The organism is Gluconobacter potus, assembly GCF_015244705.1.
GTDB lineage: Bacteria > Pseudomonadota > Alphaproteobacteria > Acetobacterales > Acetobacteraceae > Gluconobacter > Gluconobacter potus.
In genome coordinates, this window is the sequence record NZ_JABCQF010000004.1 from 56,952 (window position 1) to 287,637 (window position 230,686).

Annotated in this window: 203 protein-coding genes, 10 tRNA genes, 1 other RNA gene and 3 pseudogenes (2 of these 217 only partly in view); 92 read left to right on the forward strand and 125 right to left on the reverse strand. The window is 61.2% G+C overall.

Going from position 1 to position 230,686, the window contains the following annotated elements:
- The 5 genes from HKD31_RS08085 to HKD31_RS08105 form a co-directional block, all read right to left on the reverse strand.
- A protein-coding gene (locus HKD31_RS08085) for an ABC transporter ATP-binding protein (protein ID WP_194264633.1) crosses the window boundary here: on the reverse strand, positions 1-1,058 show its 5' portion. It extends 256 nt beyond the left edge of the window; only the first 1,058 of its 1,314 coding nucleotides appear in the window; it begins with the start codon at positions 1,056-1,058; the stop codon falls past the left edge of the window.
- Positions 1,059-1,097: 39 nt separating this feature from the next.
- A complete protein-coding gene (locus tag HKD31_RS08090) occupies positions 1,098-2,741 on the reverse strand; it encodes an ABC transporter permease subunit (protein WP_194264632.1) in 1,644 nt (547 codons plus the stop codon).
- Between the two features lie 90 nt (positions 2,742-2,831).
- The gene (gene dut / locus HKD31_RS08095) at positions 2,832-3,287 is read right to left on the reverse strand and encodes a dUTP diphosphatase (RefSeq protein ID WP_011253994.1); all 456 of its coding nucleotides are present in this window, start codon (positions 3,285-3,287) and stop codon (positions 2,832-2,834) included.
- Positions 3,288-3,316: 29 nt separating this feature from the next.
- Positions 3,317-4,507: a bifunctional phosphopantothenoylcysteine decarboxylase/phosphopantothenate--cysteine ligase CoaBC gene (gene coaBC / locus HKD31_RS08100; protein WP_194264631.1), complete on the reverse strand. Its 1,191-nt coding sequence runs from the start codon at positions 4,505-4,507 to the stop codon at positions 3,317-3,319.
- Between the two features lie 4 nt (positions 4,508-4,511).
- Positions 4,512-5,300, reverse strand: coding sequence for a class I SAM-dependent methyltransferase (locus tag HKD31_RS08105; protein WP_011253996.1), 789 nt, complete (start codon positions 5,298-5,300; stop codon positions 4,512-4,514).
- Between the two features lie 30 nt (positions 5,301-5,330).
- On the opposite strand from HKD31_RS08105, the gene mutM reads away from it, so the two are divergent.
- From mutM to HKD31_RS08165, 12 genes are all read left to right on the forward strand, one after another.
- Positions 5,331-6,164 (forward strand): bifunctional DNA-formamidopyrimidine glycosylase/DNA-(apurinic or apyrimidinic site) lyase, encoded by an 834-nt coding sequence (gene mutM / locus HKD31_RS08110; RefSeq protein ID WP_194264630.1) that lies wholly within the window; start codon positions 5,331-5,333, stop codon positions 6,162-6,164.
- A gap of 126 nt (positions 6,165-6,290) precedes the next feature.
- Complete coding sequence (rpsT, locus tag HKD31_RS08115) at positions 6,291-6,560, forward strand: 30S ribosomal protein S20 (protein ID WP_011253998.1); 270 nt, start codon at positions 6,291-6,293, stop codon at positions 6,558-6,560.
- A 342-nt stretch (positions 6,561-6,902) separates the two neighbouring features.
- Positions 6,903-8,324: a chromosomal replication initiator protein DnaA gene (gene dnaA / locus HKD31_RS08120; protein WP_194264685.1), complete on the forward strand. Its 1,422-nt coding sequence runs from the start codon at positions 6,903-6,905 to the stop codon at positions 8,322-8,324.
- 89 nt (positions 8,325-8,413) lie between these two features.
- A complete protein-coding gene (dnaN, locus tag HKD31_RS08125; RefSeq protein WP_194264629.1) occupies positions 8,414-9,538 on the forward strand; it encodes a DNA polymerase III subunit beta in 1,125 nt (374 codons plus the stop codon).
- A 13-nt stretch (positions 9,539-9,551) separates the two neighbouring features.
- Positions 9,552-10,655 carry a DNA replication/repair protein RecF gene (gene recF, locus HKD31_RS08130; RefSeq protein ID WP_194264628.1) on the forward strand — a complete coding sequence of 368 codons (1,104 nt, stop codon included), beginning with the start codon at positions 9,552-9,554 and terminating at the stop codon, positions 10,653-10,655.
- 85 nt (positions 10,656-10,740) lie between these two features.
- Positions 10,741-13,185 (forward strand): DNA topoisomerase (ATP-hydrolyzing) subunit B, encoded by a 2,445-nt coding sequence (gene gyrB / locus HKD31_RS08135; protein ID WP_194264627.1) that lies wholly within the window; start codon positions 10,741-10,743, stop codon positions 13,183-13,185.
- Complete coding sequence (locus HKD31_RS08140; protein WP_194264626.1) at positions 13,175-13,966, forward strand: DUF3108 domain-containing protein; 792 nt, start codon at positions 13,175-13,177, stop codon at positions 13,964-13,966. The genes gyrB and HKD31_RS08140 overlap by 11 nt, the downstream gene beginning before the upstream one ends.
- Before the next feature lie 104 nt (positions 13,967-14,070).
- On the forward strand, positions 14,071-15,405 hold the full coding sequence (glmU, locus tag HKD31_RS08145; protein WP_194264625.1) for a bifunctional UDP-N-acetylglucosamine diphosphorylase/glucosamine-1-phosphate N-acetyltransferase GlmU: 1,335 nt from the start codon (positions 14,071-14,073) through the stop codon (positions 15,403-15,405).
- Entirely contained in the window at positions 15,405-17,231 is a 1,827-nt protein-coding gene (glmS, locus tag HKD31_RS08150; protein WP_194264624.1) for a glutamine--fructose-6-phosphate transaminase (isomerizing), read from the forward strand. Before glmU ends, glmS begins: the two co-directional genes overlap by 1 nt.
- 101 nt (positions 17,232-17,332) lie before the next feature.
- The gene (locus HKD31_RS08155; RefSeq protein ID WP_228120375.1) at positions 17,333-20,275 is read left to right on the forward strand and encodes an FAD-binding and (Fe-S)-binding domain-containing protein; all 2,943 of its coding nucleotides are present in this window, start codon (positions 17,333-17,335) and stop codon (positions 20,273-20,275) included.
- Between the two features lie 116 nt (positions 20,276-20,391).
- A complete protein-coding gene (locus tag HKD31_RS08160; RefSeq protein ID WP_194264684.1) occupies positions 20,392-21,012 on the forward strand; it encodes a thiamine phosphate synthase in 621 nt (206 codons plus the stop codon).
- 49 nt (positions 21,013-21,061) lie between these two features.
- On the forward strand, positions 21,062-23,638 hold the full coding sequence (locus tag HKD31_RS08165) for a cation:proton antiporter (protein WP_194264622.1): 2,577 nt from the start codon (positions 21,062-21,064) through the stop codon (positions 23,636-23,638).
- On the opposite strand, the gene HKD31_RS08170 is transcribed toward HKD31_RS08165, so the two are convergent.
- Positions 23,635-25,062: a peptide MFS transporter gene (locus tag HKD31_RS08170; protein ID WP_194264621.1), complete on the reverse strand. Its 1,428-nt coding sequence runs from the start codon at positions 25,060-25,062 to the stop codon at positions 23,635-23,637. The two genes, HKD31_RS08165 and HKD31_RS08170, sit on opposite strands and share 4 nt — an antisense overlap.
- A 586-nt stretch (positions 25,063-25,648) precedes the next feature.
- Between HKD31_RS08170 and HKD31_RS08175 the strand changes: the two genes are divergently transcribed.
- Positions 25,649-27,274, forward strand: a complete 1,626-nt coding sequence (locus HKD31_RS08175) for a porin (RefSeq protein ID WP_370543910.1) — start codon at positions 25,649-25,651, stop codon at positions 27,272-27,274.
- Positions 27,275-27,382: 108 nt separating this feature from the next.
- On the opposite strand, the gene HKD31_RS08180 is transcribed toward HKD31_RS08175, so the two are convergent.
- Genes HKD31_RS08180 through HKD31_RS08215 form a run of 8 tightly spaced genes read right to left on the reverse strand, consistent with a single transcriptional unit; the run spans position 27,383 to position 35,195 of the window.
- A complete protein-coding gene (locus tag HKD31_RS08180) occupies positions 27,383-28,180 on the reverse strand; it encodes an MBL fold metallo-hydrolase (protein WP_194264619.1) in 798 nt (265 codons plus the stop codon).
- Positions 28,177-28,962 (reverse strand): TatD family hydrolase, encoded by a 786-nt coding sequence (locus HKD31_RS08185; RefSeq protein WP_194264618.1) that lies wholly within the window; start codon positions 28,960-28,962, stop codon positions 28,177-28,179. The genes HKD31_RS08180 and HKD31_RS08185 overlap by 4 nt, the downstream gene beginning before the upstream one ends.
- On the reverse strand, positions 28,959-30,494 hold the full coding sequence (gene metG / locus HKD31_RS08190) for a methionine--tRNA ligase (RefSeq protein WP_194264617.1): 1,536 nt from the start codon (positions 30,492-30,494) through the stop codon (positions 28,959-28,961). The genes HKD31_RS08185 and metG overlap by 4 nt, the downstream gene beginning before the upstream one ends.
- A gap of 30 nt (positions 30,495-30,524) precedes the next feature.
- Entirely contained in the window at positions 30,525-31,448 is a 924-nt protein-coding gene (locus HKD31_RS08195; RefSeq protein WP_194264616.1) for a DNA polymerase III subunit delta', read from the reverse strand.
- Positions 31,445-32,089, reverse strand: a complete 645-nt coding sequence (gene tmk, locus HKD31_RS08200; protein ID WP_194264683.1) for a dTMP kinase — start codon at positions 32,087-32,089, stop codon at positions 31,445-31,447. The genes HKD31_RS08195 and tmk overlap by 4 nt, the downstream gene beginning before the upstream one ends.
- A gap of 4 nt (positions 32,090-32,093) precedes the next feature.
- On the reverse strand, positions 32,094-33,368 hold the full coding sequence (locus tag HKD31_RS08205) for a D-alanyl-D-alanine carboxypeptidase family protein (RefSeq protein WP_194264615.1): 1,275 nt from the start codon (positions 33,366-33,368) through the stop codon (positions 32,094-32,096).
- Entirely contained in the window at positions 33,365-34,213 is an 849-nt protein-coding gene (locus tag HKD31_RS08210; protein WP_228120377.1) for a septal ring lytic transglycosylase RlpA family protein, read from the reverse strand. The genes HKD31_RS08205 and HKD31_RS08210 overlap by 4 nt, the downstream gene beginning before the upstream one ends.
- Positions 34,200-35,195 (reverse strand): lytic murein transglycosylase, encoded by a 996-nt coding sequence (locus HKD31_RS08215; RefSeq protein WP_194264613.1) that lies wholly within the window; start codon positions 35,193-35,195, stop codon positions 34,200-34,202. The genes HKD31_RS08210 and HKD31_RS08215 overlap by 14 nt, the downstream gene beginning before the upstream one ends.
- Before the next feature lie 182 nt (positions 35,196-35,377).
- Between HKD31_RS08215 and HKD31_RS08220 the strand changes: the two genes are divergently transcribed.
- A complete protein-coding gene (locus HKD31_RS08220; protein WP_194264682.1) occupies positions 35,378-35,944 on the forward strand; it encodes a VTT domain-containing protein in 567 nt (188 codons plus the stop codon).
- Between the two features lie 5 nt (positions 35,945-35,949).
- A complete protein-coding gene (locus HKD31_RS08225; protein WP_194264612.1) occupies positions 35,950-37,014 on the forward strand; it encodes an ATP-grasp domain-containing protein in 1,065 nt (354 codons plus the stop codon).
- Positions 37,015-37,035: 21 nt separating this feature from the next.
- Here HKD31_RS08225 and HKD31_RS08230 read toward each other — a convergent pair whose 3' ends face one another.
- Positions 37,036-37,500 (reverse strand): MlaD family protein, encoded by a 465-nt coding sequence (locus HKD31_RS08230; RefSeq protein WP_194264611.1) that lies wholly within the window; start codon positions 37,498-37,500, stop codon positions 37,036-37,038.
- Between the two features lie 159 nt (positions 37,501-37,659).
- Here HKD31_RS08230 and HKD31_RS08235 point away from each other — a divergent pair, with 159 nt between their 5' ends.
- Positions 37,660-38,502, forward strand: coding sequence for an undecaprenyl-diphosphate phosphatase (locus HKD31_RS08235; RefSeq protein ID WP_194264610.1), 843 nt, complete (start codon positions 37,660-37,662; stop codon positions 38,500-38,502).
- A gap of 38 nt (positions 38,503-38,540) precedes the next feature.
- Positions 38,541-40,082 carry an amino acid permease gene (locus HKD31_RS08240; RefSeq protein ID WP_194264609.1) on the forward strand — a complete coding sequence of 514 codons (1,542 nt, stop codon included), beginning with the start codon at positions 38,541-38,543 and terminating at the stop codon, positions 40,080-40,082.
- Here the strand turns inward: HKD31_RS08240 and HKD31_RS08245 are convergent.
- Complete coding sequence (locus HKD31_RS08245) at positions 40,074-41,279, reverse strand: mechanosensitive ion channel family protein (RefSeq protein WP_011251629.1); 1,206 nt, start codon at positions 41,277-41,279, stop codon at positions 40,074-40,076. The genes HKD31_RS08240 and HKD31_RS08245 overlap by 9 nt on opposite strands.
- A gap of 203 nt (positions 41,280-41,482) precedes the next feature.
- On the opposite strand from HKD31_RS08245, the gene HKD31_RS08250 reads away from it, so the two are divergent.
- Positions 41,483-41,557 (forward strand) — tRNA-Met (locus HKD31_RS08250).
- A gap of 76 nt (positions 41,558-41,633) precedes the next feature.
- Positions 41,634-42,503 carry a glycosyltransferase family 2 protein gene (locus HKD31_RS08255; RefSeq protein ID WP_194264608.1) on the forward strand — a complete coding sequence of 290 codons (870 nt, stop codon included), beginning with the start codon at positions 41,634-41,636 and terminating at the stop codon, positions 42,501-42,503.
- Positions 42,504-42,562: 59 nt separating this feature from the next.
- On the opposite strand, the gene HKD31_RS08260 is transcribed toward HKD31_RS08255, so the two are convergent.
- On the reverse strand, positions 42,563-43,021 hold the full coding sequence (locus HKD31_RS08260; protein ID WP_228120416.1) for a DUF4167 domain-containing protein: 459 nt from the start codon (positions 43,019-43,021) through the stop codon (positions 42,563-42,565).
- Between the two features lie 263 nt (positions 43,022-43,284).
- Positions 43,285-44,130, reverse strand: coding sequence for a peptide chain release factor N(5)-glutamine methyltransferase (gene prmC, locus HKD31_RS08265; protein WP_194264681.1), 846 nt, complete (start codon positions 44,128-44,130; stop codon positions 43,285-43,287).
- Between the two features lie 30 nt (positions 44,131-44,160).
- Here prmC and HKD31_RS08270 point away from each other — a divergent pair, with 30 nt between their 5' ends.
- The gene (locus HKD31_RS08270; protein ID WP_194264606.1) at positions 44,161-44,631 is read left to right on the forward strand and encodes a hypothetical protein; all 471 of its coding nucleotides are present in this window, start codon (positions 44,161-44,163) and stop codon (positions 44,629-44,631) included.
- A gap of 3 nt (positions 44,632-44,634) precedes the next feature.
- Here the strand turns inward: HKD31_RS08270 and prfA are convergent, their stop codons facing one another.
- The 6 genes from prfA to HKD31_RS08300 form a co-directional block, all read right to left on the reverse strand.
- A complete protein-coding gene (gene prfA / locus HKD31_RS08275; RefSeq protein ID WP_194264605.1) occupies positions 44,635-45,696 on the reverse strand; it encodes a peptide chain release factor 1 in 1,062 nt (353 codons plus the stop codon).
- A 4-nt stretch (positions 45,697-45,700) separates the two neighbouring features.
- Positions 45,701-46,948 (reverse strand): histidine--tRNA ligase, encoded by a 1,248-nt coding sequence (hisS, locus tag HKD31_RS08280; protein ID WP_194264604.1) that lies wholly within the window; start codon positions 46,946-46,948, stop codon positions 45,701-45,703.
- Positions 46,948-48,093, reverse strand: coding sequence for a flavodoxin-dependent (E)-4-hydroxy-3-methylbut-2-enyl-diphosphate synthase (gene ispG / locus HKD31_RS08285; RefSeq protein ID WP_194264603.1), 1,146 nt, complete (start codon positions 48,091-48,093; stop codon positions 46,948-46,950). Before ispG ends, hisS begins: the two co-directional genes overlap by 1 nt.
- Positions 48,094-48,184: 91 nt before the next feature.
- Positions 48,185-49,456 (reverse strand): helix-turn-helix domain-containing protein, encoded by a 1,272-nt coding sequence (locus tag HKD31_RS08290; protein WP_194264602.1) that lies wholly within the window; start codon positions 49,454-49,456, stop codon positions 48,185-48,187.
- Between the two features lie 14 nt (positions 49,457-49,470).
- Complete coding sequence (locus tag HKD31_RS08295) at positions 49,471-50,514, reverse strand: nitronate monooxygenase (protein WP_194264601.1); 1,044 nt, start codon at positions 50,512-50,514, stop codon at positions 49,471-49,473.
- Positions 50,511-51,836: an aspartate kinase gene (locus HKD31_RS08300; RefSeq protein WP_062498063.1), complete on the reverse strand. Its 1,326-nt coding sequence runs from the start codon at positions 51,834-51,836 to the stop codon at positions 50,511-50,513. The genes HKD31_RS08295 and HKD31_RS08300 overlap by 4 nt, the downstream gene beginning before the upstream one ends.
- A gap of 174 nt (positions 51,837-52,010) precedes the next feature.
- Here HKD31_RS08300 and ubiG point away from each other — a divergent pair, with 174 nt between their 5' ends.
- Positions 52,011-52,766, forward strand: a complete 756-nt coding sequence (ubiG, locus tag HKD31_RS08305) for a bifunctional 2-polyprenyl-6-hydroxyphenol methylase/3-demethylubiquinol 3-O-methyltransferase UbiG (RefSeq protein WP_062457085.1) — start codon at positions 52,011-52,013, stop codon at positions 52,764-52,766.
- Between the two features lie 63 nt (positions 52,767-52,829).
- On the opposite strand, the gene HKD31_RS08310 is transcribed toward ubiG, so the two are convergent.
- The 8 genes from HKD31_RS08310 to HKD31_RS08345 all read right to left on the reverse strand — a co-directional run bounded on the left by HKD31_RS08310 (position 52,830) and on the right by HKD31_RS08345 (position 58,530).
- Entirely contained in the window at positions 52,830-54,101 is a 1,272-nt protein-coding gene (locus HKD31_RS08310) for a lactonase family protein (protein ID WP_194264600.1), read from the reverse strand.
- Between the two features lie 95 nt (positions 54,102-54,196).
- A complete protein-coding gene (locus HKD31_RS08315; RefSeq protein WP_062498069.1) occupies positions 54,197-54,685 on the reverse strand; it encodes a DUF2147 domain-containing protein in 489 nt (162 codons plus the stop codon).
- Positions 54,686-54,943, reverse strand: a complete 258-nt coding sequence (gene grxC, locus HKD31_RS08320) for a glutaredoxin 3 (RefSeq protein ID WP_011251643.1) — start codon at positions 54,941-54,943, stop codon at positions 54,686-54,688. It abuts the gene before it with no gap.
- 7 nt (positions 54,944-54,950) lie between these two features.
- Positions 54,951-55,721, reverse strand: coding sequence for a ComF family protein (locus HKD31_RS08325; protein WP_338085557.1), 771 nt, complete (start codon positions 55,719-55,721; stop codon positions 54,951-54,953).
- Entirely contained in the window at positions 55,718-55,912 is a 195-nt protein-coding gene (locus tag HKD31_RS08330) for a DUF3553 domain-containing protein (protein WP_062457079.1), read from the reverse strand. The genes HKD31_RS08325 and HKD31_RS08330 overlap by 4 nt, the downstream gene beginning before the upstream one ends.
- A 30-nt stretch (positions 55,913-55,942) precedes the next feature.
- Positions 55,943-57,349 (reverse strand): phosphoglucomutase/phosphomannomutase PgmG, encoded by a 1,407-nt coding sequence (gene pgmG, locus HKD31_RS08335; RefSeq protein ID WP_194264599.1) that lies wholly within the window; start codon positions 57,347-57,349, stop codon positions 55,943-55,945.
- Positions 57,349-58,233, reverse strand: coding sequence for a UTP--glucose-1-phosphate uridylyltransferase GalU (gene galU / locus HKD31_RS08340; protein WP_194264598.1), 885 nt, complete (start codon positions 58,231-58,233; stop codon positions 57,349-57,351). Before galU ends, pgmG begins: the two co-directional genes overlap by 1 nt.
- A gap of 211 nt (positions 58,234-58,444) precedes the next feature.
- Positions 58,445-58,530 (reverse strand) — tRNA-Leu (locus HKD31_RS08345).
- Between the two features lie 59 nt (positions 58,531-58,589).
- On the opposite strand from HKD31_RS08345, the gene lipB reads away from it, so the two are divergent.
- Complete coding sequence (gene lipB, locus HKD31_RS08350) at positions 58,590-59,291, forward strand: lipoyl(octanoyl) transferase LipB (RefSeq protein ID WP_370543907.1); 702 nt, start codon at positions 58,590-58,592, stop codon at positions 59,289-59,291.
- Here lipB and HKD31_RS08355 read toward each other — a convergent pair.
- Both HKD31_RS08355 and HKD31_RS08360 read right to left on the reverse strand, forming a co-directional pair.
- Entirely contained in the window at positions 59,272-59,865 is a 594-nt protein-coding gene (locus HKD31_RS08355; RefSeq protein ID WP_194264596.1) for a LolA family protein, read from the reverse strand. The two genes, lipB and HKD31_RS08355, sit on opposite strands and share 20 nt — an antisense overlap.
- Complete coding sequence (locus HKD31_RS08360; protein ID WP_062498078.1) at positions 59,862-60,176, reverse strand: BolA family protein; 315 nt, start codon at positions 60,174-60,176, stop codon at positions 59,862-59,864. The genes HKD31_RS08355 and HKD31_RS08360 overlap by 4 nt, the downstream gene beginning before the upstream one ends.
- Before the next feature lie 69 nt (positions 60,177-60,245).
- On the opposite strand from HKD31_RS08360, the gene HKD31_RS08365 reads away from it, so the two are divergent.
- From HKD31_RS08365 to HKD31_RS08375, 3 genes are all read left to right on the forward strand, one after another.
- Entirely contained in the window at positions 60,246-60,866 is a 621-nt protein-coding gene (locus tag HKD31_RS08365) for a DnaJ domain-containing protein (protein WP_194264595.1), read from the forward strand.
- Between the two features lie 85 nt (positions 60,867-60,951).
- Positions 60,952-61,968: a cobaltochelatase subunit CobS gene (cobS, locus tag HKD31_RS08370; RefSeq protein WP_011251651.1), complete on the forward strand. Its 1,017-nt coding sequence runs from the start codon at positions 60,952-60,954 to the stop codon at positions 61,966-61,968.
- A gap of 4 nt (positions 61,969-61,972) precedes the next feature.
- On the forward strand, positions 61,973-63,847 hold the full coding sequence (locus HKD31_RS08375) for a cobaltochelatase CobT-related protein (protein ID WP_194264593.1): 1,875 nt from the start codon (positions 61,973-61,975) through the stop codon (positions 63,845-63,847).
- Here the strand turns inward: HKD31_RS08375 and HKD31_RS08380 are convergent.
- Both HKD31_RS08380 and HKD31_RS08385 read right to left on the reverse strand, forming a co-directional pair.
- On the reverse strand, positions 63,801-65,228 hold the full coding sequence (locus HKD31_RS08380) for a pyridoxal phosphate-dependent decarboxylase family protein (RefSeq protein WP_194264592.1): 1,428 nt from the start codon (positions 65,226-65,228) through the stop codon (positions 63,801-63,803). The genes HKD31_RS08375 and HKD31_RS08380 overlap by 47 nt on opposite strands.
- 77 nt (positions 65,229-65,305) lie before the next feature.
- The gene (locus HKD31_RS08385) at positions 65,306-66,127 is read right to left on the reverse strand and encodes a DUF1217 domain-containing protein (RefSeq protein ID WP_194264591.1); all 822 of its coding nucleotides are present in this window, start codon (positions 66,125-66,127) and stop codon (positions 65,306-65,308) included.
- A 101-nt stretch (positions 66,128-66,228) separates the two neighbouring features.
- Here HKD31_RS08385 and HKD31_RS08390 point away from each other — a divergent pair, with 101 nt between their 5' ends.
- A complete protein-coding gene (locus HKD31_RS08390) occupies positions 66,229-67,092 on the forward strand; it encodes a DUF2125 domain-containing protein (protein ID WP_194264590.1) in 864 nt (287 codons plus the stop codon).
- On the opposite strand, the gene mfd is transcribed toward HKD31_RS08390, so the two are convergent.
- A complete protein-coding gene (gene mfd / locus HKD31_RS08395; protein WP_194264589.1) occupies positions 67,081-70,602 on the reverse strand; it encodes a transcription-repair coupling factor in 3,522 nt (1,173 codons plus the stop codon). The two genes, HKD31_RS08390 and mfd, sit on opposite strands and share 12 nt — an antisense overlap.
- Before the next feature lie 72 nt (positions 70,603-70,674).
- Between mfd and recG the strand changes: the two genes are divergently transcribed.
- Together recG and HKD31_RS08405 are read left to right on the forward strand one after the other, a co-directional pair.
- Positions 70,675-72,825 (forward strand): ATP-dependent DNA helicase RecG, encoded by a 2,151-nt coding sequence (gene recG, locus HKD31_RS08400; protein ID WP_194264588.1) that lies wholly within the window; start codon positions 70,675-70,677, stop codon positions 72,823-72,825.
- Between the two features lie 456 nt (positions 72,826-73,281).
- Entirely contained in the window at positions 73,282-74,604 is a 1,323-nt protein-coding gene (locus HKD31_RS08405) for a putative bifunctional diguanylate cyclase/phosphodiesterase (RefSeq protein ID WP_228120379.1), read from the forward strand.
- Positions 74,605-74,659: 55 nt separating this feature from the next.
- Here HKD31_RS08405 and HKD31_RS08410 read toward each other — a convergent pair whose 3' ends face one another.
- Positions 74,660-75,661 carry a lipid A deacylase LpxR family protein gene (locus HKD31_RS08410; RefSeq protein WP_062498096.1) on the reverse strand — a complete coding sequence of 334 codons (1,002 nt, stop codon included), beginning with the start codon at positions 75,659-75,661 and terminating at the stop codon, positions 74,660-74,662.
- Positions 75,662-75,938: 277 nt separating this feature from the next.
- Here HKD31_RS08410 and HKD31_RS16295 point away from each other — a divergent pair, with 277 nt between their 5' ends.
- Positions 75,939-76,628 carry a cold-shock protein gene (locus HKD31_RS16295; RefSeq protein WP_062498098.1) on the forward strand — a complete coding sequence of 230 codons (690 nt, stop codon included), beginning with the start codon at positions 75,939-75,941 and terminating at the stop codon, positions 76,626-76,628.
- A gap of 146 nt (positions 76,629-76,774) precedes the next feature.
- On the opposite strand, the gene smpB is transcribed toward HKD31_RS16295, so the two are convergent.
- From smpB to HKD31_RS08435, 4 genes are read right to left on the reverse strand one after another with little or no spacing between them, the layout of a single operon-like run.
- A complete protein-coding gene (gene smpB / locus HKD31_RS08420) occupies positions 76,775-77,269 on the reverse strand; it encodes an SsrA-binding protein SmpB (RefSeq protein ID WP_011251661.1) in 495 nt (164 codons plus the stop codon).
- Between the two features lie 8 nt (positions 77,270-77,277).
- Positions 77,278-78,171 carry a 4-hydroxy-tetrahydrodipicolinate synthase gene (gene dapA / locus HKD31_RS08425; RefSeq protein WP_062498230.1) on the reverse strand — a complete coding sequence of 298 codons (894 nt, stop codon included), beginning with the start codon at positions 78,169-78,171 and terminating at the stop codon, positions 77,278-77,280.
- Positions 78,172-78,209: 38 nt separating this feature from the next.
- Positions 78,210-79,043, reverse strand: a complete 834-nt coding sequence (locus HKD31_RS08430) for a prephenate dehydratase (protein WP_062498100.1) — start codon at positions 79,041-79,043, stop codon at positions 78,210-78,212.
- Complete coding sequence (locus tag HKD31_RS08435) at positions 79,043-79,768, reverse strand: 3-deoxy-manno-octulosonate cytidylyltransferase (RefSeq protein WP_194264679.1); 726 nt, start codon at positions 79,766-79,768, stop codon at positions 79,043-79,045. The genes HKD31_RS08430 and HKD31_RS08435 overlap by 1 nt, the downstream gene beginning before the upstream one ends.
- A gap of 75 nt (positions 79,769-79,843) precedes the next feature.
- Here HKD31_RS08435 and HKD31_RS08440 point away from each other — a divergent pair, with 75 nt between their 5' ends.
- The 3 genes from HKD31_RS08440 (at position 79,844) to HKD31_RS08450 (ending at position 83,576) form a co-directional block, all read left to right on the forward strand.
- On the forward strand, positions 79,844-80,632 hold the full coding sequence (locus HKD31_RS08440; protein ID WP_194264586.1) for an inositol monophosphatase family protein: 789 nt from the start codon (positions 79,844-79,846) through the stop codon (positions 80,630-80,632).
- Between the two features lie 140 nt (positions 80,633-80,772).
- Complete coding sequence (serA, locus tag HKD31_RS08445) at positions 80,773-82,023, forward strand: phosphoglycerate dehydrogenase (RefSeq protein ID WP_194264585.1); 1,251 nt, start codon at positions 80,773-80,775, stop codon at positions 82,021-82,023.
- A 50-nt stretch (positions 82,024-82,073) separates the two neighbouring features.
- Positions 82,074-83,576 carry a YifB family Mg chelatase-like AAA ATPase gene (locus HKD31_RS08450; protein ID WP_194264584.1) on the forward strand — a complete coding sequence of 501 codons (1,503 nt, stop codon included), beginning with the start codon at positions 82,074-82,076 and terminating at the stop codon, positions 83,574-83,576.
- A gap of 3 nt (positions 83,577-83,579) precedes the next feature.
- On the opposite strand, the gene metC is transcribed toward HKD31_RS08450, so the two are convergent.
- Entirely contained in the window at positions 83,580-84,791 is a 1,212-nt protein-coding gene (gene metC, locus HKD31_RS08455; protein ID WP_194264583.1) for a cystathionine beta-lyase, read from the reverse strand.
- Between the two features lie 2 nt (positions 84,792-84,793).
- The gene (locus HKD31_RS08460; protein ID WP_194264582.1) at positions 84,794-85,630 is read right to left on the reverse strand and encodes a sulfurtransferase; all 837 of its coding nucleotides are present in this window, start codon (positions 85,628-85,630) and stop codon (positions 84,794-84,796) included.
- Positions 85,631-85,759: 129 nt separating this feature from the next.
- Here HKD31_RS08460 and HKD31_RS08465 point away from each other — a divergent pair, with 129 nt between their 5' ends.
- A complete protein-coding gene (locus HKD31_RS08465) occupies positions 85,760-86,839 on the forward strand; it encodes an AI-2E family transporter (protein ID WP_194264581.1) in 1,080 nt (359 codons plus the stop codon).
- A complete protein-coding gene (locus tag HKD31_RS08470) occupies positions 86,836-87,462 on the forward strand; it encodes an endonuclease/exonuclease/phosphatase family protein (protein WP_011251671.1) in 627 nt (208 codons plus the stop codon). The genes HKD31_RS08465 and HKD31_RS08470 overlap by 4 nt, the downstream gene beginning before the upstream one ends.
- A 5-nt stretch (positions 87,463-87,467) precedes the next feature.
- Here the strand turns inward: HKD31_RS08470 and cls are convergent, their stop codons facing one another.
- Positions 87,468-88,880 carry a cardiolipin synthase gene (cls, locus tag HKD31_RS08475; RefSeq protein WP_194264580.1) on the reverse strand — a complete coding sequence of 471 codons (1,413 nt, stop codon included), beginning with the start codon at positions 88,878-88,880 and terminating at the stop codon, positions 87,468-87,470.
- Between the two features lie 152 nt (positions 88,881-89,032).
- Between cls and HKD31_RS08480 the strand changes: the two genes are divergently transcribed.
- Positions 89,033-89,755, forward strand: coding sequence for an arginyltransferase (locus HKD31_RS08480; RefSeq protein WP_194264579.1), 723 nt, complete (start codon positions 89,033-89,035; stop codon positions 89,753-89,755).
- Positions 89,756-89,773: 18 nt separating this feature from the next.
- Here the strand turns inward: HKD31_RS08480 and parC are convergent, their stop codons facing one another.
- On the reverse strand, positions 89,774-91,981 hold the full coding sequence (gene parC, locus HKD31_RS08485) for a DNA topoisomerase IV subunit A (RefSeq protein ID WP_194264578.1): 2,208 nt from the start codon (positions 91,979-91,981) through the stop codon (positions 89,774-89,776).
- Here parC and HKD31_RS08490 point away from each other — a divergent pair.
- Positions 91,958-92,434 (forward strand): hypothetical protein, encoded by a 477-nt coding sequence (locus HKD31_RS08490; protein WP_194264577.1) that lies wholly within the window; start codon positions 91,958-91,960, stop codon positions 92,432-92,434. The two genes, parC and HKD31_RS08490, sit on opposite strands and share 24 nt — an antisense overlap.
- Here the strand turns inward: HKD31_RS08490 and recO are convergent.
- From recO to HKD31_RS08580, 18 genes are all read right to left on the reverse strand, one after another.
- On the reverse strand, positions 92,428-93,192 hold the full coding sequence (recO, locus tag HKD31_RS08495; protein ID WP_194264576.1) for a DNA repair protein RecO: 765 nt from the start codon (positions 93,190-93,192) through the stop codon (positions 92,428-92,430). The genes HKD31_RS08490 and recO overlap by 7 nt on opposite strands.
- A gap of 132 nt (positions 93,193-93,324) precedes the next feature.
- Positions 93,325-94,233, reverse strand: coding sequence for a translation elongation factor Ts (gene tsf, locus HKD31_RS08500; RefSeq protein ID WP_194264575.1), 909 nt, complete (start codon positions 94,231-94,233; stop codon positions 93,325-93,327).
- A gap of 101 nt (positions 94,234-94,334) precedes the next feature.
- Positions 94,335-95,132 carry a 30S ribosomal protein S2 gene (gene rpsB, locus HKD31_RS08505; protein WP_011251676.1) on the reverse strand — a complete coding sequence of 266 codons (798 nt, stop codon included), beginning with the start codon at positions 95,130-95,132 and terminating at the stop codon, positions 94,335-94,337.
- A 195-nt stretch (positions 95,133-95,327) separates the two neighbouring features.
- Positions 95,328-98,750, reverse strand: a complete 3,423-nt coding sequence (dnaE, locus tag HKD31_RS08510; protein ID WP_194264574.1) for a DNA polymerase III subunit alpha — start codon at positions 98,748-98,750, stop codon at positions 95,328-95,330.
- Between the two features lie 68 nt (positions 98,751-98,818).
- Positions 98,819-99,514: an ABC transporter ATP-binding protein gene (locus HKD31_RS08515; protein ID WP_194264573.1), complete on the reverse strand. Its 696-nt coding sequence runs from the start codon at positions 99,512-99,514 to the stop codon at positions 98,819-98,821.
- The gene (locus HKD31_RS08520; RefSeq protein WP_194264572.1) at positions 99,507-100,757 is read right to left on the reverse strand and encodes a lipoprotein-releasing ABC transporter permease subunit; all 1,251 of its coding nucleotides are present in this window, start codon (positions 100,755-100,757) and stop codon (positions 99,507-99,509) included. Before HKD31_RS08520 ends, HKD31_RS08515 begins: the two co-directional genes overlap by 8 nt.
- Positions 100,757-102,073, reverse strand: coding sequence for a proline--tRNA ligase (proS, locus tag HKD31_RS08525; protein WP_194264571.1), 1,317 nt, complete (start codon positions 102,071-102,073; stop codon positions 100,757-100,759). Before proS ends, HKD31_RS08520 begins: the two co-directional genes overlap by 1 nt.
- Positions 102,074-102,084: 11 nt before the next feature.
- Positions 102,085-103,743, reverse strand: a complete 1,659-nt coding sequence (locus HKD31_RS08530; RefSeq protein WP_194264570.1) for a ribonuclease J — start codon at positions 103,741-103,743, stop codon at positions 102,085-102,087.
- A 40-nt stretch (positions 103,744-103,783) separates the two neighbouring features.
- Entirely contained in the window at positions 103,784-104,596 is an 813-nt protein-coding gene (locus HKD31_RS08535) for a type III pantothenate kinase (protein WP_011251682.1), read from the reverse strand.
- Between the two features lie 16 nt (positions 104,597-104,612).
- Positions 104,613-105,344: a biotin--[acetyl-CoA-carboxylase] ligase gene (locus HKD31_RS08540; protein ID WP_194264569.1), complete on the reverse strand. Its 732-nt coding sequence runs from the start codon at positions 105,342-105,344 to the stop codon at positions 104,613-104,615.
- 19 nt (positions 105,345-105,363) lie between these two features.
- Positions 105,364-105,438 (reverse strand) — tRNA-Val (locus tag HKD31_RS08545).
- A 75-nt stretch (positions 105,439-105,513) separates the two neighbouring features.
- Positions 105,514-105,798, reverse strand: a complete 285-nt coding sequence (locus HKD31_RS08550) for an HU family DNA-binding protein (protein WP_011251684.1) — start codon at positions 105,796-105,798, stop codon at positions 105,514-105,516.
- A gap of 141 nt (positions 105,799-105,939) precedes the next feature.
- Positions 105,940-108,504, reverse strand: coding sequence for an endopeptidase La (lon, locus tag HKD31_RS08555; RefSeq protein ID WP_194264568.1), 2,565 nt, complete (start codon positions 108,502-108,504; stop codon positions 105,940-105,942).
- A gap of 152 nt (positions 108,505-108,656) precedes the next feature.
- Positions 108,657-109,922 carry an ATP-dependent Clp protease ATP-binding subunit ClpX gene (clpX, locus tag HKD31_RS08560; RefSeq protein ID WP_041110494.1) on the reverse strand — a complete coding sequence of 422 codons (1,266 nt, stop codon included), beginning with the start codon at positions 109,920-109,922 and terminating at the stop codon, positions 108,657-108,659.
- 195 nt (positions 109,923-110,117) lie between these two features.
- Positions 110,118-110,765 carry an ATP-dependent Clp protease proteolytic subunit gene (locus tag HKD31_RS08565; RefSeq protein WP_011251687.1) on the reverse strand — a complete coding sequence of 216 codons (648 nt, stop codon included), beginning with the start codon at positions 110,763-110,765 and terminating at the stop codon, positions 110,118-110,120.
- Positions 110,766-110,899: 134 nt separating this feature from the next.
- Positions 110,900-112,231: a trigger factor gene (gene tig, locus HKD31_RS08570; protein WP_194264567.1), complete on the reverse strand. Its 1,332-nt coding sequence runs from the start codon at positions 112,229-112,231 to the stop codon at positions 110,900-110,902.
- 60 nt (positions 112,232-112,291) lie between these two features.
- Positions 112,292-112,376, reverse strand: a tRNA-Leu gene (locus tag HKD31_RS08575).
- 68 nt (positions 112,377-112,444) lie between these two features.
- Entirely contained in the window at positions 112,445-113,941 is a 1,497-nt protein-coding gene (locus HKD31_RS08580; protein WP_194264566.1) for an NAD(P)H-hydrate dehydratase, read from the reverse strand.
- Positions 113,942-114,121: 180 nt separating this feature from the next.
- Between HKD31_RS08580 and HKD31_RS08585 the strand changes: the two genes are divergently transcribed.
- The 3 genes from HKD31_RS08585 (at position 114,122) to HKD31_RS08595 (ending at position 118,397) form a co-directional block, all read left to right on the forward strand.
- Positions 114,122-114,574 (forward strand): hypothetical protein, encoded by a 453-nt coding sequence (locus HKD31_RS08585; protein ID WP_011251690.1) that lies wholly within the window; start codon positions 114,122-114,124, stop codon positions 114,572-114,574.
- Between the two features lie 372 nt (positions 114,575-114,946).
- Positions 114,947-117,079, forward strand: coding sequence for a DEAD/DEAH box helicase (locus tag HKD31_RS08590; protein ID WP_370543911.1), 2,133 nt, complete (start codon positions 114,947-114,949; stop codon positions 117,077-117,079).
- On the forward strand, positions 117,072-118,397 hold the full coding sequence (locus HKD31_RS08595) for a class I SAM-dependent RNA methyltransferase (RefSeq protein WP_194264564.1): 1,326 nt from the start codon (positions 117,072-117,074) through the stop codon (positions 118,395-118,397). The genes HKD31_RS08590 and HKD31_RS08595 overlap by 8 nt, the downstream gene beginning before the upstream one ends.
- On the opposite strand, the gene HKD31_RS08600 is transcribed toward HKD31_RS08595, so the two are convergent.
- The 8 genes from HKD31_RS08600 to HKD31_RS08635 form a co-directional block, all read right to left on the reverse strand.
- Positions 118,342-118,698 carry a HesB/IscA family protein gene (locus HKD31_RS08600; protein WP_194264563.1) on the reverse strand — a complete coding sequence of 119 codons (357 nt, stop codon included), beginning with the start codon at positions 118,696-118,698 and terminating at the stop codon, positions 118,342-118,344. The genes HKD31_RS08595 and HKD31_RS08600 overlap by 56 nt on opposite strands.
- A gap of 16 nt (positions 118,699-118,714) precedes the next feature.
- Positions 118,715-119,083 carry an SUF system Fe-S cluster assembly protein gene (locus HKD31_RS08605; protein ID WP_041110500.1) on the reverse strand — a complete coding sequence of 123 codons (369 nt, stop codon included), beginning with the start codon at positions 119,081-119,083 and terminating at the stop codon, positions 118,715-118,717.
- Positions 119,080-120,321 (reverse strand): cysteine desulfurase, encoded by a 1,242-nt coding sequence (locus HKD31_RS08610; protein ID WP_276529679.1) that lies wholly within the window; start codon positions 120,319-120,321, stop codon positions 119,080-119,082. Before HKD31_RS08610 ends, HKD31_RS08605 begins: the two co-directional genes overlap by 4 nt.
- On the reverse strand, positions 120,318-121,496 hold the full coding sequence (gene sufD, locus HKD31_RS08615; RefSeq protein WP_194264562.1) for a Fe-S cluster assembly protein SufD: 1,179 nt from the start codon (positions 121,494-121,496) through the stop codon (positions 120,318-120,320). Before sufD ends, HKD31_RS08610 begins: the two co-directional genes overlap by 4 nt.
- Positions 121,497-121,510: 14 nt before the next feature.
- Positions 121,511-122,281: a Fe-S cluster assembly ATPase SufC gene (gene sufC / locus HKD31_RS08620; RefSeq protein WP_011251696.1), complete on the reverse strand. Its 771-nt coding sequence runs from the start codon at positions 122,279-122,281 to the stop codon at positions 121,511-121,513.
- 1 nt (position 122,282) lies between these two features.
- Complete coding sequence (gene sufB / locus HKD31_RS08625) at positions 122,283-123,764, reverse strand: Fe-S cluster assembly protein SufB (protein ID WP_011251697.1); 1,482 nt, start codon at positions 123,762-123,764, stop codon at positions 122,283-122,285.
- A gap of 12 nt (positions 123,765-123,776) precedes the next feature.
- On the reverse strand, positions 123,777-124,259 hold the full coding sequence (locus tag HKD31_RS08630; RefSeq protein WP_011251698.1) for an SUF system Fe-S cluster assembly regulator: 483 nt from the start codon (positions 124,257-124,259) through the stop codon (positions 123,777-123,779).
- Positions 124,260-124,379: 120 nt separating this feature from the next.
- Entirely contained in the window at positions 124,380-125,603 is a 1,224-nt protein-coding gene (locus HKD31_RS08635; protein ID WP_228120382.1) for a DUF445 domain-containing protein, read from the reverse strand.
- 195 nt (positions 125,604-125,798) lie between these two features.
- Here HKD31_RS08635 and HKD31_RS08640 point away from each other — a divergent pair, with 195 nt between their 5' ends.
- Positions 125,799-128,576 carry a phosphoenolpyruvate carboxylase gene (locus tag HKD31_RS08640; protein ID WP_194264561.1) on the forward strand — a complete coding sequence of 926 codons (2,778 nt, stop codon included), beginning with the start codon at positions 125,799-125,801 and terminating at the stop codon, positions 128,574-128,576.
- An 89-nt stretch (positions 128,577-128,665) separates the two neighbouring features.
- Positions 128,666-130,249: a S10 family peptidase gene (locus tag HKD31_RS08645; RefSeq protein WP_194264560.1), complete on the forward strand. Its 1,584-nt coding sequence runs from the start codon at positions 128,666-128,668 to the stop codon at positions 130,247-130,249.
- Between the two features lie 58 nt (positions 130,250-130,307).
- Here the strand turns inward: HKD31_RS08645 and HKD31_RS08650 are convergent, their stop codons facing one another.
- The 4 genes from HKD31_RS08650 to HKD31_RS08665 all read right to left on the reverse strand — a co-directional run bounded on the left by HKD31_RS08650 (position 130,308) and on the right by HKD31_RS08665 (position 135,192).
- Positions 130,308-130,682 carry a VOC family protein gene (locus HKD31_RS08650; protein WP_194264559.1) on the reverse strand — a complete coding sequence of 125 codons (375 nt, stop codon included), beginning with the start codon at positions 130,680-130,682 and terminating at the stop codon, positions 130,308-130,310.
- Between the two features lie 82 nt (positions 130,683-130,764).
- A complete protein-coding gene (fusA, locus tag HKD31_RS08655; RefSeq protein WP_194264558.1) occupies positions 130,765-132,867 on the reverse strand; it encodes an elongation factor G in 2,103 nt (700 codons plus the stop codon).
- Between the two features lie 169 nt (positions 132,868-133,036).
- Positions 133,037-133,339: a 50S ribosomal protein L28 gene (gene rpmB, locus HKD31_RS08660; protein ID WP_041110511.1), complete on the reverse strand. Its 303-nt coding sequence runs from the start codon at positions 133,337-133,339 to the stop codon at positions 133,037-133,039.
- A gap of 71 nt (positions 133,340-133,410) precedes the next feature.
- Positions 133,411-135,192, reverse strand: a complete 1,782-nt coding sequence (locus tag HKD31_RS08665; protein ID WP_228120383.1) for an ABCB family ABC transporter ATP-binding protein/permease — start codon at positions 135,190-135,192, stop codon at positions 133,411-133,413.
- 122 nt (positions 135,193-135,314) lie between these two features.
- Here HKD31_RS08665 and HKD31_RS08670 point away from each other — a divergent pair, with 122 nt between their 5' ends.
- The 3 genes from HKD31_RS08670 (at position 135,315) to HKD31_RS08680 (ending at position 137,847) form a co-directional block, all read left to right on the forward strand.
- The gene (locus tag HKD31_RS08670) at positions 135,315-136,157 is read left to right on the forward strand and encodes an NUDIX hydrolase (RefSeq protein WP_338085558.1); all 843 of its coding nucleotides are present in this window, start codon (positions 135,315-135,317) and stop codon (positions 136,155-136,157) included.
- Complete coding sequence (locus HKD31_RS08675; RefSeq protein ID WP_194264557.1) at positions 136,154-136,600, forward strand: DUF3574 domain-containing protein; 447 nt, start codon at positions 136,154-136,156, stop codon at positions 136,598-136,600. The genes HKD31_RS08670 and HKD31_RS08675 overlap by 4 nt, the downstream gene beginning before the upstream one ends.
- 122 nt (positions 136,601-136,722) lie before the next feature.
- The gene (locus HKD31_RS08680) at positions 136,723-137,847 is read left to right on the forward strand and encodes an AI-2E family transporter (protein ID WP_062498166.1); all 1,125 of its coding nucleotides are present in this window, start codon (positions 136,723-136,725) and stop codon (positions 137,845-137,847) included.
- A 22-nt stretch (positions 137,848-137,869) separates the two neighbouring features.
- Here HKD31_RS08680 and HKD31_RS08685 read toward each other — a convergent pair.
- The 7 genes from HKD31_RS08685 to HKD31_RS08715 all read right to left on the reverse strand — a co-directional run bounded on the left by HKD31_RS08685 (position 137,870) and on the right by HKD31_RS08715 (position 142,391).
- A tRNA-Pro gene (locus HKD31_RS08685) sits at positions 137,870-137,946 on the reverse strand.
- A 60-nt stretch (positions 137,947-138,006) separates the two neighbouring features.
- On the reverse strand, positions 138,007-138,891 hold the full coding sequence (locus HKD31_RS08690; RefSeq protein ID WP_228120384.1) for a MerR family transcriptional regulator: 885 nt from the start codon (positions 138,889-138,891) through the stop codon (positions 138,007-138,009).
- Positions 138,881-139,207, reverse strand: coding sequence for an integration host factor subunit alpha (locus tag HKD31_RS08695; RefSeq protein WP_062494694.1), 327 nt, complete (start codon positions 139,205-139,207; stop codon positions 138,881-138,883). Before HKD31_RS08695 ends, HKD31_RS08690 begins: the two co-directional genes overlap by 11 nt.
- Positions 139,208-139,281: 74 nt before the next feature.
- Entirely contained in the window at positions 139,282-140,256 is a 975-nt protein-coding gene (locus tag HKD31_RS08700; RefSeq protein ID WP_194264555.1) for a beta-ketoacyl-ACP synthase III, read from the reverse strand.
- Positions 140,257-140,261: 5 nt separating this feature from the next.
- Entirely contained in the window at positions 140,262-141,371 is a 1,110-nt protein-coding gene (plsX, locus tag HKD31_RS08705) for a phosphate acyltransferase PlsX (RefSeq protein WP_062494700.1), read from the reverse strand.
- 72 nt (positions 141,372-141,443) lie between these two features.
- Complete coding sequence (gene rpmF / locus HKD31_RS08710) at positions 141,444-141,656, reverse strand: 50S ribosomal protein L32 (protein ID WP_011251715.1); 213 nt, start codon at positions 141,654-141,656, stop codon at positions 141,444-141,446.
- Between the two features lie 153 nt (positions 141,657-141,809).
- Positions 141,810-142,391 (reverse strand): DUF177 domain-containing protein, encoded by a 582-nt coding sequence (locus HKD31_RS08715; RefSeq protein WP_041110520.1) that lies wholly within the window; start codon positions 142,389-142,391, stop codon positions 141,810-141,812.
- A 107-nt stretch (positions 142,392-142,498) separates the two neighbouring features.
- Between HKD31_RS08715 and HKD31_RS08720 the strand changes: the two genes are divergently transcribed.
- The gene (locus HKD31_RS08720; RefSeq protein ID WP_041110521.1) at positions 142,499-143,071 is read left to right on the forward strand and encodes an outer membrane protein assembly factor BamE; all 573 of its coding nucleotides are present in this window, start codon (positions 142,499-142,501) and stop codon (positions 143,069-143,071) included.
- A gap of 6 nt (positions 143,072-143,077) precedes the next feature.
- Here the strand turns inward: HKD31_RS08720 and HKD31_RS08725 are convergent, their stop codons facing one another.
- The 4 genes from HKD31_RS08725 to def are packed head-to-tail and all read right to left on the reverse strand — an operon-like array spanning position 143,078 to position 146,139.
- Positions 143,078-144,469: an ATP-binding protein gene (locus tag HKD31_RS08725; protein ID WP_011251718.1), complete on the reverse strand. Its 1,392-nt coding sequence runs from the start codon at positions 144,467-144,469 to the stop codon at positions 143,078-143,080.
- The gene (locus HKD31_RS08730) at positions 144,447-145,145 is read right to left on the reverse strand and encodes a response regulator (RefSeq protein ID WP_011251719.1); all 699 of its coding nucleotides are present in this window, start codon (positions 145,143-145,145) and stop codon (positions 144,447-144,449) included. The genes HKD31_RS08725 and HKD31_RS08730 overlap by 23 nt, the downstream gene beginning before the upstream one ends.
- Positions 145,142-145,615: a MarR family winged helix-turn-helix transcriptional regulator gene (locus HKD31_RS08735; protein ID WP_228120428.1), complete on the reverse strand. Its 474-nt coding sequence runs from the start codon at positions 145,613-145,615 to the stop codon at positions 145,142-145,144. Before HKD31_RS08735 ends, HKD31_RS08730 begins: the two co-directional genes overlap by 4 nt.
- An 11-nt stretch (positions 145,616-145,626) precedes the next feature.
- Positions 145,627-146,139: a peptide deformylase gene (gene def, locus HKD31_RS08740; protein WP_194264553.1), complete on the reverse strand. Its 513-nt coding sequence runs from the start codon at positions 146,137-146,139 to the stop codon at positions 145,627-145,629.
- A gap of 188 nt (positions 146,140-146,327) precedes the next feature.
- Between def and rpsU the strand changes: the two genes are divergently transcribed.
- Positions 146,328-146,531: a 30S ribosomal protein S21 gene (rpsU, locus tag HKD31_RS08745; RefSeq protein ID WP_011251722.1), complete on the forward strand. Its 204-nt coding sequence runs from the start codon at positions 146,328-146,330 to the stop codon at positions 146,529-146,531.
- A gap of 120 nt (positions 146,532-146,651) precedes the next feature.
- Here the strand turns inward: rpsU and HKD31_RS08750 are convergent, their stop codons facing one another.
- The 6 genes from HKD31_RS08750 to HKD31_RS08775 are packed head-to-tail and all read right to left on the reverse strand — an operon-like array spanning position 146,652 to position 153,706.
- Positions 146,652-148,769 carry a prolyl oligopeptidase family serine peptidase gene (locus HKD31_RS08750; RefSeq protein ID WP_194264552.1) on the reverse strand — a complete coding sequence of 706 codons (2,118 nt, stop codon included), beginning with the start codon at positions 148,767-148,769 and terminating at the stop codon, positions 146,652-146,654.
- A gap of 52 nt (positions 148,770-148,821) precedes the next feature.
- Positions 148,822-149,688 (reverse strand): flagellar motor stator protein MotA, encoded by an 867-nt coding sequence (gene motA, locus HKD31_RS08755; RefSeq protein WP_011251724.1) that lies wholly within the window; start codon positions 149,686-149,688, stop codon positions 148,822-148,824.
- 26 nt (positions 149,689-149,714) lie between these two features.
- Positions 149,715-150,650, reverse strand: a complete 936-nt coding sequence (locus HKD31_RS08760; protein ID WP_194264551.1) for a flagellar motor protein MotB — start codon at positions 150,648-150,650, stop codon at positions 149,715-149,717.
- A gap of 50 nt (positions 150,651-150,700) precedes the next feature.
- Complete coding sequence (locus HKD31_RS08765; RefSeq protein WP_228120386.1) at positions 150,701-152,101, reverse strand: ArnT family glycosyltransferase; 1,401 nt, start codon at positions 152,099-152,101, stop codon at positions 150,701-150,703.
- 4 nt (positions 152,102-152,105) lie between these two features.
- On the reverse strand, positions 152,106-153,212 hold the full coding sequence (locus HKD31_RS08770; RefSeq protein ID WP_194264550.1) for a glycosyltransferase: 1,107 nt from the start codon (positions 153,210-153,212) through the stop codon (positions 152,106-152,108).
- A gap of 11 nt (positions 153,213-153,223) precedes the next feature.
- The gene (locus tag HKD31_RS08775; RefSeq protein WP_194264549.1) at positions 153,224-153,706 is read right to left on the reverse strand and encodes an Lrp/AsnC family transcriptional regulator; all 483 of its coding nucleotides are present in this window, start codon (positions 153,704-153,706) and stop codon (positions 153,224-153,226) included.
- Between the two features lie 98 nt (positions 153,707-153,804).
- Here HKD31_RS08775 and trxB point away from each other — a divergent pair, with 98 nt between their 5' ends.
- Entirely contained in the window at positions 153,805-154,779 is a 975-nt protein-coding gene (trxB, locus tag HKD31_RS08780; RefSeq protein ID WP_194264548.1) for a thioredoxin-disulfide reductase, read from the forward strand.
- A gap of 118 nt (positions 154,780-154,897) precedes the next feature.
- A complete protein-coding gene (locus HKD31_RS08785; RefSeq protein WP_194264673.1) occupies positions 154,898-155,797 on the forward strand; it encodes a LysR family transcriptional regulator in 900 nt (299 codons plus the stop codon).
- 452 nt (positions 155,798-156,249) lie between these two features.
- Here HKD31_RS08785 and HKD31_RS08790 read toward each other — a convergent pair whose 3' ends face one another.
- From HKD31_RS08790 to HKD31_RS08800, 3 genes are all read right to left on the reverse strand, one after another.
- The gene (locus tag HKD31_RS08790) at positions 156,250-156,555 is read right to left on the reverse strand and encodes an integration host factor subunit beta (protein WP_194264547.1); all 306 of its coding nucleotides are present in this window, start codon (positions 156,553-156,555) and stop codon (positions 156,250-156,252) included.
- A 40-nt stretch (positions 156,556-156,595) separates the two neighbouring features.
- Positions 156,596-157,432 (reverse strand): signal peptide peptidase SppA, encoded by an 837-nt coding sequence (sppA, locus tag HKD31_RS08795; RefSeq protein WP_228120389.1) that lies wholly within the window; start codon positions 157,430-157,432, stop codon positions 156,596-156,598.
- Positions 157,433-157,631: 199 nt separating this feature from the next.
- Complete coding sequence (locus tag HKD31_RS08800) at positions 157,632-158,099, reverse strand: Ros/MucR family transcriptional regulator (protein ID WP_194264546.1); 468 nt, start codon at positions 158,097-158,099, stop codon at positions 157,632-157,634.
- A 195-nt stretch (positions 158,100-158,294) separates the two neighbouring features.
- Here HKD31_RS08800 and HKD31_RS08805 point away from each other — a divergent pair, with 195 nt between their 5' ends.
- Positions 158,295-159,560, forward strand: coding sequence for a UdgX family uracil-DNA binding protein (locus HKD31_RS08805; RefSeq protein WP_194264545.1), 1,266 nt, complete (start codon positions 158,295-158,297; stop codon positions 159,558-159,560).
- A 27-nt stretch (positions 159,561-159,587) separates the two neighbouring features.
- The gene (locus HKD31_RS08810) at positions 159,588-161,831 is read left to right on the forward strand and encodes an FUSC family protein (protein ID WP_194264544.1); all 2,244 of its coding nucleotides are present in this window, start codon (positions 159,588-159,590) and stop codon (positions 161,829-161,831) included.
- A gap of 26 nt (positions 161,832-161,857) precedes the next feature.
- Here HKD31_RS08810 and HKD31_RS08815 read toward each other — a convergent pair.
- Positions 161,858-161,947: transfer RNA gene (locus HKD31_RS08815), tRNA-Ser, on the reverse strand.
- 290 nt (positions 161,948-162,237) lie between these two features.
- Here HKD31_RS08815 and rplU point away from each other — a divergent pair.
- The 4 genes from rplU to proB all read left to right on the forward strand — a co-directional run bounded on the left by rplU (position 162,238) and on the right by proB (position 165,096).
- Entirely contained in the window at positions 162,238-162,552 is a 315-nt protein-coding gene (rplU, locus tag HKD31_RS08820) for a 50S ribosomal protein L21 (protein WP_194264543.1), read from the forward strand.
- A 33-nt stretch (positions 162,553-162,585) separates the two neighbouring features.
- The gene (gene rpmA, locus HKD31_RS08825) at positions 162,586-162,852 is read left to right on the forward strand and encodes a 50S ribosomal protein L27 (RefSeq protein WP_194264542.1); all 267 of its coding nucleotides are present in this window, start codon (positions 162,586-162,588) and stop codon (positions 162,850-162,852) included.
- Positions 162,853-162,952: 100 nt separating this feature from the next.
- A complete protein-coding gene (gene obgE, locus HKD31_RS08830) occupies positions 162,953-163,963 on the forward strand; it encodes a GTPase ObgE (protein WP_194264541.1) in 1,011 nt (336 codons plus the stop codon).
- Positions 163,960-165,096: a glutamate 5-kinase gene (gene proB, locus HKD31_RS08835; protein WP_194264540.1), complete on the forward strand. Its 1,137-nt coding sequence runs from the start codon at positions 163,960-163,962 to the stop codon at positions 165,094-165,096. Before obgE ends, proB begins: the two co-directional genes overlap by 4 nt.
- Positions 165,097-165,120: 24 nt before the next feature.
- Here the strand turns inward: proB and HKD31_RS08840 are convergent, their stop codons facing one another.
- Positions 165,121-165,717 (reverse strand): hypothetical protein, encoded by a 597-nt coding sequence (locus tag HKD31_RS08840; protein WP_228120391.1) that lies wholly within the window; start codon positions 165,715-165,717, stop codon positions 165,121-165,123.
- 54 nt (positions 165,718-165,771) lie between these two features.
- A complete protein-coding gene (locus tag HKD31_RS08845; RefSeq protein WP_011251740.1) occupies positions 165,772-166,038 on the reverse strand; it encodes a DUF2312 domain-containing protein in 267 nt (88 codons plus the stop codon).
- 282 nt (positions 166,039-166,320) lie between these two features.
- Here HKD31_RS08845 and zwf point away from each other — a divergent pair, with 282 nt between their 5' ends.
- Together zwf and HKD31_RS08855 are read left to right on the forward strand one after the other, a co-directional pair.
- Positions 166,321-167,790 carry a glucose-6-phosphate dehydrogenase gene (gene zwf / locus HKD31_RS08850; protein WP_194264539.1) on the forward strand — a complete coding sequence of 490 codons (1,470 nt, stop codon included), beginning with the start codon at positions 166,321-166,323 and terminating at the stop codon, positions 167,788-167,790.
- 6 nt (positions 167,791-167,796) lie between these two features.
- Complete coding sequence (locus HKD31_RS08855) at positions 167,797-168,267, forward strand: hypothetical protein (protein WP_194264538.1); 471 nt, start codon at positions 167,797-167,799, stop codon at positions 168,265-168,267.
- Between the two features lie 24 nt (positions 168,268-168,291).
- On the opposite strand, the gene HKD31_RS08860 is transcribed toward HKD31_RS08855, so the two are convergent.
- On the reverse strand, positions 168,292-169,287 hold the full coding sequence (locus HKD31_RS08860; RefSeq protein ID WP_194264537.1) for an alpha/beta hydrolase: 996 nt from the start codon (positions 169,285-169,287) through the stop codon (positions 168,292-168,294).
- Positions 169,288-169,362: 75 nt separating this feature from the next.
- Between HKD31_RS08860 and rnpB the strand changes: the two genes are divergently transcribed.
- The 24 genes from rnpB (at position 169,363) to HKD31_RS08980 (ending at position 197,551) form a co-directional block, all read left to right on the forward strand.
- Positions 169,363-169,781: RNase P RNA component class A (rnpB, locus tag HKD31_RS08865), an RNA gene on the forward strand.
- 288 nt (positions 169,782-170,069) lie between these two features.
- Complete coding sequence (mraZ, locus tag HKD31_RS08870) at positions 170,070-170,564, forward strand: division/cell wall cluster transcriptional repressor MraZ (RefSeq protein WP_011251745.1); 495 nt, start codon at positions 170,070-170,072, stop codon at positions 170,562-170,564.
- Positions 170,561-171,532: a 16S rRNA (cytosine(1402)-N(4))-methyltransferase RsmH gene (rsmH, locus tag HKD31_RS08875; protein ID WP_194264536.1), complete on the forward strand. Its 972-nt coding sequence runs from the start codon at positions 170,561-170,563 to the stop codon at positions 171,530-171,532. The genes mraZ and rsmH overlap by 4 nt, the downstream gene beginning before the upstream one ends.
- Positions 171,529-172,320 carry a cell division protein FtsL gene (ftsL, locus tag HKD31_RS08880; RefSeq protein WP_194264535.1) on the forward strand — a complete coding sequence of 264 codons (792 nt, stop codon included), beginning with the start codon at positions 171,529-171,531 and terminating at the stop codon, positions 172,318-172,320. Before rsmH ends, ftsL begins: the two co-directional genes overlap by 4 nt.
- 81 nt (positions 172,321-172,401) lie before the next feature.
- Positions 172,402-174,387 (forward strand): peptidoglycan D,D-transpeptidase FtsI family protein, encoded by a 1,986-nt coding sequence (locus HKD31_RS08885; RefSeq protein ID WP_194264534.1) that lies wholly within the window; start codon positions 172,402-172,404, stop codon positions 174,385-174,387.
- 8 nt (positions 174,388-174,395) lie between these two features.
- Positions 174,396-175,856: a UDP-N-acetylmuramoyl-L-alanyl-D-glutamate--2,6-diaminopimelate ligase gene (locus tag HKD31_RS08890; RefSeq protein WP_194264533.1), complete on the forward strand. Its 1,461-nt coding sequence runs from the start codon at positions 174,396-174,398 to the stop codon at positions 175,854-175,856.
- Positions 175,853-177,226, forward strand: coding sequence for a UDP-N-acetylmuramoyl-tripeptide--D-alanyl-D-alanine ligase (locus HKD31_RS08895; protein WP_194264532.1), 1,374 nt, complete (start codon positions 175,853-175,855; stop codon positions 177,224-177,226). The genes HKD31_RS08890 and HKD31_RS08895 overlap by 4 nt, the downstream gene beginning before the upstream one ends.
- Positions 177,226-178,317 (forward strand): phospho-N-acetylmuramoyl-pentapeptide-transferase, encoded by a 1,092-nt coding sequence (mraY, locus tag HKD31_RS08900; protein ID WP_011251751.1) that lies wholly within the window; start codon positions 177,226-177,228, stop codon positions 178,315-178,317. Before HKD31_RS08895 ends, mraY begins: the two co-directional genes overlap by 1 nt.
- Complete coding sequence (gene murD / locus HKD31_RS08905) at positions 178,314-179,660, forward strand: UDP-N-acetylmuramoyl-L-alanine--D-glutamate ligase (protein WP_194264531.1); 1,347 nt, start codon at positions 178,314-178,316, stop codon at positions 179,658-179,660. Before mraY ends, murD begins: the two co-directional genes overlap by 4 nt.
- Before the next feature lie 4 nt (positions 179,661-179,664).
- Positions 179,665-180,858 carry an FtsW/RodA/SpoVE family cell cycle protein gene (locus HKD31_RS08910; RefSeq protein ID WP_194264530.1) on the forward strand — a complete coding sequence of 398 codons (1,194 nt, stop codon included), beginning with the start codon at positions 179,665-179,667 and terminating at the stop codon, positions 180,856-180,858.
- Positions 180,855-181,952, forward strand: coding sequence for an undecaprenyldiphospho-muramoylpentapeptide beta-N-acetylglucosaminyltransferase (gene murG, locus HKD31_RS08915; RefSeq protein WP_194264529.1), 1,098 nt, complete (start codon positions 180,855-180,857; stop codon positions 181,950-181,952). Before HKD31_RS08910 ends, murG begins: the two co-directional genes overlap by 4 nt.
- Positions 181,953-181,991: 39 nt before the next feature.
- Positions 181,992-183,425: a UDP-N-acetylmuramate--L-alanine ligase gene (murC, locus tag HKD31_RS08920; protein ID WP_041110611.1), complete on the forward strand. Its 1,434-nt coding sequence runs from the start codon at positions 181,992-181,994 to the stop codon at positions 183,423-183,425.
- Complete coding sequence (gene murB, locus HKD31_RS08925; protein WP_194264528.1) at positions 183,422-184,342, forward strand: UDP-N-acetylmuramate dehydrogenase; 921 nt, start codon at positions 183,422-183,424, stop codon at positions 184,340-184,342. Before murC ends, murB begins: the two co-directional genes overlap by 4 nt.
- Positions 184,339-185,250, forward strand: coding sequence for a D-alanine--D-alanine ligase (locus tag HKD31_RS08930; RefSeq protein WP_194264527.1), 912 nt, complete (start codon positions 184,339-184,341; stop codon positions 185,248-185,250). The genes murB and HKD31_RS08930 overlap by 4 nt, the downstream gene beginning before the upstream one ends.
- Positions 185,250-186,185, forward strand: a complete 936-nt coding sequence (locus tag HKD31_RS08935; protein ID WP_194264526.1) for a cell division protein FtsQ/DivIB — start codon at positions 185,250-185,252, stop codon at positions 186,183-186,185. The genes HKD31_RS08930 and HKD31_RS08935 overlap by 1 nt, the downstream gene beginning before the upstream one ends.
- Positions 186,182-187,579, forward strand: coding sequence for a cell division protein FtsA (gene ftsA / locus HKD31_RS08940; RefSeq protein ID WP_011251759.1), 1,398 nt, complete (start codon positions 186,182-186,184; stop codon positions 187,577-187,579). Before HKD31_RS08935 ends, ftsA begins: the two co-directional genes overlap by 4 nt.
- Before the next feature lie 57 nt (positions 187,580-187,636).
- Positions 187,637-189,169: a cell division protein FtsZ gene (gene ftsZ, locus HKD31_RS08945; protein ID WP_194264525.1), complete on the forward strand. Its 1,533-nt coding sequence runs from the start codon at positions 187,637-187,639 to the stop codon at positions 189,167-189,169.
- 116 nt (positions 189,170-189,285) lie between these two features.
- Positions 189,286-190,317, forward strand: a complete 1,032-nt coding sequence (lpxC, locus tag HKD31_RS08950) for a UDP-3-O-acyl-N-acetylglucosamine deacetylase (RefSeq protein ID WP_194264524.1) — start codon at positions 189,286-189,288, stop codon at positions 190,315-190,317.
- Positions 190,318-190,424: 107 nt separating this feature from the next.
- Complete coding sequence (locus tag HKD31_RS08955) at positions 190,425-191,285, forward strand: outer membrane protein assembly factor BamD (RefSeq protein ID WP_226986660.1); 861 nt, start codon at positions 190,425-190,427, stop codon at positions 191,283-191,285.
- A gap of 45 nt (positions 191,286-191,330) precedes the next feature.
- A complete protein-coding gene (recN, locus tag HKD31_RS08960) occupies positions 191,331-193,052 on the forward strand; it encodes a DNA repair protein RecN (RefSeq protein ID WP_194264523.1) in 1,722 nt (573 codons plus the stop codon).
- Positions 193,049-195,100 carry an NAD-dependent DNA ligase LigA gene (gene ligA / locus HKD31_RS08965; RefSeq protein ID WP_194264522.1) on the forward strand — a complete coding sequence of 684 codons (2,052 nt, stop codon included), beginning with the start codon at positions 193,049-193,051 and terminating at the stop codon, positions 195,098-195,100. Before recN ends, ligA begins: the two co-directional genes overlap by 4 nt.
- A 70-nt stretch (positions 195,101-195,170) precedes the next feature.
- Complete coding sequence (locus HKD31_RS08970) at positions 195,171-196,520, forward strand: hemolysin family protein (protein ID WP_194264521.1); 1,350 nt, start codon at positions 195,171-195,173, stop codon at positions 196,518-196,520.
- A 36-nt stretch (positions 196,521-196,556) separates the two neighbouring features.
- A complete protein-coding gene (locus HKD31_RS08975; RefSeq protein WP_194264520.1) occupies positions 196,557-197,129 on the forward strand; it encodes a nicotinamidase in 573 nt (190 codons plus the stop codon).
- An 11-nt stretch (positions 197,130-197,140) separates the two neighbouring features.
- Positions 197,141-197,551, forward strand: a complete 411-nt coding sequence (locus HKD31_RS08980) for an Ivy family c-type lysozyme inhibitor (protein ID WP_194264519.1) — start codon at positions 197,141-197,143, stop codon at positions 197,549-197,551.
- A 41-nt stretch (positions 197,552-197,592) separates the two neighbouring features.
- Here the strand turns inward: HKD31_RS08980 and HKD31_RS08985 are convergent.
- From HKD31_RS08985 to gpt, 3 genes are all read right to left on the reverse strand, one after another.
- Positions 197,593-197,669, reverse strand: a tRNA-Arg gene (locus HKD31_RS08985).
- Between the two features lie 18 nt (positions 197,670-197,687).
- A tRNA-Pro gene (locus HKD31_RS08990) sits at positions 197,688-197,764 on the reverse strand.
- Between the two features lie 49 nt (positions 197,765-197,813).
- Entirely contained in the window at positions 197,814-198,320 is a 507-nt protein-coding gene (gene gpt, locus HKD31_RS08995) for a xanthine phosphoribosyltransferase (RefSeq protein ID WP_011251768.1), read from the reverse strand.
- 70 nt (positions 198,321-198,390) lie between these two features.
- Here gpt and HKD31_RS09000 point away from each other — a divergent pair, with 70 nt between their 5' ends.
- The gene (locus tag HKD31_RS09000) at positions 198,391-199,614 is read left to right on the forward strand and encodes an MFS transporter (protein WP_194264518.1); all 1,224 of its coding nucleotides are present in this window, start codon (positions 198,391-198,393) and stop codon (positions 199,612-199,614) included.
- Between the two features lie 73 nt (positions 199,615-199,687).
- On the opposite strand, the gene HKD31_RS09005 is transcribed toward HKD31_RS09000, so the two are convergent.
- The 4 genes from HKD31_RS09005 to ispH all read right to left on the reverse strand — a co-directional run bounded on the left by HKD31_RS09005 (position 199,688) and on the right by ispH (position 202,286).
- Positions 199,688-199,763, reverse strand: a tRNA-Asn gene (locus tag HKD31_RS09005).
- A 110-nt stretch (positions 199,764-199,873) separates the two neighbouring features.
- Positions 199,874-200,326, reverse strand: a complete 453-nt coding sequence (gene rnhA / locus HKD31_RS09010; protein WP_041110635.1) for a ribonuclease HI — start codon at positions 200,324-200,326, stop codon at positions 199,874-199,876.
- Positions 200,319-201,269, reverse strand: a complete 951-nt coding sequence (locus HKD31_RS09015) for a homoserine kinase (protein WP_194264517.1) — start codon at positions 201,267-201,269, stop codon at positions 200,319-200,321. Before HKD31_RS09015 ends, rnhA begins: the two co-directional genes overlap by 8 nt.
- A 6-nt stretch (positions 201,270-201,275) precedes the next feature.
- On the reverse strand, positions 201,276-202,286 hold the full coding sequence (ispH, locus tag HKD31_RS09020) for a 4-hydroxy-3-methylbut-2-enyl diphosphate reductase (protein WP_062494789.1): 1,011 nt from the start codon (positions 202,284-202,286) through the stop codon (positions 201,276-201,278).
- 102 nt (positions 202,287-202,388) lie between these two features.
- Here ispH and HKD31_RS09025 point away from each other — a divergent pair, with 102 nt between their 5' ends.
- Entirely contained in the window at positions 202,389-202,982 is a 594-nt protein-coding gene (locus HKD31_RS09025; RefSeq protein WP_194264516.1) for a hypothetical protein, read from the forward strand.
- 132 nt (positions 202,983-203,114) lie between these two features.
- Positions 203,115-204,998: an OPT family oligopeptide transporter gene (locus tag HKD31_RS09030; protein WP_228120393.1), complete on the forward strand. Its 1,884-nt coding sequence runs from the start codon at positions 203,115-203,117 to the stop codon at positions 204,996-204,998.
- Between the two features lie 23 nt (positions 204,999-205,021).
- Here the strand turns inward: HKD31_RS09030 and HKD31_RS09035 are convergent, their stop codons facing one another.
- From HKD31_RS09035 to HKD31_RS09045, 3 genes are all read right to left on the reverse strand, one after another.
- Positions 205,022-205,579: a hypothetical protein gene (locus HKD31_RS09035; RefSeq protein WP_194264514.1), complete on the reverse strand. Its 558-nt coding sequence runs from the start codon at positions 205,577-205,579 to the stop codon at positions 205,022-205,024.
- Positions 205,580-205,794: 215 nt separating this feature from the next.
- Positions 205,795-206,367, reverse strand: a complete 573-nt coding sequence (locus HKD31_RS09040; RefSeq protein WP_062493898.1) for a cob(I)yrinic acid a,c-diamide adenosyltransferase — start codon at positions 206,365-206,367, stop codon at positions 205,795-205,797.
- Positions 206,368-206,383: 16 nt separating this feature from the next.
- Positions 206,384-206,974 (reverse strand): DUF4142 domain-containing protein, encoded by a 591-nt coding sequence (locus tag HKD31_RS09045; RefSeq protein ID WP_062493901.1) that lies wholly within the window; start codon positions 206,972-206,974, stop codon positions 206,384-206,386.
- A gap of 116 nt (positions 206,975-207,090) precedes the next feature.
- Between HKD31_RS09045 and HKD31_RS09050 the strand changes: the two genes are divergently transcribed.
- Entirely contained in the window at positions 207,091-207,522 is a 432-nt protein-coding gene (locus HKD31_RS09050; RefSeq protein WP_194264513.1) for a DUF423 domain-containing protein, read from the forward strand.
- A gap of 6 nt (positions 207,523-207,528) precedes the next feature.
- Here the strand turns inward: HKD31_RS09050 and HKD31_RS09055 are convergent, their stop codons facing one another.
- The gene (locus tag HKD31_RS09055; protein ID WP_062493906.1) at positions 207,529-207,861 is read right to left on the reverse strand and encodes a hypothetical protein; all 333 of its coding nucleotides are present in this window, start codon (positions 207,859-207,861) and stop codon (positions 207,529-207,531) included.
- Between the two features lie 89 nt (positions 207,862-207,950).
- Here HKD31_RS09055 and HKD31_RS09060 point away from each other — a divergent pair, with 89 nt between their 5' ends.
- Entirely contained in the window at positions 207,951-208,475 is a 525-nt protein-coding gene (locus HKD31_RS09060) for a TlpA family protein disulfide reductase (RefSeq protein WP_228120395.1), read from the forward strand.
- A gap of 41 nt (positions 208,476-208,516) precedes the next feature.
- On the opposite strand, the gene HKD31_RS09065 is transcribed toward HKD31_RS09060, so the two are convergent.
- From HKD31_RS09065 to HKD31_RS09120, 12 genes are all read right to left on the reverse strand, one after another.
- Positions 208,517-210,205: a M3 family oligoendopeptidase gene (locus HKD31_RS09065; RefSeq protein ID WP_194264511.1), complete on the reverse strand. Its 1,689-nt coding sequence runs from the start codon at positions 210,203-210,205 to the stop codon at positions 208,517-208,519.
- Positions 210,206-210,246: 41 nt separating this feature from the next.
- Positions 210,247-211,458 (reverse strand): pyridoxal phosphate-dependent aminotransferase, encoded by a 1,212-nt coding sequence (locus HKD31_RS09070; protein ID WP_194264510.1) that lies wholly within the window; start codon positions 211,456-211,458, stop codon positions 210,247-210,249.
- Positions 211,455-212,657, reverse strand: a complete 1,203-nt coding sequence (locus tag HKD31_RS09075; RefSeq protein ID WP_194266172.1) for a pyridoxal phosphate-dependent aminotransferase — start codon at positions 212,655-212,657, stop codon at positions 211,455-211,457. Before HKD31_RS09075 ends, HKD31_RS09070 begins: the two co-directional genes overlap by 4 nt.
- Positions 212,658-212,808: 151 nt before the next feature.
- Entirely contained in the window at positions 212,809-213,918 is a 1,110-nt protein-coding gene (gene leuB, locus HKD31_RS09080; protein ID WP_194264508.1) for a 3-isopropylmalate dehydrogenase, read from the reverse strand.
- Complete coding sequence (gene leuD / locus HKD31_RS09085) at positions 213,915-214,541, reverse strand: 3-isopropylmalate dehydratase small subunit (protein WP_041110654.1); 627 nt, start codon at positions 214,539-214,541, stop codon at positions 213,915-213,917. Before leuD ends, leuB begins: the two co-directional genes overlap by 4 nt.
- On the reverse strand, positions 214,541-215,968 hold the full coding sequence (gene leuC / locus HKD31_RS09090) for a 3-isopropylmalate dehydratase large subunit (RefSeq protein WP_194264507.1): 1,428 nt from the start codon (positions 215,966-215,968) through the stop codon (positions 214,541-214,543). The genes leuD and leuC overlap by 1 nt, the downstream gene beginning before the upstream one ends.
- A gap of 21 nt (positions 215,969-215,989) precedes the next feature.
- Positions 215,990-216,382 (reverse strand): 50S ribosomal protein L19, encoded by a 393-nt coding sequence (gene rplS / locus HKD31_RS09095; RefSeq protein WP_041110658.1) that lies wholly within the window; start codon positions 216,380-216,382, stop codon positions 215,990-215,992.
- A gap of 24 nt (positions 216,383-216,406) precedes the next feature.
- Complete coding sequence (gene trmD / locus HKD31_RS09100) at positions 216,407-217,111, reverse strand: tRNA (guanosine(37)-N1)-methyltransferase TrmD (protein WP_041110660.1); 705 nt, start codon at positions 217,109-217,111, stop codon at positions 216,407-216,409.
- Entirely contained in the window at positions 217,108-217,650 is a 543-nt protein-coding gene (rimM, locus tag HKD31_RS09105) for a ribosome maturation factor RimM (protein ID WP_194264506.1), read from the reverse strand. The genes trmD and rimM overlap by 4 nt, the downstream gene beginning before the upstream one ends.
- Before the next feature lie 28 nt (positions 217,651-217,678).
- Positions 217,679-218,026 (reverse strand): 30S ribosomal protein S16, encoded by a 348-nt coding sequence (gene rpsP, locus HKD31_RS09110; RefSeq protein WP_153429026.1) that lies wholly within the window; start codon positions 218,024-218,026, stop codon positions 217,679-217,681.
- A gap of 40 nt (positions 218,027-218,066) precedes the next feature.
- The gene (gene ffh / locus HKD31_RS09115) at positions 218,067-219,494 is read right to left on the reverse strand and encodes a signal recognition particle protein (protein ID WP_194264505.1); all 1,428 of its coding nucleotides are present in this window, start codon (positions 219,492-219,494) and stop codon (positions 218,067-218,069) included.
- Positions 219,495-219,622: 128 nt separating this feature from the next.
- Positions 219,623-220,153 carry a Spy/CpxP family protein refolding chaperone gene (locus HKD31_RS09120; RefSeq protein WP_228120397.1) on the reverse strand — a complete coding sequence of 177 codons (531 nt, stop codon included), beginning with the start codon at positions 220,151-220,153 and terminating at the stop codon, positions 219,623-219,625.
- A 217-nt stretch (positions 220,154-220,370) separates the two neighbouring features.
- On the opposite strand from HKD31_RS09120, the gene HKD31_RS09125 reads away from it, so the two are divergent.
- Together HKD31_RS09125 and HKD31_RS09130 are read left to right on the forward strand one after the other, a co-directional pair.
- Positions 220,371-220,460, forward strand: a tRNA-Ser gene (locus HKD31_RS09125).
- Positions 220,461-220,699: 239 nt separating this feature from the next.
- Positions 220,700-221,425, forward strand: a pseudogene (locus HKD31_RS09130) (IS5 family transposase).
- An 11-nt stretch (positions 221,426-221,436) separates the two neighbouring features.
- On the opposite strand, the gene HKD31_RS09135 reads toward HKD31_RS09130, so the two are convergent.
- Positions 221,437-221,919 (reverse strand): hypothetical protein, encoded by a 483-nt coding sequence (locus HKD31_RS09135; protein WP_194264504.1) that lies wholly within the window; start codon positions 221,917-221,919, stop codon positions 221,437-221,439.
- A gap of 477 nt (positions 221,920-222,396) precedes the next feature.
- Between HKD31_RS09135 and HKD31_RS09140 the strand changes: the two are divergent.
- Positions 222,397-223,312: pseudogene (locus tag HKD31_RS09140) on the forward strand (IS481 family transposase).
- Here the strand turns inward: HKD31_RS09140 and HKD31_RS09145 are convergent.
- A pseudogene (locus tag HKD31_RS09145) lies at positions 223,310-223,702 on the reverse strand (transposase); the annotation flags it as partial. The pseudogenes HKD31_RS09140 and HKD31_RS09145 overlap by 3 nt on opposite strands.
- Positions 223,703-223,928: 226 nt before the next feature.
- Here HKD31_RS09145 and HKD31_RS09150 point away from each other — a divergent pair.
- From HKD31_RS09150 to HKD31_RS09165, 4 genes are all read left to right on the forward strand, one after another.
- Positions 223,929-227,912 (forward strand): non-ribosomal peptide synthetase, encoded by a 3,984-nt coding sequence (locus tag HKD31_RS09150; protein WP_194264503.1) that lies wholly within the window; start codon positions 223,929-223,931, stop codon positions 227,910-227,912.
- Positions 227,875-229,227: a glycosyltransferase gene (locus tag HKD31_RS09155; protein ID WP_194264502.1), complete on the forward strand. Its 1,353-nt coding sequence runs from the start codon at positions 227,875-227,877 to the stop codon at positions 229,225-229,227. Before HKD31_RS09150 ends, HKD31_RS09155 begins: the two co-directional genes overlap by 38 nt.
- A 71-nt stretch (positions 229,228-229,298) precedes the next feature.
- Positions 229,299-230,012, forward strand: coding sequence for an ABC transporter ATP-binding protein (locus HKD31_RS09160; RefSeq protein WP_196757726.1), 714 nt, complete (start codon positions 229,299-229,301; stop codon positions 230,010-230,012).
- A gap of 1 nt (position 230,013) precedes the next feature.
- On the forward strand, positions 230,014-230,686 hold the 5' portion of the coding sequence (locus HKD31_RS09165; protein ID WP_062494179.1) for an ABC transporter permease. 77 nt of this gene lie beyond the right edge of the window; the window shows 673 of its 750 coding nt (coding positions 1-673); its start codon is at positions 230,014-230,016; the stop codon falls past the right edge of the window.

Here is a 230,686-nt window from a genome sequence, read left to right on the forward strand (position 1 = left end):
TCGCCTTCGACAAAGGCCTGCCCATCGGGCGTCAGCAGAATGTCGCCATCCTCCAACTCCGCCAGATCCAGAAGCTGAAGCGACTCACCCAGCGGCAGGAGGTCATCCAGCGTCATCTGGAGACGCTGTGCCAGTTCGGGCAGATCGGCCCGTCCTGAGAGCGGCTCACTTTCCAGCACTTCCATCAGTCCGACCAGAACCTCGACCGCCAGATCCGGTAGCACGATGGAGAAGAGCGGAAGTGCGGTGGGTGAGGCGGCAGGTGGCTGGACGGGGTCCGCCTCGGAAACGATGGGCGCACGACGGGTCATGAGCGCGTAGATCTGGTCCACGAAGCGGCGGAAATCCTCGTCGTCGCGGTTGCGCGGATGCGGGAAAGGAACTGCGATCTCGTGTGTTACGCGACCGGGGCTGGAGGAGAAAATGAGGATGCGGTCGCACATCAGAACCGCTTCTTCGATCCCGTGCGTCGCCAGAAGCATGGCTTTGAGGGGCAGGCGCTTCTCGTCCCACAGTTCGATCAGATCGGTCCGCAGGTTTTCGGCACTCAGGACATCCAGCGCCGAGAACGGCTCGTCCAGCAGGAGCAGGGACGGCTGAAGCGCAAGCGCGCGCGCAAAGGAGACGCGCTGGCTGAGGGCCTCGGAAAGCTCCTTCGGGTAGGCATTCTCGTAGCCCTCAAGCCCCATGACCTCAATGGCGGCGTCGGTCATGGCTTCGCGCTCGGCACGGGGTAGGCGGCGCATTTCCAAGCCCAGCGCAACATTCTGCCGCAGGGTCAGCCAGGGAAAGAGCGCGCCAGACTGAAAGACCGTCGCCACACCATCCAAAGGGCCCGTCACGGGCGCACCCTGCCAGAACACCTGTCCTGACATCGGCGGCGTCAGTCCGGCCATGATCCGCAGCAGGGAGGATTTCCCAGAGCCGGAACGCCCGAGAAGCCCCAGGATTTCACCAGTCCGCACATCAAAGCTGACATGATCGAGCACGACCAGATCCGTGCTGCTCTCCTTGAGATAGCTCTGGCGACATTCGCGAAGGGACAGGAGAGATTTCATGGGTCTGTGGATTTCAGCCTGAGGTTCAGATCGTGTATTTCAAATGGTATATTTCTGGGCCGCATTCACGGCGAGAGGTTGCAGGACCAGTCGATCCAGCAGCATGGAAAGAAGCGTCAGCAGCATCAACGCGAGGATCTGCGCCGCCATGGCCCCGCTCAGGGCCTCGGAAAGCAGGGCGGCCCCAAGGCCGCTATCGGACGGCACGAAAGCCTCCGCCACCATCACCGCATTCCAGACCGGAACCACCGCCGTCAGCAGACCGCCGCAAAGCTCCGGCGCGATGGCCGGCAGCAGAAGGCGCCGCCACAGCAGGACACCCCGCAGCCGCAGGCCCGCCGCAACCTGTCTCAGACCTGAGGGAATGGCTTTCGCCGCGTCGAGCACGACGATCCCGACCAGCCAGTGCGCACCCAGGAAAAGCAGGATGACCGGTGAATCGAGCCCCAGTTCCCGGCAGAGCGGATAGAGGAGCACGGCCGGAAAAAGACCGCAGGCCATCACAGCCATCCGGCAGACATTGCGCAGGGAAGATCCGTGCTCGCTGATCAGAAGACCCAGCGGAACCCAGACCAGCACACACAGAACCAGCGTTCCACAGACATGTGAAAGTGTGAGCACACTCTCGGCCAGGTCCGCGGGAACCTGCCGCAGGAGGCCGGCGTGATAGACCGCATAAACCAGAAGAAACAGGGAGACGACAGGCAGGAGCGCCTCTGGAAGCTCCCGGACTGTCCTGTGGCGCTCGGGAAGGATGCTGCGCGGACGACCCAGGCGCCAGTTCCCGATCCAGACGAGGGCATCACTCACGCCCCCGCTGAGCCAGAGCATGAGCTTTGTGCGCCGCCAGATCGTCAGCAGCCAGGATTGCGGGCGGGAGCGTTCCTCGAACGGGCCTTCGGGCCGATAACGCTGCGCCCAGCCCACCATGGGACGCATGAGAGCCTGATCGATCACGAGAATCAGCAGAAGAATGATCCCGGAAACTTCGACGATCCGGAGCGGATGATGGTCCAGCATGGCCTGCAGGGCGGCTGCACCACATCCGCCCGTTGCCTGATGGCTCATCAGCATCATCAGACCTTCGGCGGACAGCAGCCGGACCCAGAAAGCCGGCATGGCCTGCATGGCCCTGAACGTCGTCAGCGGAACGGCGATTGGCATCTGAAGACGCCAGAAACGCTGCCAGCCCGTCATGCGCAGACCGGTCGCGACTTCATCAAGCGCCGGGGGAAGCGTGTCTTCCGCATCGAGCACGGCCGTCACGACCCGCCAGATCATACTGGACGCAGCAACAAGTATGATGGTCAGGGCCGGGGGAAAGACCGCGGCCAGGATCCCGATTAGCCCGAGGCCCGGAACGGCACGGGCGACAGAGAGGGCGGGGATGAGAAATGCCCTAAAACGAGGCCACTGGCACGCCGCCCCAGAGAGAAGCAGCGATGCCGCCACGACAATCAGCAGGGACAGGATCACATGCAGGAAAGTCAGCCCCGCCATGTCCCACAACGGCAGGGGAACACCCGGCGACATGGCGGACAGGACAGGCGCAACAGGAGGACGGGGCAGCACCAGAAGCGCAAAAGCGGTCGCACAGAACAGGATCGAGAGCTCGACACCGCTCATGCGCTGGCGCCAGCGATGCATGATCCGCATGGGCATGGCCATCGGGCTGCCCGTCATGATACGCGCGATCCTTCCTTTTGATGGAAACCAGAGGTTAGAAAGAGACGTCTGGAAGGCTCAAGTGTTTTCTGCATGTCACCGGCCGGATCAGTGTCCGGTGCTGCCAAAGCCGCCCTCGCCACGCGCCGTCTCATCCAACGTCTCGACTTCCGTCCAGCGCAGGCGCGAGACCGGAGCCAGCACGCCCTGCGCAATCCGGGTGCCACGCTCGACGGTGAAGGGTTCGGTGCCCGCATTCATGACGATGATGCGGAGCTCCCCGCGATAGTCTTCGTCGATGGTGCCAGGCGAATTGGGCAGCGTGATGCCGTGCTTGAGGGCCAGACCCGAGCGGGGGCGCACCTGAAGCTCATAGGCGGGCGGCAGCGCAATGCACAGCCCGGTCGGCACCAGAACGCGCTCACCCGGAGCGATCGTCATGGGGGCGTCCACTGCGGCCAGGAAATCGAATCCTGCGGCACCGGCGGTCGCATAGGCGGGAAGGGGAAGGCCTTCGGAATGAGGCAGGCGCGTGATGCGCACATCAATCAGGTCTGTCGTCATGGCCTCTGTCTTATCCCGGATTGTGATGCCTATGAAGCCGGATCGGCAAAGAAGGCCGCAATCCTCTGCGCGAGCTGTTCTGCGACATCGGTCTTGTCCATTTCCGGCCAGCTCTGAACGCCATTGTCGTCGATCAGACTGACGGTATTGCGCATGGCGCCGAACACGCCCTGTCGCACATCATTGGCCACAAGCCAGTCGCACCCCTTGCGCACACGCTTGGCCTGGGCATTGTCCAGAACATCATCCGTCTCGGCGGCAAAACCCACCACAAGACGAGGACGTTGGGCGGCACGGCAGAGCGTTGCCAGAATATCCGGGTTTTCCACCAGTTCGAGTCTGGGCGGTCCGTCACCGGTTTTCTTGATCTTGCCCGGCGCCAGTTCCTTTGCGCGCCAGTCACTGACGGCGGCAGTACAGACCGCAGCATCGACCGGCAGGGCAGCTTCACAGGCCGCCAACATCTCGCGGGCGGTCTGAACGGAGATGCGATGAACGCTCTCAGGCACGGGGATCGAGACCGGCCCGCTGACCAGCGTAACGTCTGCGCCCCGTGCCGCCAGAGCCGCTGCAATGGCGTAGCCCTGTCGGCCGGAAGAATGGTTGGACAGGAACCGCACGGGATCGAGCGGCTCAACGGTCGGGCCAGCCGTCACGAGAATACGGCGTCCGGCCAGGGAACGGTCCGGCGTCAGGATATGCAGGATGGCGTCGTGGATCGCGGACGGCTCACTCAGACGGCCCGCGCCGACTTCTCCGCAGGCCATGCTTCCCACATCCGGTCCGACGATGGAAACGCCGCGTGCTTCGAGGATTTTCAGATTGGCCTGCGTTGCGGGATGTTCCCACATCCGCACATTCATGGCCGGGGCCAGCAGGATGGGAGACGTGGTCGCCAGCAGAAGTGTGGTCGCCAGATCATCGGCAAGACCATGGGCCATGCGCGCCATGATGTTAGCGGTGGCGGGACAGACGACCACAAGATCCGCGCTCCGGGCGAGGGCGATGTGCCCGATCTCGCTTTCCTGCGTCGGCTCGAACAGCGCGTCATGCACGCGCTCGCCCGCCAGTGTCTCAAGGCTGAGCGGGGTGACGAAAGCCTTGGCGGCCTCGGTCATGACGGGCGTGACGGCAATGCCCTCAGCCCGCAGCAGCCGCACCAGCTCAAGCGCCCGGAACGCCGCAATGCCGCCCGAGACGATCAGCAGGACGCGGCGCATGGTCTTACAGACGCCAGCCGGAATGGATGGCGGCAATGCCACCCGAGAGATTACGGTACTGGACCTGCTCAAGCCCGGCATCGCGCATCATCTGTGCCAGCGTTTCCTGATCGGGGAACATGCGGATGCTCTCGGCGAGATACTGGTAGCTCTCGGAATCCTTGGCGATGATCTGGCCCATCTTGGGCAGAACCTGGAAGGACCACATGTCATAGATCGGCGCGAGCGCCGCCACTTCAACCTGCGAGAACTCCAGGCAGAAGAAGCGTCCGCCCGGCTTGAGGACACGACGCGCCTCACGCAGCACCGCGTCCTTGTCCGTGCAGTTGCGCAGGCCGAAAGCGATCGTCACGCGATCCACAGAACAGTCGGGCAGGGGGATGGCTTCCGCGTCCACGACGCAGACCTCGATCTTGCCGATCAGCCCGGCCTTGATGGCGCGGTCACGTCCCACGGAAAGCATGGCGGCATTGATGTCGGACAGGATGGCAGGGCCACCGCCGGCACGGAGCCAGCCAAAGGTGATGTCACCCGTACCACCAGCCAGATCCAGCAGCTTCATGTTCGGGCGCGGATTGAGCATGCCCACGAAAATGCGCTTCCAGACGCGGTGAATACCCAGCGACATCACGTCATTCATGATGTCGTATTTCCCGGCGACGCTCTCGAACACCTCCCGGACCATCGTCTTCTTCTGGCCGCGCGGAACACTCCGGTAGCCGAAATCGGTGGTGTCCTCGGCGTGTGCGGAGGACTGGAAGGGCGAGGCGTTGTGTTCTGCGCTATCGGTCATGGGGCAATCGATATATCGTTGAGGCCAGCCATGCCAGAGCTTCCAGAAGTCGAAACCGTCATGCGCGGATTTCGTGATGCCTTTGAAGGGCACCGAATTAGCCATGTTTCCGTCAATCGTCCCGACCTTCGTTGGCCGTTTCCCGCTGATCTGCGGGAAAAGCTGGAAGGCCATCACGTTCTCTCATTCCGCAGGCGCGCGAAGTATATTCTCATGCGTCTTGAAGGCGGGTGGAGCATGCTGCTGCATCTGGGCATGTCGGGCCGACTCACGATTGGCCGGGCGGGGACAAACGCGACTCCGCCAGCACACGAGCATCTGGTCCTTGAAACGGACAGCGGCGCGAGGGCAGGGCTGGTTGATCCCCGGCGCTTCGGCATGGTCGATCTTGTGCGGACAGTTGAAGAAGACAGTCACCGCCTTCTGGCCCATCTGGGAATGGAGCCTCTTTCGGACGCCATGACCAGTCCGGCACTGGCGGACCTGTTCCGGGGCAGGCGCTCGCCTATCAAATCTGCGCTGCTGGATCAGAAACTGATCGCAGGTCTAGGCAATATCTATGTGTGCGAGGCGCTGTTTCGCTGCGGCATTCATCCCGAGCGGCAGGCCTGTACCCTGACGGGAGAAGAGACCGCAGCTCTTGCAGAGGCCATTCCACAGATCCTGGAGCAGGCCATCGCGTCCGGAGGATCGTCTCTACGCAACTATGTGCAGGCTGACGGCACGAAAGGCGGGTTTCAGGACCTGCATCTCGTCTATGGACGCGAAGGGGCTCCATGCCCCAACTGCGGCGCGGAGAGTCCGATCCAGCGCATGACCCAGTCCGGCCGTTCGACGTTCTTCTGTCCGACCTGCCAGAAATAGGCAGCGTGACAGGAAGATGCCCCCATCCTGTGTAAAATGTGCAAAACGCTTGACGGGACCCGTCCGGACAGAGTAGACGGCGCCAACCATTTACGCGACCAAAACGCAAACTGAACCGAAAGATCCATGGCAAACACAGCTTCTGCCCGCAAGCGTATCCGTCAGAACGAACGTCGCCGTGAGCGCAACGTTGCCCGCATGTCCCGCATGCGTACGTTCATCAAGAAGGTTGAACTCGCCATCCAGGCCGGTGACAAGTCCGCTGCTGCCGAGGCCTTCAAGGTTGCACAGCCGGAAATGCAGCGCGCAGCAGGCAAGGGCGTGATTGCCAAGAACACGATCAGCCGCAAGCTGTCCCGTCTGTCCGCCCGCGTGAAGGCCCTGGCAACCGCCTGAGCTTCACCTTCGGGTCGGAACTGAAGAACGCGCTCCCCTCCAGGAGCGCGTTCTTTTTTGACTGCAGCTCCTGACATCTTTTTCCCAAGCATCTGCCCCCGGGTTGCCGATGGGGAACACCCTCATGACATCCCGCTGAGCCCTCCGTGTTCCAGCTTGCTTCGGGCTGAGCGGACGCCTATTCTGGGGGTTCGACAAAAAGGTATCGGATGCTCTGGCTTCTCCGGAAATTCGCCAGCTTTTCTGCTGCAGATTTCTGTCGAGAGCATAATCGCCCTGCGCGCAGGGAACCACAACTGATACCCGCCCCGTGCGGGAATGGATATGAAAGGGGGTACAATGGTGGAAAACGCTCAGTATCTGGACGCCAGCGCCTCCGCCCCCGGTTCGACGACACCGCTGGAAACCGCCTGGATCCGCGTTCGTGAGAAACTGAAGAGTGAGGTTGGCGAGGTCGAATACCGGACATGGCTCCGGCAGATCGTTCTGGGACCACTCGAAGAAGATGAACTGACCCTCTATCTGCCCACGCGCTTCCTGCGTGACTGGGTCCGCAGCCAGTACGAAGAGCGCCTTCAGACGCTCTGGCGTACCGAGCGCGAGGACATCAAGGGGGTGGAGCTTCAGGTCAAGCGTGGGCTGCCTGAAGTCTCCATGGGCGACGCAGAGGACGGGGAAGACGGTCCGGTCGAGGGGCATGAACTCGCGCCGCAGGCTGCTGCTCCCGAAAATCGCAGCGATCTGGCCGTTCCGCTCGATCCGCGTTTCACGTTTGATACCTTCATCGTCGGCAAGCCCAACGAATTTGCCTATGCCTGCGCCCGCCGTGTGGCGGAAAAACCGTCGAGCCCAGGCTTCAATCCGCTGTTCCTGTATGGCGGAGTCGGCCTTGGCAAGACCCATCTGATGCACGCCATCGGAACGGAGCTGACCCGGACCGGCAAGGTCTCCGTGGCTTACATGTCCGCGGAAAAGTTCATGTACCGCTTCATTGCGGCGATCCGTTCACAATCCACGATGGAGTTCAAGGAACAGCTCCGTTCTGTTGACGTGCTGATGATCGATGATCTCCAGTTCCTGATCGGCAAGGACAATACCCAGGAAGAATTCTTCCATACATTCAATGCCCTCGTCGATGCCGGTCGCCAGATCATCGTCAGTGCCGACAAAAGCCCGTCCGACCTGTCGGGCCTTGAAGATCGTCTGCGGACCCGTCTGGGTTGTGGCATGGTCGCAGACATCCATGCCACAACCTTCGAGCTGCGCATTTCCATTCTGGAAGCCAAGGCCAAGGCTTCGGGCACGCATGTTCCGTCCAAGGTTCTGGAATATCTCGCCCACAAGATCACGACCAATGTCCGTGAGCTTGAAGGCGCGCTCAATCGCCTGATCGCCCATGCTGATCTGGTTGGACGTCCTGTGACGCTCGATACGACGCAGGATGTTCTCAAGGACATGCTGAAGGCTCATGACCGCCGTGTCACGATCGAGGAAATCCAGCGCAAGGTCTCCGAGCACTGGAATATCCGCCTTACGGACATGTCATCGGCACGCCGTGCCCGTGCCGTAGCGCGTCCGCGTCAGGTGGCCATGTATCTGGCCAAGCAGCTGACGAGCCGGTCTCTTCCGGAAATCGGACGCAAGTTTGGCAACCGCGATCACACGACCGTCATGCACGCTGTCAACCGCGTGACCGAGCTGATGGATCAGGACACGTCCTTCGCCGAGGACGTGGAACTGCTGCGCCGGATGCTGGAAGGCTGACCTTCGTGACCTCCGATCCCTCTCTTTCCCGAGGGACGGGGGTCTGCTAGGTTCTCTCAATTAATTCAAGATCTTCGCCGAGGCTCGGAATGAAATTCAAGGTTGACCGTACCCTGCTGCAACGGGCTCTGGCGCATATTCATGGCGTTGCGGAAAAGCGGAATACCATTCCCATCCTGGCTAACGTTCTGATGAGCTATCAGGATGATGTTCTGCGCCTGACGGCGACGGATATGGAAATCGCCGTCGTGGAGGACGTTCCTGCGAGCGGTGAGCGCTCCGGCTCCACGACCGTTCCGGCTGCGGTGCTCTTCGAGATCGTCCGCAAGCTGCCCGATGGCGTTGCTCTGGAGTTCGACCATCAGGACAGCGAGGCTCCGCTCGCCCTGCGTGCCGGCCGTTATGCCACCAGCCTGAACGTACTGCCGGTTGATGATTTCCCGGCCATGGTCGCTGGTGATCTGCCGCATCGTTTTTCGATCCCGGCTGCAACGCTCCGTGGTCTGATCGACCGTACCAAGTTCGCTATTTCCAACGAAGAAACCCGTTATTATCTGAACGGCATCTATCTGCACGTGGCAGAAAATGGCGCCGTTCCGATGCTGCGTGCGGTGGCTACGGATGGCCATCGTCTCGCCCGCGTCGAGACGGATCTGCCGGAGGGTGCGCGCGGCATGCCGGGCGTCATCATCCCGCGCAAGACCATCAACGAACTGCGCAAGCTGCTCGACGAAGGGGCGGCCGATCTGGAAGTGTCGCTGTCCGACACCCGTATCCAGTTCCAGGCCGGTCCCGTTCTTCTGACCTCCAAGCTGATCGACGGCACCTTCCCGGAATACGAGCGCGTCATTCCCAAGGGCAATGACCGCATCCTGCGCGTTGGAAAGCGCGACTTTGCAGCGGCCGTTGGTCGCGTCGCGGCTATCAGCCAGGAGCGTTCGCGCCCGGTCAAGCTGTCCATCACGCAGAACATGCTGAACCTGTCCGCCACAAGTCCCGATCAGGGTGTGGCGCATGAGGAACTGGACGAAAACGCCGTTTCCTACGATGCAGCCCCAATCGAAATCGGCTTCCAGGCCCGTTACCTGACGGACATCACCGATCAGATCGACGTGGAAGTGGAATTCGCATTTTCCGACAGCTCTGCTCCCACTATCGTCCGTGACACGGCATCGCCTTCGGCGCTGTATGTCCTGATGCCCATGCGGGTCTGAGCACGAGCCACGATTGAAACTAACCCGGCTCGCGCTGACGGATTTCCGGAACTACACCCATACCGTCTGGACCCCGGAAGCCTCTATTCTGGTTCTGACAGGAGAGAACGGTTCCGGGAAGACCAACCTGCTCGAAGCCGTTTCCCTGCTGGCCCCCGGTCGGGGCCTGCGGGGGGCAGCACTTCCCGCTTTGTGCCGTCAGGGCGCAGAACAATGGGGGGTTGCGGCCACGCTCCAGTCCGGCCTGGACGAATTCCGGATCGGAACGGGGAGCGACCTGAGCGAAAAACAGCGCAGGACATTTCGCCTCGATGGGGAAAACATCCGCTCCCAGGCTCTAATCGGCCAGAGGTTTTCCTGTGTCTGGCTGACGCCCCAGATGGACCGGCTTTTTCAGGAAGGCTCCAGCGGCCGGCGGCGGTTTCTGGACAGGCTGGTCATGGCGCTGTCTCCCGATCACGGACGCCAGATCGCAGCGCATGACCGCTCGGTCGTCAGCAGAAACAGGGTTCTGTCTGAACGTCCGAACGAGGCAGAATGGCTTACTTCCATAGAAGATTCCATCGCCCGGCATGCGGTCGCTGCGTCTGCCGCGCGGTTGGCGCTCATCGAGAGCATGAACGCCCATCCTTTTGAAAATGATGGATTTTCTGCCAGCACGCTGCATCTGGACTGTGCCATCTCAAGCCGCCTGGCAACCCAGCCAGCCCTCGAGGTTGAAGACTGGATCAGGAACAGCCTGCGACAGGCCCGCACAGAAGACCGGCAGCGCTCCACGACATCCGTTGGCGCCCATCGAGCCGATTTCACGCTTTCGGACACCGCTACAGGACGTCCTGCCGAGCTTTCGAGCAGCGGACAGCAGAAAGTCATGCTGACCGGCACGATCCTGTCCCATGCACGGCTGATGACACAGGAACGGGGGCACGCCCCGGCCATCCTGCTTGATGAACCCCTGCTTCATCTGGATGAGATGCGACGACATGCGCTCCTCGACAGCCTTGAGGGGCTGCGGGCGCCTGTCCTGATTACGGGCACGGATGCCGAGGCATTCGCGCCAATCGCAGGCCGCGCCCAGTTTTTTTCCGTCAGGAACGGCACCATATCCCCTTCCTGATACGCCGCCGCCGCTGGCCTAAATGAATGGCAGGGGCTATACTGATCCATCAGTTATTCAGAGTACCACGGAGACCGTCACGCGCATGTCAGAGACCCAGAACCAGCCCGAGATTCCTGGCGCAGACGGTGAAGATTACGACGCTTCCTCCATCTCGGTCCTGAAGGGGCTGGACGCCGTCCGCAAGCGTCCGGGCATGTATATCGGCGATACCGATGACGGCTCGGGCCTGCATCACATGGTCTTCGAAATCATCGACAATGCGGTGGACGAAGCCCAGGCCGGCCATGCAACCTACTGCATCCTGACCCTGAACGGGGACGGTTCCGTATCGGTGCGAGATGACGGCCGTGGCATTCCGACCGATCTGCACCCCGAAGAAGGTATCAGCGCCGCCGAAGTCGTGCTGACCAAGCTTCATGCCGGCGGCAAGTTCAACCAGAACTCCTATAAGGTTTCCGGTGGTCTGCACGGTGTGGGTGCGGCCGTGGTGAACGCCCTGTCCGAATGGATGGAAGTGCGGATCTGGCGCAACGGACTGGAGCACAAGATCCGCTTCCAGCATGGAGAGCGCGACGAGGCCCTGCATGTCATCGGGCCGTCCTCCGAAGACCGGGGCACACTGGTTACGTTCAAGCCCAGCAAGCAGACCTTCACGAAGGTCGATTTCGATATTTCCATTCTTGAACGCCGCGTCCGCGAGCTCGCATTCCTGAATTCGGGCATGCTGATCATCCTGCGGGACGAGCGTCATGCCGAGCCGAAGGAACTGCGCTTCCACTATGATGGTGGTCTGAGCGCGTTCGCGGAATGGCTTGATTCTTCAAAAACTTCCATTGTCACGCCGCCCATTACGGGCGAGATCGACAATCCCGAAAGCGGCATCCGCGTCGAGTTCGCGCTGACCTGGAACGACAGCTATCACGAGACGATGCTGTGCTTCACCAACAACATCCCGCAGCGCGATGGCGGTACGCATCTGGCCGGTTTCCGTCAGGCCCTGACGCGCGTTGTTGGCAAGTATGCTGAAGGTGTAGCCAAGCGTGAGGCCGGATCGCTGACAGGCGAGGACATGCGTGAAGGCATGACCGCCGTCCTGTCCGTGAAGGTGCCGGACCCCAAGTTTTCCTCGCAGACAAAGGACAAGCTCGTCTCGTCCGAAGTCCAGCCGGTCGTCCACGCTGCTGCGTCCGATGCGATCTCCCACTGGTTCGAAACGCATCCCAAGGAAGCGAAGGCCATCGTCGCCAAGATCATCGACGCTGCCAGCGCGCGTGAAGCCGCGCGTCGTGCACGCGAACTGACGCGGCGCAAGGGTGTGCTGGATGTCTCTTCGCTTCCGGGCAAGCTCGCGGACTGTCAGGAGCGCGATGCGTCCAAGGCTGAAATCTTCATCGTCGAGGGTGACTCCGCAGGTGGCACGGCCAAGCAGGGACGGGACCGTCGCTTCCAGGCCATCCTGCCGCTGCGCGGAAAGATCCTGAACGTCGAGCGTGCCCGGTTCGACCGGATGCTGGGCTCGGCGGAAATCGGAACGCTGATTACGGCTCTTGGCACCGGCATCGGTCGGGGTGAAGTCGATCAGGGCGGTTTCTCGGCCGAAAAACTGCGCTACCACAAGATCGTCATCATGACCGATGCTGACGTCGACGGTTCGCATATTCGCACGCTGCTGCTGACCTTCTTCTTCCGTCAGATGCCGGAACTGATCGAGCAGGGCTATCTCTACATTGCCCAGCCGCCGCTTTATCGCGCCAAGCGCGGTCAGGAAGAGCGCTATCTCAAGGATGACGCCGCTCTTGAGCAGTACCTGTTGGATAAAGCGCTGGCGAATGCAACCCTGCGCTTTGCGGATGGCCGTGAACTGACGGGCGAGGCTCTAGCCGAGGAAGTTGCGTTCCTTTCGGCTGCCGCCCGTCGCCTTCAGAGCATTGCTTCCAAGGTTCCCGTCTGGGTCATGGAGCAGGCCGCCATCTCGGGCGTTCTGGACAGCGATATCGCTGTCGCAACCTCACGGATGCCCGAGTTCCAGCAGCGTCTGGATGGAGCTTCGCTACCCAATGAGCGCGGCTGGAAAGTCTCCATTTCGGAAACCGGTCTGGAATGTGCCCGCTCCGTTCGTGGCGTGGGCGAAGTCTACCGGATCGAGCCTTCGCTCCTGCGCTCGGCGGAAGCCCGTTGGCTGGTGTCGGAATGGGAGCGTCTGGCCCGAGATTTTGCCAAGCCCGTCACGCTCACGCTCGACCCCACGGCTTATGAACTGTTCGGTCCCGCAGCCGTCATGGAGCGCATCCTGCTTCAGGGCCGTCGCGGCCTGACCATCAACCGCTTCAAGGGGCTGGGCGAAATGAACGACGAGCAGCTGTGGCACACCACGCTCGACCCTTCGACCCGCACCCTGCTGCAGGTCCGGGTCGGGGATGTGGAAGATGCCGGACAGGTGTTCTCTACGCTGATGGGCGACGTCGTGGAGCCTCGCAGGGACTTCATTGTCGGCAATGCCCTGAAAGTCGCCAATCTTGACGTTTAAGGCTCTCGTCGCAGGGATGGCACTTGCCCTGATGGCCGGACTGGGCTGTAGCCCGGCCCGCGCTGAGGGGCAGGTCAATGCCGCCTATGCCGTTTATCTCAAGGGCTTTCATGTCCTGAATGCGCAGGCATCCTATCAGCTCCAGCCCTGGGGCTATGGGGGCAGCACCCAGATCAAGCCCGCCGGTCTGATCAGCTGGTTCGTGACCATGGACGTAACATCCCGCGTGCAGGGGAAGTTCACACCCGACGGTAACGTTCAGCCGGTGCTGTTTGACAGCGGAGGCATTTCCCGCGGCAAGCACCGTCATGTCCGGCTGGAGTTCTCGAACGACATTCCAAAAGTGACGGACCTCCAGCCCCCGGAAACTGACCGCGAACCGATCCCAGATAGCTCCCTGCCACATACGGTCGATACCCTGAGCGGCATGGCGCATCTGCTGCATGCCCTTGCCACAACCGGGAAATGCGACGGGACGCAGATCATTTTCGATGGAATCCGGCTGAGTGAAATGGTGGTCCATGGTCCGACCATGGCAGACATCCCGCAGGGACAGGACGAGGCCTATTCCGGGCAGGCCCTGCGCTGTGATTTCATAGGGCGTCAGCTTGCCGGCTTTGTGAAAGACTCTCCGAACAGGGCAAAACTGGCCTCTCCCCAGCCGGGAGCAGTCTGGTTCAGAAAGATCGATGGCCTGGGACTGGTCCCGGTCCGGATCGAGTTCAATCACCCCAAACTCGGGCGTGTCATGGTCGTCATGCAACACGCCGTGGCTCCCTGAACGGAGCACTCGAACGTCTTGCAATAATCGGCAATTCGAAGTGATGACACAGTCTGCGGGCTCCGTTTGACGCGGACCCGCGGTTTGGATACCCCGGGCGGGACATGACCGACAGCACCCATCGCACCACTGCCATCATCCTTGCCGCGGGCCTCGGCACGCGCATGAAATCCCGTCTGCCCAAGGCGCTGCATCGTCTGGGCAACCAGCCGATGATCAACCATCTCATCACAACTGCCCGGCAGGTCTTTGATGATGTGGTCGTCGTCACCGGACCGGACATGCCGGAGCTTGAAAAGGCTGTCCGTCCTTTCAAAACCGTCACTCAGATCGAGCGGCTTGGCACAGCCCATGCCGCCAACACGGCGCGGGACCTGTTCGGCACTGGCGACGTGGCCATTCTCTATGCCGATAATCCGCTGATTACGGCGGAGACGATGCGGCGCCTGCTGGCAGCACGCAGGGAAGGCGCCAGTCTGGCGCTTCTTGGAATGCGACCTGCAGAGCCGGGGCGTTATGGCCGAATTGTGGAAGACCACGGCAGGGTCGTGAAGATCGTCGAATTCAAGGATGCCACGGAAGCCGAACGCCGCATCACGCTGTGCAATGCGGGCGTCATGTGTGCCGGAGCCGACGATTTCCGGACCTGGCTTGCAAATGTCGGAAACGACAATGCCCAAGGCGAGTATTACCTCACGGATGTGGTTGAAATGGCGGCGAAAACCGGGCCGGTCATTTGCGTGGAAGCACCGGAAGCCGAACTGGCGGGGGTCAATTCCCGTTCGGAACTAGCCCGTGCTGAGGCGACGCTTCAGACCCGACTGCGAAATGCGGCCATGGATGCGGGTGTCACGCTTGTTGCTCCTGAAACTGTTTTCTTCAGCACCGACACCATCATCGAAGCGGATGTAACGATCGAGCCAAACGTTTTCTTTGGCCCCGGCGTCAGGGTCCGTTCCGGCGCCCTCATTCGTGCCTTTTCCCATCTGGAAGGCTGTGAAGTCGGGGAAGGCGCAATGATCGGCCCCTATGCCCGGCTGCGCCCAGGCACGCTTTGCGCCGCGCAGACGCATGTCGGCAATTTCGTCGAGCTCAAGAATGTGGAACTGGGTGAGGGCGCGAAGGCCAATCACCTGACCTATCTGGGCGATGCCTCGATCGGGAGTGGCACGAATGTTGGAGCAGGGACCATCACCTGCAACTACGATGGCGTGTTCAAACACCGGACCACGATCGGCGAGCGCGTGTTCGTTGGTTCTGATTCCATTCTCGTGGCGCCCGTAACCATTGGCGATGATGCCCTCATCGCGGCCGGAAGCGTCATTACGGATGACGTTCCTGCTGGTGATCTGGCTCTGGGCCGGGCACGGCAGACGCTGAAAAGCGGGCAGGGCCTTCAGATCAAACAGTCTCTCAAAGCTCGGAAGGAACAGGTCTGATGTGCGGTATCTGCGGTATTGTTGGACATCAGCCTGCCAGCCCGATTGCGTTTGAGGCGCTGCGTCGCCTTGAATATCGCGGATATGATTCCGCCGGCATCGCCACGCTGACAGCATCGGGAAACATCGAGCGCCGTCGCGCGGCTGGCAAGCTGGACAATCTCGAACATGTCCTGAAAGAGCACCCGCTGCCCGGCACGACCGGCATCGGTCATACGCGTTGGGCCACTCACGGCGCGCCTACGGAAAACAATGCCCATCCTCATGAGGCCGGCCGTGTGGCGATCGTCCATAACGGCATCATCGAAAACTTTGCCGAGCTCAAGAAAGAGCTTGAGGCGAAGGGACGCGTGTTCCGGACCGAGACGGATTCAGAGACGGTCGCCCATCTGGTCGATGACTATCTGGGGCAGGGGCTAGAGCCTCGCGAGGCAGCCTTTGCCGCAATCAAGCGGCTGGAAGGCGCCTATGCCATTGCCATGATCTTCAAGGATCATGAAGGCCTGCTGATCGGGGCCCGTCACGGCGCACCACTTGCCGTCGGGTACGGCAACGGCGAGATGTTTCTCGGGTCCGACAGCATTGCGCTGGCCCCGATGGCCCGGAAGATGACCTATCTGGAAGACGGCGACTGGTGCGAACTGACTCCCGGCCATGTCATTATTTTCGACATGACCGGCGCTGAAGTCAGCCGTCCCGTTCAGGACCTGACTTTCATGGCTGGGCAGGTCGGCAAGGATGGATACCGGCACTACATGGAGAAAGAACTCCATGAACATCCGGTCGCCATCGGGCAGACACTGAAACGCATAACCGACCCGGCATCAAAGCGCATTGCCCTGCCGGAAATGCCATTCGATCCGGCACAGGTTCCGCGCATCACCATTACGGCCTGCGGGTCGGCCTATTATGCCGGCATGGTGGGGCGGTACTGGCTGGAATCCCTGGCGCGCATTCCGGTGGAGATCGATGTTGCGTCCGAAATGCGCTATCGCGAGCCGCCGCAGCCGGACAAGGGCGTAGCGCTGCTGATTTCTCAGTCCGGCGAAACCGCTGATACGCTCGGAGTTCTTCGGAGCCTCAAGAAGGCCGGGCAGAGCATTGTTTCCGTGCTGAACGTCGAGCACTCGACCATGGGACGCGAAAGCGATCTCGTCCTGGGTATGGATGCGGGGCCGGAAATCTCCGTAGCCTCTACCAAGGCTTTCACGGCCCAGCTTTCCGTTCTGGCGGCTCTGGCAATCGACTTCGCGCGGGCCCGCGGCACGATGGATCAGGCCCGTGAAGAACGTCTGACGGCCAGCCTGCTGGATCTGCCGTCCCGAGCTGCGGAAGTCTTCACGCGAACCAAGGATATCCAGGCGATGGCGGCTGTTGTCGCGCAGGCCCGGGATGTCCTGTATCTGGGGCGCGGAATCTGCACACCGATCGCCTTTGAAGGCGCATTAAAATTAAAGGAAATCAGTTACATCCACGCGGAAGCTTATGCCGCAGGTGAACTGAAGCATGGTCCCATCAGCCTGATCGATCAGACCGTTCCGGTCGTTGCCATCGCACCATCCACGATCCTGTTCGACAAGACCCTGTCCAATCTGCAGGAAGCGAAAGCGCGTGGCGGACGCATTCTTGCCTTCACCGATGCAGAAGGTGCGAAACGTCTTGAAGGCGTGGCGGAACAGGTTGTCATCATGCCGGATGTAGAGGCTTTCGTGGCCCCGATCCTGTATGCCATTCCCGTTCAGATGCTGGCTTATGAAGTGGCCCTCCTCAAAGGGACAGACGTGGATCAGCCCCGGAACCTTGCCAAATCAGTCACGGTTGAATGAAGGATTTTCCTATCGGGGGAAATTTTTTGCAGACATTATAGTAACATCACACATGGCAGCCTGAAGGAGACGCAAATATGGGTGGAGACGCAATATCCGGAATGTCGGCCGGAAATTCAGGCCTCTCTCCCAGCGCCTCTGAAATCACCATACGCGAAGCTTTTGTCAGGCGACTGGATGAGCAGGGATTTGAAGGCGATATCAACCTTCAGGTCTCGTCGCGGCTGGTCTCTTCCACCGATAACAGCATCTATCAGCGCCTTCCGGCTGCCGTCATTCATCCACGCATGCAGGAAGACCTCAACCGGGCCGTCCGCGCTGCCGCAGATGGTGAACTGACCCTTTCAATCCGTGGCGGCGGGACAGGCACCAACGGTCAGTCTCTGACGGATGGTATCGTCCTCGATGTCTCCCGCCATCTGGACCGGATCCTGGAGTTCGATGCCGAGGCGGGAACGGTCACGGTGGAACCGGGCGTTATTCTGGCTCGGCTTAATGCCTTCCTGAAGCCTCACGGATTTTTCTTCCCCCCTACGGTCTCGACCGCCACCCGGGCTACGATCGGGGGGATGATTGCGACCGATGCCTCTGGCAAGGGATCGCGAATTTATGGTCGGACTTCCGACTACATAGAAACGATGGACGTCGTGCTCTCGGACGGAACCGACCTGCAGGTCGGCCGACTGACAGCACCCCAGCTGGAAGAGGCAATGAGCGGGAAAGGGCTTGCCGCCCAAGCCTATCGCGAAGTCCATCGGGTCGTCACGGAACAGGCCGACGAGATCCGGCGTGTCTTCCCGGACATGAACCGTGGTCTGACAGGATACAATCTTCAGAACGTCCTGCTTGAGGACGGAAGCTTCCATATCGCACGGCTTCTGGCGGGATCGGAAGGCACGCTTGCTCTGACCAAGAAGATCGTCCTGCGGGTCAGACGTCTGCCGAAATACCGGCAGCTTATCGTCGTTCGCTATGCGAGCTTCAACGACACCCTGCGTGATGTTCAGACGCTTCTGCCCGCCAACCCGTCTGCGGTAGAAGTGCTGGACGACCGCGTCCTTGCCAAGGCCCAACAGGACGTAACGTGGCACGCGCTTGAACGCGTCCTAGGCACCAGGTCTGCGCTCCCGGTCAAGGGTATGAGCTTCGTCGAGTTTGTCGGGGACGATCTGGATGTCCTGCAGGAACAGATGGCCCATGCGGTCACCCTGCTTGCGAACTCTCCGCACAAACCCATTGATCATAAAGCAGTTTCTGATCCGGACATTATTGCGAACCTCTGGACGCTGCGGGAAAAATCGGTTGGTCTTCTCGGACGTCCTGAGGGCCACAGACAGGGCGTTCCGTTTGTCGAGGATACTGCCGTTCCTCCGGAAGTTCTGCCTGAGTATGTCAGCGAATTCCGTGATATTCTGGACGGGTACGGACTGTCCTATGGCATGTTCGGACATGCCGATGTCGGCTGCCTGCATGTCCGCCCGTTTCTGGACATGCTCACACCGCAGGACCGGGCGCTGATCCGTCCCATTTCAGATGCTGTGGCTGCTCTGACGAAACGTCATGGCGGTCTGCTCTGGGGCGAGCATGGGCGGGGATTTCGCGGCGAGTTCTCGCCGCTGTTTTTTGGTGAAACGCTGTTCGCGGAACTCTGCCGGATCAAGGATGTCTTTGATCCCAAAGATATTTTCAACCGCGGCAAGCTGGCACCAGGTAGCGCGGGCTACCCCGTGGACCGCATTGACGGTATCCCGTTCAAGGGCAGCTTCGACGAGGATATTGCTCCCGCACTCCGCGAACCCTATGCGCTTTCCATAAGCTGTAACGGCAATGGCGCCTGTTTCAACCGTGAGCCGGAGATGGCCATGTGCCCGTCCTACAAAGCCACGAAAGACAGGTCACAGTCCCCAAAAGGGCGGGCTCTGCTGCTCCGGAGCTGGGCCAGGCTGCGCTCCCTGCCGGACAACGCGCCCGATCGGGGGATGCTTCCGGTTCTGACAGAGGAACTCAAGGCATCCCTGGACACCTGCCTGTCCTGCAAGGCCTGCGCGACACAATGTCCGATCCGCGTGGATATTCCGTCCATGCGCTCGAAGTTCTTTGCAACCTACTTCCGCGACAACCGCAGGCCAGTTCGCGATTATCTGGTATACTGGCTGGAGCCACTGCTGGCGGTCGGGAGACAGGCCCCGGCGCTGGCCAATCTCCTGATGCATAATCCGGTATCCGAGGCTGTTCTGTCCCGGATCGGGCTGGTGGATCTTCCGCATCTGAAGCCTGCCCGACTGGGAGCCGATAGTCGGGTCAGCCGCTCCTGGCTGCGTCGTAACCGTCGTAACCCGCGGGCGGTAATCCTGATCCAGGATTCCTTTACCGGCAGCTTTGACGGCGGCCTCATCGAGAAGGTTCATGCGCTTCTGACGTCTCTTGGGCTGGACGTAAAAGTCACACCCGTCTGGGACAACGGCAAGGCGCGGCATGTTCTGGGATTTCGCAGGGGCTTTGGTGTTACGGCCCGTCAGACATTGCGGAAGCTGCGAGGCTTGGCGGCTTTTGGTATTCCGGTCGTTTCGCTGGATGCAGCTACCGGGCTCATGTTCACGCAGGAATACAGGGAAGTCGCAGGGGACACACCTGTCCCGGACGTTCTTCCGTTGGAAACCTATCTGCGTGGACAGATAGGGCAGGGAGCGTTCGCGCAGGTACAGACTGCGGGCAAGGCGGAATCCCTGACGGTGATCTCACACTGCACGGAGCAGGCGGCCCGTCCGGAAAGCGCGGGGGACTGGGCCTTCATCCTTCGGCATTTCGGAGTGCCGGTCCAGGCAGGAAAGGCCGGATGCTGTGGTATGGCCGGACTGTTCGGGCACCAGAAAGAACAGGCGAGCCTCTCCCGCCAGATCTTTGATCAGAACTGGGCGGGGAAAGTGAAGCAGCCGGTTCTGGCGACCGGATTTTCCTGCCGCTGCCAGACCGAGCGCATGGCCGGTCATCGTCCCTCCCATCCGGCGGAAGCATTGATCTCCGCGTTGCAGGAACACTCCTGAAAACAGGACGTTGATAACGATGCAGCGCCTCTGGACGCCCCCCGTCCAAGCTGTAACACTGTTACCTGTCCGATGATGCGCGGCTTTTCGTGCAGGCCCTGTGGAGTACGAATGTGATGTCTTCCCTTCCATCAAGGATTTACGCTGTCGTCGACCATCCGCGCTGGGTGGAACGGCTTGGTGGGGCGGGTCTGCGTTTCATCGAACTCTATCTGCGTGATCTGCCGGAAGAAGAGATCAGGGCACAGGCCCTGCTGGCACAGGAACTGGCCGCACGTTTCAATGTTTCTCTGGCGCTGAACCGCTACTGGCAGACGGCCATCGAGCTGGGCTATGAATGGCTGCATCTTGGCCCCGAAGATCTGGAGACGGCGGATCTCGACGCGATCCGGACCGCTGGCATCAGGTTTGGCATCTCGACCCATACGCATGAAGAGCTGCAGACGGCACTGGCCTGCAAGCCGGATTATGTGTCCTTCGGCCCGGTCTGGTCCACGCAGCTCCGGGGCGTGCCGCTGACGGGGCGGGGCCTGGAGAAACTGGCAGAATGGCGCGGGTTGTGCGGCAATGTTCCGCTGGTTGCCATTGGTGGAATCACCGTGCCCCGGCTGGCGGAATGCCTTGAGGCAGGCGCCGATACGGTTGCCGTCATGAGCGACCTCATCGGCCATGAGGACCCGGAAGGGCAGGTCCGACGCTGGCTCGACGCTGTCTCCCGGGAGACAGCACCAACTTGAAACACGCCAAGTCGTCTGAAGACGACCACATGAAGGAGCCGAGACAACGATGATGGTGACAGGACTGGCAGCCGTACTCCTAGCGCTTGCGTTCCTGCTCACGCTTGTCAGCATCATCCAGCCCCTCGCGAAACGTCTCGAGATTTCCGAAGCTGTCCTGCTGGCATTGACCGGGATCGGGCTGGGCCTTGTCGCGTCCCTTATCGTGCGCTCGTCTGCGACCGATCTGCTGGATGGGGCAGCCGAGGCGCTGATCTATTTCCCGGTCAACAGTGAAGCCTTCCTGCTGATCTTCCTGCCCATCCTGGTCTTTCAGGGGGCCATGGCCATCGACGTGCGCCGTCTGGCCCATGAAACGGCAACGGTGCTGCTGCTGGCGGTTGTCGCTGTCATCGTTTCGACCGCGACCATTGGCTTCGCGCTTTATCCGTTTGCCCAGCAGAGCCTCGTCGTCTGCCTGCTTCTGGGATCGATCGTCGCGACGACCGATCCGTCCGCCGTGGCCGGGATCTTCCGTGAAATCGGTGCAGCTTCGCGTCTGACACGTCTTGTCGAAGGCGAGGCCCTGCTGAACGACGCTGCGGCCATTTCGATCTTCTCGATCCTTCTGGCAGCCGTCACCTCGCATCACCAGATCCATCTGGCCGACGCGCTGATGGACTTCCTGACGGCCTTCATCGGGGCAATCGTGGTTGGCGTCTGTCTGGCACGCCTCACATTGCTACTGATTGCCGGACTTGGGGGATCGGCGGCTTCGGAAGTCACGCTGACTCTGGCGCTGCCTTATGCCGTTTATATCCTGTGCGATGAGATGCTCGGCTTTTCCGGCGTGGTCGCAACGGCTGCTGCGGGGCTGACGGTCTCCGCTTACGGGCCGTCGACCTTCCGGCCGCAGGTCTGGCGCTTCCTGAACGAGATGTGGGAGCAGCTCGTTTTCTGGGCCGGCTCTCTCGTGTTCCTTCTGGCCGCCATGCTGGTGCCCCGACTGCTGATCGGCATGACGAAATGGGATTTCGTACTGATCCTGATCGCCAGCGTCGCGGGCCTGATCGCACGTTCGGCCGTGATTTTCGGAATGCTGCCGCTTCTGGCCATCACGAAGCTCTCGCCGCCCGTTCCCAATCCCTTCAAGGCCACCATGGCCTGGGGTGGCATCCGTGGCGCCATCACGCTGGCGCTGGCGCTGGCCGTGACCGAGAACCAGAGCGTTTCGAGCCCGGTCGCCCATTTCGTCGGCATCATCGCCACCGGTTTCGTGCTCATCACGCTTCTGGTCAACGGGACCACGCTGCGGGCGCTCGTCCTGTTCTTCAAGCTGGACCAGTTGTCGCCCATCGATCAGGCCATCCGCCAGCAGATCGTGGGCATCGGCCTTGGTGAAGTCGCGGAGCGGACGCGGGAGCTTTCCGAAGAACTGGGCTTCAGCGAGCAGACCCGTGCCGGTGTCATCAGCCGCCTGGAACGTCGCGCGGAACAGGAGAGGGCGGCCAACAATTTTGAATCCGCCCTGAGCGACCGCAACCGCGTCAATATCGCCCTGATCACCATCGCCAACCAGGAGCGCTCCCTGCTGCTGGATCTGTTCCGCATTCAGGGGCTGTCCCGACGCGTGATGGAGACATTGCTGCGCACGGCTGAGTCCATGGCCGATGGCGCACGTCTCGAAGGGCGGTATGGTTATGTCCGGGCTCTCAAGCGCCGCCTTCAGCCTTCATTGCGCTTCCGGATCGCGCAGGAGCTCCACAGCCGCCTTCATATCGACGAGCCGCTGACGAACTGCATGATGGAGCGCTTCGAGATGCTCATCATCGCGCATCTCGTCTCGCTGTCGCTTCAGCGCTTCATCCGCCAGCGCATGGAACCGACGCTTGGCCCGCGCATTACGGAAATCGTGTCCGAAGTTCTTGGTCGTCAGCGCAAGCTGCTGGATGACGCGCTGGAGACGCTGCGACTGCATTACTCCGGTTATTCCGAAGCGCTGGAAAGCCGCATCCTGCGTCAGATCGCCCTGCGTCTCGAAGACGAGGAATATGATGCGCTGGAAGCTGACAACCTGATTTCCGAGGAACTGCACCGCGAACTGCATCGTGAGATCGAACGTCAGCGCGCCCGGCTGGATGCGCCGCTGCGCTTCAATCTCAAGAGCGGTATCGAACAGCGTCTCCGGGCCTTTCCGGCCTTCAACGGCGTTCCCGACAGCGTGCTTCAGAAGCTTTCAGGCAAGGTCTCCATGCATTTCGTCTCACCCGGCGAAGTTCTGTTCAAGCGCGGGCAGCGCGTACGCGTCGTCTATGCGCAGGTGGCGGGACTGGCGGAGGTCAATCTGGCGGAGCGGGATCTGCTGTTTGGAAGCGGGGACCTGATCGGCGCGGCCTCCGTCATCCGCAACGAGACCATGCCCGGGACCGTCCGCTCCCTGCAGTTCAGCCATCTGCTCGCCATTCCCCGTCCGGTGTTCGAGAAGCTGCTGAAGGAGTATCCCATCGTTCAGCGCCTCATTATCCAGCGTAGCCAGAAAAGGGCGGACGGGCTGCTGACGCCCGTCACGGTTCGTACGCTGGATGGTGATGCTGTCTCAACCGCATCGGCCCCGGAAATGCGCCGTCTGGTTGCGCCGCCGTCTTAAGGCACGGGCGGCGCGGTCTCTTTGCCAGGCACCAGAAGGTCACGGAAGCGCACGGCACAGAAGCCAAGGATTGCCGCTGCCACAAGCGCGGCTCCTGAATGCAGAAGCCAGAACGAGACGTCGGAAATCCGTCCCAGCAGCGTCGCCAGCTTTCCGATCAGCAGGTTGGACAGGAACAGATGGAGCGAGAAGCAGGCGACGAGAATGGTGTTCAGGCTCACGGGGGCGGCGCGTGAGAAAAGCGCCATTCCAATCGCATAATTCATCGAAAACCCGATGTCATTGATGATGTGAAAGGCCAGCCCCCAGAACAGACTGACCTCATGGGGGCCCGGACTGATCCATGATCCCAAAGCCAGTATCAGCGGCCCGAAAGCAGCAATCAACGTCCCCAGCGCGACCTTGGAAATCTCCGACAGATCGGGCCTGCGACGCGCATAGGCCTTCCAGAACCACAGGACGAGCACGGCGCACAGGGTGCTGATAAATCCATCCAGGGAAATGAGATCGCTCACCGGCATCTCGTATCCCAGAAGATGAAGCTGGAAATGCTCGCGCCCCCAGAGCAGATAGCCGTCGAAGATTTCCGAGTTTGGGACAGCGCCCACCGCCAGAACAGGCACAAGCGCCAGAAGCAGCAGGGTCGTCTTCTTTTCCTGCGACGTCAGGGCAGGGCGTGCGTGCTTTGTGGTTGCGGCCGGGGCCTCAGACCGACGCACCGCAACAGCAGGAGCGGGGAGCCAGCGCCGCCCCACGAGATAGACCACAAGCCCGATCAGCATACCCAGGCCCGCTGCCAGAAAGCCCCAGTGCCATTCAATCTGCGCAAGGCTCGCGCACAGGACCGGGGACACGATGACCGCAATCTGAAGCCCCATCATGTAGATCTGATAGGCGTCCGAACGCCGTCGGTCACCTAGGGCATACAGCGCGCCGACCTGTGCCCGCAGACCGCCAGCCATACCAAGCCCAGCCAGCAGAAAGCCCAGCGCCAGTACAAAGCTCCAGTCAAATGACATCAGGAAATGACCCACAGTCATCAGGATGGCACCCAGCAGGATGGTCCGCGTCTGGCCGAGGACGCGGTCCGCCAGAAAACCGCCGAGGAGAGGGGTGGCGTAAATCAGTGCCAGGAACAGACCTGTAATGGCTGCGCCCATGGCGCGGGCTCCCACAGGCGCATAAAGGGCGGAAGCAAAAGCCTCCAGCGGCCCGAGACCCATAACGGCTCCTGAATGAGCCGGCTGCAGCAGATGGTCCGTCAGATACAGGGCCAGAATGGCCTGCATCCCGTAGAGCGAGAACCCGACCCAGCCTTCGGTCAGCGTCAGCACCCACAGCCCGATGGGATGCCCCCAAAGTTCCCGCTGTTTTCCGGCGGAAGACGGTTCGACAACAGGGGAAGCAGGAAGGATTTCGGTCATGCGGCCTCATTCGCGCAGGGGCGGGAGAACCTGCGTAAAGGGAGAAAGCCGGTGAGGTAAAGGGGGAGAGAGGGCAGTGGCAAAATGCCATAGAGTGCATTTATGGCGTTTTGCCATAGCGCCACAACAAGGCGAGCCAGCATCCAACCTATGGCAAAATGGCTCAATTCCTAAAATTGGCATTTTGTCATAGGTGTCAGGTTTACCGTTACGGGAAAGCCTTGCATCCATCAGAAAGCAGCTTCTGGAAGCCGGAAAATCCGGGGAAAAATGGTAATGGCATTTTGCCACACACAGAAAATGGCTGAAAACTGCCGATATTATTGCTTCTAGAGCAATCTGACGGAGAAAAAACCGGACGCATGTCAGGGTCGGGCTCGCGCTCACATAAATGTCGTATAAGATATATTATGCCAACTAATAGATCCGAAAATCCTGAATTTCTGACGTTTTTGTGAGAACACATCCTATTGTTGCGAAGAATGTCTCCATTCGCGCTAGGAAAAGCATTGTAGTCCATTCTCCCGGCGAGCGCCCGCATTGCGGTCGCCGGTATATCCGCGGGAGCGGCTGTTATATGCCATCTATGTCCCTGTGCCGCCTGAGTCTCCTGGGAAGCACATTCTGCATTGCTGCACTCTCCGTCCTTCCAAATGTCGCACGGGCAGATGATTATACGGAGCTGCTCGACATTCTCCGGGCCAAGGGCAGCCTGACCCGCTCGGAATACAATGTGCTGCTGGCCCATCACCAGCATCACTCGCATCCTTCCCTACAGCGCGACGATGACAGCGCCCCTGCCGCTCCGTCCCGTCATCGCAACCGCTACATGCGCTATGGACCCCAGAATGAAGGCAGCAGCCTGGAGACTCCCCCGGATGTCACGACCATTGCGGCCGTTTCCGCAGCGCGCCGTGCTGCCATGGAAGCGTCCGCCAGTGCGCAGGATGCCCGCAATTCGCTTCTGGAAGCGCGTCGCACCTACAATCCGGACAGCATCGTACGCGTGAAGCCCTATGTCGCGGGCAAAGGCGTTACGATCCAGGCCGGCCAGATCGACATCAACATCTCGGGCTTCGTCAACGCTTACTACACCTATAACAGCCCCGCCGGTGGTCGCGCTGTTGCGGGTGGCGTCTCGACCGGTAGCAGCGGCTTTGATTCCTCGTCCGTTCGTAACGGCCTGCTGCCGGGCGGCCTGATCCTCAAGCTGAACACGGTTCAGGATGGGATCAAGCTTGGCGCCGTCTTCGGCATGTATCCCGGCATCAACAACAACAATCCCAGTACCTTCAACGCCAACTCCGGCGGCAGTCCGGTCGGCCTTGGAACGGCCGGCCTCGATTTCCGTCAGGTTTACATGACCGCGGGAACGGACCAGTTCGGTACGGTCAAGCTGGGCCGCGACATTGCTCTGTTTGCGTCTGACGCCATCCTGAACGATGCCACACTCCTCAGCGTCGGCAGTACCGGCAGCAACGCCAATCCCGCCAACACGTCACTCGGCCGTATCGGCGTGGGCTATGTCTATACAGACTGGCTGCCGCAGATCACCTATATCTCGCCGAAATGGAAGGGTTTTCAGGCTTCCGTCGGCGTGATGACACCGCTGGATGAATACAACTTCGCCGGTGGCGGCCTGTCCGCGACCACGACGCAGCACAGTTCGCCCATGCTTCAGGGCAAAGTCACCTATGATGGCAATATTCTCGGCTTCACGACCCGCTTTTGGAGCAGCTTCCTCGTCCAGCATCAGCAGAACCTGACCAGCTCAACACTGGGTAGCAGCAGCCGGAAAGGCACGACGGTCGAGGCCGGCGACGTTGGTGTGAAGGTCACGCGCGGCCCGTTCGAAGGCGTGGCCTATTACTACTATGGCAGTGGCCTCGGCACGACCGGCATCTTCTTCGATGGTGTATCCGCCAACGGGCGCAAGCGTGATTCCGAAGGCTACTACGTCCAGGCAGCTTACAAGATCCTACCCAAGCTCAAGCTTGTCGGGAGCTATGGCGTCAGCAACCTCTATCAGGCGCCTGGTGAGGACAATCCGGACATGGTCCGGCGCAACCAGTCTGAAGTCGGAGCGATTTATTACAACCTGACGGACTGGTTCACGATCGTGGGAGAATATGCCCATACGGAATCGGATTCCCACAGCAGCGCCCACGAAAGCGACCACACGATGTCCGCAGGTGCCATGATGACATTCTGATCCTGAAGGACCGGGCACCTCCCTGCCCGGTCCTTCAGTTCACGAGGATATCTCGCTCCTGCCCTGTGGGTCCTTCATGGACAGCCCGATACAGACCAGAACCCCGCATTAATCCTGCAGATCGAGTACCATGCCGTCATAGGCAGGCTCGACGCCAGCAGGCAGTGTCTGGCGCAGGGTCTGATAATCCATCTCTGGTCCCATATGGGTAAGGATGACGTGCCCCACACCGAGGCGCTCACGCCACTCGAGCACGCGTTCAAGCCAGGCATGAGCTGGATGCGGCTCATACTGGAAGCAGTCCACGATCCAGGTCTGCACGCCTTCAAGCAGCGACAGGGATTCCTCCGAAAGCGTCTCGACATCCGTGCTGTAGGCGAAGTTTCCGCAGCGCACGCCAAGAGACGTGATCCGGCCGTGTCGCTGCTCGAAAATCCGAGCGGTCAGACCAGGGAACGTGACTGTCTCTCCGGGCTGCACGACATGCTCGTCAAAAACCGGCCGGTAGAATTCTGGTCCTTTCCAGGGGGCAAACGCATAAGCGTAACGCAGGCGCAGTTCTTCCAGAACATCCGGCGTGGCCAGCAGCGGCAGAGGCGTTTCGATCACGCGGTTGATGGCCCGCAATTCATCGAGGCCACCAATATGATCGCTATGTGGATGCGTATAGAGAACCGCGTGCACATGGCTCAGGCCGCAGTTCAGCATCTGATTGCGAAAATCCGGCCCGGAATCCACCAGAAGCCGGAAACCGCCCTCGCCTTCGATCACGACCGAGGAACGTGTACGCCGGTTACGCTGCTCCGCTGGATCGCAGGCGCCCCAGATCCCCGTCCGTGGTCCCTCCTCGCCCCCGATCATGGGAACGCCGGCAGAGCCGCCACATCCAAGGATTGTCACTTTCACGCAGCAATCCTCGTGAACAGACGACGGGCGTTTTCAGACGTGATCCGCGCGATCTCGTCCAGCGACACGCCCCGCTCTTCGGCCAGTCGAGCGGCCGTATGGGCGACGTAACCCGGCGTGTTGGGTTTTCCGCGTTTTGGTACAGGGGCCAGGAATGGACTGTCCGTTTCCACCAGAATGCGGTCTTCCGGCACCATTCGCGCCACTTCGCGGATTTCCTGGCATTTCGGGAAGGTCAGTAGGCCCGAAAAACTGATATAGCCCCCGAGTTCCAGCGCCGCTTCCGCCAGTTTCGGGCCCGACGCGAAGCAGTGGATCAGGAACGGAAACGCGCCCTTCGCGTGTTCGTCACGCAGGATGGCGATCATGTCGTCATCGGCGTTGCGGGTATGAATGACGACCGGCAGTTTCGTCTGGCGTGCGGCGGCGATATGGGTGCGGAACGCAGCGTGCTGGGCCGGCTTGGCCTCGTCTCCGCTATGGAAATAATCCAGCCCCGTCTCCCCGATCGCCACGACGGAAGGAGCTTCGGTCTTGGCGACGAGTTCCTCGACAGACGGCAGACGCTCCTCGCCCGCATAATCCGGATGAATACCGATCGCGCACCAGATCCGCAGATCCGGCGTATCATGCTGCGTCAGGGCAATCTGCGTATCCGCCTGCGAAAAGCGCGTGCCGATCGTGATCATTCCGGACAGGCCGGACTCCCGCGCCAGCTCGAAAGCGGGCGCGAGATCGTCAAGCTTGTCCAGATGACAGTGGGTGTCGATCAGTCCTGTCATGCCTCTTCCTCGACAAAGCGCGGGAACAGACCTTCCGGCTTGGGAAGCGTGCGACCCGCCGGCAGCGGTGTTTCAAGGGCCGCAAATGTCCGCTCGTCATTCTGCACGCCGAGCTGTGTCAGCATCCGGTCCATCGTATTCGGCATGTAGGGCTGAAGCATGGTTGCGATGCCGCGGATCATGTCCACGAGGACCCGCAGGACGTCCGCCATACGCTCCGGATCGGTCTTTTTCAGGGCCCAGGGCGCCTGACGGTCGATATAGGAGTTGGCGGCGCGGATGACCTTCCAGACTTCCTCCAGCGCATCGGTAATCGCCTTGCGCTCGATCTGTTCGGACATGATCGTTGGCAACAGCGTCACCATTGCGAGCATGGCCTGATCATCTTCGGTCAGGGTGCCGCGCTCGGGAAGAACGCCACCCAGATTGCGGGCCACCTGGCTCAGCGTGCGCTGGCACAGATTGCCGAGATCGTTTGCCAGTTCCACATTCGTACGCGTGATCATGGAGCGGCGGCTGAAATTGGAATCGCCACCGAACGGCACTTCGCGCATCAGGAAGAAGCGCAGCGCATCCAGCCCGAACTCGTCGGCCAGTGCTTTCGGGTCGAGGACGTTGCCGAGAGACTTGCTCATCTTCTCGCCTTCGACCGTCCACCAGCCATGGGCGAAGACGCTTTTCGGAAGGTCGATGCCCGCCGCCATCAGGAAGGCCGGCCAGTACACGCAGTGGAAGCGAGCAATTTCCTTGCCCACGATATGGACATCTGCTGGCCAGAACTTTGCCCGCGGGTCATCAAGGTTCGGATAACCGACGGCCGTGAGATAGTTCGCCAGCGCGTCGAACCAGACATACATGACATGGTCCGGATCGTTCGGAACCGGAACGCCCCATTTGAAGCTCGTGCGGCTGACGGACAGGTCGCGCAGGCCCTGACGGACGAAGCTCTCGATTTCACGACGCGGACCGACGGGACCGATGAAGTCGGGATTGTCTTCGTACAGCTTCAGAAGCCGGTCCTGAAAATCGGACAAACGGAAGAAATAGGACGGCTCCTTGACGCGCTCGACCGGTGCACCGGACGGAGCCACGAACGTTCCATCAGGCTTCTTGACCAGCTCGTCCTCGCCAATGAACGCCTCGTCGCGTGTGGAGTACCAGCCTTCATAGGCGCCCAGATAGATATGCCCGTTCGCCGCGACCTTCTCCCACAGCGCCTTGGCCGCGCCCTTGTGGCGCTCCTCGGTCGTGCGGATAAACTCGTCGGTCGAGATCGCCATGTCCTTCTGCATCTGGCGGAAGGAGGCCGAAACCTCGTCGGCATAGGCCTGCGGGTCCATACCCTTGGCGACGGCGGTCTGCTCGACCTTCTGGCCATGCTCGTCGGTGCCGCTGACGAACAGGACTTCTTCGCCATTCAGGCGATGAAAGCGGGCCAGAACATCGGCCGCGATGGAGGTATAGGCATGCCCGATATGCGGAGCGCCGTTCACATAGAAGATCGGGGTCGTGATGGTGAAGCGCCGCGTCATGTCCACTCGTTTCATAACGCCCGGACCATCTCAGCTGCCGACAGCGAGTTCCGCTGCCTGACGGATGGCCTGGGCCTTGTCCAGATTGAAGCCTTCGGTCTGACGCCTCAGCGTGTCCAGTTCGGAACACTGCCGCGCCGCCAGATCGGCCTTTGCAAGATCCCCGCGCCGCGCTGCCGAGCGCGCACGGTCTGCCAGTCCCTCGCCTAGCAAATCGCAGAGCAATGCGAAACCTTCAGCCTCTCTCGCAATACGCTCGCTCAGGGCCATGGTTTCCGACCCGCGCACCTGTCCAGCAAGGATTTCCGCCACAAATGAGGCAATCGCCCCGTCCCTGTCATGCGAGAGAAAGAGTGCCCGGCCAGGCGATCCATGCGCGCGCGCCAGCACATCCGCAGAGATGCCGGGCAGTGCGGCCCGCATATCGGCATCGGACAGCGCGGACAGTGTGAGCATCCGGCAGCGGCTGCGGATCGTGGGCAGGAGCGCGCCTGGCGAGGACGTGGTCAGCAGCAGAACACAACGCGGGGGTGGCTCTTCGAGGATCTTGAGCAGGGCGTTGGCCGCGAACCGGTTCAGATATTCCGCCCCGTCCACGATCACCACGCGCCAGCCGCCTTCAGTCGCCGTGTGATGCAGGAAGGTCTGGACCGGACGAACATCCGCAGCGGTAATTTCACCGCGCAGACGGCCTTTTTTCTCGTCCACGGCCCGCGAGATTTCCAGCAGGTCCCCATGCGTTCCGGCTGCAATGCGACGCGCCTGTGACGAGTCCGGATTTTCTGCATTCAGAAGCAGCCGTGCCAGCCGGAAAGCCAGCGTTGCCTTACCAATCCCCGCCGGGCCGCAGATCAGCCAGGCATGATGCAGCTTGCCACTGGCCAGCGCCTGCCGGAACGTCGCTTCCGCCTCGCTGTGACCGTACAGGTTCAGAGTATGCCGCGGATCGCTCACACGCCCTGAACCGTCAGGCTTTCATGCACGGCATGCAGGAGCGCCGCACTGACGGCTTCCGGCGTCTGGCCCGCATCCACACGTTTCACGCGCGCCGGATCAGCAGACGCAATCGCATCGAACCCGGCCAGAACGCGCTCGTGGAATGCTTCCGCCTGAGCCTCGTAACGGTCCGTCTGGCCGCCCCGGGCTTTCAGACGCGCGAGCGCCTGCGTCCGGGGGAGTTCCAGCATCAGCGTCAGATCCGGCTCGAAATCCACGAGTTTGCGGGCGCCATTCAGGAACGCCAGAACCTCCGGCGTACCCTGCCCGATGCCATAGCCCTGATAGGCCAGCGTCGAATCATGGAAGCGGTCACACACCACGATCTCGCCTCGCTCAAGCGCCGGCAGGATGGCGTTGTCGAGATGGTCCGACCGGGCGGCCATATGCATCAGGATTTCCGCCCGCCAGGAGAGATCAACCTTCCCGAACAGGAGCAGGTTGCGGATTTCCTCCGCGCCCGGCGTCCCCCCGGGCTCCCGTGTCAGAAGGACGTCGTGCCCTTCCGCGCGCAGGGCCTCGGCCAGAAGGCGGGCCTGGGTGGATTTCCCGGCGCCCTCGCCACCTTCGAGCGTAATGAACAGTCCTTTTCCAGCCATGCCCTTACTGCGCGGGACCATGGCCCAGACGCGTCATGGCGCGGGCGACCAGTCCGAGCTTCGCAACCGATTCGCCAGCCTCAAGCGGCACGCGGATGTCAGCCATGTTCGGCGCGGAAATCACCAGCGCACCGCAGACCTGACCCTTCGTCACCGGCGCAATGACCGGGGAGGCATAATCCACCCCGATATGGGAGCGCTGCTGCCAGCCGACCGGGAGCGTCATGACGATATCGGCCCCTGCGACCAGCGAGACCTGACGGTGTTCGCCCATCCAGACCGGGGCGGAATCCACGACCTGTCCACGACGGAACAGCGTGGCGTTCTCAAAATTGGCGAATGCCCAGGACATCAGACGCTCACCCTCATGGGCGCGCTCATTGCTCGACGATGTGCCATTGATCACGACAATGACGCGGTTGCCATTGCGCTGGGAGCTTGCACACAGACCAAAACCGCCAGCATCCGTATGGCCGGTCTTCAGGCCGTCAGCGAGCCCCTTGTCGACCAGCACGTTCCGGTTGCCCTGACGGATGTGGTTGTAGGTGAACTCGAGCTCACCGAAATAATGGTAATACTGGGGGAAATCGCGGATCAGATGGGATGCGATCGTCGCGACATCGCGCGCCGTCATGTAATGGCCGTCCGCCGGCAGACCCGTCACGTTGACGAAATGCGAGTTTATCATGCCGAGCTTCGGCGCTTCTTCGTTCATCATCGCAACGAAGCGCTCTTCCGAACCCGCAATGCCTTCCGCCAGAACGATACAGGCGTCATTGCCGGACTGGATCAGCATGCCCTGGATCAGGTCGGATACCAGAACGCTCTGGCCCAGCGGCACGAACATCTTGGAGCCCTGCGTGCGCCAGGCTTTCTCGCTGACCGGCAGGCTCTGCTCCAGACGGATGCGACCCGTGGCCAGCATGCCGAACACGATATAGGCGGTCATCATCTTCGTCAGCGAAGACGGCGCCATGCGCTCGTCCGACGCCTTGTCGAGCAGGACCGCGCCCGTGTCGTAATCCACGACATAGGCCCAGCGCGCCACCGTATCGAACGGTCCGATCGGAGTGTTCGCCGGCGTGCCGACAGGTGCGTCAGCCGCAGGAGCCGCAGCGGCTTTCGCAGCATGGCCTGCATGACGGTGCGGGCGCGCAAACGCCTTCAGGGGCCCCGCAAAAGAAGCACAGGCCGCAATGCCTGCCACCCCACCGAAAAGAGAGCGTCTAGTCCGCACGTTCGTCCCCAGTTCCACGGCCTTCACACAACTGGCCGTCATTCCACAATGATCCGCGCGCCCTCTACCCCGCACAGGCGGGTGCGGTCCAGTGCCGCGTCCGCCTGTGCGATATCGGCATAGGGCCCGCCAACAGCACGCCATTCCAGTCCCGCGCCTTCGGAGGCGTGCAGAACCGTACCGCCACAGCGCATGGCGACACTTGCCGCCGTCGCATGGCCTGAAAATATTCCCATCAGGACATACAGCCCCGATGGCCCCGGACTGCCCTGCATCCAGGTCGCGGGCAGCGGCCCCACGGCAACGGACGCCGCCGCCGCGGACGAGTCGTTCCCGTACACCCGCGAAGACCCGTCACTCAGGGATGTCTCGCGGACTTCCCCGACAGGAGCCGCGGAAATGTTCTGGGCAGGGGGCTTGCCCACTCCTTCCGCCAGGGAACGGCTGGCCGCTTCGTCTTCCGTGACCTCAACGGGCGTATCCGCAGTCATGCCCAGCAGATCCGCGGCTTTCGGAGAAAGCGCGATGATGCGCCCTGGATCTGCCGGTCCACGATCGGTCAGCCGGATGCGGACGATCCGCCCGTTCAGCAGATTGCGGACACTGACGATCGCCGGAAGCTGGAGCGTCTGATGGGCGCCGGTCATGCCGTTCGCGGACCAGGCCTCGCCATCCGCCATCAGTCCGCCAACCGGCGCGTGCTGCCGCGTTCCCAGACCTGTCACGTGATAGTCGAACTGCTCGTTGGGATAGAACCAGCCGTGCGTTCCGCGCCAGGCACTTCCCAGTTCGTAATGTGGGTGCGCGGCAGGTGTCGGCTCCTCACGGCGACAGGCCGCCAGAAGCGGCAGAAGGGCCAGAGCGGCTCCGTAATTACGCAGAGACAATGCCCGTCCCCAGAAGCCCGACGCCGAGCGCATAATAGTCCGAAGGGTTATAGCGGCGGATCACGTTGAAGTTGTGATAGACCATGAAAGCCTGCGTTCCCGGACCATCGGGCTGCACGACAGCACCCTGCACGTTCGACTGCGAGAACGCCGTCCCATCCACGCGACGCACGCCCAGCGCCATCCACTCGCCCAGCGTCCGCTGCCGGGTCCGGCCGATCTCTGCCTTGTCGAGCACTTTAGTCAGCGTGACTTCCTGCCCCCAGGGTTCGTTGACCTGCCAGCCGCATTTGCCAAGGTAATTGGCGATGGAGGCGAACACATCCGCTTCAGACGTCCAGATATTGCGCTTGCCGTCCCCGTCTCCATCCGCCGCGTAGCGCAGATAGGCACTGGGCATGAACTGCGCCTGCCCCATGGCGCCCGCATAGCTGCCAATCATGGCGGCCGGTGCGATATCGCCGTCATTGAGGATCTGAAGGGCCTTCATGAGCTCGTTGCGAAAGAAGGCGGAACGCCGCCCGTCAAAGGCCAGCGTCGCCAGCGCATCGATGACGGAATATGTGCCGTCATGCGCGCCAAACCCCGACTCGAGACCCCAGATCCCCATGACGGCGCGGTCGTCGCATCCAAAGCGTGCGCTGACGGGAGACATCACAGACTGCTGAGCGGCGTAAACACTCCGCCCTTTCACAAACCGCGACTCCGGCAGAACGCGGTCGCGATACTGCGCCCAGGTCAGGGTGAACTCCGGCTGGTGACGGTCCAGTTTGAGCACGGAGGCGTTGGGCTGCGTCGTCAGGCTGAGGGCCTGCGAGACGATCGCAGATGAAAGGCCCTGCGCCAGTGCCTGTGCCCGGACACTCTCGAGAAAAGCACCATAACTCTGCACACGGGCCTGCGCGTTGGCGGATGAAATCCCGACTGCCGCCGAACCGGCAACGGAAGTCAGGGCGGCAAGCAGATGGCGTCTTTGAAGCACGGTCAGGACCAGTCCCTTACGGGTAGAAATGATAGGACATACGCTAGCAATCCGCGACACGAACCGCCAGTCTCGCCGGGAGTGTCGCAGGTCATTCGCACCGAAATATGGCACGGCAAGATTGTCGTTGGCGCGCTGGCGTGCGAAACCGGCGCCTCAATGTTCATGGAACCTCCCCACTCGTGATCGCCATCGGCCCCGCCATGGCCTCGCAGCCAGCCTGGCTGAAGGCAGCCACCATCATTGTGGGCACCTTCATTCTCGAAGACGTGGCAACGGTACTCTCCGCCATCGCCGCCCGCGCCGGGGAAGTCAGCATCCCTTTGGCGCTGGGGGCACTCTATTTCGGCGTCGCGGTCGGGGACATGGGCCTTTATGGCCTTGGTGCCGCAGGTGCGCGCTGGCCCTATCTCAAGCGGTTCCTGACCCTTCCCAAACGCGAACGCACACAGGACTGGTTCAGCTCCAACGTCATCCGCGTCGTGGCCATCTCCCGTTTCGTGCCCGGCGCCAGACTGCCGCTCTATACCGCCTGCGGTTTTTTCCGCGCACCGTTCCTTCCCTTTGCCATGACCGCAGTTCTGGCTACGCTGGTCTGGACGACGTGTCTTTTCCTGCTCGCCATGAGAGTCGGGGGCTGGCTGCTCGCCCATCAGGGCGGCTGGCGCTGGGCCGGACTGGCGGGGTTTGTCCTGTGTATCGTTGTCGTCGGGCGCCTGATCGCCCGTCTCCAGACCGTGAGCCAGTAACAGCAATGTCCAAGTCAGAAGCCGACCAGAACCCCCTCTCCCTTTTCGAATTCTGGCCCGGGTCCATCTTCTACACCCCCATCGTCCTGTACTGGATCGCCATGGGGATCAAATACCGCGACCTCAGCATCTCGACCGCCGCCAATCCGCGTATCGAAACCGGCGGTCTGTGCGGCGAGAGCAAGTCCTCCATCCTCGACATGGGTGGCTCCACGGCACAGTCCTATATCGCCCCTTATGTCGTCTTCCGCAGCGGCAAGGGTTCCGTTCGCCGCGCACTCGACGCCATGGAGCGCAAGGGCCTGTCCTTCCCCGTCGTCATCAAGCCCGATATCGGCTGCAATGGCACGGGTGTGAAACTCGTCCAGTCCCGCGAACAGCTCGAAGCCGTCCTGCCGCAGTTCCCTGACGACGTGGACATGCTGGCGCAGGAACTCATTACCTATCCCGTCGAGGCTGGGCTGTTCTACATCCGCCATCCCGACGAGCCACGTGGCCGCATCACCTCGATCACCTACAAGGAAGCGCCGGTCCTGACAGGCGATGGCGTGTCCACCATTGAGGAGCTGATCCTGCGCGATCCCCGCATGAGCCTGGTGCCGCAGATCTATCTGCCGCGTCTGGCCGGACGGGAGAAGAACGTCCTCGCCAAGGGTGAGGAAATGCCGCTGGTCTTCGCGGGCAACCACTGCAAGGGTTCCGTCTTCCGCGACGGCCGCGCCGACACCACGGACGCGCTGACCGCACGCCTCGACGCCATCATGAAGGACATCCCGGATTTCCATTTCGGACGCGTGGACGTGAAAGCCGCTTCCATCGAGGATCTGCGGCGTGGCGAGAACTTCCAGATTATCGAGATCAATGGCGTCGGCTCCGAAGCCACCCATATCTGGGACCGTCGGACGACGCTCTGGGAAGCCTATCGCGCCCAGTTCTCACATTACCGTCAGACGTTCCTGATCGGCGCTGCAAACAGGGCACGTGGATGGAAGACATCGGGCGCGTTCTCGATGCTGCATTCCTGGCGCAAGCAGCGCCGGCTGCTGGCGTCCTATCCGCTGAACGACTGAGACCGGTATGGCAAGCAGGCCTTACTGGCCCAGCTTGCCACCGCCAAAGATGTAATTGCTGACCTGCTGCTCCAGAGAAAGCTGATCCTGCGTATCGGTGATCTTGCCCTCACTGGACAGCGTGGTGTGGGAATGACCGGGCTGGATCTGCAGAGCATTATCCGCCGTCATGGTCGGTGCACCGATGCCCACGGCCGTATCCGCGGGAAGATGCAGGCGCTGGTCCACCGTAAAGGCCACATCGGCCATCTGTGTGCGCGGATCAAGCGTGATGGAGACAACACGACCTACAGGCACACCGGCGAGATCAACATTAGCGCCCGCATGAAGGCCATTCGCGGAGTTGAAGGCCGCGTGCAGGGTTTCGCCCTGAAAGTCAGGCCCCTTGCGCAGGGCATTGCCGTAGACGAGGAATGTTCCGGCAATCGCCAGAACGAGACCACTGGCCAGGATGGCGCCCCCACGGCCGCTCAATGTTGACTGCATGCCAGCCTCGCCTTCCGGAAAATCTTGAACAGAACGGGAGTTAGTCCTCCCTTGACCGCCCGGTCAAGGTGGAGAGCAAGGTTGCGTCCTCTGCCACCATCAGGCAAGTGATCTGCTTTTCCGCCTTTGTGACGAAGGCTTCCACCCGAAACAGGCTCCATGACGCTTCTCCAGGCCCTCATCCTCGCCATCGTTCAGGGAATTACCGAACCCTTCCCGGTCAGCAGCCTCGGTCATGCCGTGCTCCTGCCCGCGCTTCTGCACTGGGATCTGGACGAACACGCCCCGATGTTCCTGCCGTTTCTGACCATGCTGCATGTCGGCACGCTGGTCGCGCTGGCCGGTGTGTTCTGGCGGGACTGGATGGCCATTCTGGGCGGCATGTTCGGTCGCTACGGCAACTACCGGCAGATGGAAGCGATTCGGATCTTCGGACTGCTGGTCATCGCCACCATTCCGGCCGTTCTGGTCGGATGGCTGCTGGAGCACCGCCTGCGCGCCGTGTTCGGCACGCCCCTCGCCGTTGCGGGGTTCCTGATCCTCAATGGCTTCCTGCTGATGGTCACCGAATGGCTCCGGCGCCAGAAGGGCCACCGCGACCACAAGCCCATCGCAACACTTGCTCCCAAGGATGCCGTGATCATCGGCATCTGGCAGTGCTTGGCTCTCCTCCCGGGTCTGTCGCGTTCAGGTGCGACCATGAATGGTGGCCTTCTGCGCGGGCTGGACCATGAAACGGCCGCGCGGTTTTCGCTCCTGATGGCCCAGCCCATCGTGCTTGCGGCCACAGTCCGTGAAGCCTGGCAGATGCGTCACATGACAATCTCACACGACATCATGGTGCAGTGTGTTGCCGGTGCAGTCGTCGCCGGGCTGACCGCGCTGATCTGCTCGCTCGTGATGCTGCGCTTCTTTCGCAACCATGATGGCTGGGCCCTGACACCGTTTGGTGTCTACTGCGTTCTGGCCGGCCTTTTCGCCGGGGCCGTCATTCTTCTCTGACCTTTCCAGCCGCCGTTTTTCGCGGCACATTGCGGATCATGCCAGCTTCGATACAATCTCCTTCCGATCTCCCCGGACCAGGCCGCCGAAAGACCCTTGAACAGGTCCTTTTCGAGAACGACACGAACGGCCTCAAGCGCAGCCTGACGGCGACGCAGCTGATCATCCTCGGGGTCGGGTCCACGATCGGCGCTGGCATCTATGTCATGACGGGTACGGCCGCTGCCGAATATGCCGGCCCCTCGGTCCTGATTTCTTTCGTCATCGCTGCCCTTGCCTGCCTGTTCACGGCCTTTTCGTACGGCGAACTTTCCTCGACCCTTCCCGTATCGGGCTCGGCCTATTCCTACGCCTATATCTCGATGGGCGAGAAAGCGGCCTGGATGGTCGGCTGGCTCCTGCTTCTGGAATACGGCATCTCATGCTCTGCCGTCGCGGCGGGCCTGTCAGGTTATGCAAGCTCCCTGCTGGGCGTCACCGGCTTTCACATGCCGTCTGCACTGACCCACGCAACGCTCCAGCCCGTGCCCGGCACGGCCGGATCACAGATCAGCGCCGACTGGCGGTTCGATCTGATCGGCTTTACCGCGACGCTTCTCGTGACGGCCCTGCTGGTCCGGGGCGTCGAGGAATCCGCCCGCATCAACACCATGATCGTGGCGCTTAAAGTCGGAGTGCTGTTCGTGTTCGTGGCACTGGGCATCGGGGCCGTCAATCCGGCGAACTGGCATCCGTTCATTCCCGCCAGTGAAGGCGGTTTCCATTATGGCGTACGCGGCATTTTCCGCGCGGCTTCAGTCATCTTTTTCGCCTATGTAGGGTTCGAGGCCGTTTCCACCGCCTCGGCTGAGGCCCGCAATCCCACCCGCGACGTGCCGATCGGCATCATCGGCAGCCTGCTGATCTGCACCATCGTCTACATGATCGTCGCGACCGTCCTGCTCGGGATCGTGCCCTATCGTGAACTGGATGTGCCCGATCCGCTCGCCATTGCCGTAAAGATCATGCACACGCCCTGGCTGTCCCTGCTGGTCAATATCGGCGCCACGATCGGCCTGTGCTCGGTTCTGATGGGCCTGATGTACGCGCAGTCCCGCGTCCTGCTGACCATCAGCCGCGACGGTCTGATCCCGCAGATCTTCAGCGTCATCCATCCGAAATTCCGCACGCCGTGGATCGGGACCATCGTCCTCGGCCTCGTGGTCGCGCTCATCACCGCAACCCTGCCGATCGACATCATCAGCGATCTCGTTTCCATCGGGACGGCTGCGGCGTTCGGGATTGTCTGCTTCACGGTCATCTGGCAGCGCAACACGCGGCCTGACATCGTGCGTCCCTTCAGCGTCCCGCTGGGCGGTATCCGCATCCGCGGGATCTGGATCGGCACGACCCCCGCGCTCGGCATCCTGTTCTGTCTGGTCATGACCATTCCGCTGGTCTCGGACATGGTTCACGCCGTTACCAGCGGCAATCCGGTGCCGCTGATCCTTCTGGTGACCTATCTGGCGCTGGGCATTGCAACTTACGTCTTCTACGGACGGCGCCATTCAAAAATGCGCCCCGAGCCTCCCTCAGTCTGACGACATCGACGAACTGCCTGGCCCCATACCCGGGCCCATATAGCTTCCCGGCGGCGGCCGGCTGATCGGGGGCGCCATCCGTTCCCAAGGCTCCTGCATACCCGCTGCGGGGGGCATCATGGAGAAACGCGAACGGGGCAGCGCCTCGGGGCATTCATCGCGGATGCGGGCGATGATCTTCTCACGGATATCGCACCGCAAATCCCAGCTCTGAAGTGCCGTGCGCGCACTGGCGATGATGCGGATGGACATGACATGCGCGTCGCAATCCGCCACCTGAACGTCGAACACGCGCCCGTCCCAGAGCGGGCAGCCGCGCACGATTTCGTTCAGCATCTCGCGGATCTTGTCCATCGGCGCCTGATAATCGACCCACAGGAACACGACGCCGATGATGGCCGCGGAATTATGCGTCCAGTTCTCGAACTGGTTTTCCAGAAAATACGAGATCGGCACGATATGCCGCCGCCAGTCCCAGACCCGCAGCACCACATAGGTCGCGTTGATTTCCTCGACCCAGCACCAGTCACCATTGATGATGATCAGGTCTTCCATCCGGATCGGCTGGGTCAGCGCGATCTGCACACCCGCAATCAGGTTCGTCAGCAGCCCGCGCGCTGACAGACCGACGATCAGGGACGCCGCCCCTGCCGACGCGAACAGGGACAGACCGTACTGCTTGACGGAGGGAAACAGCATCAGGGCCGAGGCCACGGTCACGATGCCCACCAGGATTTCCGTCAGCCGCCGCAGGACGCGGATCTGCGTCTGGTGCGAGCGGATCATGATGTCGTCGGTCTCTTCGCGCGCCGCGAGGCGGTTGAGATAGACCTCCGTCATGATCCGGAAGACCATGATTGCCGAGAACCCGAAAGTCAGGATCAGCAGGAACAGGAAGAAGAGCTGAAGATCGTCTTCCTGCGCCGCCGTAAAGCCGGTTGCGGCCGGCAGCGCGGACAGCATGGCCAGAAGCGCCACCATCAGCCGCGTGGGCCTGCGCAGGGACGAAACGATGCGCCGGATCAGCGCAGCCTTGCGCGATCCCGGGATCCGCAGAAGCTGCGTCGTGACCAGATTACCGCAATAGAACGCCAGCACCCCCACAACCACCAGCATCAGCACCGAAACGACGGAAGCAGGTAGCCAGGTGAAATAGGACCGTATGGCAAACAGGGTGCTGACGAAATGTTGCGTCACCAGATGAAGGACTCCTTGCGTTAAAAGGAATTGCGGGCCTGAAAGAGGCCAAATGGATTGGAAAACCGTGATACCTCAAATGCCACGGGCACCCCGGACAATGCGACCCGTAAAAACATCTTATTTTCCCGGGACTAACGTGTTGACACCCTGAAAGATCCCCCTTAAAACCCCGCGACAACGCCGGTTAACCCCGGCCGGATGGCGGTGTAGCTCAGTGGTAGAGCAGGGGAATCATAATCCCTTGGTCGGCGGTTCAAATCCGTCCACCGCTACCATCCCTTTTCCCGAAAACAGAAAATTCATTGCGGCTATGCCCTGCTGTGCGGGACCGTTTCCTGTATTCTGCCCGGCATGATCAAGAAACCCCTGGCCGTCGTGACGATGGTCTATAACGAGCCGGAACATCTTCAGCTCTGGCGCCGTCATTATGGCGCGCAGGCTGGAGAAGCCGCCTGCTATGTGATCGATCACGGATCGGATGATGGCTCGACAGAGCATCTGGGGCAGGTGAACGTCGTGCGGATCCCCCGCTCCCCACAGGACGATGAACGCCGCACCCGCGCCATCGGAAAATTCTGCGACAGCCTGCTCGAATGGTATGACAGCGTCATCTATACGGATGTGGACGAAATCCTGCTCGCGGACCCAGCTTTCGTCCCTTCCCTGACGGAATTCGCGCTCCTGAACCGCTCCCCGGTCGTCACCGCCACAGGCTTTGACGTCATCCATATTCCGGACGAGGAAGCGTCGTTCGACTACAGCCGCCCCTTCTCCCTTCAGCGCCGCCATCTCCGTTTTTCCAGCGCGATGTGCAAACCGGTCCTGGCCCGCATTCCTATTACATGGGCTCCGGGTTTTCACTGCTGCGAGGAAACCGTCCCCAGCCTTGCGGCCCCTCTTTTCCTGTTCCATCTCCGCTACGCGGATCTGGCATCGGGACTGGAGCGACTGGACCGCACCCGCAGGCAGCCCTGGATTTCCGAAGAGGTCGGACGTCACCAGCGTCTGGAAAACACGGACTGGGAGAACATGCTGCGCAGCATGGCCGGACTGCCCCGGACGGACTGCACGCTCGATAACTGTGACGAGCGTCTGATCCAGTGGCGCCAGCAGGTCGAGGACAGCACACAGACACGTCTGCACGACCGCTACCGCCTTGATCTCCATCTGAGCGGCACGGAGCTGTGGCGCCTTCCCGAGCGCTTCGTAGGACGGGTCTGAGACACAAAAAAAGCCGGCCCTTTGCGGGACCGGCTTTTTTATCTGTCTGAACCGAAACTTCAGTCCGCTTCGACCTCGGCTGTGCGATGATCCTGATCGTCTTCCGAGGGACGCTCGGCATTGTATTCGGCGTCCTGTTCCTGTGAGGGCTGCTCCTCTTCAGAACGCTCGCCACGCGGCTCCCGGCGGTCTTCATAAGCGCGCTGGCGCTGCTGCTGACGCTCGGTGCGCTCCTGCTGGCTCTTCTCGGCGGCCTGGTTCATGGCGTTGAGAATACGGAAATAATGTTCCGCGTGCTGGAAATAGGCTTCTGCAAGAATGCGGTCGCCAGTTCCGGTCGCGTCGCGGCCCAGCTGGAGATACTTCTCGAACAGCTGCTGCGCCGTACCACGGACCCGCAGATCGGGTCCATTACTGTCAAACACATGGTTGCGGTTCAGAGGTGTCTGGGCATTGCTGCTGCGTGATGGCCCACTGCCCGCACGATGATGCCGGCCTCTTATGCGCTTCATATTCATCGACCCGTGATGCACTTTCATGATGACGTGGACCGTTCTGCAACTGCAGAAAGTCCGACCGCCGCTGTCGAAAAAGACGTCTGTCTGTTCCGCTATGGCTGAACCCGGCTCAGCCAGTCTTCCATCGTCAGTGCATGATGACATGAACGATGGGCAAAGATACGCCTGACAGTGCTGATAAAACACCCTCAAATCGCATGCATTGGCTTTAGCAATACCAAGTTCCGCCAGTCAAGCCAACGGTTTTTCGTCACAATCCGCCCTCACCCGTCCGATTGCAGGACCAAGGCCCTTTCGATGCCGCCCAGATCGGCCTTATGCGCCACGTCCCGCAGCCCGCTCGCCGTTCCCAGCGCGGAGACCGCATCGATCTGCCCGATCCCCATCTCCAGGATCGCGTATCCCCCCAGCACCAGAAGCCCGGGCAACGCAGCGCACAGGATGCGATAGGCGCCCAGCCCGTCAGCGCCGCCATCCAGAGCCCGCGCCGGCTCATACTGCACGACTTCAGGCATCAGCCCGGCCAGATCCCCGCTCTCGATATACGGCGGGTTGGACAGGACGACATCAAAGCGGGCGTTCAGCGCATCCGCCCAGCTTCCAGCCAAGAAGGTACTGCGTCTCGCCAAGCCGGTGCGGATGGCATTGCGTCGTGCCAGTGCTGCCGCCTGCGGAGACAGATCCACCCCCACACCCGTGGCCTGTGGATATTCGGACAGGGCCGCCAGCAGCAGACAGCCTGTTCCGGTTCCAAGATCGAGGATGGAAAGCGGCGCGTTGCGGTCTGGACAGACATCCAGCAGGGCTTCGATCAGGGCTTCACTGTCGGCGCGGGGAATCAGCGTGTCACGCCCCGTCTCCAGATCCAGCGTCCAGAAGCCTGTTTCGCCGGTAATGAACGCAAGAGGTTCCCGGTCCAGGCGCCGCTTCAGAGCTCCTGCGAATCGCGATTCCTGCACAGGCTCCACACTATCCAAAGACAGCAGACCGCCCAGATCACGCCCTGTCGCCCAGCACAGCAGGAGCCGGGCTTCACGGCGCGTATCCTCGATCCCGGCCAGCTCCAGCGCCTGTGAGGCCTCGCGCAAAAGATCATCTTTGGCCATCATCATCGAAGCGAACCTGTTATAGTTGGTGTCATGAAGTCCAAACGCGCCTTCCTCTATTCCGCCCTGCTGCTTGGCTGCACGCTCAATTCAGTTCACGCCCAGTCTGAACTGTCCACGGAACTGCCCCCGTCCTTTACCGTGACGGACGAGCGCGCGCCCGAAGAAATTTCGGAAGTCTCGCGCCTTTATCTGGACGGCAATCTGGTGGCGACCTTCAGGCTGGGACTGTCCAAGGCACATGAGACGCAGACGATCCCGCTTCCGGTCGGCCGCTTCGATGTCGATTATGCCCTGTGTGGCGAAATCACCATTGTCCATAACGGCCATCAGGAAACCCATCAGGTCAGCAGCGAAGGCCAGCTCCATCATCCCGAAGGCCATTCGCTCGACGCCGTGGGGACCAACAACTTCACCGATTTCTTTCTGGTCGACTATGATGACGCCGCTGTCGCAACCCACCGGCATGGCCGCGCCGCTGTCTGCGCGACACCCAATACCTGAGGCTCAGAACCCTTCGGCGGCGAGCAGTTCCGTCTGCTCTTCGCGGGTCAGGGCGTCGATGATCTCATCGAACTCACCGCCCATGATCCGGTCGATCTTGTAGAGCGTCAGATTGATCCGATGATCCGTCACGCGCCCCTGCGGGAAATTATACGTCCGGATGCGCTCCGAACGATCGCCCGTCCCGACCTGTGATTTCCGGTCCGCTGCCCGGGTGGCATGAAGCTGCGCGCGTTCCCGCTCATAGAGCCGGGCGCGCAGGATCTTCATCGCTTTGGCCTTGTTCTTGTGCTGGCTTTTCTCTTCCTGCATCGCCACGACAATGCCGCTGGGCATGTGTGTAATGCGAACTGCACTTTCCGTCTTGTTGACGTGCTGGCCGCCCGCTCCCGAGGCCCGGTAAACGTCAATCCGCAGGTCATCGTCATTGACCGTCACATCGACTTCTTCGGCTTCGGGCAGTACGGCCACGGTCACGGTCGAGGTGTGGATCCGTCCCTGACTTTCCGTCGCTGGAACGCGCTGCACCCGGTGCACACCGGATTCGTATTTCAGCCGCGCGAAAACCGAACGGCCGGAAATGGTCGCCATGCCTTCCTTGAGGCCGGCCACCTCGTTCTCAGCATATTCCATGACCTCGAAACGCCAGCCATTCTGTTCGGAAAAGCGTCGGTAGGCATCAAACAGTTCCGCTGCGAACAGACCCGCCTCATCGCCGCCCGCTGCCGGTCGGATTTCAAGGATAGCACTGCGTTCATCCGCCGCATCTTTCGGCAGCAGCGCCAGACGCAGGGCGTGCTGAAGATCGGGCAGGGTCGCCTCGATCTCCGCAAGCTCCATCTGGGCCAGCTCACGCATTTCCGGATCATCAAGCAGGGCCTGCGCCCCGGCTTTCTGCTCCTCGGCATCTTTCCAGGCCTGAATGGACGTCACTACAGGCTCAAGCTCGGCATATTCCTGCGAAAGACGGGTGAAATCCTCACCCGTCAGATCGCCGGAAGACATCAGGGCCTGAACTTCCTCCGAACGCGCGACAATCCGCTCAAGCCTGTCGTCAAATGCCATCTGTTCAGGCGCGTCCTGTGCTCAGAACGCGCACCAGATCCGCAAACGGAACTTCCTGCTGCTCACGGCTGGAGAGGTCACGAAGCTGCACCACGCCTTTGGCGATTTCCTCATCACCAAGAACGATGGCATGGGATGCGCCGGACTTCACAACGCGCTCCATCCGCTTCTTCATGTTGCCACGGGTCTCGATCTCGGCCCGCAGACCAGCAGAGCGCAGAGCGCGCGCAATGGATGCGGCTTTGAGGACGGCTTCGTCTCCCATCGGCACCAGCGCAATCCCGGCTGAAAGTTCGGGGACAGAATCCAGCAGCATCGCCAGACGCTCGATCCCGCCGGCCCAGCCGATTGCCGGAATGGCCGGGCCACCCATCTGCTCCACAAGACCTTCATACCGACCACCGGCCAGCACCGTGCCCTGGGCGCCAAGCTTCGAGGTTACGAACTCGAACGCCGTGTGGCTGTAGTAGTCAAGGCCACGGACGATGCGTGGATTTTCAACGAAATCGACGCCGAACGCCTGAAGGCTGGAGCGCAATCCGTCCCAGAACTGCCGGGATTCATCATTCAGATAGTCCGCAAACGCGGGAGCATCGTCGAGCAGCTTGCGATCCTGTTCGGACTTGCTGTCCAGAATCCGAAGCGGGTTGGCTTCGAGCCGGATCCGGCTCTCTTCGGACAGCGCATCGGCATGATCGCGGAAATACGCCACCAGAGCCTCCCGCCAGGCCTGACGGCTGGCGAGATCGCCCAACGTGTTGAGCTCCAGCGTGACATGATCACCCAGACCCAGTTCACGCAGGATGTCCTGCGCCATGGCAATCGTCTCGGCGTCCCGCAGCGGGCTTTCCGCTCCGATCAGTTCGCCGCCGATCTGATGGAACTGACGGTAACGTCCTTTCTGCGGGCGCTCGTAGCGAAACATCGGCCCGTGATAGAACACCTTCTGCGGCAGGGACTGCGTCAGGCCGTTCGTGACCAGCGCCCGGCAGATCGCCGCCGTCCCTTCGGGACGCAGGGTGATGCTCTCACCGCCGCGATCCTCGAACGTGTACATCTCCTTGGACACGACGTCGGACGTCTCGCCGAGCGTACGCGAAAAGACGCGCGTATCCTCGAAGATCGGTGTGCTCCATTCCTCGAAACCATAGGTCTGCAGCACTCGGCGGGCCGTCTCCACAACATGGTGGTGACGGCGCATGGTATCGCCGATGAGGTCATGAGTGCCGCGTGGGGGCTGAAGTCCTGACATCAGTGCGCTGCCGGGTCCATCAGCTTGGCCGTTGCACCTTCTTCCTTGCTGGCCTCGATGTCAGACACCTTTTTTTCCACCAGTTCAACGATATGCTCGATCATGTCGCCAGCCGGCATCGTGTGATCCTGACGGCCTGCGGCATAGACCATATGACGGCCATTGCCGCCGCCGGTCACACCGATATCTGTCATCAGCGCTTCACCCGGACCATTCACCACGCAGCCGATGATGGACAGCGTCAGTGGTGTCTTGATGTGCTGCAGGCGGTCTTCCAGCGTCTGCACCGTCTCGACGACGTTGAAGCCCTGACGCGCACAGGACGGGCAGGAAATGATCTTCACGCCACGATGACGCAGACCGAGGGACTTCAGAATATCCCAGCCAACCAACACTTCTTCTTCCGGAGCGGCAGAAAGCGAAACACGCATCGTGTCCCCCACGCCAGCCCAGAGCAGGTTGCCCAGACCGATGGAGGACTTCACGGTACCCGCACGCTTGGAGCCGGCTTCGGTGATGCCGATATGCAGCGGGTGGTCACAGCAATCCGCAAGCTGCTGATAGGCCGCAACCGCCATGAACACGTCAGAGGCCTTCACGCTGATCTTGAACTCATGGAAGTCGTGATCTTCAAGGATCTTCGCATGTTCCAGAGCGCTCTCGACCAGAGCTTCCGGGTTGGGCTCACCGTATTTCTCGAGCAGGTGCTTTTCGAGCGAACCGGCATTCACGCCGATCCGGATGGAACAGCCATAATCCTTGGCGGCGTTGACGACTTCACGCACGCGCTCGGCGCTGCCGATATTGCCCGGATTGATTCGCAGGCAGGCCGCACCGGCCTTGGCGGCTTCGATGGCGCGCTTGTAGTGGAAGTGGATATCCGCAACGATGGGGACGTTCACTTCATGCACGATCTCCGCCAGCGCGGCCGTGCTGGCCTCATCCGGGCAGGAGACGCGCACGATATCCACACCAGCCAGCTCGGCCAGGCGGATCTGGTCGATCGTGGCCTGCGCATCGGATGTCAGGGTGTTGGTCATGGTCTGCACGGAGATCGGGGCATCACCACCGACCGCAACCTTGCCGACATGGATCTGGCGCGACTTGCGACGCTCGATGTGCTGATAGGGACGGTAGCTGCTCATGATTTACCTCTTCGTGCCCGGAAAGGACCGGGAGCTCTGACCCAGTGGGCTGTATTCAGGGGCATTGAGCCCCCCTGACGGATATAAGGGTTTAATGCGATGGCGACGATTGTTCCAGCGGCTGATGTTCAAGCTGCCGGGCATTGAGGTCATCGGCCGAGACTTCAGGTGCTGCCGGTGCCTTCCGGGGAACGGAAACAGGCGGTGCTCTGGGAGGCACGGGCGCAGGCGCGACGGCCGGCGGCGCAGCAGTTGCTCCCGGTACGGGAACCGGCGCATTGGGCTGCACCGGCAGCGCAATCCCCGATCCGAATGCTCCGGAACGGATGGCATCGGCCGTCACCTCGACATTACGGCGGACCTGTCCTTCTTTTCCCAGCGGCGCACTGGTTGCCCCGGCCGTGGTCAGGACGATACCGCCAGCATTGCCGAACGACATCCGGAACGGAGCGCCTGCGGGATCACCCTGCCAGCTTTCACCCGGCTGCATCACACGCGATATGAGAACATGCCCGTCCCGGTCCCTGACCTGCGTCCAGACGGGAGCCAGCGCCCGGAGCACAACGGCTCCCTCGGGCACAGCCGGCGGCAGATCCGTGGCAGGCTGGCCGATCGCCCCAGCCTGCTGCGAAGGCGGGGCCTCGCCTGCCGGAGACGTCTCTGAATCGTCATCCGAAGCCGGCGGAGCCACAGAGGGTGCAACCGTCGAGGGCGTGGATTGTGCCACTGAAGGCGCTGCAGGAACATCCGGAGCCGGAGCATTCTGCGTCGGTGCGGCCGCTGGTGCCGACGTTGCGGGAACAGAGGACGCCGTCACGGGAGCATGTGGCTCCGGCGTCGGAGCGCGTCCGGGCATCACGGATGCGACCTGCGGAGAGGTCATGGCAGGGGTTGCAGCCCCTGGCATCAGTTCCGCTACGGCTGGAACCTGCCTCTGGGCCGGGTTGTCATGTTCCGTAAAGCGGTACCAGCCCACATAGGCCGCGACCACGACCACGAGCCCTGCCCCCACGAGCACGCCGACCGGCAGCCCGCGGTCACCTTCAGGCTGCGGGAAAACCAGCTCCGGCTTGCGGGTTACGGCGCCACGCGTGTCACGGCGGAACCGCTCGACCAGCGCATCCGCATCCAGCTGCATGGCATGGGCATAGGTGCGGAGAAATCCCACCGCATAAGCCACGCCAGGCAGCTTCGACAGATCGTCTGCCTCAAGCGCTGCCAGCAGTTTCGGGCGGATTCGCAGCCATTCCGCGACATCTTCAAGCCGCCAGCCGAGTTCCTCGCGACGCGCACGCAGCACCGTTCCGACACTTGGCTGGTCGGAAGGTTGCGAAAACGGGCGGTTCGAGGACGGTGGGGACATGACCGGACAATCCGTTAGCTTGGCGCGTGGATGCGGGTTTCGCGCTGCTTGATGGCATCCACGGCCTGCTCAACCAGCGTCGCGATGATTTCGGCGACCGGACGGACTTCCTTGACCATGCCCACGGACTGACCAGCCATGACCGACCCCGTCTCCACGTCCCCCTCGATGACGGCACGACGCAGGGCACCGGCCCAGTAATGCTCGATCGAGAGCTGGGCTTCTTCCTTGGTCAGCTCGCCGCTCTGGAATTTTCGGAGTGCCTCGCCCTGCAGGCGCGCGAAGTTCCGGCCCCCTTCATTCGAAAGACCACGCACCGGGATGACCGGGAACAGCTCATCGAGCTGCACGGTCGTCACCGCATCGCGGGCATTGGCGCGCAGGAAGGCCTTCTTGAAGTTCTCATGCGCGATGCTCTCTTCGGAGGCTGCAAACAGCGTTCCAAGCTGCGCACCGGCTGCGCCCTGTTCCAGATAGGACAGGATCGCGTCCCCACGGCCCAGCCCACCGGCAACAAACACGGGAACATCACGGATATGCGGCAGGATTTCCTGCGCCAGAACCGTCAGCGACACCGGGCCGACATGGCCGCCGGCTTCCGAACCTTCGATCACAAGAGCTTCAATGCCCATGCGCACCAGACGCTTGCCAAGAGCCAGAGCCGGGGCAAAACCGATCGCCCTCGCCCCGCCATCGCGCACCTTGCGGATCGTGGCGCTGTTTGGCACGCCGCCCGCGAGCACGATATGCGAGACATTATGCGCCAGACAGACATCCACCAGCCGGTCCAGCTCGGGATGCATGGTGATGAGGTTCACGCCGAACGGGCGCTTCGTCATCGCCTGCGTGGCAACGATTTCCTCTTCCAGACGCTCGGGCGACATCGCACCACAGGCAATGACACCGAATCCGCCAGCATTGGAAATCGCGGAAACCAGATGCCGCTCGCTGACCCAGGACATCGCTCCGCCGAGGATCGCGACTTCGCTCCCGAGGAAGTCACAGCCCGGCTTCCACAACCGGTCCAGCGTCGCGCGGGCGTTCAGGGTTTCGCTCACGCGTCGGCTCCCTCTTTGGCATCAAGGCCATAAGCCGTGTGCAGCGCGCGCATGGCCAGTTCGGTATATTCGGAATCGATCAGGACGGAGATCTTGATCTCGCTCGTGGAGATGACCTGCACGTTGATGCCGCGATCGGCGAGCGTGCGGAACATCCGCGCGGCCAGACCGGCATTTGAGCGCATGCCAATACCCACGACGCTGATCTTCACCACGTTATGGGACGTGATCAGCTCGCCATACTGGATATATTCACGTGCCTTCTCCAGCACGGCGCGGGCAGCCGCTTCGTCAGACTTGCTGACCGTGAACGTCATGTTCGTCATGTTGTCCACGCCAACGCTCTGGACGATCATGTCGACATTGATGTTCGCGGCTGCCAGCGGGTCGAAAATCGCAGCGGCGATGCCCGGACGGTCCGGAATGTTCCGCACGGAGATTTTCGCTTCGTCATGCGAGTTGGCAATCCCCGCAACCAGTTCCTTCTCCATGATCTCGTCCTCATCAACCACAATCGAACCGCTGTCGTCATCCGTCTCGGCGAACGATGACAGCACCCGCACCCGGACACCCTCGCGCATGGCGAGACCGACGCTGCGGGTCTGAAGTACCTTGGCGCCTACCGAAGCCAGTTCAAGCATCTCCTCATAGGTGATGCGATCCAGCTTCTTGGCGCGTTTCACGATGCGCGGATCGGTCGTGTAGATCCCGTCCACATCGGTATAAATATCACACTGATCGGCATTGATGGCAGCCGCGACGGCCACGGCGGACGTATCCGATCCCCCGCGCCCCAGCGTCGCAATGCGGCCATCGGGACCGACGCCCTGGAAGCCGGCCACGACGGGCACGACATCATCATCCAGGCAGGCCAGAAGCGCCGTACCGTCCACGCTCTCAATGGCGGCCTTGCCATGCGCGTTGTCCGTCACGAGCGGGATCTGCCAGCCCTGAAAGGACCGCGCCTTCACGCCAAGCGCCTGAAGCGCGATGGACACGAGCCCGCTCGTCACCTGCTCACCGGCTGCGACAACGGCATCGTATTCCTTCGGATCGGCCAGCGGGTCCAGTTCGGCGCAGTAGCCGACCATCCGGTTCGTGACACCGGCCATGGCGGAGACCACGACGGCCACACGACGGCCACGGTCATGTTCCGCTTTCACGCGTTTTGCAACGTTCCGGATGCGCTCGATATTCCCGACGGACGTGCCGCCGAATTTCATGACAACCGTCTTCCGTTTCCCGCTTTCGCCCTTGATGGCGGCATGGGGATCAGCACGACCGGAAACCTGGTCGTGGACGGGAGTATCGGGCATGGACATCGCGGATAAGGCTCCAGTACGTGTCTGGCGTTGCGCGCTCGGGTCTGGCATCGGGTACGGCAAAGACATGCAAACCACCCGGCACCTGGACAGACTCTGCCGGTCCACATACTCGTCTCGCTCCGCCACGTCCAGATGACGTGCGGCAGACAGGCACACAGAAGGAGAATTCTGATGCCCACAGAAACGTCCCCGGGACAGGATTCCAGACGCTCGTCCGTATCGGAATCCGAGATCGCCCATTTCAGCGCCCTGGCCGAGGACTGGTGGAATCCGCGCGGCCCCATGGCCCCGCTACACGCCATGAACCCGCTTCGCACCGAATGGGTCAGCCGTCATGTCGCCCCCCTGCGCAAGGCGTCTTCCGGGCCTCTGAGCCTGCTCGATATCGGCTGCGGTGCCGGTCTGGCCAGCGAGGCCTATGCCAAACTCGGCTTCGACACACTCGGAATCGATGCCAGTGCGGCTGGCATCCGCGCGGCTGAAGCGCATCTGGCCGCCCATCCCCTGCCACCAGAGGCAGCGTCCCTGTCCTATCGCAATGGCAGCGCGGAAGATCTCGTTGCGGAAGGTGCGCGCTTTGATGTCGTCAACGCCCTGGAAGTCATCGAGCACGTCAATGACCCGCAGGACTTCCTGATCATGCTGGCTACGCTGACGAAACCGGGGGGCATGGTCGCCGTATCCACCCTGAACCGGACCCCGCGCTCTTTTGCCGTCGCCAAGCTTGGTGCGGAATATCTGCTGCGGATGCTGCCCGTGGGCACGCATGACTGGAAAAAGTTCATCAAACCCGACGAACTCGCCGCCATGGCCCGCCGCGCAGGCCTGCGCATGCTGGACATCGCGGGGATGAGCTACGTCCCGTTCCAGTGGCGCGAAAGCCGCGATACCGGCATTAATTACATCGCGATCTTCCGCAAGGACTGAACAAAAAAGGGCGGTTGCAGCATATCATTTTGCTACAACCGCCCTTTTCGGATCAGCGCTCGATCAGACCTGTGTGTTCATGAACGCAAAGGTCGTCGGGCTGCCAACGGGGGTGAAATTGTTCGTAAACGCAATTTCGCCCGTCTTCTTGTCCACCTTGAAAGAGGTCACGGCATCCGAGCGCTGGTTGGCGCAGAACAGGAATGCTCCGGACGGATCGAACATCAGCGCGCGGCCGTAATCCGCATGCATCCAGACCTCGTCCTGAAGGGTCAGCGTCCCGTCCGCGCCGATCGCGAACACGGCCAGCGAATCACCCAGACGGTTGGAGACGTAAACGAACTTGCCGCTGGCCGAGATCAGGATTTCCGCCGCAAGCGTCGAACCCCGGAAATGCGACGTGACAGTGCTGACGGTCTGGATATCGCTGATCGCGCCCGTTGCCGGGTCGAAATTGGAAACGACCACCTTCGAATCCTGCTCACACAGATTGTACAGGATGCGGCCGGAATGATTGAACTGGAAATGACGCGGCGCCGAGCCCGGTTCCATGTCGTAATAGGGCGTCTTGGCCGGGATCAGTTTGCCGGTGTCGATATTCAGCGTCCAGACATAGACCCGGTCCAGCCCGGCATCATCCGCCAGCACGAACTTGCCGCTCGGGTCCGAATGGATCATGTGCGGATGCGAGCCCGAATGGTCGGACACGGCGAAATTGCCCTGCGGATTGTCCGAAGCGCGTTCCGGCTGGCGCGGCCCCGTGTTGTGAACGACGTCCGATGCCTCACCCAGAGATCCATCGGAACGGATCGGCAGAACGGCAACGCAGCCACCCACATAGTTTGCGACCAGCACGTAGCGACCCGAATGATGGATGCTCAGATGGGCCGGAACGGCACCTTTCGAGCTGACAACATTCAGCTTGCGCAGCGAACCGGTCTTGGGATCGATCGCAAATGCCGTGACGGAGCCGTCCCCATCCTTGTTGAAATCGTCAATCTCGCTCAGCGCGTACAGGAAGCGCTGGTCCTTCGAAATCGCAAGGAAAGACGGGCTGGCGATATCCGTGAAGGTCGTGATCGGCGTCAGAACGCCCGTATCGCGATCCATATCGAAAACGGAGATCCCCTGCCCGTTCCCGGTTCCACCTCCCGGCGGCCCATGTTTCGTATATCCGCCGACGAAACAGATCGTCTTTGCAACCGGCTTCGGCGGTGGCGGAGGTGTCGGAACTGCCTTTTCAGGGTCAGCGGCCCCGGCGACGCCGGTGCCGGCCGCAGCAACGCCGGCAACCAGTCCGACCGCAAAACTACGGCGGGAAACAGGGTGGGACATGATGGATCTGCATTCCTTTCAATATGGCAGGGAAAACGCCCGCTACCAGGAAAAGACGCATTCCCGACCCCGACACCGGTTTCCCGGCCACCGGTTCAGTGGGCGTCCTTCGGCAGTTTGCATTGCGGCCCCACAGGTGGACCGGCATAGCGGGTCCAGGTCTGGGTCTCTCCCAGAAGGGGCATTCCCAGAACGAATCCGCGCAGTTTCAGGACATTGGGTTCAGACACCCATATCCGCGCCTGATAGACCCGTCCGGTCCGCGGATCAAGAATATGACCCTGCCACTTGCGGTCCTCGATTGGGACAAAGTCTGTCAGCATGCGGATTCCGCACTGCGACCGCCCCCAGACATCCTTTGGAACAGCCCCGTCATAAGCCATGCCAATCAGCTGTCCGCAGAGCATGTGGCCACAGGGCTCAATGGAAAACAGACCGTCATGCTCCTCGGACAGCCACAGCCCTTCTTCAGGAATATCCGAAGGCGCCGCTCCTGTTGGAGCGGATGTCTGTGCCTGTGCCGGGACACAGGAAAGTGATGACACAGCCAGCAGGACAGCCGCGAAAAAGCCTGCTCCCCGCATTCAGACCTTGCCCAGCAGGGCATCAAGGCGCCCCGCACGATCAAGCGCCATCAGATCATCGCAGCCCCCCAGACCCTTACCGTCCACAAATGTCTGCGGCACGGTGCGCCTGCCGGATCGGCGGATGGACTCCTCCCGCTCCGCCGATCCGTGAGGCGCGTTGATTTCCTGAAACTCTATCCCCTTGGAGCGCAGCAGGCTGACGGCATGCACGCAGTAAGGACATCCAGGCTGGGTATAAATCTCGACTTTCGACATAGGATCCTCATTCCTGGACAAAGCGCGGGTTCTGTTCATCCACTCTCCCGGTCCGCGCTGCAACCAAAATATCCACGCTCGCCGCACCGGCCTTCATCAGTGCCGTCGTGCAGGCCGATGCCGTGGACCCTGTCGTCAGCACGTCATCCACGAGCAGGACGGCCTGCCCCTCTATCCGTGCCCCGCGTCCTTTTCTCACCCGAACCACATGTTCCATCTCGCGCTCGCGCTCCCCGGCAGACAGACGGGCCAGCGCGCGCGTGGAGCGGATACGCTGAAGAGCATCCACCACACAGGGCAGACCCGCAAGCCGTGAAACGCCCTGAGCCATCAGGGCAGCCTGATTGTAACGCCGTTTCCACAAACGCGTACGATACAGCGGAACGGGCACGACAAGTGTGACGTTCCCCAGCATGTCTTCAGCGACCGATGTCATCTGGCGGCCCAGAACGGCAGCATTTTCAGTATGATCGGAATATTTCAGTGGCAGGATCAAGCGTCGCGACCATGCGTCGTAAACGAAAGCCGCCCGCGCCGAACGCCAGACCGGCGGATGGGCCTGACAAGCCGCACAGCAGTTCTGAGTACCGCCCAGGCCCTCGTTTTCCAGTGGAACACCGCATCGGTGACAACTGGGAGAAACAATCCGGTGAGCAGCCTGGAAACATGTGCCGCAGAACGCGCCTTCCGTCATGACTTCCGTCCCGCAGGCCGCACAGGTCGGAGGCAGAAGCGTATCCAGAACAACGCGCGCGCTGCGGGTCAGAAGCCGTTTCACCCTGTGCGCGGTACCAGTTTGAGCGTGATTCGGGATGCGTCGATCAGGACCTTGCCCTGATGCTGGAAATTGACGGTCACCCGCTCTCCCACAGCCGACTGGACCTGGCCCCAGCCCCATTCAGGATGATCGGGGTGCTGGACAATTTGCCCCGGCTCAAGAAAGGACTGAAAGGGCCCGGTCACTGACAGACCTGCCAGAAGACCGGAACCCGTTCCATGTCAGTGCCCTGCATTCTCGCCGGAGAAATCAGGCGCCTCGAGACCGGAGGCCTCAAGCTGTGCAGCCAACGCCGCCTTCAGACGGTCAAGCCCAGCGTCGTCACGCGCCTCGGCCCGGGCCACCAGAACGGCCTGTGTGTTGGAAGCCCGAAGCAGCCACCAGCCATCGGGCGTATTGACGCGAACACCGTCAATTTCGGACACGTCCGCACCCTCTTTCCGCAGACGTTCGGCCACTTCCGTGATGACCTCGAACTTGCGTTTGTCATCACAGTTGAAGCGCAACTCCGGCGTCGTAACCGTCACCGGCAGGCTGTCGCGGAAATCCGAAAGCGGCCCTGGCAGACGCGAGACAATCCCCAGAACCCGCACGGCAGCATAAAGCGCATCGTCAAAACCGTACCACTTGTCGGCAAAGAAGATATGCCCGGACATCTCACCGGCCAGCGGAGAGCCGGTTTCAGCCATCTTGGTCTTGATGAGCGAATGGCCTGTCTTCCACATCAGCGGCTGCCCACCGGCCTTTGCGATCTCGTCGAACAGGATCTGGCTGGCTTTCACATCCGCGATGATCGTGGCACCCGGGTGACGGCTCAGAACATCCTGCGCCAGCAGAACCAGCATCTGGTCGCCCCAGAAGATCTGGCCGCGATTGTCGACAATACCGATCCGGTCCGCGTCACCATCAAAGGCAATCCCCAGATCCGCCTGCTTTTCGTCCACAACGCGGATCAGGTCCTGAAGATTTTTCTCGACCGTCGGATCGGGATGATGGTTCGGGAAATGCCCGTCGATCTCTCCGAACAAAACCGTATGCTCGCCCGGAAGACGCTCGACCAGACGGTTAAGCACGGCGCCGGCTGCGGAATTACCATTGTCCCAGACGACCCGCAGTGGCCGGATCCCATCGTAATCCTGGACAAGCCGGTCAATATATCGGTCGGAAATATCAACCCTGACCGCAGTCCCATTCGTCGCAGGAAGAACATCGCCGGATGCGGACAGACGACCTAGTTCGCGAATCTGGTCGCCGTAAAACGGCTTGCCGCCCATCATCATCTTGAAGCCGTTGTAATCAGGTGGATTATGGCTCCCCGTGACCATGACCGCACCATCAGCGTCATCCGCCACGGAGGCGAAATAGAGCATGGGCGTCGGCCCACATCCGATCCGCGTCACGTCCGCTCCGGATTCGACGGCGCCCCGGACCAGCGCCTCTTCCAGCGCCGGCGAAGACAGACGGCCGTCATACCCGACCACAATCCTCTTCCCGCCAGCGCGGATCACCATGCTCGCGAATGTGCGACCTATGGCGAAGGCGTCGGCCGGATGCAGCGTCTTTCCGACGATCCCGCGAATATCATATTCCCGCAGGCTCGTCGGATCAAAATCATGCCGGAATGGCATCAGGGCGCATCCACATACTGCTTGTACTTCTTGAGGAAGGCCTTCACGGACGCACCAAGATCCTCGCGATCGATCGAGAAAGCGATCTGGGCTTCGAGGAATCCGGCCTTATCGCCGCAGTCGTAGCGCGTGCCTTCGTTGCGCAGACCATGGAACGGCACTTCACCGATCGTCTTGGCCATCGCATCCGTCAGCTGAACTTCATTGCCCGCGCCACGCTCCAGCTTCGCCAGATACTTCATGACGTCCGGCGTCAGCACGTAACGGCCGATAATGGACAGGTTCGAAGGGGCATCTTCCGGAGCCGGCTTTTCGACCAGTCCCTTGACCTCAACCAGCTTGCCGTCATCACTGCCGACGTCAAGGATGCCGTAACGGTTCGTATGCTCGGGCGGAACTTCCGTGACTGCCACGACGTTGCCGCCGGTCTGGTTGTAGGCCTCGACTAGCTGACCAATGCAGCTGCGTCCCTTGACGATGTCGTCCGGCAGCAGAATGGCGAACGGATCATCTCCGATGAACGAGCGCGCACACCAGATCGCATGACCCAGTCCCAGCGGCTCCTGCTGTCGCACAGCCACGAGGGAACCTGCCTGCACACTGCTGGGTGCAAGCGCTTCAAGTGCGCTCTTCTTGCCGCGCTCCTTGAGCGTTGCTTCAAGTTCATAGGCAATGTCGAAATAATCGATCAGGCTGTCTTTGCCACGACCGGTCACCAGACAGAATTCTTCGATCCCGGCTTCGCGGGCTTCATCGATCGCGTACTGGATCAGCGGCTTATCGACGACAGGAAGCATCTCCTTCGGCATGGCCTTGGTCGCAGGCAGGAACCGCGTTCCGAGACCGGCAACAGGAAGGACAGCTTTTTTCAGTGGCTTGATCACGAAACCTCACACATCAGCCGAAAATGACGCCCGACCGCCGAACCGGAAGTCCAGACGCTCTCAAGGACGCAATAAGGAATAACCCTGTCTCAGCAGTCTGGCAACAAAATGGCACAGACCGGAGAACAGCAAGGAAACGCATCAGTCCCCTGCGGGGTTTATTTTCATGATGTGTGATTTTTACTGGGATACACCGACATCTGAATGTCAGTGGTGCGGCCGAGAAGACTCGAACTTCCACGGGGTTGCCCCCACAAGCACCTCAAGCTTGCGCGTCTACCATTCCGCCACGGCCGCCCCGTGACAAACGGCCTTGCTTCGTGCATGACCGTCCGGTGTGGAAGGGGCTATAGCGGATGCCGAAAACGAGGGCAATGACCCGAAATGAGATTTGTGAAGAAATTTTGTGGAAGTCCTCTCCGGGACTGACACCCTATCCGGATGCTCTGGCCCTCATGGAAGGGCGCGCACGCGCCATCCATGAAGGTGCGGCCACCCCACTGGTATGGCTGGTCGAGCATCCCCCCGTCTTTACGGCAGGCACATCGGCGAAGGATGCCGATCTCTACAATCCCCATGGCTACCCGACCTATGCTGCCGGGCGCGGAGGACAGTGGACCTATCATGGACCGGGCCAGAGGCTGGGTTATGTCATGATGGATCTGACGAAGCCGAACGGCACCGTCCCGCCCCGCGACCTGCGCGCTTTTGTCGCAGGGCTGGAAGGGTGGATGACAGATGCCCTTGCCCGGCTCGGCATCACAGCCTTTACCCGCGAGGGCCGGATCGGCGTCTGGACGATCGATCCCCTCACGGGCCTGGAAGCCAAGATCGGGGCGCTGGGCATCCGCGTCAGCCGCTGGGTCAGTTGGCATGGCGTTTCGATCAATGTCAGTCCCGATCTGACCGATTTCGATGGAATCGTGCCCTGCGGCATCCGCGAGTTCGGCGTCACCAGTCTCCAGCGATTCGACAGCAGCCTGACGATGACGGATCTCGATGACGCCCTCGCCGCCGCATGGCCAGGACGGTTCGGCTCTATCCCGCGGGCGGCGTAAAGACGGACGGGGCGATTGCCACGCCCTGCTGCACAGCGGAAAGCTCCACCCCGAAATGATGCTGTCGGGCATCCACGCCCTGCAACCCGATCAAACCGAGCTGACCGTTCACGTCCGAAAACTGGATCGTCAGCAGCCCCTGGGACGGATTATCCGCCTGCGCGACTGAAATCTGCAGCGATCCGTCCCCATGCCGCACATCCGTAACCTGCACGTCGCCGTCGAACCGGATCGGATATTTCAGCAGCAGGCCGAGCGGATTGTGCCGCAGCGACAGATGCGTGACGGCGCCCATTGCCCGATCATCGAGCACAAGGTGCCCGTCACCCGCGACGAGTTCCATCGGATGCGGCGCCACATAATCCAGCCTCAGATGCCCTGGAATGTAGGAAAAACGTCCTGCGCTCTCCCCCGCATCCGGCCCATGTTGCAGGAAGGCGGCCTGCAGCCCCTGAACACCGTTCAGATAGGCCTCGATACGATGCACGTCGTCCTGCTCGGCCGCAGGCAGGTGGCCATAGCCACCCGTCGCACAGCCTGACAGCAGAAGGAGTGCCAGCAGAGCACGTTTCATGGGGTTTTCTCTCCATGCAGAACCAGGGACAGCGCATGCAGTCCGGAGCTGAACTCCTCAGACAGCAGACCATTGACCAGCCGATGGCGCGCCACCCGGTTCAGTCCGTCAAACCGCGCACTGGTGATGGCGACATTGAAATGCGTCTCCCCACCGCCCCCAAGAGCTTTCGCCCCGGCATGATGAGCATGACGGGCACTGTCATCCTGGATCTCGAGCGTCGTGGGCGACAGTTCCTGTCGAAGGATCGCCTCGATCCGTTCCCGTCGGGTGGAGTGCGGCGCGGAAGAGCATGAAGCTGTTTCAGACATGATGAAAATCGTCCGGCTGGAGGAATGGCCGCTTGCATCGTGCGGCTGTGATTGCCCATATCAGACACCATGCAGCGCAAATCCACCAGACACCGGGCCTTCGATCCCGATCCTGACGCGCCGGAACAGGTCTGCGACCATCCGGGCTGCAACGAACCTGCGGGCTACCGTGCGCCGCGCGGGCGTGATGCCCTGCGCTCGTATTTCTGGTTCTGCCTTGAACATGTCCGCGAATATAATTCCCGCTGGGACTTCTATCGCGGCATGACGCCGGGCCAGATCGAAGCGCATCTGCGGGCTGACGTCTCATGGCAGCGTCCGTCCTGGAAGCTCGGCACCGGAACAGCCAACAAGGCCGAGTTCAACGAGGATGACATTCTCGACCCGCTCGACATTCTTGGCGCGACCCGCCACAGCCGGGCCGAGCGGGCGAAAGATGCGGCCCGCCAGCGCGCGTCTGCCCAGGCCGCCGGAATCCCCGAGCCGCTGCGCCAGCCCCTTGCGACCCTGGACCTGACATGGCCCGTCTCTTTCGATGACGTGAAAACCCGCTACCGGGTCCTCGCCCGCCAGCATCATCCCGATGCCAATATCGGCGATACGAAATCCGAAGAGCGTTTCAAAGCCATCGGCTCGGCCTATGCCGTTCTGAAAGTCCATTTCACCCGGCAGGATGATTTCGTTTCCTGAATTTTTAGACTGGAACACAGGACGCCGAGGCTCCATCTTCTCCAGAACGTCCTGATCCAAGAGCCAGAGAAAGCCCAAGAGTCCCATGAGTGATTTCGCGACGATTGACACCCCGGAAGCCGTGACCACCGCTGAAAATGCCGCGGTCCCGACCAGCGTTCTCGGCGCTCCCGATCTCATGGTCTCCTCGGCAGAAGTCTTCGGCATCCGCACGGACATGCAGGTTCCGGCCTATTCCGTGCGCACGGAACATGTCCCCGACATCGACCCGTCCTACAAGTTCGACGAGGACACCACCCGCGCCATTCTCGCGGGATTCGCCTTCAACCGGCGCGTCATGGTCCAGGGCTTCCACGGTACCGGCAAGTCCTCCCATATCGAGCAGATCGCCGCGCGCCTGAACTGGCCCTGCGTCCGGATCAATCTCGACAGCCATGTGTCGCGGATCGACCTGATCGGCAAGGACGCGATCGTCCTCAAGGACGGCAAGCAGATCACGGAATTCCGCGAAGGCCTGCTGCCCTGGTGCCTCCAGCATCCCTGCGCCCTGATCTTCGACGAATACGATGCAGGCCGCCCGGACGTGATGTTCGTTATCCAGCGCGTGCTGGAAGCCGAAGGGCATCTAACGCTTCTGGACCAGAACCGCGTTATCCGCCCGAACCCCGCTTTCCGCCTGTTCGCCACAGCTAACACGGTGGGTCTGGGCGACACGACCGGCCTGTATCATGGCACCCAGCAGATCAATCAGGGGCAGATGGACCGCTGGAACATCGTCGCCACCCTGAACTACCTGCCGCTGGAGCAGGAAGTTGGCATTGTCACGTCCAAGCTGAAGATCCCCGCAGAAGACAAGGATGCCACGACGCTGGTCGAGCGCATGGTCGCGCTGGCGAACCTCACGCGGTCCGGCTTCATGGCCGGCGACATCTCCACGGTCATGTCCCCGCGCGCCGTCATCGCCTGGGCCGAGAACAACCGCATCTTCAACGACGTGGCATTCTCTTTCCGCCTCACCTTCCTCAACAAATGCGATGAGGCCGAGCGCGGAATCGTGGCTGAATACTACCAGCGCTGCTTCAACGCCTCACCGCTGGCCTGATCCCTTGTCTGCTCCCAAGACTTCCCTCACCGACGAAGAACGGCAGGAACGCTTCCGTCAGGCCACCATCGCCACCCTGCGCGCCATGGGCGGCGCGCCGGAGCAGGGCGTGGATTTTCAGGGTGCCGTCAACGGAAGCCGTCAGAATGCGACAGATGCCGGCACTGTGGAACTGCCCTATGTATCGCGCCACATGCACGACTGGGAAATCCGCAAGGTCCGGGGTGCCGCGGATTCCGCAGCCCTGCGGATGCGGTATCATGCCCAAAAAGAGTCAGGCGCACCGGCTGAACCCGTAGCCCGACAGGCGTTCGATGCGCTAGAACAGGCCCGTTGCGAGGTCTACGGCTCACGCCACATGGCTGGCGTGCGCGCCAATCTGGAACAGCGCGTCGCCCAGCATTGCGCCGAACTTGGTTGCAACCGGATGAAAACGCGCGAGGACATGCCGGCTCCCGTCGCGCTGGATCTCCTTGCCCGAGAGGCCATGAGCGGCCACCCCATGCCTGTTCAGGCCGGAGCGGCTCTGGATGAATGGCGCGCGTCCCTGACGCCCGCAGCAAAAGCCGCACTCGCCGACATGGCCCGCACCCAGAGCGACCAGACGGCCTTCGCCCGCGCCACAACCCGCTTCCTCGGCGCCTGCAAGCTCACGACCGTCCCCGACGAGGACGAAGAGCAGATGGCCCCGTCTGATCTGCCGTCCGACGAAGAGGAAACAACGGACAGCGACGCGCCTGAGGCAGAAGGTCAGGACCAGCAGGCTCCTGCCGCCACCGAAGAGGAAGAAGACGGCTACCAGCCCGAAAGCGGCGAAACCGGCCTTTCCGGCGAAAGCGAAGCCACGGAATCCGCTGAGATGTCGGAAGACGGCACCGAAGAAGCTGCCGGACCTTCAGACCAGCAGGCCGACACCGGACCTTCCGAAGCCCCCAATACCTACAAGGCGTACACCACCGATTTCGACGAGGAAGTGAACGCCTCCGATCTGTGTGACGCCGACGAACTGGACCGTCTGCGCCAGAAACTCGATCAGCAGATGTCCCAGCTCCATGGCTTGGTCTCACGCCTTGCGCACCGGCTGCAACGCCGCCTCATGGCGCAGCAGCAGCGCCGCTGGGAGTTCGAACAGGAAGAAGGCATTCTCGACGCCGGGCGCCTGTCCCGCGTCGTGACCAATCCGACCCTTCCGCTATCATGCAAACATGAATGCGAGACGGAGTTCCGCGACACGGTCGTCACTCTCCTGATCGACAATTCAGGCTCCATGCGCGGCCGTCCGATTGGCACGGCCGCCATCTGCGGCGACATTCTGGCCCGCACGCTCGAACGCTGCGGCGTGAAGGTCGAAGTTCTCGGGTTCACGACCCGCCAGTGGAAAGGTGGCCAGAGCCGTGAGCGCTGGCTCAAGGCTGGTCGTCCTCCTGAACCAGGCCGCCTGAACGATCTGCGCCACATCATCTACAAAGATGCGGACACGCCCCTGCGGCGCGCCCGGCGCAATCTGGGCCTGATGCTGCGCGATGGACTGCTCAAGGAAAACATCGACGGCGAAGCTCTGCTCTGGGCCTGGAAACGGCTGCGGCGCCGCCCGGAACACCGCCATATCCTGATGGTGATTTCCGATGGCGCTCCGGTCGATGACAGCACGTTCTCCGCCAATCCGCACAACTATCTGGAAGACCATCTGCGGCAGGTAATTGCCCGGATCGAGGCGGATCGCGGGACCGAGCTGCTGGCCATCGGCATCGGCCATGACGTCACGCGCTATTATCGCAACAGTGTTACCATAAGCTCCGCCGAAGACCTCGGCGGAACCATGATGGCCCAGCTCAGCGCCCTGTTCGCGCCTTCAGGCGTTCGTCGCGCAGCGCAATAACAGCGTCCAGCATCCGGTTGGTATGGACGGTGGTGGTCCGGTGATTGACGATCGCCGCCCGCACTGCCAGCCGACCGTTGATCTTCGTCGTGGACGGCGCCGCAATCCCGCTTTCATGCAGATCCTGCACCAGTTCCGAGACTTCGGCATCTTCAAGACCCTCGATCCCGAAGCAGACGATATTCAGCGTCACTGGCGCCAGCAGAACCAGCCCGTTCGTCCGCTCCACGCGCAGGGCCAGATCGGCTGCCACGTCACAGCATGTCTCGACCATTTCTCCCATGCGCCCGGCCCCGTAATGGCCCAGCGTCATCCAGACCTTGAGCGCCCGGAACCCACGTGACAGGTCCGGCCCGAAGTCACAGAACCAGGGCGCCCCGGCCGCAAGCCCGCGCTCTTCACGTACGAGATAATCCAGAGACTGCGCAAAAGCTGCCGCATGCTTGCGGCTGTCGCGCACCAGCACGCAGCCCGCGTCATACGGAACCTGCGCCCATTTATGGAAATCAAAAGCCAGACTGTCTGCTTTCCCGATTCCAGCAAGCAACTGCTGAAAGCGCGGTGAAAGGCAGGCCAGTGCCCCGAATGCCGCATCTACATGGAACCAGAGCCCGGCCTCACGAGCGACCGCCTCGATCGCCACCAGATCGTCAATCGCCCCGCAGTCAACGGTTCCGGCCGTGCCCGCAACCATGAACGGCACGAAACCGGCCTTCCGGTCCTCTGCGATCATGTCCCGCAAGGCACTGACATCCATGCGATGATCCGCCAGAACGGGGACACGCCGCAGCGCTTCGCTTCCCAGTCCTGCCAGATCAAACGCCCGCGGCAGACATCCGTGAGCGGTCGTCGCGGCATAACCCACGAGCCTGCGGCCCCCGATACCTTCCTTCCGGATGGACAGGTCCTGTGCCCGGCTTGCCGTGATCACGCTGATGAAGTTGGCCATGGACGAGCCCGTTACCAGACAGCCCGAGCCGTCCTGCGGCATACCGACCATCTGCAGGGCCCAGCGGATGACCTCGCGCTCGACCTCGATCGGCGCGTGATCGCGTCCACCACAATTCGCATTCAGGCCACCAGCCAGCATTTCCGCCAGCATCCCGACCGGTGTACCCGCGCCATGCACCCATCCCATGAAACCGGGATGGGTATTCCCCACGCCATAAGGCACGACCAGATCAAGATAACGCCCGTACAGATCGTCGAGGGAATGTCCCTTTTCCGGCAATCCTTCCTTCAGAGCCTGCCGGGCAGAAGATGGCATGGGTCTCCAGACGGGCCCCTCTCCCACATGCTCCATGCGGTCAAAGACCTCGTCCAGCATCCGGTGCCCGATGTCACGAATGCCGCGCCAGTCGGTGGGGTCCAGTCCGGCCATGATTATCCCTTCACCTGAAATCCGTCAGGTGTCTGCGATACAGGGCCGCCCGGTCGATGTCACGTCAGGAAAAACGCTCAGAACAGCGCAGAATAGAGTGACGAACTGCTGTCGCTACTCGAGTTCCCGGTAAAGAGGGAAAGAATGCTCGTGCTGGACCCGCTCCCACCATAGAGGGTCAGCATGCTTGCGGGTGTCGTGCTCGTAACGGGGTGGATCTGCAGCAGGGCAAGATATTGCTGCGCGAACTGCTGGATTCCCTGTTTCGTACTGAGTTTGGACATATCCAGCTTCGATCCAAGCAGACGGACCTGCTGATCATAATCCAGGGCACCGAACTGTGTCGTGTCAAAACCGGAGACAACCTCAGCCACTTTCAGGAGCTTCGGATCCGCCATCACATTGGCAAGAGTCATATCCGTCGTGGCCGTCCGGGTGAAATACAGCGCATCCCCCAGACCGGGCGTCTCTGTCTGCAGGCTGTCTTCGTAACTGTTGGTCAGGTAACTCTGCGTGATGCTCTGCACGGTGTCAGAAGACGACAGGGGCGAGGTCGACCAGTCGGAAAAGGCATTCGCAAACGCCTTCCAGGCTGAATTTCCGCTGGTCTGGGCCAGGGATTTGGACGAGGTCGGATCCTGCGTCATGAGATCCTTGATGACCGCCGTCTGACCAATGACCGAGGACATTCCATAGGCCCCGAGCACCACCGTGAGGGCCTTGTAGTTTTTCAGAAGCTGCTCCGGCGTCTTGATCGAAGCCGCATCCTTCTGGAAGGCCGTGACGGCCTGCTGGGCGGAGACGCTTGTTTTTTCCCACTTGTTCGCCGAAGAGTCTTCATCCTTGATGATGGAGACATACTGCGGAATGGCGGGCATGGCGGAAATTGAGGAAGACACGCGCGTTTCTCCGAAAAAGGAGTAGGTCCGTCACTCTATCTCCCCATTCCCTAATACAGTCTTAACGTCTCTTGTCCTTCTCCACAGTCCGGAACCCCCTCATGTCCCTTCGCCTGTCCCTGCTCGCCGCCACTGCCGCGCTTCTGATGCCGGTTATGGCCAGCGCCTCCACCCTGTCCGGTCTGCCGGAATCCTGTTTCACATACGACCTTGCCGGCACGAAGGCCGCCACACATGGCCTGACGGCAAAAACCCTGCATGCGACCCTGACCGGAACCGACATCACGCTCGACATCCGGGGCGTGAACCTGTCCGATCTGTCCGGGCACGTTGAAAGCGCCACCCTGGAGCGTTTTAACGCCGTTGCCGCCTATGCCGCACTCAGCGCCTTCCGTGGCGGGATCAGCGCGGCCTGCAAGGACCAGAGCCTGACGATCAACAGCAGCGATATCCGCAGCGGAACCCCGCAGGCCGCCTGGACAGACGTCACGCTGGCCCGCCCCGGCCACAACATGACCATCCGTAAGGCTTCAATCCAGGCTGTCCAGACCACGCCGGACCTGCGACTGAAGGTCGAGGGCACGGGCATCCATGACACCAAACAGCCCCTCATGCCCACGCAGCTTTCAGCAGACCTCACGGTCCAGGGTCTCGATACCGCACGCCAGCAGATCACGATCAACGCTCTGCATGCTGTCTCCGGCAGCAGCGCCATCGACGGCAAGGGCAGCATCGAACCCGGCGCAACAGCCTCCACTTCGGCCGCAGACCTGCATGTCAGCGTCACGAATGTCGACACACTGATTGGCCAGATCCGCGACACGGCCCTGAAGAAGGTCGTGGCCGCCCTGACGATCGCCAGGCTGATGGGCCGTCAGAGCGGTGACGCGACATTGTGGGACATCGGGTTGAGCGGCGGTGTCGTGACCGTCAACCGCATCCCGCTGCCGTTCTCAGTCCCCTGATTTCGACGCCTCAAGCTTGCGGATCATCTTGCACAGGACCGTCGTGACCTTCTTGGCATAGCCGATGCGGGTCGCGTTCGTCATTTCGCGGATGACCGCAAGCTTGTGATCGGGTCGGATTTTCACGCCCGATTCCTTCTTGCGCGTTACCCAGTCGATCAGCGCGGCCGGATTGCGGAAACGGTTGCGGCGGAACTGGATCACCATGCCCTTCGGCCCCGTCTCCAGACGCTCTACGCCAGCCTCGCAGCACAGACGCTTGATCAGGACCACATCGAGCAGATTGCCCACTTCCGGCGGTAGCGATCCGAAACGGTCCACCAGCTCGGCGCGCATGGCCTCGACCTCGGCCTCATTCGTCAGCGATGCAATGCGCCGGTACAGCCCCAGACGCACCGGCAGATCCGGCACATAGGCCTCGGGGATCAGGACCGGCAGGCCGAGAATGATGTTCGGGGTCCAGCTGTCCTCGTCATCCTGACGCTTGCCGCGCTCACGGCGCATATCAATCACGGCATCTTCGAGCATCTGTTGATACAGCTCGATTCCGACTTCCTTGATATGCCCGGACTGCTCATCGCCCAGCAGGTTGCCCGCACCGCGCAGATCAAGGTCATGGGAAGCCAGCGTGAAGCCAGCGCCCAGTGAATCCAGCGTCTGCATGACCTCAAGCCGCTTTTCCGATGACGGAGACAGCGGACGCGTCTGCGGCCAGGTCAGATAGGCGTAACCACGCTGCTTGCCACGACCGACACGTCCACGAAGCTGGTAGAGCTGCCCCAGACCGAACATATCCGCACGGTGAATGATGATCGTGTTCACACTCGGCATGTCCAGCCCGCTTTCCACGATATTGGTGGAGAGCAGGATGTCGTATTTTCCGTCCGCGAACTCCGTCATGACACGTTCGAGCTCCGTGGGTGTCAGGCGTCCATGGGCCTGAACGGTCTTGGCATCGGGTACGATTTCCGTCAGGCGCTCGGCCATTCGATCCATATCCGCGAGACGCGGCACGACGCAGAAAATCTGACCGCCGCGGAACCGTTCGCGCTGAATGGCCTCGCGGATCATGACGCTGTCGAACGGCGTGATGAATGTGCGCACTGCCAGACGGTCCGTCGGCGGGGTCGCGATCAGGCTCATTTCGCGGACGCCGGACAGCGAAAGCTGAAGCGTTCTGGGCAGCGGCGTGGCTGACAGGGTCAGGACATGAACGTCCTCACGCAGCGCCTTCAGACGTTCCTTATGTGCCACCCCGAAATGCTGCTCCTCGTCGATGATCAGCAGGCCCAGACGTTCAAAAGACACGGTCTTGGCCAGCAGCGCATGGGTGCCGACCATAATATCCACCGTGCCGTCCGCCATGCCCTCGCGGACCTTCGTGGCTTCCTTGGGCGTGATCAGGCGTGAGAGCTGCGCAACGTTAACCGGGAAGCCCTCAAAGCGCGTCGAGAAACTCCGGAAGTGCTGACGGGCCAGCAGCGTCGTCGGCACCACGACCGCGACCTGCATTCCCGAAAGTGCGGCCACGAACGCCGCCCGCAGCGCCACTTCCGTCTTGCCGAAGCCCACATCGCCACAAACCAGACGATCCATCGGCCGCCCGGCGCTCATGTCTTCCAGCACGTCCGCAATCGCGCGCGACTGATCTTCCGTCTCCACGAACGGGAAGCGCGCACAGAACTCGTCCCACAGCCCTTCAGCCGGTGCGAGCGTCGGCGCATCCTTGAGCGCACGGGCTGCGGCCGTCTTGATCAGTTCACCCGCCATGACGCGGATGCGCGACTTCATCTTGGCTTTACGCGCCTGCCATGCCGTGCCGCCCAGCTTGTCGAGCTGAACCCCGGCCTGTTCCGAGCCGAACCGGCTCAGAAGTTCGATATTCTCGACCGGCAGGAGAAGGCGCTGTTCCCCGTCATAGAGGATCGACAGGTAATCATGCGCAACCCGGCCTTCGACAACCGTCTCAAGCCCGACATAGCGCCCGATCCCGTAATCGGAATGAACGACCAGATCCCCTTCCGCGATCTCGCCCACCTGTGAGATGAACTGTTCGCCACGCTTGCGACGGCGCGGCGGCCGGGAGATCCGCTCGCCCAGCAGATCCTGCTCGGAGACGAAACACAGACGGTCCGAAACAAACCCGCGCTCCAGACCCAGTGTCAGCAGGCCGGTCGTGCCCTTCGGCATTCCCGCTGCATCCGGCCAGTCCTCATAGGACGTCGCCGTGACACCATGCTCGGCCAGAAGGTGCGAAATCCGCTCCCGTGAACCACGGCTCCAGGCCGTGACATAGGTCCTGCGTCCTGCCTCGGCCCAGGTTTTCACCTGCTGCCCGAAGGCTTCGAACATCCCGGCCCGGCTTCCGTCCTTGGCGCGCGCGAACAGCGGTCCGGGGCGATAGCCTGCGTCCACGCCCTGCGCCGTATCCGGCATGGCAAATGCATTGAGAATGACGGAGGGCACATCCGCCAGCATCGACTCCCAGCCGTGAGCATCTAGATACAGCCGGTGCGGCGGCAGCGGACGGTACGGGATTTCGCCCTCGCGGGTCGGTACACGGCGGGCCTGATAATGATCGGCGATCATGTCCAACCGTGCCTTGAGGATTTCCGGCGCATGATGATCGAAGCTGACCGCACCACCCGGCAGATAATCCAGCAGCGTTTCCATCTGGTGCCCGTCACCGTCATGGAACAGCGGCAGGTAATGCTCCAGACCCGGGTAACGCCGTCCGTCGGAGACGTTCTCGTAGATCGTATCGGATGTCGCAGCCGGACCGAACGAATCGCGCCAGCCTGTCCGGAAGCGGCTGATGCTATCCGGGCCCAGCGAGAATTCGGACACGGGGCGCAGTTCGAAGCGCTTCAGGGTTTCGGTGGAGCGCTGCGTGCCGACATCAAACGCGCGGATGTTCTCGACCTCGTCCCCGAACAGGTCCAGCCGGATCGGGTCGCTTTCCCCAGCCGGGAACAGGTCGAAGATTCCGCCCCGTGTCGCGAACTCGCCCGCCTCCATAACCGTATCGGTCCGGGTGTAGCCGTTGGCGATCAGCAGTTCGATCAGCATCGCCTGATCGAGGCTCTCGCCCGTCTTCACACTGATGGACTGTCCCCGGAACGCCGAGCGCGGGGGCACGCGCTGTACCAGACTGTGCACGGTCGTCAGAACGATCCGCCGCGCCTTCATGGGCTCCAGCAGACGGCACAGCGTCCCGGCCCGTTCCGCAATCAAAACTGGATTGGGCGAGACGCGGTCATAAGGCAGGCAGTCCCAGGCCGGCAGACGCAGAACTTCCACTTCCGGCATGAGCCAGGCCAGCATGTCGGCCAGCGCGGCTACTGCGGCGTCATCGCGCGCAACATGCACCAGAGGTCCGTCATGCTCGGCAAGGCGCTGGCGGAGAAGAAAGGCCACACTGCCATCCGGCACGCCCCAGACGGTCGGTCCGAAAGACCTGCCGAAGGACGCTGTGGACATTTCACGGGTCATGGTTTCGTTTTGTTCCATCCTGCTAATGCCCTATACCTGCCGTTCCATCGCCTGTCAGCCCGAGGAGCACGGGAAGCGCCCGTTGTCACGATGCCGTCCGAACAGTTCCCGCAGTCTCTTCCATCCCATTCCGACAAAGAACAGCGCAACGAAGCCTGGGACGACCGTCTCGCTCCCCTCTTCGCACCGCTGACGAGCCTGCCCGGTATCGGCCCCCGACACGCTACCCTGCTGGAGAAGATCGCGGGCGGCCGACGCGTGCTGGACCTGCTGTTCACCCTGCCCGAACGGGTTGTTGACCGGCGCATTCTGCGCACAGTCGCAGACGGACACAATCTCGCCCCCGGCGAAATCCTGACCGCCCATGTGCGGGTCCTCTCCCTGCGCAAGGCCGGACGCCCCGGACAGCCCTCCATCATCCGCACCGAGGACGATACTGGAAAGCTCGATCTGGTCTTCTTCCAGACGCGCAACATGCCCAGCCCCACGGTCGGCGCCGAACTCCTCGTCTCCGGCAAAACCGGCACGTTTCAGGGCGAGCTGACGATGCCCCAGCCCGATCATGTTGTGAGCTGGGCCAAACGCGACAGCTTCCCTTCGCTCGAACCCGTCTGGCCCCTGACCGCGGGCCTGTTTCCCTATACGGTCCGCAAGGCCATGCGTGCCGCTCTGGCGCTCCTGCCCGATCTCCCGGAATGGCTGGACAAAACCCTCGTCACCCAGCGGAAATGGCCGTCCTTCACGCAGGCCCTGCGCCTGATGCAGTCCCCAGAGATCATCCCGCCGGAAATCGCCTGGGAGCCGGTCCGCAACCGCGCCCTGTCCCGCCTCGCCGCTGATGAACTACTGGCCGATCAGCTCTGTTTCGGCCTCGCCCGCCTCAAGGCCCGTGAGCGGCATGGACGCAGCTTTCCCGGCACCGGCAAACTCCAGGCCGAAATGCTCCGCCGCTTCGGCCACAACCCTACCCATGCGCAGACACTGGCCATTACCGAAATCGCCGCCGATCTTTCGGCTTCAACGCCCATGATGCGCCTGCTTCAGGGCGATGTCGGTGCGGGCAAGACCTTCGTCGCCATGAACGCCATGCTCCAGACCGTCGAGTCCGGCGCGCAGGCTGCCCTTATGGCGCCTACCGAAATCCTCGCCCGCCAGCATTTCGAAACGCTCACCCGTCTCTGCCCGACCGAATGCGTCTATCTGAGCGGCACCATCAAGGGCGCGGCACGGCGCAAGACTCTCGCTGCCATCGCAGATGGGACTGCAAAGATTGTCATCGGCACCCACGCCCTGTTTCAGGACGGCGTGACCTTCCACGACCTCGGCCTTGCCGTCATCGACGAGCAACACCGATTCGGCGTCCGCCAGCGCATGAATCTGAGCGCCAAGGGAGAAGCGACCGACATTCTCGTCATGACGGCGACCCCCATTCCCCGCACGCTCCAGCTCATGGAATGGGGTGAAATGAGTGTCAGCCGTCTGGACTCAAAACCGCCGGGCCGACAGCCGATCCGCACGACCCTGCACAGCATGGACTCGCTCGACAGCGTACTTGCTGGCATCAGCCGTACCCTGCGCGATGGCGTGCAGGTTTTCTGGGTCTGCCCTCTCATCGAAAACAGCGAGACACAGGCCGCAGCAGCGGCGGAAGAACGCTGGGCCTCACTGGAACAGCGGTTTGAAGGGCTGGTCGGTCTCGCCCACGGCAAGCAGGACATCACCGTCCGTCAGGACGCGCTGGACACGTTCCGTCTGGGTAAAACGCGCCTTCTCGTCGCCACTACGGTCATTGAGGTCGGCGTGGACATTCCCGCTGCCTCCGTCATGGTCATCGAACAGGCCGAGCGCTTCGGTCTGGCCCAGCTTCACCAGCTTCGCGGGCGCGTCGGGCGTGGCTCGAAACAGTCCTTCTGTCTCCTCCTCCATGACCGCGCTGCAACACCAACCGCTGTTCGACGCCTGAGCCTGCTGCGCGACACGAATGACGGCTTCCTGATCGCCGACGAGGACTACAGAATCCGTGGTGGCGGCGACATCGCGGGAGACAGACAGTCCGGCCTGCCCGGCTTCCGGCTGGCACAGGGCGCGCGCCTCAGCCTGCTGCTGACCGCCATGCAGCAGGACAGCGAACGTGAAATCGCCCGCAATCCACATCTGGAAGGTCCCCGCGGTCACGCACTCAGACTTCTTCTGGAAATATTTGACCGGAATGATCCGGACAGACTTCTGATTTCCGGTTAGACAGAAAAGTTCATGCGGATATAATGCCGCTACTTGATCAGTAATGCATTCAACTAAATTTCATGGAGTACACGCGTGATGAGCAGTCCTGCCAGAGACGCTCAGAAAGAGACTTCACACGAATACTCTGGCACCTCTTCGGATCGCCGATCCCTGCTTTTTCGTCTGCTTCTGCCCGCGACCGGCGGGTCGGCAGTCGCGTTGCTGGACCTCTCCGCAAGCGGCACCCCGGATATTCTCCATGCCATCGGCCCCCTTCCGCCAGGGCTGCAGAAAGCAGCCACAGGAAGGATCATTCTTTCATCGGAACAGAATCGGAATGGCGACACTCCGTTTTCCTGCCCGTTGCCCGATGACTTCTCTCTTATCGGATGCCCCGTCCCCACCCGTTCGAGTGACGGCAAGTCCAGGCAGTTTCTGGTTGCGCTCTGCCCACCGGGCGGAAGTTTCTCGGCCATGGCTGGCCGCGCCCTGCAGGACGTCGCAGACGAACTTGCCAACGAGACTGCGGACCATCCAGGAAAATCCTCCCTGCCGGACCGCGAGGAAAGCCTCCGCGTCCTGCACCAGTTCATTGAACGGACAGGCAAGCTCTCACGCCGTGCCGTGTTCAGCCTGATCCATCTCAACCTGGATCATCTCTCGCTGATCAACGACCGCTATGGATGGGACACGGCTGACCTGATCCTCGCGGAAATGATCCGCCGCCTTAAAACCGTTCTGCCGGAAGGCTGTTTCCTGAGTTCGATCGGCGGCGGCCATTTCATGGTCTTGACACCACCGGGCACCACAGCCGTCACGACCCGTTCGCTGGTCAATGCGATCCTGCAGATCTCAAGCACACCCGTGTCGCTGGATATGGGCGCCATTCCGTTCTCGATCTCGGCAGGATGGAGCGTTTATCCGCAGGATGCAGGAGACGCGAACCAGCTGATCCTCGCTGCCCGCGCAGCCCTGACCGAAGCCAATCGCACGGGTGGCGGTCATGAGCGCCGCGCCAATGCGGAACTCACGAACACCTATGCCATCACGTCGAACCTTGAGAAGGATCTGCTCAAGGCGGTCGAAGACGATGCCCTCTTCCTGAAATGGATGCCCATCGTCGATACGGCGTCCCAGAAGATCGTCGGCCATGAGGCGCTTCTGCGCTGGACCCGGCCGGGTCATGGTGAAGTCGCCCCCAATCTCTTCATCCGCTATGCCGAGGAAGTCGGCATGATCGAGGCGCTCGACAGCTGGAGCCTGCGCAATGCCTGTCTGGCTGCCCTGCGCTGGCCGACTCCGCTGCGGGTCTGTGTGAATGTCTCGCCGGTCTGGCTAGTCAATGAGCGACTTGCCCCACTAGTCGATACCGTGCTGGCCGAGACCGGCCTTCCGCCTGGACGACTGCAGGTCGAACTGTCCGAATGCAGACCCTTCGGTCCTTCCGACATCGCCTTTCGCGAACTCTCCCGCGTCCGCGCGCTGGGTGTGCGCCTTGCCATCGACGATTTCGGGGCCGGCTATTCCTCACTGGAGAGGCTGCGGATCTATCCGCTGGACCAGATTAAGCTCGACCGCGCCTTCGTCCAGTATCTGGGTGAGGACATGCATGCCGACGAGATCATGTACGCCATTCTCTCCCTTGCCCGCTCCCTGAACATCACCTGCTGCGCAAAAGGTGTTGAAACCGAACACCAGATGGCGCTGCTCGATGCCAATGGCTGCGAGGAAGTCCAGGGTTACCTGCTGGGAGCTCCGGTCCGGGACAGCCACGTCCCGCATCTCGCCCAGGCATGAAAAAAGGCCGCTTCCCATAAGGAAAGCGGCCTTTTCAGTCCCCGTTCCGGAAACCTCAGAACTTGACCGAAAGCTTGAGCGATCCGTAGTTGAACAGACCAGCCTTCTGCGTCTCGAACTGTGCCGTCTGCCAGTTCTGGCTGTAGGACAGGCGCACGCCGTGCCACATGACAGCCACACCGGCATGGATCTCACCCACATCCCAGATCTTCTCGACATGCGGCGCATTGGGGCGGACCGTGCTGCCCTGAAGCGTCACGTCATAGCCCACGGCCTGACCTTCAACACCGCCATAGAAATACCAGGCAAAAGGACGGGTCGCGCGGAACGCATCCGTGCCGTCGAGTCCCGGCCCGATCGTCGCATTGCCGAAGTCACTGTCCAGACCCTGACCGATGCGGAACGTCGTCGCCACATCCGCATAGGTCCGGTAATCACCCGCCGCACCCGAGATCGCCGGCAGCACGTCGGCATGAATGCCATAGACATTCAGGACAGGCACGCGCCAGATCCGGCCAGCCTGGACCTGGAAGATCGGCTGATTCGCGAGCTGGTGTGACCAGCCAGTGCTCGGCGTATCGCTGATGGCCTTGTGAAAGCCGTTCTGGACCTGACGCCCGAGTCCCGACGGGCCAAGCATGCCGAACTGGATTCCCATTACGGTCCGGGAAAGATCCGTATCGTTGATGAGGTTCACGGTTCCCAGCAGCAGCCCGGCATACGGCCGATCACCCTGCGGCGGATTATCGGCCTGGGTGTCGCGCGGCGTGTCGATGATCTGCTGCAGGCCGATGCTGATACGCTGCACACCATCGCCCATCAGAATATGGTTCAGCTTCGCGATAGGCCGCGGAAGATTGTCTGTCCCGGACGTCCAGTTGATGCGCAGACCGGACGTATAATACTGATCCGATGTCCCTTTCAGCGTGGAAATCGCGTCATTCTCACCCTGGACGGTCCAGGTTCCATACGGATCCTGCAATGGCGTGGCCATGGCGGCGGAAGACAGCGCCAGCACGGCAGTGGCTCCAATGGAAAAAGTCAGTCGGCTTCGCATGGGCACCTCTGTTACGCGCGGGATCCGGGACCACCAAGTACTGGAAAACGTGTGTATGTCATTTTCACGACCGGAATCAAAGTGTCGACGGGTCTCATCCCAATCTTAAAATTAGCGCGAGTTATGTTTCAGCCCCATATTCCCTGTGGCAGAGAAGGAAAAAAGCGTGCTAGAGATTGCTGCAGGAGAGAAACAGCGTCGTTTTTTTCCAAATTTTTGAAATTACGTCACGGCAGGGTCCGCCCTATCATGACACCCCAGTCTCGGGATTAGACCGTTGAGAAACAACAGAACCGACCGCAGCAGCTTCAACTCACCTCGCCGCGGCGGGTTTGACGACACATACTCGTCCCAGCCGTCCTATGGCGATCGTGGAGGCTTTGGTGGTGGAAATGGTGGTGGTGGCGGCTACGGCGCGCCCCGCCGTAACAGCTTCGTCGCAGCTTCAGGCCCGGAAATCAGCTCCCGCGTGAAGTGGTTCAACACCGAGAAGGGTTTCGGTTTCGTTGAACTGTCCGATGGATCGGGCGACATCTTCCTGCACGCCAATGCCCTCACCAATGCTGGTGTCAGCAACGTGAACCCGGGCGCGACGGTTGTGGTCCGCATCGGCCAGGGCCCGAAGGGCCGTCAGGTCGCTGAAGTCCTCTCCGTTGACGAGAGCACGGCAGAAGCGCCGCGTCCCCGCGCTGCTTTCGGTGATCAGCCCCGCTTCGGTGGTGCACGTCCGGGCCGTCCGGCTCCGGACCTGTCCCGCGCTGAAGACATGCGTGGCACGGTCAAGTGGTACAACGCCACGAAGGGCTTCGGCTTCATCACGCCGGAATCCGGCGGTAAGGACATCTTCGTCCACGCCTCCGCTCTCGAGCGTTCGGGCCTGCCGACGCTTGACGAAGGCCAGACGATCAACGTCAAGGTTGTTCAGGGCCAGAAGGGTCCGGAAGCTGCTGAAATCAGCGCTGACTGAACCACCCGGACTTCGGTCTGAGTAAAAAAAGCCGCTGCCAGCTTCTGCTGCAGCGGCTTTTTTCATGCCGGCATTTCGTCCCAGGCAATAAAAAAGGCCGGAAGAATCCGGCCTTTTTTCAATCCTCATTCCCCGACCAAACTGGCTCAGTAGTCCTTGCCGCTGCTCCGGACCAGCCTCGCCTTGTCCCGCTTCCAGTCACGCTCGGCAATGGCATGCCGCTTGTCTTCCTTGCGGCGTCCCTGCCCCAGACCCAGCGTTACTTTCGCCATACCACGGGCATTGAAATGAATATCGAGCGGCACCAGACTGGCGCCTGCACGGCTGACAGCACCCAGAAAATGCGCGATCTGCTTGCGGTGCATCAGCAGCTTGCGTGGAGCACGCGGCTCAAACCGGGAGAGAACGCCTCCCTGATATTCCGGAATATAGGAGTTGAAGAGCCAGATCTCGCCGTCCCGCTCGGCAGCATAGGCTTCCGTAATCGTCGCCCGGCCGAGACGCAGGCTTTTCACCTCGGGCCCCTTCAGGACGATTCCGGCTTCGGTCGTTTCCAGAATCGTATAATCAAACCGACCCTTGCGGTTCTGTGCGGCCATGCCATGGGAAATCATGCCGCTCTTGGTTTTCTTTCCGGCCATACCTGTGGTCAGTCCAGAAGCTCAAGCGAACGCAGGGCCGCATCGATGACCCGACGCGTCTCTTCCTGTGGCTCCACCAGAGGCAGGCGCAATGTCGCATTGCACAGACCGAGTCTGGACATTGCATACTTCACTGGACCGGGATTGCTTTCCATGAACATGGCATCATGCAGCGGCGTCAGATGATCCTGGATGGCGATCGCATCCTCGATCCGCCCTTCCTGCCAAGCCAGATGCATGTCGGCGCACAGATGCGGCACGACATTGGACGTCACGCCAATGCACCCGTCGCCCCCTGCGGCAAGAAATGACAGGACCGTATTATCGTCACCTGAAAGCTGGTTGAACGGCTTGTCCACGGCACGACGCACCGCGATCGGCCGGGACATATTGGCGGTCGCGTCCTTGGTACCGACGATATTGGGATGTTCGCCCAGACGGGCCATGGTCGCCACGGAGATGTCCACGACTGACCGACCGGGGATGCAGTACAGGAACATCGGCAGCGGCGTCGCATCGGCGATCGTCATGAAATGGCGGTACAGCCCTTCCTGGGACGGCTTGTTATAATACGGCACAACGACCAGCAGGCTGTCCGCCCCGACGGAATGGGCATGCTTCGCCATGATGACGGCTTCAGAGGTGCTGTTTGAACCAGCACCTGCCATGACCCGAACCCGACCATTCGCCGTCTCAACGCAATGCGCCACCACACGACCATGCTCTTCATGTGACAGTGTCGGGCTCTCGCCTGTCGTGCCCGCCGGGATCAGTGCCGTGGTGCCCGCTTCGATCTGACGCTCGATCAGCTTTGTCGAAGCGTCGAAATCGATCCGCCCATCCGTATGCATCGGAGTGACCAGAGCCGTCAGCGACCCCTGATACATGCTCGTGTCAGCCATTGTTCCGCCTTCTGTCATGGGCTCTGCCTGTCCTGCTTTCACGCCCTGCGTGAGAGACTGCTTGGGTAAACACCCAGAATTCTCAGATCGTCGCTGACCTGCTCCAGTTCCGCGAGCGCCGCCGCCAGAGGCGGCTGTTCCGGATGTCCCTCGACATCCATCAGGAACTGCGTCGCCGCAAACGAGCCGTCCAGCATGTAGCTTTCGATCCGCGTCATGTTGATACCATGCCGGGAGAATCCACCCAATGCCGCATAGAGCGCACCTGGACAGTTCCCAACCCGCATCAGCAACGTTGTCAGCACATCTGTGCGCTCGGGCGAGGGAATGCAAGGCTTGCGGGCCACACGATAAAAGCGCGTCGTGTTATGCGAGGCATCCTCGACATTGCTTCGAAGCACCATCAGCCCGTTCAACTCGGCCGCCAGGGAAGATGCAATCGCCGCATCTTCCTTACGCCCCCACTGCGCCACCATCTCGGCCGCACCGGCGGTATCAAACTGCACCACGGGCTCCACGCCCAGTTCGCTGATCAGCTTGCGAACCTGCCCCAGTGCAACGGGATGCGTGTGAATCCGGCGGACATCTTCGATCTTCGCACCCGGTACGCCCAGAAGGCAGTGCTCGACGCGCTGGAAATATTCCCCGACGATGTGAAGCCCGGCATCCGGCAGAAGCGAATGAATATCCGGCACACGCCCGGCCAGCGTATTCTCACACGCCAGAAGCGCTTCGTCCGCCCGGCCGTCATGCACGGCGTCGATCGCATCGGCAAAGGTCGGGCACGGCAGCGTGGTCCAGCCCGGCCGCGCCTGACGGCAGGCCAGATCGGAATAGGCGCCTGGACGGCCCTGAAATGCAATGACCGGCATCAGACCAATCCTCTCACATGCTCAAGATCAGCAGGCGTATCCACGCCCTGAGGCGCGTGGTCAATCCTCGCACAGCCGATCGTCATGCCGACTTCAAGCGCCCGCAGCTGTTCCAGACTTTCCCGACGCTCCAGCGCGGAAGGCGGCAGCGTCACGAAACGCTCCAGCGCCGCACGACGCCAGGCATAGATCCCGACATGATGCCAGTGCGTCCCCTTGCCCCACGGAATGGGCAGACGGGAGAAATACAGCGCACGCGCCACATCCGCCTCGCCAAACGCGCAGGCAATCTTCACAATCTGGGAAGCATCACGCTCGGCATCGCTGGTCACGGGAGCCGCCAGTGTTCCGATATCGAACGTGAGATCTTCCAGTGGCTTCAGGACAGCAGTCAGGCTGGACGGTTCGATCAGGGGCAGATCACCCTGAAGGTTGATCACCACATCGTGCCTGCCCTCCGGGTCCACCTCCGCGAGGGCGGCATGCACACGGTCGGACCCGCTCGCCAGTCCCGAGTCGGTGAGCACACCCCGCACATCGGGAATATCCCTGATGACATCAAGGATTTCAGGATCCCCCGCTGCAACGACAACCGGTCCGGCCTTTGCTGCCAGCGCACGCCGGACCACCCGGACGATCATGGGCACGCCGCCAATATCAGCGAGGGGCTTGCGCGGCAGGCGGGTCGAAGCAAGTCTGGAGGGAATGACGATGATCGGATGCATGGCCCCTCTGATGCCGCCCCCCAGAACGGGCGTCAATCTCATGCCACGCTCCTGGGACGGGAATAGACGAAAATCATGAGTGAAACGGTTCTGCAGACCGCCATTGAAGCCGCCACGGCCTGCGCCGACATCGCCCGCAGGACCGTCCTGCCCCATTTCCGGACATCCCTTCGCGCCGACGCCAAATCCGACGACAGCCCCGTCACCATCGCGGACCGTCAGGCCGAACAGGCCATGCGCAGCATTCTCGAAGAACGCCTTCCGGAGCACGCCATCCTTGGCGAGGAAAACGGCATGAGCGGCGCCAGCAGCGACTGGCTCTGGGTTCTCGATCCCATTGATGGCACCCGTGCTTTCCTGACCGGCCGCCCCACTTTCGGCACACTCATTGCGCTCTTTCACAAGAGCCGCCCCGTCCTCGGGCTGATTGACCAGCCCGTTACAGGCGAGCGCTGGCTCGGCGTTACGGGACGCTCAACCACCTTCCTGTCCGACCGTCTGCCCGGCACCATCGGCACACGCCCCTGCCCGGAAGCGGCCGAAGCGGAGCTGTCCTGCACGGCTCCCGAAATCATGACAGACGCGCATGCCCCGCGCTTTGCCAACCTGCAAAAACATACCCGCCGCACGTCATGGGGTGGAGACTGCTATGCGTACGGACTGCTTGCCCTGGGCCAGATCGATGTCATTGCCGAATGCACCATGAAACCCTGGGACTGGGGCGCGCTCGTTCCCGTAGTGGAAGGCGCGGGCGGCCGCATCACGGACTGGCAGGGCAATCCCCTCACGCTCGAAAGCGACGGCACCGTTCTGGCCTGCGGAGACGCAACCCTGCTTCCCGAACTCGTCCGCCACCTTTCCTGAATCCCGCCAATCGGCTAGGGAGAAGGCCCCGGCGGACATGGCGGCAGACATGAGCCGGGACCGGTCTGGTCACGGCCAGACCTGATGGAAGCAGTTTGAATTGAAACCGGAGCCTTCCGGTTCATGACCGGGACGGATTTATGGAAACGCAGTTCTCTCTCCCCAAAAACAAGATCCGCATTCTTCTTCTGGAAGGCATTCACGAAAGCGCCGCAGCCCATTTCGCCGCCGAGGGCTACACCGAAGTGACGCGCGTCAAGGGCGCGCTTGAAGGCGACGCGCTCAAGGAAGCCCTGCAGGGTGTGCACATGGTCGGCATCCGCAGCCGGACGCAGCTGACACGCGAAGTCCTTGAAGGCGCAGACCGCCTCATGGCCATTGGCTGCTTCTGCATCGGCACGAACCAGGTCGATCTCAACGCCGCACGCATGCTTGGCATTCCCGTCTTCAATGCACCGTTCAGCAACACACGTTCCGTGGCCGAACTGGTCATGGGCGAGATCGTCATGCTGCTCCGCCGCATTCCGTCGCGCTCGGAAGCCTGCCACAAGGGCGGCTGGGACAAATCCGCCACCAACGCCTGGGAAGTCCGCGGCAAGACGCTCGGCATCGTCGGCTACGGCTCCATCGGCTCGCAGCTTTCGGTCCTGGCCGAGGCGTTCGGCATGCGCGTCCTGTATTTCGACGTAATGCCGCGCCTGCCGCATGGCAACGCCATCGCCGTCTCCACCCTGCATGACCTGCTCGCACAGTCCGACATCGTCAGCCTCCATGTTCCGCAGACGCCGGAAACCGATCTTCTGATCGGAGAGACGGAAATCCGGGCGATGAAGCCCAATTCCATCCTGCTGAACAACGCACGCGGCAACGTCGTGGACCTTGACGCCCTCGCCGCTGCGCTGAAGGACGGACACCTGATGGGCGCGGGCGTGGACGTGTTCCCGGTCGAACCCAAGAAAGCCGGCGAAGAGTTCAAAACGCCGCTTCAGGGCCTCGAGAACGTCATCCTCACCCCGCATATCGGCGGCTCCACGATGGAAGCGCAGGAGCGCATCGGCGTCGAAGTCGCCCGCAAGCTGGTCGATTATTCGGACGTTGGCTCCACGATCGGATCCGTCAACTTTCCCAGCGTCCAGCTTCCTGAGCGCCCCCGCGGCACGCGCTTCATGCATGTCCATGCCAACCGGCCGGGCATCATGCGCCAGATCAATGACCTGTTCGCCTCGCAGAACTGCAACGTAACGGCCCAGTACCTCCAGACGGATGGTGAAGTCGGGTACGTCGTTGTCGAAGCCGAGTCGGAAGGCCCTGACATGGATACGAAGCTGCTGGACGGCCTCAAGGCCCTCGATGGCACATTGCGTGCCCGCCTGCTGTACCAGCGCGCCTGACACCCTTGCCGTTAACCAACGGTAAATAATTTCGGGCTAGGATTTGTCTCATGACGAGTCCCAGCCCGCATACACCTGCCCTCGCCCGCATCCAGAGCTTCGCCTTCTCGGGTATCGAAGCCGTTCCGGTCACGGTCGAGGTCCAGGTCTCCAGCGGCCTGCCCGCATTTCTCGTTGTAGGACTGGCGGATAAATCCGTCGGCGAAGCCCGCGAACGTGTCCGCGCTGCCCTGACGGCCATGGGGCTGGCGCTTCCACCCAAACGCATCCTCGTCAATCTTGTGCCGGCCGACCTTCTCAAGGAAGGCGCGCATTTCGATCTCCCCATCGCACTTGGCCTGCTCTGCGCCATGGGGATTCTGTCATTTGAAGCCGTTTCGGCCTATGCGGCTGTGGGTGAACTGTCGCTGGACGGACGCATCAATCCCGTCGCAGGCGTTCTGTCCGCTGCCATTGGTGCCGTCCAGGATGAGCTCGGACTGATCTGTCCGGCAGCCCAAGCGCTTGAAGCACGCTGGGGCAATGACAGCACGGACGTTCTGGGCGCTCCCACACTCGCGGCCCTTGTTTCCCATTTTCAGGGACAGCAGATCCTGTCCCCAGCCCCGCTCCCGACCGCGCATGTCATCGAGTACGGCCCCGATCTTGCAGACGTCAAAGGTATGGCGATTGGACGACGGGCTCTGGAAATTGCCGCTGCCGGAGCTCATTCCATGCTCATGAGCGGACCACCGGGTGCGGGAAAATCCATGCTCGCCAGCCGTCTGCCTGGAATTCTACCCAACCTGACAAGGGAAGAGGCTCTGGAGACAAGCCGGATTCACAGCGTTTCAGGCATTCTGCAAAACGGAAGGCTGGTGGTGCGACCGCCCTATCGTGCCCCGCATCACAGCGCGAGCCTTCCTGCCATTGTGGGTGGCGGTGCAAAAGCCCGACCCGGCGAAGTCAGCCTTGCCAATAACGGCGTGCTGTTTCTCGACGAGCTTCCGGAGTTCTCACGGGCCTGTCTGGAATCCCTGCGCCAGCCCATCGAAACCGGCAGCATTTCCATCGCCCGCGCGGCGCATCATACGACCTATCCTGCACGTTTCCAGTTCATCGGCGCCATGAATCCCTGCCGCTGTGGCTACTTAGGTGATCTGGAACGGAGCTGTCGCAAGGCCCCGCGCTGCGGCGAGGACTACACGGCGAAGATTTCCGGCCCGATGCTCGACCGCATGGATCTCTGCGTGCAGATCGATCCGTTATCTCCCATCGACATCAGCCGCGCGCTGCAAGGAGAGAGCAGCGCCAAGGTTCGTGCTCGCGTTGAAATTGCCCGCCAACGTCAGATCGACCGTCAGGGCGTTCCCAATTCGCAGGTCTCTCCGGACCAGCTCGATATGGACGACGATGCCCGCTCCCTCGCCGAACAGGCCGCTGAAAAACTGCGCCTGTCCAATCGGGGTATTACGCGCCTGATCCGCGTCTCCCGCACCATCGCCGATCTGGAAGGCACGCAGAGCATCCAACGCCATCACGTCGCTGAAGCTCTGACCTTCCGTCGCCGTTAAGGTTCAGAACTGAAGGCTGTCCAGCCCACGTGCCAGATCGGTCTTCAGATCCTCGACGTCTTCCAGTCCGATATGCAGACGGAATGTCGCGGATGTCGGACCACCCTCACCCGTCACGCGCCGGATATGCCCCGTGGTCGGCAGGACCAGACTTTCATATCCGCCCCAGGATGCGCCAATCCCGAACATACTGAATCCGTCGATCATCCGCTCGACGGCCTCAACGGAGATTTCCGGCTGAAGCTCCACCCCGAACAGGCCGCACGCTCCGGTAAAGTCGCGCTTCCAGAACTCATGCCCCGGACAGTCTTCCAGCGCGGGATGCAGAACCCGCGCCACTTCGGGGCGTGTCTTCAGCCACTGCGCGATTTCCAGTGCCGAACGTGACTGATGCGCCAGCCGCACCCCCATCGTCCGCAGACCCCGCAGCGTCAACCAGCAGTCATCCGGCCCGGCGCACAGTCCGAGCTGGATCGCGGCATCCCGCAGCGTTTTCCAGTGCACCTCATCATTGACCGTAACCGATCCCATAATGACGTCAGAATGCCCGGCGGGATATTTCGACAGCGCCTGGATCGATACGTCCACACCATGAGTGAAGGGCTGGAACACACCGATCCCCCAGGTGTTGTCCAGCATCAGGAGCGCTCCGGCCTCATGTGCGATCCCGGCCAGCATGGGCACGTCCTGCACCTCAAAGGTGTGGCTGCCCGGACTTTCCGCAAACAGCACCTTCGTCTCCGGACGCATGAGCGCCAGAACTTTGTCTCGCGATGCCGTGGGCGCATAATAGGTCGTCGTCACGCCCATGCGTTGAAGCATCGTTCCGGCGAAACGCCGTGTCGGTCCGTACACCGAGTCGGGCAGCAGCAGATGATCTCCGCAGCCCAGAAACGCCAGAAGCGGCAATGCGCAGGCGGCGAGCCCTGAGCCGACAACCTGTGTATGGGTTCCACCCTCGATCCGGCTGAGCATTTCCTCAAGCTGGTGCTGGATCGGCGATCCCATGGCGCCGTAGACCACCTTATGGGCATGGCTGCGACCATCCGTCCGGTTCATGGCTTCCAGGGACGGAAACAGGACCGTCGACCCGCGGCTTACCGGCGCATTCACGAATGTTCCCGATTCCGGAAGCTCGTGTGGACGTCCCTCGCGCACCAGCATGGAGGCCATCCGGCTCCACCCCGCGCTGACCTGCTTTTCCAGATCGCTCATGCTCATCCCTCTCCCGTCACAACCGGGGCGTCGGGGTCACTGCCCCATTCCGCCCAGGATCCATCATACAAAGCCGCATCGCCATATCCCGCGATGGCCAAAGCCGCTACGATTGTCGCGGCTGTCAGCCCGGAGCCGCAGGTTGCGATCACCGATCGCCCCGCCGCCGCACCCAGAATCTGCTTCAGTTCGGGAGCCGGCAGAAAGCAGCCGCTTTCATTCACAAGACGCGTCCAGTCCATGCTCATTGCGCCGGGCATGTGGCCGCTCCGTACCCCCGGACGTGGTTCCGGAACTGTCGCCGCAAACCGTCCTGCACTCCGGGCATCGAGAACGAGACTGCCCTCCTGCTCCAGCGCAAGCCGCACATCCCCCGAACCCGCCAGAAGCCCGTAGCGGGGACAGGGCCGGAAAAGGACTGGCTCCTTTGTGGACGCTGCGCCCTCTTCCACCGGGCCGCCGGCCTTCAGCCAAGCCTCCAGCCCCCCATCGAGTATCCGCGCATTCCGGTGTCCGAACAGCCGCGCAAGCCACCAGCCCCGGGAGGCACCCACACTTCCGCGCGCGTCATAGAACACGACCGGTACATCTTCGCTCACCCCGAGGGCGCCCATCAGCCGGGCGAAGCGCGCGGCCCCCGGCACCGTATGCGGAAGCGGGCTGTCCGGGTCCGCAAAGACGTCAATATCGAATCGCTGTGCGTCGGGCAGATGGCGCTGGGCAAAAGCGGCGTCGGGGTCGCCTTTCTGCCCCGGCAAAAGCACGCTGGCATCAAGGGGAATGAACCGGCCGACCTCGGAGATCAGGGTCGCGGCATCAACAAGTGGCGAGATCGTCATACCTGTACCATAGGTCGAGGGATGCGCCGGACGCCAGAGCGTGCCAATGTATCATTCCATGAACACGCAGCCCACAGAGTCATGCCGATCCGGGCTTCCGTCCGGCTCCAGTCAGGAGAACGGCACCGCATGACGACCGAGCGGATTCTCCTTGGCCTCATCCTGGCCGGAATTGCCTATGGATGCGGCATCATCCTGTGGCCTTTCCTCTCGGCCATCCTGTGGGCCGCGATCCTCGCCTTTACGACCTGGCCTATCTACCGCCGCATGCGCCGGCATGTCCGTCCCGTGCTGGCCGCCCTCGCCATGATGGGCCTGAGCGCGCTGTTCATCGTCGTGCCCCTGGCCGTCCTGACCAGCGCGGGCATCAGCGACATCCCCGGCACGATTTCGGAAATCGACACCCTGATCCTGCATGTCACCAGCGCGAACCCGCCTCCCGCCTGGCTGAACCGTATCCCGATGGCCGGTCCCCATCTCGTGGAAGCCTGGCACCATTTCAGCCATGACATCGGCGCCTTCGCGACCGAAGTGCTGCGCCCCTATGCCGGACAGATCGCCCATCTGACGCTGACGGTCCTTCTACGCCTCGCAGGCGGTCTCGCCGAACTCGTCATGGCGCTGTTCGTGGCGTTCTTCCTGTGGCTCAACGGCGATCCGCTCGGCAACACCATCACCGCCCTGATCGATCGCATCGCCGGCCCCCACACCACGCCCCGCCTCATCAACATCATCGGCCGCACAGTCCGCGGCACAGTTTACGGCATCCTCGGCACCGCCCTGATCCAGGGCGTCCTTACGGGAATCGGCCTCATGCTGGCGGGCGTGCCCTCTCCCGTCCTGCTGGCTGGTATTACCGCCTTTGTGGCCGTCTTTCCCATCGGCGCACCGCTCGTCTGGGTCCCGGCCGCAATCTGGCTGGGCATGACCCACCATTTCGGACACGGGCTGTTCCTGGCCATCTACGGCATCCTGATCATCTCGGGTGCTGATCACGTCATCCGCCCGGCCTTCATCGCCCGTGGCGCGCAGCTGCCCTATCTGCTGACCGTCCTCGGCGTTCTGGGCGGCATCGTGACCTTTGGCGGCGTGGGCATTTTCCTCGGCCCCGTCCTGCTGGCCGTGGGCTACACCCTGACCAGCGAGTTCGCCGCCGGCCCTCATCACCGAGAACGCAACCCCCTCTATCTGCCGGAGCCTCCGAAATGACGACGTCCCTTCAGTCCGGAGCCTCTTTCAAGATCCTGAGCTGGAACCTTTACCGCTGGGAAGGCGCGTCCCTCGAAGACGTCCTGACGGTTATCCGTGCGGAAGATCCCGATATCGTCGTCATGCAGGAAGCGCAGACAGCGGTAGACGAACTTCCCGAAATCCTCGGCGGCTATTACGACCGCATCCCGCTTCCAGGCAGACCGCATGGCACCGCCTGCTGGAGCCGCCTGCCGTTTACGCGCCCGCCCTCATTCTGCCGCCTGCCGCGCGGATTGCTGGTCAAGCGCACGGCACAGCTCATCGATTTCGGCAGCTTCTCGCTTGCCAACGTGCATCTGTCCCATGGCCAGATCCTCAACCGGCGCCAGCTTCGCAGCATCAGCGCCAACATGCGCCACCGCGCCGTCATCATGGGCGATTTCAACCTTGTCGGTCCCGTCCTGCTCCCGGGCTTTCTGGATGTTGGCCCAAAGGAAAAGACCCACCGGATGCTGAACCATGTTCCGCTGAGGCTGGACCGCTGCCTCGTGCGTGGCCTCTCCCGTCTGGAAGCGCGCGCCCTGCCACGCTTCGGCTCCGATCACCGCCCCATCTCCGTCACGCTGCGGCTGGGCGCGTAAGACCCTTACAGATAAGGCAGCAGCAGCCTGATCGCCGAATTGCGCATCCGGATCAGGAACGGCAGGCTGTCCAGATCATGATGCGTCAGCCGGTTGCGACGATGCGTCTGCATGAAGGTGGACAGGTCCTTCGCCACGCCAGTGTCATAGATTTCCAGGTTGATCTCGAAGTTCAGCCGCAGGGAGCGCATGTCGATATTGGCACTTCCCACGAAACTCCATTCATCATCCACAACCATCAGCTTGGAGTGATTGAACGGAGGATCGGCCATCCACACCCGGCAGCCCGCATCCAGAAACGGCCGCAGATTGGCATCCCGCGCATGATCGATCAGGGCGTGATTGCTGCTTCTGGGTACGACGATATCGATCACCACGCCTCGCAAGGCCGCAAGAATAAGCTCCGTCGAGAAGCGGTCATCCGGCAGGAAGTACGGCGTCATGACCCAGATATGGCTCCGGGCCAGCGCGAAAGCCTGCAACATCCCGTATTCGATCTTTTCCAGATCCGTATCTGGCCCTGACGTCACGATGCGCATCGGCACATCACCCACCGGGGACGGCTCGGGCAGATAACGCTCGCCTTCGAGTTCCTCACCCGTCGTGAACGACCAGTCCCAGGCAAACGCCACGGCCAACTGATGCACGATCGGCCCCTGAAGACGGAAATGCGTGTCCGCCACCGGCAGCTTCGTCCGCAGCCGGAGCATGTTCTCCTCGCCGATGTTCAGGCCGCCCATGAAGCCGATGGTGCCGTCCACCACGAGAATCTTGCGGTGATTGCGCAGGTTGATGAACGGCATGCGCCAGGGCCAGACCGAGTGCATGAAACGTGCGCAGGCCACGCCCTCACGCCGCAGCCGGCGCTCAATCCCGCAGCGGAAATATCCGCTCCCGATCCCGTCCACCAGAACCCGGACCTCGACCCCGCGCCGCTTGGCCGCCACCAAGGCCTCGGCAAAACGCTGTCCGACCTCATCATCGCGAAAAATGTAGGAGCACAGGATGATCGACGTCTTCGCCTGCCCGATTGCCTCCAGCATGGCCGGATAGGCATTGTCCCCGTCATGCAGGCAGGTGATCGAATTGCCCCGCATCAGGGGCCGTTCCGTCAGACGGCCCAGCATCTTTGAAAGCGGCGCCAGATCGCCATCCACGGTCTGACGGTACTGCGCCAGTGGATCGCGCCCTTCCCACAGATGCCGGTTGACCATTTTCTGCGCCCGGCGCCGGACACGGTTGATCCCGAACATCAGATACAGCACCGTCCCCAGAACGGGCGCAATCCAGCAGATGCCGATCCAGCCCGTGCAGGACGCCGTATCGCGCTTGTGCACCAGCGCATGAACCGTGACGAGCAGGGGCAGCGTCCAGCGCAGAATCTGCATGACAATGTGGAAAAAGGTCCAGTGCGTCATAAATCTCCCTGCGGCGGACATTCTGTGCTGCAAACAGCACATCAGCCCCCGGATCTTCTTCCGGCATCCTTTCGCAAAGATGGAGGATGCGCCAGCCCCCGTCCTTGCGATAGGATCATCTATCGGCCCCGTCTTTCAAAGGAGAGCGTCCCATGCAGCATCGCCCACAGCTCTTCTACACGACAGCTCCGGCCCCGTGCCCCTACCTGCCCGACCGGACCGAACGCAAGGTCCTGACCGAACTCGCGGGCCCTGATGCCGTAGCCCTGCACAACCGCCTGTCCCAGGCCGGCTTCCGCCGCAGCCATGCGATCGCCTACGCCCCCGTCTGCGTTGGCTGCCGCGCCTGCACCCCCATGCGCATCCCGGCCGCGACCTTCGCCCCCACCCGCACCCAGAAGAAAATCCGCAGCCGCCACGCCGACCTGGTGGTGAACATCGTCCCGCCGGTCCCCACCGACGAACAGTTCCGCCTGTTCGAGATGTATCAGGCCGTCCGCCACCCCGATGGTGACATGGCCCATATGTGCTGGCGCGATTACGCCGAACTCATCGCCAACACGCCGGTCGAGACCTTTCTGGCCGAGTTCCGGCGTCCCGATGGCACACTCGTCTGCGTCAGCCTGATCGACCGTCTGTCGGATGGACTGTCCGCCGTCTACACGTTCTATGACGTCAACGACCTGACGGCCTCATGGGGCACGTTCTCGATCCTGTGGCTGATCGAAGAGACCGTCCGCATGGGACTGGAACATCTCTATCTGGGCTATTACGTCCCGGGCAGCCCGAAGATGGCCTACAAGGCCGCCTTCGGTCCCGCCGAAGTCTTCCGGGACGGCCAATGGAGCCTGCTGGCGGCATTATCCCCCGCCTGAATGGGGGATGATCCCGCTTCAGCTCTTGCGCAGCATCCACTGCGGCGCCGCACGCCCTACGGCACCGCGGCGCCCCTCAAGCGGGACCAGATCCGCCGTCGCGCGGACACGCTGCCCTTCCTGCCACAACAGTCCTTCGGACAGGGTGAGCGTCCGGATATCCCGCAGCGTACTGTCGCCCAGCTTCTGGAACGCCACACCAGCCCCACGCGTCATTTCCGGCACCTGCTCCAGCGGGAAGATCAGCGCCCGCTTGTTCTGCCCCAGGGTCAGAACATGGGTGCCGCCCACCGGAATGCAGGCAAAGACCTCGTCGCCATCCTTGACGTTGAAGACCTGCTTGCCCGTCCGCTTCTCGGCCACCAGCCCTGCTTCAGACACGATCATGCCACGCCCGGCTGCCGAAGCGATCAGACGGCGTCCATCATCCGAAACCGGGAACAGCGTCACCACGCGGTCTTCCTGCGGCACCTCCACCACGGTCCGGAACGGCTGGCCAAATCCACGTCCACGAGGCAGATCCGCTGCCTTGATCGTATAAGCCTTGCCGCTGCTGGAAATCAGGCACAGACGGTCCGTGCTCTGGCATTCTACAGAAAGCCAGTCCTCATCGCCTTCCTTGAAGCGATGCCCCTGCGGATCAAGCCCATGGCCTTTCATGGCCCGGATCCACCCCTCGCGGGACAGCAGAACCGTCAGCGGCTCGCGGTCGATTTCCAGCGCCGCGGAAATGTCGATGGGCTCAGGCGCGGCCGCAATCAGCGTCCGCCGATCCCCCAGCGGCCCGGAGCCGAATTTCTTGATAGTACCATCCAGATCCTTGCAGATCCGCGTCCAGCGCCGGCGCTCTGATCCAAGCAGCGTCTCAAGAGACTTCTGCTCGTCCGCAAGTTTGTCCCGTTCGCGCCGGATTTCCATTTCCTCAAGCCGCCGCAACGAACGCAGCCGCATGTTCAGCACCGCTTCGGCCTGAACATCCGTCAGGCTGAACGTCGCCATAAGGCTTACCTTGGGCTCGTCCTCTTCACGGATGATCCGGATCACCTCATCGAGGTTCAGATAGACCGCAAGGAACCCTTCAAGAATCTCAAGCCGTCGCAAAACTGCCGCCAAACGGTGGTTCGAGCGCCGCACCAGCCCTTCATGGACGTGATCCAGCCAGGCCCGCAGAACCTGCTTCAGCGACAGCACACCTGGAACACGGTCTCCGCCCAGAACATTCATGTTCAGGCTGAACCGGTTCTCAAGCGCCGTATTGCGGAAGAGTGTCTCCATCAGGACTTCAGGCTCGACACCCTTGGTCTTGGGCTCCAGCACCAGTCGGATATCGGTCGTGCTCTCGTCCCGCACATCGCCCAGAAGCGGCAGCTTGCGCTGTTCCATCAGGTCGGCGATCTGCTCGATCAGGCGTGACTTCTGCACCTGATACGGGATCTCGGTGACGATGATCACCCAGGTCCCAAACCGTCCCTGCTCGACTTCCCAGCGAGCCCGCGTCCGGAAACTACCACGACCCGTTTCGTAGGAGCGGACGATGGAGTCGCGCTCTTCCACCAGAATGCCGCCCGTCGGGAAATCCGGCCCGGGCATCAGATCCACCAGTTCGGCAATCGTCACATCCGGCTTCTCGATCAGAAGCTTCGCGGCCCGGCAGATCTCTGCGGCATTATGCGGCGGAATGCTCGTCGCCATGCCCACGGCAATACCTGCCGCACCATTCGCCAGCAGATTCGGGAACGTGCCGGGCAGTACGATCGGTTCATGATCTTCATTGTCATAGGTTGCGCGAAAATCGACAGCGTCGTCCTGAATCCCGTCCAGCAGCGCCTGTGCGACTTCCGTCAGTCGGCTCTCGGTATAACGCATGGCAGCCGCGCCATCGCCGTCGATGGAGCCGAAATTGCCCTGCCCCTCGACCAGCGGATAACGGACCGCAAAATCCTGCGCCAGACGCACCAGGGCCTCGTACACGGAAGCGTCGCCATGCGGATGGAACTTACCGATCACATCACCGACGACACGTGCACACTTTTTAAACCCTGATGTGGGATCAAGGCGGAGCTGCTGCATCGCATAAAGGAGGCGGCGGTGTACCGGCTTCAGGCCATCACGCACGTCCGGAAGGGACCGCGACATGATTGTCGACATCGCATACGCAATATATCGCTCGCTCAGAGCCTCAGCGAGCTTGGTATCCTCAATATGACCAGCCAGATCCGTTCCCATGCATCTCCCCTCTTTCGTGCAGGACTTAGACACTGGCGTGCCATCCTGTCCAGCGCTCTCCTTATCGGCGCAGCAGCCTGCTCACCCTATCGCCCCGTCCAGAAGGCGGAAGTGTCCTTCGCCCTGGCTGGTTTCAAGGCGCACCTTGCCGATACGAGCGCACGCTGGACGATGATGAACCTCCTGCCCCCCAACACCCTGACCTACCGCATGCAGAACGGGCAGCCGGTCCTGCTCTATGCTGACCCGATTGCCTGCGGCTGCGTGTATATGGGCGATAAAACGGCCTATGCCGCCTACAAGACCAATCATCCGATCGATGCCGCGCAGGAGCAGCGCATGACGGCTGAGATCAACCAGCACCCCAGCTGGGACTGGTCCGTCTGGGACAGCACGGCTGATGTGGACGTCGTCAACGGTCTGCGCCCCGGCCCCAGCCACGTTTTTTACTGATCGGACTCCGCATCAGCGCCCGATGCAGGCTGAAGCCGCTGCACATACTCCACCAGCCGCTCCCGCGCTGCGGGCAGCGGCTGGTGCCGCACGCCAAAGACCCAACGCGACAGGAAATGTCCCGTCAGCGCCAGACCATCCTTCCAGTCTTCAGGTGTTCCGTCCTGTGTCTCGTCTGTCATCAGGGCTGGAAGCGGAAGGAGCCTGTCCCGCCATTCGCCAGCTCCTTCCCGGCTTACCGCCCTTCCCGACCGCGGTGACACGTAGATCAGATCTTCCTGGGTGCCCGTCACTGCACATTCCGACAGGTCCAGCCCATAACCGAGCCCTGCCAGAAGCTGGGCTTCCCAGCGCAGATAGGCGCCCATCGGCGCAGGCTCGGGTGCCACGCTGATCAGCGTCAGAAGACGGACCAGCCGCATGAAAAGTTCCGGATGAGGCTCGCCCTGCGGTAAAGCCCCATCGACCAGCGCGCAGGCACTGCTCACCATCTCAAGCTGCAAAGGCGCATCCAGAATGCGCCCCGCCACGCACTGAACCGGCTCGGCCGTCAGGGTCCCAAGCTGATCCGCGAGCCGCGCCCGCCAGCGCGCCATGACCAGATTGCCGGTCTGCCACAGGGAGGCCTGGCGCCGGGAAGCCCCTCCGCGCGCCATGCCATGCGAGACCCCGTGCTCCTCGCTGAACAGATGGACAAGCGCGCTTCCTTCGCCGTAAGGGCGGACTGACAGAACCAGCGCCGCCGCTTCCCATTCCATCGTCCATCCTCCCCGATCCGTACGCTAAAACGCAGAAAGCCCCCGCACGCCGGAGCGCACAGGGGCCTTTCTACAGACTTTCGAGCCCGACCTGAACCGGGCAGACCCAGTTCAGGACAGGAACGGAAAACCTTACTTGGTGCCGGCAGCAGCGGCGACTTCAGCAGCGAAGTCGCTCTCTTCCTTCTCGATGCCTTCACCGAGCTGGAAGCGCTCGAAACCGACCAGCTTCGCGCCAGCCTTCTCGACAACCTTGGCCACGCGGCTTTCGCCGTCCAGAACCCACACCTGCTCCAGAAGAACGACTTCCTCATAGAACTTGCGGATACGGCCTTCGACCATCTTTTCGATGATGGCTTCCGGCTTACCGGACTCACGGGCCTGCTCGATCAGAACGGCGCGCTCGCGCTCCAGGGCTTCCGGATCAACGCTGGCAACGTCCAGGGCAGCCGGACGGGTTGCGGCAACGTGCATGCCAATCTGGCGGCCCAGCGTAAGCAGGGCGTCGGACTCGGACGGCGCTTCCAGAGCGGCCAGAACGCCGATCTTGCCAATGCCCGGACGCAGTGCGCTGTGGACGTAGCTGGCGACAACGCCGGACTCGACCGACAGGACCTTGGCGCGACGGATGGCCATGTTCTCGCCGATCGTGGCAATCAGGTGCGTCAGTTCATCAGCGACCGTACGGCCCGACGGAACCTTGCCAGCCTTGATGACGTCCAGATCGTCGCCGACTTCCAGAGCAACGTGAGCGACCTGCTCGACGAATGCCTGGAATGCCTCGTTACGGCCAACGAAGTCCGTCTCGGCGTTCACTTCGACCATGGCGGCGCGGTTCTTGGCGGACACAACGCCAACCAGACCTTCAGCCGTTGTGCGGCCGGACTTCTTCGCAGCCTGGGACAGACCCTTCGTGCGCAGCCAGTCAATGGCGGCGTCCATATCGCCAGCAGCTTCCGTCAGGGCCTTCTTGCAATCCATCATGCCTGCGCCAGTGGCTTCGCGCAGTTCGCGGACCAGGGCTGCTGTGATTTCTGCCATTTATCTCATCCCTCAAAAAAGATCATGCGGCCGGACGAACTCGCCCGGCCGCATGCCATGTTTCAGTTGCCGTTTTCCATGACCGGACCCCGGCAGTCTGTTCAGCCGGCGGAAGCGGGAGCTTCTGCGCCTTCAGCAGCGGCGGCTTCCAGAACAGCCGTCTCAGCCGGCAGTTCTTCAGCAGCACCGATGTCCTGACCCGAAGCAGCCAGCTCGGCGGAAATACCATCGAGAACCGCGCCGGAGACCAGGTCGCAATACAGGGTGATGGCGCGGATGGCGTCATCATTACCCGGAATCGGATAGGTCACGCCAGCAGGATTGGAGTTGCTGTCGAGGACGCCGATGACCGGAATGCCAAGCTTCGTGGCTTCTTCGATCGCCAGCTTTTCCTTGTTCGTATCGATCACGAACAGCAGGTCGGGCAGGCCACCCATTTCCTTGATGCCGCCGAGGGAGCGCTCGAGCTTCTCGCGGTCACGCGTGATGTCGAGAACTTCCTTCTTCGTCAGGCCAGCCGTGTCACCGGACAGCATTTCGTCGATCTGGCGCAGACGCTTGATGGAACCCGTGATGGTCTTCCAGTTGGTCAGCATGCCGCCGAGCCAGCGGTGGTTGACGTAGTACTGGCCGCAACGCTGTGCAGCTTCAGCAACATGGTCAGCCGCGGCGCGCTTGGTGCCAACGAACAGGACGCGGCCACCGTTGGCGACCGTGTCACGGACAACCTTCAGGGCGCGGTCCAGCATCGGAACCGTCTGCTGCAGGTCGATGATGTGAACCTGGTTACGCACACCGAACAGGTACGGCGCCATGGCCGGGTTCCAGCGACGGGTGTGGTGACCGAAATGAACGCCGGCTTCAAGGAGCTGGCGCATAGTGAAATCAGGCATTGCCATGATTCGGAAATTCCTTGCGTCTGGTTGAACCTCCGCATGGCAACGTCCCCGGAAGGACACCAGAAAACCCTAGAGCCATGCGTGCGGATTGCTCTTATCCGGAGAAAACTCCGTAGAAGAACGGTCGCGATATGGCGGAAAAGGACCGCAGATGCAAGGCCTGTCAGCAGAGTTTCATACAATACTGCCCACCGGTCAGACCTGCTGGGCCTTCTCAACCCCCCGTAATGTCCGCAGCCGCTCTGCAAGACGTGGCGTCACACGGTAATGTCCCGGGATGGAGATTTCGACATCCTGCGTCTCCTCGACGGAAGGCAGCAGTTTCACACGCCCAAAGCCGCCCTGAACCTCTTCCAGCAAGGAGGCCAGATCCGGCAGGGATGCATCTTCCTTCAGCCAGACGCGGATTTCCGAATGCTCCGCCGCAGCCGCGACTTCCAGATCCATAACATTCTGAGCCGTGATCCGCAGCGCATCGCCATCCACCTTGAGCTCAGCCGTCACCAGAATGGCCTGTCCGGCCACCAGCAGATCCCGGCAGGATGTCAGCGTCTCGGAAAACAGCGTGACTTCACATCCGCCACCGCTGTCCGACAGATTGACCCAGGCCATTTTCTTCCCGGTGCGTGTCGGCCGTTCCTTGCGATCCACGACACAGCCTGCGATCTTGACGCGTGTAGTTCCTGTTTTTGCGGCATTTTCCAAAGCATTGGACGGCGTGACACCCAGCCGTCTCAGGACACTGCGATACGCATCCAGCGGATGCGCGCTCATGTGAAACCCGATAGCCGAAGCTTCCAGCGAGAGACGTTCAAAGTCGGGCCAGGGGCGACCTTCGTTCAGGCGCAGAATCTCACGTTCCTGACCCGCGCCCCCAAACAGTCCGGCCTGACCCATCTGTTGCTCCTGCGCCCGCGCCTGAGCCCGGCGCAACAGGATGTCGGCGCTCGAAAAAACGATGTGCCGCTCTTTGAGAAGACTGTCGAAAGCCCCTGCTTTTGCAAGACTTTCCAGCTGGATCTTGTTCAGGCTCTTCGGATCGCAGCGCTCCGCAAAATCCGTGAGATCCTGAAACGGCCTGTCGCCACGGGACGCCACGACACTTTGCATCGCGGCAGCCCCCACACGTTTGATGGCCGACAACGCATAACGGATCCCCTGACGCCCGTCTTCCAGTGTTTCGATGGAAAAATCTGCCAGAGATTTATTGATATCAACGGGTAATACGGGAATCTTCATCCGCCGTGCTTCCTGACACAGAGCCGCCAGCTTGTCCGTCTTTTCCCGTGCCAGAGACATGCAACCGGCGAGGAACGCAACCGGATGGTTCGCCTTCATCCAGGCCGTCTGATAGGACACCAGCGCATAGGCTGCGGCATGCGACTTGTTAAAGCCGTAATCCGCAAAACGAGCCATAAGATCAAAGACTTCGACCGCTTTTTCCTGAGAAATGCCACGCGCGGTCGCCCCCTCAGTGAAGATCGCACGCTGCTTTTCCATCTCCGCGGCGATCTTCTTCCCCATCGCACGCCGCAGCAGATCCGCGCCACCCAGACTGTAGCCCGCCATCTTCTGGGCGATCTGCATGACCTGTTCCTGATAGACCATGATCCCATAGGTCTCTTCAAGAATATCGCGGATTTCCTCGTGCGGCGGCTCCCAAGGCTCGCCATGCTTGCGGCGGCAGTAATCCGGGATGTTTGCCATCGGCCCCGGACGATACAGCGACACGCCCGCAATCAGATCTTCTAGCCGACTGGCCGCCATCTGCTTGAGCATGTCCCGCATACCCGCGCCTTCGAACTGGAACACGCCGGCCGTATCGCCTTTAGCTAGCATCTCGAACGTCTTCGCGTCATCCAGCGGAATACGTGAGAGATCGACCGTAATCCCCTGTTCTTTAAGGAAATCCAGACCTCGCTTGAGAATGGTGAGCGTTGTCAGGCCGAGGAAGTCGAACTTCACCAGACCGGCCTGTTCAACATATTTCATGTTGTACTGCGTCACGAGCATATCGCTCTTCGGATCGCGATACAGCGGCACCAGTTCCACCAGTTCGCGATCACCAATCACCACGCCCGCCGCATGCGTGGAGGCATGACGGTACAGGCCTTCGAGCTGCAATGCGATTTCCATGAGCCTCTTGAGCGACTCATCGCTGTCCCGCATTTCCTGAAGCCGGGATTCGCCCTCAATCGCGTCCGACAGTGACACAGGCTTGGCCGGATTGTTCGGGATCAGTTCGGCAACACGGTTGACCATGCCATAAGGCAGTCCAAGCACGCGCCCAACGTCCCGGACAGCCGCCTTGGCCTGAAGCTTTCCGAACGTGATGATCTGCGCCACCCGGCTCCCGCCGTATTCCTCGCGCACATACCGGATCACTTCATCACGACGGTCCTGACAGAAATCGATATCGAAATCCGGCATGGAGACACGCTCGGGATTCAGGAATCGCTCGAACAGCAGTCCGAACGGAATGGGATCGATATCCGTAATCGTCAGCGCATACGCCACCAGCGAACCTGCACCCGAACCACGACCCGGGCCTACCGGAATATCATGCGCTTTGGCCCACTGGATAAAGTCGGCAACGATCAGGAAGTAACCCGGGAAGCCCATCCGCGCGATGATATCGAGCTCAACCTGAAGGCGCTCGGAGTAAAGCTTGCGCTTCTCTTCATCCGCATTGATCGCTTCAAGGCGCTTTTCCAGCCCTTCCCAAGCCATCGCCCGCAGCGTTTCTTCTTCCGTCGAGCCTTCGCGAACCTTGGGACAGATCGGCAGAAGCGGCTTGCGCGTGCAGGCCGCCACAGCGCATTTCTGTGCGATGATTAATGTGTTGTCACAGGCTTCCGGAAGATCATGAAAGACAGTCCGCATTTCTGCCGGCGTCTTGAACCACGCCTGCGGAGACACATGCCAGCGGTCTTCTTCCGCAATGGTCCGGCCCTGCGCGATACACAGCAACGCATCATGGGCCTCATGCATTTCCGGCTTCGGAAAAAAGCATTCATTGGTCGCCACCAGCGGAATGTCCATCTGATCCGCCATCGGGACCAGAATGCTTTCAACCTCCCGCTCCCCCGCCTCGCCAAGCCGGTTCAACTCAACCGCGATATTTCCCCGGAAAGCTTCTTCCAGACGGCTCAGCAGAGCCTGCGCCTCAGATTTCTGTTCTTCAAGAATCAGCTTGTTGATCGGCCCGCGATTGCCGCCCGTCAGCAGAAACAGTCCCGCCGCATGCTGACACAGAAAGTCGACCGCAACCGAAGGATCAGCCGGATCTCCGTTCAGAAAGCCTTCGGATGACAGGATCTGGAGATTTGCCAGCCCTTCCTCATTCCGCGCCAGAACCACCAGCGGCTCGGACATCGCTCCGGGTTTTGTACTGCGCGGGGGAAGTGAAATCTGGCAGCCGACAATCGGCTGGACACCGTTGCTGCGACAGTACAGAGAGAACTCAAGCGCACCGAACAGATTGCCGCTATCCGTCAGGGCGACGGCCGGCATGCCATTCTTGGCTGCCAGGCTCACGAGTTCCGGAATCCGGATTGCGCCCTGACTCAGGGAGTAAGCGGAATGATTTCTGAGATGAACAAAATCGGCATGAGACATGCCACCATTCTATCAGGGACGGACAGCGGATACAGGAGATTTTGATATCCTCTGCTCCACATCCTGCGTCAGAACGGAACAAGCTTTCCATCCCGCAGCGTCACGGTCCGGTCCATGCGGGAAGCCAGTTCGTCATTATGCGTGGCGATCAGCGCTGCCGCGCCCTCTTCCCGCACCACACGCAAAAGCTCGCCAAACACATGATCAGCCGTACCGATATCCAGATTGCCGGTTGGTTCGTCCGCCAGAAGCAGCTTGGGCTGGTTAGCCAGCGCACGCGCAATCGCCGTCCGCTGCTGCTCGCCACCCGACAGCCGCCCCGGCAGCGAATCAAGACGATGCGACAGCCCGAAGCGGCCCAGCAGATCCCTTGCCCGCTCCCGCGCCTTGCGCGGTGATACACCTGCGATCAACTGCGGCAACATAACATTCTCGCACGCCGTGAACTCACCGAGCAGATGATGGAACTGGTACACGAACCCGATCTGATCGCGCCGGATTGCCGTCCGGACCGTATCGCTCAGCCCGCTGGCCGGACGATCCGCCACGAAGACCGTACCTGCCGACGGCGCTTCCAGCAGACCCGCAAGATGCAGAAGCGTGGATTTCCCGGTTCCGCTCGGCGCCACCAGCGCCACGATTTCACCGGACCGAAGCTCGAATTCTGCTCCGCTCAGGATTTCGAGCGTTTCTTCACCCGACCGGAAACGGCGCGTCAGACCTTCAAGACGCAGGGCGCTCGCACCCATTAAGACTTCATTCATGACGCAGCGCCTCGATCGGATCGGTTCTCGCCGCCCGCCAGGACGGATACAGCGTCGCCAGAAGCGACAGGATCAGCGACATCCCGATCACTTCCCAGACCTGCGACCACACCAGCTTCGCCGGCAGGCGCTCCAGAAAATAGACTTCCGGATTAAACAGGTTTGTCCCCGTAAGCGACTGGAGCCACTGGCGGATCCGCTCAATGTTCAGCGCAAACGCAATTCCGAGCGCCGAGCCCGCTACAGTCCCGACAATCCCGACAGACGCACCGCACATGAGGAAAATTCGCATGATTGCGCCCCGGCTCGCACCAAGCGTCCGCAGCACGGCGATATCTCGCGTCTTGTCCTTCACCATCATGATGAGGGACGAAATGACGTTGAACGCTGCCACGAGGATGATCAGCGTCAGGATCAGGAACATCACGTTCTGTTCGACCGTTACGGCGTCCAGAAAGCCATTCGCGCTCTGCGTCCAGTCCAGCACGCGCAAACGCGGATCTTCCAGACGTGCGGCAATAGCCTTGCGCGTGGGCTGCACATTCGCCGGATCAGCCGTCGAGACCTGAATGAGCGAAACAGCGGACGTTCCGAGCATCAGGAACTTCTGAGCAGCAGGCAGCGGCATCAGGACAATACTGGAATTGTAGTCGTTCCAGTTAGCGTCGAAAATAACGGCCACATGATAGGTTTTCACCCGCGGCATCGTCCCGAACGGCGTCGCTTGCCCATCCGGAGACAGTAGCGTGATCGGAGACCCGATTGTCAGCCCGGCCCGGTCCGCCATTGTCGTGCCGATCGCAACCGCATTATCGCCGATAAAATCGTTCAGACTTCCTGCAATGATCCCGCTGCTCAGCGCCGTCCAGTCCCGCAGAGACTGCTGGGACACGCCCTGCATTTCTGCTCCCGAAGAGAAGCGTCCTGCCTCTACCAGCACAGTCCCCTGAGCCATGGGGATGACGGATTTTACGCCCGGAACCTGCCGGATCGCCGCAACATCGTTTTCATAAGCCTCGATGGGTCGCCCGTAGCCATATACGGTCAGATCACCGTGCAGCCCGAGGATGCGCCCCATCAAATCGGCCTTGAAGCCGTTCATCACCGACATGACGATGATGAGCGTCGCCACTCCAAGCGCAATCCCGATTAGGGAAAAGATGGCAATGATCGAGGCGAAACGTTCGCCACGGCGGGCGCGGAGATACCGCCCCGCCACCATGCGCTCAAAGCGGCCGAACATCAGGCTGCTCCGATTTTCGCCAGAGCGTCCTCGACCGACAGCTCGAACCGCTCGCCCGTGGCGCGCTGCTTGAGCTCGACCTTGCCTTCCTTGGCGCCGCGCGGTCCAACGATGATCTGCCAGGGATGTCCCATCAGATCCGCATCGTTGAACTTCACGCCGGCACGCTCGGAGCGGTCGTCATACAGCATGTTTTCGGGATCCGTGCCATAGATGCGGTCGCAGATAGCATCACATGCCTCATCACCCTGACGCAGGTTCAGGATCGCGGCGCGGTAAGGCGCCACGGAAGCCGGCCAGATGATGCCAGCATCGTCATGCGACGCTTCGATGATCGCACCGACCAGACGCGACACACCCACACCATAAGACCCCATATGCGGATGGAACGGCGCACCGTCCGGACCACTCACTTCGATCCCCATGGACGCGGTGTATTTCGTTCCGAAATAGAAGATGTGGCCGACCTCGATGCCACGCCCTTCCCGCTTGCGCTCGGCCGGAACTTTGGCCCATTCGGCCTCGTCGTGCTTCTCATCCGTCGCCGCATAATGGTCAGTCACGGTTGCAAAGAACGTGGCCAGACTCTCGGCATCGTCACAGTCCACCGGACGGCTCAGCCAGTCCTGCTCCTCAAGTGCTGCATCGAAGAACACGGCGCTCTCACCCGTGGGCGCCAGCACCAGGAACTCGTGGCTCAAATCGCCGCCGATCGGGCCGGTATCGGCCACCATCGGCACAGCCCGCACGCCCAGACGCTGGAAGATGCGCAGATAGGACAGCATCATCCGGCGATAGCTGGCAACAGCTCCTTCATAGGACGCGTCGAAGGAGTAAGCATCCTTCATCAGGAACTCACGTCCGCGCATCACGCCGAAACGGGGACGAACCTCGTCACGGAACTTCCACTGGATGTGATAGAGCGCCTTGGGCAATTCCTTATAGGACTTCACGGACGATCCGAAGATATCCGTGATCATTTCCTCGTTCGTCGGCCCGTAAAGCAGATCACGGCCATGACGGTCCTGAATCCGGAGCATTTCCGGACCATAGGCGTCGTAGCGACCCGAGCGACGCCACAGTTCGGCCGACTGCAGCGTCGGCATCAGGACTTCCTGCGCCCCGATGGCGTCCTGCTCTTCACGGATGATCTGCTCGATATTGCGCAGAACCCGCAGCCCGGCCGGCAGCCAGGCATAGATGCCCGAAGCGGTCTGGCGCACAAGACCAGCCCGCAGCATCAGACGGTGAGACGCAATCTGCGCCTCGGCCGGAACTTCCTTCAGCGTCGGCTGGAAGGCTTTCGTCAAATGCATATGTATTTCTCTCAGACGCGCAGCAGATGGACATCGACGAGCGGACGCTTCTGGAGCTTGCGCCCCAGAGCACGGCGCAGCGCCGTCTTGGCCGCATCCCGGAAGGCTGCATCATCCTGACGCAGTTCGTCCGGGATCTGGTCGATGGAGTCCGCGAATTCTTCTTGGATCCGGATGCTTTCCGGATCATCCGATTCCAGCAGACCCGGCGCGCTGATCTTCGGATCGCCGATGACGTAGCCTTCATCATCAACGGCGAAGCTCGCCAGCACGATACCGTTGAACAGCATTTTGCGACGCGCCGCGAGAACGCCACCCGTCATCGGCAGCAGACGGCCGCCATCCAGAGCCAGACGACCCGTCGGCGCCGTATCCACGACCTTCACCTCACCCGGAGACAGGTTCAGGATATCGCCATCTTCCAGCAGGATCGGCTCGGCACCCATTTCGTGCGCCAGAGCGGCATGCGCCGTCAGATGACGCCACTCACCATGGGTCGGGATGCTGTATTTCGGACGGACGATCCGGTACAGCGTGCGAATGTCCTCGCTGGTTGCATGACCAGACGTATGGACCTTCGCATCCTTATCCGTCAGGACCGTCACGCCACGACGCGACAGGTTGTCCTGTACAGCCATGACGGCCTGTTCGTTGCCCGGGATCATCCGCGAACTGTAGATCACCGTATCTCCCTCACCGAGGGCGATGTTCGGATGTGTATCGGACGCAATGCGCGACAGGGCCGAGCGCGGTTCACCCTGGCTGCCGGTGATGATCATCAGCAGGTTGTCGTCTTCGACGTCCCGGGCATCCTGCTCGGTCAGGAACGGCGGCAGATCCTGGAAATAGCCACACTCACGCGCCGCCGTCTCAAGATTGCGCAGCGAACGGCCGACGATCATGACCACACGGCCGGAAGCCTGGGCCGCCTTCGCGATGCTCTCGACGCGCGCCACGTTACTGGCAAAGCACGTCACGGCAATCCGCCCTTCCAGCCCCGCGATCAGCTCCGTCAGGCCCTTGCGCACATCGGCTTCGGACTCGGACTTGCCCGGCTTGAGCACGTTCGTGCTGTCGCCGACCATAGCGAGCACGCCCTCGTCGCCCAGCTTGCCGAACGTCTCCAGGTCCGTGACCGGACCGACCAGCGGGTTCTCGTCAAGCTTCCAGTCGCCCGTATGCACGATCAGACCATGCGGCGTCCGCAGAGCCACGGCCTGCGCTTCGGCGACGGAATGCGTCACGGATACGAACTGCAGATCGAACGGCCCCACGTCAAAACGCGAACCCGGACGGATGACGTGAATCTTCACCTGATTGTTCAGATGGGCTTCCTGCAGTTTACGGCGCAGCACGGCGGCGGCAAACGGCGTGGCATAGACGGGGCAGCGCAGATACGGCCACAGATGCGCCACCGCTCCCAGATGATCTTCATGCGCATGCGTGATCACAAGACCGCACAGGTCCCGCGCACGATCGGCGATGAAGGTCGGGTCCGGCATGAGCACTTCGGCTTCAGGCGTATCGTTGCCCGAGAACCCAATGCCGCAGTCAATGGCAAGCCAGGTGTCGTGACCGTTCTTCGTCAGGCAGTAGAGGTTGAAATTCATGCCGATCTCGCCCGTCCCGCCCAAGGGCAGGAAAGACAGACCGTCCGGTTTTTCTGTCATGATTGTTCCTTGCAGATATGATGCATAATGAGAGTGATATTCATTGCCCGATGCCCTGAGAGCGTTCGGGGGAATAGGAAAGCGGCGGACCTGTATTGCGGTCCGCCAGAAGGCGCAGGCCATCCAGCGTCAGATCGGGCGCCAGCACATCAAAAAGCGGCGTTCCCTCAGAGAACAGCGGCGCCAGACCGCCTGTTGCGATCACAGTCGGCTTTGCGTCCATTTCATCGGAAATTCGGTGGATCAGTCCCTCAACGAGACCGACATAGCCCCAGAACAGGCCCGAGCGCATCGCCACGCTCGTATTGCGGCCAATCGCCGCCGTAGGGCGGCCGATGCTCATGCGCGGCAGGCGGGCAGCTGCACGGTGCAACGCATCGATCGACAGGTTCACACCCGGAGCAATCGCGCCACCACAGAACTGTCCCGCACTGTTGACGACATCAAAGGTCGTCGCGGTCCCGAAATCGACCACGATCAGCGGTGCGCCAAAAAGCTCGCGACCCGCCAGACCGTTCAGGCGACGGTCCGCGCCAAGTTCATTCGGATTATCGACAAGAACGTCGATGCCCCAGTCCAGCCTTGCATTGGCGACCAGGGGCACCACATCCAGCCATTCACGGCAGAAACGGCGCAGTTCGTAAAGCGCTACGGGCACAACCGTCCCGATAATGGCCCGCGTGATGGCCTTGGCGTTCACACCCACCCGGTCGAAGAGTGTCAGAAGCCACGCCGCATATTCATCCGCCGTCCGTGCTTCATTCGTCGAAATACGCCATTGCCCCAGCCACGACTCTCCATCGTGTACAGCAAACACGATGTTGGTGTTTCCAGCATCAATGACGAGAAGCACGTTGCGGTCCGGTCCTTCAGTCCAGCAGAATATCGCCGGTTACAACCGGAATGGTTTCACCGTGGGGCAAGGCAAGCAGCAGGCGTCCCTGCGCATCGAGCCCTGAAAACGAACCTGTAATATAGGTTTCACAACGCTGAACCGCAAGCGGGGTGCCAACCGGGTGCGCCCGCGCCAGCCACGCGGCCCGAACCGGTGCGAACCCTTCCCGCTCCCGGAGGACAGTCCAGCGTTCGATCTGTGCCACCAGCACCTTTCCGAAAGCTTCAGCAGACGGCGGATCAGTCGCTTCGGCGAGCGCCGCCAGACGGCGCCCCGGAATCTCGGGCGCCTGCCGCAGATTGGCCCCGATTCCCACGACGACCCAGGGATTGCCCTGTGGACCGCCCGTCTCGATCAGCACGCCCGCCATCTTTCGGGCGTCCATCAGAAGATCATTAGGCCATTTGAGCATGAAACGGGACGGCCCCGTCACAGCCGGGCAGAAATGCGTTGCCGTCTCGAAAAGGCCCACGGCGACAACAAACGGAAGAGCCGCAATGAAAGCCGCGGGATCAGCCGGACGAAACAGCAGCGAAATGGCAAGATTGCCACCCGGGTCGGTCCAGGTCCGCCCGCGCGTGCCGCGCCCTGATGTCTGGGAAAAAGCCTGAACGGCAAGATGTTCGGGTTCACCGGCTTCGGCTCTGGCTTTGCACAGATCGGAAGTGGACCCGAGCGTTTCGTGATATTCGAAACGCCAGTTCATGACTGCATGATGTTCTTTATGGTGGGCGATGACGGGATTGAACCGCCGACCCTCTCGGTGTAAACGAGACGCTCTACCGCTGAGCTAATCGCCCTCAGACTGTGTATGCGGTCTATATACACGGTCCCGGATGGCGGTAAAGCCACCCGAAACCGTTTTGTGAGCTTTTTCAGCTCACGGCGTCCTTCAGACCCTTGCCCGGCTTGAAGCGGACAGAGGTGGATGCCGGAATGTCGATCTCTTCGCCCGTACGCGGGTTGCGGCCCTTGGCGGCCTTACGCGTAGCAGTCACGAAGCTGCCGAAACCGACGAGGCGGACTTCCTGCTTCTTGGCAAGCGTCGCTTCGATCGTGCTGAACACCGCATCGACAACTTCGCTGGCCTTGGCCTTCGGAAGATCGGCAGCGTCTGCAACGGCGGCGATCAGTTCCTGCTTGTTGAGGGGCTTCTCCATGATGTGCCTTTCTGGTGTTAGAGCGCCTGAGCCGGGCTCTGGTGAGTCCCTTCTGGCTCAGGCGCCTTGTTCGATCTGCGGCCGCACTATGAAGCGGATTTTGCCCGCGTCAACTGCTAGAATCGCAGAAGCGTGTCAGTGTCAGTGTGGAAGTGCCTGCGGAGCCGTCTTATCCACCGTTATTTCACCCATCGGATCGACATTTTCGTCCCATTCGATGGCTTCCGGCATACGAGTCAGGGCGATCTTGAGCACCTCATCCACATGGCTCACGGGAATGATCTTGAGCGCGTGACGGACATTGTCCGGCACTTCCGCAAGATCCTTCTCGTTGTCCTTGGGAATCAGGACGGTCTTGATGCCGGCCCGCAAAGCCGCCAGCAGCTTCTCCTTGAGCCCCCCGATCTCCAGAACGCGGCCACGCAGCGTGATCTCACCCGTCATGGCCACATCCTTGCGGATGGGGATCTGGGTCATGATGCTCACCAGAGACGTCGCAAGCGCGATACCGGCTGACGGACCATCCTTGGGCGTCGCACCCTCGGGAAGATGGATATGGATATCCCGCTTCTCGAACAGTGGCGGCCGGATCCCGAAATCCTGCGCCCGCGAGCGGACATAGGACAGCGCGGCCGAGATGCTTTCCTGCATGACTTCGCCGAGCTTTCCGGTCTGCTTGACCTGCCCCTTGCCCGGAACCATCACGCTCTCGATCGTCAGGATTTCACCACCGACCGAAGTCCAGGCGAGCCCTGTCACCACACCGACCATATCCTCCGTCTCGGTCTCACCATGACGGAAGCGACGGACGCCCGCATACTTCTCGAGGTTTTCGGGCGTGATCTCGACATGCTTGACGCCGGTCGTGATGATTTCCTTGACCGTCTTGCGCGCAAGCTTGGCCAGTTCACGCTCAAGGTTCCGAACGCCGGCTTCGCGGGTATAGGAGCGGATCAGTTCGCGGATCGTATCATCCGTGACCGTCCATTCATCCGGCTTCAGGTTATGTGCCTCTGCCTGCTTGCCCAGAAGATGGCGGCGCGCGATCTGCACCTTCTCGTCTTCCGTATAGCCGGACAGGTTGATGATCTCCATGCGGTCCAGCAGCGGCTGAGGCATGTTCAGGCTGTTGGCCGTCGTGACGAACATCACGTCCGAAAGATCATAATCCACTTCCAGATAATGATCGGCAAACGTGGAGTTCTGCTCCGGATCCAGCACTTCGAGCAGCGCAGATGACGGATCGCCGCGCCAGTCGGCACCCAGCTTGTCGATCTCGTCGAGCAGGAAGAGCGGGTTGGATGTTCGCGCCTTCTTCATGCCCTGGATGATCTTGCCCGGCATGGAGCCGATATAGGTCCGGCGATGGCCGCGAATCTCGGATTCATCGCGCACGCCACCCAGCGACATGCGGATGTAGTTCCGCCCCGTCGCCTTGGCGATCGAACGCGCCAGAGAGGTCTTGCCCACACCCGGTGGCCCGACAAGACACAGGATCGGTCCCTTGAGCTTCTGCGAGCGCGTCTGCACCGCCAGATACTCGAGGATCCGCTCCTTGACCTTCTCCAGACCGTAATGCTCGGCTTCGAGAACGTCCTCGGCGTGCTGGAACTCCCGCGTGATCTTGGAGCGCTTCTTCCAGGGGATCCCCAGCAGCCAGTCGAGATAGTTGCGCACAACCGTGCTCTCGGCCGACATCGGGCTCATGCCACGCAGCTTCTTCAGCTCGGCATGGGCCTTTTCCTTGGCCTCACGGCTCAGACGGGTCTTGTTGATCTTCTCTTCAAGCTCGGAATTCTCGTCCTTGCCGTCTTCGCCTTCACCAAGTTCCTTCTGGATCGCCTTGAGCTGCTCATTCAGATAGTACTCACGCTGGGTCTTCTCCATCTGCCGCTTGACGCGGTTGCGGATACGCTTTTCGACCTGAAGAACACCGATTTCCGTCTCGATATGAGCGAAAACCTGTTCCAAGCGACGCGCAGCCGAGGCCGTCTCCAGAATTTCCTGCTTTTCGGAAATCTTGAGGTTCAGATGGCTCGCAATCGTATCGGCCAGCTTGGAAATGCCCTCGATCTGGTTGATCGAGACCATGACTTCCGGCGGGATCTTCTTGTTGAGCTTGATATACTGCTCGAACTGCGAAACCGTCGAACGGCTCAGCGCCTCGATCTCACTTCCCGGAGCGGCATCAACAGGCTCCTCGGGGATTTCCTCGATTTCAGCCTCGAAATGCCCGTCTACATCGAACAGACGCGTGATGTGCACACGCCGCGTCCCTTCGACCAGAACCTTCACGGTCCCGTCAGGCAGCTTCAGAAGCTGAAGGATCGTCGAAACCGTACCGTAGCGATAAATGTCATCGACGGACGGATCATCCAGCGAGACATCCTTCTGCGCGACGAGCAGGATCTGCTTGCTCTCGCGCGTCACCGTCTCCAGCGCCTTCACCGACTTCTCGCGTCCGACGAACAGCGGCACGATCATGTGCGGGAACACGACGATGTTCCGAAGCGGCAGAACGGCCATCACGTCATGACGTACGGGCTGCTGTACCACAGGGGCCACAGCTTCGGGCTCCGGCTTGCGCGCTGCAGCACGTGGCTTGCGCGTTACCTTCTTCGGAGCCGCAGCAGCTTTTTCGGAAACGGCCACATCGTCTGTTTTCTTTGTACGGCGACGGGTTTTCGGCTTGGTATCGTCAGTCATTCACTTGATCTCCAGAGGGACGATCTTGCGAAACCGGCCTGCCATGCAGCGCCGGGATCGCATTTCTTTCATGCTTGAGCGGCATGAATTCGGACAACCTCAGTCAGTTATGTCGAAAGCCGATGGGGCCAGCACAAGAGCCGGAACCATTTTTACGCAGACTGCTCGGCGGGTTCGGACTTGCCCTTCCCGTAGACATAGACTGGCTGGGCCTTGTTTTCCGCCACTTCCCGGTTGATGACGACCTCTTCGACGCCTTCAAGTCCGGGAAGGTCGAACATCGTACCAAGCAGGATGCTTTCCAGGATCGAACGCAGGCCACGCGCACCGGTCTTGCGCTCGATGGCGCGTTTGGCGATCGCTGCCAGGGCATCTTCCGTGAAGGTCAGCTTGACGCCTTCCATCTCAAAAAGGCGGCCATACTGCTTGATCAGCGCGTTCTTGGGCTTACTGAGGATCTGGATCAGTGCGGATTCATCCAGATCGTTCAGTGCCGCGATAACCGGCAGACGGCCGATGAATTCGGGGATGAGACCGAACTTCAGCAGATCTTCCGGCTCCACGCTCTGCAGGATCGCACCAAGGCGACGCTCGTCATCAGAACGCACATCCGCACCAAAGCCGATGCCCGATCCCTTGCCACGCGCCGAAATGATCTTGTCCAGACCGGCAAAGGCGCCACCGCAGATGAAGAGCATGTTGGTCGTGTCGACCTGCAGGAATTCCTGTTGCGGATGCTTGCGGCCACCCTGCGGCGGCACGGAGGCCACGGTGCCTTCCATGAGCTTCAGCAGGGCCTGCTGCACGCCCTCGCCCGAGACATCACGCGTGATGGACGGGTTGTCGGACTTGCGGGAAATCTTGTCGATCTCGTCGATATAGACGATGCCGCGCTGGGCCCGGTCGACATTGTAGTCGGCGGACTGGAGCAGCTTGAGGATGATGTTCTCCACGTCCTCGCCGACATAGCCGGCTTCGGTCAGGGTCGTGGCATCGGCCATCGTGAAGGGAACGTCCAGGATACGGGCCAGCGTTTGGGCAAGCAGGGTCTTGCCCGAACCCGTTGGACCGATCAGCAGGATGTTGGACTTCGCAATCTCGATGTCGCTGCTCTTCGCGGCATGGGCGAGGCGCTTGTAGTGGTTGTGAACCGCCACGGAGAGCGCACGCTTGGCCTCGAACTGACCGATCACGTAATCGTCAAGGACCTTGCAGATTTCCTTGGGGGTCGGAACTCCGTCGCGGGACTTCACGAGATGGGTCTTGTGCTCTTCACGGATGATATCCATGCAGAGCTCGACGCATTCATCGCAGATGAAGACCGTGGGACCAGCAATCAGTTTGCGGACTTCGTGCTGGGATTTCCCACAGAACGAGCAATACAGGGTGTTCTTGGAATCGCCGGATTTGTTGCTCATTGCTGTTCCCTTTCCCTTGCGCACGACCTGACCACATTCACGCAGCAGACATGCGAAAGAACTTTAACTTTAGGCCGAGGTCAGAGCCTTCGGCAACCCCGGAGCCCAAATGCCCCAAGACACGAAAAGCGGCATATCGGAATGCCGCTTTTCTGTTCCGGAAGGAGCGTCAGGCTCCTCAGGTCCGGAAATGCCTCAACTCGGGTCGGGCGTGGTCTCATGCGGATTGCGTTCGACGACCTTGTCGATCAGGCCGAATTCGCGGGCCTCATTGGCCGAGAGATAGCTGTCACGCTCGAGCTTCTGCTCGATCTGCTCCAGCGTCTGGCCAGTATGTTCGCGATAGATCTCATTCAGCCGCTGACGGATGATGAGGATTTCGCGAGCCTGGATCTCGATGTCCGAAGCCTGACCCTGCGCACCGCCGGACGGCTGGTGAACCATCACGCGGGCATTCGGAAGGGCGTAGCGATGCCCCTTCTCGCCACCTGCCAGAAGCAGGGAACCCATGGATGCGGCCTGACCGATGCAGACCGTGCTCACGGGGCAGCGGATGTACTGCATGGTGTCATAGATCGCGAGACCAGCGGAAACGACACCGCCCGGGCTGTTGATGTAGAACGAAATTTCCTTGGTGGGATTCACGCTCTCCAGATAGAGGAGCTGCGCGCAGATCAGGGACGAAACCTGATCGTAGACGGGTCCGGTCAGGAAGATGATGCGCTCCTGAAGGAGACGCGAAAAGATGTCGAAAGAGCGCTCTCCGCGGGCAGTCTGCTCGACCACCATCGGCACCAGAGAGTTGCTGAACACCTCGAGGGGATCACGATCCCGAATGGTCATGCTGTCTGTTCCTCAATGCCCGATGGGCTTTCTTCTGCTCCCTAACATGGACCCGGCATGCCGTTCCGTCAAAGGGAGCAGGCAGGAAAAAACGGGCACCCCGAAGAGTGCCCGCTGGTTCCCGCGCCGAAAGATCAGAGTTCGGCGGGCGGGATCTCGGCCAGTTCTTCCGGCGTCACTTCCTTGTCGGTGACGTCGGCCAGCTCGATCAGGTAATCGACGACCTTGTTTTCCAGGATCGGGCCACGGAGCCCTTCAACGGCCTGCGGGTTCTTGGAGAAGAACTCGAAAACCATCTGTTCCTGACCCGGATAACGCTGGGCTTCCTGCTGCATCGCACCAAGGAGTTCCTCGCGGGACACCTGGATTTCCTGCTTGCGGCCGATTTCAGCCAGCAGCAGACCGAGCTTCACGCGACGCTCTGCAATGCGACGGTAGTCAGCCTTGAGGGTCTCTTCGTCCTTACCGGCATCTTCCTCGTCCAGACGACCGGCCTTGCGGTCTTCCTCGACGCGGGCCCAGATCTGGTTGAACTCGGCGTCAACCATGCTGGACGGAGCTTCGAAGCCCGTCTTCTCGGAGAGGGCGTCCAGAAGGTCGCGCTTGATGCGCAGACGCGAAAGCTGCTGGTATTCACCCTCAGCCTGCTCGGTGATGATCTTGCGGATCTGTTCGAGGTTCTCGAAACCGATCGTCTTGGCAAGCTCGTCATCGATGGCCGGATCAACGGCCTTCTTCAGGGACTTCGCCTTGATGTCGAAGGTCACGGCCTTGCCGGCCAGCTCTTCAGCCTGGTAGTCGGCCGGGAACGTCACGTTGATGACGCGCTCTTCGCCAGCCTTCATGCCTTCCATCTGCTCGGCAAAGCCGGGGATGAAGCCTTCGCCGCCGATTTCGACGTTCACATCGTCAGCCGTGCCACCGTCGAACGGCGTGCCGTCCAGCTTGCCTACGAAATCGACGCACAGGACATCACCCTTGGCGGCCGGGCGATCTTCCTCGATCGTCTCGAACTTGCGGCTGCGACGGGCGACGTCGTTCAGGGCCTTGTCGACGGTCTCTTCGCTGACCTTGGCGCCAAGACGTGTCAGCTTCAGGCCGGACAGGTCGGGAACTTCGATTTCCGGGAGAACTTCGGTCTCAACCTTGAATTCGAGATCCTTGCCGTCTTCGATGGCGGAAACCACCTCGACCTTTGGCTGCATGGCCGGACGGATCTTCTGCTCTTCGAACAGCTTGGCGGTCGCGTCGTTGACGGCTTCCTCAAGCAGTTCGGCATTCACGGACTCGCCATAGCGCTGCTTGACGAGGGAAGCCGGCACCTTGCCCGGACGGAAACCCGGAAGCTTGATCGTCTTGGCAACTTCGGCGAGTCGTGCATCGCGGCGGGCCTGCAGGTCGGCAGACGGGACAACGACGGTGAAGGCGCGCTTAAGTCCTTCGTTGAGCGTGGGCGTAACCTGCATGAGCCAGGCGATCCTCTCGGTCGGTAGGTTGGTCAAATCTCTTTCTCGGGAAGCCGGGCTTGGTGCGGGCGGAGGGACTTGAACCCCCACGACTTGCGCCACCAGAACCTAAATCTGGCGTGTCTACCAATTTCACCACGCCCGCAGCGCTCGGCCTCCAGGCTCGTGTTACCGAACCTCGGAAGCGCGGCCTTTAGCGCATGAAACGCGACTTCACAACAGGGAGCCGGTCGCCTTTTTGTCTCCCGCCTCCCGCGCCAGACGCGTGGCGGTCGCCCGCGCCGGCCCCAGAGGCAGATCCAGATCCTCAGCCACAGGCCAGCCACCATGAGCTTTCCCGGCCTCAATTCCGGCTTCGCCATGCAGCCAGACACCCGCGCAGCAGCCTTCCCAGACGTCCATCCCCGCGGCAAGCAGGGCTGCGATCACACCCGTGAGGGTATCCCCTGAACCCGCCGTCGCCAGGGCGGACGACGCATGCGTATTGATGGCAAGACGACCATCCGGAGCAGCGATGATCGTGTCAGGTCCCTTCATGACGACAACAGCGTTGATGCGCCTTGCAGCCGCCAGCGCAGCATCCAGACGGCTGCCTTCAACGGGCCCGAAGAGTTTGCGGAACTCTCCGATATGGGGCGTGACGGCCGCGACCCCTTTCAACCGCGACAGATCCTGCGCGCCCCATGCCAGTGCACCGGCATCCGCCAGCACGATCCGGTCAGCCTTGAGAAGCTGCGGAAGGGTCGCAGCAACTTTGTCTTCAGTCAGGCCGGGACCGCAGATCCAGACCTTGCGTCGCGCATCCTCCAGCAATTCGGAAAGCGGCGCATCGTCCACGATCAGGCCGGGATCACCGAGTCGGTAGGCAGGAGCTCCCTCGCCCGCCGAGATCCGCACAAGACCGGCCCCGCTACGGCGCGCACCGCGAGCCGAGAGGCGGGTCGCACCGGGCATTTCAGCCCCACCACACAGACTGACGACACCACGGCGGTATTTATAGTCCCCGTCCCCCGAGACCGGCAGGCTCCACAGGCCAGGCTCATTATGCTGCACAACGGGTGTAATGCCCTCCCATGCCGCGTCAGGCATGCCGATATCGGCGCAGATCACCTCACCACACAGATCAGAACCGGGTTGCAGAACATGCCCGGGACGCGGACGGACAAAGGTGACCGTAAACGTACAGTCGCGGGCCTTGCCAAGGATTTCACCCGACGCTCCGGCCACGCCGCTCGGCACGTCGATGGCAACGACCTCCCGGGCGGCAGCAAGAACAGCCGCAACATCATCCGCTACAGGACGCTTCAGCCCCGAACCGAAAACCGCATCCACGACCAGATCGGCCCCCGCCAGTTCCTCAGCCGTGAACGGCACCATGAGGCCGGTCCAGCATGCAGCCATTTCGGCAGCAGGCGTCCCGGGTTTGGGAGCAGCGAGCGCGGCAACGCGGACAGACCACCCCCACCGCGCGAGATTGCGGGCCACGACATAACCGTCCCCGCCGTTGTTTCCCGGCCCACAGGCAACCGTGACACGACGCGGCGAAAAACGGTTACGGATGACGCGCGCCACGGCCCATCCGGCATTTTCCATCAGACGTGTGGATGGAAGGAGGGCAGCTGCCGCATGATCCATGCGGTCGCTCTCCTCGGGCAGCAGCAATGCGAAAGGATGACGGGATACAAGGCTGGCTATTTCAGGACTGGGCATCTCGGGGCGTTCTCCTGCTGGACTCATGACAGCAAAGCATGACCGGCTGTTGCGTTGCCTCTTTCGGGGCCCCTCAATTCCGCTTCCCTCTGGCGCTGAAGGGCTTGCGTCGGGTATTCAGGGAAATGCTTCGGGAATGTTCTTCCCCCTTTTTTCCATTTTCAACCATGACGAGGATCAATGACAGGGTCGATCATCTGGAGCCTCGTGCTCGCAATCCATCTGCTGTGCATGACCTACTGGGTCGGCGGCTCGATATATTCGACGCTCGTTGTCCGCTCCACGGTCGGACTGCTGGATCCGGGACCACGTAACTCCGTCCTGCTTCAGGGTTACACGCGCTTTTTCCGCGGCCTCTATCAGGTTGTCCCGTTCTCGCTGCTGAGCGGCTGGGGCCTAATTTTCCATGAAGGCGGATTTGCAGCCGTGCCCTGGCCGGTCAATGCGATGCAGCTTCTGGGCCTCGCCATGGCGGTCATTTTCATCCTGACCGTCCAGGGTCCCTTCCGCCGGGCCCGACGCGCCATGCGTCCCCAGCCCGCGCTGTTCGATACGCTGCGCAGTCGTACCGCAATGATGGCAGGTCTGGGCGTGCTGACCATTCTTGTCGCCGCAATGGCACGCGGCATCTGAAATCGTATGCGATACGGCGGTTTTATGGCTGTATCGCTTGCCATTCCTGCCATTTATCGATAACGCACCAGTTATAGCTGCGGGCAATTGCCCCGCCCTCAACTCCGGCCCTCATCCATTCGGGTGTGCGCCGTCAAAGAGAGTCTCGAGAGTCATTTGAGCGCGAAAACGACCTCCGGTCCTTCCAAGCCCCGTACGACTGCAACGCCCAGACGCGGACGCCCCTCTGCTTCGCGTGCTGCCGCAGCCGCAACTTCCCCAACTGTTGCCGATGAAGGCGAAACGTCTCCGGTAACGGAAACTCCCGCTGTCAAGGCACCGCGTACGCGCCGCACGAAGACTACGGCTCCCGCGACGGAAAAAACGGCGGAAGTGAAGACACCAGCACGCCGGACCCGCAAGGCGGCCACGCCTGCTGCCGAGTCCGCGACTGAAAGCGAAGCCCCTGCTCCGAAAACGACAGGACGCCGGAAGAAGGCAGTTACAGAACCGGAAGCCGTGACCGAGCCTGCCGAGGCGGCTGCAGCCGCACCTGCCCCGCGTCGTCGCCGCTCCACAAAAGCAGCCGAGACTGTGACGGAAGAGGTCGAAGCCGCCCCCAAACGCCGTGGCCGTCCGCGCAAGACGCCAGTTGTGGAACAGCCCGCCGCCGAAGTCGTGACCGAAGAAACCGTGGAAGCACCTGCCGCGCCGCGTCGTCGTGGCCGTCCCCGCAAGGTGGATGTCGCAGCCGCCGCAGAGGCCCCGGTAGAAGCACCCGTCGAAAAGAAAACGCGTCCGTCCCGTCGCAAGGCCTCCGCCCGTGTCGTGGAAGCTCCGGAACCCGCCGCCGAAGAAACCCCTGCCGTTCAGGCCGAGTCCACGAAGAGCGAAAAGCCTGCGCGTCGCCGCCGCACCAAAGCGGCCGCTGCAACACCGGCTGTCGTTGAAGAAACCGTTGAGGCACCCGCCGTCATTGAGGCCGTCGTGGTTGCCGAAGACGTTTCCGACAGACCGCGCTTTGCCGATCTGGGACTGGGCGAGCCGATCATGCGGGCCATCGAGGAGCTGGGTTATGAACACCCCACTCCCATTCAGGCCCAGGCCATTCCCGAAGTCCTGAAGGGCCATGACGTTCTGGGTGTCGCCCAGACCGGAACCGGCAAGACGGCCTCTTTCACGCTGCCGATGCTCCAGAAGCTGGCTGGCTCCCGCGCCCGCGCCCGGATGCCGCGCTCGCTGATCCTGGAGCCCACGCGTGAACTGGCATTGCAGGTTGCCGAAAACTTCAAGCTCTACGGCAAGTATCTGCGTCTGACCCATGCGCTGCTGATCGGTGGCGAGAGCATGGCCGAACAGCGCGACGTGCTGAACCGCGGCGTGGATGTGCTGATCGCGACTCCGGGCCGTCTGCTCGACCTGTTCGGACGTGGCGGCCTGCTGCTTACGCAGACCAGCACACTCGTGATCGACGAAGCCGATCGCATGCTGGACATGGGCTTCATCCCCGATATCGAAAAGATCGTGGCACTGCTGCCCGCCCATCGCCAGACCCTGTTCTTCTCCGCCACGATGGCGCCGGAAATCCGCCGTCTGGCCGATGCTTTCCTCCGGCACCCGGTGGAAATCACGGTGTCGCGTCAGTCTTCCGTGGCCACGACGATCGAGGAAGCCCTGGTCATCGTGCCGGACGACGAGAAGCGTCGCACGCTCAAGAAGCTGCTGCGTCGTGAAAACGTCCAGAGCGCCATCGTGTTCTGCAATCGCAAGCGCGATGTGGACATGATCCAGCAGTACCTGACCAAGCATGGCATCGAAGCCGGCCATCTTCACGGAGATCTGGCCCAGTCGCTGCGCTTCTCGACGCTGGAGCGTTTCCGCTCCGGCGACCTGAAGTTCCTGGTATGCTCGGATGTCGCCGCACGCGGCATCGATATCGGCGGCCTGTCGCATGTCTTCAACTATGATCTGCCGTTCAACGCGGAAGATTATGTACATCGCATCGGACGGACCGGCCGTGCGGGCAACGAAGGCCATGCCTTCAGCCTGGCAACCCCGCGCGATCGCAGACTGCTGGAAGCCATCGAGACCCTGACAGGCAAGGTGATTGCCCGTCCCGTTCTTGAAGGCATCACGACCGTTGACTGGGCACCCGAAGAGGGTGAACGCCGTCCGGCCGAAACCGCGACTCCTGCACCTCAGGACGTGGCGGAAGAAGGAGAGCAGCGGCCCCGCAAGCGCCGTCGCGGCGGTCGCAAGCGCAATCGTGGCGATCGCGACGAGAGCGAGACCGTTCAGCAGGTTGCTCCCATGGCCGTCGCTTCTGTCGCCGTGATCGAGGCCCCTGCCAGCCACCGTTCGGTTGAACTGGCCCCCGCTTTTGAGAACGATGGGCCAAAGACGGGCTTTGGTGGTGATACGCCCGCTTTCATGCTGGTCCCGCGCCGCAGGAAAGTCACGGTTTCCGGTAGCACCGATCCTGCTGCTCCTGTTCAGCATGATGGGCGCCATTACGGTAATGAATGATACCTTGGCCGGAGTTGCACAACTCCGGATTGAAGGACTGGGTGCGGCAGGCGACGGCGTTGCGCATCTTGATGGCCAGACCGTTTTCATCCCGGGCACTCTGCCCGGGGAAGACGTCCGGGTCCGCCTTGCCCCCGCTCATCCCGAACTGATTGACATCATTCACTCTTCGCCCGAACGCGTCACACCGCCCTGCGATCTGTTTGGCGAATGTGGCGGCTGTGCGTTGCAGCATCTCTCCCTGCCAGCCCTGCTGGAATGGAAGTCGCAGCGCGTCACACAGGCCCTCACAGCAGCGGGTTTTACGGACCTGCCACCTGCCCAGATGTTCCAGACGACGCCCAGAACACGGCGACGCATGGATTTTGCTGTCCAGCGTGTTCCGGGTGGTGTGATCATCGGACTGCATCGCCGCAATGGCGATCCCATGGACATGACGGAATGTCACGTCCTGCACCCTGCGATTTTCGGACTTCTCGCCCCTCTGCGTGAGGTTCTGGGCAGTCTGGGTGCACTGACGGGCCGTGGGAGCCTGCTGGTCAACCTGCTCGATAGCGGGCCGGACCTGACGCTTCAGACCCCCGCTCCACTGACGAGTGCAGACCGAATCAAGCTGGCAGCCTTTGCCCGCGAGCATGATCTATCGCGGATCTCCTGGCAGGATCCGAAAGATCTGGGCATCGAGACGGTGGCCCAGTCCGGCCCGGTCCGGGAAGATTTCGGTGGTGTGATCGTCTCCCCGCCCCCTTCCGCCTTTCTTCAGGCGACCGCTGATGCCGAAAAAGCCATTGTCACGGCTGTTGTGGAGGGATTGCCGTCGCTCAACAAGAAGGACGTGACGGTCGAACTGTTTGCCGGATGTGGCACACTGACCTTTCCGATGTCCGAAAAAGGCCGGGTCATGGCCTATGAAGGCAATCTGGCGGCCGCAAACTGCCTGAAGGCTGCCTCCGGTGGACGCCGCGTTGATGGATTTCATCGGGATCTGGGGCGCCAGCCGCTCCTGCCGCATGATCTGAAATCAACGCGGGCCGTGGTTCTCGATCCGCCTTACGCGGGTGCGGGCGCACAAACGATGCCTCTGGCCAAGTCAGCCGTGCCGGACATCGTTTATGTGAGCTGCAATCCGGCCGCGCTTGAAAAAGACGGCAAGGCTCTGTGGAACGCAGGCTTTTCGGTCATCGGCCTGACGATCGTGGACCAGTTCCTGTGGTCCACGGAAGTCGAGGCCGTGGTCGTGCTGTCACGGGACGTGAAGCGGATCAGACGTGAAAACTCTCGCCGCAGCCGCAACGACCTTTCTCGTTCGGATTCCTGAACGTAAAACCGGATTCGAGGTCCTTGACCTCGTAATCCATGACAGTACCGGTCAGGAACAAAGTCGCCTTGCGATCCACCAGCAGGGTCACGCCCTGATCCTCGACGCGCTCATCGGTCGGCTCCGGGGCCGTCACGAAATTCATTTCGTAAGACAGTCCCGAGCATCCGCGCGTTCCCACGCTGATGCGCAGGAGTTGCCCCTGATGGGAGCCTGCGTAAAGAGCTTTCAGGCGCCTGGCCGCCAGATCGGACAGGGTCATGAGAGCGGGCAGCGGGCGGCGCGTTGCAACGTCGGACATGATGGTTCTTTCCGGATCAGAACATGTTGAGGGCAAGACGGGCATCGTCGCTCATGCGGCTCATATCCCACGGCGGATCCCAGACGATTTCGACCGTCGCCTGACTGACGCCCGGAACATGTGAAACCGCATCGCGAACCATTTCCGGCAGTTCCTGCGCACTGGGGCAGTTCGGCGCGGTCAGCGTCATCTCGATATGCACGCGGCCGTCGTCATGCAGATCGATCGCATAGATCAGACCGAGTTCATAGATGTTGACCGGGATTTCAGGGTCATACACCGTCGCGATGGCCGCGATGACCGCTTCCTGATCGGGCGCCGTCCCTGTTGCGGGGACAGCAGCTGTATCTTCACTGGTTGTGATATCGGTCATGGCTTCACTCATGTGAGCATCATCCGGGCCCGTTCAAGGCCTTCGATCAGCGCATCGATCTCTTCAGTCGTGGTGTAGATGCCAAAACTGGCGCGCGCGGTGGCATGAACGCCGAGACGACGCACCAGAGGTTCAGCACAATGCTGCCCGGCGCGGATGGCAATTCCAAGCTGATCCAGCAGTGTTGCCAGATCATGCGGGTGCGCACCGTCCATGACGAAGGAGATCACGCCCCCGCGCTCTTCCGGCTCGCCCAGAATGCGCAGGCTATTAATCCCACGCATCTTTTCCAGAGCATAAGCGGTCAGCTCAGCTTCATGGCGCGAGATGGCGTCATAGCCGATCTCTTCCACAAAGCGGACAGCCGCCCCAAGCCCGATCGTCTCCAGAATGGCGGGCGTACCGGCCTCGAACTTGTGCGGAACATGCGCCCAGGTGGCACGCTCGAAGGAGACATTCTGGATCATGTCACCGCCTCCCATGAAAGGTGGCATGACGTCCAGCAACTCCATCTTCCCCCAGAGCGCGCCGATCCCCGTGGGACCGTAGAGCTTATGCCCGGTGAAGGTGAAGAAATCCGCTCCAATGTCTTGCACGTCGATCTTGCGGTGCACCACCGACTGCGACCCATCCAGCAGGATGCGCGCGCCATAAGCGTGGGCGATTTCCGTCAGTTTCCTGGCCGGGGTGATCGTTCCCAGCACATTGGACATGTGCGTGACGGCAACAAGCGCCACCTTGCCATCCGAAAGAAGCGCTTCGTAAGCGTCCAGATCAATATCGCCGGCGTCATTGATGGGGGCGACACGCAGCTCGATACCCGCACGATCCCGCAGCATGAGCCAGGGCACGATATTTGCGTGATGCTCAAGCTCGGAAATCAGAACTGCCTGCCCCGGCTTCAGCATACTGCCGAAACTGTGCGCCACGAGGTTGATAGCCTCGGTGCTGTTACGGGTGAAGACAATTTCCCGATGATCGGGCGCATTCAGCAGACGGGCCACGTCATGACGGGCGCGCTCATAGGCTTCCGTCGTGCGCTCGCTCATCCAGTGCAGGCCGCGATGGATGTTGGCATACTGGTGATACGCCGCATCCCGCATGGCCTCGATCACGAAATCCGGCTTCTGGGACGAGGCCGCGCTGTCGAGAAAGACCAGAGACCGACCATGAACAGTCTCGCTCAGGATCGGGAAATGGGCGCGGATTTCCGACATATCCATCCTGGTACGGCTGTCAGCGAGGGTCATGACGTCATGCTCCGCAGCAGCAGATCACGCAGACCTTCGTCGGAAACCAGATCCAGCGCATCAATCAGGAAAGCACGCACGAGCATGTCCCGCGCATCCGCTTCCGCAATACCGCGGGAGCGCAGATAGAAAAGCTGTTCGTCATCAAGCGCACCGACGGTCGCGCCATGGCTGCACTTGACGTCGTCAGCGTAGATTTCCAGCTCGGGCTTGCTGTTGATCTGCGCCTTTTCAGACAGCAGCAGCGCCTGGTTCATCTGGTAGCCGTCAGTTTTCTGGGCCACGCGATCCACAAGGATCTTGCCCTGGAAAACACCCTGCCCGGCGTCGGACAGCACTGTCTTGACGGTCTGGCGTGAGCTGCCATCGGGGGCGGCATGATGAATCATTGACGTCAGGTCGTTCAGACGCTGGCCATCGACGATCTGCACACCATTCACATGCGCCATGGCGTGAGGTGCGCCCAGTGTCACGACAGCTTCGTGACGCGCGAGGCTGCTGCCCTGGTTCAGGGTAAAGCTGTCATATTCGCCCTTCTCCGCCACATCGGCCGAGACAACAGCGAGATGCGTGGCGGTCAGGCTCTCGCGCTGCACCTTGACGTGACGCAGGGTCGCCCCCTTGCCCACGACGATATCGAAACGCGGATTGGCGATATAACGCCCCTCACCTGCGCTGACATCATACAGTGTCAGGGACGCGCCGTCTTCCAGTACGATGCGGTGCTGAAGATGCGTCGAAATATCCTGCCCATCGGACAGACTGACGAGCGTCAGAAGACCAGCATCCGTTCCCGCAGGAACACGAATGTCGAGACCTCTTTCACCAAGCGCCGTATTCAGCGTAGCGGAAAACACTCCCTTGAGCGGAGAGACATTTTCCGAAGCCTGCCGGACGGCTTCCGGCAGAGCCGACAAGGCGTCCAGAAGCTGGCCATTGCCATAGACCACGCGGGCGCCCGTTTCAGGCAGAACCAGACGGTCCAGCAGCGCAGTGGCGGCTTCGGTCGGCAGGGGCATAGCCTTCTGCCACGCCGTATCCGCGATCGAACGCAGCGGCGTATAACGCCAGGCTTCGACGCGGCGCGTCGGCAGCCCCGTTTCGGCCAGAGCCGCACCCTGCCCGGCGGCGCGCGCAACGAACGCCTCCAGAGCCGGAGCAGCGTTCTGCGTCACGGTTGGGGCTCCGCTCACGCTGCCGCCTCGAGGAACTGCGTGTAACCCTGCTTCTCAAGCGTCTTGGCGATATCGGGGCCGCCGCTATGGATGATGCGACCATGCGCCATGACATGCACGCGGTCCGGCACGATGTAATCGAGCAGGCGCTGGTGATGGGTGATAACCAGAGCGGAGAAATCCGGGCTGCGCAGGGAGTTCACGCCTTCAGCCACGATGCGCAGGGCATCGATGTCCAGACCGCTGTCCGTCTCGTCAAGAATAGCGAAGGACGGCTGGAGCAGACGCATCTGGAGCACTTCGTTGCGCTTCTTCTCGCCACCCGAGAAACCGACATTGACCGCACGCTTGAGCATGTCGTCGGACATGGACAGGTGCTTGGTCTCGGCGCGAACGGCCTTAAGGAAGGCCACGGCATCCAGTTCAGCTTCACCACGCGCCCGGCGAACAGCATTCACGGCCGTGCGCAGGAAGTTCGCGTTGTTCACACCCGGCAGTTCGACCGGCGACTGAAACGCCAGGAACAGGCCAAGCGCGGCACGCTCTTCGGGTTCAAGCGCCAGCAGGTCCTGCCCCTTGAAGGTGGCGGAACCACCCGTAACCTCATAGTCGTCACGACCGGCGAGCACGTAGGACAGCGTGGATTTACCCGAACCATTCGGCCCCATGATGGCGTGGACTTCGCCCTTGGGCACTTCGAGATCGAGGCCCTTGAGGATGTCCTTGGGCGTGCCGTCGGCGTCGATGCGGGCCTGAAGACCCTGAATTTTCAGAAAATCGCTCATATTAACCCACACTTCCTTCGAGGCTGATCTGCAGAAGCTTCTGCGCCTCGACCGCGAATTCCATCGGGAGCTCCTTGAGCACCTCGCGGCAGAAACCATTGACGATCAGACCGACTGCATCTTCTTCCGACAGGCCGCGCGAACGGCAGTAGAAGAGCTGGTCTTCGGAGATTTTGGACGTGGTCGCTTCATGCTCCACGCGCGCCGTCATGTTGCGGCTTTCGATATAGGGCACCGTGTGCGCACCGCACTGGTCGCCGATCAGAAGGCTGTCGCACTGCGTGAAGTTGCGTGCATTGCGCGCCTTCGGCTGCATGCGCACCAGACCGCGATAGGTGCTGTCGGAGTGCCCGGCAGAGATGGTCTTGGCGATGATCGTTGAGCGCGTGTTCGGCGCCAGATGAATCATCTTCGTGCCCGTATCGGCCTGCTGGTGATTGTTGGTCACCGCAACCGAATAGAACTCGCCAACCGATCCCTCCCCGGCCAGCACGCAGGACGGATATTTCCACGTAATGGCAGACCCGGTTTCGACCTGCGTCCAGGAAATCTTGGACCGTGCGCCACGGCAGATGCCACGCTTGGTGACGAAATTGTAGATGCCCCCACGACCTTCATCATCGCCCGGATACCAGTTCTGGACGGTGGAATACTTGATCGAGGCGTCTTCCATCGCGACAAGCTCGACCACGGCCGCATGAAGCTGGTTTTCGTCACGCTGCGGCGCCGTGCAGCCTTCCAGATAGGAGACGGTGGCGCGATCTTCCGCGATGATGAGCGTACGCTCGAACTGCCCCGTATTGCGCGCATTGATGCGGAAATAGGTGGACAGCTCCATTGGGCAACGCACGCCCTCGGGAATGTAGACGAACGAGCCATCCGTGAAGACGGCAGAGTTTAGGGCTGCAAAGAAGTTGTCCGCCACCGGAACCACCGTGCCCAGATATTTCTGGACCAGTTCGGGATGCTCACGAATGGCGTCGGAGATCGGGCAGAAGATCACCCCGGCTTCGGCAAGCGTCTTGCGGAAGGTCGTCGCGACGGAGACGCTGTCAAAAACGGCATCCACGGCAACGGGCAGACGCTCTTCTGCACCTTCGACACCGGCGAGCAAAGCCTGCTCATGCAGGGGAATACCCAGCTTGGCGTAGGTCTTGAGCAACTCGGGATCAACTTCGTCGAGGCTCTTAGGGCCGGGCTTCTTCTTCGGCTGCGCGAAGTAATGCGCGTCCTGGTAGTCGATCGGCGGATGGTGGATATGGGCCCAGGTCGGCTCTTCCATTTCCAGCCACGCGCGAAAGGCCTTCAGGCGCCAGTCCAGCATCCACTGCGGCTCACCCTTGCGCTCGGAGATCAGGCGAACCGTCTCCTCGTTGAGGCCCTTGGGCGCGATATCCATCTCGATATCGGTCTCGAAACCCCATTCGTAGCTGGATTTCGCGAGCTTTTCGACTGTCTCGCGGGTTTCCGTCACGGCTGGCATGGTGTGTTGTCCTTAACTGACCGCGTCGGTCACGGAAGAAGTCTCCGCTCCGGCGGGGGCGACTGGTGCAGACGCGGGGCTGCGCCTTGGCAGGCGCTCCGCGTGACGGCCCATATCTGCCAGTGTGATGCTGTTGAGCGTTTTGAGGATGGCGTCATTCACGACATCCCACTGTCCGGACAGGCCGCACAGCGAACTGTGCTCGCACTCACGTCCGTCACAGCAGGCCGTGATGGCGATCGGACCATCCACAGCAGCAATAACGGTTGCGACCGTCACGGTTTCAAGTTCGCTGGAAAGACGGTATCCGCCGCGGGCGCCACGATGGGACAGAACCAAGCCACTGGAGGCCAGGCCTTTGAGAAGCTTGGCGACGGTCGGTTCAGGGACGCCGGTTTCCACCGCAAGGGCTGCTGCTGTTGCCAGTCCTTCGTGACGACCGAGATGGACCAGAAGGACAGTGGCGTAATCGGCCAGTTTTGACAGCCTCAGCATCGCTTGCACACTCACATCTTGTTCTAATTCAAGACTTGCTAAGTCCTGATTTGTTCCAAATGACCCAATCCCGGGCAAAGGTCAAGACTTCTGTATCCCCCCGTCTCCGGACATGGAATGTTACACACCAAAAAACAGTCGGGAAACGCCGTCGAGCGCCGCTCCGGCAAGAAAACCGACGACGGTGCCATTTATGCGGATATAGGCCAGATCGCGCCCCACCCGCGACTCCAGCCGGGCGGCCAGATCGTCTCCGTCCCAGCCCGCCATGACGGCCGCAATGAACCCCGAGAGTTTTTCACGCAGGCCGGGCAGGATCCGCTGGACAGTACTCTCGACAGCCTGATTAACCTTCAGCCGCAGGGATTCATTGGAACGCAGGGCACTGGCGAGCTGAACGATGGCCGCGTCGATGACGGTGGCGCTCCAGCCGTCCTCGCGCCCGCTGTCTTCCTCGACCATGCGGCGCAGGCGATCCCACAGCTCCGAACTCCATCCCTTGAGACTGGTATGCGTCAGGACAGACGTGATCGTATCCGCCATGTCCTTGCGGCGGGCAGGATCGTTTTCGATGCGGTCGATTTCGCCCCGGACCCAGGTGGTAAACCCGTGCCGCAGTTCCGAGTCCATCGGATCGACCCGCTCGAACTCGGCATGCAGCGCCATGAGGACGCGGCTGGCGACGGAACCGCCAATGGCCCAGCCCAGGAACCGCCCCCCCTGCTCGCGGACCCGCTCTTCCACGAAATGACGCAGATCGGACTCACGGGAGGTTACGGTCGTCTTGATGCGCTCCAGCAGGAAGGACAGGACCTCCTGATGCATCTCGCTATCCACCATCGCCCGCATGCCACGCGAAACAAGGGGAGCCATTTCCTCACCATTCAGCAGAACCGGAAGCGCGCGCGAAATGGCGGTCTTGGCGCGCCCGTCTTCCATCCGGTCGAACATCAGCGGAATGGCAGAGCGCATGCTGGTGACGAGCGTCTGGCGGTTCGCCGGGTCGTTCAGCATGTCGGCAATCAGGCCGGAGAGGTCGATTTTCGACAGCGCGCGGCGGACATCGTCCTCAGTGAAGAACTGACCGGAAATGAAGCGTCCCAGCGCCTGGCCGAGACGTTCTTTCTGCCGCGGCAGAATGGCCGTGTGGGGAATGGGCAAACCCAGCGGATGGCGGAACAGGGCCGTAACGGCGAACCAGTCAGCAAGACCACCAACGACACCTGCCCGCGATCCGGCACGCAACAGCCCGAAGGCGAGACTGCCGTCCCCGATATGACGGGCGGCTGCAAGTGTCGTTCCCGCAGCGAGAACACCCATGCCGACGAGCAGGCCGCCGGCCATGAACCTGGGCGAGAAACCTGTGGGGCTGGATTTCCGGGAAACGGGAGGGGTCGTGTCCGCGTGCATGAGCGCACCGATAGCATCATCCTGCCGTGCTGTCGCGTCCAGAGCAAGGTTGCGCTTGATGACAGGGCATGAAAAGTATTGCGCCCCGTCTTCGTCCCATTTTTCTCCGCAGAAGCGAGACTGCTCCCGATGTCTGACTGCGCCTCCCGGCTCGATCCGTCCCTTCATGACCGTATTGACGCAATGACGTCACGGCTTCTTCACGAGCGCGATGGCCTCGCAGACCTGATTGCCTCGATTGGACAAGGCCTGTCCGATGACGACAGGAGTGAGAGCAAGACCCAGCTGGACGAGATCGAGAACGTCGTCCGCGCCCTGCGTGACGAGCATTTCGTGGAACGGGCTGCGCATCTGCGGTCCTATATCGGGCTCGATGCCGCGGATCCACAGGCCCGTCTTGAAGCCGTAGCCAAGCGCCTTGTCGATCAGGCTCCGGATGCCGTATCCCTGACGGTGCCCCAGATTGCCGCCGTTTTTACCGCCCACCCGACCTTTGCCCTGGCGGATGGCGTCTATGAAATCCTGACGCGGCGTGCGGAAAATCCGGAACTGCCGATCCCCTGCCTGAAGACGCATCGCCGTCCGGGCCCACCGACACTGGCACAGGAACAGGCTCTGGCTCTGGCTGCGATCCTTCGGGGACGCGATGCGCTTGACGATCTGACAGAAGCGCTGCTGCAGGAAATGTCCCGGCGCTGGTCCGGCGAGGCCGGTCAGGTCGATCCCTCCCCCGTCATTCTCGCAAGCTGGGTCGGGTTCGATACCGATGGGCGCAACGATATCGGCTGGTGGGATACGCTGCGGATCCGGCTTGAACTGAAATTTTCCCAGCTACATCGTCTGACGGACGGACTGGAACGTCTGGGCCTGCAGGACAGTGCTCTGGCCATGCGCGTGCGCCGGGCGATCGAGGCCGTAAAGACGCAGCACGCTGCCTGCCCGACCGGCAAGGATGCGGCTCCGGAAATCATCAAGGATTTTGCCCAGACACTGATTGCCTTCCGGGACAAGGCACTCCTCGACGCCACCGAGCTTCTGCCACTGTTCCAGGATGCGGCGGTCGGGCTGGATGACGAAGCCAGACTGCATCTGCGGACCATCCGTGCCGGGTTCATGAACCATGGACTCGGCATCGCACGGATCCATACGCGGCTGAATGCGGCGCAGATCTACAATGTGGCCCGCACCCGGCTTGGTCTGACCGATGATCCCGCCCTGCCATCGCGGCGGCGGGTTCTGCTGGCCAAGATCGACGAGGCCCTGTCAGACCTGCAGCCCCGCGCCGTGGATTTCGGATCCCTGCTGGTCGAACCCGCATCAGCCGCGCGGCTGATGATGACGATGGCGCAGATCCTCAAACACATCGATTCCGGATCCCCCATCCGCTTCCTCATTGCCGAGACCGAAAGCGGCTATACGCTGCTCGCAACGCTCTGGCTGGCACGGCTGTTCGGGATCAAGGACCATCAGATCGAGATCTCGCCGCTCTTCGAGACGGAAAGTGCGCTTGAGAACGGTGAGACCATTCTGGAAGAAGCCTTCCGCTCCAGCCACTGGCGGGATTACCTGCGGGCGAACGGCCGCCTGTCGCTTCAGTTCGGATATTCCGACTCGGGTCGTTACGTCGGGCAGCTCGCAGCGACCAATCTGGTTGAGCGCCTGCGGATGCGGACCCTCTCCCTGCTGGCAGAGCACGAACTTGAAGACGTCGCCCTGACGCTGTTCGACACGCATGGCGAGAGCATTGGGCGAGGCGCGCATCCGTTCAGCCTGCGCCAGCGTCTGGACTATTTCTCTCCTGCCCGCACGCGCCTTGCCATGCGCGAGGCCGGGATCGGCTGCCGGGTCGAAACCGCATTCCAGGGCGGAGACGGCTACACGCTATTCGGCACGAAGGCGCTTGCGGCCTCCACCATCGCAACGCTGGCCGAACATGTGGCCGATATCCCGCTGGATACGAAAGATCCGGTTTATACGCGGCCTGACTTCGCGTCGGATTTCTTCTCCACCATCGCGCTCGACATGGGCGCACTCGTGGATGATCCGGGCTATGCAGCGCTGCTGAGCGCCTTCGGTCCGGCCCTGATCGACAAGACGGGATCGCGACCTTCCGCGCGTCAGTCGGACGCAGCCACGGTGACGCGCATCACACATCCGGGACAGCTCCGCGCCATTCCCAACAACGCCATTCTCCAGCAGCTCGGCTGGTGGGCGAATGTGCTGCATGGCCTTGGCAATGCGGCGCAGCGTCATCCCGAAACGTTCGAGCAGTTCGCTACGGAATCCTCGCGGTTCCGCGAAGCCATGGATTTCGCCCGTCAGGCCCTGGCCCACTCGGATCTGGACGTGCTGCGGACGACGATCCATCAACTTGATCCCGGGACCTGGCTGGATCGTGCAGCAAAGGCGCAGAACGACGAAGAGCGTCAGAGCCTGCTGTGCGTTTCGCACGGTCTGGAACTGCTGCGCTTCTGGGCCAGTGGCCCTGCCATGTTCCGGCGCATTCAGGCGGACCACATCGCACTGCGTGCAGCCTGGCCGGATGCGCCCCGCATGGAAGCCCGCGAGAAGCTGCTTCATGCAATCCGCTTCGCCCTGATCGACCGGCTGTGGGCGCTTTCAACGCGCATCCCCTATTTCGGGCCGCGCAACAACCTGACACGCGAAGCGATCACGAACCTGATTCTCTGCCTGGATGTGCCGCGCGCGCTGCATCTGCTGGAAGATCTGTTCCCTGTCACGGCTCCCAGCGTTGCCAACCTTGACTTCGGAGAACCGGGTGATGCCGCTGAAGCTGCCGGTTTCGCGCGTGAACATGAGGAAATCTTCGCGCCGCTGTCACGCTGCTTTGCGCTGCTGCGTGAGGTCGGCGTGGCCATCATGCACGCCAACCGGGCTTTCGGCTGAGGAATGATCCGCGGCCGCAACTCTTGTCCAGTGTGGCCGCCTGCGGTTAGAAATCTCGCGTCATAACCTCCAACGGAAAGTTCCTCTGCATGCTCCGCAAGGCCCTTCTTCTGGGTGCAGCCATGATGGCTGTGCCTGCTCTGGCGGCAGGTCCTGCCACACTGGCGCCCAATGCTGACAGCGTGACGAACGGAACCGTAACGGTCAATGGCGCGACCATCCCCTATCGGGCAGTTGCAGGCACCATTCTGGTTCATGGCGCCGACTACAATGATTCCGGCGATATCCTGGCCAAGCGTGGCACCAAGCTCGATGGCGGCAAGGATGACGACAGCAAGAACGCGCCCGTCGCCTCCATGTTCTACACCGCCTATTTCAAGGAAGGTGTCCCCGCCGAAAAGCGCCCGATCACCTTCCTCTATAACGGCGGTCCAGGCTCGGCCTCCGTCTGGGTTCACATGGGTACCTTCGGCCCGCGCCGCGTGAACACGCCGGGTGACACCCACCTGCCGGCTGCCCCCTATGCACTCATCAACAACCCGCAGTCCCTGCTGGACGTCTCGGACGTCGTCTTCATCGATGCGCCGGGCACGGGTTTCTCGCGGATTGCCGGCAAGGACGCTGACAAGGAATTCCTTGGCGTTGATGGTGACGGTGAAGCCTTCACACATTTCATCTCGAAGTTCCTGGCCAAGTATCACCGCTACAATTCGCCCAAATACCTGTTCGGTGAAAGCTATGGCACCATGCGCTCGGCCGTGGTCATCAACGACCTTGAGCAGGACGAGAACATCGACTTCAACGGCGTGATCCTGCTGTCGCAGATCCTGAATTATGACAACAGCGATGACAGCCCGCAGTTCAACGCAGGCGTTGACGATCCGTATGTGCTGGCCCTGCCCACCTACGCCGCGACGGCCTGGTATCATCATTGCCTGCCGGCCGAGCATCCGGACCTGAAGGCCTTCCTGCATGAGGTCGAGCATTTCGCGATGACCGACTACACGCTGGCCCTGCGTCAGGGTGCGGATCTGCCGGAAGACCAGCGTCAGGCGATTGCGGCGAAGCTGCATGACTATACGGGCCTGCCGGTCGACTACATCCTGCGTGCGGATCTGCGCGTCAATGGCGGCGAGTTCGACCAGCAGCTTCAGGCGAAGACCGGGATGGCGACGGGCCGTCTGGACACCCGCTATTCAAGCCCGACGATCGACCCGATGAGCCAGGAAGTGGATTACGATCCGCAGTCCAGCGCTATCAGCTCGGCCTATGTCACGGTCTTCAACGACTACGTCCGCAACATGCTCAAATACGGCACGGACGAGGATTATCGCCTCTATAACAGCCAGGGCCACTGGGACAGCCATCACCATCAGCCCGGCCGCGGCTACCAGCCCAAGGGCGAGCCGAACGTCATGACGGATCTGGCCATGGCGATGAAGACCAACCCGAACCTGCATGTCATGCTCAACGCCGGCTACTACGATCTCGCAACGCCTTACTTTGAAGGCGTGTACGAGATGAAGCATCTGCCGATGCCGAACAGCCTGCAGAAGAACATCGAATATGCGCAGTACACGTCCGGCCACATGGTCTATGTGGACCCGGCGACCCTGCAGCAGCTTCACGACAACGTGGCAGCCTTCATCCGCCGGACAGACAATCTGCACTGATCCCTGACGGGACCGGAAAAGGCGGCGAAGGGGCAACCTTTCACCGCCTTTTTTGTGCTCAGCCCTTCCGGACAGGCCAGCCGATCCGTACAAGGACGCAGTCAGGCCCGTTGACGGCGAACTCGTACATCCCCCAGGACCTGACCGACGGCCCTTCCTTCTCAAGCACCCGCCCCGTGAAGGCCTGCGCCAGCGCATCCACATCCGGACGACGAAAATAAAGACCGAACGGATTGCGCCCGGCCTCAACCCAGCCGGGAACAGCCTGCGTCAGATGGAGTTCCTCTCCTTCCGCCGTTTCCAGAAGCCTGTATTCGGCTGAACTTCCGTTGCGGGACGAGAAGCCGAGGACCGCAAAAAACTGCTCTGCCTGCGCGAGATCGTTCACCGGCAGAATGGCAATGACGGATCTCCGGGGTTCAGACTGGGACATCGGGTCTTTCCTTGAAAGAGGAACACAAAAAACCCCGCCAGATTGCTCTGGCGGGGTCTGATGCGTCACCGGAGTGAAGAAATCAGGCGGACTTCGCGATGATTTCGTCGGCCACGTTACGCGGCACCGGATCGTAGTGATGGAACTGCATGGTGAAGGATGCACGACCCTTCGTTGCAGAACGCAGGTGCGAGATGTAGCCGAACATTTCCTTCAGCGGCACCTGTGCACGGATCATGACGGTCGAACCAGCGGTTTCCTGGTTCTGGATGATGCCACGGCGGCGGTTGAGATCGCCCACGACGTCACCGACGTGATCGTTCGGCGTGGTAATTTCCACGTCCATGATCGGCTCGAGGATCACCGGACCGGCGTTCTTCATGCCTTCACGGAAGCAGGCCTTGGCGGCGATTTCGAAGGCCAGAGCCGACGAGTCAACGTCATGGTACTTACCGTCGAGCAGCGTGAACTTGAAGTCCACGGTCGGGAAGCCGGCGAGAACACCCGTGGTGCTCTGCATGCGGATACCCTTTTCGACAGCCGGGATATATTCCTTCGGAACCGTACCGCCGACGACCTTGTTCTCGAACACGATCTCGTCCGGCTTGTCCGACGGAGCGAACTCGATCTTGACCTCGGCGAACTGACCCGAACCACCAGACTGCTTCTTGTGAGTGTAGGTCTCGACATGCGGCTTCGTGATCGTCTCACGATAAGCCACCTGCGGTGCACCGATGTTGGCATCGACGCCGTATTCACGGCGCAGACGGTCAACGATGATGTCCAGGTGAAGCTCGCCCATGCCGGACAGGATGGTCTGACCCGTTTCCTGATCGGTCTTGAGGTGCAGGGACGGATCTTCAGCCGTCAGCTTCTGCAGGGCCAGCGTCATCTTCTCGACGGCGTCCTTGGTCTTCGGCTCGACGGAGATGTCGATGACCGGGACCGGGAACTGCATGCGCTCCAGAACCACCGGATCGGCAGCATCGGCAAGCGTGTCACCCGTGACGGTATCCTTGAGGCCCACGAATGCGGCGATGTCACCGGCACCGACGGACTTCACTTCCTGACGCTTGTCGGCATGCATCTGGAACATGCGGCCGACGCGTTCCTTGTGACCCTTCGTCGTGTTCAGGATGGTGTCACCGGAATTCAGGACGCCACGATAGACGCGAACGAAGGTCAGCGTGCCGTACTTGTCGGAGATGATCTTGAACGCAAGGCCAGCGAACTTGCCGTCCGGATCAACCGGAACGATCGGCAGGAAGTCCTCATCGACCTCTTCGCCTTCCGGCGGAGCGATACGGATGCCTTCGACTTCGTCAGGAGCCGGCAGGTAGTCGATGACGGCGTCGAGCAGGGGCTGCACACCCTTGTTCTTGAAGGCCGTACCGCACATGACGGGACGGAATTCGCCGGAGATCGCACCCTTCTTGATACACTTCTTCAGGGTTGCGACGTCCACGTCACCCTTCTCGAAGTACTCTTCCATGGCAGCGTCGTCCATGGCGAGAGCCGTGTCGAGCAGCGTCTGGCGGGCTTCGGCAGCTTTTTCCTTCAGATCGTCAGGGATCTCTTCGTAGTGGAACTTGGCGCCGAGTTCGCCGCCTTCCCACACGATGGCACGCATCTCGACTAGGTCGACCACACCGATGAAGTTTTCTTCGGCGCCGATCGGGAGCTGCAGCGGCACTGCAACGATGTCGAGCTTCTCCTTCAGCGTGCTGAAGGCGTAGTAGAAGTCCGCACCGGTACGGTCGAGCTTGTTGATGAAGATGATGCGCGGAACGTTGTAACGGTCAGCAAGGCGCCAGTTCGTTTCGGACTGCGGCTGCACGCCGGCCACGCCTTCGATCACGAAGATCGCGCCATCGAGCACGCGGAGCGAACGGTTGACTTCGATGTTGAAGTCAATATGGCCCGGGGTGTCGATGATGTTGATGCGGTGGTCGTGCCACTCACACGTCACGGCTGCCGAGGTGATCGTGATGCCACGCTCACGCTCCTGTGCCATGTAATCGGTGGTGGTGTTGCCTTCGTGGACCTCACCGATCTTGTGAGAGACACCCGTGTAATACAGGATACGCTCGGTCGTCGTGGTCTTACCGGCATCGATATGCGCGGTAATACCGATGTTGCGAATCTTCGAGAGAGCCGACTTGGCTTCCTGAACGCTTTCGGACACGGAGAACCTCCAAAATACAATGAAAGGTGTTTCAGCCTGAACCGAAACACCTCCGCTGCGGTCCTGTGAAAGGACCGAACCTGATTTATCCCAGTGGCGGCTGAATGACGCAGACCGCCATGGTTTTCAAGAGCAATCTTGTTACCAAACAAAGTCCGGCAAAGATTTCTCAGGCGGTCTGGGCAGCCTTGCGTTCCTGAACGCGCAGGATACGGCGCTTGATGACCTGGGCTTCCGTCGGAAGCTTGCGGTTCGGCGTACCCAGCAGGAACGAATCCAGCCCACCGTTGTGCTCGACCGTGCGGATACCGTTGGTGGACAGGCGCATGCGCACCGAAGCACCGAGAATATCGGAGATCAGCGTGGTCTCCTGCAGGTTCGGGAGAAAACGACGGCGGGACTTGTTATTGGCGTGGCTGACGTTGTTGCCCGTCAGCACGCCCTTGCCCGTGATCTGGCAACGGCGAGACATGGTGGTACTTTCCTCGATGCTGGATGACGCAGGACAGCGAGGTCCGGCGTGTTCCGTAAATCAGGCGCGGCTTATGACGTATGCTTGGGGGCTTCGTCAACCCCCGAGAGCGGTCCAGCGACGTTTTCACCGGCCTGTGCGGCCCACATTGCGGCATAATGGCCACCTGCGGACAGCAGTTCCGTATGGCTTCCCTGCTCCACCACGCGCCCCGCGTCAAGCACCACGATACGATCGGCATCCTGAACCGTGGAAAGACGGTGCGCGACAATAACCGTCGTGCGCGCCTGCGACAGGACGGCCAGCTCCTTCTGGATGGCGACTTCCGTGCGGGTATCAAGCGCGCTCGTAGCCTCGTCCAGCAGAAGGATGCGCGGGTCCTTGAGGATGACGCGCGCAATGGCCACACGCTGCTTCTCGCCACCCGAAAGCTTGAGGCCACGCTCACCGACAACAGTGTCATACCCATCGGGAAGGTCACGGATGAAGGTATCGATCTGCGCACTCCGGGCCGCCTTCTCGATCTCCTCACGAGACGCTGACAGATCCCCATAGGCAATGTTTTCGCCGATGCTGGAATTGAAGAGCACCGTATCCTGCGGAACCGTCCCGATGATGTTCTGGATGTCAGTCGGCGCAATATCGCGCAGGTCATGACCGTCAATGCAGACCGAACCTTCGGTCGGATCATAGGCCCGGGTCAGCAGACGCCCCAGGGTGGATTTGCCTGACCCGGTATGCCCGACAATGGCCAGAGACGTACCTGCGGGAATATTGATGGAAACATCATGCAGGATCTGCCGCGCAGGGCTGTAGCCAAAGGAAACATGCCGGAACGCCACGGACGCCGCCCCCGCTTCCGACAGCTTTCCCGGCAGACGAACCGGCTGGACGGCATGGGTGATCTCGGAGCGCACGGCAAGCAGTTCGAGATAGTTCTCCAGATCAACGCGCGCATTGCGCCAGCCTGCACTGACGTAATTCAGGGCACCCACGGATGAATAGAGACCACTCAGATAGCTGCCGATCAACACGAACTGCGCAACCGCCAGTCGGTGCTCCACGATATCATGAGCCGCCATCGCGAGAAGGGTCGTCGTCGTGACCGCAATCAGAATGCCGCGGCTGATCTGGGAGAGACTGACATAACGCTGGAGGCTGATTTCAGCCTGCCGGAGATCCTTCCGGGCCGCGTCATAACGGGCGATTTCATGCGGTTCGTTGGCGAAACTGCGGACCGTCTCAAAATTCAGAATGCTGTCGACCAACTGGTGCTGGGCCTCGTTGCTTGCACGGTTGCGGGCCCGTCTCGCCGTCATTCTCAGACGGGTAAAGACATAAGAGACAGAAGAATACAGCCCGAGCGCCAGCAGAAGCAGCCCGACGTAACGCCAGTCGAAGATCTTCAGAATGACGGTCAGTGTCATGATGAGTTCGATGACATTAGGCAACACATTGAACAGCGCCAGGGACAGCAGCGTCCCGACCGCATCCGCCCCCCGATCAAGCGTGCGCGTCAGGGAACCTGTCTGGCGGTCCAGATGGAAACGCACGCTCAGATCATGCAGATGGCGCAGGCCAAGGACAGCCACACGACGCTGAAGATCCGTTTCGACAGGCTTGACCAGAAGCTCCCGCAGCGGGGTCGCCAGCCCCGAAATGATCCGGATGACCGCATACTGGGCAATCAGCCAGACCGGAACAGCCAGCAGGGTCTCGGGACGTGACAGACTGCTGACCATGCGGCTGAAGAGCCAGGGTGTGGCGACGGCCGTGCCGCTTTCCACCAGAAGAATGATGAGTGCAAAACCGATGCGTGTCGCGTCGGGCCAGAGTTTTTCGGGCCGGATCATGGGCCACAGCACCCGCAGGGAGAGCGCTTCAGATGTCGAATCGGTTTTCTTGAGCATCGGCAGACTATGGGAAGTGCAGGCGATGCTTTGCAAATGCCTGTCTGCATGCGACATATCGCTCTGTGTCTGACAAATCCTTCCCCCCTGCCCTCGAACCCTTTCTTCGGCATATTGCAGCCTGCAACAGCGCAGTCCTGCCAGGCGGCCGCCTTCCGTTTTTCTGCGGAGCGGAACAGATCGGCTGGGTCAGCCCCACAACCGCACAGACGCTTCAATCACTCGGCCTTCAGAAGGACCAGGGTTTCGGCGTAAACACCGGCACGGAGCTCCTGCCCCTCTCCCAGACCCTGTGCGACATGGAGCTTTACGCGTCGCATGAGGAAGCCTTCGATGTCCGTGATGACAGTGGCATCGTTCTGGGCCAGGTGGATCGCGGCGCCATACCGGTTCTGGGACTGGCCGCCGAAGGCGTGCATCTGAACGGACTGGTCGAACGTGAGGACGGACTTTTCCTTTGGATAGCCCGTCGCAGCATGAGCAAGCGTCTGGATCCGGGAAAGCTGGACCATCTGGTCGCAGGCGGCATGAGCGCAGGTCTCGATCCACAGACAACAGTCATCAAGGAAGCGCAGGAAGAAGCGGGTATCCCGGCGGAACTGGCAGCAACTGCCCGCGCCGTCAGCCGGATCGAATACGCACTTGAGCGCCCCGAGGGGCTGCGACGCGACGTGCTGCACTGCTATGACCTGCTCCTTCCGCAGGATTTCACGCCCATAGCGGAGGATGGCGAGGTAGAGAGCTTTCACCTTCTGCCAATTCAGGAAGTCGTCGCGCTGGTCCGGGACACCGATGCGTTCAAGTTCAACGTCAATCTTGTCCTGATCGACCTGTTCATTCGCCGCGGGCTGTTCGCTCCTGCTGAAGCCGCGATCCTGCGAAACGCCCTGACGGGTCGGGCTGCGTGAAGAGAACACTGCTTCTGCTGACCCTGACAGCCCCGCTGCTCGGCGGCTGTATCGTGCCCGTCAGCGTCACACCCAATCTGTGCCGCGAAATCCAGACCCGCGACGGTCTGCAGATCAGACTGATGTTTGGCCTGACGCGCCCCGATGACAGCATCATCGATGGCGATGACTGGCAGAATTTCGTGGACAGCGAAATCACGCCGCGCTTTCCCGCAGGTTTCACCGTGATCGACGCACAGGGACAGTGGTATGATGCAGCAGGCCACCGGATCATCCGCGAAGCATCACGAATCGTCTGGATCGTGGCTTCGTCTTCGGATCGCAACCTGCAGCCTTATCTGAAAGCCATTCGTCAGGCGTATCAGAAACGTTTCAGTCAGCAGGCCGTCGGACTGGCCATCCAGTCCGGCTGCTCTTCATTCGAAAACGTGCCCATGGAATAGTTCCATGATGCGGAACAGTGTTACTCAGGTTCCTGCATCTTTCTTCATCCGGACTTCTCTCGTCGGAGCAGGTCTCTCTGCACAGGACGACAGTTCAGACATATTTTCATTCCGGAATTCTCATGACCGATTTTTCTCCGCCTCCTTCTCCCGACACCATCACGGTCGAGGCCTCTGCCTCAACCGGAACGATCCAGCGGCGTGCACGGGGCTTTCTGGCGCTCTTCTTCGTGGCGATCGGCCTTTACACGCTCAAGGGCTTCCTGCCTGCGCTGCTGTGGGGCTGCGTGTTCGCCATTTCGATCTGGCCCCTTTACCGCAGGGCGGAGCTACGCTTCGGCCGCAGTGACTGGCTGCCGATGGTCTTTACACTGGCGGTGGCGCTGATTTTCCTGGTGCCCGTCTCGCTGGTCGGCGTGAAAGTCGCGGATGAGGCGCGGAGTGCGCTGGAATGGATTGATGACGTGCGGAACAACGGCATCCCGATGCCGGAATGGGTCCCGCACCTGCCGTTCCTGTCCGCACAGGCCACCAACTGGTGGCAGAACCACATGACGAGCCCCCAGCGCCTGTCCCATCTGCTTCATTCGGTGGATGTGGGACATGGCATGCAGATGACCAAACAGGTCGGATCGCAGCTTGCACGCCGCGGCACGCTGTTCGCATTCTCGCTCCTGACGCTGTTCTTCCTGCTCAAGGACGGCGACAGCGTGATCCGCAAATGCCTGCTTGGATCGCAGCGCCTGTTCGGCGAGCAGGGTGAGAGCCTGGCCAAGCAGATGATCTCGTCCGTGCACGGCACGCTGGCGGGGCTTGTTCTGGTGGGTCTGGGCGAAGGGGCGATCATGGGCATCGTCTACATGGCAACAGGTGCGCCCCAGCCCCTGCTGTTTGCGATGGTGACGGCCGTGGCGGCAATGATCCCGTTCCTGGCCTGGCCGACCGTCGGACTGGTGGCCCTGCTTCTGCTGGCAAAAAGCAGCATGATCGGTGCGATCGTCGTCTCGGCCATCGGTTCGGTCGTGATCTTCATCGCAGACCACTTCATCCGCCCCGCCCTGATTGGCGGCAGCACGAAAATGCCGTTCCTGTGGGTTCTGCTGGGAATTCTGGGAGGCGCCGAGACCTGGGGTCTACTGGGCCTGTTCCTTGGGCCAGCCATCATGGCCGCGCTGCATCTGCTGTGGACGCTCTGGACGGAAGTCAATCCGCGCAAGGGCGTCTATGCAGAAGACAAGGAATCTTAAGAAAGGGAAATTACCGCAGGACTGGTCGGGCAGGCGGGATTCGAACCCACGACCCCCAGTCCCCCAGACTGGTGCGCTACCAGGCTGCGCTACTGCCCGTCGTCCTGCGGTGGCGGTGGTTTAGCAGTGTCCCGCCGTCACCGCAATGGGGCATTGTGACTAGACGGGCAGAAGATTTCGCAAATTGCGAAGCTCTTCGAGAATTTCGCGCAGTTCCGAACGCAGCAGGCTGTTTTCAGACTCGGTCTTTTCCAGCGTATTGAAAAGAAGTTCGTTTTCGTCGCGCAGGGTCACGAGCAGAGCAGAATCGGGGGCTTCGGCTTCGGCTTCGGCTTCGGCTTCGGCTTCGGCTTCGGCTTCGGCTTCGGCTTCGGCTTCGGCTTCGGCTTCGGCTTCGGCTTCGGCTTCGGCTTCGGCTTCGGCTTCGGGGCTCTCATTTTCCGCCGTGCTGTCAACCGTTTCCGTCACGACGACCTCATGGGCCGCAGCAGGAATTTCCGGAAAAACAATGTCGTCAACGCTGGCTTCTGTCGGCGTCACCGGAGTATCTTCATTCTCGACAGGTTCGGCCACCGGCGTTGCGTCCACAACAGGCGCAGGACTTTCTTCAGTCGCCTCAACCGTGACAACCGGAACATAAACCGCTTCCGCAGATGCTGCCGAAACCTCCTGCACCGTTTCAGGCACAGCCTCCGGAACAGCCTTCTGGGCGGCCGCACGCGCCTTCTCGGCACGACGCTCTCTCAGAACCCGCAGGACCCCCTGCCCCTTGTAGCCCTGCACATAAAGCAGATCCGAAATCAGCCGTAGCGTCTCGATATGCTCGGGACTGTAATAGCGGCGACCACTTTCCCCACGGAAAGGCTTTACGCCCGGATAAATGGTTTCCCAGGACCGCAGACGGTGCTGGGGAATATGCAGCTCTTCGGCGACTTCACTGATGGTGCGGTACGCCTCGGGCGCCTTCCTGACCTTTTCCGGAGCGGAAGCAAGATCATCGTTCGGCGAAACCATGACGGCCTGGGATGTGGAATTATCTGTCATGGGTGGAAGCCTCAGCCGCTGCACCATTCTCGGAACCGTTCATGCGGTCCCTCAGCAGTTGGGAAGGTCTGAACACCAGCACGGCCCGCGGCAGGATGGGAACTTCCACACCCGTCTTGGGATTGCGGCCGATACGCTCGCCCTTCTGGCGGACAGAGAATGTTCCGAATCCGCTCAGTTTCACGGATTCGCCTGCTTCAAGGCGGTCTGAGATCACACCCAGCAGGCTTTCAAGAATCATGGAGGAGTCATGCCGGGAAAGACCGACACGACTATAGAGATGCTCGACAAGATTCGCGCGCGTGACTGTGCTCATGTCACTTGCGTATCATGACGTTCAGAACAGTCAAAGGAATCAATCATTAACCTGCCCGTTGCCAGGGCACAGGCTTACATCCGGATGAGAGCGGATCCCCAGGTCAGACCACCCCCCAGCGCTTCCATCAGCACCAGATCGCCCTTCCTGACCCGTCCATCCCGCACGGCTTCGTTCAGAGCAAGCGGAATCGATGCCGCAGACGTATTGGCATGACGGTCCACGGTCACGACTACCCGGTCCGCCGGAAGCGCCAGCTTCTTGGCCATCCCGTCGATGATGCGCAGATTCGCCTGATGGGGGACCATCCACTGGATATCCTGCCCGGTCAGACCATTGGCCTCGAGGGCCTCATCGACAGCCTGCGAAAGCTTGACGACGGCATGACGGAAAACCTCACGCCCCTGCATCCGCAGATGCTGCGATGTGGACGGGCAGCCCGCCGCACCATCCACATACAGGATATCGCCGGTCCGGCCATCCGAGTGCAGATGCGTGGACAGAACGCCCTCGCCTTCCCCCGCACCGGTTTCCAGAAGAACCGCCCCTGCACCATCGCCAAACAGGACGCAGGTGGACCGGTCGGTCCAGTCCAGCAGACGCGAGAAGACTTCGCTGCCGATCACCAGGACCTTTTTGGCCTGTCCGGACTGCATCAGGGCCGTTGCCGTCGCGAGGGCATAGACAAAACCCGAGCAGGCCGCGCTGATGTCAAAGCCAAACCCCGCAGTCATACCAAGGCGCGCCTGCACCTGCACAGCCACGGCCGGAAAGACCTGATCCGGCGTCGCCGTGGCGACCAGAACGGCATCGACCTGTGACGCATCCACGCCGGCATAGTCCAGCGCCTGACGCGCAGCCTCGGCCGCCATGCTGGAGGTCGTCTCGTCACCGGAGGCGATATGCCTCTGACCGATGCCGGTCCGGGTTCTGATCCATTCGTCCGAAGTCTCGATACCGAATTTCCGGGCAAGATCGTCGTTGGTTACGACGTCACGCGGCAGATAGCCCCCGACACCCGTCAGGCGGACACGAATGGGATCGGACATGTTTTTCAGCTCACAGGTTCAGGGGCGGCCTTGGCAGCGGCGGGGGCAACAGGCTCGGGAGCCCCCATTCCCAGCTGCTCCAGGCGGGCGCGTATCTTGTCGTTCAGGTGGTGCGTGACGGCATCCATGGCAACATCAATGGCTGCGGCAAAGCTCTCGCCGTCCGCACCTCCGTGCGACTTCACAACAATACCGTTCAGGCCAACAAACAGGGCGCCGTTATAGCGACGCGGATCGATCCATTCCCGCATCCGCTCCAGACCCGGCTTGACCAGAAGATACCCCAGACGGGTCAGAAGATTGGTCTCGAAGACGCGCCGCAGGAGACTGAAAGCGAGCTTGAGCGCACCCTCACCGGTCTTCAGGGCGATATTGCCGGTAAAGCCATCCGTCACGACCACATCGGTCGTCCCGGCCGTGATGTCATGCCCCTCGACAAAGCCATGGAACTGGGGCGCCAGAGGGCTGGCCCGGAGGCGCTCGGAAGCCTGTCTCAGACGGTCATCCCCCTTCAGCTCTTCCGAGCCGACATTAAGAAGACCGATCGTGGGAGACGGAAGACCGAGCGCAGCCTGGGCGAAAGCCTCTCCCATGACCGCAAACTCAACCAGATTGCGGGCGTCACAGGCGATGTTGGCCCCGAGATCCAGCATCACGATATCACCGCGCGCGGAAGGCTCGACAGCGATCATGGCCGGACGGGAAATGCCTGGCAGGGCTTTGACGATGATCTTGGCCAGCGCAAGCATGGCGCCGCTGTTACCAGCCGACACGACACCACAGGCTTCCCCGGCGGCGACGGCTTCCATGGCCATGCGCATGGACGACCCCCGCACGCGGAGCGCCGCAGTCGGTTTCATGTCCATGGAGATACTTGCCGCAGCATGGCGGATATCACACAGACGGGCAGCTTTGGGATATTTTGCCAGAGCCGGCCTGAGAAGGGCCTCGTCTCCAATCAGGAGAATACGGGCCTTCGGGTGCCGGTCGGCGGCCAGATCGAGTCCGGCGAGGACGATATCCGGGGCCCTGTCACCACCCATTGCATCGACGGCGAGGGCGTAAGGCCCGGAGGCCGCGATGTCACGTTCGGGCGTGACAGGCGCTTTGGTCATTGAGACAGTTTCCCGGACAGCATCACAGATGCGGGCCGCGCTCTCTGGAAGCTACGGACCCGCAGGTAGGGATCAGGCGCGGACGGCGGTCTTCAGGCCCTTGCCGCTGTTGCCAGCAGCGACCACTTCACGGCCATCATAATGGCCACAGTGGCTGCAAACGTGATGCGGACGCTTCATCTCGCCACAGTTCGAGCACTCTGCATGAGCCTCGACACCCAGGGCTTGGTGGCTGCGACGCATGCCACGACGGGACGGCGTAGTCTTTCTTTTAGGGACGGCCATGGCTTTTATGCCTCTTTCTGCTTCAGTGTCGGCACCCCTGCTCCGCTCCCCGCGGCATCCGGTGCCCTGTTGTTCGTCGTCTCGTAATTACGTCGAGTTCAGGCGGGCGGCTCTAGCAGAGCCCGGGGCAACCCGCAAGTCAGACGTGGGATTTTATTCTTTCCTGTCCCCGTTTTTCAGCACGGAAAGCGCCGAAAACGGATTGGGACGGCGCGGACCGTCCGGCCCCTCGCCAGACAGATGTGCCCCTTCTTCCCCTTCTGCAGGCGCCACGTCAACTGCATTTTCCAGACCGGCGCCGGGTTTGCGCGGATACGGGTCCAGCATCAGGGCCAGTTGCTCGGCCGCCGCCTCACCGATATCGACAGCCTTGCCATCATGCGGAACCTCGTCCGGTCCATCCAGATCGATGGAATCGATGTCGAATTCGTCTTCCGGCATGTCGGCTGCAGGGATGAACTTCAGGAAGAAGGTCTCGGCCAGCACGTCCTCGAAAGGCTCGGAGGTAATGACGCAGATCTGCGTAACCTTCGCCGAAAGATGCCCTTCCGCCAGAACGCTCCGGTTCTCCGAAGGTGTCAGGCGAAAGCGGCAGACCAGGGTTTCGATCTCGGGGATTCCGAGCCGGGCGGCGAGAGCCTTGCGTTCAGCGGCCGAGGCCTCGATCGTCTCGTCCAGTCCCGATCCCAGCCGATTGAAGGGGATGCGTCGGGAAAATTCGGGTGAATGGGACATTCAGGCACTCCAGCCCCCGGAATATGGGGGAAATCGTTGACATGCAGGCGCCGTTCGGGCACGCGCTCATTTGAGCGGTTCTCTTGCACAGGATAGTTTCCGGATCCATGAATAACGCATCTTCCCCGACGCCCCAAAGCAGAACACGCCTCCTTCGCCGTTTCGCACAGGCCGGAGTGGCATGTGTCCCGCTGCTGCTCGGCGGATGCTCGTTCTTTTCCCCGATTCCCGAGCCGCGCGGCTCCCTGATCGAAAAGACCGACTACGCGCAGCTCGTTCCCGGAACGAGCACACGCACGGATGTTCTGGATCTGCTGGGCTCGCCGACCGCCCACGCGACCTTCGACGACAACACATGGATCTACGTGTCCATGATCACGTCCCCGACGCCGCTGACCTTCCCGAGCGTGAAGAAGCAGCAGGTCGTGGTCCTGAACTTCGATAACGGCGGCGTCCTGCGCAAGATGGACACGCTGAACAAGAAGAACGCGATGTATGTGGGCATGGTGGGGGCAAAGACACCGACCCCAGGCACCAGCTCCTCTATCCTGCAGGAGCTGCTGGGCAATGTCGGCCGCTACAACCCGATGAGCGGCATGAGCAGCCAGTTCGGTGGCAGCACCGGCCCGATGGGCGGTCAGGGCACCGGCAATGGCGGCGCGGGCAATACGCTGCCCTGAGCCTGACTATTTCGGGAGGCTGAGCACCACGCCCAGACCTCCCAGCGGGCTCTCCACCAGACGAATCGAGCCGCCGTGGGCATGAATGATGTCCCGCACGATCGTCAGCCCCAGCCCGCTGTTCCCATCCTGACTGGCCGTCGTGCCATTAAGCTCCGAAATTGCCGCCCGGCGACTGGCCGACAGACCCGGACCGTTGTCCTCAACCGTGATTTCAACGTTCCGCTCTCCCTCACGCAGGGAAAAGCGCATCGCCCCCCCGTGACGGCGGGCATTTTCCGCAAGATTTGTCAGCACACGCCGCAGGGCATCGGGGCGCACCGTGGCTTCTACGCCCTCACGTCCTTCCACGCCCAGAACCTGCCCCCCGGCCCTCACCGTGGCTGCCGCGACATCATCCAGCATGCCTCTCAACTCGGTCAGAACGGGCTCTTCCGCGCCTTCCCCCCGGGCAAATGACAGATAGCTGCCGATCAGGCGCTCCATGTCCTCAATATCCGCAACCATATCCGCGAGATCCGGCTTCAGGGTCTCGGCGCGGATCGGTCCAAAGGTCGGGATCATGGCGACGGTCAGACGCAGCCTGGTCAGAGGCGTGCGCAGATCATGCGACACCCCTGCGAGAACCGCCGTCCTCTGCGCCACGAAACGATTGACGCGCGCCTGCATGCGGTTGAAGGCAATGGCAGCCTGACGGACTTCCCGCGCACCCTGCGGGCGGATCGGTCCCTGGTCCCGCCCCATACCGAACAGTTCAGCCGCATGGCCCAGCCTGCGAATGGCCCGAACCTGATTGCGCATGAACAGACCAGCGATCAGGAACAGCACGATCGAACTGCTGACGGCCCAGACGACGAACAGCCAGATCGGCCCGATATTCAGACGCTTCACCGGCACCATGACAACCATCACACCCTGCGGAAGCTGGATGGACGCCCGGACGGTCTGCGGAGACTCCGACCAGTCCACATCATAGGGCCGGCCAAGATTCTGCCGGATGGAACGCGCGAAATCGTCATCCATCGGGCCGAGAACATGATTGGTGCCATACCGGGAAAGCGTTTCACCGGGCTGGAATGAAAATCCGAGCTGGGTCCGGGACGACGCATCCTGAAGAACGAGCGTCCGCTCGGCCTCTGAAGAAGTGTGCTCGATCATGGCGATAACGAGCGAGACCTCACCCGTCACACCATCCGACAGACGCCGGGAGACCACATTCAGGTAGGTGCCATAAAACAGGCCCAGCGCAATGGCCTGCGTGACCAGCAGAGGAATGAGGACGATCAGCATGGATCGCCCCATCAGGGAACGCGGCAGGATCCGCCTCAGCGGGCGGTCCAGCTTCTGCCAGGCGTCGTCCCGCTCCCCCACAGGCTCAGCGTCCCGGCTTGAGAACATAGCCCTTTCCCCGGACGGTATGAAGGAAACGCGGCTCCTTGGGATCAGCCTCGATCCGGCGACGCAGGCGCGTGACCTGCACATCAACGGCACGCTCGCCGATCTCGTCCATTTCAAGAGCGCGGGCGATGGCTTCACGGGAGAGCACCGTCCCGGGCTGACGGGTCAGCACCCCAAGAAGAGCGGACTCACCGCCCGTCAGATGGACCGCTCCCTGCGGCCCGCTGAGAAGGCCACGCTTGACGTCAAATTCCAGCTCCCCCAGACGCAAGACATCCGGCACCTCATCCACAGCTGGCAAAGACGGCACCATCCTGCGCAGATGCGCCCGCAGACGGAGCAGAAGCTCCCGCGGCTCGAAAGGCTTGCCCAGATAGTCATCCGCGCCCGCTTCCAGCCCACCAATCCGGTCCGCCGGCTCACCACGCGCCGTCAAAAGCAGGATCGGCAGCGACAGACCGTCCCTGCGCAGACTGTTCGTCAGGGACAGACCATCCTCACCCGGCATCGTCACATCAAGGACAAGAGCATCCGGCTGAATGCGCTGCAGGACTTCCCGTGCCGTCTGCGCATCAAGCGCCGTACTGACACGATAGCCGTTTTCCGACAGATAACGCTGAAGCAGCCGCAGCAGACGCGGATCGTCATCGACCACCAGGATATGTTCATCGCTCATCGTGCACGACTTTCCGACGGAGCCTGAAGGGGCGCCAGAACCCGCCGGAATCCCTCGACAGCCGTCATGCCGGCTTCGCGATACGCCCGGGTCATGACTTCGCGGATCATGAGAAAGAGTTCGCGCTCCAGCGCTTCTCCGCTCGCCGTCAGCCGCAACGGCCGTTTGCGGCGATCATGACGGTCTTCTTCCTGAATAAGCAGTTTGCGCTCCCGCAGATCTCCCAGAGCACGCCCCAGAGACTGCTTGGTAATGCCCAGACTGTTCAGCAGAACACCAGGCGTGATCCCCGGATGGGCGGCGGTCAGAAACAGGATGCGATGATGCGCAGGCCCCAGCCCCTTTTCACGCAACAGCGCCTCACAATCGGCATTCAGGGTCCGCCAGGCCAGCATCATGGCTTCGTAGGACTGACGGATACGGTCTTCGCGAAGATAAAGATGCGCCGTGGCAGATGACGGAACGTCCATGAGACGGGAACTCACCGGAGAATTTCTTCCACATATCCGAATCGCGCGAAATCGGTAATGCGCTGCGGATAGAGAATGCCGTTCAGATGGTCGTTCTCGTGTTGCAGGACATTGGCATGAAAACCGGTCGCCTCGCCTTCAAGCACCTCACCGTTCTCATCCAGCCCTGAATACCGGACCTTCGCATGGCGCGGCACATCGGCCCGCAGACCCGGAATCGACAGGCAGCCTTCGCTGCAGATCATCATCTCATCACCGACAGGCGTGATTTCGGGGTTGATGAGAACGCAGGGCAGCAATGCCTCCTCGGGATTCGCCACGCGGTTCGTGGGAACGTGATAGACGAAAATCCGCAGGGGCTGATGAACCTGCGGCGCGGCCAGTCCGGCACCCCGGGCATCGGCCATCGTTTCCAGCATATCTGCGATGAGCGACTGGATTTCCGGGGCTTTCGGGTCGGAAACGGCCTGTGCTACCTGATGCAGGACGGGGTTGCCCATGCGGGCAATCTTGAGCAGGGCCATGAAAACGTCTGTCCTTCAAACGGGAGTGGCATCTGGGTGTCCCAGAGTGCGCGTTGGGAATAATCCATTCAAGCGTTCCTGAATGAATTGCGTTCCCCGCGAAAGATGTGTTAAGGGCACCATCCTTAGTTGGAATGCCATATCACGGGTGGCGCTGAAGAGCGGGCCCATAAGGAGTTGACGGCACCGTGCAGGTTCTCGTTCGTGACAACAATGTTGACCAGGCGCTTAAGGCGCTCAAGAAGAAGATGCAGCGCGAAGGCGTGTTTCGTGAGATGAAGCTGCGTCGCCACTTCGAAAAGCCCTCCGAGAAGCGCGCCCGCGAAGCAGCCGAAGCTGTTCGTCGCGCCCGCAAGATGGAGCGTAAGCGTCTGGAGCGTGAAGGCTTCTAAGCCTTCACGTCCTCCGAACGGAAAAAGAGCCGCGTCCCTCGGGACAGCGGCTTTTTTTGTACCTGAAATCCGGCCCTCTCCCCTGCCCGTCACATTGAACGGACAGGGGCGTGACGTGATTTATGGCGCGTCCATCAGCTTGTGGCTGAGATAGATCGCTTCCAGAGCCCGCTCATGCGCAATCTCAGCAGCATTGACCGTACCCGCATGGCCACCTTCCACATCTTCATAATACAGGAAAGGCAACTTCAGGCTTTCCAGCCGGGCTGCAAACCTGCGCGCATGGATCGGACCCACCCGGTCATCCCGCGTTGACGTGAAGATGAACGGCTCAGGATAGGACACACCCGCCTTCAGATTCTGCAGGGGCGACATCTTTTCCCAGAAGGCGCGCGGCCCCGGCTCGGAAATGCTGCCATATTCCGCAGCCCAGGACGCACCAGCCGCCATCTGCTCGTAATTCATCATGTCCAGCAGCGGGACACCAATGATCGCCGCATTCCAAAGGTCGGGATGCTGGGTGAACTCCACCCCCGCCAGAAGACCACCATTGGACCGCCCCCGCAGACCCAGATGCTTCGGCGACGTGATATGCTTGGCGATCAGATCGCGAGCCACCGCCGCAAAGTCGTCATAGGCTTTCTGCCGTCCTTCCCGCCGTGCAACATCATGCCAGGCCGGGCCGAATTCTCCGCCACCACGGATATTGGCCATGACGTAAACGCCACCACGGTCAAACCACGTGATCCCCAGATCCGGATGATAGACGGGCAGATATGAAAGCCCGAACCCGCCATAAGCCGTCATCAGGGTCGGACGGGCGCCATCCTTCTGCCAGTCCTTGGCATGAACGATGAAGTAGGGAATGGCCGTGCCATCCGTGCTGGTCGCAGACATCTGCTCCACGACCAGACCGGACGTATCGAACAGGTCCGGCTGACGATACAGCGGCTGCGCGGTCTGTGACGTCGTATTCAGGCTCCACAGCTGCGGCGGCTGAATGAATCCTTCAAGCTGAAGATAGGCCTGCGCAAGCTTCGGATCTGACGAGACGATTTCCGCCGCCATATTCTTGGGCAGCGCAATGGAACGCGCGGTCCATGCCCCGCTCGCCTCATGGCGGAAAAGCTTCAGGACAGGCTGGACGTTGTCATACACCACAACCACCAGACCATCCCTGGTCACCGCCACAGCGTCCCCCATACCATCCCCAATGGTCTGACGGGGCGTCGGCGACAGGATCAGCCGGGGTTCAGACGGCTTTGCCGGATCCAGGGCAACAATGCTGTCCGCACGGAATGTCCGTCCGGGCAAGACCCAGTCCTGAAGCAGATGCAGGACCAGTTGACCATCCAGATAGGAGAGACTGTCGTATTTCTCCGGAAGGGGCAGCCGGCTCAGCTGATGCGTGACAGGATTGAAAAGGCTGACTTCCGTGTGAAAGAAATCCCGGTGACGGCTGATAAGGAAAAGCTTCCGCCCCTTCTCATCACGCAGCCTCTCCGGCGAGACATCCATGTCCGTGATCTGCCCACGATAGACTTCGACAGCCTGAGCCAGTGACTGACCCCGCCGCAGCAGCCGGACAGAATAGGGATAACCTGACTTGGTCAGCCCCGCATCGCCCGTTCCCCAGTCCCGCGAAACCAGAAGCGTATCGGCATCCACCCAGGTGACAGTCTGTTTTCCGGACGGCAGAGCGAAACCGTCTTCTACGAAACTGTCCGTCTGCGTGTCGTATTCCCGGACCACATGCGCATCTTCCCCTGCCTTGGACAGGGACATGAGACAGAAGCGATCCTGCGGCGCAAGACACTCAAGACCCTCCATGACCCAGTTGGCATGTTCGGTGCGGGCCAGAGCATCAAGATCGAAGCGCGTTTTCCATTCCGGATGACCGGAATTGAAGGACGCGACCGAAGCGCTACGCCAGATCCCGCGGACATGAACATCGTCCTGCCAGAAGTTCCAGATTTCCCCGCCCTGCTGCGTGGGAACAGCAAGACGGACCGGAGACTGCTGGGCCGTCAGGATTTTCTGATACAGGGGTTTGTAGCGGGGATCAGATGTAAGGACCGCCTCTGTATGAGCATTTTGTGCCCTCACCCAGTCCAGAGCCTTCGCGCCATCCGTCTGACTCAGTTCAGCAGGAGACGGGAGAGAGGGCGAACCTGCATAGGCTGCCAGAGGCAGGATGGAGAGAGACAGGCACAGTGCTCTCGCAAGAACAGGAAACATGGAAAGCCTTTACGATACCGACAATATCGACATCGTAAAGACATCCGGCCGATCAGGCCACAGCCGCTGCGCTAACCGCTTCCTCGACTTCCTGAAAGCTCGGCATCAGGTCTGAAGGGATGCTTTTGCGCCCGATCTCAACGCTGACCTGCGGCGCATTGCCCTGAAGATGTGCAACGATGACGGAGCGAACAAGGTCGAGATAGGACGACTCTTCCTCAACCACGCCCCCCAGCCGGCTCGCGATCGGAGCCACAATTCCATAGGCCAGAAGAATACCCAAAAATGTGCCCACCAGCGCGCCGGCAATCATTTCGCCGAGCACGATCGGCGGCTTGCTGATGGACGCCATGGTCTTGATGACGCCCAGAACCGCCGCCACAATGCCCAGCGCAGGCAGCGCATCGGAGACGGACTGAAGCGCATGGGGAAGATGCATTTCCTCGCGCATGTTCTTCTTGAGCTCGTTCCCCATCACTTCATCCATCTGGTACGGATCGGTGGCATTCATGCCCGCCATGCGCAGATAGTCGCAGATGAACGAACAGACATGGGGATTATCCCGGATTTTCGGAAAGGCACCGAAAACCGTACTGCCCTGCGGATCCTCGATATGGGATTCCAGCGCCATGAACCCCTTGGAGGATGCCAGTTTCGCGATATGGAACAGCAGGCTCAGAAGGTCGACGTAATCCGCCCGGCCGTACTGGGAGCCTTTCATGGCCTTCTTGATCCCGGCGGGAAGATGTTTGACGGCGCCGAGGGAGTTGGCCATCAGGAAGGTTCCGACCGCGGCTCCCAGAATGGTCAGAAGCTCGAACGGCATTGACGAGACGAGCGGGCCGATAGCACCGCCGGACGCGACGAACGATCCGAAAACACAGCCCAGAACAACGACCAGACCGATAATGATGAACATCCGAAAATTTCCTGACTGACTTGAATTTATTGAGAAATATCGGGCGACAGCACCAGGACGATGCGACGGTTCCGGGGATTGAGAGGCTGGGTGGGGTCAAAAAGATTGCGGTCGGCATATCCGCTGACGGATTTCAGCCGCCGGTCCGGAAAGCCGCTCTGGACAACGAGATCCCGCACCGCGACCGCACGCGCGCTCGACAGGCTCCAGTTGCTCAGCTGCCCGGGGCGATAGGGAGCGGCATCGGTGTATCCGGCGATGGACAGCTTGCCGTGGAGCTTCTCAAGATACGGCACAATGGCCTTGATCAGCTGAACGGCATGAGGATTAGGCGAAGACTGCCCCATGGCAAACATCGGCTGGTGATCGGAATCCGCGATCTGGACATGCAGCCCGTCATCACCGACCGTGACCGAGACCTGGGAACGGACATCCGCCAGTTCAGGCGTATTGCTGATGAGCGCCTGGATCTTCTGGGCCGCCTCAGCCCTGGCCTCCTGTTCCGCTTTCTGGGCAGAAGGCGTAACGGGGGGTTCGCCGGGCTGGATCTGGCTGTCATGCAAAACGACGATCTGCGCCGTATGCACGCCCGGCGGGGTCTGGTCCTTCCCCTGCCGGGAGCCTGCTGCACCCTGGGGCGCCTTGCCGTACTGGTCTTTTCCCGGCTTCAGGGCAACTGCCTTCGTCTCCAGAGACACCGGCTCCGGTGCCGCGGGCAGAACATTCTCCACCGGCGGCGGCATATCCTTCCAGACCGCCATCGGATTGAAGAAATTGGCGATACCCTTGCGCTGCTCTTCCGTCGTGGCATTGATGAGCCACATGACAAGGAAGAACGCCATCATGGCCGTTACGAAATCGGCGTAGGCAATTTTCCACGCCCCGCCATGATGACCGCCTTCGACCACATCAAAGCGCTTGATGATGATCTTTCGAGCTTCTTTGCCGTTCTGGTTGGACATCCCGCCTCCTGAGTGTCCCCAGTATGACGGGCGAGTTCTTAAGGAGAGGTTTAAGAACGCTCGGGAAGCTGCACACCGGTCGTGAAACCTGGCGGGCTTACGGTGTAGCAGCGGATGGGTTGAGCGCGGACTTCCCGGCACAGGGTTGCGGATTTTTCGGGAACCGCGCCGTGCCGCTGTTCCTCGACCATGACGGCTTTTGCGCTTTCCGCTGCGGGAAGACGGAAAAGATGCCAGCGCGGGTCCGTGCCGATTACGGGCAGGATATCCTGCGTGAATGCCAGTCTTGAGGCGAGAGCGTAATCCTCGGCGGCGAGCGCGGTTGCGCCTTCGGCTTTGGCCTTCAGGGCGAGCTGTCGAGAAAATGTTTCCCAGCCGCCGGTCAGGCGCAGCACCGGATCACGATGCGGCACAAGGTGCAGCGGCGAAAAAACAGCCTGAATGCAGACAATGAGGGTCAGGGCCAGCCCGCTGATGACGGGCCAGCGGATGCGCCAGCCTGTTTCAAGAGCGGCAAGTGCAAAGACCGGATAGATCACGGCCGGCCAGTTTGGTTGGACCCTGTCCCCGAAGGCATGTGTGACGAACACGGCCATTGGAACAAGAGCCAGCCAGGCCAGAAGGCGGTTGCGCTTGAGACACGCCCAGAGCCCGACCACGAACAGAACGAAAATGAGCGGCGTGGCGAGACCGATCTGCCCCCCGATCAGTTCGCCCATGAACTGGACGGCACGGGCCGGATGCCAGTCTCCTGCCCTGCCTCCCTGTCTGAGGAAGCTGGCCCAGTGGTGATGCGCATTCCACAGGATGACGGGCGACATCGCCACGAACAGGGCCGGAATGGCCAGCCAGGGACCAGGCTGACGGCGCAGGCGTCCCGTCGTGAGGACAGCGCCACCCAGCCCGGCACCGATCAGGACGGCAGTGTATTTTGAATCAAAAGCCAGCCCTAGAAGCACAGCCGAACCGATCCACCACGGAAGAGCGGTGCCCGGTTTCTGCTCCGGATCGATAGCGCGGCTGAGCGTGTAGAGAAACAGCGTGATGAAGAACAGCAGCGGGGTGTCTGGCGTCATGGTCGCAGCGCCCAGACCCAGCATGAGCGTGGCATTGAGCAGCAGCGCTGCCTTAAGGCCGGAGGCCGGCCATGGGCAGGACGGCAGCAAACGACGGGCCGCGTGATAAAGCGCCCAGCTCCCGGGCAGAACGGAGAGCGGCCCCAGCAGACGGACACCCAGCGGTGTCTCCCCGGCGATCCATGTCCCGACACGTATCCAGAGGGCAACCATGAAGGGGTGATCCAGATACCCCGGCTGAAGATTGCGGGACCAGACCCAGTAATAGGCCTCGTCGGGCGTCAGCGGGACATTGGCCGCCAGACACAGCCGGATGATAGTCAGGACGGCAAGAAGCGCCCAGAACAGCCGGATTTGGCGAGGCGTATCACTCAAGGGGTCAGCGCCAGACGAGCGTGGAAGAGACCGCGTAGTTCCAGACAACGCCGACGACGGCTCCGGCAGCGGAGGAACGGTCCCAGTGGCCATGGCCGGCGCTGTCCAGCATCATGCGGGCAATACCGATATTGGCGATCGCACCCAGCGAGCAGACGGCAATGAAAATAACCAGCCCGCGCCAGAGCTTCACCCCTTTCAGACGACGGTCATGATAGGTGAAGCGGTTGTTGAGCATGAAGTTCGTCAGGATGGCGACGGCGGTGCCGGCCAGCTGGGCCCAGGAAAAACCCAGACCGCAGGCGCCTGCCAGATTCAGAACGGCCACATTCACGGCCACGCCAATCAGCCCGACCAGCGCAAAAGCCATGAAGCGCGTCGGCAGCCAGCCGCGGGTCAGCTTGTCGAGCAGCATGGTCGCGAACTGGATCAGGACAACGATATCGAGCTTGCTCTCGCCGGCCAGTCGCGGACGGAAGACGAAGGGCACCTCGACGATGCGCACGGTCCTGGGTGCGGACATCACCAGATCGAGCAGGATCTTGAAGCCTGTTCCCGACAGTCGGGGCAGCAATGTGTCAAAGAGATCCCGGCGCATGGCGAAAAAGCCGCTCATCGGATCACTGAGAGGGTGCGGCATGATGGCCTGCGCGGCCCGGATGCCCGCATCCGAGAGCATGTGCCGCCAGTGCCCTGCCAGTCCGGCGCTGTCTCCGCCTTCGACATGTCGACTCGCCACGACGATATCCGCGCCCGACTGCAGCTCGGCCAGCATGGTGCGCAGGACGGATTCATCGTGCTGCAGATCGCCGTCCATGACCGCGACCCAGGGAGCACTTGATGAGAGAATTCCCTCGATCACGGCGGATGACAGGCCACGACGCCCGACCCGGCACAGCACCCGAACCCGCGGGTCAAGACGTGCAATCCGGGAAACCTCGCCCGCCGTGCCGTCCGGAGAACTGTCATCGACGAAGATGACTTCCCATTTCCGGCCTTCGAGCGCGCTGTCCAGTGCGGCGACCATGGGCGCCACATTGGCGACCTCGTTGTAACACGGGACGATGACGCTCAGTTCGGCCGGAAGAGGCAGCAGCCGCGAGGCGGTCATGGGGTCAGCCGTCAGATCGGCACGCCGGCGAGATCACGGCTTGTATGGATGGTCTGGAGGGTCTGGACGCGGACGACATGTGGGCTGTCGGTCAGCAGGCGCGTCAGGGCGTTCTGGTGGGCGGCGTCGCGGGCGACAAGGCGCACGAGGAAATCGCCGCCGCCACGGATCATGTGGCATTCCCGCGTTTCGGGCCAGGCGCCGACCTGTGCTTCAAAGGCTTCCAGCACACTGCCTTTCTGGCTCTCGAGGCCAATCAGGGCATAGAAATTCAGGGACCAGCCCAGCAGGGCCGCATCCACTTCCGCGTGGTAGCCCTTGATGATCCCCAGTTCCTCGAGCCGCCGGACACGTCGCAGGCAGGGTGGCGCGGAAATGCCGGTCCGACGGGCGAGTTCCACGTTGGTCATGCGTCCATCGGCCTGGAGTTCGGCAATGATCTGCCGGTCGATGGCGTCCAGTTCAATCGGTGCGGGGTACGGCGGTACGTTCATTTCACTCTGACGTATATGGCAGGCGACATGATCCGCAAAGATGGCAGATGCATCGGAAGTCTTTATATGGGGGACCAGATACCCATTGAGGACCCATCATGCCTGAAATCCATCATACGGATCTGCTGGTCGTTGGCGCCGGCCCTGCTGGTTACACCGCCGCGATCTACGCGGCCCGCGCGAGCCTCAAGCCGATTCTCGTCACCGGGATGCAGCCCGGCGGCCAGCTCACCATCACGACGGATGTTGAAAACTATCCCGGCTTTGCGACTCCTGTGCAGGGTCCCTGGCTGATGGAGCAGATGCGCGCGCAGGCCGAGCACGTCGGGACGCAGCTGGTTTATGACCTGATCGTACAGGCCGATCTGAAGAACGGTCCGGGACCAGACGGATATTTCCGGCTGGTCGGAGACTCGGGAGACGAGTTCCGGGCACGCACGGTTGTGATCGCCACGGGGGCCCAGGCCAAATGGCTCGGTCTCGAATCGGAAAAGCGTCTTCAGCGCGGCGGTGTTTCGGCCTGTGCGACCTGTGACGGCTTTTTCTATCGCGGCAAGACGGTCGCTGTGATCGGCGGCGGCAATACGGCGGTCGAGGAAGCGCTGTACCTGACGCATCACGCGGACAAGGTGCATCTGATCCATCGCCGCGACAGCCTGCGGGCCGAGCGCATCCTGCAGGAGCGCCTGTTCTCCAATCCGAAGGTCGAAGTTCACTGGAACCAGGCTGTCGAGGAAATCCTGGGGACGGGTGAGCCGGAAGTCGTCTGCGGCGTGGCCCTGAAGGACACGCAGACGGGCGCCCTCTCCAAGCTGGACGTGGACGGTGTGTTCGTGGCCATTGGTCATACGCCCAATGCCGGTCCGTTCCGGCATGAAGTGGCCTGTGATAGCGACGGGTATATCCTGACGGAAAGCGACGGCACGGGAACGTCCGTCAAAGGCGTGTTCGCAGCCGGTGACATCCAGGACCGGATTTTCCGGCAGGCCGTGACGGCAGCCGGAACAGGCTGCATGGCGGCGCTGGAGGCGGAACGATATCTTTCTGGCATACCTGCCATGACAAAAACTTGACCCTCGCCTGCGCTTCAGACAGTTTCGTCCATTCAACGACATATCTTGACGGATAACGCCGGGACGTATGGGCAAGAAGGACGAAGACCGTCGCATCGGCGAACGGGGAGAAAACCAGATGGACTGGGACAAGCTGCGGATTTTTCACGCCGTGGCGGAAGCCGGGTCCTTCACCCATGCCGGTGACCGGCTGGGGCTGAGTCAGTCGGCAGTATCGCGCCAGATTTCCGCGCTTGAAGATGTCCTGCGCGTGCCGCTGTTCCATCGGCATGCGCGTGGACTGATCCTGACGGAACAGGGCGATGTCCTGAACCGTACGGTGCGGGAAGTCTTCTCGAAACTGGCCCTCACCCAGGCGTTTCTGAGCGAAAGCAAGGAACGGGCGGCCGGCAAGATCAAGATCACCACGACGACCGGCTTTGGTCTGTCCTGGCTTTCTCCGCGTCTGAACCGGTTTCTGGAACTGCATCCCGATATCGAAGTCACGCTTCTGCTCGAGGATGCGGATCTGGATCTGGGAATGCGGGAGGCCGATGTTGCGATCAGGCTCCATCCGCCGACACAGCCGGATCTGGTCCAGCGTCATCTCGCGAACTTTCCCATGCCGATCTATGCCAGCGCCGAGTATCTTGAGCGCAACGGCACGCCGCATTCTCTGGAAGACCTCGCCAATCACCAGATCATAAGCTTTGCGGGCTGGCATCTGCCGCTCCCCAACGTGAACTGGCTGCTGGATCTGCTGCGGCAGGAAGGCGTTGCGCGTCAGGGAAGCCGACGGCTGGCAATCAACAATATTTCTGCCGTTGCAAATGCCATTGCGGCCGGAACCGGGATCGGCTCCCTGCCCCTTTATGCCGCAACCGGTTATCCCGGCCTTGTCAGGATCCTGCCGAACCAGCAGGTCCCACTGGTGGAAGCCTATTTCGTCTATCCGGAAGAACTACGGACGTCCAAGCGGATCGCGGTGTTCCGGGATTTCCTTCTTGCAGAAATCAGCAACCTCAAGGGATACGACTAGGACGAAACCGAGACTGATCCGTCCCCCTATCCCCTGCGTCCATGCATCTCGGGACAGGCGTGAAGCCGGTTGCTGGAGCGGAAGACCGCTTCGCCGATCGGGGCAAACCCGCTTCCACGTCCGAGATGCCTGGCGCTGTTGGGCATCTGTTCCAGCACAATGACGCCGGAGGCCATTCGGTAACAGATTCGCGCCTGCGCTGAGCGGGATCTGGCCGTGTGATGCAGCGATGTCCTGGTTGGAGATTTCAATACTCCGTGAGCCAGAGCGGCTGACGGAGCCAGAAAAGATCTCCCCATCAGGCACAGGCTGACGGCCCAGGCAGACACAACCAGAAAATGCGAGACAGGTTTCATAACTCTACAATACCGCAGAACCGGCCTTTCGAACCAGCCCCGGCCTTTAGCATGGCGTTCCTTGAAAACGCCTGATGCAACATGGACACAGCCCGTTCAGTCACCGCTTTTCCGGGTAGACAGACGCTGATTGACGCGTTCCCTGAGTTCCTTGCCGACTTTGAAGAAGGGGACGCTTTTTTCCTCGACCGGCACGATATCGCCTGTCCGCGGGTTACGTCCCGTTCTGGCTGCCCGTTCGCGGGGAAGAAATGCTCCGAAGCCTCGCAATTCGACCCGGTCTCCCCGCGCAAGCGCTGCACCGATCTCGTCAAAGACCGCATGGACGATACGTTCTATATCGCGGGTAAGGAGATGCGGGTACGCGACCGCCAGTTCGGCGATGAGTTCGGATCGGGTCATGACAACTGTTCCACCTGACTCCGCCTTCTGAAACGGGCCATCAGAGTTGCAAAATCGCAACGGCTCCGTCAAGGCCTTCGCGATCGATCACACTTGAGAAAGTCCCTCCCAGCAGGCCCTTCAGAAGCGCCTTTTTGCCGGGCCATTGATACCAGTACCGTGAGTGCTCGGGGATCAGCGGCACCACGGGATAAGACGCATTACCGATCTTCAGCTGCTTCCGGAGCCAGAGCCGGGCTGCATCTTCATCGCCGAGCTCGTCCACCAGCCCCAGGGCAATCGCCTGGCGGCCCGTATAAGCCCGGCCATCCGCCAGGGAACGAACCTTTTCCTCAGTCAGATGGCGCCCTTCGGCGACCATCGAAACAAACTGGCCGAAGAGGTCATTCACAAGACCCTGAAGCATCTGGCGGCCTTCGGGTGTCAAGGCACTGGTGGGATCGGTCTGATCTTTCATGGCGCCGGACGTGATGGCATCCACGCCAATTCCCAGACGCCCCAGACCCGCGGAAACATCGGGACGCTGGAAAAGCACGCCGATCGAACCTGTCAGCGTAGAGGGCAAAGCCACGATATGCTGCGCGGGCACGGACAGCATATAGGCGGCAGACGCCCCCATATCCCCCATTGAAACGACGACGGGCTTGACGGCGGCAAAGCGCTTGACGGCCTCATGCAGCCGCTCTCCTCCCGTTACGCCGCCGCCGGGACTGTCCACCACGAGCAGGAGGCCGGTCACATCCGATGCATCCTGCGCCTGTTTCAGGGCGCGCACGGTCTGGGAGACGTCATTTTTGATGATGCCGCTAATGGCCAGCCGGACGATATGCGGCCGGTGAGTGGAATTCGCACTGACGGCGCCCCCATGACTGGCCATTGAAATGACCACGGCGCCGAAAAATGCGACAAGAGCCCCGACCCGCCACACCAGCAGTTGCCGGTGTTTTACCTGCCCCGCCAGAAAGACATTCAGATCAGCGTTAATGGAACTGCTCCTGTCCCTGTCATCTCAAGATGACTGGTTGGCGATACCACTTCCCTCTGAAAGGACCTCACCAACCTGCCCTGACGATACCTCAGTCTTCCTTCTTGGTACGACGTCCGCGGGCACTCTCTTTCTTGCCTTCGCTGGTTGCGGCACTGATCTTGCGTCCAAGACCAATCTCACGCGCCAGAGCAGAGCGGCGCTGTGCATAATTAGGAGCAACCAGCGGGTAGTCCGAAGGAAGACCCCACCGTTCACGATACTGTTCCGGAGTCATATCATAAGCGCTCTGAAGATGGCGCTTGAGCATTTTCAGTTTTTTGCCGTCTTCGAGACAGATGATGTAGTCAGGAAAGACAGAGCGCTTGATGGGAACTGCCGGCTGCGGACGCTCGGACTGGGGCTCTTCCTCAGGAACTCCAGCCTTGGCAAGGGCATCGTATACCTGGCGAATCAGGGCAGGCAGTGCTTCTGCTTCAAGTGTTCCGCGGGATGCCTGGGCAGCAACGATCTTGGCAGTAAGTTCCAGGAGACCTGTACTCGAAGTGTTTTCGGACATGCTATTTCACCCCTCTGATCAAATGTTTTTCAGTTCCATAACGCCTGTAAAGGGTCAGGTAAATGCTGCATGGAAATATTTGGCACACGCCTTTACCGACTCAGGATTATCATCATATCAAAATAACCCGCAAACAAAAAAGCAAGCGCGTTTTCCGGAGTATTCAGTCTTGCAGCTCACAACTGGAATGATGACATGAACCTCGAAACTGTTGTGCTCTCAACGACAAGTGATTTTTCCGGCTGGCGTGCCTGGTCGCGAAAACTGCTTCACGAGAGAGTACCAGCCGAGTCAATACGGTGGATCGTAAAGAATCCGACAGACCTTTACAGCCCTTCTGCCACACGTGTTCTTCCCACAGCCCCTTCGACAACCAGTGTCCCCCGGTCTCTCGCGACTCTATTCCCCGCTGTTTTCATCTCCGAGGCACCTGAACGGTTCCGGTTACTTTATATTACACTTCAGACCCTGCGTGACAGCCTGTCTGTTCCGGACGAACTTGGAGGAGAGCTCACGAGACTCGCAACCGAGAGCCGAAAGCGCGTGCTTGACCTGCGTTGCCAGATGCCCGACGCACGCAATCCTGACTGGCAGGTAATCCGTACCTCCCATGCCTCCGCCCTGATCGACAGTCAGGCGGCCGCGCTTGCAGACCTGCGACCCACGCCCTGGGTCGTAACGGCCCCGGATCGGACACTCTGCTGGAATGGTCAGGAATACCGTTTCGGCCCGGGACTGGGAGATGATATTGCTGACTACGCCGAAGTTGTGGCAGCCGCACGCAGTATTGCAACGGCCGGTACCGACAATGAGTGGTGGGATGGAATTGCTCCGGTCCGCCTGCATCCTGACGCCGCCGATATTGCTTCCTCTTCTTCCCTGCCCAGCCTGCGCGGAAAAGCGATCGACTGCCGGATGTGCGATCTCTGTGGCCCCGCAACACGGACTGTTTCGGGAGAGGGCAATCCTGAGGCCAGAATCATCTTTGTCGGCGAACAGCCGGGAGATCAGGAGGACCTTCAGGGACGGCCATTCGTAGGGCCGGCGGGACAACTGTTCGATCGCGCCCTGAAGGAGGCAGGGGGAAACAGGGCACAGGCGTGGATCACCAATGCCGTCAAACATTTCAAGTTTGTGCCGAGGGGAAACCGTCGTATCCACCAGAAACCGGACGCGACAGAAATAACGGCCTGTTCTCCGTGGCTGGCAACAGAGCGCAAGGTTCTGGCCCCGAAAGTGACCGTGATGCTGGGCGTTACAGGAGCCAGCGCTGTTCTTGGGCGTCAGGTGACAGTGTCGCGTGAACGTTCAAGACATATTCCACTCCCCGACGGAAGTATCGGGCTGGTAACCGTACACCCGTCTTATCTGCTGCGCCTCCCCGATGAGGAGTCGAAGACACGCGAATATACAAAATTTGTAACCGATCTCAGAATGGCAATTTCCGCTCTCGCCGGATAATGCTGTTAGGGCTAAGAAACTCTCGCAATGAGTGGCAGCACCATATCCTCGGGACAACCGACTCCGGATAATACGACCACACGGCCTGCACCTCTGCGGCCGCGCGCGCGTCCCTTTCTCTCGTGGCTGTACGCACCCAGCCCATCCTCTGTCACCTTTGCCCTGCGCAACACCATTGCGGCATGTCTTGCCGTCGGAATCGCGTTCTGGATGGAACTGGACGATCCGGCCTGGGCTGCCATGACCGTCTGGGCCGTCGCGCAGACCAGCCGGGGCGAAAGTCAGTCCAAGGCTAAATGGCGTATCGTCGGCACCATCAGTGGTGCTGTCGCGGCCATCGCCATCATGGCAGCCGCCCCACAGGCCCCATGGATGTTCTTCCCCATGATTGCCCTGTGGATCGGCCTGTGCAGCGGCTTTGCAACATTCGTCAGCAATTTCCGGTCGTATGCCCTTGTTCTTGCAGGATATACCTGTTCGATCATCTGCATGGGCGCTGCCTCCAATCCCGACAACGTCTTCATGATCGCGATGTCACGCGGCACTTACATCGTGCTTGGCGTGCTGTGTGAAGCCTTCATGGGGCTCATTTTTGCGACGAGCCAGGAAAGACATGCCAGGGCACAGCTTCGGCAGAAGCTTGAATCCGCCCTGGTCCTCGTCACCACGACATTATGCAGCCTTCTGGGCGAGGAGCGCGGCGCGCTGAATGCCGCACGGCGGCAGTTCGGGACAATCCTGACGATCAATGACCAGATCGAGTTCGCGGAAGTCGAAATGGGACCGCACGGCCATGAAGGCGATCACGCACGTGCGGCGCTCGCGGCAGTGTCTGCCCTTCTGTCGCGCGGTTTCGGTATGGCCATGCGCCTTCAGGTGCTCAACCACAATCATCCGGCGTTCACGAAAACCGCTGACGAGATCCTTGCCTTCCTCAAGCAGTTCCCGCAGCGCCTGCCGGACCAGAATGCCGTCCCTGCCCTGCTTGCGGATCTTCAGCACTTTCGCGACATCTGTCGCCTCTACGCCGCACCACATCGCGAAAGCGACATCCGCTCCGACCTTGAACCCATTCCCGGCCTCGAACCCTTTGATCAGACCTATGAAGGTCAGGAAATGCAGGAAGACAGGCTGGATGAACGTGTCCTGTTTGTCTCCCTGGGCGAGCTTCTGGGAGATCTGGAACAGGCCATCAAGGAGTACGAGGCCAGTACGCATCGCATCAAAGGCGATCATTTCCATTTCCAGCTTGAAACCCATCGCGACACCCGTGAAGCGGTGCATAACGGTCTGCGGGGTGCCTGCGCTGTTCTGATCACGGCTTATATCTACGAAGTAACGGCATGGCCGAACGGCCTCGGTTTCATCGCCATTACGACTCTGGTCTGCGGCCTGTTCGCGACCAAGGAAAATCCTGTCCTTGGCACAACTGAATTCCTCAAGGGAGCCGTCGCAGCCTGTATCGTGGCATGGTTCCTGGTTTTCGTGCTCATGCCAAAAGTCACGACTTTCGAGACGCTGACGCTCTTTCTGGGGCCGGCAATGTTTCTGGGCGGCCTGGCGAAGGGCAATCCTGCGACAGCGGGTGGCTCAGCGGCTTACGGGCTTCTGCTTCCAGCGATGCTGGGGCTTGAGAACCATCACGTCATGAATGAAATCGCCTTTTACAATGGGAATATGGCGACCGTTCTGGCGGTGGCTGTCAGTGTCATCGTGTTCCGCAGCGTCCTGCCGTTCAGCAGCGATGCCGAGCGCTTCCGTCTGCGTCGGATCATGCTCGGAGAACTGCAGCATCTGGCCCATCCGGGCTTCACGCCACGCATCAGCGTCTGGATCGGCCGCAATACGGATCGCTTTGCCCGGCTGATCCGTCATGCCGGTCCCACCCCGGCCCCGCTGATCGAAGCCTGTATCCTCGGGACGCTGGCAACGCTAACGCTCGGCCTGAACGTCATCAGGCTCCGCGCGCTGCTGGACCGTGAATACCTGCCCGAAAGCGCCCGCCGCCCGATCCTGCTGGTTCTGCATTATGTGGAACAATCCACAAAGCGGCATGACAAGGCGGCCCGTATTGCGGAAGCCGCAGTCAGGCGCCTGCGTGTTCTCGATGCCCAGGAGACGGATCTGGTAACGCGCCTCGAACTGACACGTGCCATCACCTATCTCGTCGTCATCGCCTACACGATGCGGACGAACGAAGACTTCCTTGATGCCAGCAAACCGTTCCGCGGCGAGAGAAACAGCCGCCTGCTCAATTCCGGTCAGGGCTGATTGTTTTTAAATGATTTCAGATCGGATGGCGGAGAGGGTGGGATTCGAACCCACGGTACCCGCGAAGGCACAACGGTTTTCGAGACCGCCCCGATCGACCACTCTGGCACCTCTCCGTACGGCTCTGCTTTTGCGCTGAACCTGATCGACGGAGGGGCTTATGGAGGGGTTTGTCAGACATTGCAAGGGGGCTGAAGCGCGATCCTGAAAGAAAGATGTCTGGGTAGGGCTTTTTTCGCCGTTTCTGATTGACTGAAAGCCTTCATATCTGTATCGACCGCGGCTGTTCCATGTTCCAATTCCTGTTGGTCGGCATGGAGCCAACGACAAAAAGCGACTGGGTCGCGCCAGATCGGGACAACCCGGCAGAAGCGGCCACGAGATCGGAACAGAGAGAGTTTCCAGAATGTACGCAATCATCCGCACCGGCGGTAAGCAGTATCGCGTTGCTCCCGAGAGCATCCTCAAGGTCGAGAAGCTCGAAGCTGAAGCCGGCAGCACCATCACCTTCACCGACGTCCTTATGGTTGGCGGCGAAGGCACCGTGACTGTTGGCGCACCGCTGGTCGCTGGCGCAACCGTGACGGCCACCGTTGTTGCCCAGGATCGTCTGGCGAAGGTGATCATCTTCAAGAAGCGTCGCCGTCAGAACAGCCGCCGCAAGAACGGCCACCGCCAGCCGGTGACCGTCCTGCGCATCAACGCGATCAACGCGGCCTGATTGGCCCGACACTTTAGGTAAGGACAAACAGCCATGGCACAAAAAAAGGCAGGCGGCTCAAGCCGTAACGGACGCGACAGTGCAGGTCGTCGTCTGGGTGTGAAGAAGTTTGGCGGCGAAAGCGTCATCGCAGGCAACATCATCGTCCGCCAGCGCGGCACGAAGGTGAAGGCTGGCGCCAATGTCGGTATCGGCCGCGACCACACGCTGTTCGCTCTCGTGGACGGTCATGTGAAGTTCCAGCGCCGCGCAGAAGGCCGTGTCCACGTTTCCGTGGCACTGCCGGAAGCTGCTGAATAAGCAGCCCGCGTTTTCCAGCGCGAGCGGAAGGGGCCGGTCCTGTTCGGGACCGGCCTTTTTGCGTATAAAGCGCCCCTCACCTTTTCTTGCGGACAATACGATGAAGTTTCTCGACCAGGCCAAGATCTATGTACGTTCCGGTGACGGTGGGGACGGCGTGATCGCATTCCGGCGCGAGAAATACATCGAGTTCGGTGGACCGGACGGCGGTGATGGCGGCCGTGGTGGCGATATCATTTTCCGCGCGGTTCCCGGCCTGAACACGCTGATCGATTTCCGCTACACGCAGCATTTCAAGGCCCGCAAGGGCGGCAATGGCGCAGGCTCCAACCGCACAGGTGCGGCTGCGGCCAATGTCACCATCAACGTGCCGGTCGGCACGCAGATCTTTGATGAGGACCGCGAGACCCTGCTGGCCGATCTGGATGCCGAGGGCAAGGAAGTCCTGCTGTGCCGCGGCGGCGATGGCGGCCTTGGCAATACCCATTTCAAAAGCAGCACCAACCGTGCGCCCCGCCGGGCTGACAAGGGCTGGCCGGGCGAAGAGCGCTGGGTGTGGCTGCGTCTGAAGCTGATCGCCGATATCGGCCTCGTGGGTCTGCCCAATGCAGGCAAGTCCACCCTCCTCTCCGTCGCCTCCCGGGCCCGCCCCAAGATTGCCGATTATCCGTTCACGACCCTGCATCCGCAGCTCGGCGTGGTGCGGCTGAACAATACGGAAGAGTTCGTAATCGCCGATATTCCCGGCCTGATCGAAGGGGCGAGCGAGGGCGCCGGGCTTGGGGACCGCTTCTTGGGTCACGTAGAGCGTTGTGCGACACTGCTGCATCTGATCGACGGCACGGAAAGCCAGATCGTCAAGCACTGGCGCCTGATCCGCAAGGAGCTTGATGCCTATGATCCCGAGCTTGCGGCCAAGCCGGAAATCATCGTCCTGAACAAGTGCGATTCCCTCACCCCCACCCAGCGTTCCGCCAAGAAACGGGCTCTGGCAAAGGCTTCTGGCGCGGAAGTGATGATGCTGTCCGGCGCGACGCAGGAAGGCCTGCCCGAACTGCTCCGGCTGCTTCAGGATCGCGTGACCGCTGCCAAAAGGGACCGTCAGGGATGACCGCTCCGGCTTCTGCTCCTCGTCTGGCGCAGGCCCGCCGGATCGTCATCAAGATCGGAAGTGCGCTTCTGGTCGATTCCGCGAATGCAAGCCTGCGGCTTGAATGGCTGCAGAGCGTCTGTGCGGATATTGCCGACCTGCGTGCCCGGGGCGCGGAAGTCATCGTCGTATCCTCGGGCGCGATTTCCCTGGCGCGACACCGCCTCGGCCTGACATCCCGCCGTCTGCGGCTGGACGAAAAGCAGGCCATGGCCAGTGTCGGCCAGATCGGACTGGCGCAAGGCTGGAGCGCGGCCCTCGCCGGCCATGATCTGGTCGCGGCCCAGCTTCTTCTGACCCCGGACGATACGGAAAACCGTGAGCGCCACCTCAACGCGCGCGCCACGCTCCAGACCCTGCTCGATCTGGGCTGCGTTCCCGTCATCAACGAAAACGATGCCATCGCGACCGGCGAGATCCGCTTCGGCGACAATGACCGGCTGGGCGCACGTGTGGCCCAGATGACCGGGGCCGACTGTCTGGTGCTGCTGTCCGACATCGACGGGCTTTATACAGCGGACCCGCGACAGGATCCGTCCGCACGGCATATTCCCGTTGTCGAACAGATGACGGACGAGATCATGGCGATGGGGGGCGAGCCGCCGCCGGGTTATTCGTCTGGCGGAATGCGCACGAAGCTCCTCGCGGCCCGGATTGCGACGCGCGCGGGTGCGAACATGGTGATCGCGGCCGGACAGGAGCATCATCCGCTCCGCAGGCTTCAGAACGGGGGCCTGTGCACCTGGTTCATGGCGCAAACGGATGCCGGCTCAGCCCGCAAGCGCTGGATTGGTGGCAGCCTTCAGCCCAAGGGCACACTTACGATCGATGCCGGTGCCCGTCGCGCTCTTGAAGAAGGCGCATCCCTCCTACCCGCGGGCGTGACCGGGCTTGAGGGCAGTTTTGGCCGGGGCGATCTCGTGCTCATCCGGGACGCTGACGGAAGCATTATCGGGCGCGGTCTGATCGCTTATGATTCCGAAGAGAGCCAGAAGCTGATCGGCCATCGCTCCGGCGAGATGGAACAGCTTCTGGGATATCGCGGACGTGATGCCTTGATCCATCGGGATGATCTGGCGCTCGATCTTCCCTGACGGGTCGGCCCTGCGCGCTGCTGGCTAGTCTCTGGGCGGCCAACGGAGCTTGGGCTCCGAGCGGGGCCGGTAGGCGTCTTCTTCGACGACCGGTCTGTTACCCTGTCTCCGCTCCATGCTGCGGCCAAGAGGCTGGCGCCCCGTTGCCGCAGCGTCCTTTTCCCATGGAGCCCGGGTCCAGGCGCGTTCGGAGGCGTCGGACATCTCCTCCCGCAGGGCGGATTGGGAGGGCTGTCCGCGACGCGGCAGGGTTTCAGGATCTCCCACTTCCGGACTATCTTCATAGGATGGCAGATCGGAACGCAGACTTCGCACCGGCATGAGATAATCCTCATCCGGCAGGGTTGGGCCTGAAGGAACCGCACGTGTTTCGGAAGCCGTCATAGTCTGCCTGTCCAGAGCGGCAGACAGATTGTCAGGCCGTGTCGAAACGGCCAGCCGCATGTTGAGCGCCCGCAGTTCCGCCCGCAGTTCCGCGATCTGGAACTCCAGTTCCTGCAACCGCGGCTTGGTGCCGAAGACGGCGAAGGGCATGCAGAGCAGCGCCAGCGCAAACAGGGCGGCCACCACGGCCAGGCACCCGAAGGCCCAGCCCGGCAGCCATGAAAAATCAGACATCATGAGGAGGCCTGGTCCAGTCTGAAGGTGGCGCGTTCGGGTATCCGGAGACCGGAATTACATACCAAGGGCACGGCGATAGATATCGAGCAGGGTCTCCTGCTCCTCGATCTCGGCCGGCTCCTGCTTGCGCAGACGGATGATCTGCTTGATGACTTTTACGTCAAATCCGGCGGACTTGGCTTCGGAAAAAATATCCTTGATGTCCCCGGCCAGAGCCTTGCGCTCCTCTTCCAGGCGCTCGACGCGCTCAATGATGGAGCGCAGACGGTCCGCAGCGATCCCGCCCGTGGCAGCGCCTTCGCTTTTGCTTTCTGCATCCATGTCCGGTTTCCTTCCTGAGGCGTAAGTCTTTGGCTGTATTTTCCGGCGCTGCACGAACACAACACCCGCCGCGCGGCTTATCGTGATGAGGGCCGGACGGTCAACGGAATTATGTGCACGTTTCATGAACGCGTGAAGATGACGAAGATTTTCTCCCGAGGTCGTGCAGAGCCTGTCCCTTGACAGGAAGGCCCGTGACAGGGAACTAGACGGTGCCTGAAAAGGCCTGAACCCTAACCCTTTTTTCCCGGTCTGCGGGTTCGAGAGGTCAGAGAGTCTTCCATGGAACATTTCCAGCAGGTCGAGCCTTTCGACTATGTCATCTTCGGCGCCACTGGCGATCTCACGATGCGCAAGCTGCTGCCCGCGCTCTACAACCGTCTCCGGATGGGTCAGATTCCAGATGATGCGTGCATCATCGGAGCCGCCCGTACGGAGCTGGACCGGGAGGCCTATGTCGCGCGGGCCCGAGATGCCCTTGAGCGTTTCCTTCCTTCAGACATCCTGAGCCCGGGACTGGTCGAGCGTTTCCTCGCCCGTCTCGATTACGTGACGCTGGACAGCAGTCGCGAGGGCCCTCAGTGGGACGCCCTGAAGTCCCTGCTGGCCAAGGCGCAGCCTGACCGGGTGCGGGTCTATTATTTCGCAACCGCACCGCAGCTTTACGGCAGCATCTGCGAGAACCTGAACCGCTACGGGCTGATCACCCCCACGTCGCGGGTCGTTCTCGAAAAGCCGATCGGCACGAACATGGCCACCGCCACCGCCATCAATGACGGGGTCGGCCAGTATTTTCCGGAAAAGCAGATCTACCGGATCGATCATTATCTCGGGAAAGAGACGGTCCAGAACGTCCTCGCCCTGCGATTTGCAAACCCGCTCATGAACGCCGCCTGGTCCGGCGAGCATATCGAGAGCGTGCAGATCACGGCGGTCGAGACTGTGGGCGTCGAAGGCCGCGCGGCCTATTACGACACGTCTGGCGCGCTTCGCGATATGATCCAGAACCACCTGCTTCAGGTGCTGTGTCTGGTCGCGATGGAAGCTCCCGATTCCCTTGAGGCCGATGCCGTCCGCAACGCCAAGCTGGCCGTCCTGAACGCCCTGCGCCCCATCACGGATGCCACAGCCGCCACCGAGACGGTGCGCGCGCAGTACACGGCAGGAGTGGTCGATGGCGAGAATGTTCCGGGCTATCTTGAAGAACTCGGCAAGCCCAGCGCGACGGAAACCTATGCCGCAATCCGCGCCTGGGTGGACACGCCGCGCTGGAAGAACGTACCGTTCTACGTCCGCACGGCCAAGCGTTCCGGCAAGAAGGTCAGCGAGATCGTCGTGACGTTCCGCCCGGCCGCGACCACCATGTTCGGCGCCACCCCGGCCAGCAACAGACTGGTCCTGCGCATCCAGCCCAACGAAGGCGTGGACCTGCGCCTGAACGTCAAGAACCCTGCCCTGGATGTCTTCAACCTGCGGACGGCAGATCTTGATACCTCCATCCGCATGGAAGGTGGCCTGCCCTTCCCGGATTCCTATGAACGGCTTCTTCTGGATGCCGTGAGGGGTGATCCGGTGCTGTTCATCCGTCGTGACGAGGTCGAGGCCGCATGGCGCTGGGCCGAGCCCATCCTCGAGGCATGGAAGCATGACAAGGCGCCTATGCAGACCTACAGTGCGGGTTCCTATGGGCCGGAACAGGCGACACAACTGCTCGCCAGCCATGGCGACACCTGGCATGAAGCGTCGGAGTAACCGCATTTGAGCGACGATAAAAGCGCAACGCCCCGCCTGGGCCGCACTCCGGGCCGAGGCACGCGCCGGCAGCCCCGCAGCTTCAAACAACTCCTGCTGCGACGGCTTCTGGTCGTCATCCCGGCTTTTCTGCTGATGTTCATCGCGGTCCGGACCGGCCTGCTGGACATGTCCTACGACAAGATCACGTTCAGTAAGCTGAGCTGGTTCGACAACACAGCCCTGGTGGAGCATCTCCGTCTGGCAGTCGTGAAAGACAACCTGACGGACCTGCCGCGCAACTGCCTCGTTTTCGTGGTCAACGGCAACGCGGCGGACAACACACCGACGATGGATGTCCTGGGACGGCACGGCAATGGCTGCCCCGGCACGACACCTTCGGCGGACAAGCTGTTCAGCCTGAAGATCAACCGCTCGGAGCGGACCGTGCAGACAGATGCGGGAACGCCCGGCGCGTTCCACGACCTGCCTCTTTAAGACACTTCAAGAAGGCGGAGCCTGTCAGCAGGCTCCGCCGTTTTTCTGTGCAAAGACTTCGCGCAGGAACATTCCTCCTTCCCGCAACGCCTGACGTCCGTCCCGGAACAGCGCATAGCCGTTCAGGAAACCATGAATCATGCGCGGAAAGTTCTTCAGTCGAACCGGCGCGCCTGCCTCATCGAGACACCGGGCATAGAGTTCACCCTCTCCCCTGAGCGGATCAAAACCCGCGGTCACGATCATGGCCGGCGGAAGGTCCTGGAAGTCATCCGCCAGAAGGGGCGAAAATGCCGGATCGAAAAGCTGCTCGGGGCTGCGCAGCGTCTGGCCGCAATACCAGTACAGAAGCTCCGCGCTCAGCATGTAGCCCTCGGCATAGGCCTGACGTGAAGGCGGAACGAACGGGCCGCTCAGAGCAGGGTAATAAAGAAGCTGCGCGCTCAGCGGACGCAGTCCCTCCTCCCGCACCCATTGCGTGAGCGCTGCGGACATGTTGCCCCCTGCACTGTCTCCCACAACCGCGACTGGCACATCCTCGCCAACGGTCCGGAAAATCCAGTCCAGCGCCGCTTTGGCATCTTCAAGCCCTGCCGGAAAGCGGTGCTCGGGCGCGAGACGGTAATCCAGCGAAACCACCATCGCGCCGGACGCGGCCGCAAGGCGGCAGCAGATCCCGTGATGGGACACCAGATCGCAATGAACGAATCCGCCCCCGTGCAAAAAGAGAACGACCCCCCGGACCTTTCCGCGCGGCCGATACAGGCGGGCGGTGCGGAAGCCATCGGCTCCGGGCACACGGATCTCACGCCATCGGCGGATCCGCAGTGAGGACAGGGCCACAGGAAAACTCGGGCGCCCCGTGACACGCCGGATCTGCTTCAGGATCGGCGCGGGAGGCGGCGCAGCGGGAATGGGCGGTATTTCGTCCAGGGCGATCATACGCGGCGTAACGCCACGTCTGCGGCTCTGCCAGGCCAGCCAGGACAGGAAGATCCGTAATGTCAGGGTCGGGCGCATTTCACCATTATGCCGGGATCATGCCCAAAAGTCTGCCCTTGACCCCGCAGGCGTCCCGGAGCAGTGTCTGCGCCGCCAGACGGCTGGACGATCGCTGTGTGTGCGATGAGGATCGCATACAGGGAGGAAAGTCCGGGCTCCATGGGAAGACGGTACCGGTTAATTGCCGGCGGGGGCGACCCCAGGGACAGTGCCACAGAAAACAGACCGCCCGCCGGACTGTACCCCACGCGTTCATTCGCCGGGGAACATGTTGCGGGTAAGGGCGAAACGGTGCGGCAAGAGCGCACCGCATCTCCGGCAACGGCGATGGTCATGGTAAACCCTACCGGGAGCAAGACCGAATAGGAACGGCAGGTCTCCGCAAGGAGACCGGGGGTTTCTCGCCCCGTCGTTCGGGTTGGTTGCGTGAGGCCTGCAGCAATGCAGGTCCCAGAGGAATGATCGTCCCGCTTTCGGGCGGACAGAACCCGGCTTACAGGCCGTCTGGCCCCTCTAAAAAAATCCGTTCTTCCAGTAATTGTTCCCCTTTCCGGAGAAGAACAAAAACAGAACAAATAACGGCAGGTATAGATCCGCCTGTGCGATTATCCCTGATAATCCCTAACAAAAAGCAAAAAATTCCGTCACATTTCAGATTTTGAAAATGTCGCAGTTTTCTGCGGTTTTCGGACGATATCTGTTTGACGTCCCATGAAATCCCATGATATCCCAGTCAAGACCAAGCCAAATAACCAGCAACCGCATGACCGGTTCTGACGCAGGAAGGAGGCACATCATCCATGAGCATGTTCCTCGGCACGCATCAGAACCGTTTCGATGCCAAGGGACGTGTCTCCATTCCCGCATCTTTCCGCGCCGCCCTGAAATCACAGGCTCAGCCGGGAGATCCACTGGTCATTCTGCGTCCGTCCCATCTCCATCCCTGCATCGAAGGCTGGACGGTCGGCGCTTTCGCGTCGCTTGCGACACCGCTCGACGAATACGATCCCTTTTCGGAAGATCATGAAGATCTGGCCGCCAGCCTCTATGCGGATGCCTATCCGCTGGACAGCGACAAGGAAGGCCGCATCATTCTTCCCGAAAACCTGCGCACCCACGCAGCCCTGACCGACGAAGTTTCCTTCATGGGGCTTGGCCGCACATTCCAGATCTGGAACCCCGAAGCTGCGGCAGAACGGCGTCAGGCTGCCCGCAGCCGTGCCAGAACCCTCGCAACCAGCCGCCGCCCCGCCAGCGCGCCTGCCGCCGGCAATACAGCGGGAGCAGCGGAATGAACGCGATTACCCTGGTCCATTCCGGCCATGTTCCGGTCATGCTGCACGAGGTTCTCGAAGCGCTCTCCCCACGCGCTGGGGGACGCTATCTGGACGGCACGTTCGGGGGTGGTGGCTATGCCCGCGCCATCCTGAATGCGGCCGACTGCACGCTCGATGCCATCGACCGCGACCCTGCTGCCATCGAGCGCGGAAACGCCATGGCTGTTCAGGCCAACGGGCGGTTGCGGATGCATCAGGGCACGTTTGGCGACATGGAAGCCCTGGTCGGAGCGGAAGGTCCGTTTGGCGGCATCGTGCTGGATCTGGGCGTCTCCTCCTTCCAGATCGATCAGGCCGAGCGTGGTTTCTCGTTCCGCAATGACGGCCCGCTGGACATGCGGATGGGCTCGGATGGCCCCTCGGCGGCTGATCTGGTCAATACATGCAAGGAAGCCGAGCTCGCGGACATCCTTTACCGCTACGGCGAGGAAAAGCTCTCCCGCCGCATTGCGCGCGCCATCGTGGCTGCCCGCGCCGAGGCGCCGATCACGACAACCGGCCAGCTCGCGCATATCATCCGCTGCTGCGTTCCCCGCGACCGCGCCAATATCGATCCGGCCACCCGCAGCTTCCAGGGGCTGCGGATTGCCGTGAACGACGAACTTGGCGAACTGGAGCGGGCGCTGGAAGCCGCGCCGCGCCTTCTGGCTCCCGGCGGCGTTTTCGTGGTCGTAACATTCCATTCCCTGGAAGATCGCCTGGCGAAACGTGCCATGGCCGTCCTTGCAGGCCGGACGGGAAATCCTTCCCGTTACGAACCGGCGCCGCTCCGTCAGGAAGCACCGGCCTTTTCCCTTCTTTATTCCCGTCCCCTCTCCGCCACGGATGAGGAATCCCGGGAAAACCCCCGCGCCCGCAGCGCCCGTCTGCGCGCACTGGTTCGCAACCCCGCCCCCAAGATGCCCGTCTCAGGAATGCCCTCATGATCCGGCCCTTCACCGTCGCCTGCGCTGTCCTCGCCGCAGGATCTGGTCTGTTTCTCTATACCAAGAAGCATGAGACCACGGTTCTGGACCAGAAGATCACGAAGATCGTGCAGGAGACGCAGCGCGTGCGTGGCCAGACCGCCATGCTCCGTACGGAATGGGCCCTCCTGAACCAGCCGGACCGCCTGAAAACCCTGGCGGCCCGCTTTGTTCCCGCCCTGCATCCGATGGAACCGGACCAGTTCATCCGTATGGCCTCGCTCGAAGCGCGCCTTCCCGCTCCGGGTTCGAAAGCTCAGCCGGCCGATCCGCGCGAGGAACTGCATGAGGTCGTGAACCGCGCTGCTGAGGCCGCTCACCTGCCCCTGCCCGCTCCGCAGGCTGTCGTACATGCCCCTGCGCCCGCCCAGCCGATCCCGGCTCCGCGCCCAGTGGCTGTAGCCATGGCATCGCACCCCGCCGCGACACCGAAGCCGGCCGCTATCCCGGCGCATGCCTCCCATGCCCGCAGCGCGGACATCCAGATCGCGTCCGCTGCACCGCGTACAGTTTCGACGCCGGTTCACGCCCATGCCGACAGCGCGCCCAGCGTCCGACTGGTCAACTATCGTGAGAGCCATCCTGCCCCGCTGATGGTTGCGGCCTGGCACCCCCAGACCGTGCATGTCAGCCATAGCGCAGCCTCGACCCGTCTGGCCGAAGAGCCGCCCCGCACGCATCACACCCAGCTTTCCGCTCTGGGAAATGCGAATGACGCATTGCCCGCGCCGGTGCCGTTGGCTAACTGAAAGCCTTCTCATCGTTAACCGCTCGTTCAGCATTCTCGGATAGCTTAGGGCGAGCCCTTCAACAGGACGCACCCCCGCACGATGCCCCAGGACGTGCCACCTTCTTCCGGTTCGCAGCGCCCCGAGCGTCCGGATGTGCCGTCAGGGCGTTCCCGGAAGAGCGCGCCGCCGCGGGGGTTCCGCAGGCTGAATCTTGACCAGATGCACGGACGCCTGCTCGGCGTCGGGATGGGATTTCTCGCGATTTATGGCGCTGTGGCGCTCAAGGCGACCGTCGCCACCGTCCTGATGCCGATGGAGCCGGAAAAGCGCCAGATCGCGCCTCAGGTTCCGGAAATCCCCAAGAGCGATCCGCGCGGGGAAATGTCGGGCGATTTCGTCCTGCCCACCGTCAAGCGCGCGACCATTACCGATCGCACGGGTCAGGCTCTGGCACTCTCGCTACCTGTCGCGCAGGTCTATGCCAACCCGATGGAGCTGATTGATCCGGCGGATGCGGCCGACAAGCTCCGAAAAGTCCTGCCGCAGCTCGACCGGGACGAGACGATCCGGCGCCTGTCGCTGAAAAAGCAGTTCGTTTATCTGGCGCGTGACATTTCGCCCGTCCAGGAAATTGCCATCAACAATCTGGGCATCCCGGGCATTTATTTCGAAGCCGGCGAACGCCGCCACTATCCGCTGGGCCGCACGGCCGCGCAAATTATGGGCAGCGTCGATATCGACGATCACGGCATTGCAGGTGTGGAGCGGTATTTCGACAAGCGCCTGAACTCCGACAAGTCGCCGCTGCGCCTGTCACTGGACGTGCGCGTGCAGACGGTCGCGCATGACGAGCTTCAAGCCGCGAAAGACGAGTTCTCGGCCATCGGAGCCAGTGCGATCGTCATGGATGTCCGCACGGGCGAGATCCTGGCCATGGTCAGCCTGCCCGATTACGACGCCAATGATTTCGGCCACGCGCCCAACGACGCCCGCTTCAACCGTGCCGTCACCGGCATGTACGAGCCGGGTTCGACCTTCAAGCTCCAGACTGCGGCGATGGGCCTGCAACTCGGAATCATTCACCCGTGGGACCGCTTCTCGACCATTCCGATCCGGGTCGGCCGCTTCACCATCCGCGATATGAAGACCGATCATTTCGCTCCTTGGCTTTCCCTGCCCGGCGTTCTCGCCTATTCGTCCAACCCGGCGGCGGCGCATATCGCGCTTGATGTGGGTGCGACGCGTCAGCAGGACTGGCTGCGGAACATGGGCTTTTTCAACCGTGTTCCGGTCGAACTGCCTGAAGCCGGACGCCCGCTCGTTCCCGCCTCGCGCAACTGGGGCATTTCCACGGTCATGACGGTCGGGTTTGGTCACGGTGTTGCCGAACCGCCGCTGGCCATCGTGCGCGGCACAGCAGCGACGGTGAACGGCGGTATCCTGCTCAAGCCCACCCTCGTGGCACGCGATACCGAGGACGACAGCAAGCCGGCGCCGGACGCCGATGCGGCACAGGTCCGGCCCGTGGCCTATCGACCGGGTGCGGACAGTGACGAGATCGGAGCCGAAACGCCCGTGGGCACGCGCGTCCTGTCCGAGCAGACCTCAGCGCTTCTGCGTAAACTGCTGCGCCTCGACGTCACGATGGGCAGCGGCAAGTCCGCCGAAGTGCCGGGCTATTATGTCGGCGGCAAGACCGGAACGGCAGAAAAGATCGGCGCGCACGGTGGCTACCTGAAACACGTCAACGTCTCGGCCTTCACCAGCGTGTTCCCGATGAACAACCCGCATTACGCCGTCTATGTGATGCTCGACAGTCCGCAGGGCACGGCCGCGACGCATGGCTGGACGACAGCCGCCTGGAACGCTGCGCCGACCGTCAAGAAGATCATTTCGCGTGTCGGCCCGATCCTGAACCAGTTCCCGGATCTGGCAAACAAAGATGCGATCGACGCGTCTCTGACCATTCCGATGAACCCGCCCGTTCCCGCAGGATACCGCGCCCTCGGTCCCGGCAACGATCCGGGCGATCCGCGTAATCAGGCCCGCTCTTCCAAGACCCAGCCCTCCAGAATACAGCACTGAACCGTTTGATGCGCCTCTCCCAGCTCTTCGCCCTTTGCGGCACGTCGCAGTCCCTGACAGACGATCCCGACATTCTGGCCGTGACCGCCGACAGCCGCCGGGCCGGCCCGGGGACGCTCTTCTTTGCCCTGCGCGGCGCGAAACAGGACGGAAGCGCCTTCATACCGCAGGCCGTATCGCAGGGGACCGCAGCCGTGATCGTGGATCAGGAAACCGCGCGCCCGGATAGCGCAGTTCCCGTGATCGTACGGCCCGATGCCAAGCATCTGCTCGCCTGCATGGCGTCCGCACTTGCCGGTCCGCAGCCCTCCTGCATCGCCGCAATCACGGGGACGAACGGTAAAAGCAGCACGGCCGATTTCCTGCGCCAGCTCTGGATCCTTCAGGGAAACCGGGCGGCAAGCCTTGGAACGCTGGGCCTCATTTCCGATACTGATGTCCCGGCTCCGCCCAGCCTGACCACACCGGACCCCGTATCGCTGTCCCAGACCCTGGCCGCGCTGGCCCGCAACGGCGTGGAGCATGTCGCCCTCGAAGCCTCATCGCACGGACTGGAGCAGCACCGGCTGGATGGCGTCACACTGACGGCAGCCGGTTTCTCCAATCTGACGCGCGACCATCTCGATTATCACCTGACGCTGGAAGCCTATCGCACGGCAAAATTGCGCCTGTTTGACGAAGTGCTGCCCACGGGGGGCATCGCGGCGGTCAATGCAGACATGGACAGCGAGACGTTTGCGGCTCTTCAGAACATTGCAGCCCGTCGGAGCCTGAAACTCCGCAGCGTCGGGCGCAATGGCACCACGCTGCGACTGATCGAAGCCCGTCCCACGCCGTCAGGGCAGATCCTGCGTCTCGCCCTGCATGGCGAGGAACTGCCCGAAATGTCCCTTTCGCTGCCCGGGCGCTTTCAGGCCGACAACGTGATGCTGGCGGCTGCCATGTGCTGGAAAGATGACGCCGATGCCCGGGAGGTTGTGGCCCTTCTGCCACGCCTGACGGGTGTACACGGCCGCTGCGAACGGGCTGTCGCATTGCCCAACGGGGCCGCAGCCTATGTCGATTATGCCCACACCCCCGATGCGCTCGACTGCGTCCTGTCCAGCCTGCGCCCGCATACGGCAGGGCGTCTGGTCGTGGTCTTCGGCGCGGGCGGCGACCGTGACCGCGGCAAGCGCCCGCTCATGGGTGCAGTTGCCGCGCGAATGGCGGATCTGGCGATCGTGACGGACGACAATCCCCGCACGGAAGAGCCCGCTTCCATCCGCTCCGAAATCCTGGCGGCATGCCCGGACGCACTCGAAATCGCGGACCGTCGCAGCGCTATCGCAGCGGGACTTGAGGCCCTGAAGCCCGGCGATATCCTTGTCGTGGCCGGCAAGGGACATGAGCAGGGTCAGATCGTCGGCACGGACATCCTGCCCTTCGATGACCGTATCGTCACCCGTGAACTGGCAGGTGTGGCATGAACGTTCTGTGGAACAGTGCGGATCTTCGGGCCGCGACAGGCGGAACACTGAACGCGGACGTTCAGGTCACCGGCATCTCGATCGACACCCGAACGCTGGCCCCGGGGGACCTGTTCATCGCGCTGCATGGCGAGACAAGCGACGGCCATGCCCATGTGCAGCAGGCTCTGGACAAGGGTGCCGCCTGCGCGCTTGTGCATGACACGGCTGGTCTGGACGATCCGCGCCTTCTGATCGTTCCTGACACCATGACTGCCCTTGTGGATCTGGGCCGTTATGCGCGCACGCGCTTTCGCGGAAAGGTCGTCGCCATCACCGGAAGTGTCGGCAAGACGACGACCAAGGACATGCTGAAAGTCGCACTGTCCGCCATCGGCCCGACGCACGCCGCCGTCGCCTCCTACAACAATCACTGGGGCGTGCCCCTGACACTGGCACGCCTGCCGCAGGACGCCCGGTTCTGCATCAGCGAGATCGGCATGAACCATGTCGGGGAAATTGCCCCCCTCGCCGCTCAGGTCCGGCCCGATGTGGCCATCATCACCACGATCGGCACAGCACATCTCGGCCATATGGGCAGCATCGAGGCGATTGCGCAGGAAAAATCCGACCTGTTCGGCGCACTTGCGAACAAGGGGATCGCCATCGTCCCCGACGACGCAGCCGGTCAGGACCATTTTCGGGCAGCTCTCCCCGAAGGATGTGCCCTGTGGCGTTCAGGCTTCTCCGAGACGGCACAGCTCCGGATCGAAAATCTGCACTGCTCGGCAAAAGGCAGCCATTTTTCGCTGCATCTGCCATCTGGCATCCAGAACGTGACGCTGACGGCGCCAGGAGAGCATCTCGCCCGCAATGCCGCTCTGGCCCTCGGCGCGGTTGCAGCCCTTGGCGAAGACGTCTCCGTTGCCACCAGCGCGCTGCGGAACTTCGTACCGGGTGCCGGACGGGGACAGATCCGCACGATCCTGAACAACGTGCGCCTTCTAGACGAAAGCTATAACGCGTCCACGCCCAGCGTGCGTGCGGCACTGGCGACCCTCGCGCTGCTTCCAGCCCAGCGGCACATCGCGGCCCTCGGAGACATCCGCGAACTCGGCACCTTCGCCGATGCCGAACACCGCTCTCTGGCAGACGCTGTTCAGGCCGCCAAAGCCATCGCTTTCTGCTGCGGCCCCCATATGCGCGCGCTCTACGACGCGCTTCCGTCCGAGCTTCAGGGCGGATACGCCGCTGATGCCGCGTCTCTGGCGCCCCTGCTCCTCAAAGCCCTTCGCCCCGGTGATCTCCTGCTCGTGAAAGGCAGCTTCGGCAGCCGGATGCGTGACGTGATCTCAGTCCTCGACAACGCTTCCAGCCCGGTTTCTGCCTGATGCTTTTCAATCTCATCGCCGCCCATGACACGTCCCATGGCGGGTTCTTCAACCTGTTCCATTACCTGACGTTCCGTTCGGGCTGCGCCTGCCTGACGGCGCTGGTCATCTCGCTGGCACTGGGCAACCCCTTCATCGCGCAGCTCAAGCGCATCCAGCGCGAAGGCCAGCCAATTCGCACCGTTGGCCCCGAGCGGCACATTCTGGAAAAGGCTGGCACCCCCACGATGGGCGGCATGCTGATCCTGATTGCGCTGTTCTCAGCCACGCTGCTCTGGGCCGATCTGACGAACGGATTTGTCTGGGCGGTCATGCTGACGACGGCAGCCTTCGGGGCCGTCGGTTTTGCAGACGATTACCTGAAGCTCTCCAAGCGCAACACGACCGGCGTCTCCAAGCGCACCCGGCTTGGCTGCGAGTTTCTGGCGTCACTGATTGCCGGCATCTGGCTCCAGTCCCTGACGCCGCCGGAACTGCGCAATATGGTCGCCTTTCCGTTCGTCAAGGATGTGCTCCTTCCGCTGGGCTATGCCTTCCCGATCTTTGCGATGATCACCATCACAGGCTTCGGCAACGCCGTGAATTTCACAGATGGCCTTGATGGTCTGGCCATCGTCCCGGTCGTAATCGCGGCACTGGTCTTCGCCCTGATCTCCTATCTGGTCGGCAACCATGTCTTCGCCGACTATCTGCAGCTCCATCCGGTCCCCGGCACGGGCGAACTGGCAGTCTTCTGCGCAGCCCTGATTGGCGCGGGTCTCGGGTTCCTGTGGTTCAACGCCCCGCCGGCCGCCGTCTTCATGGGTGATACCGGATCCCTGTCCCTCGGCGGCGCTCTCGGAGCCGTGGCCGTCGCCACCAAGCATGAACTCGTCCTGTGCATCGTGGGCGGCGTCTTCGTGGCCGAGACCCTGTCCGTCGTGATCCAGATCTTCTGGTTCAAGCGGACGGGCCGGCGCGTGTTCCTGATGGCACCGTTGCACCACCATTTCGAGAAAAAAGGATGGCAGGAGCCGAAGATCGTGATCCGGTTCTGGATCGTCTCCATCGTGCTGGGCCTGTGCGGTCTGGCGACGCTGAAACTGCGATGAGCAGCTTTCCGGCCGACCTTCTGGCAGGCGAGCGTTATGCCGTCTGCGGTCTGGGGCGCAATGGCACAGCCGTTGTGCAGGCGCTGCTCGGGATGGGTGCAGAGGTTCAGGCCTGGGATGACCGCAATGCCGATCTTCCCGCGCAACCGAACCTGACAGTCGCCCCCCTGACCGATCTGTCCGGCATGACGGCCCTCATCCTGTCCCCCGGCATTCCCCATCTGCTGCCCAAGGCTCATCCCGTCGCGGACCTTGCCCGGGCACAGGGAATCCAGATCCTGTCCGATGCCGAGATCCTGTATCGTGCCGTCCGCAAATCCGGCTCAAAGGCGGCGTTCGTCGCCGTCACGGGAACGAACGGGAAATCGACGACGACGGCCCTGATCGCCCATCTTTTTACGACGGCCGGGCGGCCCTGCGCGGCAGGTGGTAATCTGGGCACGGCATCGCTGGCATTACCGCTCCTGCCCGATAACGGCGTCTATGTCATCGAAATGTCGTCCTACATGCTCGAGCGGCTGGACCGTTTCCATGCGAACGCCGCCTGCCTGCTGAACCTGACCCCCGACCATCTGGACCGGCATGGCGATATGGCAGGCTATGCTGCCGCCAAGGCCCATGTCTTTGACAAGATGGACCCGGACGATCTGGCCGTGATCGGCATGGATGATGACTGGTGCCGCGCCATCGCCTCACAGGTCGCATCGCACGGCGTACAGATCGTTGAACTGGACGCAGACACCCTGCCACCTTACGACGGCCCAGCCCTTCCCGGAAGGCATAATGCCCAGAATGTCGGCGCGGCCCTGGCCATTGCACGCCATCTCGGCCTTGAGGATGCGGCAATCCGGACCGGCCTGAAATCCTTCCCCGGTCTGGAGCATCGCCTGCAGAAAGTCGCGGAATGCGATGGCGTCTCTTTCATCAACGACAGCAAGGCCACGAACGCCGAGGCCGTGTCCAAGGCGCTCGCCGCCTATGACAAAGTCATGTGGATTGCGGGCGGCGTTGCAAAAGCCGGTGGCATCGAAAGTCTCGCGCCCTTTTTCGGTCACATCGCACAGGCTTTTCTGATCGGACAGGACGCGGATGTCCTGGCCACGACGCTGGAAACGCATGGCGTATCCTTCCAGCAGTGTGGAACGCTGGAAAAAGCTGTTCCAGCCGCTTTCCAAGCCGCTCTCGACGAAAACATTCCTGTCGTCCTGCTCTCACCCGCCTGTGCAAGTTTCGATCAATTTCGCAGTTTCGAGGATCGAGGTTCACACTTCCTTCAGATTTGCGATAATATCGTAAAATCAGGCCATTCGGGCACCAACCCCACGCAGAAACAGGAGGATTGACACCATGTCGGGACTGTCCCGTGTCGATACTTCTGCGGTAGCCCGCTGGTGGCGGAACCTGGACCGTGTGACGCTGGCATGCGTCGGTCTGCTGATCGGCCTGGGCTATGTGCTGATGCTGGCGGCCAGTCCTGCGGTCGCCTCGCGTATCGGCGCTTCGCGCAACATGTTCATTCTCAAGCAGGTGATCTTTCTGGCGCTGGCCGGAGCTATCGTGCTTGGGACATCCTATCTATCGCGGCAGGCCATCAAGAAACTCGCGATCATCGGCGGCATCATAGCGCTCGGCGCTACGGCCATGACGCTGGTGCACGGCATGGAGATCAAGGGCGCGCGCCGCTGGATTGCGCTGCCGATGATGTCGGTTCAGCCTTCCGAGTTCCTCAAGCCGTGCTTTGCGGTCGTAACCGGCTGGCTGCTCTCGGCGCGCCGTTCAGTCGTGATGTGGGGCAATATCGCGTTCCCCGGCATGCTGATTGCCTTCGCATGCTTCGGGTTCATTCTGGTCCTGCTGAAATCCCAGCCCGACATCGGAATGCTGTCCGTCATCACGATGGTCTTCATGACACAGTTGTTCGTGGACGGTCTCAAGCTCTACTGGGTGGGGCTGTGCGTCGCCGGCATGGCGGGGGCCTTTGCGGTCGCCTATATCGTCTTTCCGCATGTCCAGTCCCGCGTACAGCGCTTCCTGCATCCCGATGTCGGTGACCACTACCAGATCGATACCGCGCTGCGCGCTTTCGGAAATGGTGGCCTGCTGGGCCGAGGACCCGGTGAAGGCCGCGTGAAGGATCTGCTGCCCGATGCCCATGCCGACTTCGTCTTTGCGGTCGCGGGTGAAGAATACGGCCTCATCCTGTGCATCGGCATCATCCTCCTGTTCGGGGTCATCGTCCTGCGCACCCTGCTCAAGCTGATGCATGAGGATGATCCGTTCGTCATCGTCTCCGCTGCAGGTCTGGTAACGGGGTTTGGTCTTCAGGCCTTCGTCAACATGGGTTCGACATTGCATCTGATCCCGACAAAGGGCATGACCCTGCCCTTCATTTCCTATGGCGGCAGTTCGGCAATGTCGGTGGCCCTGACCATGGGTATGGTTCTGGCCCTGACACGTCATCATGTCGGGCAGAGCCGGATTGGTCAGAGAACCTCTGCGCCTTACGGCCAGGGACCACTGTTTGAGAGGAACGCGCCGTGAGCCGCCCCATCGTTATCGCCGCCGGTGGCACGGGCGGACACTTCTTCCCGGCCGAAGCCGTGGCAACCGTGCTCGCGGAACGGGGTCACGACCTTGTCCTGATGACCGATGCCCGACATGGGCGCCGCGAAACCGGCCTGTTCAAAGACCGTCCGCAATATGTGCTGGACGGAGCTGGCGTGGCTGGCAAAGGCGTTGGCGGGAAAGTCCATGGCGTGCTGGCCCTGCTGCGTGGCATGATGGAAGCGCGCCGTGTTCTCGGTTCGCTGAATGCGGCGGCTGTCGTGGGCTTCGGCGGCTATCCGTCGATCCCGCCTCTGACCGCATCGCGCCTTCTGCCTTCCCCAAAACGCCCGCAGATGGTCATCCATGAAGGCAATGCCGTGCTCGGACAGGCCAATGCTTTCCTGTCTCGCTTTTCGCCGCTGATCGCAACATCTTACGCGAAGGTCGCCCGGCTTCCGAAGAATGCCCAAACGACACTGACCGGCATGCCCGTCCGTGCGGGCATCGAAGCGCTGTTCAGTCACGTCTATGCCCCCCCCGAAGACAGGATCAATCTTCTGGTCTGGGGGGGCTCTCTGGGCGCACGCGTGTTCTCCGACATCGTGCCACAGGCGCTGGCCGCCCTTCCCGAAGACTTCCGCAAACGCCTGAAAGTCACGCAGCAGATCAAGGCCGATGATCTGGAGCGCGTCCGCGCCATCTACGAAATTGCGGGGATCGAAGTTGAAGCCGCCCCCTTCTTCACGGATGTCCCGGCCTGTCTGAAAAACGCTCATCTCGTGATCGGACGCGCAGGCGGGTCTTCGGTTGCGGAACTGGCCATGGCCGGACTGCCGTCCATTCTGGTGCCGCTGCCCATCGCAGCGTCCGACGAACAGGGCGCGAATGGTCAGGCGCTCGTCGATGCCGGTGCGGCCTGGATGATCCGCCAGCCCGATTTTACATCCGCAGCCCTGACGGCTCTGTTGACAGACCTGTTTTCCCATCCTGAAAAGCTCGAAAACGCAGCAAAAGCCGCTCATCTGTGCGCGCGCCCTCATGCTGCCGCAAAAGTCGCTGATCTGATTGAATCCGCTCTGCGGTCCTGATCCCTGTTTTTATCGTTCCTGCCCAAGAGTACCTGCCCCATGCGCGCCCTGCCCCTGAACATCGGAACCATTCACTTCGTCGGTATCGGCGGCATCGGCATGTCCGGCATCGCCGAGGTCCTGCATATGCTGGGCTACAAGGTGCAGGGATCCGATATTGCCGAGGGCGCCAATGTGCAGCGCCTGCGCCAGTCGGGGATTGTCGTGCATATTGGCCATGACGCCTCCAATCTGGGCGATGCACAGGTTGTCGTGACCTCCACGGCCGTGAAAAAAGACAACCCGGAAGTCGTGGCCGCCCGCGCCAAGCTCATTCCGGTCGTGCGACGCGCGGAAATGCTGGCCGAACTGATGCGCCTGCGCTGGTCCGTTGCCATCGGTGGCACGCATGGCAAGACCACCACAACCAGCCTCGTGGCCTGCGTGCTCGAACATGCCCGTCTGGACCCAACCGTCATCAATGGCGGAATCATTGAGGCTTATGGCACCAACACACGCATGGGATCGGGCGACTGGATGGTCGTCGAAGCCGATGAGAGTGATGGCTCCTTCCTGCGCCTGCCCGCCGTGATTGCGGTGGTGACGAACATGGATCCGGAACATCTGGATCACTGGGGCACGGAAGAGGCCATGCAGGCCGGCTATGACCAGTTCGTCTCGAACATCCCGTTCTACGGCTTTGCGGTCCTGTGCGTGGATCACCCACAGGTGCAGCAGATGATCCCGCGCCTGTCCGATCATCGCGTCATCACCTACGGTTTCAGCCCGCAGGCCGATATCCGCGCCGAGAAAGTCGTCATGGATAAGCGGGGGGCCACGTTCGAAGTCGTGGTCACCAATCGCCAGCGCAACCGCTCGCGCCGCGCCGGGCCGTTCCGCCTGCCAATGCTCGGACACCACAACGTCCTGAACTCGCTCGCGGCCATCGCCGTCGCGCTTGAAATGGAAATCAGTGATTCCGTGATCGCATCCGCCCTGACGACCTTCAAGGGCGTCAAGCGCCGCTTCACCCGCACGGGCGAGTATAATGGCATTTCCATCATCGACGATTACGGCCATCACCCGGTTGAAATCGCCGCCGTGCTCAAGGCGGCCCGTCAGGCAGGTGCGCGTAACGTCATCGCCGTCATGCAGCCGCACCGCTATTCGCGCCTGAAGGTCCTGTTCAACGAGTTCTGCACCTGCATGAACGACGCCGATACGGTCATCGTGGCGGATGTCTATGCCGCGGGCGAAACGCCGATCGAGGGTGCAGGCCGCGATGCGCTCGTTGAAGGCCTGCGCGACCGCGGCCACCGCTCCGTCGTGCCGCTCCCCGATCCGGCCCATCTGGCGGAAATGATCAACGCCATCGCCAAGCCGGGCGATTACGTCGTCTGCCTTGGCGCCGGCACCATCACCCAGTGGGCGCAGGCCCTTCCTGCCCAGCTCGAAGCCCTGAACCGCCAGCCCGCAACCGAAGGCGCGGCATGACGGGCAGCAGCGACTTTCCCGTCAAAGGCCTGCGCGGCAGACTGACCCCGAACGCCCCGCTCGGCCCCCGCGCCTGGTTCCGGGTCGGTGGCCCGGCGGACTGGCTGTTCGTTCCCGAAGACCAGGACGATCTGGCCCTTTTCCTGCGCGAAAATCCGGCCACCATGCCGGTTACGGTTCTGGGCGCGTGCTCGAACGTTATCATCCGCGATGGCGGCATTGCCGGCACGGTTATCCGTCTGGCGCGCGGCTTTGCGGACATCACCGTTCAAGGCAACAGCCTGATCGTGGGCGCGGCAGCCCTCGACATCAGCGTGGCCGAACATGCCGCCTCTGCCGGTCTGGCAGGGCTGGAGTTCCTGGCTGGCATTCCGGGATCGATCGGCGGCGCCGTCCGCATGAACGCGGGCGCCTACGGATCAGATATCAATGCCGTTCTCGAATGGGCAGACATCCTGACGGCCGAAGGCGATCTGCGTCGCCTGTCCCATGACGACCTCGGCTTTGCCTATCGTCATTCAGAGCTTCCCCAAGGCAGCGTGGTGATCCGCGCCAGCCTGCGCGGCACACCGGACAACGCAGACGCCATCCGCAGCCGCATCGCGGACATCCGGGCCTCGCGCGAAGCCTCGCAGCCCGTGCGGGCACGGACCGGAGGCTCCACCTTCCGCAACCCCGACCGCCACAAGGCCTGGCAACTCATTGACGAAGCCGGATGCCGTGGTCTTCAGATCGGGGATGCGCAGGTCAGCGAAAAGCACTGCAACTTCCTGCTCAATCTGGGACAGGCCAGCAGCACGGATCTGGAAACGCTGGGCGAAACCGTGCGCGAAAAAGTGCTGGCACAGAGCGGCGTGGACCTGCATTGGGAAATCAAACGCATCGGGCGCAAATCCGAAGGAGAACAGACGGTATGAAGGTCGCAGTCCTGTTGGGGGGAACATCCAGTGAGCGGCCTGTCAGTCTTGTCAGTGGCGAGGCCGCAATCGAGGCCCTGCGCGAAAAGGGACACGACGTCACGCCAATCGATGTCGGACCGGATATCGCAACGACCATCGCCAGCCTGAAAGCCGCCGCACCGGACGTCGTTTTCAACGCCCTGCACGGGCCGCGTGGCGAAGACGGCGCCATTCAGGGCGTTCTGGAATGGCTTGACCTGCCCTACACCCATTCCGGCATCCGCGCTTCAGCTGTGGCGATGGACAAGGGGGCGACCCGTATCCTTCTGGCCGCCGCCGGTCTGCCCGTCGCACAGGGACGTGTCGTGACGGTTGAAGAGCTGGCCGAAGCCGATCCGCTCCCCACGCCTTACGTCATCAAGCCGGTCGCAGAAGGTTCCTCCGTCGGTGTCGAGATCGTGCGGACGGGAGACAACCGTCGCGCCGAAATCGCGCGGACCTGGCGTTTCGGAAAAGACGCGCTGGTCGAGAGCTTCATTCCCGGCCGCGAGCTGACCGCAGGCGTCATGGGAGACCGGGCCCTGGCCGTTACGGACATCCTGCCCAGCGAAACGGCTGCATTCTATGACTTCGAGGCCAAATACAAGGCTGGCGGCTCGCGTCACGTGGTCCCTGCGGAGCTTCCGCAGGCGGTGACGGACCGTGCGCTCGATTACGCCCTGCGCGCCCATCAGACGCTGGGCTGTCAGGGGGCCAGCCGCACGGATTTCCGCTACGATGAGGACACCGACACGCTGGTTATCCTCGAGGTCAACACGCAGCCCGGCATGACGCCGACATCCCTGCTGCCGGAGCAGGCCGCCTATTGCGGGATTTCCTATCCGGAACTGTGTGACTGGATGGTCCGGGAGGCACTGGCGCGCTGATGCGGGAGGATCCGTCCTTTCAGAGAGACGATTTTGTCCGGGAGCGTTTTTCCGGGGCCCTGCCGCCCCAGGAAGACCGCCCCTCGCGGGCAAAGCTGTTCTGGCGCCGGCAACGGCGGCTGGTCCGGCCCGCGATCGTATTTCTGGTTGTGATGGGAATTGCCGGGGCGGGCATTCGCCTTCTGTATGACGCGGCCTCCGAAGAGCGCTTCGCCCCGCTGCGGGCACGGCTGGTCGAAATGGAACCGCTGCCCATCCGCCACATCGTCATCAACGGTCGCGGCATGACCAGCGAAGCCTCGATCCAGGAAGCGCTGGGCACATCCGTCGGACGTCCGATCTTTGGATTTTCCGTTGAAGCCGCACGTCAGCGGCTGGATGAACTGCCGTTCATCGACCACGCAACGGTCGAACGGCACATGCCCGATACCGTGATCATCACGCTTGTGGAGCGCACGCCGATTGCCGTCTGGCAGGATCGCGGGCATTTCATGCTCATCAACCGGGCGGGAGAGGAAGTCTCCGATCAGGGTCTGACCGGGAAAAATGCACAGGCTTTTCTGCAACTTCCCCTCGTGGTGGGAGAAGGTGCAAATACGGCAGCCGCCAGTGTGATCGACGCCCTGAACAAGGAGCCGCTGGTCAAAAGCCAGGTTACGGCCCTGATCCGCGTGGGCAACCGGCGCTGGAATGCCACGCTCAAGGACGGCACGACCGTGATGCTGCCTGAGGGCGAGGAAGCCGCGGCATTCACCCGTCTGGCCCGCTATCAGCAGAGCATGCGTCTGCTGGAGCGGCCGGTCCAGTCGATCGATCTGCGCCTTCCGGACCGAATGGTCGTCCACCAGCCGCCTCAGGCAGCTCCGCCTCCGGATAGCGCAAAGCCTGACCCTTCCTCACCGTCACCACCAGCAGACAGCACGAAGCAGCCATGAACGACCACAACTCCATGTCAGATCTTCCGGCATTCCGGCGCCGGGGCGGTCTCAGGGGCCGGTCCCTCATCCCTGTCGGTGGCGAACGTGACGTCAGCGTCAACCGCGTCCCGCGTGACATCCTGCCGCTTCCCCCCGAGGACACACAGCGGAACGTCAGCTGGCGTCCGGGGATTTTCGGTGCGCTGGACATCGGCACGACGAAAATGACCTGCCTGATCGGCAAGGGCGAACCGGATGGATCCATTCAGGTTCTGGGCCATGGATGGCGCCGTTCCCACGGCATCCGTTCGGGGTCCATCGTTGATATCCGCGAGGCCGAAGCTGCAATCCGTGCCACCGTCGGACAGGCCGAGGAAGCTGCCGAGCGGCGCATGGACTCGCTCGTCGTCAACCTGTCCTGCGGGCGCCCGCTGAGCCGTCTGGTTGACGCGCAGATCCCCATCGGCGGCCGCGAAGTCACCGCCGGTGACGTGCAGCGCCTGATCGCCGAAGGACAGGCCCGCGCCTGGATGGAAGGCCGCGAAGTCATCCATACGCTTCCCATCGGATATGTCGTGGATTCCATCCCCGGAATCGCGGACCCGATCGGGCATCAGTGTGAAGAACTGGCCACCCGGATGCATGTCGTGGACATGAATTCCAGCGCCTTGCGCACTCTGGATGCCGTCCTGCAACACGCAGAACTGAAGCTGGACGGGCTGGTCGCGAGTCCCTTTGCCTCCGGCGTGTCAGTTCTGGCCGCCGAAGAGCGCGAACTGGGTGTGACCGTCGTGGAAATGGGCGGCGGCACGACGTCACTGGCGGTTTTCTGTGAAGGCAAGCTGCTCCACACGGCCCAGATCCGGGTTGGCGGCCTGCATGTCACGCGCGACATTGCCGGCGTGCTCTCGACGTCTCTGGAAACGGCCGAACGCCTCAAGACGATGTATGGTGCCGCCCAGATGGGTTCGGACGACCAGCGGGAAATCCTTTCGGTGCCGCTGATCGGCGAGAACAGCGACCGGCTGGTCCGGCTTCAGCGCTCCAAGGTCATTTCCGTCATCCAGCCCCGGATCGAGGAAACGCTCGAACTCGTGCGGCAGTCGCTCGATAATGCGGGACTGGGGCGCCTGGCCAATGGTCGGGTCGTGCTGACCGGTGGTGCATCGCTTCTTGAGGGAATCGTGCCCGTCGCAACGCGTATTCTTGGCCGGCCTGTCCGGATGGGAAAACCCCAGAACATTTACGGCCTGCCCGAGACTGCCGCGGCTTCGGCAGGATTTTCAACCGCTGCGGGGCTTCTGGCCTGGGCAGCGGGTGCGGATCGGGATTTCGGAGATATTTCCGTTCCTGAACCTAAACCTCGCGGACTTGTTAAACGTCTCGTAGGCTTCATACGCAACAATGTGTAGTCTACTACAGATGACAACGCCCACACCTGTCGCTTTCATGAAGTTCCGGACCAGATCATGACGCTGAACCTTACTCCTACTCCCAATTCCCACGTTGAGCTGGCGCCACGGATTACCGTGATCGGCGTTGGCGGCGGCGGCACGAATGCCGTCGACAACATGATCGCGTCTGAACTCAAGGGCGTGGAATTCGTCGTTGCCAACACCGACGCCCAGCAGCTTGCCCACTCCAAGGCCGAACGCCGCGTCCAGCTTGGCCCCCATCTGACGCGCGGTCTGGGTGCAGGTGCAAAGCCGGAAATCGGTCGCGAAGCCGCCGAAGAAGCCGCACAGGAAATCGACCGTCAGCTCGAAGGCGCGAATCTGGTCTTCATCACGGCCGGCATGGGCGGCGGTACAGGTACGGGTGCGGCTCCGGTCATCGCACGCATGGCGCGTGAGCGCGGCGTCCTGACGGTCGGCGTTGTTTCCAAGCCTTTCAATTTTGAAGGCCGCCGCCGCACGACTGCCGCAGAAAACGGCATTGCCGAACTGCAGAAGCACGTCGATACGCTGATCGTCATCCCGAACCAGAACCTGTTCAATTCGGCAACGCAGAACACGACGTTCCGCGAAGCCTTCCGGATGGCTGACAATGTCCTGAATATGGGCGTTCGCGGCATTACGGACCTCATGGTCTCTCCGGGCCTCATCAATCTCGACTTTGCGGACGTCAAGGCCGTGATGGAAGAGATGGGCAAGGCCATGATGGGGACGGGCGAAGCCTCCAGCGAGGAAGATGCGGAAGACCGTGCCGTGCTCGCAGCCGAGCGCGCGATTTCCAACCCGCTGCTGGAAGACGCGTCCATGGCAGGTGCGCGTGGCCTGCTCATCAACATCACCGGCGGCGAAGACCTGACGCTGTACGAAGTCAACGCTGCTGCTGACCGCATCCGTGAAGAAGTGGCCGATGATGCCAACATCATCTTCGGCGCGCTGATCGACGAAAAGCTGAACGGTCGTGTCCGCGTGTCCGTCGTTGCCACCGGCATCGACACACAGCCGCGTCAGGATCCTTCGGCTCCGAGCACGGAAACCCGTCAGGCCGCTGCGCCGCAGACGAACGCCGGAACGGCCGCTCCGCGCGAAAGCGCCGGGACCCGCGCGGCAGCGTCCTCGTTCCAGCCAGGATCGACCTATGCCGGGGGGCCGCCGCGCCCGAATTTCGCGATTGATCCCCAGCAGCAGCAGGCCCAGAACACAGCCCCGCAGCCGCAGCAGGAAGCCCCGGCGACCCAGCCTGCGGCCACTGAAACCCAGACGCCCCGTCAGGAAAACACCCACCAGCCTTCTCCCCGGGCCGGTCTGTTCTCCGATCCGTCCCGTCATGCCCCGCCGCCGCAGCCCGAAGCGCCGCGGAGCCTGTTCGGTATGGTCACGGGCGCCTTCCGCAGCCGTCCGCCCCAACCGCAGCAGGCACCGCAGACCACCCAGCGGACGGAGCCCAGTACCCGCGACGGATACCCCCAACAGGCGCCGCAGCAGCAGGAACAGCCTTCCGGCAATGCTGACGATTCCAACCTGGATATTCCGACCTACCTGCGCCGCTGATCGTCTTTCCCCCTCATGCACACCATGAGGGGGAAATATCCGGCAACAATCGTTGACTGGAACTGACGCCCGGTATCTGTTTTCTAGTCTCCGGAATCAGATTTTTCGGAGGCTTTATGCAGGTTACGCCAACGCATGGCGGCAGCACGGCGAAAGGCGTTGAGGCAGGACAGCCGGAAACGGTCTCTGCCCTCGATGGAACGCCTTCCCGCCCGGAGCGCGGCAGCTCGAAAAACCTGCAGACAACCCTTGCCAACCCCATTCACTGTCAGGGCATCGCCCTGCACAGTGGCGTAACCGTCGATCTAGTTCTCTCCCCCGCCCCCGCGGATACCGGCGTCAGGTTCCAGCGTTCGGACATCGAGGGCTCCCCCTCCTTTCCCGCGCTCTACGACCATATCGTGGACACCCGTCTTTCAACGGTTGTCGGCTGCCCCACGGATCCCTCCCTGCGTGTTGCCACGATCGAGCACCTCATGGCGGCCCTCAACGCCTGCGAGATCGACAATATCCTCGTTGCGGTCAGTGGCCCCGAACTGCCCGTTCTCGATGGTGCGTCAGATGCCTTTGCCTTCCTGATCCGCTGCGCCGGCCGTAAAACGCTGGACAAGCCCCGCCAGGTTATCGAGATCCTGCGCAACGTCCGGGTCGAAGGCGAAAACGGTGCCTTTGCCGAACTGCGCCCCGCCCAGCGCGGCCTCTCCCTGGCCATTTCACTGAGCTTCCCGGCTCAGGCCATCGGAAACCAGCGTTACGCCATCCAGCTTGATGAACGTCGCTTCATGGAAGAACTCGCGTTCTGCCGCACCTTCGTCAACCGCAAGGACATCGAGTATCTACAGAGTATCGGACTGGCACGCGGTGGCTCACTGGACACGGCGGTCGTTGTGGATGGAGAAAATATCCTCAATCCGGCAGGCCTGAAAATCGAGCGCGAGTTCGCCCGCCACAAACTACTTGATGCGATTGGCGATCTCTATTGCGCCGGCCACCGGATGCAGGCCGGTTTTATTGGTCACAAATCCGGTCATGCGCTCAATAACAGGCTTCTGCGGGCAGTTTTTTCCGATGCCGCCAACTGGCGTTTCGTCCCAACGGGCTCATCGCGAGCCGTTCCCAAGGCCCTGCGCGCGCGCGTTGCTGCCTGAGACACATGGCAGGTCTTTCGTCAGCGCATTCCCGTGATATAAGACGGGCTTCCACGGGAAGAGCAGGTATGACAAGCAGCACTCAGCGTCATTTTGAAGCATCGGTCATGAATGGTGGTTTCATTCTGAGAGCTGCGGCTGTCAGCGGGTTTCTGCTGCTTTCCGGCTGTTCGCTGTTCTCGCACCAGCACGAAAAGCCCGCGATTCCCAAAACCGCCGATGCCGAGACCCTGTACAATTACGGGATCGATGCCCTGCACACGGGCCACTACGAGCTGGCCGGCGGCGAATTCGAGCTGCTGCAGCAGAACTACCCCTATTCCGGCTTCACGGGTAACGCCGAGCTGATGGAAGGGTATGCCTACTACCTTCAGGGCGAATACGCGCTTTCGGTCCAGCAGCTCGAACGCTATCTCCAGCTGCACCCGACCAGCCCGGACGCGGCCTATGCCTTCTATCTGCGCGCGCTCTGCTATTACGAGCAGATCGCAAACGTCGAGCGTGACCAGCAGGGCACCGTTGAAGCCCTGGACGCGCTGGAAGAGGTCATCACCCGCTTCCCGCAGACATCCTACGCCCGTGACGCCCAGCTGAAGATCGATCTGTGCCGTGACCATCTGGCCGGCAAGGAAATGCTGGTCGGCCGCTGGTACCAGCAGCAGCGCAACTATGAAGCGGCCATGACCCGCTACCAGCGCGTCGTGCAGGACTACCAGACGACCAACCACGTCGCCGAAGCGCTCGAGCGTCTCGTGGAGGTCTATCTGGCTCTTGGCCTGAAGGATCAGGCGCACCAGACGGCCGCCGTTCTGGGCTATAACTATCCCGACAGCCAGTGGTATCGTTATGCCTATAATGATCTTCGGGAAAACCACCTGCTCAAGAGCGACCTCAAAAAGCCGGTCATTCATCCGGAACAGCAGGCGCACCGTGGCTTCTTCTCCCGCGTCTGGCACAGCGTCTTCTGATATCGTCCCTTTGAAACGGGACGACATGCTCCCAACATTGCTGTCATGCTGACACATCTCTCGATCCGTGACGTCGTTCTGATCGAAAAGCTCGATCTTGGTCTCGCCCCCGGTCTGACGGTCCTGACCGGCGAGACCGGAGCCGGCAAGTCCATCCTGCTCGACAGTCTGGGACTGGCCCTCGGCGAGCGTGCCAGCGGTGGTCTCGTCCGCTCGGGAGCCACCCAGGCCAGCGTGTCGGCCATTTTCGAAATCGCCAGCGACCATCCAGTCTTTGCCCTGCTCGACGAGCACGGCATCGTGCGCGAAGACCCGACGGACCCGGTTGTCCTGCGCCGTATCGTCACGCCGGATGCCCGCTCCCGTGCCTATATCTGTGATCAGCCGGTTGGCGTGGGCCTGCTGCGCCGTGTGGGCGCCCATCTCGTGGAAATCCAGGGCCAGCACGAACAGATGGGCCTGGCCGACCAGAGTACCCATCTCGATCTTCTGGATGCTTTCGGGATCGCCCAATCCCTGCGGGAAAAGACGGCTCTAACCTTCCGCCAGTGGGCCGCGGCCCGCAGCGCCCTGAAAGCGGCGCGTAACGACATGGAAGCCGCGGCCCGCGAGGAAGAATGGCTGCGTCAGACAGTCGATGATCTGGAGCGACTGGCCCCTCAGGAAGGCGAAGAGGATGCTCTCGCGGCCACACGCGTCAGTCTCCAGCGCGATGAACGTCGCGGCGAAGCCGTTGCCGCTGCACTCTCGGAACTGACCCCGCGCGATCGCCGCTCTTCCGCCCCTGCTGCCGCCCTGCGCTCGGCCAGCCGCGCCCTTGCCAGACTTCTGCCCGCCCCTACGGAGACGGAAACGCTTTCCGACAGCCACCAGACACAGGCCCAGGACGCGCTCGACGCCCTCGGAAAAGCTGAAGAAGCCCTGGCCGAAGCTGAAATGCTGCTGAGCCGTCTGGCTGCCGACACCGAAGGCGACCCCCGCCTGCTGGAAGAAACGGAAGAACGCCTTTTTGCCCTCCGCGCCGAGGCCCGCAAACACAATATCTCCGTTGCAGAACTTCCCGGTTTTCTTGCCGAACTGAAAAGACGGCTCGCGGCCCTCGATTCCAGCAATGCCGAGCTGGCCCGCTTGGAGACAGCCCTGACTGAAGCGCGTCTCGCCTATGAAGACGCGGCCCGCACGCTCTCCGCCGCCCGGAAAAAAGCCGCCGAGAAGCTGGAAAAGGCTGTCAGTGCCGAGCTACGCCCCGTCAAGCTGGAGCGCGCCCGCTTCATCGTCTCGCTCCTGCCGCTTGAGCCCGATCACTGGAACAGTCAGGGCATGGAACAGGCCTCGTTCCTGATTGCCGCCAACCCCGGACAGTCGCCCGGCCCTCTCGCCAAGGTAGCATCCGGCGGAGAGCTGTCGCGTCTCATGCTTGCGCTGAAAGTGGTGCTGGCGGAACGCTCCGATGTCGGGACGCTGGTGTTCGATGAAGTCGATTCCGGCGTTGGCGGTGCCACGGCCTCCTCGATCGGAGACCGGCTGCACAAGGTCGCGCAGGACGTGCAGGTTCTGGTCGTCACCCACAGCCCGCAGGTCGCGGCGCGCGGCGACCATCATCTGCGCATCGCCAAACGTGTCCGCAATGACCGGACCGAGACCCTGGCCGAACCCCTGCCCCATGACGCCCGGCGCGAGGAAATCGCCCGAATGCTTGCGGGCGACATCATTACAGACGCAGCCCGAGGGGCTGCCGACAGCCTTCTGGGACATCAGATTTCATGACAACCGCCCCTGTTTCTGCCGCCGAGCGTCACGCTGCACTCGAAGCAGACCTCGCGCGGTGGGACGAGGCGTATCACGGACGCGACGAACCGGAAGTTTCCGATGCCGTCTATGATGCTGCGCGTCGTGAGCTTCTGGCGCTGGAAGAAGCGTATCCGGATCTCCGCTCCCAAGAGGGAGCCAGCCAGCGCGTCGGCGCCACACCTGATTCCGCTTTCGGCAAATATCGCCATCTCGTTCCCATGCTGTCGCTCGACAATGTCTTCGATCCGGAAGGCTTCGATGGCTTTGTCTCGCGTGTGGGCCGCTTTCTCGGCCTGGACGAGGACAGACTTCAGGCGCTCCAGTTCGTGGCCGAGCCCAAGATCGACGGCCTCTCCATCAGCCTGACCTACGAACACGGGCATTTCGTGCGCGGGACCACGCGCGGAGACGGCATCGAAGGCGAAGACGTCACGGCCAACCTGCTGACCCTGAAGGATATTCCGCGCGAACTGACCGGCGGAGCACCCGAACGGATTGAAATCCGTGGCGAGGTTTTCCTCTCGAAAAGCAGCTTCCTGACCCTCAACGAACAGCAGGTCGCACGTGGCGCAAAGCCTTTCGCCAATCCGCGCAACGCCGCAGCGGGGTCCCTGCGCCAGCTGGATGCGGAAATCACCCGCAGCCGTCCGCTGTCCCTCTTCGCCTATGCGCAGGGGTACACGTCCTCGCCGGTTGCAACCACACACTGGGACTATCTGGAAAAACTGCGGAACTGGGGGTTCACGGTCAATCCGCTCTCCCGGATGATTGCCCATGCCCGCGACATTCCGGCCTATGTGGAGAAGCTGACGCGCGAACGCTCGGAGCTGGACTATGACATCGACGGCATCGTCTTCAAACTGGACGATCTGGGCCTTCAGGATCGTCTCGGCTTTGCCGGCCGCGCCCCCCGCTGGGCCATCGCGTGGAAGTTTCCGGCCGAACAGGCCATCACGCGCCTGCGGGAAATCGAAATCCAGGTCGGCCGCACGGGTGCCCTGACACCCGTCGCCCATCTGGAACCCGTGAATGTCGGCGGCGTCATCGTCTCACGCGCGACCCTGCACAACGAAGATGAAATCGCCCGCAAGGACGTGCGCGTCGGGGATCTGGTCCGCCTGCAGCGCGCCGGGGACGTGATCCCGCAGATCCTCGGTCCCGTCCCGAGCGAGGAACCCCGCTCGGAACCTTTCGTCTATCCCGACCATTGCCCCGTCTGCGGATCGCTCGCCGAGCGCGTGCATGGTGAAGCCGTCCGCCGCTGCACAGGCGGCCTGACCTGCGAAGCGCAGATCGTGGAGCGCCTGATCCACATGGTGTCACGCAATGCGTTCGACATCGACGGGCTGGGCGAACGCAGCATCCGTGAATTCTACGACGCGGGCTACATCCGTAGGCCTGGCGACATTTTCCGCCTGCGCCAGCACGAAGAGGCCCTGCTCCAGCGTGACGGCTGGGGACGGCTGTCGGTAGACAACCTCTTCCGCGCCATCGAGGACCGCCGTACCATTCCTCTGTCCCGTCTGATTTTCGGGCTTGGCATCCGGCGGATCGGAGAGCGCAACGCCCAGCTTCTGGCCCGGCATTACCAGACCTTCGAAAACTGGCGGACCGCCATGCTGGCCGCCCGGCCGGCCTCCGAAGAACGCGCCTCCCTGGGCGCCATCATGGGCGTGGGCGATGCGATCGCCGATGAACTCTCCGCCTTCTTCTCTGAAAGCCACAATATCGAGACCCTCGATGATCTGGCCTCGGAGCTGAAAGACATCATTGCCGAAGAAGCGCCCTCGGAAGGGCATCTTTCCGGCAAGGTCATTGTCTTCACCGGCACCCTGACCACCATGAGCCGCCCGGAAGCCAAGGCCATTGCCGAGCGTCTGGGCGCACAGGTGACGGATAGCGTGTCGAAAAAGACCTCTCTGGTCGTGCTGGGCGAAAAGGCTGGCTCCAAGGCCAAGAAAGCCGCGGAACTGGGGATCGAGACCGTCGATGAAAGCGGCTGGCGCGTGCTGGCAGGGCTGTAACAGAACTGCAAAACCGGAACCGTGAGAAAGTTGGTAACATCCCACTTTTTCAGGGTATAACGCCTTCCGCATGTCAGTCTCCCCTTCCTCCCAGCACCAGATCGTTCTTCTCCTGCTGGGCCTTGTCGCCACGGTTGCGCTGATTGGCGTCTCCGTGCTGATCTCGCTGTCCGAAATTTCCTTTGCCGCCGCGCGCGACGTGCGGCTGCGCTCGCGGGCGGAAGCGGGCGACCCACGGGCCGTTGCGTTCCTGAAACTGCGCCGCAACAGCGGTCAGGTCATCACGGTCCTTCAGATCTGCCTCAATGCCGTGGGTGTTCTGGGCGGCATCATCAGCGAATCCATGCTGAGCGACCCGATCGCCGAAGGCTTCCGCGTTCTGGGAATGGCCCCGTCACTGGCTGACAAGATGGGCTCAGCCTGTTCCTTCATCCTGATCACCGGCCTGTTTGTCCTGTTCGCCGATCTGCTTCCCAAGCGGATCGCGATGAACGCGCCGGACCGGATCGCGCTCAAGGTCGGCTGGTTCCCCGCCGTCGCCCTGAAAGTTCTCTATCCGGCGGTTCTGGTTTTCTCGAAGATTTCCGACTGGCTGCTCAAACTCCTCAAGATCCCCGCCGCGGCCACCGTAGAGCCCGTAACGCCTGAAGATCTGCGAGCCATTCTTGCGGCAGGAACCGCGTCGGGTGTGCTTCTGGAAGAAGAACACCAGATGATCCAGAATGTTCTGGGCCTTCAGGACCGCGCCGTGACATCCGCCATGACCCCGCGCGATGAAATCGTGTTCCTCGACGTTCAGGAAAGTCCGGAAAGCCAGCGCGACAAGGTCCGGGTGCGTCCCTATTCCCGCTATCCGCTCTGCGACGGCGGCCTGGACAAGGTCATCGGTTCCATCCGTGCCGAAGACGTGCTGGTCGCTGTCGTGGATGAACCCCAGCCCAAGAGCACCGGTCTGGCTCCTGTCGCCAGCCAGATTTTCAAGATGCGGCGTGATGTCCTGTCCCTGCCCGACACGCTGAACCTGTGGGAAACTCTGGCCCAGTTCGAGGCACACTCAGCCGGCTTTGCCCTGATCGTCAATGAATATGGTCTGGTTGTCGGCCTCATCACCTACAAGGACATCATGGGCGCGCTGATGGACGGTCTGGTCAGCCCGTTCGAAGAGCAGGCCATCGTCCGCCGTGACGACAAATCCTGGCTGATCGACGGCGCCGCCCCCATCGGCGACGTCATCCGCGAACTGGACATTCCCATGTTCGACGATGCCCAGAATTTCGACACGGTTGGCGGCTTCGTCATGAACCGTCTGCGCCGCATGGCCCGCAAGGCGGACAGTGTGCAGTCTTCGGGCTTCCGCTTTGAAGTTGTTGACGTGGAAGGCTTCAGAATCAACCAGTTGCTGGTCACACGACTGAACTGACTTCCTGTCCGGGGTGGAGACTGCTTAGATCGCACCATGACCGATCTCAGCCGCTCCGCTCTCATCCTTGTCGATATCCAGAATGACTTCCTGCCCGGCGGCGCTCTGGCCGTTCCGGACGGAGACAATATCCTTGAAGCCGCCAATGCGCTTGCCAGACATCCGTTCAGGGCGGTCATCGCGACACAGGATTGGCATCCTTCCCAGCACTGTTCCTTCAGCACGCAGGGCGGTCCCTGGCCCGTTCACTGTGTTGCCGGCACTCATGGCGCGGATTTCCCGCAAACGCTCCTGCCAGAGCCGGTGACGCATATCATCCGCAAGGGCGTGCTCCAGGAACGGGACAGCTATTCAGGCTTTCTCGATAATGACCGTGCAACCTCGACCGGGCTGGACGGGTTATTGAAGGGGCTGGACATAAAGCACGTCGTGATCTGCGGCCTCGCCCTTGATTACTGCGTGATGGCCACTGCACTGGATGCCGTACACTGCGGCTATCGCACAGAGGTGGTTCCAGAAGCCTGTCGGGGTATCGCACCAGACCCCGGCGATGCGCTGAAAAAACTTGAAAAACAGGGTGTTCTGCTCAAAAACCTGAACACTTTCTGAAGGTCGGAACAATGCGGATAACCAGACTGCTTCCTGTCATTCTCGCACTTGCGGCACTCCGGACAGTCTCGGCTGCGACACCACCGACAACGGCTGAGCTGGCGGGCGAAAACGGGTTCAGGCAGGCCTATCAGACCATGCTGACCCTTCCGTCATGGGTGACGACAGCCCAGGCGACGTCCGTACCCGTCAGCACTTTCAGCCTAGAGGGCAAGCCCTACATTCTGGGCCATATGTGCCGCCCCCATGACTGTGCCGCAGAACAGCTGGAAGTCGTATTCGCGAAGGATCATTCAGCAGCCTGGGGCCTTCTGAGCCTCAAGGACGAGAGATCGCTCAGGCAGAACTTTCTGGGCGCACCGGACGCAGCCATGCAGAAGGTTCTTCTCAATGCCTATCAGGATAATAATCCATCAGACTAAAATTAAAGGAAATCAGGCGCCAGTTGAGCCTGGGGAATGGCTGGCGCGCCCTACTGGATTCGAACCAGTGACCCACAGCTTAGAAGGCTGTTGCTCTATCCAGCTGAGCTAAGGGCGCATCAATGAAGCCATTAACTGGTCGGGGCGCCCGGACTCGAACCGGGGGCCTCTTGTACCCAAAACAAGCGCGCTACCAGGCTGCGCCACGCCCCGAACCGGCCGGAACCTAGGATGTCTGACCGGCCGAGGCAAGGGGGTTTTTTTATTCGCCTTCACTTCTCACGAGCGGGGGAACGAAAAGCGGCGCCGTATCCCACGGGAACAGGACCCAGGTGTCCTGAGCAACTTCCGTCACGTAATGATCGGTGAAGGGCTTGCCTTCAGGCTTGGCGTAGAGGCAGGCGAACACGGCCTTGGGCAGCAGTTCACGGACTATACGGGCGGTTACACCCGAATCCACAAGATCATCCACGATCAGGAAGCCTTCACCATCGCCAGCGGCGACAGGCGGCTTGACGACCTTCGGCTCGTGCTGCGTGCCTTCCTCGCCGGCATAGCTGATGACTGAGACGCTCTCGATCAGGCGGCAGCCCATTTCGCGCCCGAGAATGGCGGCGGGGATCAGGCCACCACGGGTAATGGCGACGATTCCACGGAAAGGACCATGCTTCTGCATGAGGGTTGCGGCCAGAAGACGCGCGTCACGATGGAGCTGGTCCCAGGTGACGGTCGCATAATGAACGGTTTGGGGGGTCTGATTGGCTGTCATGGTCTTCCTCTGCCTTCCGTCTCGTAATTTTGCAATAAACTTGAGCGACGGAAATGCCTAAAGTGCTGCAATGATCGATCCGGCCCTGCGCTCTCTCCCCGGCCTTCCGTCCCTGATTGTCGGAAGAATTTTCTCACAGCTCTCAGCGACCACCATGACGATCGCCATCGGATGGCAGATCTATGCGCTGACGCATGACGTGGCGTCTCTGGGATATCTGGGGCTGGCCCAGTTCCTGCCCATGATTCCGCTGACCTTCGTTGCCGGTCATGTCGCGGACCGCTTCAACCGACGCAGCATCGTGCTCATCTGTCAGGTCTGCGAAATCCTTGCTACGGCGGCACTGGCCTTCGCAGCCGCGTTCCATATCCTGACAACAGGCGCCATCTATACGTTCGCGGCATTTTACGGTGTTCTGAGAAGCTTCGAGATGCCGTGCCAGCAGGCCTTCCTGCCCGCAATCGCCCCACCTGCCCTTCTCCCCCGTGCACAGGCCCTGCTCTCTTCGCTGTTCATGACCGCTTCCATTGTCGGTCCCAGTCTGGGCGGCCTGCTCTACGGCATCGGGCCGGTCGTCTGCTACGGGCTCTCCACGGCCGGGTTCACCGTCGCTTTTGCCGGAACATTCTCGCTCAGACTGCTCCACACCGTTCCAGCGAAGGAACCGATCACATTCGCTTCGGTCTTTGCAGGCCTGTCTTTCCTGAATCGCCGCCGGGACCTTCTGGGAGCCATCACACTCGACCTGTTTGCCGTGCTGCTGGGGGGCGCGACAGCCATGCTGCCAGTCTACGCGGACGGCATCCTGCATGTCGGGCCGATCGGTCTGGGGCTGCTTCGCGCGGCTCCAGCCGTTGGAGCGCTTCTGATGTCCTGGGGCCTGTCACGCTATCCCCTTAAGGGACGCGCTGGCCTCATCATGTTTGTGGCTGTCGTTGTGTTCGGCATTGCGACGATCGTCTTTGGGGCATCCCACACGGTCTGGCTCTCGATCGTGGCCCTGATGGTCCTCGGAGCCGCCGACGTCATCAGCGTGGTGATCCGCTCCTCACTCATTCAGCTTGCAACGCCGGATTCGATGCGCGGGCGCGTTTCGGCCGTGAATACGCTGTTCATTGGCTCCAGCAATCAGCTTGGCGAATTCGAAAGCGGCATGCTCGGAACCGCGATAGGGCCGGAAGCTGCTGTCATCGCCGGTGGTATTGGGACAATTCTGGTGGCGGCTGCATGGGCCCGCTTCTTCCCGCGCCTGTGGGCACTCGATCGTCTGGAAGACGTCTTTCCGGAAGAATAGTAAGCCCAGAAATGCAAAAAGCTCCCGAAAGGGAGCTTTGTTTGCGGCCGGAGCAGCTTTCCGAAGGAAAGGCTGGCTCCCGAAGTAGGACTCGAACCTACGACCCAGCGATTAACAGTCGCTTGCTCTACCAACTGAGCTATTCGGGACCGGCGAGGTGGTATGTAGCCAAATGGTCGGGGTCGGTAAAGCCCCTAAATGAACTTTTTTTGTCGATTTTTTCGTTTCTCTTCAAAGACCTGAGAAAAACCGTCATTTTTCAGAGCTCTTCACGCCCCCGCGTCGCGAGTTGATCCACGCGTTCGTTGTTCTCGTCGCCTGAATGGCCCTTGACCCAGAGCCAGTCGATCTCATGCGGTTTCGCGGCTTCAAGGATCCGCTGCCACAAATCCATGTTGGCGACGGGATCGCCGGCCGCATTGCGCCACTTCCGCCGCACCCAGCCTGTATGCCAGCGGGTGATGCCGTTGCGCAGATATTCGCTGTCCGTATGCAGCGTCACGATGCACGGACGTTTGAGAGCTTCCAGCGCCTCGGCTGCTGCTGTCAGTTCCATGCGGTTATTTGTGGTTTCCGGGTCGCCGCCCAGAAGTTCTTTTTCCTGACCGCGGCAGACCAGAAGCGCGCCCCATCCGCCGGGGCCCGGATTGGGTTTGCATCCCCCATCCGTCCAGATTTCCACCCGGGGACGTTCTCCAGGCGCCTCAGACATGAGACACGCTTTGGAAATGACGCAGGCGCCGCAGATAGGCCAGCGGATCCTTGCGGGTGACCAGGGCATCTGCGGGCGTGTTGATCCAGTCGTAAAGCCGCGTCAGTAGAAAGCGGATCGCAGCGCCCTGACACAATGTCGGAAGCGCGGCTTTTTCTGTGTCATTCAGAGGGCGAATGCTCTCGTACCCCTGGATGATAGCGGCGGCAAAAGACGGCTCGAACGTCTTTTCGTCCCGGAAGCACCAGGCATTCAGGCAGATCGCCAGATCGTAGGCCAGAAAATCCGTGCAGGCGAAATAGAAGTCGATCAGCCCCGAGACCTGCCCGTTCTGGAAAAAGACATTATCTGGAAACAGGTCCGCATGAATCTGCCCGCGCGGGAGAGCGTCCGGTACAGGCCACGCGGCCTCGACGTTCTGAAGCGCCTTCCGAACTTCAGCCGTCAGACCGGGTGAAAGAGCGTCTCCGCTTTCGCCACAGCTTTCGAGCAGTGGCCCCCATGCCGCCGGAGACAGGGCATTGGGTCGGACGGCATCATACCCTTCGCCAGCAATGTGCAGCCGGGCCAGCACCTTGCCCAGTTCGAGACACAGCTTCGCGTCAAGCTGCGTTGCAGAAACGCCGGGAAGAAATGTCGTGATGGCGGCGGGGCGGTCTGCGAGGCTGCGCAGGGCAGTCCCGCTCCGGTCTGATACGGGAAGCGGGCAGTTCAGCCCCCTGCCCGCCAGATGCTGCATGAGCCCCAGAAACCACGGAAGTTCAGCGGCATTCACACGCCGCTCGAACAGCGTGAGAATGAAATCCCCCTCCGTCGTGCGAAGGAGGAAGTTGCTGTTTTCGACACCCTCGGCGATGCCATGAAACGAGACCAGCGTCCCGATATCGTAAGTGCCAAGAAACGCCTCGAGCGTCTCGGCCGCCAGTTCCGTATAGACGGCCATGAGAGATCAGTCGTCCTCGCCAGCCAGGGGGCCAGGCAGGCGGAAGTTGATGTTCTCTTCCTTGACGATCCGCTCTTCGATCTTGAGCGTGTATTTCTCGGCGAGCGCCGTCACCATTTCCTGCACGAGGCTTTCGGGAGCAGACGCGCCGGCACTGATGCCAAGCGTTTCCACGCCTTCGAGGACGCTCCAGTCCAGATTTTCGAGCTTCGGCACCAGCAGCGCACGGCGTGCACCGGATCGCTCGGCCACTTCCCGCAGGCGCTGCGAGTTGGACGAGTTCGGTGAGCCGATCACGATCACAAGATCGCTCTCGGGCGCGATGGCCTTCACGGCTTCCTGACGATTGGTCGTGGCGTAGCAGATATCCTCGCGCTTGGGCCCTTCGATCAGCGGGAAGCGCGAGCGCAAGATGTCCACGATCTCGGCCGTGTCATCGACCGAAAGCGTCGTCTGCGTGATGAAGGCCAGCTTGGCTGGATCTTCCGGCTGGATCGTGCGGGCTTCTTCCGCATCGTTGATGAGCGTGACGGCGCCCGGCGGAAGCTGGCCCATCGTGCCTACGACTTCTGGATGGCCCGCATGGCCGATCATGAGGATATGAAGCTGGTCCGGGCCACCGCCCGCGAAGTGACGTTCGGCCTCACGATGAACCTTCGACACCAGTGGGCAGGTCGCATCCAGATATAGCAGGTTGCGGCGCTGTGCTTCTGCCGGCACGGCCTTGGGAACGCCGTGGGCCGAGAAAACGACATGTCCGTCTTCCGGCACTTCATCCAGTTCCTCGACGAAAATGGCGCCCTTGGCTTCCAGTCCTTCAACGACGGTCCGGTTATGGACGATCTCGTGGCGGACATAGACCGGAGCACCGTAACGGCGCAGGGCTTCTTCCACGACACGGATGGCGCGGTCCACACCGGCACAGAATCCACGCGGACCGGCGAGCAGGACGCGAAGGGTTTTATGGGCTTCCACACCGTCGGTGCGGGAAGGAGCGAAAGTCGTCTGTTCTGACATGGTGTTCCCCAAGCGGGCGGAGTTCGATATGTAGGACCAGTATCGACCGGATTGCCTCTCGTCGCAACGTCCGGGCCGCTTTGTTGGGAGTTTCTTCAGCTGATGCCAGCCATCCGGCGCCTCGCCTCGCCTCTGTTTGCTCCGGCTTTTGCCCTTGTGGCGCTTTCGAGTCTGGCCGGCTGCGACGAATCCAACCCGAGTTTCTTCGCCCCTGCCTGCCCGGCGCTCGATATCCCGGGTTCGGCAGCGGACCAGTTCGTCTATGACGGCAAGAGCGCGGATATCGGCAGTCTCGTCAGCCATGCCCAGATCGCCTCCCTCTCCGGGGACTGCGAACGTGGTCCGGATGGTCCGCATGGCCACCAGACGGTTCGTACACGCCTGAGCCTTGCGATGAACCTGACCCGTGGTCCGGCTGCGACCAGCAGCACGATCGACGTGCCGTATTTCATCGTCATCATGCGTGACGGCAAGATCGTGGACAAGAAGGTCTTCACCGACAGCTTCCGCTTCCCGGCCAATGTCAGCACGCAGTCCGTCCGGACGAACCTGCGCCTGATCGATCTTCCTGCCACGGACAACATGACGCAGGAAAATCCTTACACGCTTGAAATCGGCTACCAGCTGACGCATGGCGAACTCGGGTATAACCGCGAGCATCTCGCACCGGTGTCCTTCCACAGCCACACACAGTAACCAGAGCGCCGGGTCAGCCCTTCAGACACAGGCGGCAGCCCGTTATTTCATGATAACGGACTGTCGCGAATGGCCCGGCATACGGACACGGCGGAATGTTCCGTGCCGGCTATCATTTCGGAACAGAAACACATGGACAATCGCGAACTGACCCTCCGCGGGATTATTCTCGGAGCCCTCATCACGGTCGTCTTTACGGCAGCGAACGTCTATCTGGGCCTCAAGATCGGCCTGACTTTCGGCTCGTCCATTCCCGCCACGATCATCTCGATGGCTGTCCTGCGCCTTATGGGCGGCGGGACCATGCTGGAAAACAACATGGTCCAGACCCAGGCTTCCGCGGCCGGAACCCTGTCCTGTGTGTTCGCAGCACTCCCGGCCCTCATCATGGTCGGATACTGGCATGAATTTCCCTATGTCATCACGATTCTGCTGACGATGGCGGGGGGCATGACGGGCGTCGTCTTCACCATTCCACTGCGACGCGCGCTCGTAAGCAACTCCGATCTGCCCTACCCCGAAGGCACAGCCTGCGCGGAAATCCTGCGCGCCTCCTCCCCCGAAGGTGATGCCCGGAGCCTGAGATCCCTCACCCTCGGCACCATCGTTTCAGGTGCCGTTGCCTTCGCAACCTCGGGGCTGCGTCTTCTGTCAGATGGGTTTTCCGCCGCAACCGTCGTGGGATCGTCCGCTTTCCGGCTGAATGGCAGCTTTTCGCTGGCCCTGCTGGGAACGGGCTATCTGGTCGGGATTGGTGGCGGGATTGCCATGCTGCTCGGTGTCTTTCTGGCATGGGGCATCATGGTGCCGGTTCTGGGCCATCTCACCCCTTCAGCCACACCCCTGGCAGACGCAACGGGGCTCTGGCTGCACAAAGTGCGCTTCATCGGCGCTGGCACCATTGCGGTTGCCGCGGTCTGGACCCTGCTGGCACTCGCGCGCCCCGTGGCCCAGGGGCTGAAGGAAGCACTCTCCATCACTCATCTGGCAACGGGAGATGACAGCGACCGCGATCTGACGCCCCGGACGCTGATTGCCCTGTGTACAGGCCTCGCGATGCTGCTGGCAGGACTGTTCGCCTATTTCCTGTGGCCCGTCATGCCGCATGGCGGTGCACTGGCCACCCTGATTCTGCTGGGCCTGGTCGCCTGCTTTGGGCTGGGCTTCCTGGTCGCCAGCGCCTGCGGCTACATGGCCGGGATCATCGGATCTTCGTCCTCGCCAATTTCCGGCGTGGGGATCATTGCCATCATTGCCATTTCGGTCGCCCTGTGGGGGCTGGAAAGCACTGGACTGCTCAGCGTCGAACAGCGCCCCATAGCGATTGCCTTCGGACTTTTCGTGCTCTCCGCCATCACGGCCTCGGCAGCTGTTTCCAATGACAACCTGCAGGACCTCAAGACCGGCCAGCTCGTCGGAGCAGCCCCCTGGAGGCAGGAAGTTGCCCTGCTGATCGGCTGCGTGGTTGGTGCGATCGTTATCCCCTGGGTGCTTCAGGTCCTGTATCAGGCCTACGGCTTTGCCGGAGCAATGCCACGTGAGGGCATGGACCCGTCACGTGCACTTGCCGCGCCACAGCCTGCGCTGATGGCCGCCATCGCCACCGGGATCCTGACCCACCAGCTCGACTGGCTCATGCTGGAAATCGGAGCGGCTCTCGGCGTGCTTCTGGTCATCCTGGATGTCGTGCTGCACCGCCGCAATCTGGCACTTCCGCCGCTGGCGGTCGGGATGGGCATCTATCTTCCGGCAGATGTCTCGGTCACGATTGGCATTGGTGCGGGGCTGGGATGGCTGCTGCGTCGCTTTCCCAAGGAACAGGGAACGATGATCGCGTCAGGCTTCATTGTTGGAGAGAGCCTGATCGGCGTGGCGCTCGCCGCCATGGCGGGAGCAACGGGAAGCGCCGATACACTGGCGCTTCCCGTCCCAACCCTGCTGAATGCAGGGCTGGGCTGGGCAGTCTTCTGTGGCGTCCTGCTCTGGTTCGGACGGCAGGTCAGACAGTCAGACTGAGTTCAGGAGGGTCAAACCCGGGATCAGGCCTTCACCCACCACTGCACCGGCTCCTGCTCGGCCACTTCCGTCTCTGCCATTTCCACGGCTGCCGGAGTGGCTTCCTTACGGGGGCGACCGACAGGACGGGGCGCACGACGTGCCGCCTCGGCAGCCTGCTCACGGGCCTGATGCAGGGATGCCTTCAGCGTCTGGATCGCATCCTGGTTTTCACGCAGTTCGCGGTTCAGTTCGGTGATCTGGATCTTCGCATGGGCTTCGCGCGTTTCGAATGCCTTGAGCTGGGCGCGGATATCAATCAGGCTCCGCTCAGCTTCTTCCCAGCGGCGCTGCTCGCGCTTGACCGACTGGCGCAGACGCTCGATTTCTTCCTGATCTTCCTGACTGGGATTGCGCGTGGCAATTCCGCGGCTCCCCTGATGTTCGACCACAACCTGTCCATCACGGACGAAACGCCGGCGACGTTCAGGAGTGGGTGTGAGAGGGCGGGGCTTGGAAGAACGGGAGGAGGCTCCTGCCCCCAGACGGGCCAGAGCCTGTCGCAGCTTGTCTTCTTCGTTAACCTGATGCTCGTCCTGCATTCTGTATTCTTCAACCAATATGATATTTGTAGATTTCGTCCCTGCCGGACAGGCCTGCCGAAAGACAGAAAAGCTGACCGGACCTTGGCCCACCCAGCAACGACACGCCCTGACAAGGATATGAAAAGTCGACTCGTCTGGAGAAACTCCAGCGTTCTGACGCAAGTGTCCTAGCACTTCACCGGCATTCTGTCATCAGAACAATAAGCGATGGCTTATATTTTCTTCTGGTGCCAGCGTCCCGGAGACCAGAGAATATCCGTTTCACCATGATTATTGGCATGACGGGCAAGCACAAAGAAGTAATCGGACAGTCTGTTCAGGAAACGAAGTGTTTCCGCAGGTGCCTGTTCCAGCAAAGCCACCCGCCGCTCGGCCCGCCGCGCAATGGTCCTTGCCAGATGCGCGTGCGCCGCGACAAGGGTTCCGCCGGGCAGGACAAAACTTCTGAGATCCTGCTGGGATTTGCGCATCTCCTCCAGCCGGACTTCAAGCCAGAGACTGGCTTCCGCAGTCAGGCTGGGAGTGCGGTCCGGGTCGGGCAGACAGAGATCCGCACCGAGATCAAACAGGCAGGACTGGATCTGCCGGACCTCGTCTTCAAGAGCGGCAGTCCGGGTGTCCTGTGCCATGTAACAGCACAGGACACCCAGCTGGGCATTGAGTTCATCAACAGTCCCCATCGCTTCGATACGGTCAGACGACTTGGAAACGCGTGTTCCGTCGCCAAGTGACGTCTGTCCCCCGTCGCCACCACGGGTCACGATCCTGTCGATGCGGATGCTCATGCCCTGATCCTGCTGCTTAGTGGCTTCTTTTGTGCTTCGCGTGATGGCTGATCGTGCGATCACCCATCAGGTCATGCGCACGGGATGTGTGATCCGTCAGCAGCTTGTCCGTGTCTGACGCGAGGGTTTTCACATCGGGCGTACCACCCGAAGCCTTGGCAGTCGTAATTGCCTTGCCCAGGTCCGCCGTGCGGGTGCTCACGACATCACGCAGGAACATGCGATCAAATGCCGCCCCATAGAGATGCGAGAACGAATCGACGTGCTCCTGATCGGCGGCATCGATCTTGGCGGCTACGGTCAGGTTGCCATCCGAAGCGATCTTGGCGACGGCCTTCTGATTGGTCGTGTGATCCGCCTGAACGGTCGACGCGAATGCCTTGATCACGTCGCTGTTGCTGTGCGTAGCCGCAAGTGTCGCAATAGCGATCTGCGTCTGGTCCATCTCGTCGATCTGCTGGATGAAGGCCGCGTCCGCCGTGGTCAGCTTATATGTGGATGCCACGCTCGGAAGAGCGGGAGCCGGCGGCGCATCAGGAGCATTACAGGCGGCCAGACCGGCAAGAAGGCCGGCGGACAGGCACAGACGGAGATACGAAACAGTCATCGAAGCTTCCTTTTTCAAACGCACCTGACCTCAAAAGGACAGGCCGCGACAGACTGACACTCCACTCATGACAGTCTCTCATTCGCTGTTCAGACAACACATGATACATTCACGGCATGTCCGCAAATCCTGTCCGCACCGACATGCCAGATCTGATCCGGGGAAGTTTCATTTTCGCCGCCCTTTCGGCGGCTTCCGGCGTCATGCTCGGCGCCTTGTCCGCCCATCTTCCGGACCGGCTTTTTGCCATGCCGGGGGGACGGGCCATGCTGCATTCCGCAATCGAGATCCAGATGTGGCATGCACTGGGACTCTGCGTGCTGTCCCTGAACGCATCCCGTCTCTCGCCGAAACTGATCCGCCTGTCCTGTCTGTGCATGGCGGTGGGCATGGTGCTGTTCTGCATGCCGGTCACACTGCTCGCCCTGTTCAATCTCAGACTGGGGCCTATGTCAGTCGGACGGATTGCCCCTTATGGCGGGACGATGCTCATGATTGCCTGGTGCCTGGCCGCGGCATCTGCCCTGCGGCGTCCGTTCCGAAATTGAGCTCCGTTAGACGCGGCTTTTTCTGATTCGCTGAAAAATCAGCAGACCGATTGCCTGCACGCCAAGCGCCAGAAGGAAGCAAGCAATCATGATCCCCGTCAGGATCAGCTGTTCGCGCCCAAGACCGGATTCAATATGAAACAGGCTGTAGAGCTCCTGCCAGGCGGATGTTCCCGCCACATGCTGCGCAAACTTGATCGCCGGCTGCCAGAAGCGGAACACCGATGCGAATGCGAGCGTCAAACCCACGAGAATTACGGTCCGGATCAGGGTTTCCGCAACGCTGATCTCGCGCGGAGACGTCACGTCCGGGCGTGATGGTGTTTTTTTCAAACGCATGACCTTTCGTCAAAACTGGGCTTTAATCATCTGTTCCTGTCGTTCTGCGTTATGGCATGCAGAGGACAACATCAATGAAAGCCTTTTTCATGCGCCGTTCCCTTCTTGCCGCTGCCGGCCTCGGTCTGGCGCTTACCGCAACCCTTCCCGCTCATGCCGCGTCCACGGAAGTGACCCCGACACCTGCCCCGCAACTGACTGAAACGTCGGCGCCACCCGTCGCCACGCCATATCCGGATACGACCGTAGCCCACGATCAGGTGACCCAGGCCTTTGCCCTGGCGCAGAAGACCCATCGCAAGGTTCTGCTGGACTTCGGGGGCAACTGGTGCCCGGACTGCAAGATGCTCAGCGGCATTTTTGCCCTGCCCGACGCGGCACGCTGGCTGGACAGCCAGTTCGTCGTCGTCCCGGTCAATGTAGGGCGCATCAATACCAATCTTGATCTGGCCGCGCGCTATGGCGTGACCATCAAGGCTGTCCCGACCGTCATCATCGTGACACCGGACGGCCATGCCCTGAACGGCGACGGGTCCACGGCTCTGGGCAATGCCCGCAGCATGTCGCCACAGGCTGTCCTGGACCTCATTTCCAGCTGGAACAAACGCGGCTAAGTCCCTGAGGCTCCGGCTTTTTCCGGAGCCTCAGTCCATACTCAGAGAGCAAGCACCTGCTCGGCCTCATGCACGACTTCTGCCAGGACATCCGCCTCGAACGGAGAGGTCAGCCCGGCCTCGGACACAAGCTGCGCGAAGGGCTTTGAGCCTCCTTCAGCGCAAAGTCTGCGATAGGTTTCGAGCGTCCCTTCACGGTCCAGACGCGAACCCAGCCAGAGCTGCAATGCGCAGCACTGGGCCAGCGCGTAGTCGATGTAATAAAACGGCAGCCGGTAGATATGGAGCTGCGCCTGCCAGCGTCCGCCCTTCGCCGGATAGGCCAGATCGCCCCAGTCCCGCCACGGCATGTAAAGCTTTTCAAGCCGTTGCCAGGTCTGATGACGCTCTTCCGGTGTCATCTCCGGACGGGCGTAAACTTCATGCTGGAAATGATCCACGCAGACGCCGTACGGGAAGAACGACAGCGCGTCGATCAGATGCATCCGGCGATACCGGTCCGCCGCGCCATCTTCGACCAGAGCGCCAATCTGCGGCCAGGTCAGGAACTCCAGTCCCATGGAATGGATTTCAGCCGCTTCCATGGTCGGCCAGAGCTGATCGATCCACGGCAGGTCACGGCTTTTCCAGTTCTGGAAGGCGTGACCCATTTCATGCGTGAAAACGCCGATATCGTTATGGGTGCCGTTGAAATTAGCGAAGATGTAAGGCGTTCCAACTGTCGGAAAAGAGGTGCAGAACCCGCCCCCGGCCTTGCCCTCACGGTTCTTCAGATCAAGATAGCCCAGATCCCGCATCTGGGCGTAGAAATCGGCCATCTCGCCTGACGGATCGAGATCGCGGAACATGCCTTCCGCACGCGCGACCAGAAGATCATGATCACCCGCCGGTCCGGGATTCCCCTGAAGGTCGATGAGCGCCTCATCCCACGCCATCACCTTGTCCCAGCCCATTTTCAGGCGCCGGCGTTCGATCAGCGAACTGATCAGCGGCGTGACATAGGCCAGGACTTTCTCACGGAACGCCGCGACCTGCTCGGGCCCATAATCCGTCCGCCGCATCCGGCGATATCCCAGTTCGATATAGTTCTCGAAACCGAGCGTCTTTGCCATCCGGTCCCGCAGGGCGACGAGCTTGCCGTAAAGGGCATCGAGTTCGGCCCCGTTTTCCTCAAAGAAGGCCCAGCGCGCCGCCTCGGCAGCATGACGGACATCCCGGTCCATGCCCTGAAGATACGGCACCAGTCCCGACAGGTTGAGCGTCTTGCCGTCGAAAGGGATTTTCGCGGCTGCCAGAAGGGCCGTATATTCCCCCGCAAGCCGTGCCTCTTCCTCAAGATCCGTGCTGATGCGCGGATCGAAGGTCGTCGTGTCAGATTCCCAGAGCCGCACCACATGCGGCGTCACGATGGCTTCAAGCCCCTCGCGGTCAGGATCGGCCAGGAGGCGTTTCTTGACCGTCACCTCATGATCGGTCGCGACCGGGGACAGTCGGTCGGCATAGTCACGATCAGCCTTCGCAGCTTCATCCTGAGTATTGCGCGAAAACTGCAGATGGACATGCGACGCCCACGACTCATACTCGCGCCGCACAGCATCAAACGCGTGCAGGGCTTCCACACGGTCGCCGGCATCAAGCAGGGACGCGATGGCATCATAACGGGCCTTCAGAGACTGTTCGTCAGGCCGGGGGAAAGACAGTTCGGAAAAGGGAGGGATTGTCTTCGTCATGGCATAATTCTGCCATTCCCCGACCCCCGCGTCCATGCCTGTCAGACGGTCCGGATATCGCCCACAAACTGCGTGATACGACGGCAGGCTTCAACCAGCTGCTCATCCGAAGCGGCAAAGGAGAGGCGCAGATAGGGGCTGTATCCGAACGCCGAGCCCGGCACGGTCGCGACATGCGCCTCGTCCAGAAGCGCCTCCGCAAAAGCCACATCCGTATCGAGCAACCGTCCCTGCCCCGATGTACCGCCAATCAGGGCCGCAATCCCCGGATAAGCATAGAACGCACCATCCGGCATCACGCAGGTCAGGCCGGGCACCTGCTGCAAGGCCCCCACGACCAGACCGCGTCGGCGCTCATAGGTTTCCAGCATCCGGGCGATCCCGTCAGCATCTCCATCCAGTGCTGCGACTGATCCGGCCTGTGCGAGCGTGCACACGCCGGACGTGGAATTGCCCTGCACCGCGACCATGGCCTGAATCAGCGGGACCGGACCACAGGCGAACCCGACGCGCCAGCCCGTCATGGCATAGGCCTTGGCCATGCCATTCACAATCAGGATACGATCTGCCAGATCCGGTGCGACACTCAGCAGCGACAGATGCTTCTTCCCGTCGAACGTCAGATGCTCATAGATCTCGTCGCTCATCACGAGAACATGCGGCGCTTCACGCAGCACATCCGCGATGGCTTCCAGATCCTGACGCTCAAGGATCGCACCCGTTGGATTGTTCGGGAAATTCAGGACCAGCCATTTCGTCCGCGGCGTAATGGCCTCACGGATCGCTTCAGGGTCAGGACGGAAGCCGTTTTCTTCCCGACAGCGGATCTCGACTGGAACTCCGCCCAGCATCCGGGTGATCAGCGGATAGCTGACCCAGTACGGCGCCGGCACAATGACCTCGTCCCCGACTTCCAGCGATGCCATCAGCGCGTTGAAAATGACCTGCTTGCCCCCATTCGCAACCATGATCCGGTCAGACGTGACGTCCAGAGCGTTGTCACGACGGAACTTCCGGATAATGGCGTCAATCAGCGGCTTCTGGCCCGGGATCGGCGGATAACCTGTATCCCCCGCCTTCGCTGCGGCATAAGCGGCTTCGATCGCTTCGGGCGGCGACGGAAAATCCGGCTGCCCGAGTGCGAGCGAAATGACATCCGCTCCCTGCGCCTTCAGTTCACGCGCGCGCGCTGCCATTGCGATGGTGGCCGGACGAGGAAGATCAGCCAGACGGGATGCGATGGTGAAACTCATGAAAGCCCTCGGCAGAAATTCTGGATCCGGGTGCAGGCTTCCTTCAGAAGCTCCGTGCTGGTCGCATAAGAGATCCGGAAATAGCCGGGCGTCAGAAACGCCGTGCCATGCACGGCCGCAACACCGGTTTCCTCTAGCAGGGCCGTCACGAAGGCTTCGTCACCATCGATGAGACGGCCACCTTTGCTCGTCTTGCCCAGTGTGCCGGCGATGGACGGAAACGCATAGAAAGCGCCTTCAGGAAGAGCGCAGGACAGGCCCGGCGCCTCATTCAGCATCCCGATCACAAGATTGCGCCGCTCCTGACACACCGCGACCATTTCGGAAATGAAGTCCTGCGGTCCGGAAACAGCTTCCTGTGCGGCAGCCTGGGCAATGGAGCACGGATTGCTCGTGCTCTGTCCCTGGAGCTTGATGAGCTGTCGTGTGAAATCCACCGGAGCGGCAGCAAAACCGATCCGCCAGCCCGTCATGGCGTAAGCCTTGGACACACCGTTCATCGTCACGGTACGCGAACGCAGGCGCGGCTCGACCTGAACCACGGTCTTGGCAACAGCCCCGTCATACAGGAGCTTGGCGTACATATCGTCTGTGAGGATCCAGATATCCGGATAGTCCAGCAGCACATCCGTCAGCGCCTTGAGAGCCTCGGTATCGTAAGCCGCGCCTGTTGGATTGCAGGGCGAATTGAGACAGACCCACTTTGTCCGGGGCGTAATCGCGGCGCGAAGCTGCTCGGCCGTCAGACGGAAACCGTTTTCCGGGTCGGTCTGGACAATGACGGGCGTGCCATCGGCCAGCGTCACGATGTCGGGATAGGAAACCCAGGCAGGGGCCGGAATGATGACCTCATCCCCTGCATTCAGGGTCGAAACCATGACATTGTAAATGACCTGCTTGCCACCCGTAGAGACGCAGATTTCCTCGGCTTTGTAATCAAGATCGAAATCAGCGTTCAGACGCGCCGCCACGGCCTTGCGCAGTTCGAGTGTGCCTGCAACGTCCGTATATTTGGTCTTGCCGGCCTCAATGGCCCGGATCGCTGCCCGCTTGATGAAATCAGGCGTATCGAAATCCGGCTCGCCCGCGGAAAGGCTGATAATGTCACGGCCTTCTGCCTTCAGGGCGCGCGCTTTCTGGGTCACGGCAATCGTCTGGCTGGGAAGGATACGGTTCAGACGGTCGGCAATAAAGGACATGACAGGTTTCCGGATCATTTCGATGGCGCGATCCTAGACATGTTCGGGCAGTTTTGACCACAGCCGCCCCGGCTCCAATCAATAAAAAAGGCGCCTTCCCCGAGGAAGACGCCTTGATGCCGAGAGCACCGGAAAGCCAGTCGTGGAAAACTCAGGCCAGCTTTTCCATCTCGCGAAGCACCGCCTGCCCCATCATTTCGGTGCCGACTCGAGCCATTCCCGGTGACATGATGTCACCGGTACGCAGACCCGAAGCCAGAACATTGGAAACCGCCGTCTCGATCAGGTCGGCATCCTCAGCACGATTGAGCGAGTAACGCAGCAGCATGGCGAACGAAAGGATCTGGGCCAGCGGATTGGCGATCCCCTTGCCCGCAATGTCCGGTGCGCTGCCATGGATCGGTTCGTACAGGGCATTGCGCTTGCCATCCGCGCGAACCGGGCCAAGCGTGGCCGACGGCAGCATACCGAGCGAGCCCGTCAGCATGGAGGCCAGATCGGACAGGATGTCGCCGAACAGGTTGCCCGTGACGATAACATCGAACTGGTTCGGGTCGCGGACCAGCTGCATCGCGCAGTTATCAGCCAGCATGTGGGACAGCTGGACATCCGGATATTCACGCTTGTGGACGTCGGTCACGACTTCCTTCCATAGCAGGCCGCTTTCCATGACGTTGCACTTCTCGACCGAACACACGCGGTTGTCGCGCTTGCGGGCAAGATCGAAAGCAACGCGTGCCACGCGCTCGATTTCGGATGTCGTGTAGACTTCCGTGTTGATGCCACGACGCGAACCATCGGGCAGCGTCTCGATCCCACGCGGCTCACCGAAATAGATGCCACCAACCGTCTCACGGACGATCATCAGATCCAGTCCACGCACCACTTCCGGCTTCAGCGCAGACGCATCGATCAGGGCGTCGAACAGCTTGGCGGGACGCAGATTGGCGAACAGTTCAAGTTCCTTGCGGAGCTTGAGGATCGCCACTTCGGGGCGCTTGTCGAAGCCTACATGGCTCCAGGCCGGATCGCCCACCGAACCGAACAGCACCGCGTCAGACTGACGGGCCAGTTCAATGACCTCATCACGGATCGGCACACCATGTACGGCAAGGGATGCGGCGCCGACGAGTTCTTCCGTGATGTCCAGTTTCAGGCCGCAATGTGCGCTCATCCAGTGCACGATCCGCGCGACTTCGCGCATGACTTCCGGACCGATCCCGTCTCCGGCCAGAACCAGAAGCTTGTATGCGTCGCTCATTTCACAGTCCCTATGGTAATTGACGGTACCCAGGCACGGCTCGGACGATGCTCGAAACTGGTGATCTCGGCATCATGCGCCATGGTCTGCCCGATATCGTCCAGACCTTCGAGGAGCATGTGACGGCGGAAAGGATCGACATCGAACGGAATGCTCTCCCCGTTCGGGCGTACGATCACCTGACGCTCCAGATCCACCGTCAGGCGCGAATTCGCCCCCTGACGGGCATCATCCATCAGTTCGTCACAGATCTCGCGCGGCAGCCGGATCGGGAGAATGCCGTTCTTGAAGCAGTTATTGAAAAAGATATCGGCAAAGCTGGGCGCAATAACGCAGCGGATTCCAAAATCCAGCAGCGCCCAGGGCGCATGCTCACGCGAGGAGCCGCATCCCAGATTATCATACGTGATCAGGATTTCAGCGTGCCGGTAAGGCTCCTGATTGAGCACGAAATCCGGCTTTTCATTGCCGTCCGCGTCATAGCGCTGGGCCGCGAAAGCGTTCTTGCCCAGACCTGTCCGCTGGATGGTCTTGAGAAAGCGCGCCGGAATGATCTGGTCGGTGTCGATGTTCTCGGTCGGCATCGGCGCCGCAATGGCGGTCAGTTCCGTGAACTTGTCCATCAGACGGTCTCCTTCACCAGTTCACGCACATCGCACAGACGCCCCGTGACAGCGGCCGCGGCAGCCATGGCGGGCGAACACAGATGTGTCCGGCCATCCGGGCCCTGACGTCCTTCAAAATTACGGTTGGAAGTCGAGGCGCAGCGCTGGCCCGGCGTCAGACGGTCCGGGTTCATTCCCAGACACATCGAGCATCCCGCCTCACGCCATTCGAACCCGGCATCCAGAAAGATTTTGTCCAGTCCTTCAGCTTCAGCCGCGTGCTTCACCAGACCGGAGCCCGGCACGATCATGGCGCGAACACCTTCCGCGACATGATGTCCGCGAACCACGTCCGCAGCAGCGCGCAGGTCTTCCAGTCGGCTGTTCGTGCAGGAACCGATGAACACGACATCCACCGGCGTCCCGGCGATCTTCTGCCCGGCTTCAAGACCCATATAATCCAGGGCACGCTGGATCTGGGCTGCACGGGCCGGATCGGGCTCATCAGACGGAGACGGCACCGAACCATCGATCGGCAGCACGTCCTGCGGGCTGGTACCCCACGTCACGGACGGGATGATCTCTTCAGCGGCGAGCGTGACTTCCGTATCGAAATAGGCGCCATCGTCAGAGGCAAGGCTGCGCCAGTAGTCGCAAGCCTGCTCGAAGGCTTCGCCCTTCGGTGCAAACGGACGGCCCTTCACATAGGCGAAGGTCGTTTCGTCCGGCGCGACCAGACCGGCACGCGCACCAGCTTCGATGGACATGTTGCACAGCGTCATACGGCCGGCCATGTCCAGATCACGGATCGCAGATCCTGCAAATTCAATGACATGACCGGTGCCGCCAGCGGTACCGATCCGGCCGATGATCGCCAGCATGATGTCTTTCGCCGTCACGCCGGGACCGACCTTCCCCTCGACGGAGACGCGCATGTTCTTCGCCGGCTTCTGCAGGATCGTCTGGGTCGCCAGCACGTGTTCGACTTCGGACGTACCAATGCCAAACGCCAGCGAGCCGAGCGCGCCATGCGTGGAGGTGTGGCTGTCGCCGCAGACGATCGTCATGCCTGGCAGGGAAATGCCCTGCTCCGGCCCGACAACATGCACGATGCCCTGAGAGGCGGAGCGCAGCGGGAAATAGGGGACGCCGAATTCGGCGACATTCTTCTCAAGCGTTTCGATCTGGAGGCGGCTCTGCGGCTCCTCGATCGGCTTGGAACGGTCGGACGTGGGGACATTGTGGTCCGCCACGGCCACCGTGGCATCCGGACGACGCACGCGGCGCCCGGACATCCGCAGGCCTTCGAAAGCCTGCGGACTTGTCACCTCGTGGACGAGGTGCCGGTCGATGTAGAGGATGCACGTCCCGTCCTCGAGACGTTCGACGACATGATCGTCCCAGATCTTGTCAAAAAGGGTTCTGGGCGAATTGGTAACGGGCATCCTGTCTCTACTCCGGACGGTTTAGGAAGCGGCCTTGCTGTCAGCCTTCGGCAGATCGCGCGGACGCTCTGCGATACGGGCGGACTTGCCCGAACGGCCACGCAGGTAATACAGCTTCGCGCGACGGACCTTACCGCGACGCACGACTTCGATGCTGGCGATCGACGGTGCGTACAGCGGGAACACGCGCTCCACGCCTTCACCGTTGGAGATCTTGCGAACCGTGAAGTTGCTGTTCAGACCCTTGTTAGAACGGGCGATGACAACGCCTTCGAAGCTCTGCACACGCTCACGCGTGCCTTCGACAACGCGGACGCCAACGCGGACCGTGTCACCTGCAATGAACTCGGGAACAGCGCGGACGCCGGAAAGACGCTCGATCTCGCGCGCCTCATACTGCTGGATAATGTTCATGACCAAACTCCTGAAAACAAAACTTCAATGGACCTGCTGTCGTGCCAGATACGCATCCCAGAGGTCCGGGCGGCGCGCCTTCGTGACGGCGATTGACTGTTCATGGCGCCAGCGGGCGATGGCACCATGGTTGCCGGAGAGAAGAATGTCGGGCACGTCCCGCCCGTCCCACACTGCCGGCTTGGTGTACTGTGGATATTCAAGAAGCCCGTCGGCGAAGCTTTCGTCCTGACCGCTGACGTCCGATCCCATGACGCCAGGAAGAAGACGAACACACGCATCCAGAAGCGTCAGGGCGGGAATTTCCCCACCCGACAGCACGACATCGCCCATGCAGAGCTGCTCGATATCGTGCTTTTCCAGAACGCGTTCGTCCACCCCTTCGAAGCGGCCGCAGAGAACGACGACTCCCGGACCGGACGACAGGCGCTCCGCATCTTCATGCGACATGCGCCGTCCCCGTGGCGTCGGATAGACGACCGGACGGCCATCCAGCGCCGGAAGCGCCGAGAGGGCCGTATCCAGAACGTCTGCCCGCATCACCATGCCGGCTCCGCCACCGAACGGCGTGTCATCCACGGCCCGGTGACGTCCCAACCCGTGCTGGCGCAGGTCATGCGCCTCACAGGACCAGATCCCCCGTTCCAGCGCCCGGCCCGCGAGGGAAAATCCCAGCGGCCCCGGGAACATGTCCGGGAAAAGGGTCAGAATGTCCGCGCGCCAGCTCATGCCCGCACCTGGACCTCGCCAGCCAGATCCCCCTCGACCTCGACTTCAACGGGCGGAACAAGAACCACTTCCCGTTTCGCAAGGTCCACACGGGGAACGCAGGCCAGCGTGAACGGCACGATCAGACCACGATCCACTTCCAGGCTGACGCCTGCGCCGTAATCGTGAACGACCGAAACCGTTCCCAGGACATCTCCGTCTTCGGAGACCGCCGTCATGCCGATCAGGTCAGCATGATAGAACTCGTCATCTCCGGTCTCGGGCAGGAGCGCACGCGGGACATACAGCTTGACGTTGACCAGCCGCTCGGCAGCCGTACGGTCAGGAAGGTCCTGACCATCGGCATCCGTAAGCGCCGCCACGCCAGCTGAAATCCAGCGTGCCGTCCATGCCCTACCCTGCTCGTCATGCAGCGTACCCAGATCTTCGACCGAAGCCGGATCGTCGGTGGCAGCATGAAGATGCACAAGACCGCGAACACCGTGCGGGCGACCGACGGTAGCAATCAGGACATCACTGTCAGGGTTGAAGCGGGGCACGTCTCGGGCTTCCTGAAAAGCAGCTCAATCAGGCTGCGGCAGCTGCGGCAGCAGCGGCCTTGGCGCGCTCCTGAGCCTTCGCCTTTGGAGCGGACTTCTTCGGCTGCTCGTTGTAGGTCGGCTTCGGAGCCAGGCCAGCGTTGCCGAGGAAACGGGCAACACGGTCCGTGGCGAGGGCGCCGTTGGACAGCCAGTGCTTGATGCGCTCGTCAACGAGACGGATACGGTCGGCATGGTCGGCCGGCAGCATCGGGTTGTAGGAACCAACCTTCTCGATGAAACGGCCATCGCGCGGGCTGCGGCTGTCAGCAACAACGATGTGGTAGTAGGGACGCTTCTTAGCACCTGCACGTGCAAGGCGGATCTTGAGGCTCATGAAATACTCCTGAGAAACAGACTTGTAAAAACGGGACGGATCAGGCGAAAGGCGGGCGTCCGCCGGGTTTACCCCCGGGGCCACCCATGCCCTTCATCAGATCCGCCAGACCTCCTGCACCACCCATGCCGCGCATCAGGCCACCAAGGCCCATCTTGCTGATGCGTTTCATCATGGTGGACATGTCGTTGAACTGTTTGAGCAGACGGTTGATCTCCGGAACCGTGGTTCCCGAGCCTGCCGCGATGCGCTTCTTGCGGGACGCCTTGATGATCTCGGGCGTCTTGCGCTCCTGCTTCGTCATCGAGGAAATGATGGCCTTGTGACGCTTGAAGATCGATGTATCGAGCTCCTTGTCACCCAGCATATCCTTGATCTTTCCCATCCCCGGCATCATGCCGAGAATGCCGGAAATCGAGCCCATGCGGTTGATCTGGTCGATCTGGGAGACGTAGTCGTCCAGGTCGAATTTGCCCGCGAGCATCTTCTTTGCGACGCGCTCGCCTTCCTCGTGATCGAGGGTTTCGGCGGCACGTTCCACCAGCCCGGCAACGTCACCCAGACCGAGAATACGGCCGGCAACACGTTCGGGATGGAATTCTTCAAGGGCTTCGAGATTCTCACCCGAACCGGTCAGCTTGATCGGCGCGCCCGTGATGGCCTTCATGGACAGGGCGGCGCCACCGCGAGCATCGCCATCCATACGGCTCATGACAACACCGGTAATGCCGACAGCCTCATTGAAGGCCTTGGCGGTATTGACGGCGTCCTGACCGGTCATCGCGTCAACGACCAGCAGCGTCTCGGCCGGCTTGGTGAGCGTGCGGATTTCCCGCACTTCATCCATCAGCGCCTCATCGATCGACAAGCGGCCTGCCGTATCGAGGATGACGACGTCATAACCTTCAAGACGACCCGTTTCGAGCGCACGCTTTGCGATCTGAACGGGAGACTGCCCGGCAATGATCGGCAGAGCCTGAACACGCCCCGTCTTGGCGTTGACGCGCTCGGCCAGCTGCTGGAGCTGGAGCTGCGCCGCCGGACGCTGGACGTCGAGGCTGGCCAGAAGGACCTTCTTGTGCTCGCGGCTGGACAGGCGCAGGGCGATCTTGCCGGAGGTCGTGGTTTTACCCGAGCCCTGCAGACCCACCATCAGCACCGGTACCGGCGGATTGGCGGACAGGTTCAGCGGAACCGCCCCTGCCCCGCCAAGCGCGTCGATCAGCGCGTCATTGACGATCTTGGCCACGGCCTGACCGGGGGAAACGCTTTCCAGCACTTCCTGCCCGACAGAGCGCTCACGGACCTTGTTGACGAAGTCCCGCACCACAGGCAGCGCAACGTCCGCCTCCAGCATGGCGAGACGCACTTCACGCATGGCCTCGGTGACATCAGCCTCCGAGAGCTTCCCGTTCCTGGAAAGCCCATCGAGGACACCGGACATCTTGCCTGAGAGTTGTTCGAACAACGGGTCACCTTAAAGCAAACAGAAACACGCCACTGCGCGAGTCTTCGCGAGGTGGCGTGTCCGGAAACAGAACCCGTCTATCCTCTTGCCACCGAAGCGTCAAGCGATAGACGGGGAAGCAGCAGTTTTCAGGGCATATCGTCCGGATCACCCTCCGGCGGCGGCCCCATCAGGGCTTTCATCTGCTCATGGAGCGCCTTGATCTTGTCCATGGTCTCCCTGGCCTGCTGACGCTGGGCCGGGGTCAGCAGATCATGAAGCTGCTCCATGGTGTCGAGGTGAAGGGCGGAAACCTTGGCCTTGACCTCGTCTTCCTGCTTGCTCAGATCCGCCAGCGTGGCGCGATCCAGGTCACCAGCCACACTGAGAGCGTCGTGGATCTTGCCCTCGATGGCACGTCCCTCAAGGCGCAGCGCACGCTCGTCCTGATGGGCCTTCTCAAAAATGGTCTTGAGCTTTGCCTTCTGCGCCGTGGTCAGCGTGATGCCAGGGGGGATGGGCGGCATCATGGAGCCCGGGCCGCCATAGGGCGCACCGCCCGGGGGGGGACGATGGCCGTCAGAGCCATGATGCCCCTCGGCAGAAGCCGCTAGAGGAGCCACCACTAGACCGAGGGCGGCAATGACAGGAAGAAAAGCAGCGGGACGAAAGATCGTCATGGACGTCATATCCTTGGAGGTTATGGCAGCCGGAGACGCACAAAACGCCTCCATACGTTTCTAGATGGCACGTTTCAATGTTGCTGACCGCCCCCTTCTGCGTTTCAAAAAGTAAGCCCCCCACCCCTATGTAACACCAGACCTTGACGGCAGAAGTTTCCCGTCGCATGAAGCATCCGATCCAGGCAGAATCCTTCAGAAATGAAGCCTGCCGGATGGAGAGGTGGCCGAGTGGTTTAAGGCAGCGGTCTTGAAAACCGCCATACGTGAGAGCGTATCGTGGGTTCGAATCCCACCCTCTCCGCCAGATAATTCAAAAATTCCCAGTATATTCAGCGATTTATTGGTTTGGCCTGATTTTATCCCACCTTAATAGATTACCGCTCCATGAGGCGTAGGGACAACTTTCTGCTGTGGCCCAGAAATTCTCATGCTGATTGACTAGTCTCTAAAGCGCTTCGCTGTCAGACACATACGAAGCGCCAGCTAGGGTCTGTTAGGCCTTGAATAACAGAACGGACTGCATAGCTGCTTATGATGAGCATGATGCAGTCTGTTTTTTCTGATCAGGCCCGGTCTGTATGGGAACCGCTGATCGAGGAAGTCCGTCCCAAGGGAAAAACTCCACCGACGAACCTTCGACGGACGATATCCGCGATTTTCTAGCGTCACCAGAACGGCGCGAAATGGCGTGCCATGCCACCCGAGTTTGGTCCTTGGTGGATTGCGGCACAGTTGTTTATTCGCTGGTCGAAGCTCGGTGTGTGGCAACGCCTCTTTGACAATGTCAAAGATGGGGATCAGGCCCTGGGCATGGTTTTTCTTGATGGCACGACAATCCGTGCCCATCACAAGGCGGCCGGAGCGGCTAAAAAAGGGGGCTCAGAGAACGCCGAAAAGATCGTGAGGCTCTTGGCCGCTCACGGGGAGGGTTTGGCACCAAGGTCTGCGTAGCTACGGACAGTTATGGCCAGGCACTGTCCTTCACGCTGTCACCCGGACAGGCGCACGAACTACCGTATGTCGTCTGCGACCGTGGGTATGCCTCACATAAATTCCGTGAAGATCTTTGGAACCGCGGATCTCGTCCCGTCATCCCACCAAGGAAAAACGATCCAGAAGTCGCCTGTCCAAAATGGGCATACAGACACCGGCATCTGGTCGAAAATCTGCGGGCAAGGCTTAAGGAATGGCGGACTGTCGCGACCCGCCGCCGCATCCTTCTTCTCCGTCATCCTCATCGCTGCAACCGCAGACTCTATCAAGGCCTAACAGGCCCTAGATCAGATTTCTTTGTCGTGCTCTAGATTCAAAGAAGTATATCCCGTGCCGTCGTCTATGCCAATAATGCGGTGGCTAAAAACTCGAACAAGGTTTTTTAACTGTGTTAAGCCCCCATAAGGCCAAGACGCAGAATCGAACTCTAAACGCCCTATCCCTTCATCATCTCTTGCAACACGCAAATACTGAAAATCGTTTTCTAGCAAACCAGACACCAGAGATTCAAAACTCATCCGCCTTTTCAAACCAGGATCATGCTTCCGAATATTTACTGGGGTATTAAACCAACGATTTCGCCAATCTTCATCCTCTTTCTTTGTATACGTCGGGAAGTTTTTTACAAAATCGTCTCCTAATTCGGATTTCAATGCCTCTATATGTACCGGTACCTCAGTGGTTATGTGCCTGTTAAATATTTCAACGCAATTACGTATTTTTTCGAAGTGGTTTTTATTATAAATCTCAAATAAAATATAGTTACTCACCTCTAATTCCTCCACCTCTCTTCGTGGGAGACTCTATTTCTGAGTTTATATTTAAATCAATATCGTCTAACGCCTTCATCCTGCTAACGGGAGCATATCGCACCGAATAGCATAATGGTGAATGGGAACAGCGTGGCCGATGAAATCGCAGATCATATTGAAGGCGTGTACGGAGGATAAAATTCGCAAGTTTCCACTCTCTCGTCGTCACTCACAGAAGTCCGCTTTCAATTTGAATAGCTAAAATATCTGTCATTCGCGGTTTAAGACTCACAGCCAAAACATGGCGGTTGCGACGAGACAGATGGTCAGTGACGCAGACCAAGGCGCGCTGGACGCGCATCTCCTCGGCAAACGTGACAGATCGCGTATTCCAATCGAACACCGAGAGAAAACGGCTTGTGGTACTGGGATTTGACTGAAACGCCGGCCATGCTCCTGTTTCCTCGCAGCCTACCTGTTTAGTCCCGGGGTTTGATGGTGCATTATTTTCACACGCGTGGAAGGAAGCGCTATGGGCCAGATTCTTCACGGGAGCGCTACGGGGTCAACCCGAAGACGGTCGCCAAATGGAAAAGGCGGAGCGATACATCGGGTTGTCGCACCGGCCCGAAGGCTCCTTCTTCGACCGCCCTGTCGACCGAGGAAGAAGCGATCGTCTTGGCATTCCGCCGTCATATTTTGCTGCCTCTGGACGATTGCCTTTATACGCTACAGGCGACGATCCCACACCTGACGCGCTTCTTCATTGCATCGCTTCCTTCAGCGTCACGGCATCTCCCGCCTGCCTGATACCGAAGGCGACAAACCGAAGCATGCCAAGTTCAAGACCTATCCGATCGGTTACTTTCACATCGATATCGCCGAGGTTCAGGCAGCTGAGGGCAAGTTGCGCCTGTTCGTCGCCATAGACCGGACCAGCAAGTTCGCCTTTGTCGAGCTTCATCAGCAGGCGGGTAAAATGGTCGCAGCGGGATTCCTTCGGCGCTTGATCGAGGCCGTTCCCTATAAAATCCACACGGTTCTGACCGATAACGGCATCCAGTTCACCAATCGGGCCTGCGATATTTATGCCTTCCATCACATCTTCGGCCGGGTTTGTGATGAAAACGGTATCGAGCACCGTTTGACCAAGGTGAAACACCCCTGGACGAACGGCCAGGTGGAAAGAATGAACCGCACGATCAAAGAGGCAACCGTCAAGCGTTTTTACTATGAAACGCACGACCAGCTCCGCCGCCGCCTCGCGGACTTCGTCGCAGCCTACAATTTCGCCCGCAGGCTCAAGACCCTGCGCGGTCTCACGCCATACGCATTCATTTGCCAGCAGGGAAAAAAACCATCACGGTTCAAACAAAGCCCGCACCACCAAATCCCAAGACTAAACAGCTAGGGCGTGGATCTTGCTGGTAAGGCGGCCGCGGAAACGTCCCATGCCGCCATCATTTCCATCCCCTTTTTTCCCGTGACTGCATGCTGGTGAACGCGAACACAGGTCGAATCGATTATGACGATGTCACCATCGTAAGCCGCTGAAACGACCTCAAGAAGCCGATCCCAAACCCCAGCTTTTCGCCAGCGGACGAAAGGGTTGCAGCAGGTGGGCGGCGGCCCATAGCGTTCGGAGATTTCTGCCTAGGGCGAACCTGCCCGAAAGCGCCAAAGGATGCCCATCCAGCACACAGCGATCATCGACGCGGGAAACACCACGCGGCTTGTCGGGCAGCAACGGCGATAGGATAGACCATTCGCGGTCGGTAGGTTCATAGCGGCAGCGCGTCATCAAGGCTCCCTCAGCCCGAAACCTTGAACCACGCGTGCCGCTAAACACCAACAATTTTTATGAGTTCACGACTTGGAGAAATAATATCCATCAATTCCGGGACGGCTAAAAAGATGCAACAGATTGCGTCCCATGGATTGAATATGAAACAATCATTTCGTACCGTATTTATGACGATATGTCGTGAATTTTATCATCCTTTTCACAATGGATTGTCCACTCGGCTATGCAACGCGCGATTTGTCACGAGAGACTCCCGTTAACTCAGGCACAGAGAGGCCTTTGGATGACGCAGTTCATAGCGCCGTCCGGGTCTAACCTGAATATTGCTGAAGCTATTCACCTGCATGGTTCATTGCACTTCCAGACCTTCATTTCTGCCCTGCAGCAAACCCAGGCAGAAGCCGAAACGCTCAGAACCAGAATCATACAGACGCACGAAGGACTGGTTTATGAGATCCTTCCTGACGCTGGAGCATCCTGTCCGGTCATTGATTGTCGGGAAGCAAAAAATCCAGACAATGCGGCACTCCTCTGGATGCAAACTCGTCTTCGGGCACCGCTCGATCTGGCAAAAGACGAACTCTGGCAGAATGCCCTTCTGAGAGTAGGTGAGACACATTGGATCTGGTTTCATTGCTGTCATCATGCTGTGCTTGACGGTTTCGCGGGCGGTCTGATCGCAGCGCGTGTAGCGACACTCTATACGGCACGTCTCAAGGACGTAGAGGCGCCCTGCTCAGCGTTTCTGCCTCTTGCGACACTGCACGAGCAAGAGAAAGCCTATCGCGCTTCCGAGCGATATCTATTGGACAAGGCTTACTGGCTTGAGCAGTTGCGTGATGCGCCGGAACCTGTTTCTCTCTCGCTCAGACCTCATCGTCCCCCAAGTGGAGACCATGGTGGTGCTATCACCCGCTCGAAAATGATGGTTGGTGCCAGGGCGGAAGCCCTCGCCATGCTGGGGCGCGCCAACGGATCGACCCTACCTCAGATCCTGACGGCACTTCTCGTCAGTTACCTCTATCGTGTGACAGGGCAGGATGACCTCGTCGTAGGCATGCCGGTGAGCGCACGCGCGACGCGTGCGCTCAGACAGACACCAGGTATGGTCGCTAATGCTGTGGCGCTTCGCTTCCGGATCGAGCCTGGTACGAACTTTACCGGGATGATCACTCTGGCACGGCGCGCCATGCGCGGTGCCCTGCGTCATCAGCAATATCGCTACGAGGACCTCAGACGTGATTTGGGTTTGTCTGGCGCGACGCACCAGATCAGCCGCATCGGAATCAATATCGAGCCATTCGACTACGATCTACCTTTCGGTGATCTGGCCGTGCGCAATGTCAACCTGAGCAATGGCGCAATGGAAGATCTCACCATCTTCGTCTTCGACCGCAAAGATGGGGGCGGTCTGTGCATCCAGTGTGATGCCAATCCGGCCCTTTACACGGAAGACGAACTCGATGCCCATCTGAACCGCATTCTACGTTTTTGCGATACGTTGCTGGCCACGCCAGAGATTCCCCTCGAAAAATGCCTCATCCTTACGGATACAGAAAGAGCGCAGCAGGCTGAACGCAACAGCCGAACGGTACGGCTCTGGCCCGAGACACCCCTGCCCCTGCTTGTGACAGAGGGAATCCGCTCTGGCACTTCGATGCTCATCAGCGATGCCTCAACGGTTCTTTCCAGAGAAGACTTTCTGGAAAACCTTGATCGGTTGGCATCCGTTCTCCGAGACGCGGGGATTGGTCCGGGACATCTGGTAGCTCTGGCGCTGCCCCGCGACCGACGTATGGTCCTGTGCATGGCAGCCATCATCAGGACAGGTGCCGCCTGGCTTCCTATTGATGTCGATGCCCCCCTGCCGCGCGCCAGACTGATTTTTGAGGATGCCAGACCCAGCCTTGTCATCCTGCCAGACCAGACTTATGCCGACTGGGCCTGCCAGCGCACAGCCTGGTATATTGATAGTGACACACTTCGCGCGCACCCTCTTAACAGAGAGTCTGCCCTCCCTCCCCCGACTGAAAGCGTTCCTGGCGACACCGCCTATGTCACCTATACTTCTGGCACGACGGGACGCCCTAAAGGCGTAGTCGTCCCGCGCTCTGCCCTGAGCAATTTCCTGCACTCCATCAAGGAACGTCTCGCATTCGGTGCTGCTGATGTCCTGCTTGCTGTGACGACCTGGACGTTTGATATCGCCGTCCTTGAAACTCTCCTTCCACTTGTGAGCGGGGCAAGCTGCGTAATCGCAACACAGCAGGATGTCCGTGATCCGAAACGACTGGCCGCGCTGATCATCGATCATGGCGTGACCGTCATGCAGGCAACACCGACATTGTGGCAGACCATTCTCGGCACTGTTGCAGAGAATGCCCTCAAGGGACTTCTTTTTCTGAGTGGTGGCGAAGCCCTGCCCCCTCATATGGCCCGGCAGATGGTCCGGCTTGGCCGAGGCGCCTATAATCTTTACGGTCCAACCGAGACGACCATCTGGTCCACAGCCTATCAGTTGACCCTGCATGAAAGTGATTCCCCTCCAGCAGGCCTGCCTTTAGCCAATACACGTCTTTCTGTTATCGATCGGTGGGGAAATATAGTGCCCGATGGTATAATTGGCGAGTTGCTGATAGCGGGAGATGGAGTCGCAACGGGATATCTGAACCGTCCTGATCTGACGATCAGCCGCTTTATTCCGGATCCGGACCAACCAGGAACAGCCCGCGCCTATCGTACAGGTGATCTGGCTGTGCTCGACGAGCACGGTGTTCTCACGATTTTCGGACGTGCCGATCAGCAGGTCAAGATACGCGGCATGCGGATCGAGCCTAACGAAATCGAGAGCACCCTGTTAGGTTTACCGGAGATTCTTCAAGCCGCTGTTGTGGTCGAGACAACAGGAACGCAGACTCTCCTTGCCGCCTATCTGGTTCCTGCTGTTCCAGAGACAATACTTGATCCGGCACAGATAAGGCGGGCATTGTTCGCCCTTCTGCCGCCACAAATGGTTCCGGCCCAGTTCATCAGTGTTGAGGCCCTTCCCCGTCTGACAAGTGGCAAGCTCGATCGTTCTGCTTTGAAGATCCTCAAGGAACTACCGTCTGTAAGGGCTCTGACCTATGCCTCGACGCCAGCCGAGCAGATGTTATCAGACCTCTGGTGCTCCCTGCTGAATGTAGACAAAGTCGATATCAATACCAGTTTCTTCGATCTGGGCGGCGACAGCATCATGGTGGTGGAAATGGCGGCTGCACTCTCTGCCCAAGGCTACGAGTTGCCCATTGGGCAGGTTTTCGCTGCACCTACGATTGCCCTTCTGGCCCCTCTCTTCGAGGGGAAGTCTGCCGCATTCGATCCGCTCTCCGTAACATTACCAATCCGTACCGTCGGTGACAAACCGCCGTTCTTCTGTATTCATCCGGTCATCGGTATGAGTTGGAGCTTCAATACGCTCGCACCTCTCCTGCCTGAGGGACATCCTGTCTATGGTCTGCAGAATGCTGGACTTCTCCTTGAGGATGCGCCTCCTCTAACACTCGAGGCGTTAATCCACTGCTATGTCGAGAATATCCGTACGCTACAGCCACAAGGCCCCTATTATCTCATCGGTTGGTCAATGGGAGGCGTCATCGCTCAAGGCATTGCCCATCTCCTGCGTGAGGCTGGAGAGGAAATTGCTCTTCTCACGCTACTCGACGCCTATCCAAGTCTTTCTGGAGATGGAGTTTTGACTCCGGACAGCCCGGAGGCGCTCAAGGCAGCGCTTGCATTCCTGCACATCAACACAGAGCCAGGCGCGTCCGAGCCACAGACCCTGGATGATCTGGCAGATCTTCTTCTCGCAGGTATCGACACTGCTCTCCTTCCGATTCTGCCAAGCAGCGAGACAGGCGACCTGGCAGAACTTGCTGAAAAAATACGCCTTGTGACGCGTAGCAATCTGGAAATGCTGGTCGCTCATCGTCCCGCAAAAACGGATGTCGATATCCTTTTCCTACGTGCCAGCCAAAAGACCGACACGCTCGTCACCGATTGCCCACAGGCCTGGTCAGAGTTTACAACAGGACAGATTTTCGCTCATGATTTACCATGCCGTCATGGTGACATGCTGACACCAGGGCATGTGGAAGCCGTGGCGCGTCTGATCTGCTCTCATCCGGCTCTTGGGCAAGCGATCCCTCCCTCGCTCACCGCTGCCTGAACCGAAATCGATATTCCTGATGAAAATCGTAATATTTACCATTGGAACGCAAGGAGATGCCCGGCCTTTTGTGGCACTTGGCAGACGCCTTTCCGCCCTGGGGCATGACATCCACATTGTGACGTCCGCACGACATCGCCCACTCATTGTTGGCGGTGGCCTGAATCTCATCCCCATTGAATCAGACTTTGCCGATCTTATGGCAAAAGAACATGCTGCCATGGACAACGGCAACCAACTCCGTATTGGCAGACAAATGGCACGCGCCTTGTGCGACTGGATGCCTCTTTGGGTTAAACAGGCCCTGGCCGCAACCGAAGGAGCAGAACTCGTCATTGGCTCGGGATCGGCTACGGCGCTTGGTGCCTCGATTGCCGAGAAGCGCAATATTCCCTTTGTGCAGGCGCAGTTCATGCCAATGACACCCTCCAGACATATTCCGCCGCTCTGGCCCAACCCCAATCTGCCTCTGCCCGGAATCGCCAACCTTCTTCTGACTCATCTGGCACGATTTCTGATCTGGCAACTCATGTCGGCACCTGTTTCCATCATGCGGCGCGATCTTGACCTGGCTCCGATAGGATGGCGTGGTCCATGGTCAAGGAGAAGCAAACATACTCGCAATCAGTATCTGCTTTATGCCTTCAGTCGCCATCTGCAGCCACAGCCAGACGACTGGCCTTCTGATCGAATTGCCGTGACAGGCAGCTGGTTCTACGACCAGACGGAAGAATGGACTCCTCCCCCGGCTCTCACGCAGTTTCTCGAAGCGGGCTCGAAACCTCTGTATATCGGCTTTGGCAGCATGATGTGCGGCAACCCCGAAGCATTCACACGCATGATCCTTGATGCGGTGCGCCAGACAGGCAGACGAGCCATTATTGCGACTGGCTGGGGCGCACTGCGTGCCTTGCGCGGGCAGAAGGACGATTCCCTCTTCTTCATCGAGAATGCCCCGCATGACTGGCTGTTTCCACGTGTCGCGATGGCGGTGCATCATGGTGGTGCCGGCACGGTTGCAGCAGCCTCACGCGTTGGCCTGCCGCAGGTCATTATTCCGTTCCTGGCGGACCAGTTTTACTGGAGCTGGCGCCTCAATACGATCGGCATCACACCCATGATCCTTAATAGAAGAAGGCTCACGGCCGAAAAGCTTGCCCATGCAATCAACAAGGCCTGTGCACGTTCTGTTTCGGAAAAAGCCCGCTTGCTCGCACCTCTCATCGAAGACGAAGAAGGCATCGGGCGGGCCATTGCGGCCCTTACGCACTGGGGACTTCTCAAGCCCCCCATACCTGCCGAGCCCGCTGTCTGATGAGCGCACCTCCCTCGCGTCCCCCTGCCATCATCGTGGAGTCACTTCTTAAGTGTTATGATGGGAAAATCGTGGTCGACCAGCTGAATTTTTCGGTCGCTGCGGGTGAAACCTTTGCCTTTCTGGGGCCAAACGGCGCAGGTAAGACCACCACCATCAAAATGCTGACTACCCTTCTTCCCCCGGACAAAGGGCGCATCCTACTAAATGGTGTGGATCTCGCGAAAGATCCGATGGGCGCACGTCGCCATTTTGGGGTAGTATTTCAGGATTGTACGCTCGATAAAACTATGACCGTGCATGAGAATCTGTGGATGCATTGTGTCCTCCATCAGATTCCACGCGCAGAGAGACGCGCACGTATCGGAGACGTGCTTGCCCTTTTTGATGTTTCCGATCGTCGTGACAGTATGGTCGATGCACTAAGCGGCGGCCTCAGACGGCGTATCGAGATCGCACGCGCGCTTCTGCACCGGCCGGCTCTGGTCTTTCTGGATGAACCTACGCTTGGCCTCGATCCGAAAAGCAGGCGTATCCTCTGGGCGCATCTGCAGCATCTCCAAAGCAAATACGGAACGACCATTTTCCTGACCAGCCATTATCTCGATGAAGTAGAGCGGTTCGCCCACAACGTGGCCGTGATCAAGAAGGGGCGTATCATCATCCAGGGCTCGGTGGATGCCATCATCCGTCACTCCGAAAAAACGACCCTTGAGGACAGTTTCTTGTTTCTGACCGCCGAAGAACAGGCGGAAGAAGACCTTTCTGCCGTTGCCGGAGCCTGACATGGTCGATGTCCTTTACTGTCTCTGGCTGCGACAGATCCGGAGTTTTCTACGTGCACGCGGGCGTGTCATCTCGGCGCTGGCCCAGCCTTTTCTGTTCCTGATAGCCCTCGGCCTTGGCTTTGCACCTGTCTTTCGCAAGGCTGGAGAGGGGAACTATTTCGCCTTTCTCGCTCCTGGTGTGATCGGCGCAGGCATTCTGTTTAATGCCGTCTACTCAGGCTCAGATCTTCTCTGGGACCGTCAGTTCGGCTTTATCAAGGAAACGCTTGTGGCACCGGTATCCCGCATCTGGATTCTGCTGGGCAGGGCGCTCGGAGTTGCCAGTGTGGCCTTGCTTCAGGCCGTACTCGTGGGTCTGCTCTGTCTTGTCGCAGGAAATGTTTTGCCCGGTGCCGGGCAAATTGGGCTCGCTCTCCTCTTTGCGCTCCTGATAGCACTGATCTTCGCCTTTTTCGGCTCAATCCTCGGTTCCGTCATGAGCGACGCGCAGAGTTTCTCGCAAATCGTCAATTTTATCGTCACGCCTCTTTTCTATCTCTCAGGCGCGGTGTTTCCACTTGAAGGCCAGACAACGTTCATCCGTGCTCTGGCATTCTGTAATCCCCTCACTTACGGAATTGACGGGATGAGGGGAGCATTGTCAGGTCATTTCATGGTCCCTCCCTCCCTTT

What these genes read in the sequence shown, in the direction of transcription:
- HKD31_RS08090 (WP_194264632.1), bottom strand. Translation starts at nt 2,741, where the DNA reads ATGACGGGCAGCCCGATGGCCATGCCCATGCGGATCATGCATCGCTGG.
- dut (WP_011253994.1), bottom strand. Translation starts at nt 3,287, where the DNA reads ATGACGACAGACCTGATTGATGTGCGCATCACGCGCCTGCCTCATTCC.
- coaBC (WP_194264631.1), bottom strand. Translation starts at nt 4,507, where the DNA reads ATGCGCCGCGTCCTGCTGATCGTCTCGGGCGGCATTGCGGCGTTCCGG.
- HKD31_RS08105 (WP_011253996.1), bottom strand. Translation starts at nt 5,300, where the DNA reads ATGACCGATAGCGCAGAACACAACGCCTCGCCCTTCCAGTCCTCCGCA.
- mutM (WP_194264630.1), top strand. Translation starts at nt 5,331, where the DNA reads ATGCCAGAGCTTCCAGAAGTCGAAACCGTCATGCGCGGATTTCGTGAT.
- rpsT (WP_011253998.1), top strand. Translation starts at nt 6,291, where the DNA reads ATGGCAAACACAGCTTCTGCCCGCAAGCGTATCCGTCAGAACGAACGT.
- dnaN (WP_194264629.1), top strand. Translation starts at nt 8,414, where the DNA reads ATGAAATTCAAGGTTGACCGTACCCTGCTGCAACGGGCTCTGGCGCAT.
- gyrB (WP_194264627.1), top strand. Translation starts at nt 10,741, where the DNA reads ATGTCAGAGACCCAGAACCAGCCCGAGATTCCTGGCGCAGACGGTGAA.
- glmU (WP_194264625.1), top strand. Translation starts at nt 14,071, where the DNA reads ATGACCGACAGCACCCATCGCACCACTGCCATCATCCTTGCCGCGGGC.
- glmS (WP_194264624.1), top strand. Translation starts at nt 15,405, where the DNA reads ATGTGCGGTATCTGCGGTATTGTTGGACATCAGCCTGCCAGCCCGATT.
- HKD31_RS08155 (WP_228120375.1), top strand. Translation starts at nt 17,333, where the DNA reads ATGTCGGCCGGAAATTCAGGCCTCTCTCCCAGCGCCTCTGAAATCACC.
- HKD31_RS08160 (WP_194264684.1), top strand. Translation starts at nt 20,392, where the DNA reads ATGTCTTCCCTTCCATCAAGGATTTACGCTGTCGTCGACCATCCGCGC.
- HKD31_RS08165 (WP_194264622.1), top strand. Translation starts at nt 21,062, where the DNA reads ATGATGGTGACAGGACTGGCAGCCGTACTCCTAGCGCTTGCGTTCCTG.
- HKD31_RS08170 (WP_194264621.1), bottom strand. Translation starts at nt 25,062, where the DNA reads ATGACCGAAATCCTTCCTGCTTCCCCTGTTGTCGAACCGTCTTCCGCC.
- HKD31_RS08175 (WP_370543910.1), top strand. Translation starts at nt 25,649, where the DNA reads ATGTCCCTGTGCCGCCTGAGTCTCCTGGGAAGCACATTCTGCATTGCT.
- HKD31_RS08185 (WP_194264618.1), bottom strand. Translation starts at nt 28,962, where the DNA reads ATGACAGGACTGATCGACACCCACTGTCATCTGGACAAGCTTGACGAT.
- metG (WP_194264617.1), bottom strand. Translation starts at nt 30,494, where the DNA reads ATGACGCGGCGCTTCACCATCACGACCCCGATCTTCTATGTGAACGGC.
- tmk (WP_194264683.1), bottom strand. Translation starts at nt 32,089, where the DNA reads ATGGCTGGAAAAGGACTGTTCATTACGCTCGAAGGTGGCGAGGGCGCC.
- HKD31_RS08205 (WP_194264615.1), bottom strand. Translation starts at nt 33,368, where the DNA reads ATGACGGCCAGTTGTGTGAAGGCCGTGGAACTGGGGACGAACGTGCGG.
- HKD31_RS08225 (WP_194264612.1), top strand. Translation starts at nt 35,950, where the DNA reads ATGTCCAAGTCAGAAGCCGACCAGAACCCCCTCTCCCTTTTCGAATTC.
- HKD31_RS08230 (WP_194264611.1), bottom strand. Translation starts at nt 37,500, where the DNA reads ATGCAGTCAACATTGAGCGGCCGTGGGGGCGCCATCCTGGCCAGTGGT.
- HKD31_RS08235 (WP_194264610.1), top strand. Translation starts at nt 37,660, where the DNA reads ATGACGCTTCTCCAGGCCCTCATCCTCGCCATCGTTCAGGGAATTACC.
- HKD31_RS08240 (WP_194264609.1), top strand. Translation starts at nt 38,541, where the DNA reads ATGCCAGCTTCGATACAATCTCCTTCCGATCTCCCCGGACCAGGCCGC.
- HKD31_RS08255 (WP_194264608.1), top strand. Translation starts at nt 41,634, where the DNA reads ATGATCAAGAAACCCCTGGCCGTCGTGACGATGGTCTATAACGAGCCG.
- HKD31_RS08260 (WP_228120416.1), bottom strand. Translation starts at nt 43,021, where the DNA reads ATGAATATGAAGCGCATAAGAGGCCGGCATCATCGTGCGGGCAGTGGG.
- prmC (WP_194264681.1), bottom strand. Translation starts at nt 44,130, where the DNA reads ATGATGGCCAAAGATGATCTTTTGCGCGAGGCCTCACAGGCGCTGGAG.
- HKD31_RS08270 (WP_194264606.1), top strand. Translation starts at nt 44,161, where the DNA reads ATGAAGTCCAAACGCGCCTTCCTCTATTCCGCCCTGCTGCTTGGCTGC.
- prfA (WP_194264605.1), bottom strand. Translation starts at nt 45,696, where the DNA reads ATGGCATTTGACGACAGGCTTGAGCGGATTGTCGCGCGTTCGGAGGAA.
- hisS (WP_194264604.1), bottom strand. Translation starts at nt 46,948, where the DNA reads ATGTCAGGACTTCAGCCCCCACGCGGCACTCATGACCTCATCGGCGAT.
- ispG (WP_194264603.1), bottom strand. Translation starts at nt 48,093, where the DNA reads ATGAGCAGCTACCGTCCCTATCAGCACATCGAGCGTCGCAAGTCGCGC.
- HKD31_RS08290 (WP_194264602.1), bottom strand. Translation starts at nt 49,456, where the DNA reads ATGTCCCCACCGTCCTCGAACCGCCCGTTTTCGCAACCTTCCGACCAG.
- HKD31_RS08300 (WP_062498063.1), bottom strand. Translation starts at nt 51,836, where the DNA reads ATGTCCATGCCCGATACTCCCGTCCACGACCAGGTTTCCGGTCGTGCT.
- ubiG (WP_062457085.1), top strand. Translation starts at nt 52,011, where the DNA reads ATGCCCACAGAAACGTCCCCGGGACAGGATTCCAGACGCTCGTCCGTA.
- HKD31_RS08310 (WP_194264600.1), bottom strand. Translation starts at nt 54,101, where the DNA reads ATGTCCCACCCTGTTTCCCGCCGTAGTTTTGCGGTCGGACTGGTTGCC.
- HKD31_RS08315 (WP_062498069.1), bottom strand. Translation starts at nt 54,685, where the DNA reads ATGCGGGGAGCAGGCTTTTTCGCGGCTGTCCTGCTGGCTGTGTCATCA.
- grxC (WP_011251643.1), bottom strand. Translation starts at nt 54,943, where the DNA reads ATGTCGAAAGTCGAGATTTATACCCAGCCTGGATGTCCTTACTGCGTG.
- pgmG (WP_194264599.1), bottom strand. Translation starts at nt 57,349, where the DNA reads ATGCCATTCCGGCATGATTTTGATCCGACGAGCCTGCGGGAATATGAT.
- lipB (WP_370543907.1), top strand. Translation starts at nt 58,590, where the DNA reads ATGCCGAAAACGAGGGCAATGACCCGAAATGAGATTTGTGAAGAAATT.
- HKD31_RS08355 (WP_194264596.1), bottom strand. Translation starts at nt 59,865, where the DNA reads ATGAAACGTGCTCTGCTGGCACTCCTTCTGCTGTCAGGCTGTGCGACG.
- HKD31_RS08360 (WP_062498078.1), bottom strand. Translation starts at nt 60,176, where the DNA reads ATGTCTGAAACAGCTTCATGCTCTTCCGCGCCGCACTCCACCCGACGG.
- HKD31_RS08365 (WP_194264595.1), top strand. Translation starts at nt 60,246, where the DNA reads ATGCAGCGCAAATCCACCAGACACCGGGCCTTCGATCCCGATCCTGAC.
- cobS (WP_011251651.1), top strand. Translation starts at nt 60,952, where the DNA reads ATGAGTGATTTCGCGACGATTGACACCCCGGAAGCCGTGACCACCGCT.
- HKD31_RS08380 (WP_194264592.1), bottom strand. Translation starts at nt 65,228, where the DNA reads ATGGCCGGACTGGACCCCACCGACTGGCGCGGCATTCGTGACATCGGG.
- HKD31_RS08390 (WP_194264590.1), top strand. Translation starts at nt 66,229, where the DNA reads ATGTCCCTTCGCCTGTCCCTGCTCGCCGCCACTGCCGCGCTTCTGATG.
- mfd (WP_194264589.1), bottom strand. Translation starts at nt 70,602, where the DNA reads ATGGAACAAAACGAAACCATGACCCGTGAAATGTCCACAGCGTCCTTC.
- recG (WP_194264588.1), top strand. Translation starts at nt 70,675, where the DNA reads ATGCCGTCCGAACAGTTCCCGCAGTCTCTTCCATCCCATTCCGACAAA.
- HKD31_RS08405 (WP_228120379.1), top strand. Translation starts at nt 73,282, where the DNA reads ATGGCTGGCCGCGCCCTGCAGGACGTCGCAGACGAACTTGCCAACGAG.
- HKD31_RS08410 (WP_062498096.1), bottom strand. Translation starts at nt 75,661, where the DNA reads ATGCGAAGCCGACTGACTTTTTCCATTGGAGCCACTGCCGTGCTGGCG.
- smpB (WP_011251661.1), bottom strand. Translation starts at nt 77,269, where the DNA reads ATGGCCGGAAAGAAAACCAAGAGCGGCATGATTTCCCATGGCATGGCC.
- dapA (WP_062498230.1), bottom strand. Translation starts at nt 78,171, where the DNA reads ATGGCTGACACGAGCATGTATCAGGGGTCGCTGACGGCTCTGGTCACT.
- HKD31_RS08430 (WP_062498100.1), bottom strand. Translation starts at nt 79,043, where the DNA reads ATGCCGGTCATTGCATTTCAGGGCCGTCCAGGCGCCTATTCCGATCTG.
- HKD31_RS08435 (WP_194264679.1), bottom strand. Translation starts at nt 79,768, where the DNA reads ATGCATCCGATCATCGTCATTCCCTCCAGACTTGCTTCGACCCGCCTG.
- HKD31_RS08440 (WP_194264586.1), top strand. Translation starts at nt 79,844, where the DNA reads ATGAGTGAAACGGTTCTGCAGACCGCCATTGAAGCCGCCACGGCCTGC.
- serA (WP_194264585.1), top strand. Translation starts at nt 80,773, where the DNA reads ATGGAAACGCAGTTCTCTCTCCCCAAAAACAAGATCCGCATTCTTCTT.
- HKD31_RS08450 (WP_194264584.1), top strand. Translation starts at nt 82,074, where the DNA reads ATGACGAGTCCCAGCCCGCATACACCTGCCCTCGCCCGCATCCAGAGC.
- metC (WP_194264583.1), bottom strand. Translation starts at nt 84,791, where the DNA reads ATGAGCGATCTGGAAAAGCAGGTCAGCGCGGGGTGGAGCCGGATGGCC.
- HKD31_RS08460 (WP_194264582.1), bottom strand. Translation starts at nt 85,630, where the DNA reads ATGACGATCTCGCCACTTGTTGATGCCGCGACCCTGATCTCCGAGGTC.
- HKD31_RS08465 (WP_194264581.1), top strand. Translation starts at nt 85,760, where the DNA reads ATGACGACCGAGCGGATTCTCCTTGGCCTCATCCTGGCCGGAATTGCC.
- HKD31_RS08470 (WP_011251671.1), top strand. Translation starts at nt 86,836, where the DNA reads ATGACGACGTCCCTTCAGTCCGGAGCCTCTTTCAAGATCCTGAGCTGG.
- cls (WP_194264580.1), bottom strand. Translation starts at nt 88,880, where the DNA reads ATGACGCACTGGACCTTTTTCCACATTGTCATGCAGATTCTGCGCTGG.
- HKD31_RS08480 (WP_194264579.1), top strand. Translation starts at nt 89,033, where the DNA reads ATGCAGCATCGCCCACAGCTCTTCTACACGACAGCTCCGGCCCCGTGC.
- HKD31_RS08490 (WP_194264577.1), top strand. Translation starts at nt 91,958, where the DNA reads ATGACCAGCCAGATCCGTTCCCATGCATCTCCCCTCTTTCGTGCAGGA.
- parC (WP_194264578.1), bottom strand. Translation starts at nt 91,981, where the DNA reads ATGGGAACGGATCTGGCTGGTCATATTGAGGATACCAAGCTCGCTGAG.
- recO (WP_194264576.1), bottom strand. Translation starts at nt 93,192, where the DNA reads ATGGAATGGGAAGCGGCGGCGCTGGTTCTGTCAGTCCGCCCTTACGGC.
- tsf (WP_194264575.1), bottom strand. Translation starts at nt 94,233, where the DNA reads ATGGCAGAAATCACAGCAGCCCTGGTCCGCGAACTGCGCGAAGCCACT.
- rpsB (WP_011251676.1), bottom strand. Translation starts at nt 95,132, where the DNA reads ATGGCAATGCCTGATTTCACTATGCGCCAGCTCCTTGAAGCCGGCGTT.
- dnaE (WP_194264574.1), bottom strand. Translation starts at nt 98,750, where the DNA reads ATGTCTCATGCCGATTTTGTTCATCTCAGAAATCATTCCGCTTACTCC.
- HKD31_RS08515 (WP_194264573.1), bottom strand. Translation starts at nt 99,514, where the DNA reads ATGAATGAAGTCTTAATGGGTGCGAGCGCCCTGCGTCTTGAAGGTCTG.
- HKD31_RS08520 (WP_194264572.1), bottom strand. Translation starts at nt 100,757, where the DNA reads ATGTTCGGCCGCTTTGAGCGCATGGTGGCGGGGCGGTATCTCCGCGCC.
- proS (WP_194264571.1), bottom strand. Translation starts at nt 102,073, where the DNA reads ATGCATTTGACGAAAGCCTTCCAGCCGACGCTGAAGGAAGTTCCGGCC.
- HKD31_RS08530 (WP_194264570.1), bottom strand. Translation starts at nt 103,743, where the DNA reads ATGACAGAAAAACCGGACGGTCTGTCTTTCCTGCCCTTGGGCGGGACG.
- HKD31_RS08540 (WP_194264569.1), bottom strand. Translation starts at nt 105,344, where the DNA reads ATGAACTGGCGTTTCGAATATCACGAAACGCTCGGGTCCACTTCCGAT.
- HKD31_RS08550 (WP_011251684.1), bottom strand. Translation starts at nt 105,798, where the DNA reads ATGGAGAAGCCCCTCAACAAGCAGGAACTGATCGCCGCCGTTGCAGAC.
- lon (WP_194264568.1), bottom strand. Translation starts at nt 108,504, where the DNA reads ATGACTGACGATACCAAGCCGAAAACCCGTCGCCGTACAAAGAAAACA.
- clpX (WP_041110494.1), bottom strand. Translation starts at nt 109,922, where the DNA reads ATGAGCAACAAATCCGGCGATTCCAAGAACACCCTGTATTGCTCGTTC.
- HKD31_RS08565 (WP_011251687.1), bottom strand. Translation starts at nt 110,765, where the DNA reads ATGACCATTCGGGATCGTGATCCCCTCGAGGTGTTCAGCAACTCTCTG.
- tig (WP_194264567.1), bottom strand. Translation starts at nt 112,231, where the DNA reads ATGCAGGTTACGCCCACGCTCAACGAAGGACTTAAGCGCGCCTTCACC.
- HKD31_RS08580 (WP_194264566.1), bottom strand. Translation starts at nt 113,941, where the DNA reads ATGCCCAGTCCTGAAATAGCCAGCCTTGTATCCCGTCATCCTTTCGCA.
- HKD31_RS08585 (WP_011251690.1), top strand. Translation starts at nt 114,122, where the DNA reads ATGACAGGGTCGATCATCTGGAGCCTCGTGCTCGCAATCCATCTGCTG.
- HKD31_RS08595 (WP_194264564.1), top strand. Translation starts at nt 117,072, where the DNA reads ATGAATGATACCTTGGCCGGAGTTGCACAACTCCGGATTGAAGGACTG.
- HKD31_RS08600 (WP_194264563.1), bottom strand. Translation starts at nt 118,698, where the DNA reads ATGTCCGACGTTGCAACGCGCCGCCCGCTGCCCGCTCTCATGACCCTG.
- HKD31_RS08605 (WP_041110500.1), bottom strand. Translation starts at nt 119,083, where the DNA reads ATGAGTGAAGCCATGACCGATATCACAACCAGTGAAGATACAGCTGCT.
- HKD31_RS08610 (WP_276529679.1), bottom strand. Translation starts at nt 120,321, where the DNA reads ATGACCCTCGCTGACAGCCGTACCAGGATGGATATGTCGGAAATCCGC.
- sufC (WP_011251696.1), bottom strand. Translation starts at nt 122,281, where the DNA reads ATGAGCGATTTTCTGAAAATTCAGGGTCTTCAGGCCCGCATCGACGCC.
- sufB (WP_011251697.1), bottom strand. Translation starts at nt 123,764, where the DNA reads ATGCCAGCCGTGACGGAAACCCGCGAGACAGTCGAAAAGCTCGCGAAA.
- HKD31_RS08630 (WP_011251698.1), bottom strand. Translation starts at nt 124,259, where the DNA reads ATGCTGAGGCTGTCAAAACTGGCCGATTACGCCACTGTCCTTCTGGTC.
- HKD31_RS08635 (WP_228120382.1), bottom strand. Translation starts at nt 125,603, where the DNA reads ATGGCCGGCGGCCTGCTCGTCGGCATGGGTGTTCTCGCTGCGGGAACG.
- HKD31_RS08640 (WP_194264561.1), top strand. Translation starts at nt 125,799, where the DNA reads ATGTCTGACTGCGCCTCCCGGCTCGATCCGTCCCTTCATGACCGTATT.
- HKD31_RS08645 (WP_194264560.1), top strand. Translation starts at nt 128,666, where the DNA reads ATGCTCCGCAAGGCCCTTCTTCTGGGTGCAGCCATGATGGCTGTGCCT.
- HKD31_RS08650 (WP_194264559.1), bottom strand. Translation starts at nt 130,682, where the DNA reads ATGTCCCAGTCTGAACCCCGGAGATCCGTCATTGCCATTCTGCCGGTG.
- rpmB (WP_041110511.1), bottom strand. Translation starts at nt 133,339, where the DNA reads ATGTCTCGCCGTTGCCAGATCACGGGCAAGGGCGTGCTGACGGGCAAC.
- HKD31_RS08665 (WP_228120383.1), bottom strand. Translation starts at nt 135,192, where the DNA reads ATGATCCGGCCCGAAAAACTCTGGCCCGACGCGACACGCATCGGTTTT.
- HKD31_RS08680 (WP_062498166.1), top strand. Translation starts at nt 136,723, where the DNA reads ATGACCGATTTTTCTCCGCCTCCTTCTCCCGACACCATCACGGTCGAG.
- HKD31_RS08690 (WP_228120384.1), bottom strand. Translation starts at nt 138,891, where the DNA reads ATGACAGATAATTCCACATCCCAGGCCGTCATGGTTTCGCCGAACGAT.
- HKD31_RS08695 (WP_062494694.1), bottom strand. Translation starts at nt 139,207, where the DNA reads ATGAGCACAGTCACGCGCGCGAATCTTGTCGAGCATCTCTATAGTCGT.
- HKD31_RS08700 (WP_194264555.1), bottom strand. Translation starts at nt 140,256, where the DNA reads ATGTCCGATCCCATTCGTGTCCGCCTGACGGGTGTCGGGGGCTATCTG.
- plsX (WP_062494700.1), bottom strand. Translation starts at nt 141,371, where the DNA reads ATGACCAAAGCGCCTGTCACGCCCGAACGTGACATCGCGGCCTCCGGG.
- rpmF (WP_011251715.1), bottom strand. Translation starts at nt 141,656, where the DNA reads ATGGCCGTCCCTAAAAGAAAGACTACGCCGTCCCGTCGTGGCATGCGT.
- HKD31_RS08715 (WP_041110520.1), bottom strand. Translation starts at nt 142,391, where the DNA reads ATGTCCCATTCACCCGAATTTTCCCGACGCATCCCCTTCAATCGGCTG.
- HKD31_RS08720 (WP_041110521.1), top strand. Translation starts at nt 142,499, where the DNA reads ATGAATAACGCATCTTCCCCGACGCCCCAAAGCAGAACACGCCTCCTT.
- HKD31_RS08725 (WP_011251718.1), bottom strand. Translation starts at nt 144,469, where the DNA reads ATGTTCTCAAGCCGGGACGCTGAGCCTGTGGGGGAGCGGGACGACGCC.
- HKD31_RS08730 (WP_011251719.1), bottom strand. Translation starts at nt 145,145, where the DNA reads ATGAGCGATGAACATATCCTGGTGGTCGATGACGATCCGCGTCTGCTG.
- HKD31_RS08735 (WP_228120428.1), bottom strand. Translation starts at nt 145,615, where the DNA reads ATGGACGTTCCGTCATCTGCCACGGCGCATCTTTATCTTCGCGAAGAC.
- def (WP_194264553.1), bottom strand. Translation starts at nt 146,139, where the DNA reads ATGGCCCTGCTCAAGATTGCCCGCATGGGCAACCCCGTCCTGCATCAG.
- HKD31_RS08750 (WP_194264552.1), bottom strand. Translation starts at nt 148,769, where the DNA reads ATGTTTCCTGTTCTTGCGAGAGCACTGTGCCTGTCTCTCTCCATCCTG.
- motA (WP_011251724.1), bottom strand. Translation starts at nt 149,688, where the DNA reads ATGTTCATCATTATCGGTCTGGTCGTTGTTCTGGGCTGTGTTTTCGGA.
- HKD31_RS08760 (WP_194264551.1), bottom strand. Translation starts at nt 150,650, where the DNA reads ATGTCCAACCAGAACGGCAAAGAAGCTCGAAAGATCATCATCAAGCGC.
- HKD31_RS08770 (WP_194264550.1), bottom strand. Translation starts at nt 153,212, where the DNA reads ATGACCGCCTCGCGGCTGCTGCCTCTTCCGGCCGAACTGAGCGTCATC.
- HKD31_RS08775 (WP_194264549.1), bottom strand. Translation starts at nt 153,706, where the DNA reads ATGAACGTACCGCCGTACCCCGCACCGATTGAACTGGACGCCATCGAC.
- trxB (WP_194264548.1), top strand. Translation starts at nt 153,805, where the DNA reads ATGCCTGAAATCCATCATACGGATCTGCTGGTCGTTGGCGCCGGCCCT.
- HKD31_RS08785 (WP_194264673.1), top strand. Translation starts at nt 154,898, where the DNA reads ATGGACTGGGACAAGCTGCGGATTTTTCACGCCGTGGCGGAAGCCGGG.
- HKD31_RS08790 (WP_194264547.1), bottom strand. Translation starts at nt 156,555, where the DNA reads ATGACCCGATCCGAACTCATCGCCGAACTGGCGGTCGCGTACCCGCAT.
- sppA (WP_228120389.1), bottom strand. Translation starts at nt 157,432, where the DNA reads ATGGCCAGTCATGGGGGCGCCGTCAGTGCGAATTCCACTCACCGGCCG.
- HKD31_RS08800 (WP_194264546.1), bottom strand. Translation starts at nt 158,099, where the DNA reads ATGTCCGAAAACACTTCGAGTACAGGTCTCCTGGAACTTACTGCCAAG.
- HKD31_RS08805 (WP_194264545.1), top strand. Translation starts at nt 158,295, where the DNA reads ATGAACCTCGAAACTGTTGTGCTCTCAACGACAAGTGATTTTTCCGGC.
- HKD31_RS08810 (WP_194264544.1), top strand. Translation starts at nt 159,588, where the DNA reads ATGAGTGGCAGCACCATATCCTCGGGACAACCGACTCCGGATAATACG.
- rplU (WP_194264543.1), top strand. Translation starts at nt 162,238, where the DNA reads ATGTACGCAATCATCCGCACCGGCGGTAAGCAGTATCGCGTTGCTCCC.
- rpmA (WP_194264542.1), top strand. Translation starts at nt 162,586, where the DNA reads ATGGCACAAAAAAAGGCAGGCGGCTCAAGCCGTAACGGACGCGACAGT.
- obgE (WP_194264541.1), top strand. Translation starts at nt 162,953, where the DNA reads ATGAAGTTTCTCGACCAGGCCAAGATCTATGTACGTTCCGGTGACGGT.
- proB (WP_194264540.1), top strand. Translation starts at nt 163,960, where the DNA reads ATGACCGCTCCGGCTTCTGCTCCTCGTCTGGCGCAGGCCCGCCGGATC.
- HKD31_RS08840 (WP_228120391.1), bottom strand. Translation starts at nt 165,717, where the DNA reads ATGATGTCTGATTTTTCATGGCTGCCGGGCTGGGCCTTCGGGTGCCTG.
- HKD31_RS08845 (WP_011251740.1), bottom strand. Translation starts at nt 166,038, where the DNA reads ATGGATGCAGAAAGCAAAAGCGAAGGCGCTGCCACGGGCGGGATCGCT.
- zwf (WP_194264539.1), top strand. Translation starts at nt 166,321, where the DNA reads ATGGAACATTTCCAGCAGGTCGAGCCTTTCGACTATGTCATCTTCGGC.
- HKD31_RS08860 (WP_194264537.1), bottom strand. Translation starts at nt 169,287, where the DNA reads ATGCGCCCGACCCTGACATTACGGATCTTCCTGTCCTGGCTGGCCTGG.
- mraZ (WP_011251745.1), top strand. Translation starts at nt 170,070, where the DNA reads ATGAGCATGTTCCTCGGCACGCATCAGAACCGTTTCGATGCCAAGGGA.
- rsmH (WP_194264536.1), top strand. Translation starts at nt 170,561, where the DNA reads ATGAACGCGATTACCCTGGTCCATTCCGGCCATGTTCCGGTCATGCTG.
- ftsL (WP_194264535.1), top strand. Translation starts at nt 171,529, where the DNA reads ATGATCCGGCCCTTCACCGTCGCCTGCGCTGTCCTCGCCGCAGGATCT.
- HKD31_RS08885 (WP_194264534.1), top strand. Translation starts at nt 172,402, where the DNA reads ATGCCCCAGGACGTGCCACCTTCTTCCGGTTCGCAGCGCCCCGAGCGT.
- HKD31_RS08890 (WP_194264533.1), top strand. Translation starts at nt 174,396, where the DNA reads ATGCGCCTCTCCCAGCTCTTCGCCCTTTGCGGCACGTCGCAGTCCCTG.
- HKD31_RS08895 (WP_194264532.1), top strand. Translation starts at nt 175,853, where the DNA reads ATGAACGTTCTGTGGAACAGTGCGGATCTTCGGGCCGCGACAGGCGGA.
- mraY (WP_011251751.1), top strand. Translation starts at nt 177,226, where the DNA reads ATGCTTTTCAATCTCATCGCCGCCCATGACACGTCCCATGGCGGGTTC.
- murD (WP_194264531.1), top strand. Translation starts at nt 178,314, where the DNA reads ATGAGCAGCTTTCCGGCCGACCTTCTGGCAGGCGAGCGTTATGCCGTC.
- HKD31_RS08910 (WP_194264530.1), top strand. Translation starts at nt 179,665, where the DNA reads ATGTCGGGACTGTCCCGTGTCGATACTTCTGCGGTAGCCCGCTGGTGG.
- murC (WP_041110611.1), top strand. Translation starts at nt 181,992, where the DNA reads ATGCGCGCCCTGCCCCTGAACATCGGAACCATTCACTTCGTCGGTATC.
- murB (WP_194264528.1), top strand. Translation starts at nt 183,422, where the DNA reads ATGACGGGCAGCAGCGACTTTCCCGTCAAAGGCCTGCGCGGCAGACTG.
- HKD31_RS08930 (WP_194264527.1), top strand. Translation starts at nt 184,339, where the DNA reads ATGAAGGTCGCAGTCCTGTTGGGGGGAACATCCAGTGAGCGGCCTGTC.
- HKD31_RS08935 (WP_194264526.1), top strand. Translation starts at nt 185,250, where the DNA reads ATGCGGGAGGATCCGTCCTTTCAGAGAGACGATTTTGTCCGGGAGCGT.
- ftsA (WP_011251759.1), top strand. Translation starts at nt 186,182, where the DNA reads ATGAACGACCACAACTCCATGTCAGATCTTCCGGCATTCCGGCGCCGG.
- ftsZ (WP_194264525.1), top strand. Translation starts at nt 187,637, where the DNA reads ATGACGCTGAACCTTACTCCTACTCCCAATTCCCACGTTGAGCTGGCG.
- lpxC (WP_194264524.1), top strand. Translation starts at nt 189,286, where the DNA reads ATGCAGGTTACGCCAACGCATGGCGGCAGCACGGCGAAAGGCGTTGAG.
- HKD31_RS08955 (WP_226986660.1), top strand. Translation starts at nt 190,425, where the DNA reads ATGAATGGTGGTTTCATTCTGAGAGCTGCGGCTGTCAGCGGGTTTCTG.
- recN (WP_194264523.1), top strand. Translation starts at nt 191,331, where the DNA reads ATGCTGACACATCTCTCGATCCGTGACGTCGTTCTGATCGAAAAGCTC.
- ligA (WP_194264522.1), top strand. Translation starts at nt 193,049, where the DNA reads ATGACAACCGCCCCTGTTTCTGCCGCCGAGCGTCACGCTGCACTCGAA.
- HKD31_RS08970 (WP_194264521.1), top strand. Translation starts at nt 195,171, where the DNA reads ATGTCAGTCTCCCCTTCCTCCCAGCACCAGATCGTTCTTCTCCTGCTG.
- HKD31_RS08975 (WP_194264520.1), top strand. Translation starts at nt 196,557, where the DNA reads ATGACCGATCTCAGCCGCTCCGCTCTCATCCTTGTCGATATCCAGAAT.
- HKD31_RS08980 (WP_194264519.1), top strand. Translation starts at nt 197,141, where the DNA reads ATGCGGATAACCAGACTGCTTCCTGTCATTCTCGCACTTGCGGCACTC.
- gpt (WP_011251768.1), bottom strand. Translation starts at nt 198,320, where the DNA reads ATGACAGCCAATCAGACCCCCCAAACCGTTCATTATGCGACCGTCACC.
- HKD31_RS09000 (WP_194264518.1), top strand. Translation starts at nt 198,391, where the DNA reads ATGATCGATCCGGCCCTGCGCTCTCTCCCCGGCCTTCCGTCCCTGATT.
- rnhA (WP_041110635.1), bottom strand. Translation starts at nt 200,326, where the DNA reads ATGTCTGAGGCGCCTGGAGAACGTCCCCGGGTGGAAATCTGGACGGAT.
- HKD31_RS09015 (WP_194264517.1), bottom strand. Translation starts at nt 201,269, where the DNA reads ATGGCCGTCTATACGGAACTGGCGGCCGAGACGCTCGAGGCGTTTCTT.
- ispH (WP_062494789.1), bottom strand. Translation starts at nt 202,286, where the DNA reads ATGTCAGAACAGACGACTTTCGCTCCTTCCCGCACCGACGGTGTGGAA.
- HKD31_RS09025 (WP_194264516.1), top strand. Translation starts at nt 202,389, where the DNA reads ATGCCAGCCATCCGGCGCCTCGCCTCGCCTCTGTTTGCTCCGGCTTTT.
- HKD31_RS09030 (WP_228120393.1), top strand. Translation starts at nt 203,115, where the DNA reads ATGGACAATCGCGAACTGACCCTCCGCGGGATTATTCTCGGAGCCCTC.
- HKD31_RS09035 (WP_194264514.1), bottom strand. Translation starts at nt 205,579, where the DNA reads ATGCAGGACGAGCATCAGGTTAACGAAGAAGACAAGCTGCGACAGGCT.
- HKD31_RS09040 (WP_062493898.1), bottom strand. Translation starts at nt 206,367, where the DNA reads ATGAGCATCCGCATCGACAGGATCGTGACCCGTGGTGGCGACGGGGGA.
- HKD31_RS09045 (WP_062493901.1), bottom strand. Translation starts at nt 206,974, where the DNA reads ATGACTGTTTCGTATCTCCGTCTGTGCCTGTCCGCCGGCCTTCTTGCC.
- HKD31_RS09050 (WP_194264513.1), top strand. Translation starts at nt 207,091, where the DNA reads ATGTCCGCAAATCCTGTCCGCACCGACATGCCAGATCTGATCCGGGGA.
- HKD31_RS09055 (WP_062493906.1), bottom strand. Translation starts at nt 207,861, where the DNA reads ATGCGTTTGAAAAAAACACCATCACGCCCGGACGTGACGTCTCCGCGC.
- HKD31_RS09060 (WP_228120395.1), top strand. Translation starts at nt 207,951, where the DNA reads ATGCGCCGTTCCCTTCTTGCCGCTGCCGGCCTCGGTCTGGCGCTTACC.
- HKD31_RS09065 (WP_194264511.1), bottom strand. Translation starts at nt 210,205, where the DNA reads ATGACGAAGACAATCCCTCCCTTTTCCGAACTGTCTTTCCCCCGGCCT.
- HKD31_RS09070 (WP_194264510.1), bottom strand. Translation starts at nt 211,458, where the DNA reads ATGAGTTTCACCATCGCATCCCGTCTGGCTGATCTTCCTCGTCCGGCC.
- HKD31_RS09075 (WP_194266172.1), bottom strand. Translation starts at nt 212,657, where the DNA reads ATGTCCTTTATTGCCGACCGTCTGAACCGTATCCTTCCCAGCCAGACG.
- leuB (WP_194264508.1), bottom strand. Translation starts at nt 213,918, where the DNA reads ATGAGCGACGCATACAAGCTTCTGGTTCTGGCCGGAGACGGGATCGGT.
- leuD (WP_041110654.1), bottom strand. Translation starts at nt 214,541, where the DNA reads ATGGACAAGTTCACGGAACTGACCGCCATTGCGGCGCCGATGCCGACC.
- leuC (WP_194264507.1), bottom strand. Translation starts at nt 215,968, where the DNA reads ATGCCCGTTACCAATTCGCCCAGAACCCTTTTTGACAAGATCTGGGAC.
- rplS (WP_041110658.1), bottom strand. Translation starts at nt 216,382, where the DNA reads ATGAACATTATCCAGCAGTATGAGGCGCGCGAGATCGAGCGTCTTTCC.
- trmD (WP_041110660.1), bottom strand. Translation starts at nt 217,111, where the DNA reads ATGAGCTGGCGCGCGGACATTCTGACCCTTTTCCCGGACATGTTCCCG.
- rpsP (WP_153429026.1), bottom strand. Translation starts at nt 218,026, where the DNA reads ATGAGCCTCAAGATCCGCCTTGCACGTGCAGGTGCTAAGAAGCGTCCC.
- HKD31_RS09120 (WP_228120397.1), bottom strand. Translation starts at nt 220,153, where the DNA reads ATGACGATCTTTCGTCCCGCTGCTTTTCTTCCTGTCATTGCCGCCCTC.
- HKD31_RS09150 (WP_194264503.1), top strand. Translation starts at nt 223,929, where the DNA reads ATGCAACGCGCGATTTGTCACGAGAGACTCCCGTTAACTCAGGCACAG.